This is a genomic window from Streptomyces sp. NPDC008001 (assembly GCF_042958085.1).
GTDB lineage: Bacteria > Actinomycetota > Actinomycetes > Streptomycetales > Streptomycetaceae > Streptomyces.
In genome coordinates, this window is sequence record NZ_JBIBIZ010000004.1 from 1 (window position 1) to 226849 (window position 226849).

Genomic DNA, 226849 nt, shown 5'->3' on the forward strand with positions numbered 1-226849 from the left:
GGGGGGGGGGGGGGGGGGGGGGGGGGGGGGGGGGGGGGGGGGGGGGGGGGGGGGGGGGGGGGGGGGGGGGGGGGGGGGGGGGGGGGGGGGGGGGGCCGGGGGTGGCCGGGGCCCTCCGGGGCTGCATGATTTACGGCCCCCGCCATGCGTGAAGCTTGCCCGGAGGCTCGCCGCAAATCACGCGTCACGCCCCTTGCCGGGCCCCGGCCACCCCGGCCCCTCCCGTTCGTCCGCGGCTGCAGCCAGTGGCCCCTGAGGGCCAGCAGCACCCCCGTGGCGATGATGAGCAGAAGCAGCGACACCGCTGTCGCTCCTTCCGGGTCCTCTTGCAGGAGGAGGTACACCTGCAGCGGGAGCGTCTGGGTCTGTCCCGGGAGGTTGCCCGCGAACGTGATCGTCGCGCCGAATTCGCCCAGTGCCCTGGCCCAGGTGAGGGCCGCTCCCGCGATCAGGCCCGGCGCCACCATGGGGAGGGTGATCGTGCGGAAGACGCGGAGGGGCGTCGCTCCGAGCGACGTCGCGGTCTCCTCGTAGCGGGGGTGGAGGCCCGCCAGGGCCCCCTCCAGGCTGATCACCAGGAACGGCATCGCCACGAAGGACGAGGCGACGACGGCGCCCGCCGTGGAGAACGGGAGCGTGATGCCCAGCAACTCCAGGGCCGGGCCCAGGACGCCCCTGCGGCCGTAGCCCTGCAGGAGGGCCACGCCCGCGACCGTCGGCGGCAGCACCATCGGCAGCATCACCAGGCAGCGCACCAGTGCCTTGCCGGGGAAGTCCGCGCGGGCCAGCAGCCACGCCAGCGGTACGCCCAGGACGAGCGAGAGCAGCAGGGCCCAGGCCGACACCAGGAGGGACAGGCCCAGGGCCTCCGTCGCCTCGTGCGAGGCGAGGCGGGACGGGAGGGTGCTCCACGGGGTGCGGGCCAGGATGCCCGCCAGGGGCAGGAACAGGAACGCCACTGCCGCTGCCGCGGGCAGCGCGAGCGTTAGCGGCGTCCTTCTCACGGCTGCTGGAAGCCCGCCGCGCGGAGGAGCTTCCGGGCCTCGTCCGTGCCGAGCCACTTCACGAAGGCGGCTGCCTCGTCCGCGTGCTTCGAGCCCTTGAGGGTGGCGGCCGGGTAGGAGGCCACCGCGTTCTGCCCGTCGGGGATCGCCGTGGTGGCCACCTTGTCCCCGGCCGTGGTGGCGTCCGTGACGTAGACGATCCCCGCGTCCGCCTCGCCGAGGCTCACCTTGCTCAGCACGGCGCGCACGCTGGGCTCCTGGGAGACCGGCTTGACGGCGACGTGCTGCTGGTCCAGGACCTTCTTGCTGTAGCGGCCCACCGGGACCTCGGGGGCCGCCAGGACGACCTTGAGGTCGTCGCGGGAGAGGTCCGAGAGGGACTTGACGTTCTTGGGGTTGTTCTTGGCCGTGGCGATGGTCAGCCGGTTCTTGGCGATGACGGAGGGGGTGTTCGTCTCCTTGCGGAGGTCGTCCATCGTCTTCGTGTCCGCGGTGACCAGAGCGTCGGCCGGTGCGCCCTGGCGGACCTGCGCCGCCAGTTCCTGGGAGCCCGCGAAGGAGAACGTGACCTTCGTGTCCGGGTGCTCCTTCTCGTAGGCCGCGCCCGCTTGCTTGAAGACGTCGGTCAGGGACGCCGCCGCCAGGACGGTGAGCCGGGTGGGCTGCTTGGCGTCGGTCTCGTCCCCGCCGCCGCAGGCCGCGAGGAGCGGGACGAGCAGGGCGCCGGCCAGGAGGGGCAGGGAGCGGCGAAGGTGCATCGGTTCTCCGTCGTCAGGTGCGGTCGATGTGCACGTTGGTGGCCTTCACCCGGGCCACCGCTTCCATCCCGACCGCCAGGCCGAGCTCCTCGACGGCTTCGCGCGTCAGGAGGGAGACGAGGCGGTGCGGGCCGGCCTGGACCTCCACCTGGGCCGCCACGTCGCCGAGCTTGACGGCGGTGATGATGCCGGGGAAGGCGTTGCGGGCGCTCGTGTACGCGTCCTCGCCGTCGGCCGCCTCCGCCGCGAGGGACACGGAGAACGCGGCCAGGTCGGCCCCGTCGATGTGCCGCTTCCCGGCTTCGTCGCGGCGCGTGGGGATGCGGCCGGCGTCGGCCCACCGCCGCACGGTGTCGGCGCTGACCCCCAGCAGCTTGGCCGCACGGCCGATGGTGTAGGAACGCATATGCGGCACGTTAAGCGTGTGCGGTTCGTATGTGCAAGGAGCTTTCGGGGTCAGGTGCCGCAGATGCCGCTCAGATCGCGCCCTTGCGCGTCAGGTGCGTGAACGAGAGCCAGCCCGGCAGCACCGGCAGCCACAGCGTCATCAGGCGGAAGAGGAGCACCGCGGGCGTGCCCTGCTCGGCGGGCAGGCCCGCCACCGTCAGGGCCGCCGTGAGGGCCAGTTCCACGGCGCCCACGCCGCCCGGCGTCGGTGCCGCCGAACCCAGCGCGTTCGCGGTCAGGAACACCACCGCGATGCTCGCGTAGCTCAGCTCGCCGCCGAACGCGCGGATCGCCGCGTCCAGGCACATGACGTTCGCCGCGGTCAGCAGCAGCATGCCGCCGATGCCCGAGAGCAGCTTCTGCGGGCGCTGCATCACGTCCAGCATGCGCGGGATCACGCCCGCGAACAGCGACCGGACGCGTGTCGACACGAACTTCCGCAGGACCGGGATCGCCGCCACGACGAGGACGAGCACCGCGGCCGTCAGGAGGCCGCCGATGACCGTGCGCGAGGGGCCGAGCGAGGAGCTGCGCTCCGTGCCGGTGACGTAGCCGAAGGACAGCAGCAGCATGATGTGGCAGCCCAGGCCGAACAGCTGGGACGCGCCCACGCTCGCCACCGCCAGGCCCGGGCGGACGCCCGAACGCTGCAGGAAGCGGGTGTTCAGCGCCACGCCGCCGACCGCCGCGGGCGCGACCAGCTTGACGAACGAGCCGGCCACCTGGGCGAGCACCGTGCGGGCGAAGCCCACCTTCTCGGGCACGAACCCCAGGAGGCTCAGCGCCGCGGCGACGTACGTCAGCGCCTGGAAGGCCACCGCGGCCGCCACCCAGGCCCAGTCCGCCTTCTCGACGAGGTCGCCGAACTGCACGTGGGTGAGCTGCGACAGCAGGAAGTACGCGGCGAAGGCACCCGCGACGAAGCTGATCAGCGTGCGGGGCTTGATGCGCTCCAGGCGGACCGGCTCTATCGGGGCCTGGGGGCGGATGAGGAGGACCTGGCGGCGGATCTGCGCCAGCAGGTCCTCCTCGCGGGCCTCCTCCAGCGCCTCGTCGATGGCCCGCTTCTCGGCCTGCCGTTCCGCCTTGAGCGTCTTGCGGTCGCTGACCTCCTCCTCGGCCGCGGCCGCCTTCGCCTCCTTGGCGGCGTCGGCCGCCTGCAGCACCTTCTCGCGCTCGCGCTGGGCCCGCTCGCGGGCGAGCTGGCGCAGGGTGGAGCGGCTGATGCGAGTGAGGGCGATGGGCTGCAGGAGCGGGAGACTGTCCGCGACGGCGTCGGGGCCGAGGACGGCCACACCGGTGGCCACGGCGCGCTCGGCGCCGACCCGCAGGCCGAGCGTCACGAGGAGCTGGGCCACGTCCATGCGCAGGACGAGGTCGCCGGCCGCGATCTCGCCGCCGCGCAGGTCGGTCAGGACCACATTGCCGGAACGATCCACCAGCAGGGCGTCCGCGTCGAGCCTGCGGTGCGCGATGCGGCGCGACTGCAGGGCCTGCACCTGGCGCCACGCACCCGCCATCAGCTCGTCGGTGATCTCCTCGGTGGGCACCTGCCCGAGGGGGCGGCCGCCGATGTGCTCGTAGACGAGCATCACGGCGTCCGGGCCCAGCTCGGAGGTGGCGATCAGCTTGGGCGCGTTGGCGCCGGCGGCGATGGCCGCGTAGGCGAGCAGCGCCTCCTGCTCCAGGGCCTGGCGCAGCGACTGCAGGCTGCGGCGCTGGGTGATGCCCCGCAGCGCCAGGCGCTGCCAGACCCGGTAGAAGAAGCCCTGCGCCTGCTGTTCCCGGTCGACGACCGTGACGTCCAGGGGCGGGCCGTCCTCCAGGGTGACGATGTAGCGGCGGCCCCGCTCGTGCGGCTCGGTGTCGTCGGCCCCGTCCTCGGCGCGCAGCGCGGTGACCGGCTTGAAGCCGACGCGGCGCAGGCCGGTCAGCAGGTGGCGGCCCGTGGGGCGGACGTTGGGGGAGCCGACGGCGTAGAGCGTGCCGTAGGCGACGGTCCAGCCGATCAGGACGGTGGCGACGATGGAGAACGGCGTGGTGTAGCCGTTGACCAGGACCGCGAACGCGTCGAGCAGCAGGACCGCCCACATGGCGACGCGCCAGCGGGGGCGGCGGGACATGCCCACGGCCGTCATGTAGGCGATCACGGGCGCCAGGTAGCCGTGCACGGGGTCGGTGAGGCCGCCGGTGGGGGCGGGCTGGGTGAGCGCGTCCCGGATCGACTCGGGGGCCGCGCGGGCCACCCACAGGTCGGTGGCCAGGGACACGCCGTGGGCGAGGACGGCGGCCAGGACGCCGTCGGCGATGCGCAGCCCGTCCCGCTTGATCAGCCGCTCGATGGCGAAGGCCACCGGGACGATGAAGATCGCGATGTTGGCCGCGAGGCCCGCGAAGCTCGCCAGCAGCTGCGGGGCCCGGCCCGTGCTCGCGCTGATGTCGTGTTCGAGGCCCGTCGTCGTGCCGTGGGCGAAGGCCGCGAGGGCCAGCACGAGGGCGATGCCGACGATGCCGAGGAAGAGCCGGACCAGGTCGGCCGGGCGGTGCACGCGCGCGGGGAGCAGGGGCTCGTCGCCGGAGACCCGGTCGATGTGCACACCGCCGTCCTCGCAGTCGTACCCGCCCGAGGGTTCCCCGGAGGCGGGCAGCGCTCGGGGAGCGCGGTCCTTTTCAGGAGGCTCCGCGCCCTGCTGCCGGTCCTTCTTTTCTTCTTGGTCTCGTATCACCTGTCACCGCCCGGAAGATGGTGGCATGGCCCCGCCGGGCGAGGGGGCATCAGGGTGCAATTCGGGGGCGCGGACTCCGGATCGTACGCCCAGTGCTGCGGGTGCGCACTCTGAGTGACCGGAGCCGGGTGCTGTCGGTGGTGTACGGCACCATGGACCGGATGAGCGAGGACGATGAGCTTCCCGAGTACGCCGAGCGCGTGCTGGAGGTCGCCGAGCGGATCCCACCCGGGCGGGTGATGACCTACGGGGACGTCGCCGAGTGGCTGGGGGAGGGCGGGCCCCGTCAGGTCGGGCGCGTCATGGCCCTCTACGGCGGCGCCGTGCCCTGGTGGCGGGTCGTCCGCTCCGACGGCGTCCTGCTGCCCGGCCACGAGCTGCGCGCCCTCGCCCACTACCGCGCGGAGGGCACGCCGCTGCGCGAGGCCGGGCGCGCGGCCCAGGGACACGTGCCCCGGCTCGCGATGGCCCTCGCCCGCTGGGACGGCCGCGATCCGGAGCGTGTGACTCCCCACACCTGACGGCCGCCGCGCCGCCACCGGACCACCGCGCGGCCGGGGCGGGAACGGTCTCACCCGAACGGATGAGACCGTGGAAGCCGTGTGCCGGCTCCCGGGACGCCCTGCGCCCCGGACGCCGCCTGGCGTAGCGTCGGGAACCGCCGTCACTCCCCGGCCTCCCGGCCCGTACGGCCGCACGACTCCCCGCAACCCCACCAGGACCGGCAACCCACGTGAGCTCCTCCCCGCCTTCTGGCTCGACCCGGCCGCAGCGCCCGCAGGCACGGCAGCCCTCCCCGGGCGCCTACCGCCTCGTGCGCACCCGGCCGGGCCCCACGGCCCTTCCTGAGCTGGACGCGCGCCAGCGCGCCGTGGTTGAGCACGCCGGCGGTCCCCTGCTCGTCCTCGCGGGGCCCGGCACGGGCAAGACGACCACCTTGGTGGAGGCCGTCGCGGAGCGGGTGCGCCGGGGCACCGACCCCGAGCGGATCCTCGTCCTCACCTTCAGCCGCAAGGCCGCCGTCGAGCTCCGCGACCGGATGGCCGCCCGGCTCGGCGCCGGAGCCGCCGCACCGCAGGCCACGACCTTCCACTCGTACTGCTACGCCCTGGTCCGCGCCCACCAGGACGCCGACCTGTTCATCGACCCGCTGCGGCTGCTGTCCGGCCCCGAGCAGGACGCCGTCGTGCGCGAGCTGCTGGCCGGCCAGGCCGAGCTGGAGCGCGACGGCCGCGCCCGGGTGCGCTGGCCCGACGACCTGCGCGCCTGCCTGACCACCCGCGGCTTCGCCGACGAGGTGCGCGCCGTCCTCGCCCGCAGCCGCGAGCTCGGGCTCGGCCCCGGCGCCCTCGGCGACTTCGCCGCGCGCACCGGGCGGCCCGACTGGGCCGCCGCCGCGTCCTTCCTCGCCGAATACCTGGACCTGCTCGACCTGCGCGGCGTGCTCGACTACGCCGAACTCGTCCACCGCGCGGTCCTCCTCGCCGGCCGGCCCGAGGCCGCCGCCGAGCTGGCGGGCCGCTACGACGCCGTCTTCGTCGACGAGTACCAGGACACCGACGCCGCCCAGGTGCGGCTCCTGCAGGCGCTCGCCGGCGGCGGCCGCACCCTCGTCGCCTTCGGCGACCCCGACCAGTCGATCTACGCCTTCCGGGGCGCCGACGTCAACGGCATCCTCGGCTTCCCGCACGCCTTCCCCCGCCGGGACGGCACCCCGGCCCCCGTCGAGGTCCTCACCACCTCCCGCCGGGCCGCCGCGGAGCTCCTCGCGGCCACCCGGCTGCTCACCCGCCGGATGCCCCTCACCCGCCTCCCCGCGGACGCCGTCCGTGCTCACCGCGACCTCGCCGCCGTGCGGGAGGGCGGCAGCGTGGAGGCGTACACGTACCCCACCGCGGGCGCGGAGACCGACAACATCGCCGACATCCTGCGCCGCGCGCACCTGGAGGACGGCACCCCCTGGCACGAGATGGCCGTCCTCGTCCGCGCCGGCGCCCGCTCCATCCCGTCCCTGCGCCGCGCCCTGACGTCCGCGGGCGTCCCCGTGGAGGTCGACGGCGACGACATCCCCCTGCGGCAGGAACCCGCGGTGGCGCCGCTGCTGACGGCACTGAGGGTGGTGGCGGAGGACGTGGCGTCCGCCACCGGCACGGAGGCCTCCGACGGGGAGGCCACCGCTCCCGCGGCCATGGACCCCGAGACCGCCCTCACCCTCCTCACCTCCCCCCTCGGCGGCATGGACGCCGCCGACCTCCGCCGGCTCGGCCGCGCCCTGCGCGACGAGGAGCGGGCCGGCGGCACCGCCCTGCCGCGGCCCTCCGACACCCTCATCGCCGAAGCCCTGGCACAGCCCGAACGGCTGGCCGTCCACGACCCCGCCTACGCCCGCGGCGCCCAGCGCCTGGGCGCCCTCCTGCGCGAGGCGCGCGAGCTCCTCGCGGCCGGGGCCACCGCCGAAGAGGCCCTCTGGGCCCTCTGGGACGGCACGCCCTGGCCCGCCCGCCTGCAGCGCGCGGCCCACCGCGGCGGCGCCGCCGGCCGCAACGCCGACCGCGACCTGGACGCGATCTGCGCCCTGTTCGAGACCGCCGCCCGCGCCGAGGAACGCACCGGCGGCCGCGGCGCCCTCAACTTCCTCGACGAGCTCGAAGCACAGGACATCGCAGCCGACACCCTCACCCGCAGGGCCGTCCGCCCGGACGCCGTCCGCCTGATGACCGCCCACCGCTCCAAGGGCCTCGAATGGCGCCTCGTGGTCATCGCCGGCGTCCAGGAAGGCCTCTGGCCCGACCTGCGGCGCCGCGGCTCCCTCCTGGAAGCCGACCGGATCGGCCGCGACGGCCTCGCCGAACCCCTCAGCCCGGGCGCCCTGCTCGCCGAGGAGCGCCGCCTGTTCTACGTGGCGGCCACGCGTGCGCGCGAGCGCGTGGTCGTCACCGCCGTCAAGGCGGCCGCCGAGGACGGCGACCAGCCCTCACGCTTCCTGACCGAGCTGGGCACCGAGCCCGTCGACGTCACCCAGCGGCCCCGGCGCCCCCTGGCCGTCGCCGCGCTCGTGGCCGAGCTGCGCGCCACCACCGTCGACCCGGCCGCCTCCGGCGCCCTGCGCGCCGCCGCCGCGGAACGGCTCGCCCGGCTCGCCGCCCTGCGCGACGACGAGGGCCAGCCGCTCGTCCCGGCGGCCCACCCGTACCGCTGGTGGGGCCTGAACGAGCCGACGCACAGCGAAGTGCCGCTGCGCGACCGCACCCGCCCCGTCGCCCTGTCCGGCTCGGCGCTCGGCCGGCTGGGCACCTGCTCCCTGCAGTGGTACCTGGGCCGCGAGGTGAAGGCGGACGCCCCGGCCACCGCCGCCCAGGGGTTCGGCAACGTGGTGCACGTCCTCGCCGACGAGGTGGCCTCCGGCCGCACCCCCGCCGACCTCGCCGTGCTCATGGAGCGGCTCGACTCCGTGTGGGACGCGCTCGCCTTCGACGCCCCCTGGAAGTCGGCGCAGGAGAAGGAGAACGCCCGCGCGGCCCTGGAGCGCTTCCTGCGCTGGCACGTGATGGAGCGCGGCGGCCGGACCCCCGTCGCCACCGAGCACGCCTTCGACGTCACCCTGAAGGCCGAGGAGCACCTGGTGCGCATCCGCGGCTCCATGGACCGCGTCGAGACGGACGGGCACGGCCGCGCCTACGTCGTCGACTTCAAGACCGGCAAGGGCACCGTCTCCGCCAAGGAGGTCGAGCGCCACCCGCAGCTCGCCGTCTACCAGCTCGCCGTCGAGCACGGCGCCGTCGACGACGCCTTCGACGGCACCCGGCCGCGGCCCGGCGGCGCCGAGCTCGTCCAGCTCCGCCAGGGCGCGGCCAAGAAGGACGGCGGGGACGCCGTGCCGAAGGTGCAGGCCCAGGAACCGCTGGGCGAGGGCCAGTGGATCGGCGAGCTGCTCGCCGAGGCCGCGGGCCGCGTCCTGGACGAGCGCTTCGCGCCCCGCCCCGGCCAGCACTGCTCGCACTGCTCCTTCCGCGCCTCCTGCACCGCCCGCCCCGAGGGCCGGCAGCTCCTGGAATAGGGGCCTGACCTGCGGCAATGCGGGGGTGTCAGTGGGGGCCGTTAGCGTGGTGTGCCGTGACCCCGCGCCTGATCGACCCCGAGCAGCTCAAAGAGCTCCTCGGCATCCCGTTCACCCCGGAGCAGACGGCCTGCATCACCGCGCCGCCCGCCCCGCAGGTCATCGTGGCCGGCGCCGGCTCCGGGAAGACCACGGTGATGGCCGCGCGCGTCGTCTGGCTGGTCGGCACCGGGCAGGTCGCCCCCGAGCAGGTCCTCGGCCTCACGTTCACCAACAAGGCCGCGGGGGAGCTGTCCGAGCGCGTCCGCAAGGCACTCGTCGCGGCCGGCGTCACCGACCCCGAGCCCGTGGCGGCCGACCCCGACCAGGCCCCCGGCGAACCCCGGATCTCCACGTACCACGCCTTCGCCGGGCAGCTCCTGAAGGAGCACGGCCTGCGCATCGGCCTGGAGCCCGGCGCCCGCCTCCTCGCCGACGCCACCCGCTTCCAGCTCGCCGCCCGCGTCCTGCGCACCTCCCCGGGCCCCTATCCCGCGCTCACCCGCTCCTTCAGCGACCTCGTCGCCGACCTCCTGGCCCTCGACGGGGAGCTCTCCGAGCACCTCGTGCCGGCCGAGCGCCTCCGCGCGTACGACCGCGAGCTGCTGGCCGCCCTGGAAGGCGCCCGGCTCACCAACGCCGACCTGCGCAAGGTCCCCGAGACCGCCCGTGCCCGCCTCGAACTGCTGGAGCTCGTCGGCGCCTACCGCGCGGAGAAGCGCAAGCGCGACCTGCTCGACTTCGGCGACCAGATCGCCCTCTCCGCCGAGCTCGCCCTCACCCGCCCCGAAGTGGGCCGGATCCTGCGGGAGCAGTTCGCCGTCGTCCTCCTCGACGAGTACCAGGACACCTCCGTCGCCCAGCGCCTCCTGCTCTCCGGCCTCTTCGGCGCCGGCACCGGCCACGCCGTCACCGCCGTCGGCGACCCCTGCCAGGCCATCTACGGCTGGCGCGGCGCCTCCGTCGCCAACCTGGACGACTTCCCCCGGCACTTCCCGCACGCCGACGGCCGCCCCGCCCAGCGCTTCGCGCTCAGCGAGAACCGCCGCAGCGGCGGCCGCCTCCTCGGCCTCGCCAACGGCCTCGCCGCCGAGCTGCGCGAGCGCCACGAAGGCGTCGAGGCCCTGCGCCCCGCCCCCGGCGCCGAGCGGGACGGCGTCGTGCGCTGCGCCCTGCTCCCCACCCACGCCGAGGAGCTCGACTGGCTGGCCGGCTCCCTCGCCCACCTCGTCCGCACCGGCACCCGCCCCGGCGACATCGCCGTCCTGTGCCGCACCGCCGCCGACTTCGCACAGATCCAGGGCGCGCTCGTGCAGCGCGACATCCCCGTCGAGGTCGTCGGCCTCTCCGGGCTGCTGCACCTCCCCGAGATCGCCGACCTCGTCGCCGTCTGCGAAGTCCTCCAGGACCCCACGGCCAACGCCTCCCTCGTCCGCCTGCTGATCGGCCCCCGCTGGCGCATCGGCCCCCGCGACCTCGCCCTCCTCGGCCGCCGCGCCCGCACCCTCGTCCCCTACGGCAGCGCCGGCGAGGACCCCGAGCGGCGCCTCGCCGAAGCCGTCGAGGGCACCGACCCCGCCGAGACGGTCTCCCTCGCCGACGCGCTCGACACCTTCCTCGCCGCCGACGCGCCGGACGACGGCCTGCCCTTCTCCGCCGAGGCCCGCGTCCGCTTCGCCCGCCTCGCCGCCGAACTGCGCGACCTGCGCCGCTCCCTGGCCGACCCCCTCATGGACGTCCTCCACCGCGTCCTCGCCGTCACCGGCCTGGAGGTCGAGCTCTCCGCCTCGCCGCACGCCCTGGCCGCACGCCGCCGCGAGACCCTCGCGCACTTCCTGGACATCGCCGCGGGCTTCGCCGCCCTCGACGGCGAGACCACCGTCCTGTCCTTCCTCGGCTTCCTGCGCACCGCCGCGCAGTACGAGAAGGGGCTCGACAGCTCCCTCCCCGGCGGCGAGGACACCGTCAAGGTCCTCACGGCGCACAAGTCGAAGGGCCTGGAGTGGGACGTCGTCGCCGTCCCCGGCCTCGTCGAGCGGACGTTCCCCAGCGAGCAGTCCCGCGACTCCTGGACCGCCCAGGCCAAGGTCCTCCCGCACGCCCTGCGCGGCGACGCCGCCACCCTGCCCGACGCCGAGGCGTGGGACAGCAAGGGCATGGCCGCCTTCAAGGCCGCCATGAAGGAGCACCAGCGCATCGAGGAACTCCGCCTCGGCTACGTCACCTTCACCCGCCCCCGCTCCCTGCTCCTCGGCTCCGGCCACTGGTGGGGCCCCAGCCAGAAGAAGCCCCGCGGGCCGTCCGCCTTCCTCGAAGCCCTCCGCGCCCACTGCGAGGCCGGCCACGGCGAGATCGAGGCCTGGGCCGAGCCCCCCGAGGAGGGCGCCGAGAACCCCGCCCTGGAGGAGGGGGAGACCGACCGCGCCTGGCCGCTGCCCCTCGACCCCGGCTCCCTCGCCCGCCGCCGCGCCGCGGCGGACGCGGTCCTCGCCCACCTGGAACGGCTGGACGCCGCCCCTGCGGACGCCGGGGAGCCGGGTCCCGCCGGCGATCCGGAGTGGCCGGCCCCGCCGGACGACGAGGAGTACGAGGAGCACGAGGAGTACGAGCCCTTCGAGGCCGGCGAGGACGGCCTCCTCGCCGACCCCGACGCGTGGGACGCCCTCTCGACGGCCCGCCCGGAGGCGGGGGGCCGGGGCGAAGCCGGGGCCGGTGAAAACGGAGCGGGACCGGGGCACTCCACCCCGCCGCAGCGCCGAGCCACCCCCACGGGGGAGCCCGGCGGTGCCGGACCCGGCCGCACTCCGTCGCTGCCCCGCCCCCGGCAGGAGCCGCTGCCCGCCCCCCGGCACGAACCACTCCTGCCCGAAGAAGAGCGCCTCGCCGCCTCCTGGGACCGCGACCTCGACGCCCTCGCCGGCGAGCTCCGCCGGGCCCGCGCGCGCGAGCGCGACGTCCCCCTGCCCGCCTCGCTCAGCGCCTGGCAGCTGGTCAGGCTCGCCGCCGACCCCGAAGCGTTCGCGCGCGACCTCGCCCGGCCCATGCCGCGCCCGCCGCAGCCCGCGGCCCGCCGCGGCACCCGCTTCCACGCCTGGATCGAGTCCCGCTTCGAGCCGCTGCCCCTGCCGCTGCTCGGCCCCGACGAGCTGCCCGGCGGCGCGGACGACGGCCCTGGGCCCGAGATCACCGACGAGCAGGACCTCGCCGCCCTCAAGGAGGCCTTCGAGCGCACCCCGTACGCCCGCCGCGTCCCCCACCGCGTCGAGGTGCCCGTCCGGCTGACCCTCGCGGGCCGCGTCGTCCGCGGCCGCATCGACGCCGTCTACCGCGAGCGCGGCCCCGGAGGCGACACGTACGAGATCGTCGACTGGAAGACCAGCCGCGCCCACGACGCCGACCCCCTGCAGCTCGCGATCTACCGCGTCGCCTGGGCCGAGCAGCACGGGCTGCCGCTGTCCTCCGTGACCGCCGCGTTCGTGTACGTGCGCGACGGGGAGACCGTCCGCCCGGCCGGTCTGCCCGACCGGGCGGGGCTCGAACGCCTCCTGCTGGGGGAGCCGGTGTGACCAGGGCGGACGCCGGGCCGGTCATGATCACGCCGCGTGTCCGGATAGGCTCGATGCCATGAGCGAGACTCCGGACAGCGCCGTCCGCGCGTTTATCGAAGGCCACCGCGCCGCGTTCCTCGACGACCTCGTCGAGTGGCTCCGCATCCCGTCCGTCTCGGCCGACCCCGGCCGCGCGGGGGACGTGCGCCGCAGCGCCGACTGGCTGGCCGCGAAGCTCACCGAGACGGGCTTCCCGACCGCGGAGGTCTGGGAGACCGACGGCGCCCCGGCGGTGTTCGCCGAGTGGCCCTCCGGCGACGAGGGCGCCCCGACCGTCCTGGTCTACGGGCACCACGACGTCCAGCCCGCCGCCCGCGAGGACGGCTGGCACACCGAGCCCTTCGAGCCCGTCATCAAGGACGGCCGGCTGTACGCCCGCGGCGCCGCCGACGACAAGGGCCAGGTGTTCTTCCACACCCTCGGCGTCCGCGCCCACCTCGCCGCCACCGGCCGCACGGCGCCCGCGGTCAACCTCAAGCTCCTCATCGAGGGCGAGGAGGAGTCCGGCTCCGAGCACTTCGCCGGTCTCGTGCGCGCCCGCGCCGAACGCCTCGCCTGCGACGCGGTGATCGTCTCGGACACCGGCATGTGGTCCGAGGACACCCCCACCGTCTGCACCGGCATGCGCGGCCTCGCCGACTGCCAGATCGACCTCTACGGCCCCGGCCAGGACATCCACTCCGGCTCCTTCGGCGGCGCGGTGCCCAACCCCGCCATGGAAGCCGCCCGGCTCGCCGCGGCCCTCCACGACGAGAACCACCGCGTGGCCGTCCCCGGCTTCTACGACGGCGTCGTCGAGCTCACCGAGCGTGAGCGCGAGCTCTTCGCCGAGCTGCCCTTCGACGAGCAGCAGTGGCTGCGCACCGCCCACTCCCACGCCACCCTGGGCGAGGCCGGCTACAGCACGCTGGAGCGCATCTGGGCCCGCCCCACCGCCGAGGTCAACGGCATGGGCGGCGGCTACCAGGGCCCCGGCGGGAAGACCATCGTCCCGTCCACCGCCCAGCTGAAGCTGTCCTTCCGGCTCGTGGCGGGCCAGGACACCGAGCACGTCCAGAAGGCCGTGCGGCAGTGGGTGGCCGACACCCTCCCCGACGGCATCCGCCACGAGATCACCTTCTGGGGCGCCACCCGCCCCTGCCTGACCCCGCTCGACCACCCGTACCTCCAGTCGGTCGTACGGGCCATGGAGCGCGCCTTCGGCACGAAGGTCCGCTTCACCCGCGAGGGGGGCTCCGGTCCCGCGGCCGACCTGCAGGACGTGCTGGGCGTCCCGGTGCTCTTCCTCGGCATCTCGGTGCCCTCGGACGGCTGGCACGCCCCGAACGAGAAGGTCGAACTCGACCTCCTGATGAAGGGCGTCGAGACAGCCGCCCACCTGTGGACCGACCTCGCGGAAGCGGGTGCCTCCCGGACGGTGCCGCCGGTGCCCGGGGGCGGGCGCGCCGGCTAGCCCGCGCGCCGCACAGACGACCATTCGCAGGGCTTCGTAGGGGGAGTTGGAAACAGCAGTGACCACCTGGACCGATCACACGGCCGCCCGGCCGATCACCCTGACCGGCGTGAGCGGCATCGACCGCGCCGCTCACCACCGCCTGGACGAGGCGTGGCTCGCCGCGGCCTGGAGCCACCCCTCCACGAGAGTCTTCGTGGTCTCCGGCGGCCAGGTGCTGATCGACGACACCCCCGACGGCCGCACCGAGCTCGTCATGACGCCCGCCTTCGAGGCGCCCGTCACCGAGACGCACCGCTACTTCCTCGGGCAGGACGCGGACGGCATCGCCTACTTCGCGCTGCAGAAGGACGCCCTGCCGGGGCGCATCGACCAGTCCGCGCGCCCCGCCGGGCTGCGCGAGGCGGGCCTGCTGCTCTCGCCGCGCGACGCCGGGCTGATGGTCCACGCGGTCGCCCTGGAGAACTGGCAGCGGCTGCATCGCTTCTGCTCGCGCTGCGGCGAGCGCACGGTCGTCGCGGCCGCCGGCCACATCCGCCGCTGCCAGGCCTGCGGCGCCGAGCACTACCCGCGCACCGACCCCGCGGTGATCATGCTGGTCACGGACGAGGACGACCGCGCGCTGCTCGGCCGCCAGATGCACTGGCCCGAGGGCCGCTTCTCCACCCTCGCCGGCTTCGTCGAGCCGGGGGAGTCCCTGGAGCAGGCGGTGCGGCGCGAGGTCGCCGAGGAGGCGGGCGTCGTCGTCGGTGACGTGGAGTACGTCGCGAGCCAGCCCTGGCCGTTCCCCTCCAGCCTGATGCTGGGCTTCATGGCGCGGGCCACTTCCCGCGACATCCAGGTCGACGGCGAGGAGATCCACGAGGCGCGCTGGTTCTCCCGGGACGACCTGCGGGCCGGCTTCGCCTCGGGCGAGGTCCTGCCCCCGACCGGCATCTCCATCGCGGCCCGGCTGCTGGAGCTCTGGTACGGCGAGCCGCTGCCGCAGAGCCAGCCCTGACGGACGGGGCCGGTCCTGACGACGGGCCGGTCCCGACGGGTACGGCGAAGGCCTCCGGCCGGTGGACCGGAGGCCTTCGCCGTGCTTGCAGTGCTCGCCGGGAGCGCCCGCGTCAGGAGGCGAGAGCCTGCTTGACCTGGGCCAGGGAGGGGTTGGTCATGGTGACCGGGGCAGCGCCGCTGAGCGGGGTCACCAGGACCGTCGGGACCGTCTGGTTGCCGCCGTTCGCCTTTTCCACGAAGGCCGCCGAGTCGGCGTCGAGCTCGATGTTGATCTCGTTGTACGTGATTCCCTCGCGGTCCAGCTGGCTCTTCAGGCGGCGGCAGTAGCCGCACCAGGTGGTGCTGTACATCGTCACGGTGCCCGACATTCGACCTCGTGCCCTTCTCTCGGTGATGGTGGTTCCGGTCCGCTCCCGGTCGTGCCGTGGGTACCGATCCGGGTGTTGTTCCGGTGGTAGAACGCGCACCTATCCACAGCCATTCCCGTATTCGTACGACTACCGGGTCACCCCTGTGGACGGCGTTCCCGGTCGCCCCGCCGGACCTGGCAGCATGGCGGGGTGACAGCAGCAACGCACTCCACCCTCTTCCCGCCCGTTCCGGACTCCCCGGACGCGGTGCTCGACGGGCTCGACCCCGAGCAGCGCGAGGTGGCGACGGCCCTCGGCGGCCCGGTGTGCGTGCTGGCCGGCGCCGGCACGGGCAAGACCCGCGCGATCACCCACCGCATCGCCTACGGCGTCCGCTCCGGCGTGCTCCAGCCGTCCAGTGTGCTCGCCGTCACCTTCACCAACCGCGCCGCGGGCGAGATGCGCGGCCGGCTCCGCCAGCTCGGCGCCGGCGGCGTCCAGGCCCGCACGTTCCACTCGGCCGCCCTGCGCCAGCTGCAGTACTTCTGGCCCAAGGCCGTGGGCGGCGAGATGCCGCGGCTGGCCGAGCGGAAGGTCCAGATCGTCGCGGAGGCCGCGGCCCGCTGCAAGCTCCGCCTCGACCGCAACGAGCTGCGCGACGTGACCGGCGAGATCGAGTGGGCGAAGGTCACCCAGACCGTCCCCGAGGACTATCCGGCAGCCGCCGCCAAGGCGGGCCGCGAAGCCCCCCACGACCCCGCCGAGACCGCCCGGATCTACGCGGGCTACGAGCAGCTCAAGCGCGACCGCGGCGTGATCGACTTCGAGGACGTGCTGCTGCTGACCGTCGGCGTCCTGCAGGACCGGCACGACATCGCCGAGACCGTCCGCCGCCAGTACCAGCACTTCGTGGTGGACGAGTACCAGGACGTCAGCCCCCTCCAGCAGCGCCTCCTGGAGCTGTGGCTGGGCGACCGCGACAGCCTCTGCGTGGTCGGCGACGCCAGCCAGACGATCTATTCGTTCACCGGCGCCACCCCCGACCACCTGCTGAACTTCCGCACCCGCCACCCTCACGCCACCGTCGTCAAGCTCGTCCGGGACTACCGCTCGACCCCCCAGGTCGTCCACCTCGCCAACGGCCTGCTCTCCCAGGCCCGCGGCCGGGCGGCGGAGCACCGCCTGGAGCTGGTCTCGCAGCGCGACCCCGGCCCCGAGCCCTGCTACGGGGAGTATGCGGACGAGCCCGCCGAGGCGGAAGGCACCGCCCGCCGCGTCCGGGACCTCATCGACTCCGGGGTGCCCGCGAGCGAGATCGCGATCCTCTACCGCATCAACGCCCAGTCCGAGGTCTACGAACAGGCCCTCGCCGACGCCGGGGTGCCCTACCAGCTGCGCGGCGCCGAGCGGTTCTTCGAGCGGCCCGAGGTGCGCGAGGCCGGGCTGCTGCTGCGCGGCGCGGCCCGCGCGGGCGGCACCGACTCCCAGTTCGACGGCACCGACGACGTCCCGTCCCAGGTGCGGGCCGTCCTGGGCACCCGCGGCTGGACGCCCGAGCCGCCCGCCGGCTCGGGCGCGGTGCGGGACCGCTGGGAGTCCCTCGCGGCCCTGGTGCGCCTCGCCGAGGACTTCGTGCGGGCCCGGCCGACCGCCACCCTCGCCGATCTCGTGGCCGAGCTCGACGAGCGGGCGAGCGCCCAGCACGCCCCCACCGTCGAGGGTGTGACTCTCGCCTCACTTCACGCCGCCAAGGGCCTGGAATGGGACGCCGTCTTCCTCGTCGGCCTCGCCGAGGGCATGATGCCGATCACATACGCCAAGACGAACGAGCAGATCGAGGAGGAGCGCCGCCTCCTCTATGTGGGGGTCACCCGGGCCCGCCGCCACCTTTCCCTCTCCTGGGCGCTCTCCCGCACGCCGGGCGGCCGCCCCTCCCGGCGCCCCACGCGCTTCCTGAACGGCCTGCGCCCGGGCTCTGCGGCGGTCCGCCCCGGGCCCGGCGCCACCGGCGGCACGGGGGGCGTCGAGCGCGGCGCGGACCGCCGCCGCAAGCGGGGCTCCGCCCGCTGCCGCGTCTGCGGCCGCACCCTGACCGATGCGGGCGAGATCAAGCTCATGCGCTGCGAGGACTGCCCCTCCGAGCTCGACGAGGCGCTCTACGAGCGGCTGCGCGACTGGCGTGCCGCCGAGGCCGTGCGGCTCGGCCAGCCCGCCTACTGCGTCTTCACCGACAAGACGCTCCTCGCGATCGCGGAGGCCGTTCCGGGAACCGAAGCGGAGCTGGCGCGCATCTCAGGGGTGGGAGGACGCAAGCTCGTCTCGTTCGGAGCCGACGTCCTCGCACTGTGCGCAGGACACGACCTGACGTCGGAAGACGCGACCCACGAAGCGTCCGAAGAAACTCCGGAAAAATAGTTTGCGCACGCGGAGGGCCTACCCATAGCCTTCCGAGCACGGAGACAACGGCTCTTCCGGGAGCCGTGGGATCCGTGCTGTACTGAACCAGCTGTACTGAACTTAGCTGTACTGAACTTAAAAGCCGGACCTGTCCCGACAGGTCCCCGATGACGCCGAGAGGAGGCGAGACCAGTGATCAGCTTCAAGACCTGCAACAAAATGACCGATCGCCCGGTCGTCGCCACCCGTCCGCTCGGCTTCTCCTTCGACTCGCTCCGGGGCACCGGTCTGTCCGGCGCCGGTTTCGGCCTGGTCAACGGCTCCGCCCTGATCAGTGAAACCTCCCTGATCAATGAGCGACCGACCAAGGCGTCCGCGGTAGAGGCAGCAGCAACGGCACAGGCCCAGGCCTATGCCCTTGCGGCGACGACCAACGGCGCCGGATCCGTCAGCACGCAGCACCAGCACCAGACGATGTGGGCCTTCCGTGGGCTCGAACCCTGGAGAGATCCAGCCTGATCGGCATGATCAGGTCGGCACCTTCCAGGGCCGCGGAACCCACACCGGGATCCGCGGCCCTTTTGTTTTGCCCCTCACCAGGCGAGGGGCGCCAGCCCGGCCACGAGCCGGAAGACAGACGAGGAAAAAGACACCGTGCAACTCAAGGCACACACCCCGTCAGTAGCGACCGACCTGATTCCCCCGCCCGTCCCCACGGAGGACACCTTGACCCCCCTCACCGCCCTGACCGACCTCGACGACGCGATCGAGAACCTGGGCACCCCCGTCCCCTGCCGCAGCTACGACCCGGAGGTCTTCTTCGCCGAGTCCCCCGCGGACGTGGAGTACGCCAAGTCGCTCTGCCGGACCTGCCCGCTGCGTGAGGCCTGCCTCGCCGGCGCCATGGACCGCCGCGAGCCGTGGGGCGTCTGGGGAGGCGAGCTCTTCGTCCAGGGCGTGGTCGTGGCCCGCAAGCGGCCCCGTGGCCGTCCGCGCAAGAACCCGGTCGCCGCATGAACGTCTTCGGCACCATCGACCGCCCCACCACGCACGACCCCAAGAAGCAGGATCCGACGATGCACCGCCCCTCCGCCGAGGCCTTCGGCCCGGAAGTCCCCACCCGTGACACCACTCGCGCGACCGCCTCGCGCCAGAACAGGAACCTCGAAATGCAACTCATCCCAGAAGCCCTGGCCCGTGCGCATATGCACGAGCGACTGAGGGAGGCCGAATCCGAACGGAGGGCCACCCGGCTGGCCGCCGCCCGGCGCATGCAGCGCCGCGCCGAGCGCGCCTCGATGCGCGCCCGCCGGGCCCTGGCCATGGCCGTCATGCACTGACCGGCCGCCCCCGGCGGGCCTCGCCCGCCCTCGTCCCACCCCCGCGGGGCCGGATCCGGAAGGACCGGCCCCGCGGGGCGTCGGGTGCGTTGTCCGTCCCCGGCGCCTCCACGGGGATATCGTGGGGGAGGTGGACCAGAAGACGCATGAACCAGTGCAGTTGGACCCTGAGGCCACCGAGACCCCCGAGCCCGCGGCCTGCGCTCGCTGTGGCACCTCCGCCGGCGGTCCACCGCCGCCGACCTGGACCTGCTCCTTCGAGAACGGCCGCCGCCACTACTTCTGCGACGACTGCGCCCGGGCCAACATCAGATCGATCGAGGGCCGCCTCGACTCGTCCTGGTGGTGAGGCCGGGCGCCCGGCGCCCGTCAGGCAGGCGTTTCCCGGCTCTCTCCGGCCGGGCTCCCGCCCGCCGGCGCGAAACCGGGCACCCACGCCTCCATCTCGTCCCGCAGCCGCACGGTCGCGCCCAGCTGGCACAGCACCCCGATGGTGCTCATCGTCACGCGGTGGATCAGCAGATACGCCGGCGGCAGGTTGAGCTGCCGCGCCAGCTGGTACGCGGGGGAGCGGGGATCGGCGATCCGGGTCGCCTGCGCGCGCATCCAGCCGCGGGTGAAGGTGAACTCCGCCGCCTGCGCCGGTTCGATGATCGGCAGCAGATAGTCGAGTACGGCCCCGGGATCCAGTTCGATCTCCGGTTTGACGAACCCCTCCTCCCGCAGGAGCTCGTGCACCGCCTCGGCCTCGCCGTCCAGCGTGAGCCGCAGCGCGGTGCCGATCTCCGGCGGGAGGCCCTGCGGCAGCCGGTCGACCGTGCCGAAGTCCAGCACGCCCAGCCGCCACTTCTCCGGCGGGCCGTCGGGGTCGTCCCCGGTGAGCAGCCGGAAATTGCCCGGATGCGGGTCGGCGTGCAGCAGCCCCGTGCGTGCGGCGCCCGAGAAGAGGAAGCGCGCCAGCAGCTGCCCGGCCCGGTCGCGCTGCTCCGGGGTGCCGTCCGCTATCACTTCCGACAGCGGCAGCCCCTCCAGCCACTCGGTGACCAGCACCTGATCGCTCTGGTGCACCACCTCCGGAACCACCACGTCCGGATCGCCCGCGAACTCCTGTGCGTGGGCGGTCTGCGCCCGGGCCTCCAAGCCGTAGTCCAGCTCCTCGGAGACCCGGTCCCGCAGCTCCGAGATCAGCGGCTTGATGTCCATGCCCGGCACCAGCGGCCCCAGGAGTCTCGCGAACCGCCCCAGCTGGGTCAGGTCCGACAGCAGCGCCTCGCCGGCGCCCGGGTACTGCACCTTCACCGCGACCTGCCGGCCGTCGTGCCAGACCGCCCGGTGCACCTGCCCGATCGAGGCGGCGGCCGCCGGCCGGTCGTCGAACTCCTCGAACAGCTCCCGCCAGTCCTCGCCCAGCCGCTCAGCCAGCGCCGCGTGCACCGTCTTCACCGGCATGGGCGGCGCTGCTTCCTGAAGCTTGGTCAGGGCGGCCCGGTAGGGCCCGGCGACCTGCTCGGGAAGGGCCGATTCGAACACCGACAGCGCCTGACCCAGCTTCATCGCACCCCCCTTGAGCTGCCCGAGCGTCGCGAAGAGCTGCTCTGCGGTGCGCTGCTGCAACTCCGCCGCGATCAGCTCCGCCGGCCGCCCCCCGATGCGCTTGCCGAGCCCCAGGGCCGTGCGCCCCGCGAACCCCAGTGGCAGCGCGGCCAACTTGGCGGTACGCGTGACCGCCTTGCGGGGTAGATCAGACATTCGCCCCTCCAACTAGCTGAGCTGAACAGCCACGCCGCGGACGGCGGTTACCTGCCCATTGTCCCGTGCGGTGACCCCGTGGCCACGGCAAACCCGGGTTCCGGGGAGCGCGCCGCGCCGCAGGGGCACCGCGGATGCGGCTCGACGGGCCGCGGGGACCAGGCCGGACCCGGCAGCGCCAGCTCCAGCCGCACCCCGCGCTCGCCGGGGACCCACCGTCGAGGAAGGCCAGCGCCCGCGACACGGTCAGCCCCGCCACAACCGTGGCCAGTGCCATGTCGCACGACGGTACCCCCGAGCCGCGGCCGGACCGCCACTGGGCGAGCATCCGGGGCCAGGCCGGGTCGCCGTCGGCCCGCCCCAGCTCGACGCAGCCCGCACACGCCGTGGCACCGGGCAGCACCAACGGCCCCACCAGACCGGTGGCTTCCAGGACCCCCGCGTACATGTGCGCCGTGCCGGACAGGACGAGCTCCTCCGCAGCGCCGGGGTCGGGCGCATACGCCGCCAGCCCGTCCCTCGGGGCGAACACCACCAGCGCCAGCGGCGGCTCCGGCTCGCCGCCCCGCCGGCACCGCCGCCGCGGCCCGGGCGCCGCCTCCCGCACGGCCCGCCGCGCCGCCGTCTCCCGCCGCTCACCGATGCGTGCGGCCGCGAGCCCGCCGGGCCCCGCGTCCCACGGCTCCACGCAGCCCCCGTCCATCACATCGACGCGCCCCACGCCCGAAGCCGACAGCAAGGCGGCGACGGCCGCCCCCACCCGGCCGGCGCCCCGCACCTGCACACGCATCGCCCGCCGTGCGCCCATCAGCCGCATCGCCTCGCCCGGCCCCGGGTGCAGCACGGACAACGACGCCAGATCGGGCCGCAGCCGCTCCAGCGCGGGACCCGTTTCCCTCAGGGCCGCCGCCCCCTCACCACCCCCGCGCGGGTCGTCGACCAGCCCGGCCGCGGACAGCCGCTCCACCAGCGCGTCCGCCCGCCCCTCCGGCAGGCCCGCGGCCCTCGCCTCCTCGCGCAGCAGCGGCATCCCGCGCGTGCCGTCGAGCAGGCCCAGGAAGCTGCCCGTCGCCGTGTCCACCGGGCCCACCGCCACCGCGTGCGCCGGGGCCACACCGAACTGCACCGTGTCCCGGCTGCGCCAGCTGCGCCGCAGCGCGGGCTTGAGCATGGGATGCGCGGTTTCTGTGACCCCTCGCGTGACCCCTCGTACGACCCCTTGTGCGGCGCTTTGTGCGGCCCTTTGCGTGGTCTTCTCTGCGGTCCTCTGCACGGTTCCCCCCTCGGTCGGCCCCCAGCATGGGCCTTCCGCGCCGCCGCCGTGAGAAGTTGTCCACAGGTCCGGTGTGATGGTCGTACAAGCCCGGTTCTCGTGGGGGCTTTGCCCCCGACAAGGAGCGATGGGCGGGACTTCACGCGCCGGCAGCCGGTAACGTCGGGGCGTGCCCGTCGACCCCCTGCACAGCGCCCCACGTCCATCGCGCAGCGCTTCCGGCCCGCTCTCCGCCGGCGCCGGACCCGGTGCGGTCGAGGTCCGGCGGAGCGCGCGCCGCCGTCGCACGGTCTCCGCGTACCGGGAGGGCGACCGCACGATCGTCCTCATCCCCGCCCGCATGTCGGAGGCCGAGGAGCAGCGCTGGGTCAGGACGATGCTCGACAAGCTCGCGGCGCAGGAGAGCAAGCGCATGCTCGGCGACACCGAGCTCGCCGAGCGCGCCGCCCGCCTCTCGGAGCAGTACCTCGACGGCAGGGCCCGCCCGGCCTCCGTCCGCTGGGTCACCAACCAGAACACCCGCTGGGGCTCCTGCACCCCCGCCGAGGGCAGCATCCGCCTCTCGCACCGGCTGCAGGGCATGCCCGAATACGTCCTCGACTACGTCCTCCTGCACGAGCTGGCGCACCTGCTCGTCCCCGGCCACGGGCCGGGCTTCTGGCGGCTCCTCGACGCCTACCCGCGCACCGAGCGCGCCCGCGGCTACCTCGAAGGCGTGGTGGCCGCCGACCGGCTGCCGCACCTCCCCGCGGCGCGCGGCGAATGACGTGAACGAACCGGGCCCGGCACCGCTGCGTCCCCCACTGGGGACGCGGCCGGTCCTGAGTCGGATGATCCAGCCCTCAGCCGTTAGCCTGACGCAACGCATTCATCACACGTTTTCATCGCACGTTCGGATGGGGGACGGTCGTAACGCATGGCCAGGGAATTCCAGCGCGGCCACAAGGCCAAGATCAGTGACCTGACGGCGGGGACCGATCTGTACGTGGGAGTGCAGATCGCGGGTCCCGGCCTGACCTTCGACATCAGCTGTTTCGGCCTCGACGCCGCGGAGCGGCTCTCGGACGACCGGTACTTCGTCTTCTTCAACCAGCCCCAGTCGCCCGAGGGCGCCATCCAGCAGCTCGGTGCGCAGGCCGGTGACACGGATTCCTTCCGCGTCACCCTCGACCGCATCCCCCCGCAGATCCAGCGGCTCAGCTTCACGGCCACCCTCGACGGCGAGGGGCGGATGTCGCAGACCGGCCCCGGCTACCTCCGCATCGTCGCGGGCGGCCAGGAAGTGGCGCGCTACTCGTTCACCGGATCCGAATTCAGCACCGAACGCGCGGTGATGCTCGGCGACATCTACCTGAAGGACGTGTGGCGGTTCGCCGCCGTCGGCCAGGGCTTCGACGGCGGGCTGGAAGCGCTCCTCAAGCACTTCGGCGGAGAGGTGCTCGAGGAGGAGCCGCAGGCCCAGGCCCCCCAGGCCGCGCCCGCCCAGGCCCCCGCCGCGGCACCCGCGTTCGCCCCTCCGCAGCAGACGACCCCGCCCCCGGCCTTCGCCGCCCCCGCGCCGGCCCCCGCCCCCGCGCCCGCCCACCAGGCCCCGGCGCCGCCGCCCCACCAGGGCTTCCCGCCCCCGCCCGGCAGCACCCCGCCCCCGGCGCCGCCCGCCCCGCCGGTGCACGCCGCGGCGACGCTGGCCGCGCCGATCGCCCCTCCGGGCTTCTTCAACGACCCGGGAGCCTCGTCCGGCGGCCACCTCCCGCCGCCCCCCGGACCGCCCGGCGTCCCCGGCCAGCCGGGCCCGTACGGCCAGCAGCCGGCCGCCCCCTACGGTCACCCCGGCCAGCCGCCCCAGGCGCCGCACTCGCCCCCGCAGCACGGCCAGCCCTACCCGGGCCAGCCGTACCCCGCGGCCCCCCAGCAGGGCCGGCCCTACCCCGGCCAGCCCTACCCCGGGCAGCCCCACCCGGGCCAGCCCGCCCCGTACGGCCAGCCCGCGGGTGCGGCGGGGGCGGCGGGTGTCCAGGCCGCCCTGCAGAAGTACCGCGAAGTGCCCACCGGCCAGCGCTGGACCTTGCAGAACCCCAAGCTCGTCCGCGTCGACCTCGGCGTCGACCAGCAGCCCGTGCTCGCCCGCCAGGGCAGCATGGTCCTCTACCAGGGCAAGGTCGAATTCGGCTACAAGGGCGCCGGCTTCGCCGGCCGCATCGTCGGCAGCGCCACCGGCCAGGAGCTGCAGCTGATGCGCTGCACCGGCCGCGGCCAGGTCTTCCTCGCGGAGGCCGCCGCCCACGTGCACCCCATCGAGCTCCAGGGCGACGCCATCTGCGTCTCCTCGGAGTCCGTACTCGCCTTCGACGAGTCGCTGCAGCACGAGGTCCGCCGGATCGAGGGCCACGGCATCCCCGGCGGCGCCCTGTTCACCATGCAGTTCCAGGGCCACGGCACCGTCGTCGTCAAGACCCACGGCACCCCCGTCGTCCTGCCGGTCACCCCCTCGACCTACGTGGACAGCAACGCCGTCGTCGCCTGGTCCGCAGGCGCCCAGGTGATCGTCTCCAGTCAGGTGCGGCTGCGCCGGAACTCCTACCCGGGCCACAGCGGAGAAGCCGTGAACCTCCAATTCCGGGGCGCTCCCGGCAATTTCGTCGTCGTCCAGCCCTACGAGGTCTGAGGGAGCCCGCGAACACCATGAACCAGACACCGATCCAGGGCTACGCCCCGACCCCCGTCACCGCCCGCATGGAGAACCACGGCAGCAGCATGCTGAAGGTCGCCATGCAGACCGGCCAGGACCTCTTCGCCCGCTCCGGCTCGATGGTCGCCTACGAGGGCTACGTCCAGTACGACCCCAACCCGCCCGCGGTCCGCCAGATGGCCTCCCAGTGGCTCACCGGCGAGGGCGTGCCCCTCATGCGCTGCCACGGCGACGGCCTGCTCTACCTCGCCGACTACGGCGCCGACGTCGTCTGCCTCCAGCTCAACGGCGACTCCCTCTCCGTCAACGGCACCAACGTCCTCGCCTTCGACGCCCACCTCCAGTGGGGCGTCGAGCGTGTCAAGGGCATGGCCAAGTTCGCTGGGCAGGGCCTGTTCAACGTCGGCATCAGCGGCACCGGCTGGGTCGCCCTCACCTCCCGCGGCACCCCGATCGTCGTGGACTGCGGCCGCGGCGACGACGAGACCTACGTCGACCCCGACGCGCTCGTCGCCTGGTCGAGCAACCTCAGGATGAAGGGCAAGCGCAGCTTCAAGGCCTCCTCCCTGATCGGCCGGGGCAGCGGCGAGGCCTACCAACTGGGCTTCTCCGGCGAGGGCTTCGTGGTCGTACAGCCCAGCGAGGACAGCACCGACCGGCTCCGGGCCCGGGGCTGAGGGGGAACGAGGACATCATGCAGAGCCCGCTTTTCGGCTTCACCGAGGCCCAGACGCAGGACCGCTACGCCCTGCAGAACCCGCAGCTGCTGCGGGTCTCCCTCACCGGCCACGACGACGTCCTCGCCCGCAAGGGCTCGATGGTCGCCTACCAGGGCCTGATCGAGTTCGACGGCGAGTACCAGACCCGCGGCCAGCAGAACTCCCGCGCCCGCACCGGTGAGGGCCTGGACGTGATGCGCTGCTCCGGCCAGGGCACCGTCTACTTCGCCAACCTGGCCCAGCACGTCCACGTGGTCGACGTCGACCGCGACGGCCTGACCGTGGACGGCGCCTACGTCCTCGCCCTGGACTCCACGCTGCACTGGGAGACCATCGCCGTCGACAGCCAGTACGGGATCTCCGGGACCGGCGCGTACCAGCTCAACATCAGCGGCCAGGGCAAGGTCGCCCTGATGACGTCCGGGCAGCCGCTGATGCTCCAGGTCACCCCCGACCGGTTCGTCAGCGCAGACGCGGACGCCGTGATCGCCTGGTCGACGTCCCTGCGCGTGCAGATGCAGGCCCAGACGTCGTCCTCCGGCGTGTGGCGGCGCCGCGGCGGCACGGGGGAGGGCTGGGAGCTGAACTTCGCCGGCAACGGCTACGCCCTCGTCCAGCCCAGCGAACTGCTGCCGCCCCAGGGGGCCGACATCGGGCAGGGGCTCATGGCCCAGTACGGCCTCGGCCAGCACGGCGCCCACGGGCAGAACCAGGGCAACATCTGGTCCAACTGAGCCCGGCGCACGCCACCCGGATCAGGGGCAGCGCATCAGGAGCAGCGCATCAGGAGCAGCGGACCAGGAACACGGGTAAGGGGCGGTCACCATGGGTGACCGCCCCTTACCCGTGCCGCATCAAGCCGCTACAGCCGCTCCAGCGTGCGCTTCACCAGCTGCACGACCGAGTCGTCGGCGACCTCGCCCACCTCGGCGTACGGGAACCAGCGCAGGTCCAGCGACTCGTCGCTGATGGCCGCCGTGGCGCCCGCCGGGACCAGCGCGGCGTACTGGACGTCCAGGTGCCAGTTGCAGGGCGCCGGGATCGGGTGGCGGTCCAGCCGCACGGGGCCGCCCGGCAGCAGGGTCAGGCCGGCGATCCCGGACTCCTCCGTGGCCTCCCGCAGGGCCGCGGCCTCGACCGTCGCGTCACCGGGCTCGCAGTGGCCGCCCATCTGCAGCCACATCCGCAGCTTGCGGTGGAGCGTGAGCAGCACCTGGCCGCGCGCGGGGTCGATCACCAGGGCGCTCGCCGTGACGTGCCCGGCCTCGCAGGGCTTCCACATGCCGTCCGGGTGGGCCGCCAGGTGGTCCAGATAGAGCCCGCGCAGCTCGTCCTGGTCCGCGTACTCCTTCAGGACGCGGACCGCATCGTCGTGCAGGCTCACTTCTTGTCGTCACCCTCGCCGTCGGCGCCGGGCTCCCCGTCCTTCTCGGCCCCCTCGCCCTTTGCGTCCTTCTCGTGCTTGCCCCGGGCGGCCTCGCCGAGCATCTTGTCGATCTCGGAGAAGTCCAGGTGCTCGCGGTGGACGAAGCCGTCGGGGTCGTCCAGGTCGGCCGCCGTCGGCAGCATGTCCGGGTGCTCCCAGAGGGCGTCACGGCCCTCCGGGCCGCGGGCGTCCGCCAGCGAGGCCCACAGCCGGGAGGCGTCCCGCAGCCGGCGCGGCCGCAGCTCCAGGCCGATCAGGGTGGCGAAGGTCTGCTCGGCCGGACCGCCGGAGGCACGCCGCCTGCGCAGCGTCTCGCGGAGGGCGCCGGCCGACGGCAGGTGCGGAGCGGCGGCCGCGTGCACGACGGCGTCCACCCAGCCCTCGACGAGCGCCAGGGCGGTCTCCAGCCGGGCCAGGGCCGCCTTCTGCTCCGGGGTGTCCTCCGGCTGGAACATGCCCTGCTGGAGCGCTTCCTGCAGCTGCTCGGGGTGGGTGGGGTCGAGCTGGCCGACCGCGTCCTCCAGCTTGGCGGTGTCGACCTTGATGCCGCGGGCGTAGCCCTCGACGGCACCGAGGAGGTGCGAGCGCAGCCACGGCACGTGGGCGAAGAGCCGCTGGTGAGCCGCCTCACGCAGGGCCAGGTAGAGCCGGACCTCGTCCAGCGGGACGCCCAGGCCCTCGCCCAGCACCGCGATGTTCACCGGAAGCAGCGCGGCCTTGCCCGCCGGGCCCAGCGGCAGGCCCACGTCGGTGGAACCGACGACCTCGCCCGCCAGAACGCCCACGGCCTGGCCGATCTGCGTGCCGAACATGGCGCCGCCCATGGAGCGCATCATGCCCAGCAGCGGGCCCGCCATGGCCTGCATCTCCTCGGGCAGCACACCGCCCATCGCCGCGCCCACGCGCTCGGCGACCGGATCCACGAGCTCCTTCCACACCGGGAGGGTCGCCTCGACCCACTCGGCACGGCTCCAGGCCACCGCCGAGGCCGCACCCGACGGCAGGGACGTCACGCCGTCCAGCCAGAGGTCGGCCAGGCGCACGGCCTCCTCGACCGCGGCCCGCTCGCCGGGCGAGACGCTCGCGTCCTTCGTGCCGTCGGCGGTGCCCTGCGCGACGGTCTTGCGGGCGATGTCCTTGGCCATGTCCCAGTTCACCGGGCCGCCCTCGTAGGAGAGCATCTGCCCGAGCTGCTGGAAGGCGGCCCCGAGATCACCCGGGTTCATCGCCCCGAACATCGCGCCGAAGGGGTTGTCCCCGGCGCCCGGCCCGCCGAACCCGAACGGATTCGCAGGCCCCTGGCCGCCCCGGCCCTCGCCCTTCTTCTTGCCGTCGCCGCCGTTCTCGGGCTCCTCCGGCGGAAGATTGAATCCGAATGGGGTGTCACTCACGGGTTTCCTCGGCTCGTAGGGCCGCCGGCACACGACCGGCGGCGAATGCCCGACATCACCACCAGCCTAGACACCTCTCCGGTATCCGGGCTTGGTGCTTCGCCGACCCCGGGCCTGCGGCAGGATGGACGTCACCTGGTCCGTACGCGTCATCTCTCGTACGTACTGAAGACAACCGCTGGAGACGCCCGGTGAGTTCCCCCGACCCAGAAGTTCGCGCAGCGCGAAACGGTTCCGCGCGAGACAGTACGAGCCCGCACGGCGGCCGACGGCCCGTCGTCGCGGTCACCGGTGCCGCGCGCGGCGTCGGCGCCCTGCTCACGCAGCGGCTCGCCGAATCCGAGCACATCAAGCAGGTCGTGGCGATCGACGAGCGCCGCGGTGACGTGACCGAGGCCCAGTGGCACGTGCTCGACGTCCGTGACCCGGCGATCGCCGAGAAGCTGCGCGGCGCCGACGTCGTCGTGCACCTCGCGCTCGACCTCGACCTGGAGAGCGACCCCGCCGCCCGCACCGCCTACAACGTGCGCGGCACCCAGACCGTCCTGACGGCCGCCGCGGCCGCCGGGGTGCACCGCGTCGTGCTGTGCACCTCCGCGATGGTCTACGGGGCCCTGCCCGACAACGACGTGCCGCTCGCCGAGGACGCCGAGCTCCGCGCGACCGCCGAGGCCACCGGCGTCGGCGACCTGCTGGAGATCGAGCGGCTCGCCAAGCGGGCGCCGCGCGCCCACCCCGGCCTGAACGTCACGGTCCTGCGGCCCGCCGTCCTCGTCGGCGGCACGGACACCGCCCTGACCCGCTACTTCGAGTCGCCCCGCCTCCTGGTCGTCGCCGGCTCCCGCCCGACCTGGCAGTTCTGCCACGTGGAGGACCTGGTCAGCGCCCTGGAGTTCGCCGCCCTGGAGAAGGCCGAGGGCGAGCTCGCGGTCGGCTGCGACGGCTGGCTGGAGCAGGACGAGGTCGAGGAGCTCTCCGGCATCCGCCGCATGGAGCTGCCCTCCGCGGTCGCCCTCGGGGCGGCCTCCCGGCTGCACCGCCTCGGTCTGACGCCGTCGCCCGCCGGCGACCTCGAGTACACGATGCACCCGTGGGTCGTCAGCGGGAGCCGGCTGCACGCGGCGGGCTGGCGGCCGCGGTGGACGAACGAGGAGGTCCTCGCCGAGCTGCTGGAGGAGGTCTCCGGCCGGCACACGGTCGCGGGCCGCCGCCTCGGCCGCAAGGACGCCACCGCCGCGGGCGCCGCGGGGGCGACCGTGGCACTGCTGGGCACCGCCGCGCTCGTCCGCCGGGCCCGCAAGGCGCGCCGCCGGCTCTAGCGGCGGGCTCGCAGGCCCGCGGGGCCGTAGGACCGCCCAGGGGGGCTCCCGTACGGTTGTTTGAACGGCCGGCCCTCGGCCGCGCCGTCCGTACGGCACGATGGGGGCCATGGCCCGTACGTACGATCACCCAGGCGAGCACGCCGCGGCGGACCCGGTCCGCCTGCTGGCGGTGCGTGACACCCCCCTGTCCGTGGACGAGGTCTTCGCGGCCGTGGGCGACCACGCCGCGGGAGGCACCGCGCTCTTCGTGGGCACGGTGCGCGACCACGACGGGGGCGCCGGCGTCCGCGGTCTCGGCTACTCCGCGCACCCCACCGCGGAGGCGGAGCTGCGCCGGGTCGCCGAGAAGGTCGCGGCGGACTTCCCGGTGCGGGCGCTGGCGGCCGTGCACCGCGTGGGGGACCTGGAGATCGGCGACCTGGCCGTCGTGGTGGCCGTCTCCTGCCCGCACCGCGCGGAGGCGTTCGCGGCCTGCCGGCGGCTCATCGACGACCTCAAGCGCGAGGTGCCGATCTGGAAGCACCAGGTCTTCCAAGACGGCACCGAAGAGTGGGTCGGTGCTTAGTGCGTGGGGGTACCCCCAGCGGTAGCTGGGGGAGGTGGGTGCTTAGTGCGTGGGGGCATCCCCAGCGGTAGCCGGGGGAGGGTGGGCGCTCAAGGACCCGGAGGGTGTTCTGAAGGATCACTTCCGGTTGCGTAACCGGCCCCCTGACGTGAGCGTTGAGTGTGCGAAAGACTAATCTGCTCATCGGTCTTTTCAATGGTGAAGTCCGGGGGTCGGGAGGTCGGCATGGCGGCACTGGTCTGGTTGCTGATTCCGGTTGCCGCGGCCGTCGTTGCCCTTCTGTGGGGCACCTGGGCCGCTCGTAACCGCAAGGCCGGGGATGTTTCCGAGCTCGCCGGTTACGCTCGGTTCCGCGAGGCGATGGAGCGCTCGGATTCCGGTACCGGAGTCTCCTGACGCGCCCCCGGGTACGCGCCGGGGCGCCGGCCCGAAGACGGAAGCCCCTGGTGGCCTCCCCGGCAGGCTCCCCGGACGGACCGCCCCGCGGGTGGACTGTCAGACCCGTCCCGTACTGTCGTTCCATGCCCCGCCGCACCGCGACGATGCTCGCCTCCCTCTTGATGCTGATCGCGCTCCTCTGCGCAGGCGTGCTGATCCCCGTGCCTTATGCGGAGATGTCGCCCGGCCCGACGGTCAACACGCTCGGTGAGCACGACGGGGAGCCCGTGCTGCAGATTTCCGGGCACAAGACGTATCCGACGAGCGGCAACCTCAACATGACGACGGTCCGCGTCACCGGCTCCCAGTACCGGATGAATCTGGTGGAGGCGGTCTACGGCTGGATCGCCCACGACAACCTCGTCGTCCCGCACTCCACGCTCTATCCGGACGACAAGACGCCGGACGAGCTCAACCAGGAGACGGCGGAGGAGTTCAGCCAGTCGCAGGAGAGCGCCAAGGTGGCCGCGCTCAAGCAGCTGAACATCCCGGTCGGCTCGCGCACGGTGGTGGCGTCGGTGGTCAAGAACAGCCCGGCGGAGGGGCAGCTGCACGCCGGCGACGTGATCAAGGCCGTCGACGGTACGGAGATCAAGCAGCCCGGTGACGTCGCCAAGCTGGTCACCAAGCACCAGCCGGGCCAGAAGGTCACCTTCCGGGTCGTCCCGGCCAAGGAGGCCGCGGCGGCCGAGAAGGAGAAGCGGCAGCCCGTCACCGAGCAGGAGATCACCCTCACCACGGGCAAGGCGCCCGACGACAAGCGGGCCGTGGTGGGCATCCAGGCCGGTACGGACCACACCTTCCCGTTCACGATCAACATCAAGCTGGCGGACGTCGGCGGCCCGAGCGCCGGGCTGATGTTCGCCCTCGGGATAGTCGACAAGCTCACGCCCGGGGACCTCACCGGCGGCAAGTTCGTCGCGGGCACGGGGACCATAGACGACAACGGCAAGGTCGGCCCGATCGGCGGCGTCGAGATGAAGACGGTGGGCGCGCGCAACAAGGGCGCCCGCTTCTTCCTGACGCCGAAGGACAACTGCGCGGCCGCCGCGAAGGACAAGCCCTCCGGGCTCACCCTGGTCAAGGTCGACACCATCGGCGACGCGATGGGCGCCCTGGAGAAGATCCGCAGCGGGGACTCGGCCGGCCTGCCCTTGTGCAAGGCCGGCGGCTGAGCCCCCGCGACGGGCTCCGCCTCAGTCCTCGAACGTAGCCGCCAGCGCCTCGGCCAGGCCCGGCACCAGGTCCGGGCCGGTGAGGACCTCGGTCGGCGAGTCCTTCTCGCGCAGCCGCACCGCGGTCTCCCGCGCGCCGTCCCGCAGCACGGCGACCGTCATCCGGACCTCCTGCCGCTCCGGGTGGGCGGCGACCCACTTGGCGAGCTGCTTCTCGCTCATGCCGTTGGGCACGGTGCCCTCGGCCGACGGCGGCAGCATCAGCCGCTCCACGGTCAGGGCGCAGCCCGTCACCGCGTCGGGCCACGCGATGGTGCCCAGGAACTTGTCCAGGGGAGTGCTCGCCGGGATCTCGTCCTGCTCGATCGGGGTGAGGGAGCCGGCCTGGGCGGTCTCGTCGAGGCCGAGCTGGTCGGCGAGGCCGGGCTCCTGGGCGCGCAGTTTGCCCGTGTCGACCAGGGCGAACAGGCGCGCGGGCTGGTCCCAGCCGAGGCTGGAGGCGTACTGGTCGATCTCGAGAACGGCGCGGGTCAGCGGGCTGGCCGCCATGGGGACATCGCCGCCCGGGCCGCCGGGACCGGACGGAACGGAGGGGTCGGGGGTGCTGGAAGTGCTGGACATGAGCAATATCGTGCCCTGAGAGGGACCGAAAACGGGAACTGAGTAAAGCCTCGGTAAGTTGCCACCTTGGGCCCTAGGATCGCTGGGCCTGATCGACAGCTCCATTGACAGCGAACTTCGAGGTGCGCACCTTGGCTTTCCAGATGCCGGACCGCGGCGGAGGCCCGACAGGGCCACGGATCAGAGTCGGCCGACCGTCCCGGCGGATCCGGACCCTGCTCACCACGCTGGGCGTGCTGGCCGCACTGGCCATGCTCTTCGTGATGTTCGCGGGGTTCTGGACGGACTGGCTCTGGTACCGCTCGGTGGACTACTCCTCCGTCTTCACCACCACCCTCGGTACGAAGATCGGGCTCTTTGCGGTCTTCGGCCTGCTGATGGCGCTGGCGGTGGGCACCAACATCTGGCTGGCGCACCGGCTGCGGCCGCCGCTGAGCGCGATGTCGATGGAGCAGCAGAGCCTCGACCGCTACCGGATGAGCATCGCGCCGTACAAGAGGTGGGCGCTGCTCGCGGTCACCGCCCTCGTGGGTCTGGTCGCCGGTGCCTCGGCCGCCGGGCAGTGGCGCACGTGGCTGCAGTGGATCAACGGCGTCTCCTTCCACCAGAAGGACCCGCAGTTCCACAAGGACATCTCGTTCTACACCTTCGACCTGCCGTGGTACCGCTTCCTGCTGAGCTTCGGCTTCGCGGCCGCGGTGCTGTCGCTGATCGCCGCCGCGCTCGTGCACTACCTCTACGGCGGCCTGCGGCTGACCAGCCCGGGTCACCGGGCGACGGCCGCGGCCACGGGGCACCTCTCGGTGCTGCTCGGCGTCTTCGTGGGCCTGAAGGCCATCGCGTACTGGCTGGACCGCTACGGCCTCGCCGTGAAGTCCAGCGGCCTGAAGTCCACCGACGGCTGGACGGGGCTGCGCTACGTCGACGCGAACGCGTACCTGCCGGCCAAGACGATCCTCTTCATCATCGCGCTGATCTGCGCGGTGCTGTTCTTCGCCACGCTGTGGCGGCGCACCTGGCAGCTGCCGGTGATCGGCTTCGGGCTGATGGTGCTCTCGGCCGTGCTGATCGGCGGGCTGTATCCGGCGATCGTGCAGAAGTTCCAGGTCCAGCCGAACGAGCAGGCCAAGGAAGCGCCGTACATCAAGAAGAACATCACGGCGACGCGTGAGGCGTACGGGATCGACAAGGCCGACATCCAGGACTACGCGGGCCGCAACAACGTCGAGGACAAGGACCGGGAGAACCTGCGGGCCGAGGCGAACACCACGGCCAGTCTCCGGCTGCTGGACCCGAACATCGTCTCGCCCACCTTCCAGCAGAAGCAGCAGGTCAAGGGTTACTACCAATTCCCGTCCACGCTCGATGTCGACCGTTACAAGAAGGACGGCAAGGAGCAGGACACGGTCATCGGTCTGCGCGAGCTGAACCTCAAGGGCATTCCCGAGCGCAACTGGATCAACGACCACTTCAAGTACACCCACGGGTACGGCGCCATCACCGCCAAGGGCACGGCGGTCACGAGCGAGGGCGAGCCCGACTTCACCGAGAACAGCCTCCCGACGACGGGTGACCTCCCGAAGTACGAACAGCGCGTCTACTTCGGCGAGAAGACCACCCAGTACTCGATCGTGGGCGGTCCTCAGAAGGAGCTGGACTACTCCAGCGACCGCGGCGAGAAGAGCTACAGCTACCAGGGCAAGAGCGGTGTCAGCCTCTCGAACCCGGTGAACCGCGCCGCGTACGCCGTGGCCTTCGGCGAGCCCCAGATCCTCTACTCCGGCGCCATCGGCGACGGTTCGCGGATCCTTTACAACCGCACGCCCAAGGAGCGCGTCGAGGCGGTCGCCCCGTGGCTGACCATCGACGGCGACGCCTACCCGGCCGTCGTGGACGGACGCATCCAGTGGATCGTGGACGCCTACACGACGACCAACGGCTATCCGTACGCCTCGCGGACGACCCTCGGCGACACCACCGCGGACTCGCTCACGACCGGCCAGCGCGCGGTCGTCGCCCAGCAGAACCAGGTCAATTACATCCGCAATTCCGTCAAGGCGACCGTGGACGCCTACGACGGCACGGTGAAGCTCTACCAGTGGGACACCCAGGACCCGGTGCTCAAGACCTGGATGAAGGCGTTCCCCGGCACGGTCAAGGCGAAGAGTGACATCGCCCCGGCCCTGATGGAGCACCTGCGTTATCCGCAGGACCTCTTCAAGGTCCAGCGCGAGCTCCTGACCCGCTACCACGTGACCAATCCGGGCACGTTCTACACGGGCAGCGAGCGCTGGGAGGTTCCGGACGACCCGACCACCAAGAAGGGCAATGCCGTACCGCCCTATTACCTGAGCATGAAGATGCCCCGGCAGAAGGCCCAGACGTTCTCGCTCACGACGACGCTGACCCCGAAGTCGAGGGAGAACCTCGGCGCCTTCATGGCGGTCGACGCGGATGCCACGAGCCCCGAATACGGCAAGATCAGAATCCTGAAGATGCCGTCGGACAACCCCGTCTCGGGCCCGCAGCAGGTGCAGAGCAACTTCAACAGCGACACGAAGATCGCCGAGAAGATCAACGTCCTGAAGAGAATGGGCGGCGACTCCGAGGTCGAATACGGCAACCTGCTGACCGTGCCGTTGGGCGACGGACTGCTGTACGTGGAACCGGTCTACGTACGAGGCGCCGGCACCAATTACCCCCTGCTGCGCAAGGTGCTCGTGACCTACGGCAAGAACACCGCCTTCGAGGACACCCTGGAGGAGGCCCTCGACGCGGTGTTCGGCAAGAAGGCCTCGGCCGGTGGCACCCCCCAGCCGGAGAAGCCCTCCAAGCCCTCCCAGGACCCCACCGTCAAGCAGGCCCTGAAGGACGCCCAGGACGCCTTCGTCGCCGGCCAGAAGGCCCTGGAGGGCAAGAACTGGGCGGAGTACGGCAAGGCCCAGGACGCCCTCAAGGACGCCCTGGACCGCGCCGCCAAGGCCGAGGCCAAGTCCGCCGAGAAGGCCGGGGACAAGAGCGGCGACAAGAGCGGCGACCAGAACGGCAAGCCAGGAAGTTGATCAAGGCCCGCCCCGCGCCGTGGTACGGTTGTTCCACAACAGCGCGGGGTGGAGCAGCTCGGTAGCTCGCTGGGCTCATAACCCAGAGGTCGCAGGTTCAAATCCTGTCCCCGCTACTGAATGAGAAGGCCCGGAGTCCAGCCTCGGACTCCGGGCTTTGTCGTGTCCCGGACTTCGCCGGCCACCCCGGCCGTGCGGTGTCCGGGTGACGCGGACTGTGCGGGTTGTGTGCGGGGCTTCTGTGGAGAGTTTGGAGCCCCGTCGTGTCGGGAAGTCGGGAAGTCGACAAAACGCTGAAGTGACCTCACTGGCTGCGGTATACCAGGTGTACGCGGGTTGCGGGTGGTGCGACGATGGGGCTTATGGGGGACAGGACGACGCTGTGGGAGACAGGCCGGCTTGTAGAGGCTCCCGGTGACGGGAGCGAGCAGGAACTGCCGGGGTTCCGTCCCGGCACGTCGGTCTCCGGCGACGCCGCCGATGCGGGCGACGCCGCCGACCTCGAGCTGGAGACCGCCCGCCGCCGTGCCGCGGAGAGCGGCGACCCCGCCGCGCTGAGCATGCTCGGCGCCGTACTGCTGCGCCGTGGAGACCTCGACGGGGCGGAGCGCCACCTGCGCGCCGCCACGGCCGAGGGCGACCGCTCCGCCGCCAACAACCTCGGCGTCCTGCTCCACCAGCGCGGCCACGCCGACGAGGCCGCCGGGTGGTGGCGCATCGCCGCCGTCGCCGGGTCCCCGGCCGCCGCGCACGCCCTCGGCCGCCACCACCGCGAGCGCGGGGACGAGCCCGCCGCCGAGTACTGGCTGCGCCAGTCGGCCGAATCCGGGCACGCCCTCGGCGCCTACGCCCTCGCCGACCTGCTGGAGCACCGCAGCGACGTCGGTGCCGAGCGCTGGTTCCGCGCCGCGGCCGAGCGCGGCCACCGCGAGGCCGCCTACCGCCTCGCCCGCATCCTGGAGGGCCGCGCGCCGAGATCCCGCGCCGAGATCCTCGGCCCCGGCGGCGTCGAGACCTCCGTCCGCGAGCTGCGCGCCGCCGCGGCGGGCGGCCGCGACGGCGGCGGTCCGGCCCGCGAGGCCGAGCAGTGGTACCGCCAGGCGGCCGCCCGCGGCCACCGCCGGGCCGCCCTCCACCTCGGCACCCTCCTGGAGGCCCGTGGCGAGACCCAGGAGGCCGCCCGCTGGTACCTGACCTCCGCCAAGGACGGCGAGCCGCGCGCCGCCTGCGCCCTGGGCTTCCTGCTGCGGGACGCCGGAGACACCGACAGCGCCGCCGTGTGGTGGCGCCGTGCCGCCCAGGAGGGCGACGGCAACGCCGCCAACGCCCTGGGCGCCCTGCACGCCGACCGCGGCGAGTCCCAGGAGGCCGAGCGCTGGTACCGCACCGCGCTCGACCACGGCGACGTCAACGGCGCCTACAACCTCGGCCTGCTCTGCGCCGGGCAGGGCCGTACCGCCCAGGCCGAGCAGTGGTACCGCCGCGCCGCCTACGCGGGCCACAAGGAGGCCGCCAACGCCCTCGCCGTGCTGCTCCTCCAGGGCGGCGACGCGGCCGGTGCCGAGCCGTGGTTCTCCAAGGCCGCCGAAGCGGGCAGCGTCGACGCCGCGTTCAACCTCGGCATCCTCTACGCCGGGCGCGACGAGGACCGCACGGCCTTCCAGTGGTACGAGCGGGCCGCCTCCGCCGGGCACACCGACGCCGCCCTCCAGGTCGCCATGGCCCACCTGCGGGACGGCGACGAGGAGGCGGCCGAGCGCCACCTCCGGGTGGCCGTGCGGGGCGGCAGCGCGGAGGCCGCCTTCCGGCTGGGCGCGCTCCTCGACCGGGACGAGGAAGCGCGCGAGGAGTGCGAGGAGTGGTACGGGCGGGCCGCCCGGCAGGGCCACCGCCGGGCCCAGGTGCGGCTCGGGATGCTCGTGGCCGAGCGGGGCGACGTGGTCGAGGCAGCGCACTGGTACCGGGAGGCGGCCGAGGCCGGCAGCCGCAACGGCGCCTTCAATCTGGGGCTGCTGCTGGCCCGCGAGGGCAGCGAGCCGGAGGCGGCCCTGTGGTGGGCCCGCGCGGCCGAGGCCGGCCACGGGCGCGCCGCCCTGCGGCTCGCCCTGCTGGCGGCCCGCCGCGGCGATCTCACCGAGGGGCGGCACTGGTGCGACCGGGCGGTCGAGCTCGGCCCCGCGGAGGTGTCGGAGCGCGCGGCGCGCCTGCGGGACGCCCTCCAGCAGGAGATGACCGCGTAGGGCCGCGGGGCTCTCCGCCCCTCACCCATGCACTCAAGGCCCCTCACCCATTTGCCTCAAGCGTCTCCCGCGGGTTAGTGTGAACCATAACGACGCGGGGTGGAGCAGCTCGGTAGCTCGCTGGGCTCATAACCCAGAGGTCGCAGGTTCAAATCCTGTCCCCGCTACTGAAGGCGAAGGGCCCGGATCCTCAAGGATCCGGGCCCTTCGTCATGCCGAGGCGCAGCCGGGGCAGAGTCCGCGGTACGTCACCTCGACCGCCGCCACCCGGAAGCCGAACCGCTCCTCGGCGGGCAGGACGGCCAGCAGGTCGCCCGTGGGATGGACGTCGCGGATGGTGCCGCACTGCGAGCACACCAGGTGCTGGTGTGCGTGATGGGCGTTGGGGTCGTAGCGCTTGGCGCGCCCGTCCGTGCTCACTTCCAGGATCTCGCCCAGGGAGACCAGCTCCCCGAGGGTGTTGTACACGGTCGCGCGCGAGATCTCGGGCAGCAGCTCCGCGGCCTTGGCGTGTACCTCGTCCGCGGTGTAGTGCACGTGGTCCCCGTCGAGGACCTCGGCGACGACGCGTCGCTGTGCGGTCAGCCGCCAGCCGCGCCCCCGGAGACGTTCCAGCAGGTCACTCATGCCATTCACCTATCAGTCAGATAGGACCAGCGTAGCAGCGGCCCTCGTCCACGATTGGATCTCATATTTATGTTAGATCCATCTTGACTTAGACATTGTCTAATGTAGGATCGAGCTCGGCTCAGGCCAAGTGATCGGCCCGAGCCGGATGACCGGCCCAGGGCCGGGTGACGGACGAGATGACGGAGGCAGACGTGCCGGTTCAGGACGAGGACATCTACACGACGGGCCCGCTGACCACGGAGTCCGGAGCTCCGGTCGGGGACAACCAGAACGGCGAGACCGCGGGCGCCGGCGGCCCCGTCCTGATCCAGGACCAGTCGCTGATCGAGAAGCTCGCGCACTTCAACCGCGAGCGGATCCCGGAGCGCGTGGTGCACGCCCGCGGCGCCGGCGCGTACGGCACGTTCACCGTGACCGCCGACGTCACCGAGTTCACCCGCGCCAAGTTCCTCTCCGAGGTGGGCAAGCAGACCGAAACGTTCCTGCGGTTCTCGACCGTCGCCGGCAACCTCGGCTCCGCCGACACCGTGCGCGACCCCCGCGGCTTCGCCCTCAAGTTCTACACCGAGGAGGGCAATTACGACCTCGTCGGCAACAACACCCCGGTGTTCTTCATCAGAGACGCCATCAAGTTCCCCGACTTCATCCACACCCAGAAGCGCGACCCGTACACCGGCTCCCAGGAGGCGGACAACGTCTGGGACTTCTGGGGGCTTTCGCCGGAGGCCACCCACCAGGTGACCTGGCTGTTCGGTGACCGTGGCATCCCCGCCTCGTACCGTCACATGGACGGCTTCGGCTCGCACACCTACCAGTGGAACAACGCCGCCGGCGAGGTCTTCTGGGTCAAGTACCACTTCAAGACCGACCAGGGCATCAAGAACCTCACCCAGGCCGAGGCCAACCGGATAGCCGGCGAGGACCCGGACCACCACCAGCGCGACCTGCGCGAGTCCATCGAGCGCGGCGACTTCCCGACCTGGACCGTCCAGGTGCAGATCATGCCGGCGGACGAGGCGGCCCACTACCGCTTCAACCCGTTCGACCTCACCAAGGTGTGGCCGCACGCGGACTACCCGCCGATCGAGATCGGCAAGCTGGAGCTCAACCGCAACCCCGACAACGTCTTCGCCGAGGTGGAGCAGGCGATCTTCTCGCCGGCGCACTTCGTGCCGGGCATCGGCCCGTCCCCGGACAAGATGCTGCAGGGCCGGCTCTTCGCCTACGGCGACGCCCACCGCTACCGCGTCGGCATCAACGCCGACCACCTGCCGGTGAACCGCCCGCACGCCACCGTGGCGCGGACCTACGGCCGGGACGGCTACGCCTACGACGGCCGCCACGGCCGGGCCAAGAACTACGAGCCCAACAGCTTCGGCGGCCCGGCGCAGACCGGCCGGCCGCTGTGGCAGCCCACCGCGGTCTCCGGCGTCACCGGCACCCACGTGACGCCGTCGCACGCCGAGGACGACGACTTCGTCCAGGCGGGCAACCTCTACCGGCTGATGACGGAGGAGGAGAAGGAGCGCCTGATCGCCAACCTCGCGGGCTTCATCGCGAAGGTCTCGCGCGACGACATAGCCGAGCGGGCCATCGGCAACTTCCGCAAGGCGGACCCCGACTACGGCAAGCGGCTCGAAGCCGCGGTCCAGGCTCTTCGCGGCTGAGAAGCCACTGGACGCTTGCCGTACCCACCGGAGGGGCCGGACGCCAATGGGCTCCGGCCTCTCCGGCCTTTTTGGCCTCTCCGGCCTCTCCGGCCTCTCCGCTCCTTTTCGGCCCTTCCGGCCGCTGCGGCCCCCCGGCGCCCTCAGGCGTACGCCGCCCTCGCCCGGTCCGGGGCCCAGCAGCGGATGATGTCGCGCACCGACACCACCCCCACCGGCCCGTTCCCGTCGAGGACGATCAGGTGCCGGAAGCCGCCGCGCGACATGGCGGCGGCCGCCTCGTCGAGGGTCCACTCCGGGGCCGCGAAGACGACGTCCGTCGTGGTGTGCGCGTGGGCCGTCTCCCGGTCCGGGTCCTGTCCGGCGCCCACCGAGTTGAGGATGTCCCGTTCGGTGAGGATGCCGAGGCCGCTGGTGTCGGGGTCGAGGACGACCGCCGCTCCGATCCTGCGCGCGGACATCAGCCGGGCGGCCTGGCGGAGGGTGTGGGCGGGGCCGATGGTGAGGACCACCGTGCTCATGGCGTCGCGGACGAGCATGGCTGGAGCCACCTCCTTGGTGGACCGTGAACTTCCGGAAGGGGTTCACAAGTTCACAAGCGTGGGTCCTTCATCGTCACACGCCACGGCCCGCCCAACAAGGGGCGCGTGGGGCTGCGACCGCGCTCGGGGGCGCCGCCTCGCTCGCTCACCCCGGCGCCGTACGTCCGGCTCCGCCGGACGGCGCTAGGTGCGCAGATAGCCCAGCAGCTCGTCGTGGAGCAGGCCGTTGGAGGCCGCGGCGTTGCCGCTGTGCGGGCCGGGGCGGCCGTCCAGGCCCGTGAAGCGGCCGCCGGCCTCCTCCACGATGACCACGTTCGCCGCCATGTCCCACAGCGACAGCTCCGGCTCCGCGCAGATGTCCACCGAACCCTCGGCGACCATCATGTACGGCCAGAAATCGCCGTAGCCACGCGTCCGCCAGCAGTCGCGCGTGAGGTCGAGGAAGCCCGGCAGCAGGCCGCGCTCCTCCCAGCCGCTCAGCGACGAGTACGCGAACGACGCGTCCTCGATGCGGCCCACGCGGGACACCTGCAGCCGGGTCGCCGACGTCAGGCTGCGGCCGGTGTACGCGCCGGAGCCGCGGGCGGCCCACCACCGGCGGCCCAGGGCCGGCGCCGACACCACGCCCACGACGGGCTCGAAACCGATCGAGCCGCCCTGTTCGACCTGCACCATCAGGGAGATCAGCGTGGCCCAGACCGGCACCCCGCGCACATAGTTCTTGGTGCCGTCGATGGGGTCGATCACCCAGCGGCGCGGGCCCGTGCCCTCGCTGCCGAACTCCTCGCCCAGCACCGCATCGCGCGGCCGTGCGCGCTGCAGATGACCACGGATCAGCTCTTCGGCGGTCTTGTCCGCCTCGCTCACCGGGGTCATGTCCGGTTTGGTCTCGACCTTCAGGTCGAGGGCCTTGAACCGGTCCATGGTGGTCGCGTCTGCGGCATCCGCGAGGACGTGAGCCAGACGCAGATCATCGTGGTAGTCGGACATGGCTGAACAGTACCTGTGGCATCCGCTTCCGGCCTCGCGGCCCGCCCACGGCTCTTGACACCGTATGGCGGCACGTCAATTCTGTGGCCACAGCCGTAGTGCGGCCGTACGGCCGGGGAGGCGACCATGCCCGCGGCACGAGAGCTCTTACTGGACGCGGCCTTCGCGGCGCTGCGCGCCCGGCCCTGGAACGGGGTCCGGATGGTGGACGTCGCGGCCGCCGCCGGGGTCTCCCGGCAGACGCTCTACAACGAGTTCGGCAGCAAGGACGGCCTGGCCAGGGCCCTGGTGCGGCGGGAGGCGGAGGCCTTCCTGGCCGGTGTCGAACGCGCCCTGGCGCCCGCGTCCGCCACCGCCGCGCCCGACCCCGGGGCCCGCTGCGCGGCCGCCGCGGGCTGGATCCTGCGCACGGCCCGGGCCAACCCCCTCGTCCGGGCCGCGCTCACCGGCTGCCGCGGGGAGCGGCTCCCGGCCGCCGCGGTGCCGCTGCTGCCCGCCCCGCGCGGCCCGTTCGCCCGCTCCGCGCCGCGCCCGGCGCCCGGGGCCGCGGCCCTCACCGAGGCCGTACGGGACCGTGCCGTCCGCGCGGTCTCCGGCACGGCCGTGGAGCAGGCGCCGGAGGTCACGCTGCGGGCCTGCGAGGCGGCCGTACGGCTGACGTTGTCCTATGTCGTCGCCCCGGGCGCGTCGGACGAGGAGGCCGCCGCGCAAGTCGCCCGTCTGGTCCGCACTCTTGTGGGCGAGCACGACGCGGAGGGCACCCGTGAGGGAACCCGTCCGGAGCAGTGACCCCGCCGGGGCCGCCGCTCCGGACGGCTTCTCTCCGCCGACGGCTTTCGGACACCTGCTCCGGCCGTTCGTCCCGGCCGCCTACTTCAGCCATCCGATCCGGACGCTGTTCTCGTCGCCCAGCCCCGGCGCACCGGCGTTGGCCAGGCCCTTGCGGATCGCGGTGATCTGGGGCCGCTGGTAGAGCGGCACCGAGTGGCCGAGCTCCCAGATCCTGGCGTCGGCCTCGTTGTACAGCGCGATCTGCTTCGAGATGTCCGTGGTCCGGGACGCCTCCACCATCAGCTTGTCCACCTCGGGCGAGGAGACCCGGCCGTAGTTGTTGAACGCGTTGTCGCCGTCCGGCTGCCGGTAGTCCCGGTACGAGCTGGAGCGGTAGATCCGGTCGACCTGGCGGAACTGCGTGAGGTCGTAGTTGCCCCGGTGGACGTACCGGTCGAAGTAGTCGTCGGCCGGCACCTTGCGCAGGTCGACCTTGATCCCGATCTCGCCGAGCATCTGCTGGGTGAGCTTGGCCTGGTCCTCGGCGAGGGGGACGGCGTCGGCGGGCATCACGTACTCCAGGACCAGCGGCTTGCCGTCCTTGGCCCGCGGCTTGCCCGCGCCCTCCTCCTTCCAGCCCGCCTCGTCCAGCAGCTTCTTCGCCCGCGCGACGTCCCGCCGGGCGAAGGCGCCCGCGTTGTCGCGGTAGCCCTCCTGGTTCGGCATGAACAAGTGGTTGTTCACCGCCTTGGGCCGGAACGGCATGTCCTTGCCCGCCACCGTCGCCAGCGCCTCGCGGTCCACGCCCAGCGACACGGCCTGGCGCGCCCGGACGTCCTGGAGCGGGCCCCGCGCGCCGTTCATGCTGAGCGTCACCTGGTCCCAGCGGGCGCCGATGCGGAAGTCGGTGTCCTTGTCGCCCTTCAGCCGCTGGTACGCCTCGGGGGTGGCGGCCGGGGCCTCGTCGATCTCCTTGTTGAGGTAGGCGTCGGTGCGGGCCCTGCTGTCCATCGCCCAGAAGATGTACTTGTCCAGCCTGGGCTTCTCGCCCCACCAATTGCCGTCGGGGACGAGGGTGATCGTCTTCGCGGTCTTGTCGTACGCGCCGACCTTCCAGGCGTTCCCGGTGACCGGGGCCTGGCCCGCCCAGCTCTTGTTGAAGCTGTCGGGGGTGGCGTTCAGGGAGGCCGGGAGCAGCGGGTCGAAGAGCATCTGCCAGTCGGCGAAGGGGGTGGCGAAGGTGACCCGCACCTCGTGCTCGTCCTTGCCCTGCTCGACCTTGGCGATCTGGTCGTAGCCGCTCGTGGACGCGACCTGGAAGGCCTTGTCCTTACCGCTCAGCGCCTTCCACTGGGCCTCGAAGTCGGCGACGCCGAGAGGCTTGCCGTCCGACCACTTGGCCTTGGGGTTGAGCTCGTACGACACCACCTGCGGGTCGGTGGAGACGACCTTCGCGGAGGCCAGGAAGTCCGGGTTGGAGTGCGGGACGCCCTTGGCGTCGAAGGTGAACAGGTCGGGCTCGACGAGGGCGGTGATCGCCGAGGCGTCGCCCTGGGTGCCGTCCGTCTGGTTGGGGTTGTACTGGTTGATCCACTGCTGGATCGCGACCTTGTAGGTGCCGCCCTGCCGGAGGTCGTTCACCGGGTGCGGGTTGAGGTCCTGGGCGCCGGCCGCCGGAGCCGTCCCGCCTCCGGCCCCGTCCTCCGAGGAGCCGTCCGAGCCACCGCCGCAGGCCGTCACCACCAGGGCGGCGGAGATCGTCACGGCGGCGAGTGCGGTGGCTCTGAGGGGCCTTCTCATGGCGGGTTTTCCTCTCCTCGTGGGCGGACGGCCCGGCCACCGTAAGCACGTACGTGCTGCCTCAACAGGCCTGTACGGTCAAGCGTTTACATCATTTATCACATGCGAAACACAGTCGAAACGAAAAGATACTGAACGGTAGGTTCCGCCGGATAGTGTCAGCCACCGTGCTCGCCTATCTGACGAAACGGCTCGGCTATTACGCGGTGCTCCTGGCCGTGGCCGTCTTCCTGTCGTACGTGCTCTCGTCGCTGGCGCTCTCCCCGCGCGGCTACTTCGAGGGCCGCCAGCCCCCGCCGCCCGCCGCGTCGGTGGAGGCGCAGCTGACCGCGCTCGGGATCAACGACCACACCCCGCTGCTGGAACGCTTCGCCACCTGGGCCTCGCACGCCGTGCGCGGCGACTTCGGGCGGACCATCGACAGCAGCAGCGTGGACGAGGAGTTCGGCCGCCGCATCGGCGTCAGCCTGCGGCTGCTCCTCGCGGGCACCCTGCTCGGCACGGTGGCGGGCATCCTCGCGGGCGCCTGGGGCGCACTCCGGCAGTACCGTTTCTCCGACCGCGCCGTCACCGTCTTCGCCTTCCTGCTGCTGTCCACGCCCACCTTCCTCCTCGCCGTCCTGCTCAAGCTCGGCGCGATGAAGGCCAACCAGGCCGCCGGCACCGAACTGATCTCCTTCACCGGCGAGAAGACCCCGGGCCTCACCGGCGGAGCCGCCACCCTCCTCGGTGACCGCGCCGCCCACCTCCTGCTGCCGACCCTCTCCATCGCGCTCGGCACCGCCGCCGCGTACAGCCGCTACCAGCGCGGCACCATGCTCGACGTCCTCGGCTCGGACTTCCTGCGCACCGCCCGCGCCAAGGGCCTCACCCACCGCAGGGCCGTCCTCACCCACGGCCTGCGCACCGCGCTCGTGCCCATGTCCACCTTCTTCGCCTACGGGTTCCTCGCCCTCTTCACCGGAGCGGCCTTCACCGAGAAGATCTTCGGCTGGCACGGCATGGGCTCCTGGTTCATCGACGCCATCGGCAAGAGCGACGTCAACTCCGTCGTCGCGGTGAACGTGTTCGCCGCCGTCATGGTGCTGCTCTCCGGCTTCCTGGCCGACGTCCTCCACGCCGCGCTCGACCCGCGCGTCCGCACCAGCTGATCCCGACGAGCGAGGCACACCACCATGACCACCACCGCCACCCCGGCCGCCACCCCGCCCCTCCCCGGGCCCGCGGCCGCAGCGCCCGCCGCGCGCGGGCGGGGCCGCGTCGCCCTGCGCCGCTTCGCCGCCAGCCGCAACGCCGTCGCCGGTGCCACCGTCCTGCTGCTGCTCTTCCTGCTCGCCTTCGCGGGCCCCTACCTCACCCACTGGAACCACACCGACATCGACTACGGGGCGCTGCGCGAGGCGCCGTCCGCCGACCACTGGTGGGGCACCAACCGCATCGGCCAGGACGTGTACGCCCAAGTCCTCCACGGGCTGCAGAAGTCCCTGCTGATCGGGCTGCTCACCGCCCTGACCGCCACCGTCCTCGCCTCCGTCGTCGGGGCCTGCGCGGGCTACTTCGGCGGCTGGGCCGACCGGATCATCACCTTCTTCATCGACCTCCTCCTCGTCTTCCCCGCCTTCCTGATCATCGCCATCGTCTCGCCCCGGCTGCGCGACAGCGGCTGGATCGTCTTCGTCGCGCTCCTCGCCGTCTTCGGCTGGATGATCACCGCGCGCGTGGTGCGGTCCATGACGCGCTCCCTCAAGGAACGCGAATTCGTGCGCGCCGCCCAGCTCATGGGCGTCCACCCGCTGCGCATCATCGTGCGCCACATCCTCCCCAACGTTTCCTCCTTCCTCATCGTCGACGCGACCATCGCCGTCGGCGGCGCCGTCATGAGCGAGACCGGCCTGTCCTACTTCGGCTTCGGCGTGCAGCCCCCCGACGTCTCCCTCGGCACCCTCATCGCCGACGGCGCCGACGCCGCCCTCACCTACCCGTGGATGTTCTTCTTCGCCGCCGGGCTCCTCGTGGTCTTCGTCCTCGCCGTCAACTTCCTCGGCGACGGCCTGCGCGACGCCCTCGACCCCACCTCGGGCCACCACCGCACCAGGCGCCGCCCGCGCCGGAAGGGAACCACCCATGACCGCGCCGCCCGCTGACGCGGCCCCTCCGGCCCGTACGGACACCGCCGCCCTCGCCGTACGCGACCTGCACGTCGCCTTCGACGGGCCCGGAGGCCCCGTGCCCGCCGTCCGCGGCGTCGGCCTCACCCTGCACCGCGGCGAAGTCCTCGGCCTCGTCGGCGAGTCCGGCTCCGGCAAGTCCACCGTCGCCCTCGCCGCCATGGGACTGCTGCCCCGCACCGCGCGCGTCCGCGGCTCCGTCCTGGCCGGCGGCACCGAGATGCTCGGTGCGGGGGAGAAGGAGCTGTCCCGGCTCCGCGGCCGGCGCATCGCGATGGTCTTCCAGGACCCGCTCTCCGCGCTCACCCCCGTCCACCGCGTCGGCGACCAGATCGCCGAGGCCGTCCGCATCCACCAGGGCACCGGCCGCGAGCACGCCCGGCGCCGCGCCGTCGAACTCCTCGACCTCGTCGGCATCCCCGACCCCGCCCGGCGCGCCCGCGCCTACCCCCACGAGTTCTCCGGCGGCATGCGCCAGCGCGCGATGATCGCCATGGCCGTCGCCAACGACCCCGACGTCCTCCTCGCCGACGAGCCCACCACCGCCCTCGACGTCACCGTCCAGGCCCAGATCCTCGACGTCCTGCGCACCGCGCAGCGCGAGACCGGCGCCGCCCTGCTGCTCGTCAGCCACGACCTCGGCGTCATCGCCGGCATGGCCGACCGGGTCGCCGTCATGTACGCGGGGCGCGTCGTCGAGAACGCGCCCGCGGACGAGCTGTTCGCCGCGCCCCGCATGCCGTACACCATCGGGCTGCTCGGCGCCGTGCCCCGCCCCGACACAGGCGGGCGCCCGCTGACCCCCGTCCCCGGGTCACCGCCCGACCTGCGGCTGCTCACCGGCGGCTGCCCCTTCGCGCCGCGCTGCCCGCTCGCGGACGACGCCTGCGCCGCGGACGAGCCCGCGCTCACCGGCTCCGGCGGGCACGTCGCCGCCTGCGTGAAGACACCCGGCCCTGAGCTGTACCCGGTGCCGGAAACCGCACCCCCTGCCCCTGCGGGCGCGCCCCGGAGCGAACTGCCGCCCGTCCTGCGGGTCCAGGGGCTCGCCAAGACCTTCCCCGTCTTCAAGGGCAGCGCCTTCCGCCGCCGCGTCGGCAGCGTGTACGCCGTCGACGGCGTCGACCTCGACATCCGGCGGGGCGAGACCCTCGGCCTCGTCGGCGAGTCCGGCTCCGGCAAGTCCACCGCCCTGATGGAGATCCTGCGCCTCGCCGCGCCCGAGGCCGGGGAGATCGAGGTCCTCGGCCGGCCCGTCGCCGGGCTCACCAAGCGCGAGGCCCACGCCCTGCGCGGCTCCGTGCAGATCGTCTTCCAGGACCCCATGGCCAGCCTCGACCCCCGCATGCCGGTCGGCGAGATCGTCGCAGAACCCCTGCGGGCCCAGGGCCGCGGCCGGGCGGACATCGCCGGCCGCGTCCCGCGGCTGCTGGAACTCGTCGGCCTGGAGGCCGGGCACGCGGACCGCTTCCCGCACGAGTTCTCCGGCGGGCAGCGGCAGCGGATCGGCATCGCGCGGGCGCTCGCCGTCGAACCCGAGCTGCTCGTCCTCGACGAGCCGGTGTCCGCGCTGGACGTGTCCGTCCAGGCCGGCGTCCTCAACCTGCTGCAGCGCCTCAAGCGCGAACTCGGTCTCGCCTACCTGTTCGTCTCCCACGACCTGGCCGTCGTGCGGCACATCGCGGACCGGGTGAGCGTCATGTACCTGGGCCGCACCGTGGAAACCGGCCCCGTCGAGGACGTCTTCGCCCGGCCCCGGCACCCGTACACGCAGGCGCTGCTGTCGGCCGTGCCGGTGCCGGATCCCTCGCGGGAGCGCGCCCGCGAACGGATCCTGCTGGCGGGCGACCCGCCGAGCCCCGTCGTCCGGGACGAAGGGTGCCGGTTCCGGGGGCGGTGCGCGGTGTACGCGGGGCTGGGCGCGGAGGCCGCGGCCCGGTGCGAGGAGGTGCGGCCCGCCGCGCGGGAATTCGGGGAGGGGCACGTGGCGGCGTGCCACTTCGCCGACAGGTAGCGGCCGGGGCTGCGGGTCAGTGCGCCGAGCCCGACAGCTGCAGGCCCATCACTCCCAGGATCACCAGGCCGATCGACACCAGCTTCAGCGTCGAGACCAGGTCGCCCAGGAAGACCATGCCGTAGATCGCCGTCCCGGCCGCGCCGATGCCCGTCCACACCGCGTAGGCCGGGCCGACGTCCAGCTTCTTCAGCGAGAGCGTCAGCAGGCCGAAGCTGCCGAGCGCGAAGCACGCGAACGCGATCGTCGGCCAGAGCCGGGTGAAGCCGTGGGAGAGCTTGAGACAGACCGCGAAGCCGGTCTCCAGCAGTCCGGCGACCACGACCAGCAGCCACGCCATCAGTTTGCCTCCCGCATCTCGGTGACCGCTGTCCGTCCCGGTGTGCTCGATGTGCTTGATGCCCTTGCCACTGACGGTCACTCGCAAACGTAGGCGATCAATCGCCTTCGCGCCGCTCCCGGGTGGAGAGCAGCCGCCGCAGCGAGTACAGCCGCTGCGGATCGGCGTGGCCGTCGGCCACCCACGCGTCCAGCGCGCATTCCGGCTCGTCGTGGCTGCAGGCGCGCGGGCAGCCCTCCGTGCCCGGCTCCAGGTCGGGGAAGGCGTGGATGACGCGCGAAGGGTCGATGTGGTTCAGCCCGAAGGAGCGCACGCCCGGGGTGTCGATGACCCAGCCCGCGCTGTCCGGCAGGGGCAGGGCCAGCGCGGACGTGGTGGTGTGCCGGCCGCGGCCGGTGACGGCGTTGACGTGGCCGGTGGCCCGCTGCCGGTCCGGCACGAGCGCGTTGACCAGGGTCGTCTTGCCGACGCCGGAGTGCCCGACGAAGGCGGTGATCCGGTCCTCCAGCTCCGCGCGGACCCGGTCGGCCGCCCCGCCGTCCGCGAGCTCCTCGCGGCTGGTGACCACGTAGCGCACGCCCAGCGCGCCGTACGACTCCAGGAGCTCGTCCGGCGGGGCGAGGTCCGACTTCGTCAGGACGAGCAGCGGCTCCAGGCCCGCGTCGAACGCCGCGACGAGGCAGCGGTCGATGAGCCGGGGCCGCGGCTCGGGGTCGGCGAGGGCGGTGACGATCGCGAGCTGGTCGGCGTTGGCGACGACGACGCGCTCGAAGGGATCGTCGTCGTCGGCGGTGCGGCGCAGCACCGACGAGCGCTCCTCGACGCGCACGATGCGCGCGAGGGTGTCCTTGGCACCGCTGAGGTCCCCGACGACCGCGACCCGGTCACCGACCACGACGCCCTTGCGGCCCAGCTCGCGGGCCTTCATCGCCATCACGATCCGGTCCTCGACGAGGCAGGTCAGCCGGCCGCGGTCGACGGTCAGGACGAAGCCCGCGCCGGCGTCCTCGTGCTTGGGGCGGATGCTGGTGCGGGGGCGGTTGCCCTTGCGGTTGGGGCGGACGCGGACGTCGTCCTCGTCGGGGTTCTTGCCGTAGCGGCGCATTGCTGTCTTTCCTGGCTTTCCCTGATCCCTCAGGCTCTCGGCGCCGCCGCCGCCCCCGCGACGGTGCCCAGCATCCCGGTCCACAGCTCCGGGAAGTCGGGCAGGGTCTTGGCGGTGGTCGCGACGTTCTCCACCCGGACGCCGTCGACGGCCAGGCCGATCACGGCGGCCGCGGTGGCGAGCCGGTGGTCCTCGTACGTGTGGAAGACGCCGCCGTGCAGCGTGCGCGGACGGATGCGCAGCCCGTCCTCGGTCTCGGTGACATCGCCGCCGAGCTCGTTGATCTCCTTGGCCAGCGCGGCCAGCCGGTCCGTCTCGTGCAGCCGCAGGTGGGCGATGCCGCGCAGGACCGACTCGGAGTCGGCGAGCGCCGCGACGGCGGCGATCACCGGGGTGAGCTCGCCGACCTCGTGCAGATCGGCGTCGATGCCCGTGATGCGGCCGGTGCCGGTGAAGGTCAGGCCGGCCTCGGTCAGCTCGCAGGAGCCGCCCATGGCCGTGAAGATCTCCCGCAGGGCGTCGCCGGGCTGGGTGGTGCGCTCCGGCCAGTCGGGGATGGTGACCCGGCCGCCGGTGATCAGGGCGGCGGCGAGGAACGGCGCCGCGTTGGACAGGTCCGGCTCGACGACGACGTCGCGGCCGAGCAGGGCGCTGGGGGAGACCCGCCACACGTTCGGCTCGCCGCCGGACTCGGGGGTGTCCACCTGCGCGCCCGCCTGGCGCAGCATGTCGACCGTCATCCGGATGTGCGGCATCGACGGCAGGACGGAGCCGACGTGGCGGACCTCGACGCCCTGGTTGAAGCGCGGGCCGGACAGCAGCAGGGCGCTCACGAACTGCGAGGACGACGAGGCGTCGATCTCGACGGTGCCGCCCTCCAGGGCGCCGCCGCCGTGCACGGTCAGCGGCAGGGCCCCGCGCTCGTTGTCGTCTATGCGGGCGCCCAGGGCGCGCAGCGCGTCGATCACGCCGTGCAGGGGGCGCTCGTAGCTGCGCGGGTCGCCGTCGAAGCGGATCGGGCCGTCGGCGAGCGTCGCCACGGGCGGCAGGAAGCGCATCACGGTGCCGGCGTTGCCGACGTCGACGGTGGCGGGGCCGCGCAGCCGCGCCGGGATCACCCGCCACGCCTCGCCGGAACCGCCCGCGGCCTCCGCACCGGCGGAACCGGCGGAGCTGGAGGAGACGGTCTCCTCGATGCCGACGCCCATGGCGCGCAGCGCCTCGGCCATCAGCAGGGTGTCACGGGACCGCAGGGGACGGCGCAGCCAGCCGGGCTCGGAGGCGAGCGCGGCCAGCACCAGGGCGCGGTTGGTGACCGACTTAGAACCGGGCACGGTCACGGTCGCGTCGACCGCCCCCGTGGCGAGAGGGGCGGGCCAGAGGTCGGAGTGCGCGGGGTTCTCGGTCATGCCTTTACCTTACTGACGTTCTCCCCGTGGTTCCGTCTCCGAAGTGCTCAGGCCTGAGGTCCGGAGCCGTGCCCCGTCAGGCCGGGCGCCCCGCGTCCGTCACAGGCCGAGCAGCCAGCGTCCGCCGCCCGTCAGCGCGCACAGCGAGATCACATGGAAGAAAACCAGCCACACCACGGCGGGCAGGTTGGTGAGCCGGGCGAGCTGGTCGGCATCCGAGTCGGGGGTGCCCCCGTAGCGCCGCTTGGCCTGCAGTTCGAACGCCGGCCGGACCCCGCCGAGCAGCAGGAACCACACCACCCCGTACGCGAACAGCGCCTGCACCGCCGGCCCCGCCAGCCAGGAGACCAGGACGAACAGGGAGCCGGAGAGCACCACCGTCAGCACCCCGTACGCGTTCCGGATCATCAGCAGCATCGCGGCCAGCAGCGCCGTCGCGACCCACAGCAGCGCCGTGATGTGACCGGCGGCCAGCAGCCAGGCGCCGCCGAGGCCCAGCAGAGAGGCCGCCGGGTAGCCCGCCGCGGCGGTGAGGATCATGCCGAGGCCGGTGGGCTTGCCGCGCGACACGGTCAGCCCGGAGGTGTCCGAGTGCAGCCGGATGCCCTCCAGCCGCCGTCCGGCCAGCAGGGCCACCAGCCCGTGGCCGCCCTCGTGGGCGATGGTGACGGCGTTGCGGGTCACCAGCCACATGCCGCGCGGGGCCACGGCCGCGAGCGCGACGAGCCCGGTGGCGGCCACGAGCCACACGGAGGGCGCGGGCTGGGTCCCCACCACGCGGTCCCACAGGGCGGTGGCTTCGGTGCTGTCCATTTGTGCGCGGCTCCTCGTGGGTCCGTGGCAGGGTGGCCAATATGTGTGGTCGATATGCGGCGAGCCGTAAGCCCGAGGATCTCGTGGGGCTCTTCGGCGTCGAGAAGTGGGAGCCGTCCGAGGCCCTCGCCCCGGACTGGAACGTGGCCCCGACGAAGAGCGTGTACGCGGTGCTCGAGCGTCCACTGAAAGACGCAGCAGACCGGCGTCCGGTTCGCCAGCTGCGGCCGCTGCGCTGGGGACTCGTGCCGTCGTGGGCGAAGTCCCCCGAGGGCGCGGCCAAGATGATCAATGCCCGTGCGGAGACCGTCCACGAGAAGCCGTCCTACCGCAGGGCCTTCGAGGCGCGCCGCTGCCTCATACCCGCCGACGGCTATTACGAGTGGGTCACCGGCGCGGCCGAGCGCGAGCTGGAGGAGAAGGGCCGCAAGAAGCGCCCGCGCAAGCAGCCCTATTTCGTCACCCCGGCCGACGGGTCGGTCATGGCCATGGCCGGACTGTACGAGTTCTGGCGCGATCCCACGCTGCCGCCCGACCACCCGCAGGCCTGGTGGGCCACCTGCACCGTGCTCACGACGGAGGCCGAGGCCGAGCCCTTCGCCCGGCCGGAAGAAGGAGCCACGCCTCCGGAGGGCGGGCCGCGCTCCCTGGCGGAGATCCATCCCCGGATGCCGCTCGTGCTGCCGCCGGACCGGTGGGCGGCCTGGCTGGACCCGGCCCGGACCGGCACCGAGGAGCTGCGCGGCCTGCTGACTCCGCCGCCCGCCGGGTCCGTCCGCGCCTACCCGGTCACGACGGCGGTCAGCGACGTGCGCAACAACGGCCCCGAGCTGGTGAAGGAGCTGGAGGCGCCGGAGGAGTCGACGCTGTTCTAGCGCGCCCCCTCTCGGCGCACCGCTTGTTCCGGGGCGCCGTGGACGAAGATGGACGGGTGATCGAGACCGTTCCCACCCCCGCGGGCGACGCCCGCATCCACTGGTACCCGGCTCCCGCGCCCCGCCTCGTGCTCGCCCTCGGCCACGGCGCCGGCGGCGGCATCGAGGCCCGCGACCTGCGGGCCCTCGCCGCCGCACTGCCCGCGCGCGGCGTCACCGTCGCCCTGGTGGAGCAGCCCTGGCGCGTCGCCGGCAAGAAGGTCGCCCCGGCGCCGAAGACGCTGGACGCGGCGTGGACCGCGCTGTGGCCGGCGTTGCAGCAGCCCGGACTGCCGGTCGTGGCCGGCGGCCGCAGCGCGGGCGCCCGCGTCGCCTGCCGCACGGCGGCCGGCCTCGGTGCCGTCGCCGTGCTGGCCCTGAGCTTCCCGCTCCACCCGCCGGGCAAGCCGGAGAAGTCGCGCGCGGAGGAGCTCACCGGCGCGGGCCTGCCCGCCCTCGTCGTGCAGGGGGCGAAGGACCCGTTCGGCCGTCCCGAGGAGTTCCCGTCCGGCACGCGCCTGGTGGCGGTGCCCTCCGGTGACCACGGATTCGCCGTACCGAAGAAGGCGGACACCGGTCAGGAAGAGGCGCTGGCCGGGCTCACCGAGGCCGTTGCCGGCTGGCTGGACGAAATCGGAAGGTGAAACTCCGGAAGAGCCGTTGAATTCCGGAGGATTGCGGGAATGCGGCGTGCCCCGGCGATGTTGTGCCAGTCGTCATCCGCTACTGGCCCGCACCGAGGAATGGGAGCTCGCCGCATGGCTTCGCTCACGTGCCCGTCCCGCCCGCAGACCGCTGACCTGGGATGGTCCGCACTGCATGTGGCGCAGCCCGCCCCGGCTGGAGCGGCGGACGGGCGGGGTCGTCGTCTATTCTCCGATTCGAGCGGGTCCGCATCCGGTCCTGCCGTCGTGTTGGAGGAGGTGGGTCCGGTCACTGGGGCCGACGAGGGGACCGAAGACACCGGGGCCACGGGCATGAGCGCCACCGAAAACGCCGCGAACGCCGCGCGAACCGCTGCGGGGAATGCCGCCGCGGCGAACGCCGCCGCCGAAAACGCGCGGAGCGCGAAGAACGGCGCGGAGAATGCGGAGAACGCGGGAAAGACGGAGAGCGCCGCCGAGCGGAATGCCAGGTTCGAGCGGGACGCGCTCACCTTCCTCGACCAGATGTACTCGGCCGCCCTGCGGATGACGCGGAACCCCGCCGACGCGGAGGACCTGGTGCAGGAGACCTACGCCAAGGCGTACGCGTCCTTCCACCAGTTCCGCGACGGCACGAACCTCAAGGCGTGGCTGTACCGCATTCTGACCAACACCTTCATCAACTCCTACCGCAAGAAGCAGCGCGAGCCGCTGCGCAGCGCGTCGGAGGAGATCGAGGACTGGCAGCTGGCCCGCGCCGAGTCGCACATGTCGACCGGCCTGCGGTCCGCCGAGTCCCAGGCCCTGGACCACCTTCCGGACTCCGATGTCAAGGAGGCCCTCCAGGCCATCCCCGAGGAATTCCGGATAGCGGTCTACCTCGCGGACGTCGAGGGCTTTGCCTACAAGGAGATCGCGGACATCATGGGTACGCCCATCGGCACGGTCATGTCCCGGCTCCACCGGGGCCGCCGCCAGCTGCGCGGAATGCTGGAGGACTACGCCCGTGAGCGGGGTCTCGTCCCGGCCGGGGCGGCCCCTGCTGCGCCGAACGGCTCCGACGAGTCGCACAACCGGAAAGGCTCGGACTCATGAGCTGCGGAGACCCGCACGAGACGGACTGCTCCGAGGTCCTCGACCACCTCTACGAGTTCCTCGACCACGAGATGCCCGCCGGGGACTGCGCCAAGTTCGAGGTGCACATCGACGAGTGCTCCCCGTGCCTGGAGAAGTACGGCCTGGAACAGGCCGTGAAGAAGCTGGTCAAGCGCTGCTGCGGCCATGACGACGTGCCGGCCGACCTGCGCTCGAAGGTGATGGGCCGGATCGAGCTCATCCGCTCGGGGCAGTCGGTGCCCGAGCAGGACGCCCTGGCCGAGGCCCGGGCGGCGGAGGCCGCCGCCCGCGCGCAGAGCGCCCGGGCCGAGGGGAGCGCGGAGGGCACGCAGAGCGCCACCCGGGCCACCCGCAGCGCCTCGGGCGGCTCCACCCGGCCGGGCCCGCTGGGCGCCACGGCGCAGGAGTAGCCGCAGCGGCGGACCACGACCGCGGTCGCGGGGCGGCGGGCACCCATGCCGCCCCGCGGCGATAATCACCCGAAGGTGTGCATCTGGTCGGTTCGCGCGGGGCAATCCCTGAATGCGCCGTTCCCCGGCCTTGCCGGACCCTATTCTCCCCTTCCTGACGGCAAGCATGTCGCCACCTCACGGGACGGGGAGGACGCACCATGGGGGCACTACCGGCGGCAGCACGCGCCTGCGTCCTGGGCGCCGCCCTCGCCGCCGCCCTGTGCGCCGCCCCCGCCCTGCGGGCCGGCCCGGACGTCCCCTGGTGCGCAGTGGGCCTCCTGGCCGCCGTCTGTGCGGTCTGCGAGCGCCTGCCGCGCCGCACGCTGACCCTGCCCGTCCTGCTCGCCGGTGCGTTCCTGCTGCCGCCCGCCGCCGCGGGCCTCGTGGCCGTGCCGGGCGCGCTCGCCGGGCGGGCGGACCGGCGCCCCGCGTGGGTCCGGCGGCTGTGGCACGCAGCCCAGCTCTCCCTGGCCGCCTGCGCCGCCTCCCACGTCTTCGCCCTCACCGCTCCGGCCATGGCCACGGACGCCGGCCTCTCCCCGCTCGTCCCCGCGGACTTCCCGGCCGCCCTGCTGCCCGCCCTCGCCGCCGCCCTCGTCCTCTCGCTCGTCGCGGCCGTCCTCGACGGCGCCGTCCGGGTCGCCGCCGAGCGCCGCCGCCTCCGCGCCGCCTGGAGCGGCCTCCTGCTGCCCGGCCCGCTCCTGCCGGCGCTCGTGCACGGGCCCACCGGCCTGCTCACCGCGGCGCTGTGGCACAGCGCGTACGGACCGCCCGCGGCGCTGCTCGTCCTGCTGCCGATGTCCGTCTCCTCCTGGTTCCTGGACCGCTACGAGCGCGAGCGCGCCGCCCACCAGGCCACCATCCGGGCGCTGGTCCAGGCCGTCGACCTCAAGGACCGCTACACCCGCGGGCACAGCGAGCGCGTGGGGCGCGCCTCGGTGCTCATCGGCCGCGAGCTCGGCATGGCCGGCGAGCGGCTGGAGGCGCTGCGCTTCGCGGGCATCCTGCACGACGTCGGCAAACTCGGCGTCCCCACCCGGCTGTTGCGCAAGGACGGGCCGCTCACCCCGGAGGAGCGGCGGGTCATCGAGCTGCACCCGGAGTACGGGCACGAGATGGTGCGCGGCATCGGCTTCCTCGAAGAGGCCCGGGACGCGATCCTCCACCACCACGAGCGGCTCGACGGCAGCGGCTACCCGTACGGGCTGGCGGGTGCTCAGATCCCCTTCTTCGCCCGGATCGTCGCCGTCGCCGACGCCTTCGACGCCATGACCTCCACGCGCAGTTACAGCCGGGCCCGTCCCGTACCGGCCGCGCTGGCCGAGCTCCACCGCTGTGCGGGAAGCCAGTTCGACCCTCGCATGGTTGCCGCCCTGTCCACCGCCCTCGACCGTCACGGATGGCATTCGACAGTGACCTCGGACGCTACGGAGAGTGCAACTCCGCCCAGCGGAAACGTCCCTTCTTCCCGCCGGCCGGTCACCGGGGCCGGCCGCCCGGGAGGTGAGGGGTGACGGGGCGGTGCGACGGACTGCTGATACGGAGCGTGCACGGGGCGGCCGTGGCGCTCGCCCTGGCCGCCCTGGCCCGCACCGCCTGGCACGGCGTCTCCCAGCCCCGGGTCGCCCTCGCCTACGGCCTCCTCATCGCCGTCGGCGAGGCCGCCCGGCGCCGCCGCCCCACCTCCGGGCCCGGTGACCGCCAGACCGCGCCCGTGGGCGCCGCCGGGGCCCTCTCGTACGCGCTGCTCGGCGAGGTCGGCGGCCGGCCCACCGCCCACTGCGCCCCGCAGGTCGTCGCCGTGGTGCTCGCCGCCACCCTCGCCGGCGCGCTCGGCCGCCCGCCCACCCGCGACCACCTCGCCCGCCGGCTGCTCACCACCGCCTTCGCCGCCGTCTGCTTCCAGCCCCTGCACCACTCCGGCGCCCTCGAACGCTGGCCCGGCCACGGCCCCGCCTACGCCTTCGTCCTGCTCCTCGTGCTCGCCCTGACGGCCCTCTTCGACGCCGTCCTCGCCGCCGTCCTCACCCGCGCCCGCACGGGCGGCCCCTACGGCCCCGTCCTCCGCGACGAACTGCGCGCCCTCGCCGGCATCGGCACCGCGATCTGCGCCACCGGCGTCGTCATGGCCCTCGCCGTGGGCGTCGCCGGGCTGTGGGCCCTGCCGGTCTTCTGCCTGCCCCTGCTGCTCACCCAGCTCTCCTTCCACCGCTACACCGCCGTACGGGCCACGTACCACCAGACCATCGCCTCCCTGGCCCGCTCCACGGAGATCGCCGGCCACACCCCGGCCGGGCACGCCCGCCGCGTCGCCGCCCTCAGCCGGGCCACCGGACGCGAGCTCGGCCTGTCCGAGGGCCGCCTCACCGTTCTGGAGTACGCCGCACTCATGCACGACATCGGCCAGCTCTCCCTCATCGACCCCGTGCCCGCCGGGGCCACCGAACCCCTGCCGCCCGAGCAGCGCCGCCGGATCGCCCTGCTCGGCGGGGCCGTCGTCCGCCGGACCGGGGTGCCCTCCGACGTCGCCGTCGTGGTGGAGCGCCAGGCCGATCCGTACCGCGAGCAGCCGCTCGCCGCCCGCATCGTGCGCACCGTCAACGCCTTCGAGGACCTCGTCGGCGAGGCCCGCTGCGGCCCGCTGTGCGCCCTGGAGCGGCTGCGGCTCGACACCGCCCGCGAGCACGACCCGCACGTGGTGGCCGCCCTCGCCAGGGTGCTGGCGCGCGGGGACCGTGAGCCCGGGCGGAGCGGGGGTAAGAGTCCGGTCAAAGCGGGAGTACCGCGCTGAACCCACGGGTAATGAGCGGGCGTCCAAAGGGGCATGGTTGGATGCGAAGAGGAGAGCAGTAAGAGGAGAGCGGAAGGAAGAAGGCGGGAAACCGCGGAGACGACGGGGGGCGTCGGGCCCGCCGCCTCCGGCACGGAGGCGTGACGGGCGCGACTTCCCGGAGCGAGTGAGATGTGGCAGGTTGTCGTCAGGGAGGACGGCGGCCTTCACCTGGGACATCCGGCGTGGTCGCACGCAGAAACCGGCAGGCGGGAATCGTGAGGATCTTCGGCAAGGTACGGCACCGGCCTTCCGCCTCGTGGCGGCAGGCCACCGACCGCGCGTTCACTCTCATCGGCGACGGCCGGTACGAGGACGCGGGCGCGCTCCTGACGCGCGCGGCCGACATGGAGCCGTGGCTGTCCGAGTCGTGGTTCAACCTGGCGCTGCTGCACAAGTTCCGCCACGACTGGGAGCAGGCCCGCGCGGCCGGGCTGCGCGCCGTGGCGCTCCTGGACCGCGAGGCCGGCGCCCCGGACTGGTGGAACGTGGGCATCGCGGCCACCGCCCTGCAGGACTGGCCGCTGGCCCGCCGCGCCTGGCAGGCGTACGGCCTGCGCGTGCCCGGCGAGGGCACCCCGGCCGGCGAGCCCGTCGGCATGGAGCTGGGCAGCGCCGCCGTGAGACTCTCGCCCGAGGGCGAGGCGGAGGTCGTCTGGGGCCGCCGGCTCGACCCGGCGCGGATGGAGGTCCTCTCCATCCCGCTGCCCTCCTCGGGGCGCCGCTGGGGCGAGGTCGTGCTGCACGACGGCGTCCCGCACGGGGAGCGCGTCACCGCCGCCGGGCCCTCCTACCCCGTCTTCGACGAGATCGAGCTGTGGGCCCCCTCGCCGGTGCCGACGTGGGTGGTGCTGCTGGAGGCCGCCACCGAGGCCGACCGGGACGCCCTGGAGCGGCTCGCGGCCGACGCGGGCTTCGCCGCCGAGGACTGGTCCTCCTCCGTGCGCCTCCTGTGCCGCACGTGCTCGGAGAGCCGCATGCCCAGCGACGAGGGCGACGGCGAGCACCTCGACCCGCACGACCACAGCGAGCCCGGCCACCCCGGCCCCCTCGGCCACCGCACGGCCGGCTCCGGCTCCCTGTGGGTGCCCGAGCGCGAGTGCGGCATCGCGGCCCCCGCCGGGCTGGTGCGGGGCCTCCTGGACGGCTGGGTGGCGGACAGCCCCGACAGCCGGGAATGGCGCGATCTGGAAGAGGTCTGCTGAGGAACGCCGCGGACCCGGGGCTTCCGGCGCTCCCGGGCGCGTCCGGGACCTTCCGGCGCCCGGGGCCCGGACCCGTACCCTGTACAGGACATCCTTTTGGGTTTTGAGAGAGGCACAACGGCGGACATGTCGCAGCAGTCGCAGCAAGAGACCGACCAGCCGCTGGACGGCGAGTTCATCGTGGACACCGAGGACTGCGAGGCGCGCGAGCTCGCGCACCGCGAGCGCGGCACCTCCCGCCCGATCACCGTCGTCGGCAACCCCGTCCTGCACCGCGAGTGCAAGGACGTCACCTCCTTCGACGACGAGCTCGCCCGGCTGATCGACGACATGTTCGCGAGCCAGCACACCGCGGAGGGCGTCGGCCTCGCCGCCAACCAGATCGGCGTGGACCTGAAGGTCTTCGTCTACGACTGCATGGACGACGAGGGCGTCCGCCACGTGGGCACCGTGTGCAACCCCGTCCTGGAGGACCTGCCGGCCGACCGCCGCATCCTGGACGACTCCAACGAGGGCTGCCTCTCCGTCCCCACCGCCTACGCCTCCCTCGCCCGCCCCGACTACGCGGTCGTCCGCGGCCAGGACGCGAAGGGCAACCCCATCCGCGTCCGGGGCACGGGCTACTTCGCCCGCTGCCTGCAGCACGAGACCGACCACCTCTACGGCCGGCTCTACATCGACCGCCTCTCCAAGCGCGACCGCAAGGACGCCCTGAAGCAGATGGAAGAGGGCACCCCGCGCTACCCGGTCGTCGCGAACGACTGACCGGCCGCCGTCTCCCGCCGCGCCCGTGCGCGCGCTCCGCACCGGAGCGCGCGCACGGGCGTCCGCGTCAGGCCCGGCCCTTCCCCTGCAGCTCGTCGCGGAGGGCCTCCTCGCGGGCGGCGTCCTCGGGGGAGAGGACGTCCGGCGGGAAGTCCGAGGGCTCGAAGATCCGCCGGACCTCGATCTCGCCGTCCCGGAAGGGCACCCGCCGCGCCCAGTCCAGCGCCTCGTCGCGGTCCTCGGCCCGGATCACCCAGAACCCGGCGACCAGGTCCTTCGCCCCGGCGAACGGGCCGTCGGTCACCACGGGCCGCCCGTCCGAGAACGTCACCCGGGCCCCCTCGGCCGAGGCCCACAGCCCGTCGGCCGCGAGCAGCGCCCCGGCCTCGAGCAACCGGTCGTTGTACGCGCTCATCTCGGCGATCATCTCCTTGGTGGGCAGCGCGCCCGCCTCGGACTCCTCGCTCGCCTTGACGATCATCATGAAGCGGGCCATGGCTCGTCTCCCGTCGTTCCGCACCGGACATCCCTCTTCGTCTCTCTTCATCTATGCGATGAACAAGGGACGCCCAGCTCGGCAGAGCGGGTGAAAAACGCGGCCGGCGGCAGCCGGACGGCGGGCCCGGGGCAGGATCAGGGATCGTTGCGGAGCCTCGCCGCCCAGCAGGCCGAGGTGATCACGTCGTCCACCAGCACGGCGTCCGCCACCGGGCAGGCGGGATCCCTCCCGTCCCGTACCGCCGCCGCGAAGTCGGCGATCAGCTCCACGTGCGGGCCGGGGCCGGGGTCCGCGTCGAGCGGGTCCAGGGTCAGGAAGCGGCCCCCGGCGGTGACGTCGAGCCGGTCCCGCCCGGCCCCGCCGGCCCAGGCGAACCGGCACTCCGCCGACGTGCCCGAGTCCCAGCCCAGCGTGACGTGCGCGCGCCGCTCCGCCCCGGCGGCGAACCTGCGGCCGAACCGCGCGCCCACGCGCACCGGCGGCCCCAGCACCGACAGCAGCAGGTCCAGGCGGTGGCTGCCCGCGTCGGCCAGCACGCCGCCGCCCGCCGCGGCCGGGTCGGTCCGCCAGTGCGCGGGGTGGTCCGGCGCCGGGTCGAAGGGAGCGCAGAAGGTGACCTGCACGCGCGCGGGCGCGCCCGCGGCGAGCGCCTCGCGCAGCCGCCCTGCAGCCGGGCCCAGCCTCCGGTGGTACGCGACCCCCGCGCGCAGTCCGGCCCCGGCCGCCTCCGCCGCCAGCGCGCCCCCGCCGCCGAGGGCGCCGGCCAGCGGCGTCTCGACGAGGACGTGGCAGCCGGCCCGCAGCGCGTGGAGCGCGACCGGCACGTGGCCGGCGACGGGCGTCGCCACGTAGACCGCGTCGGCGGCCGTCAGCCGGCCGGGGTCGTCACCGCCCGCGGGCACCCCGTGCTCCGCGGCCGCACGGGCGGCGCGGCCCGCGTCCCGGCCCCAGAGGTAGACCGGCTCCTCGCCGAGGGCGCGCAGGGCGGGCAGCACCCGGCTCCGCACGACGTCGCCGTGGCCGGCGACCGCCCACCTCACGGCCGGACCGCCACCGCGTCGCGGAGCCGGAGCTCACGGCGGCCCACCGGTTCGTATCGGCGCATGGTGATCCCTCCACGGCGAGGTTCACGGAATGATCTCCAACTCACCATAAACGGAAGGGTGTTTCAACAGTTCAGGCGCCATGTCCCGCCCTTGACACCCCTATTGGTACAGTCCAATATCGCGACTGTCCGGGCATCGCACCAGGAGGTACCCAGCCATGCTGTCCCACGGTCGCGGCGAGCAACTCACCCAGCTGTCCCATGCGGTGCTCCAGCCCGGCTTCGAGGGCACCACGGCGCCGGACTGGGTCCGCCGCAGGATCGCGGACGGCGGCCTGGCGTCCGTCGTCCTCTTCGGCCGCAACATCGCCGGCCCGGAGCAGGTCGCCCGCCTCACGGCGCAACTGCGCGCCGAGAACCCCGACGTGATCATCGCGATCGACGAGGAGGCTGGTGACGTCACCCGCCTGGAGGCCTGGACGGGCGCGTCCCGCCCCGGGAACCTGGCGCTCGGCGCGGTCGACGACACCGGCCTGACGGAGTCCGTCGCCCGCGACATCGGCCGCGAGCTCCACGCGGCCGGCGTGTCCCTGAACTACGCGCCCAGCGCCGACGTCAACTCCAACCCGCGCAACCCGACCATCGGCGTGCGCTCGTTCGGCGCCCGTACGGACCTGGTCGCGCGGCACACCGCGGCCTGGGTGCGCGGCCTGCAGTCCGCGGGCGTCGCGGCGTGCGCCAAGCACTTCCCCGGCCACGGCGACACCGCCGTCGACTCCCACCTCGGCCTGCCCCGCGTCACCGCCCCGGCCGAGGAGCTCGCCGCGACCGCCCTGCCGCCCTTCGCCGCGGCGATCGGAGCCGGCGTGCGGGCGGTGATGACCGGCCACCTCCTCGTCCCCGCGCTCGACCCCGGCCTGCCGGCCACCCTGAGCCGCCGCATCCTGGTGGACCTCCTCCGCGGCCGGCTGGGCTTCACCGGCCTGATCGTCACCGACGCCGTCGAGATGAAGGCGGTCGCGGCGCGCTACGGCATCGGCGGCGCGAGCGTCCGGGCCGTGGCGGCCGGGGCCGACGCGGTGTGCGTCGGCGGCGAGCACGCGGACGAGGCCCACACCGCACTCCTCGCGACCGCGCTCGCCACCGCCGTCCGGGACGGCGTCCTGCCGGAGGAGCGGCTGGCCGAAGCGGCCGCCCGGGTGGCGGAGTTCGCCGCCTGGTCCGGGGAGCGCTTCCGGGCGCACGCGGCGGACGGCGCGGCTCCGCCCTCCGGCATCGGGCTCGTCGCCGCCCGCCGCGCCATGCGGGTCACCGGCCGTGCGGACGACTCCCTTCCGCTGCCGGGGGACCCGCACGTCGCCGAGTTCGCCCCCACCTCCACCCTCGCCGTCGACCGGCGGACGCCGTGGGGCGTGGCGGCCCCGCTGCGCGAGCTGCGCCCCGGCGCCACCTCCGTCCGCCTCACGCAGGACGAACTCGCCGCGGACGCGGGCGTCCTGGAGCGCGAGGTGCTCGTCCCCGCCGCCGGCAAGCCGCTCGTCGCCGTGGTGCGCGACGCCGCCCGGCACCCGTGGATGTCGGCCGCCCTCGACCGGGTGCTGGGCGCGCGGCCCGATGCCGTCGTGGTCGAAATGGGCGTCCCCGGTGCGGACTCGCCGGGCGCCGTGCACCTCGCGACGCACGGGGCGACCCGCGTCTCGGGGCAGGCCGCGGCCGAACTCCTCGCCGGTGAGGCCCACTTCTCCGGCTCATGACGTTGTCATACCGATATGCGGACAGGGGGTGACGTCCGGCGGGGCCCTCGCCTATGTTTCCTGCGCATCACGCAGTGATCACAAAGGGGGGAGTCACCATCATGACGGAACCACCGGAGGGCGGCGGCAGGAGGGCGGTCGTGACCGCGCCCCTGGCCGTGGCCGGAGTGTGCCTGGCGATACCTTTCGTCGCGATGCTGTGGGTCGACTCCTACGCCCGGACCGGACCCGCCTTCATCGGCATCCCGTTCTTCTACTGGTACCAGATGTTGTGGGTGCCCGTCTCGACGGCGCTCACGGCGACGGCGTACGTGATCGTGCGGCGCCAGGAGCGCGCCCGCAGGGCGGGTGAGCAGCGGTGAAGGACGGCGTGAACGGCGTGGCACTCGCCGTGTTCATCTTCTTCTTCCTGGCCGTGACGGTCATGGGCTTCATGGCGTCGAAGTGGCGGCGCGCGGAGAGCGCCGAGAACCTCGACGAGTGGGGGCTGGGCGGCCGGTCCTTCGGCACCTGGGTGACGTGGTTCCTGCTCGGCGGCGACCTCTACACCGCGTACACCTTCGTGGCGGTCCCGGCGGCGATCTACGCGGGCGGCGCGGCCGGCTTCTTCGCGGTCCCGTACACGATCCTCTGCTACCCCCTGGTCTTCACGTTCCTGCCCCGCCTGTGGTCGGTCTCCCACAAGCACGGCTACGTGACGTCGTCGGACTTCGTCCGCGGCCGGTTCGGCTCCAAGGGGCTCTCGCTCGCCCTCGCGCTCACGGGCCTCCTCGCGACGATGCCGTACATCGCGCTGCAGCTCGTCGGCATCCAGGCGGTCCTGGACGTGCTGGGCGTGGGCGGCGGCTCGAACTGGTTCATGAAGGACCTGCCGCTGCTGATCGCGTTCGGCGTGCTCGCGGCGTACACGTACTCCGCCGGACTGCGGGCGCCCGCGCTGATCGCCTTCGTCAAGGACGCGCTGATCTACATCGTGATCATCGTGGCGATCATCTACATTCCCATCAAACTGGGCGGTTTCGACCACATCTTCGCCAAGGCGGGCGATGCGTTCGCGGTGAAGAACCCGGAGACCGGCAAGCCGCGCGGCGCGCTGGTGAGCGGGCCGGACGCGCAGTGGTCGTACGCGACGCTCGCGCTCGGCTCCGCGATGGCGCTCTTCCTCTACCCGCACTCGGTGACCGCGGTTCTCTCCAGCAAAGGCCGCAACGTCATCCGCCGCAATACGACGATCCTGCCGCTCTACTCCCTGATGCTGGGTCTGCTGGCGATGCTCGGCTTCATGGCCATCGCCGCCGGGATCAAGGTGAAGAACGGGCAGCTCGCGATCCCGCAGCTGTTCGAGGACATGTTCCCGGACTGGTTCACCGGGGTGGCCTTCGCGGCCATCGGGATCGGTGCCCTGGTGCCGGCGGCGATCATGTCGATCGCCGCCGCGAACCTTTTCACCCGCAACATCTACAAGGACTTCATCAGGCCGGACGCCTCGCCCGAGCACGAGGCGAAGGTCTCCAAGCTCGCCTCGCTGCTGGTGAAGGTCGGCGCGCTCGTCTTCGTCCTCACCATGGACAAGACGGTCGCCATCAACTTCCAGCTGCTCGGTGGCATCTGGATCCTGCAGACGGTCCCGGCGCTCGTGGGCGGGCTCTTCACCCGCTGGTTCCACCGCTGGGCCCTGCTGGCCGGCTGGGCGGCCGGGATGGTCTACGGCACCTGGAAGGCGTACGACACGCCGAGCGCCACGCAAGATCATTTCGGTAACACCAACCTCATCCCGTTCCTCGGGGAAAAGGGGTATATCGGACTGACCGCCTTCGTGCTCAATGTGATCGTCGTCATCGTCCTGACCTTCGTCCTGAAGGCGCTCCGAGTGCCGGACGGCGTGGACGAGACCACGGCGGCGGACTACACCGCGGACGCCGGCGACCCCGGGGTCCAGGAGGAGCTCCCGCCGGCCACGGCAGGGGTCCCCGGCGGGCACTAGAGCGCCTTTGGCGGGGCCTCCCGCCCCGTGAGGCCGACCGGGCCGCCGCGCCCCCTCCAGGGGGGCGCGGCGGCCCTTCGCCGTGCCCCGCCCAAGAGGCCTCCCGCGGCCCCCGGACGCCCCTCGGGAGGCCCCCGGACGGCCGGTGAACCCACCCTCAACACCGGGGCCTGATAACACATTCCGACCCATGCGCTTACCGCGCGACACAACATGTGGGGGCGCGTACGGGGGGCGGCACTAGATGTATGCTCATCCTCGCTGTCGTCGCAGGGGAATCCGGTGGAAATCCGGAACTGTCCCGCAACGGTGCATGTATGCCGTTAAGCCGCGCATGCAGGAGTCCGAGTACCTGCCGGCAGCACGCCCTCCACCGAGCCTGCCCTGGGCTCGGCTATGGGCGTTGAATTCGTCCGGGCCTCGCGGGTTGGGCCGGCGGACGCCTACGCGGCATGCCCTCGTACGCCGGGCATGCCCGTACGCGACCGTCGTGCTCTCCTGCCGGCCCACCAAGCCGAGCGAGGGAGAGCCTCAGTGACCATCGCGCCCGCAGATCCGGTTTCAGGTCCGGTCTCAGCGACTGCGGAAGAAGCCACCGGCGGCCCCGGGACCGCGCTCCTGCGCACCCTGACCGACCTCACCGCCGACCTTCCCGCCACCGACCCGGGCAAGGTCGCCGCCGCCGCGCTGCGGGGCCGGAGCGCCACCTCCGACGAGGCCGAGCTCCGCTCCCTCGCCACCGAGGCCGCCGCCGGTCTGATCGCCGAGGAGCCCGAGTACTCCCGCCTCGCCGCGCGCCTGCTCACCCGCGCGATCGCCGACGAGGCCGCCGGCCAGGGCGCCACGTCCTTCTCGGCCTCGGTCGCCGTCGGTCACCAGGAGGGCCTGATCGCGGACGAGACCGCCGCGTTCGTCGCCACCCACGCCGCCCGCCTCGACGAGCTCGTCGAGAAGGCCCTCGCCGACGGCGCCGACGACCGCTTCGGCTACTTCGGCCTGCGCACCCTGCACAGCCGCTACCTGCTGCGCCACCCGATCCACCGCGACGTCATCGAGACCCCGCAGCACTTCCTGCTGCGCGTGGCCTGCGGCCTCGCCGAGGACCACTCGGAGCGGGCCCTGGAGGACGTCGCCGAGCTCTACCGGCTGACGAGCACCCTCTCGTACCTGCCGTCCTCCCCGACGCTCTTCAACTCCGGCACCCGCCACCCCCAGATGTCGTCCTGCTACCTGCTGGACTCCCCGCTGGACGAGCTGGACTCGATCTACGACCGCTACCACCAGGTGGCGCGGCTGTCGAAGCACGCCGGCGGCATCGGCCTGTCGTACTCGCGCATCCGCTCCCGCGGCTCGCTGATCCGCGGCACCAACGGCCACTCCAACGGCATCGTGCCGTTCCTGCGCACCCTCGACGCCTCCGTCGCCGCCGTGAACCAGGGCGGCCGCCGCAAGGGCGCGGCCTGCGTCTACCTGGAGACGTGGCACGCCGACATCGAGGAGTTCCTGGAGCTCCGCGACAACACCGGTGAGGAGGCCCGCCGCACCCACAACCTCAACATCGCGCACTGGATCCCGGACGAGTTCATGCGCCGCGTCGAGGCGGACGCCGACTGGTCGCTGTTCTCCCCGGCCGACACCCCGGACCTGGTCGACCTCTACGGCGACGAGTTCGACGCCGCCTACCGCGCCTACGAGGCCGCCGGCAAGGCCGTCAAGACCATCCCGGCCCGCGTGCTCTACGCCCGCATGATGCGCACCCTCGCGCAGACCGGCAACGGCTGGATGACGTTCAAGGACGCCGCCAACCGCACCGCCAACCAGACGGCCGAGAAGGGCGCGGTCGTCCACTCCTCGAACCTCTGCACCGAGATCCTCGAGGTCACGGACGACGGCGAGACCGCGGTCTGCAACCTGGGCTCGGTCAACCTGGCCCAGCACCTGGGCGCCGACGGCGAGATGGACTGGGAGAAGCTCGACCGTACGGTCCGTACGGCCGTCACCTTCCTCGACCGCGTCGTGGACATCAACTTCTACCCGACCGAGCAGGCCGGCAGCTCCAACAGCCGCTGGCGCCCGGTGGGCCTCGGCCTGATGGGCCTGCAGGACGTCTTCTTCCGGCTGCGCCTGCCCTTCGACTCGGCCGAGGCGAAGGCCCTGTCCACCAAGATCTCCGAGCGGATCATGCTCGCGGCGTACGAGGCCTCCGCCGACCTCGCCGAGCGCAACGGCCCGCACCCGGCCTGGGCCGCGACCCGCACCGCCCGCGGCGTGCTGCACCCGGACCACTACCCCAACGCCGTCGCCGCCTGGGAGGACCGCTGGGAGGCGCTGCGCGCCCGCATCGCCGAGGTCGGCATGCGCAACTCGCTGCTGCTCGCCATCGCCCCCACCGCGACCATCGCGTCCATCGCGGGCGTGTACGAGTGCATCGAGCCGCAGGTCTCCAACCTCTTCAAGCGCGAGACGCTCTCCGGTGAGTTCCTGCAGGTCAACACCTACCTGGTGGAGGACCTCAAGAAGCTCGGCGTGTGGGACCGCACCACCCGCGACGCCATGACCGAGGCCAACGGCTCGATCCAGGACATGCGCTGGATCCCGCAGGAGGTGCGCGACCTCTACCGCACCGCCTGGGAGATCCCGCAGCGCGCCCTGATCGACATGGCCGCGGCCCGCACCCCGTACCTGGACCAGAGCCAGTCGCTGAACCTCTTCATGGCCTCGCCCACCATCGGCAAGCTCAGCTCGATGTACGCGTACGCCTGGAAGCAGGGCATCAAGACGACGTACTACCTGCGCTCCCGTCCGGCGACCCGGATCGCCCGGTCGGCCAGTGCCGCCGCCACCGTCCCGGTGCAGCAGGCCGCGCCCGACGCGGACGCCATCGCCTGCTCCCTTGAGAACCCCGAGTCCTGCGAGGCCTGCCAGTAATGAGCTCCACCGAGAAGAACCTGCTCGACCCGGGCTTCGAGCTGACCCTGCGTCCGATGCGGTACCCGGACTTCTACGACCGCTACCGCGACGCGATCAAGAACACCTGGACCGTCGAGGAGGTCGACCTCCACTCGGACGTCGCCGACCTCGCCAAGCTCTCCCCGGGTGAGCAGCACATGATCGGCCGCCTCGTCGCGTTCTTCGCGACCGGCGACTCGATCGTGGCGAACAACCTCGTGCTGACGCTGTACAAGCACATCAACTCGCCCGAGGCGCGCCTGTACCTGTCGCGGCAGCTGTTCGAGGAGGCCGTGCACGTCCAGTTCTATCTGACGCTGCTCGACACCTACCTGCCCGACCCGGACGACCGCGCCGCCGCCTTCGACGCGGTGGAGAACATCCCGTCGATCCGCGAGAAGGCGCAGTTCTGCTTCAAGTGGATCAACGAGGTCGAGAAGCTGGAGAGCCTGCAGACGAAGGCCGACCGCCGTCGCTTCCTGCTCAACCTCATCTGCTTCGCCGCGTGCATCGAGGGCCTGTTCTTCTACGGCGCCTTCGCCTACGTGTACTGGTTCCGCAGCCGCGGCCTGCTGCACGGCCTCGCGACCGGCACCAACTGGGTGTTCCGCGACGAGTCCATGCACATGGACTTCGCGTTCTCCGTCGTGGACACCGTCCGCGAGGAGGAGCCGGACCTGTTCGACGACGAGCTCCAGCAGCAGGTCACGGACATGCTGAAGGAGGCCGTCGAGTGCGAGCTGCAGTTCGCCCGCGACCTGTGCGGCGACGGCCTGCCGGGCATGAACACCGACTCCATGCGCGAGTACCTGCAGTGCGTCGCCGACCAGCGCCTGCAGCGCCTGGGCATCGCCCCGGTGTTCGGCTCGGAGAACCCGTTCTCCTTCATGGAGCTGCAGAACGTCCAGGAGCTGACCAACTTCTTCGAGCGCCGCGCGTCCGCGTACCAGGTGGCGGTCGAGGGCACGGTCGCCTTCGACGACGAGTTCTGATCCTCCGGCGGTCCCGCTGACGATCCGGCGGTCCGGCCCGTCCCCTCCGGGGGGCGGGCCGGACGCGTTTCCGGAAGGAGACGTCCCCTACTCCACTACTCCACCGGCCGCTGCAGCCGCGCCACGAACTTGTAGCGGTCCCCCCGGTACACCGACCGCACCCACTCCACCGGCTGTCCCTGCGCGTCCAGCGAGTGGCGGGAGAGCATCAGCATCGGCAGGCCCACGTCCGTGCCCAGGAGCCCCGCCTCGCGCGGGGTGGCCAGCGACGTCTCGATCGTCTCCTCCGCCTCCGCGAGGCGGACGTCGTAGACCTCGGCCAGGGCGGTGTAGAGCGAGGTGTACTTGGTGAGGCTGCGCCGCAGCGCCGGGAACCTCTTCGCCGAGAGGTGGGTCGTCTCGATCGCCATCGGCTCACCGCTGGCCAGCCGCAGCCGCTCGATGCGCAGCACGCGGCCGCCCGCAGCGATCTCCAGCAGCTTGGCGAGCCGGTCGTCGGCCGTGACGTAGCCGATGTCCAGGAGCTGGGAGGCCGGCTCCAGGCCCTGGGCGCGCATGTCCTCCGTGTAGGAGGTCAGTTGCAGCGCCTGGGAGACCTTGGGCTTCGCGACGAAGGTCCCCTTGCCCTGGATGCGCTCCAGCCGGCCCTCCACGACCAGCTCCTGGAGGGCCTGGCGGACGGTCGTGCGGGAGGTGTCGAACTCCGCGGCGAGGGTGCGCTCCGGCGGCACGGGGGTGCCGGGGGGCATGGTTTCGGTCATGTCCAGCAAATGGCGTTTCAGGCGGTAGTACTTGGGAACGCGCGCGGTCCGCGCGCCGCCCGGCGCGCTGCCGCCCTCGGCCGTACCGCCCTCGGTCGCCATGGCCTGCCTTCCCGACTCCGATCCTGCTGCTGTCACCGGCTCCTCCGTCTGTCGCGGTCACATGGTGGCACGGGCAGAGCCCGAGGGGCCCGGAGACGCCCAGGTCGACCTCGAGGTGTCGGTCCGGTAACGGAGCCGACAGCGACTCTTATACACCCTTGACACCCCAAAAGGTCTAGGCCAAGCTGCGGGCACTGGTCTAAACCATTAAAGACCACATTCGGTCCTTGAGGAGAGTGCTGTGAAGCGAGGGCTCATAGCGGCGACGGGTGTCGCGGCCATGCTGGTGAGTGTTGCTGCCTGTGGGTCCAGCGACAGTGACAAGGGATCGGGCGGCGACGCCAAGGACAAGAGCCTGACCGTCTGGTTCATGGACGGCTCCAACGCGCCCGGCTGGACGAAGGCGGTCCAGGCCGAGTTCGAACAGAAGACCGGCGCGAAGCTCAACATCCAGGTCCAGAAGTGGGACGGCATCCAGCAGAAGCTGACCACGGCCCTCTCCGAGTCCAACCCGCCGGACGTCGTCGAGGTCGGCAACACCCAGACCCCCTCCTACGCGCAGACCGGCGGCCTCTCCGAGCTCGGCGACCTGAAGAAGGAGATCGGCGCCGACTGGACCGACTCGCTCAACAAGCCCGCCGTCTTCGAGGGCAAGCAGTACGCCGCGCCCTGGTACGCGGTGAACCGCGTCGTCATCTACAACAAGAAGGTGTGGGCGGACGCGGGCGTCACCGACGTGCCGAAGACCCGCGCCGACTTCTTCAAGGCCCTGGAGGCCATCCAGAAGAAGGGCGAGGCCGAGCCGCTCTACCTGCCCGGCCAGAACTGGTACTTCTTCGACGGCCTGACCATCGGCACCGGTGCTGACCTGGTGAAGAAGGACGGCAAGAAGTGGGTGTCCAACCTCGGCGACCCCAAGGTCGCCAAGGCCATGGACATCTACAAGCAGTACCAGTCCTTCAGCAAGGCCCCCAAGGACAAGGACGAGGCCACCCCGCAGCAGGCCGACGTCTTCGCCAAGGGCAAGACGGGCGCCTTCATCGGCATGGGCTGGGAGGCCGCCACCGCCGTCAAGGCCAACCCGGCCATCGAGAAGGACCTCGGCTACTTCGCCGTCCCCGGTGAGACCGCGGACAAGCCCGAGGGCGTCTTCCTCGGCGGCTCCAACCTCGCCATCCCCGCGGGCAGCAAGAAGCAGGACCTCGCCAAGGAGTTCCTGAAGATCGCACTGTCCGACAAGAACGAGGGCGCGCTGGCCAAGGAGGTCGGCTCGATCCCCAACAAGGAATCCCTGCTGGGCAACCTCAAGGGCAACGCGGCCGCCGAGGCCGCGGCCCCGGCCGCCAAGGGCGGCGGCACCACCCCGCTGATCCCCGAGTGGGCCGCGGTGGAGAACGCCCCGAACCCGGTCAAGGCGTACATGACGGCCGTGCTCAACGGCAAGTCCCCCGACGAGGCCGCCAAGCAGGTCGAGGCGGACATCAACAAGCGCCTCAGCCAGAAGCAGTGACCCGGACGGCCGGGCCGGGGGCGTGAGCCGCGCCCCCGCCCGGCCGCGCACGCACCAACGCACCACCGTTCGACAGGGGAGAAGGCGGACGACGATGTCAGCGCAGATCGAAGAGGTGGCGGCCGCCGGGCCCGCCTCCCGGACCGGCAAGGGCACCGCCCCGCCGCCCCGCCGCGGCCCCCGCCGCCCCGTCCGGGGCGTGCCGTACCTGCTGATCCTCCCCACCGCCGCCGTCACCGTGCTGCTGCTCGGCTGGACCCTGCTGAAGAGCGGCCTGCTGTCGTTCCAGAACCTCGGCCGGCGCCAGCTCATCCAGCACCTCACCGAGTGGACCGGCACGGACAACTACACCGAGCAGCTCGGCAGTTCCGAGTTCTGGGGCGTCACCGCGCGGTCCGTCGTCTTCACCGCCGCCAACGTCTTCCTGATCATGGCGCTGGGCTGCCTCACCGGACTGCTGCTCGCCCGCCTGGGCAAGAAGCTGCGCCTCATGCTCTCCCTCGGCCTGGTGCTGGCCTGGGCGATGCCCGTCGTCGCCGCGACCACCGTCTTCCAGTGGCTGTTCGACCAGCGCTTCGGCGTCGTCAACTACCTCCTGGACCGGCTCGGCTGGCACTCCATGGCCGGCTACAGCTGGACCAGCGGGCAGTTCTCCACCTTCTTCGTGATCACCGTGCTGATCGTCTGGCAGTCGGTCCCCTTCGTGGCGATCAACCTCTACGCGGCGACCACCACGATCCCCAGGGAGCTCTACGAGGCCGCCTCGCTCGACGGCGCCGGCTCCTGGAAGCAGTTCACCTCGGTGACCTTCCCCTTCCTCAAGCCGTTCTTCCTCGCGACGACGTTCCTCGAAGTCATCTGGATCTTCAAGTCGTTCACCCAGGTCTTCGCGATCAACGAGGGCGGCCCCGACCGGCTCACCGAGACCCTGCCGGTCTACGCCTTCCAGGAGGGCGTGGGCAGCCAGCACTTCGGCATGGGCGCGGCGATCTCCATCCTGACCATCGTGATCCTGCTGGCCCTGACGGCGTACTACCTGCGCCTGGTTCTCAAGCAAGAGGAGGACGAGCTGTGAGGCGCTCAACGGCGGGCCGCATCTGGCCGGGGGCGGCGGCCGTCGTCCTCTTCGCCGCCTTCGTGTTCCCCGTCTACTGGATGTTCTCCACGGCCTTCAAGGCCAACAAGGACGTCGTCAGCGAGACACCCGTCTGGTTCCCCTCCAGCCCCACCCTCGACCACTTCCAGAAGGCCGTGGACGCCGACGGCTTCTGGACGCTCGTGGGCAACTCCCTCACCGTCACCCTGGTCGCCGTCGGCCTCTCGCTCGTCATCGCGCTGCTCGCGTCCTTCGCCGTCGCCCGCATGCGCTTCAAGGGCCGCAAGAGCTTCATCCTGGTGATGATGATGGCCCAGATGGCCCCCTGGGAGGTCATGGCCCTCGCGTACTACATCATCGTGCGCGACGCGGACATGCTGAACAGCCTCGTCCCCCTCGTCGCCATCTACACCGTCATGGTGCTGCCCTTCACCGTCCTCACGCTGCGGGGCTACGTCGCCGCCGTGCCGAAGGAGCTGGAGGAGTCCGCGATGGTCGACGGGTGCACCCGCACCCAGGCGTTCATCAAGGTGATCTTCCCGCTGCTGGCCCCCGGCCTGATGGCCACCTCGCTCTTCGGCTTCATCACCGTCTGGAACGAGTTCCCCTACGTCCTGATCCTCAACAAGCAGGCCGGCCAGACCCTCCCGGTCTGGCTCACCGGCTTCCGCACCACCTTCGGCGACGACTGGGGCGCCACCATGGCCGCCTCCTCCCTCTTCGCCGTGCCCGTCCTGATCCTCTTCGTCATCCTCCAGCGCAAGGCAGTCGGCGGCCTCACCTCCGGCGCAGTGAAGGGTTAGCGCTACTCCCATGGACACGCTCACGGGCAACGCCCTCGCCGTCCTGCAGCCCGGCTTCACCGGCACCACCGCCCCCGGCTGGCTGCTGCGCCGGCTCGGCGAAGGGCTCGCCTCCGTCGGCCTCTTCGGCCGCAACATCGCCTCACCGGAGCAGCTCGCGGCGCTCACCGCCCGGCTGCGCGCCGAGCGCGGCGACGTCCTCGTCGCGATCGACGAGGAGGGCGGCGACGTCACCCGGCTGGAGGTGCGCACCGGCTCCTCCTTCCCCGGCAACCTCGCCCTCGGCGCCGTCGACGACACCGGCCTCACCCGGGCAGTCGCCCGCGAACTCGGCCGGCGGCTCGCCGAGTGCGGCGTCAACCTCAACTGGGCGCCCTCCGCCGACGTCAACTCCGACCCGGACAACCCCGTCATCGGCGTGCGGTCCTTCGGCGCCGACCCGAAGCTCGTCGCCCGGCACACCGCCGCCTACGTCGAGGGCCTGCAGTCCGCGGGCGTCGCCGCCTGCACCAAGCACTTCCCCGGGCACGGCGACACCGCCGTCGACTCCCACCACGACATGCCGCGCATCGACGCCGGCCTGGACACCCTGCGGACGCGCGAGCTGGTGCCCTTCCGGGCCGCCGTCGCCGCCGGCACCAAGGCCGTCATGAGCGCGCACATCCTGCTGCCCGCCCTCGACCCCCGGCTCCCGGCGACCCTCAGCCCCGCCGCCCTGCACGGGCTGCTGCGCGCCCCCGTCGCCGACGGCGGCCTCGGCTTCGACGGCCTCGTCGTCACCGACGGCATGGAGATGGAGGCCGTCGCCGGCACCTACGGGATCGAGCGGGGCAGCGTGCTGGCCCTCGCCGCGGGCGCCGACGCCATCTGCGTCGGCGGCGGGCTGGCCGACGAGGACACCGTGCTGCGGCTGCGCGACGCGCTGGTCGCCGCCGTACGCGCCGGCGAGCTGCCGGAGGAACGGCTCGCCGACGCCGCGGCACGGGTGCGCGCCCTGGCGCGCTGGACCTCGGGGGAGGGTGCGGCCGGCGCGGCCGAGGAGGGGACCGCGCCCGCCCCCGAGGTGGGGCTGACCGCGGCCCGGCGCGCCCTGCGGGTGACCGCCGCGGCGGGCCGCGAGCCGCTCACCGGGCCCGCCTACGTGGCCGCGTTCACCCCGCTGGCGAACATCGCCGTCGGCGACGAGACCCCCTGGGGCGTCGGCGCGGAACTCGCCCGGCTGCTGCCCGGCACGGAGACCGGCACGTACGGCCGCGACGCGGCCCGCGCCTCCGACGTGCTCGCGGCCGCGGGCGGCCGGCGGATCGTCGCCGTCGTACGGGACGTGCACCGGCACGGGTGGATGGCGGACGCGCTCGACGCCCTGGTCGCCGCCCGGCCGGACACGATCGTGGTGGAAATGGGCCTGAACGCGGCCCCGCCGCGGGGGGCGCTGCACGTGGCGACGCATGGAGCGGCGCGCGTCTGCGGGACCGCTGCGGCGGAGGTCATCGCGGGGGTATAGGCCCGCGGGTGGGTCCGGCACCGCCGGACAGGCCGTGGCGGGTTGCTCGCCGCAGCGGCGGAGGAAAAAGCCCCGGCCCCGCCCTTTCACCGTTTCCTCCTCCGGAGGGGCCGGGGGCCGGGGCCGCCCCTGGCAGGGACTACAGCCCCTGCCAGGCCGGCTTCGCCGCGTACGTCGCGCGGAAGTAGTCCGCCAGCTTCAGCTCGGACGCGGCTGCCTCGTCGACGACGACCGTCGCGTGCGGGTGGAGCTGCAGCGCCGAGGCGGGGACCAGGGCCGAGACCGGGCCCTCGACGGACGCCGCCACGGCCTCCGCCTTGCCCGCGCCGGTGGCCAGCAGCACCAGGTGCCGGGCGTCCAGGATCGTGCCGATGCCCTGGGTGATGACGTGGTGCGGCACCTGGTCGATGTCGCCGCCGAAGAAGCGCGCGTTGTCGACGCGGGTCTGCTCGGTCAGCGTCTTGATGCGCGTGCGGGAAGCGAGCGACGAGCACGGCTCGTTGAAGCCGATGTGCCCGTCGGTGCCGATGCCGAGCAGCTGGAGGTCCACTCCGCCGGCCGCGGCCAGCGCGCTGTCGTAGTCGTCGCAGGCGGCCTGGACGTCCCCGGCGGTGCCGTCGGGGCCCATGAAGGACGCCTCGGACAGGCCGAGGGGCTCGACGACCTCGCGCAGCACCACCGAGCGGTACGACTCGGGGTGGTCGGCGGGCAGGCCGACGTACTCGTCGAGCTGGCAGATGCGGGCCCGCGAGGCGTCCACCGCGCCGGAGCGGACCTTGGTGGTCAGGGCTTCGTAGACGGGCAGCGGCGTCGAGCCCGTGGCCACGCCGAGCAGGGCGTGGGGCTTGCGGCGCAGGAGGGCGGCCATGGCCTCCGCGATGAGTTCGCCGCCTGCCTGGGCGTCCGGGACGATGACAACTTCCACGCTGGGGCCTGCCGATCTTAAAGAGTGGAGCGGATCGTGTGGTATAGACCAATCTAGCAGAGCGGGCACGGTCCGCCCCGGTCGGCGGGGCTGCTGCCGCCCGGGGAAAACACCGGACCCCCGGCGGGGGAGGCCGGGGGTCCGGTGTCGTCAGCCGCTGTGCGCGGCGGCATGCGGGCGCAGCGGAGCGGGGCTCACTGGCCGAGGAGCGAGCCGCCCGTCGCGTCGATGTCCTGGCCGGTGACCCAGCGGGAGTCCGCGGAGGCGAGGAAGGCGACGACGTCGGCGATGTCCGCCGGCTGGCCGACGCGCTTGAAGGCCGAGAAGGACTCGCCGTAGGCGCGGGCCTGCGGGTCGGCCAGCCAGGCGTTGACCTCGGTCTCGGTGACGCCCGGGGCCACGGAGTTGACCGTGATGCCGCGCGGCGCCAGCTCCAGGGCGAGGGTGCGGGTCAGGGTGGTCAGGGCGCCCTTCGACGCGGCGGTCGCGGCGATGCCGGGGAACGCGATCCGGGTCATGCCGGAGGTGGTGTTGATGATGCGGCCACCGTCGCGCAGCCGGTCCAGGCCGTTCTTGATGATGAAGAACGGGGCCTTGGCGTTGACCGCGAAGACCTTGTCGAAGCCGGCCTCGTCGGTCTCCTTGATCCCGGCGGCCAGCGCCATGCCGGCGTTGTTGACCAGGATGTCCAGCCCGCCCTCGGCGGAGAACTCGCGGACGCCGGCGTCGAAGGCGGCCCACAGCGCCTCGGCGTCGCCGGGGACGCCCAGCTCGGTGCGGAAGGCGAAGGCCCGGCCGCCGGCGGCCTCGATCGCGGCGACCGTCTCCTTGGCCGCCGCGTCGTTGTTGCCGTAGTGGACGGCGACGAGCGCGCCGTCACGGCCCAGCCGCTCGGAGATGCTCCGGCCGATGCCCCGGCTGCCGCCCGTGACCAGTGCCGTCTTGCCCTTGAGCGCGCCCATGGCTACGCCCCCCTCTTTCTGTAGTGATCGATACAGAAAGAACGTTAGCAGATTCTGTAGCGAGGGCTATAAAATTTTTGCCATGGCGACCAAACAGCGCGGGCGGCCCCGTTCGTTCGACCGGAGCGAGGCCCTCGACCGGGCGATGCGGGCCTTCTGGGAGCACGGCTATGAGGCGACGTCGATCGCCGAGCTGACCCGGGCCATGGGCATCGGCGCGCCCAGCCTGTACGCGGCCTTCGGCGACAAGACCGCCCTCTTCAAGGAGGTCGTCGACTTCTACGTCGGCACCTACGGCGCCTACATGGGGGAGGCGCTGGACGGCGAGCCGACGGCCCGGCAGGCCGTCGCGCGGATGCTGCGGGAGGCGGCCGGCCAGCTCACGGCCGACGACCGGCCGCGCGGCTGCCTGGTGGTCTTCGCCGCCGCCAACTGCACCACGGCCTCGGCCGAGGTGGAGAAGATCCTGCGGGACCAGCGCGGCGCCTTCACCGCCGCCTTCGAGGAGCGGATCAGGGCCGGGGCGGAGGCGGGGGAGCTTTCCGCCGGCCATGCCGGAGCCCTCGCGCAGTTTTTCTCCGCGGTATTCCAGGGCATGTCCCAGCAGGCGCGCGACGGCGCGAGCCGCGCGGAACTCGAGTCGATCGCCGAGACCGCGATGCGCTGCTGGCCGTCAACGTGACAGATATCCTATTTCCAGCCAGTGATAGCTGAATGTAGGTTGTTCTCCGGAACGACGGGCCGGGGCGGGTCAGCCCCGGGGTCCGCTGCACCCATTTTGTGGAGCGGGCATTCCGCTTCTTCGTGAAGAGAATTGAGCATCTGTGCCGGTGCCCGGGGGGGAGTACCGGCCGTTGTCCGGTGCTGCCTGTCGCACATGCCCGTCCCCCCATATTGAGCAGGGGGAGCTTTCGATATGGGTACTGTCAAGAGGAGATCGGTTCTCACCGCCTCCGCGGCGCTGGCGGGAACGGCGGCGCTGGAATTGGGAATTCCGAATTCCGCCGTGGCGGTGGAGGAAACGCCGGAATCCGGAACGGGCTCCAACGCCATCACCGTGCTGCCGAACGACCCGCGCTACCAGGAACTGACCGTGGGCCACAACACCCGCTGGGTCGGCAGCCCGGACGCCGTCCGGCTCGTCCGCACCACCGAGCAGGTGGTGAAGGCCGTCCAGGAGGCGGTGCGCGGCAACAAGCGCATCTCCGTGCGCAGCGGCGGCCACTGCTACGCCGACCACGTCTACAACCGCGACGTCAAGGTCGTCATCGACATGACGATGATGTCCGCGGTCACCTACGACGACCAGCGCAAGGCGTTCATGGTGGAGGCGGGCGCCACGCTGCTCGACGCCTACCAGACCCTGTACAAGGGCTGGGGCGTCGGCCTCCCGGCCGGCATGTGCTACTCGGTGGGGGCCGGCGGCCACGTCGCGGGCGGCGGCTTCGGCCTGCTCTCCCGCCAGTACGGCCTGACCGTCGACCACCTCCACGCGGTCGAGGTCGTCGTGGTCGACGCCTCCGGCACCGCCCGCGCCGTCGTCGCCACGCGGGACGACAAGGACCCCAACCGCGAGCTGTGGTGGGCCCACACCGGAGGCGGCGGCGGGAACTTCGGCGTGGTGACGCGCTTCTGGTTCCGCACCCCGGGGGCCTCCGGCAGCAGCCCCGGCCAGCAGCTGATGCGCCCGCCGAAGGACGTGCTGCTCAGCGCCGTCTCGCTGCCCTGGTCGGACCTGGACAAGCCGCGCTTCACCACGCTCCTCCAGAACTACGGCACCTGGCACGAGCGCAACAGCGCGGCGGACTCGCCCAACGCGCCGCTCTGCGGCCTGCTGATGCTCAACCACAAGGCGAACGGCAACATCGGCCTGGTCACCCAGATCGACGCCTCGGTGCCGGGCGCCGAATCGCTGCTGAAGGACTACCTGACGCAGATCACCTCGACCGTGGGCGTCGACACCCAGCCCATGGCGCAGCCCGTCGGCGAGCAGCCGCCGCTGCCGGACCTCTACACCCCGCAGCGGGTCCCCTGGCTCACCTCGGCGCGGCTCATCGGCACGCACTACCCGTCGCTGACCAACCCCACGCTGCGCGGCGCCTACAAGTCGGCGTACATGCGCAAGGGCTTCACCACCGCGCAGATCGCCTCGATCCACCAGCACCTGACGCGCACCGACCGGCAGAACCCCATGTCGAACCTCATCCTTTTCCCGTACGGCGGGAAGGTGAACAGCGTCAAGCCGGGCGACACCGCCTCCGCGCAGCGCGACTCCGTCTTCAAGGCGCTGTTCTCGACGCAGTGGACGGGAAATGCCGGCGACGCCGACAACGTGGCGTGGCTGCGCGAGATCTACAGCGACGTGTACGCGTCCACCGGCGGATATCCGGTGCCGGGCGCGGCCACCGACGGCTGCTACGTCAATTACCAGGACAGCGACATCACCGACCCGGCGCAGAACAAGTCGGGGGTGGCCTGGTCCACTCTCTATTACAAGGACAACTACCCGCGGCTTCAGCAGGTGAAGGCCAAGTACGACCCAAAGAACATCTTCCGGCACACCCAGTCGATCACCCTGCCGAATTAGCGCACGGTGACCGAAAGGCTCCGGGCGGGCGGCGATCCGTACCGCCGCCCGCCCGGAGCCCCTGTCGATTCCTCTTGTGTTGTCGACGCCGGAAACGGAAACATCATTGAAGCTTTCACAGCTGGCCGCCTTCGTGGCGATTGCCGACACCGGGAGTTTTACGAAGGCGGCCACCGAACTGGGTGTGACCCAGTCGGCCGTCAGCCACGCCATCGCCAGCCTCGAAGCGGAGCTGTGCGTGGGCATCATGCGCCGCGACCGCTCGGGCGTGGACCTCACCGACGCCGGGCGCCGCATCCTGGAGCACGCCCGCTCCGCGCTGACCCACACCGAACGCATCCGCATCGAGGCCAGTGCCCCGGCCGCCGGCGCGTCGCGCCGGCTGCTGGTCGGCACGAGCCAGAGCTTCTCCACCCGGCTGCTGCCCCGGCTCATCGCCGAGTTCCGGACGAGGTTCCGGGACGTCGAGATCGTCCTCTACGAGGGCGACGACCGGCGCATCGCCGAGATGCTCGCGCAGCGGTCCGTCGACGTGGGCATCGTGACGCTGCCGAAGAGCGACTTCCTCACCTATCCGCTGCTCGCGGACGAGATGTGCGTCGTCGTTCCCCGGGGGCACGAGCTGGCCGGGGAGACCAGCCTGCCGGTGTGGAGACTGGCCGGGCAGGACATCGTCCTGCCCACCGAGGGCGTGGAGCCCACGCTGCGGGCGCTGTTCGCGTCCGCGGGCACCCGTCTCGACGTCCTCCACCGCATCCGGGACCTGCACGTCCTGCTGTCCATGGTCGGTGAGGGGCTCGGCGTGACCGTCCTCCCCTCCCTGGCCCTGCCCGCCACGCCGGCGGACCTCGTGGCGATCCCGTTCGCACCGGCCGTGACGCGGCACTTGGCGATCGGCGTGCGGGAAGCGCCCGACGAGTGCTCGCCGGCGATGGCCTTCATCCGGGCCGCTCAGACGCTGGCCCGCAGCCGGGACTGCGGGCATCGCAGGGTCCCCGCCGTGTCGTGACCGTACGCCGGTGGTCCGTGCTCCCCTCCCCGGGGCACGGACCACCGGCGCGGCGGCCGCCCGTGCGGACGGCCGCCCTCCCGGCCGCTCAGTCGCCGACGCGGCCGGCGACGCCGTCGATCCACCGGTGGGCGTGCCGGTCCGCCGCCGCCCGGTCGCGGAACGCGTAGGTCTTCAGCAGCCAGCGCTGACGGGCCCGCTCCGGGTCGTTGATCTCCATCTTGTCGCGGCTGTGCAGGCCGTCCTGGTTGGCGAACGTGAACAGGTCGCCGGCCAGCAGCCGGTGCCGCTTCTTCTCGGCCTTCACCAGGGCGTTCTTCAGCGACAGGAGGGCGTCCTTGGCCTTCTCCGGGGCCCCGGCCCGCACGGTGGTGCTGGTGTCGAGGTAGCGGAAGCTGTGGTGGTTCTCCAGGATGGCGTGCGCGCCGGAGTCCGTCAGGTCCCCGTTGTTGTCCCGGGAGAGGACGTCGTAGGGGGTGATGAAGTACGGCCGGCGCAGGGTCTCCTGCTCCTCCTCGGTCAGGTGCGCCAGCAGGGCGCGGCCGTCGACGTAGCCGGTGTAGATGTAGTCGCCCTCGGGGCAGCGCATGCCGAGCAGGGAGATGAAGTCGGCGCGCACCGGGTGGGCCGTGCGGTCGTTGTGGAAGACCAGCTCGCTGTCGCTGAACCCGGTCTGCATGCCGCTGTACTTGTTGATGGCGATGACGTCGGTGAAGAAGTCGCCGTTGAACCGGGTCGCGTAGGACAGCAGGGGAGTGCCCACCAGCTGTCCGAACAGCTCCAGGAACGCCTCGCCGACGAAGGTCTTCTTCTTGGCGTGCTTGTCCGCGACCGGGTCGTCGAGGTCGAGGACGGGGATCTCCCGGTCCAGCGGGCAGTTGCGCAGCGCGTGGGCCTCGGAGACGCCGGTCTCGCGGTCGTGCCGGATCCGCTCGCAGACGTCGCGGAAGAAGGCGGGAACCTCGCCCCGGTCCACGACGCCGGCCACCGCGCGGGAGAAGGCCGGGTAGTCCTCGTAGGGGTTCTTGCCGATGGTCTCCAGGACCGCGTACAGCTCGTCGCGTTCGGCGTCGGTGAGCACGTAAAGGGGTTCCATGGTTCTCCTTCCCCGGGAGCGGGCTCGTGGCCCGGCCCGGTCTGGGTTCGGTCGGCGCACCGGGATCGGCCGGTGCGGCCTCGGGTCCGTCAGCGGGTGACCGGCAGGGCCGGGCGGCGGTCCCGTTCGTAGGCGGCGATCGCGGCTTCGTGGCGCAGGGTCGCGGAGATCAGGTCGTCGCCGGACAGGAGCCGGGCGCGCACCGCTTCGTCGAGCTCGAACGGCTGGGTGAGGCCCGCGCAGCGGACCTCCAGCCGCTCCAGGTCCACGGTCACCCCGACCGCCGGGTCGGCCTCGGTCAGCTCCCAGAGGCGGTCGACCGTCTCCTGCGGGACGACCACGGTCAGCAGCCCGTTCAGCAGCGAGTTGCCGCGGAAGATGTCGCCGTAGCGCGGGGCGATCACGGCCCGGAAGCCGTAGTCCTGCAGCGCCCAGACGGCGTACTCGCGCGACGATCCGGTGCCGAAGTCGTTCCCCGCGACCAGGACGGTCGCGCCCCGGTGCGCGGGCCGGTTGAGCACGAACGACGGGTCGTCCCGCCAGTCGGCGAACAGGGCGTCGGCGTGCCCGGTGCGGCTCGAACTCACGCAGAACCGCGCGGGGATGATCTGGTCGGTGTCGACGTCGCTGCGGCGCAGCGGCACGGCCGTACCGGTGTGGACGGTGAACTTCTCCATGGTGGGGTCCTCACAGATCGGCGGGCGCGGCCAGCCGGCCGGTCACGGCGGTGGCGGCGGCGACCGCGGGGGAGACGATGTGGGTGCGCGACCCCTTGCCCTGCCGGCCCTCGAAGTTGCGGTTGCTGGTGGAGGCGGCCCGCTGGCCCGGGCGCAGCCGGTCCTCGTTGAGCGCGGCGCACATCGAGCAGCCGGCGCCGGCCCGGAAGTCGGCTCCCGCCTCGGCGAACACCCGGTCCAGGCCCTCCTCGACGGCCTGGGCGCGCACCCGCGCCGACCCGGGGACGATCATCATGTGGAGGCCGTCGGCGACCTTGCGGCCCCGCAGCACCTCCGCGGCGGCCCGCAGGTCCTCGATGCGGCCGTTGGTGCACGAGCCGAGGAAGACCGCGTCGACCTCCAGGTCCCGCATGGCGGTGCCGGGCTCCAGGCCCATGTACGCGAGGGCCCGCTCGGCCGCCGCGCGCTCGGCGGGATCGGCGAAGTCGCCGCTGTGCGGCACCCGGCCGTGCAGCGGGACGCTCTGCGCGGGGTTGGTGCCCCAGGAGACGTAGGGGCTCAGCCCGCTCGCGTCGATGGTCACGTACGTGTCGAAGACCGCGTCCTCGTCGGAGCGCAGCGTCCGCCAGTGGGCCACTTCCGCCTCCCAGGCGGCGCCCTCGGGCATGCCCGGCCGCTGCCGCAGATAGGCGAACGTGGTCTCGTCCGGGGCGATCATCCCGGCCCGGGAGCCCGCTTCGACCGACATGTTGCACAGGGTCATCCGGGCCTCCATCGACAGGGCGGTGACGGCCTCGCCCCGGTACTCGATGATGTGGCCCTGACCGCCCGCGGTGCCGATCTGCGCGATCAGCGCGAGGATCAGGTCCTTCGCGGTGACGCCCGCGGGGAGGCGGCCCGTCACGTCCACGGCCATGTTCCGCATCGGCCGCATGGGCAGCGTCTGGGTCGCCAGCACGTGCTCGACCTGGCTGGCGCCGATGCCGAAGGCGAGGGCACCGAAGGCGCCGAGCGTGGTGGTGTGCGAGTCGCAGCACACGATCGTCATCCCCGGCCGCACCAGGCCGAGTTCGGGGCCGATGACGTGCACGATGCCCTGACCGGGGTCGCCCAGGCGGTGCAGCGGGATGCCGAACTGCGCGCAGTTCTCCCGCATCAGCTCCGCCTGGCGGCGCCCCGCCGGGTCCTTGATGAGACGGTCCAGGGCGAGGGTGGGCGTGTTGTGGTCCTCGGTCCCCAGGGTGAGGTCGGGCCGGCGCACGGTGCGGCCGGCGGCCCGCAGCCGGTCGAAGGCCTGCGGAGTGTTGACCTCGTGCAGCAGCTGGAGGTCGACGTAGAGCAGGTCGTCGCCCGTGCCGTCGCCGCGCACGACGTGCGAGTCCCATACCTTTCGCGCGAGCAGCGATCCCATGTCAGTACCTGTCCCTCGTGGTCCGGTGGTGGTGTCCGGTAGTCGTGGTTCTTCGGTGGTGCGGGCCCCGGCCCGGTGCGGGCCGCTCCGAGGGCTCAGGGGCGCGCGGCCAGGGCGGCGGCCATGCGGTCCGCCGCCTCCGCGAGCACCTCGCGGGAGGTGGCGAAGGACAGCCGGATGTGCCCCTCGCCGCCCGGGCCGAACGCCGTGCCCGGGGTGACCGCCACGCCCGCGGCCGTCAGCAGCCACTCGGCGAAGTCCGCCGAGCGCTCGAAGCCGGTGCCCCGGATGTCGGCGAAGGCGTAGAAGGCGCCGTCCGGCGGGGTGCAGACGACGCCCGGCAGGGCGTTCATCGCGTCCACGAGGAGCGACCTGCGCTCCGCGTACTCCGCCGCCATGGCGGCCACGGCGTCCTGCGGGCCGGTGAGTGCGGCGACCGCGCCGCGCTGGACGAAGGAGCCGGCGCAGCCGACCGTGTGCTGCTGGACCTTGAGGACCTCGCCGATGATCTCCGCCGGCCCCGCCACGTAGCCGAGCCGCCATCCGGTCATGGCGTAGCCCTTGGAGAAGCCGTTGACGGTGAGCGTGCGGCCGGCGCCGTCCGGCAGGCTCGCGGGGCTGATGTGCCGCGCGCCGTCGTAGCGGATCTTCTCGTAGATCTCGTCGGAGACGACGAAGAGGTCGTGTGCGGCGGCGAACGCCGTGACGTCCCGGGCCTCCGCCTCCGTGAGGACGTGCCCCGTCGGATTGTTCGGCGAATTCACCAGGACGGCCTTGGTCCGGTCGGTCACGTGCGCTTCGAGAACCTCACGGGTCAGCCGGAATCCGCCGTCGGCGGGCAGTTCGGCGAACACCGGCCGGGCACCGGCCAGCTGTGCCATCGCGGCGTAACTGACCCAGCTCGGAGTGGGGACGATGACCTCGTCACCGGGGTCCAGCACGCTCAGCAAAGAAATGTGGAGAGCGTGTTTCGCGGACGGCGTGACAATGATTCCGTCCGCCGCTCCGGCCTGGATTCCATTGTCGTCTGCCAGCTTCTTCGAGATGGCTTCCAGGAGCTCCGGCGTGCCCCGGCTGGGCGTGTAATGCGTGAATCCGCCGGCCAGTGCGGCGGCGGCCTCGCCGGCAATGTGCCGCGGCGTGTCGAAGTCGGGCTCCCCGCCGCCGAGATCGAGGATCCGCACCCCCTGGGTGCGCAGGGCGCGCACCTTGTCGAAAATCGCGAAGGTGGCCGACTTCTCGATGCCGGAGACCCGGGCGGCCATGCGGTGCTGCACTCTTCTGCCTTTCTCCGGCCCCGGCCCCGTGCCGGGGCCGCGGGGCGTGGTGGCGGCGGGGTCAGCCGGCCAGCGACTGCCGGACGGTGCTGATGGTCGCGGTCCGGGCGAGGACCGTCAGGGCGGCCTCGTGCAGCGCGTCGTCCGAGGTGGCGGTGGCGTCCTCGAGGATCTCCACCGAGTAGTCGCGGTCGTGCCCCTCCCGTGCCGCCGAAAGCACCACCAGGTCGGTGGTGACGCCGGTGAGCAGGAGCGTGTCCACGTCCCGCGCGCGCAGCAGCTCGTCCAGCTCGGTGCCGTGGAAGGGGCTGAGCCGGTGCTTGGCCACGACGGGCTCGCCCTCGGCCGGCCGCAGCGACGCGTGCACCTCGGTGGCCCACGTGCCCAGCACGATCCGCCGGTCCTCGCGGGCCTCCCGGAAGACCGTCGAACGCTCGGGGAATCCGGCGTAGTCGGGGGAGAAGCCCACCACGACGTAGATCACGGGTATGTCCTGCGCGCGGGCCAGGGAGATGGCCTCGGCGGCGTTCTCGAGCACTCCCCGCCGGGTGACCTGATCGAGGTAGCCGTCGCCGGCGTACTTCCCCTCCGGATGCACGATCTCATTGATGAGATCCATCACCAGAAGTGCCGGACGTCGTTTCACGCTTTCCTCCTGCGGGCATCGGTCGAGGCGGCGCAACCGTAGCAGCGCTCGTTCTGACACCCAGTCAACCGCAGTGTGCATGAGCGTAATTCATGGGAAACATGAACAACGCTCCGTTGAATCGCCGATTTCCCCGGACCTACGCTCGGCCCGAGGCGCGGAAAGCGAATTGCGGCGCCGTCAGAAGGATTCGACGAGAGACTGGGACCGCCTTGACTCTGCGCGCTGCCGAACACCGAACACCGCTTGCCGCCGCGCGGAGCATCGCGATCGTCGGCAGCGGCCCCCGGGGCCTGTCCGTGGTGGAACGGCTGGCCGCCCGGCTGATCGAGGAGCCGCCCGCGCACCCGGTGGACATCCACCTCATCGACGCCGTCCAGGTGGGCACCGGCCGGGTGTGGCGCACGGACCAGCCGGAGTGGTTCCTGATGAACACCGTGGCCGGCGAGGTCTCCTCGTTCTCCGGCCGGCCCGACGGCGGCCCCGTGCGGCCCGGGGCCGGGCCCTCGCTCGGCGAGTGGTGGAGCACGGTGGACCCGGACTGCCCGGGCGCCGGCGGCTACGCGCCCCGCGCGGTGCACGGCCGGTACATGCTCTACGTGCTGGAAGCGGTGGAGGCGTCCCTCCCGCCGGGGGTCCGGCTGCACCGCGTCGAGGCGTCGGTCACCGACCTCGAACGCCACGCCGGAGGCTACCGGTTGACGTTCGCGGACGGCCGCCGCCTCGACGCCGACCGGGCCGTGCTCGTCACCGGCCACGCCCGGCCCGGCCCGGACGGCCGCCAGAAGGCGCTCGCCGGCTTCGCGGCCGGCCGGCCCCGGCTCACCTACATCGCCGGCGACTCCGCCGCCGACATGCCGCTGGACGCCGTCCCCGCCGGCTCCCCGGTGGGCATCATCGGCCTCGGCCTGTCCTTCTACGACGTGATGGCGGCCTTCACCACGGGCCGCGGCGGCCGCTTCCTGGAGGGCGCCGACGGCGACCTGGTCTACGAGCCCAGCGGCCGGGAGCCCCTGCTGGTGGCCGGCTCGCGCAGCTCCATGCCGCTGCTCGCCCGCGGCCGCAACCAGAAGCACGCCGACCACCGCTACTCCCCGGTGGTCTTCACCGCCGACCGCGTCCGCCGCGGCCGCCCGCACGGCCCCCTCGACTTCCGGGCCGACATCCTGCCCTGGCTCATGGCCGAGGTGGACCTCGTCCACTACGCCACCGAGCTGAGGCGGCGCGCCGGGGAGCGGGCCGCCGGGGCCTTCACCCGCGAGGTGGCGGAAGCAGCCGCCGCCGGCGTGCCCCCGGTCGCCGCGATCGCCGCCCGGCACGGGCTGGCCGACGTGCCGCCCATCGACCTGGACCGGATCGCCCGGCCCTTCGAGGGCCGCGAGTTCGGCTCCCCCGAGGAGTTCGGCAAGGCGCTCCGCGAGGCCCTGGACGAGGACCTGGCCCACGCCGCGGCCGGCAACGTCGACTCGCCGGTCAAGGCCGCGCTGGACGTCCTGCGCGACACCCGGTCCCTCATCCGCCACTTCGTCGACTTCGCCGGCCTCAACCCGCGCTCGCACCGCGACGACTTCATCGGCTGGTACAACCCCCGCAGCGCGTTCCTCGCCGCCGGGCCCCCGCGCGTCCGGCTCCGCCAGGTCTCCGCCCTGATGTCCGCGGGCGTCCTGCGCATCGCCGGTCCGCACACGGACTTCACCGGCGACGAGGAGTCGGGCCGCTTCGCGGTCTCGTCGCCGCACGTGGCCGGGTCCCGCGTGCTGGTGGACACGGTGATCGACGCCCGTGTCCCCTCCCCCCACCTGTACCGCGACCCCGCCCCGCTGACCCGCAGGCTCGTCGAGCGGGGCATCTGGACCGGCTACCGCAACGGCACCGGTCCCGGGGCCTTCGAGACCGGTGGCGTCGCCGTCACCGGCTCCCCCTTCCACCCGGTGGACCGGGACGGCCGCCCCGACACGGGCCTGTACGTCCTGGGCATCCCCACCGAGCACACCCGCTGGTTCATGCAGGGGGGCAGCAGCCGTCCCGGATTCTGGACCGATTTCGTCCAGGACGCCGACGCCATCGCCGCCCACGTCCTCTCCGCGGCGACGGCGCGGCGCACCGCGTCCGCCGGTACCCACTCCGCATCGGCACCGAGACCGACCGTGCTGGACACGGTCTGAGGAGTACGCAGACATGCAGACGACTTCCGAAACCCGCCGGATATCGGTCTTCGACACCACGCTCCGCGACGGCGAGCAGGCGCCCGCCAACGCCATGACCCCCGAGCAGAAGCTCGGCATCGCGCTGCGGATCGAGGCGCTGGGCGTCGACTACATCGAGGCGGGCTTCCCCGCCTCCTCGCCGAACGAGTTCGAGGCGACCCGGCTGATCTCCCGGCACCTCACGACGGCCCGGTTCACCACCTTCTGCCGCGCGGTCCGCAAGGACGTGGAGACGGCCGTGGAGGCCGGCGGCACCAGCCGCCACCAGGTGCAGATCATGGCCACCGGCAGCGACATGCACCTGGAGCACAAGCGGGGCATCTCCCGGGCCGAGGCCGTCGCCGAGGTGGCCGACACCGTGGCCTTCGCCCGCTCCCTCGGCGTCGAGTCGGTCTCCGTCGGCATCGAGGACGCCAGCCGGGGCGAGCACGAGCTGCTGCGCGCGATCACCGAGGGCGGCATCGAGGCCGGCGCCACCTGCTTCGTCGTCGCGGACACCTCGGGCTGCAACACCCCCGACCAGTACGCGGACCTCATCCGCGCCTTCCGTGAGTGGGCGCCCGCCCCGGTCCGCATCGCCACCCACTGCCACCAGGACTTCGGCCTGTCCCTGGCCAACGCCGTGGCCGGGCTGCAGGCCGGTGCCGACGAGGTGCAGGCGACCCTGGGCGGCATCGGCGAGCGCGCCGGCAACACCCCGCTGGAGGAGGTCGCCGCCCTGCTCGCCTACCGGGGCGAGCACCTGGGGCTGCGCACGGACATCGACCTGGCCGGCATGTACGAGGCGTACACCGCCCTGCGCGAGGTGATCCGCCTGGAGGAGCCGCGCAACAAGGCGATCTTCGGCGCCTACGCGTTCGCCACGGCCGCCGGCATCCACCAGCAGGGGATCCTGCGCAACCCCGCCACGTACGAGTACGTGGAGCCCGCCCGGTTCGGCCGCGAGCGCTCCATCCTCATCGGCCGCCACTCCGGCCGCACCGTCCTGCGCCACCTGCTGGACCGGATCGGCGTCGAGACCACCGAGGAGGAGCTGGCCGAGCTGTACCGGGTGCACATCGCCGAGCGGGTGGGCGGCGACTGCGAGGACCTGGAGGTGCTGCAGGAGCGCCTGGCCAAGATCCTCAAGCCGGCGGCGGGGGTGCCGGCCGCCGCCTGACGGGCGGGCCGGGAACGACAACGGGCTGCGGCGCCCGGCCGGGACCCTCGGCCCGGCCGGCACCGCAGCCCGGAGCGACACCGGCCGGTCCGGAACGCGGGGTGTGCGGACCCCGCGGCCGGAAGGGCCGGCGGGAGGCCGCGGCGCGATCGGGGCGGAAGCGCCGGGCCTCGTTCCGCCCTCCCGCGCGGGGAGGACGGAGGCTTTGCCCGCTCATTGTGGACTAGACCATTCGCCGCTGTCCATGGTTCTCCCTCCCGGGTTTCCGCCGGTATCCGCCGCGGCTCCCACCGGCCCGGGGGAGCGCCCCGGCCCCGGGTAGGCTCACCACTGTGCCCTCCATGAACGACCTCGTACGCCAGCACACGGCCCTCTGCGACTCCGACCTGGAGTGGCTGCACCTGCTGGTCTCGGAGTGGCAGCTGCTCTCCGACCTGTCCTTCGCCGACCTCGTGCTGTGGGTGCCCACCCTCGACGGCACGCGCTACGTCTCGGTCGCGCAGATGCGGCCGAACACCGGCCCCACCTCCTACCAGAACGACATGGTCGGCCACCTCGTGCCGCGCGGCCGCCGCCCCATGCTCGACGCCGCCCTGGACGAGGGCCGCATCGTCCGCGAGGGCGACCCCGAGTGGCGCGAGGAGGTCCCGGTCCGCGTCGAATCGATCCCGGTCCGCCGCGAGGGCCGGGTGCTGGGCGTCATCGCCCGCAACACGAACCTGCTGACCGTGCGCACGCCGAGCCGGCTGGAGCTCACCTACCTGCAGAGCGCCTCCGACCTCGCCCAGATGATCGCCAACGGCACCTTCCCGTTCCCCGGTCAACAAGTCGACATGGACGCCTCGCCCCGCGCCGGCGACGGCCTCATCCGGCTGGACGCCGACGGCATCGTCCAGTACGCGAGCCCCAACGCGCTGTCCGCCTACCACCGCCTCGGTCTCGCCGCCGACCTCGTCGGGCATCATCTGGGCGAGACCACCGCTCAGTTGGCACCCTCCCGCGGCCCGGTCGACGAGTCGCTCGCCAAGCTGGCCAGCGGCTGGGCGCCGCGCGAGTTCGAGGTCGAGGGCAACGACGGGGTCATCCAGCTCCGGGCGATTCCCCTCAAACCCAAGGGAAACCACATCGGTTCGCTCGTACTCCTGCGCGACGTCACCGAACTGCGTCGTCGTGAGCGAGAGTTGATCACCAAGGACGCGACCATCCGGGAGATCCACCACCGGGTGAAGAACAATCTGCAGACGGTAGCCGCCCTGCTGCGCCTCCAGGCCCGCAGGATCGGTTCGGCCGAGGGCCGCGAGGCGCTGGAGGAGGCCGTCCGCCGGGTCGGCTCGATCGCCATCGTCCACGAGACCCTGTCGCAGAACCTGGACGAGCGGGTCGAATTCGACGAGATCGCCGACCGGGTGCTGGCGATGGTCGCCGAGATCTCGCCCGGCCGGGTCGCCGGGCGGCGCACCGGCCGCTTCGGCATCCTCGACGCCGAGGTGGCGACGCCGCTGTCGATGGTGCTGACCGAGCTGCTGCAGAACGCCATGGAGCACGGGTTCGGGCCGGGGGAGCGGGGCACGGTCGAGGTCACCGCCGTGCGCAGCGGCACCCGGCGCGACGCCCGTCTGCTGATCTCCGTGCAGGACGACGGCCGCGGGCTCCCCGAGGGCTTCGACCCGCAGCGCGCCGGCAACCTGGGCCTGCAGATCGTACGCACCCTGGTCGAGGGCGAGATGGGCGGGACGTTCGACATGGTGCCCGCATCCGGGCGGGGCACGAGGGTCGTGCTCGACATCCCCGTACGGGCCGAGAAGGGCTGACGAGCCCCGCGGGACGGCCCCGGCAGGGCGCCGCGCACAGCACCGTGCACAGCACCGCGCACAGCACTGAGCCCCGGACCAGAAGGCGGTCCGGGGCTCAAAGCTGTGATGCGGGGCGCCCCCAGGCGAAGCTCGGGGGGAGCGTCAGGGGGTACTGCGCGCTGCGGCTCGGGGGCCGAGGGGCGTCGTCAGGCGGTGGCGTTGCGCGCCCGGTTGCGAGCGGCGCGGCGCTTCATGGCGCGGCGCTCGTCCTCGCTGAGGCCACCCCAGACGCCGGAGTCCTGGCCGGACTCGAGCGCCCACTGCAGGCACTGCTCCATCACGGGGCAGCGGCGGCAGACGGCCTTGGCTTCCTCGATCTGCAGCAGCGCAGGACCGGTGTTGCCGATGGGGAAGAACAGCTCGGGGTCTTCCTCGCGGCAAACGGCGTTGTGACGCCAGTCCATGGCTGCTCCATCTCCTCGTTATTGCGGCTACGTTGCTTGTGAATGTGAACGCTTTCACGAATCCCTCCGCGGGGGAAGGGCCGGCGCCCAGTCGTGAAACTGGTGCGGTCCATCAGGAAAAGGGAGGGGTTCGGGCTGTATCGGAAGGCCGGAAGAGCGGACGTCCCGATCGCCATGAAGAGACTCGCAAACCTCGGCGGCGGATACAACCCCTTCTGGAAAGTTTTTTTTGATTCCTCGGTGTCGGCTAGGTCACAGCCGTACTTCCAGGGGGTGGAACCCAGTCTAAACGTTCGAGTGGAAGGACTTTCGGCCCTTGCACTCACACAATCACACGCAGTGCACGGCGAACGCCTGTGAACGTCACGCTTGTCCGCACTCCCAGGTGGTCGCCGTCCATCTGGAACGGCAGCGGGACCTGCGAATGCAAGGTGAACTGCGTCTGGTCGTGCAAGGACACGGTGTGTTTGCCTCTGGGTCCCCGCTCCGGGGTCGAGGTGAGCAGCTGGGTGACGTAGCGGCCGGCCGACGTGGTCGACAGCCTGGTGAATCCCAGCACGTCAAGAGCGGTGTCGAAGGACGCCAGCGGCGACGCGTAGACGGGCCGGTTGTTGAGGTACGTCCACGGCGCCGTGTTGCAGATTATCGACATGACGAGATTCTCGAGTGGGTCCTCGCCCGGTCGTTCGAGCGTGATCGTCCCGTTGCGGCGGTGGGTCTCTCCGAGGAATTGACGCATCACCTGTCGCACATACAGCGCAGGTGTCGACCGCTTGCCGCGCTCCCGCTGCTGCTCCACCCGGCCGATGACGCCCGCGTCGAAGCCGAAGCCCGCGCAGAAGGTGAACCACCGCTCCGGCACCCCCTCGTCCTCCGTGCCGGGCGTGCCGGCCGCGAGCCCGAGGCCGACGGTGCGCTCGCTGCCGTCGCGCAGGGCGTCCAGCAGCGCGCCGGTCGCCTCCACGACGTCGTTGGGCAGCCCCAGCGCGCGGGCGAAGACGTTGGTGGAGCCGCCGGGCACCACGGCGAGCCGCGGGAGGCGCTCGGGGTCGGGGCCGTCGTGCAGCAGACCGTTGACCACCTCGTTGACCGTGCCGTCGCCGCCGAGCGCCACGACCAGCTCGGTGGTGCCGCTCTCGGCCGCCCGCCGGGCCAGGTCCCGGGCGTGGCCCCGGTACTCGGTGGTGGCCACCTCCAGCTTGAGATCGCTGGCGAGAGCGTGCACCAGGACATCACGGGTACGGGCACTGGTGGTGGTGGCCGAAGGATTGACCACGAGGAGCGCACGCATGCGCGCCAGCCTACCTACCTGTCGGTACACGAACGGCCCCGGCCCGCCTGCTGTCCCGTCTTAGCGCCCCTCGGATCGACGGCGGTACGGCTACCCTGCTGGGGTGAGCAGCAAGCAGTCCGCGCCGAAAAACGCCCGTAAGAGCGGCCCCGCCGGCCCCCGGCAGCAGGCCGCCGCGGCCCCCGCGACCCCCGGGCCCGCCGCCGGGCCCCGCCCGGCGAGGCTGACGGCCGCCGCCGTGCTGAACGGCCTGGAGGGCCTGGCGCTCGCGGCCGCCGGGATCTACCTGCTGGTCATGGGCCTGCTCGGCAAGCCGGACAGCCCCCAGTCGGCCGAGACGGGCGGCATCACCGTGCTCGCCCTGTCCGTGCTGCCCCTGGTGGCCGCGCGCGGCCTGTGGCTGCGCCGCCGCTGGAGCCGCGGGCCGGCCATGATCACGCAGATCATGGCCCTGCCGGTGGCGTGGACGCTGTACAACGGCGGAGGCGTGCTGATCGCCGGGGCGGTGGCACTGGCCGTGGTGGCCGTGGGCACGCTTGTGCTGCTGGTGAATCCGACGGCGACGGAAGCGCTGGGGATCGGCCCGCGGGACTGAACCCGGGAGGCTGAGCCCGGGGGCTTCTGCCGGTCTACTCCTCGATCAGCAGCCTGTCCCGCAGCTGGGCCAGCGTCCTCGCCAGCAGCCGCGACACGTGCATCTGGGAGATCCCCACCTCCTGGGCGATCTGCGACTGGGTCATGTTGCCGAAGAACCGCAGCAGAAGGATCTTCTTCTCCCGCGGCGGCAGGTCCTCCAGCAGCGGCTTGAGCGACTCGCGGTACTCGACGCCCTCCAGCGCCTCGTCCTCCGCGCCGAGGGTGTCCGCCACGGCCGGCGACTCGTCGTCCGTGTCGGGCACGTCGAGGGAGAGGGTGCTGTAGGCGTTGGCGGACTCCAGCCCCTCCAGTACCTCCTCCTCGGAGATCCCCAGGTGCTCGGCCAGCTCGTGGACCGTGGGCGCGCGACCGTGGCGCTGGGAGAGCTCCGCGGTGGCCGTGGTCAGGGCCAGCCGGAGCTCCTGCAGCCGGCGCGGCACCCGGACCGCCCAGCCCTTGTCGCGGAAGTGCCGCTTGATCTCCCCGACCACCGTGGGCGTCGCGTACGTGGAGAACTCCACGCCGCGGTCCGGATCGAACCGGTCCACCGACTTGATCAGGCCGATCGTGGCGACCTGGGTGAGGTCGTCCAGCGGCTCGCCGCGGTTGCGGAAGCGCCGGGCCAGGTGCTCCACCAGCGGCAGGTGCATCCGCACGAGGTGGTTGCGCAGCTCGGCCCGCTCGGGCGAACCGTCCGGCAGCGCGCGCAGCTCGATGAACAGGGCCCGGGCACCACTGCGGTCCTGCGCGGTGGAGTGCCGGTGCTCGTGCTGGTCCATGTGGTCCGCCCGCTCTGGTGGGTCGCTCGCCTCGTCCGGCGCGGGATTCGCAGGATCGCCCGGCAGCTGTCGGGCGGGCTGCTGCGGGATGGCCGGGGTACGCACCCCCCGCGACGATGCAGTACTCACGGAGCCCCCTCTTCCGTCACGGCTGTCCGGGGCCGGCGCCGCGCTTCTTGTGCAGGCTGATGCTGACCGTCCGGTCGTCACCGACCGTCGAGTCGACCTCACCGGCCAGGGCGGAGAGCACCGTCCAGGCGAAGGTGTCGCGCTCGGGCGCGCGGCCGTCCGTGGTGGGCGCCGAGACGGTCACCCGCAGCGCGTCGCCCACCAGGCGGAAGACGCAGCTGAGAACGGAGCCGGGCACGGCTTGTTGCAGAAGGATCGCGCACGCCTCGTCCACCGCGATGCGCAAGTCCTCGATCTCGTCGAGGGTGAAGTCCAAGCGGGCCGCGAGACCGGCTGTCGCCGTCCGCAGCACCGACAGGTAGGCACCCGCAGCGGGCAGCCGGACTTCCACGAAGTCCTGGGTCCCGGGCTCGCCTGCGATTGGGGACACCCTCACCTCCAAGGTGGCACAAGCTTCTTGAGCTGTTACGAGCGCCGGCCCCCGCCCTCGGCCGCCCTTCGGTCGAAGGCCGTGCGCGGGCCGGTGCGGCACATGGTTCGGCTGCGACGCTATCGCGATCTGCGGTTCCGTGGAGCAGCCCCGCGACTGTCACTCATGGTAAACCCATGAGCACGGACAGTGGCTAGGGGTTGGGGGCCTCAAATCGAAAGAGCTGTCGCCCAGTTGGGATTTTCGTCACTCTGCGCGAGCGCCGCAAGGGTTCGGAGCGGTTCTCCCGACAAGCGGTACGTCGTCCATTCGTCCATCGGTTCGGCACCGAGGGATTTGTAGAACCCGATCGAGGGCGTGTTCCAGTCCAGCACTGACCATTCGAAACGCCGGTACCCGCGCTCGACGCAGATCCGGGCGAGGGCCGCGAGGAGCGCCTTGCCGTGCCCCTCGCCGCGCGCCTCCGGGCGCACGTAGAGATCCTCCAGATAGACACCGTGCGTGCCCGTCCACGTGGAGAAGTTGCGGAACCAGATCGCGAAGCCGGCCGGACCGGCCGCCGCGGACGCGCCGCCGCCCGCCTTTTCGTCACTCTCCGCTATCAGGGCGAAGGCGGCGGGATGCTCCCCGAAGAGCGCCTCGCGCAGTTGTTCCTCGGTCGCCCCGGCGTGCTCCAGCGACCGTTCGTACGCCGCGAGTTCGCGGATCATCGCGTGGACGGCGGGAACGTCGGCGGGCGTGGCGGCTCGGATCATGCGTGCATGCTAGCGGGCGGCGTCAGACGAGCCGCTGGTCCACGTAGCACCAGCGCCAGCTCTGGCCCGGCTCGTAGCTGCGCATCACCGCGTGCCTGGTCTCCTCGAAGTGCCCCGTGGCGTGCCGGTACGGCGAGGAGTCGCAGCATCCGACGTGGCCGCAGACCAGACACAGCCGCAGCTGCACGGGATGGCTGCCGGCCGCCGCGCACTCCGGGCACGTCGGATGGGCGGCGACGGGCTCGGGGCGCGGCAGACCGGGAAGATGCTGGCACTCGCTCATGATTGCCAGACTAGATCGCACCGCCGACAGCGAGCGCCGCGAGGGCCCGCACGAGGTCGGCACGAGGGGACAGGCCGGGACCGATGGACGTCATGCCACTGCTGATGCTGGTCGCGGGCGCCGCCGCCGTCGCCGGCGCGGCCCGCCGCACCCCCGTGCCCGCGCCCCTGATGCTCGTCGCCGCCGGGCTGGCAGCCTCGTACGTCCCGGGCGTTCCGGACTACACCCTCGACCCCGGCATCGTGCTGCCCCTCGTCCTGCCGCCCCTGCTGCACACGGCCGCGCTCGAGAGCTCCTACCTCGACCTGCGGGCCAACGTCCGCCCGGTGGCCCTGCTGTCCGTCGGCTACGTCCTCTTCGCGACGCTCGCCGTCGGCTACGCGGCCTACCTCGTCATCCCCGGGCTGCCGCTGCCCGCCGCCCTCGTGCTCGGCGCGGTCGTCGCCCCGCCCGACGCCGTCGCGGCCACCGCCATCGCCCGCCGCCTCGGCCTGCCCTCCCGGATCACCACCATCCTGCAGGGCGAGTCCCTGGTGAACGACGCCACCGCCATCACCGCCTACAAGGTGGCCCTCGCCGCCGCCGTCGGCGAGGGGGCGACCTGGGGCAAGGGCCTGGAGGAGTTCGCGGTCGCCTCCCTCGGCGGCGTCGGCGTCGGCCTGGCTCTCATGGTGCCGCTGCACTGGCTGCGCAAGCACCTGTGCGAGCCGCTGCTGCAGAACACCCTCTCCCTGCTGATCCCCTTCGCCGCCTACGCCGCCGCCGAGGAGGTCGGCGCCTCCGGGGTGCTCGCCGTCGTGGTCGTCGGCCTCTGGCTCGGACACCGCTCCTGGCAGGTCGACTTCGCGACCCGGCTGCAGGAGGCCGCCGTGTGGAAGATGGTCTCCTTCGTCCTGGAGTCCGCCGTCTTCGCCCTCATCGGACTGCAGCTGCAGGTGGTGCTGCGCGGCGTCGGCGGCTACGGGGCGGGGCGGGCCGCCTGGTACGCGACCGCCGTGTTCCTCGCGGTCGTGGCCGCCCGCTTCGTCTGGGTCTTCCCCGCGACCTTCCTGCCGCGCGCCCTGTCCGCACGGATCCGCGAACGGGAGCCCGACACCACCTGGAAGAGCCCCCTCGTCGTCGGCTGGGCCGGCATGCGCGGCGTGGTCTCCCTCGCCATCGCCTTCTCCGTCCCGGTCACCACCCACGCCGGGGCCCCCTTCCCCGACCGCACGCTCGTCCTCTTCCTCACCTTCACCACCGTCATCGGCACGCTCGTCGTCCAGGGCCTCACCCTGCCCCCGCTCATCCGCCTGCTGCGGCTGCCCGCACGCGACAGCGCGGCGGAGACGCTCGCGGAGGCACAGGCGCAGAACGAGGCCTCTCTTGCCGCGGAGCGGCGCTTGGACGAGCTCCTCGGCGACGAGCACAACGCCCTGCCGGCGCCTCTCGCCGACCGGCTCCGCGTCGTCATGGAGCGGCGGCGCAACGCCGTGTGGGAGCGGCTCGGGACGGTCAGCGCGGTCACCGGGGAGTCGGCGGACGACATCTACCGGCGGCTCGCCAGGGAGATGATCGGGGCGGAGCGGGAGGTGTTCGTACGGCTGCGGGACGAGCGGCGGATCGACGACGAGATGCTGCGCACGCTGCTGCGGCGGCTCGATCTGGAGGAAGCCGCCGCGTACCGGGAGGGGGAGGCCGGCTGACCGCGCGGAGCGTCAGGGCGCTCCCGTGACGACCGCTACCGCCGTCGTTCCTCTGGGGAACGCGCCCTCCTCCGTCAGGGTCGTCAGGCCGTACAGCATCTTCGCCACGTACAGCCGCTCCAGCGGCAGGCCGTGCCGGGCCGTGAAGTCGTCGGCGAAGGCGTCCAGTGCGGGGGACGTGCGGGCGTAGCCGCCGCAGTGGAAGCGTTCGTCGAGCCGCCACGTCCCGCGCCGGCCGCCGAACGCCTCGCCCTGCAGCCGCTCGACCTCCGCGCCCAGGAAGCCGCCCTTGAGCACGGGGAAGCCGATCGCCCGCTGCCCTTCGCCGAGGCCGGCCGCGAGCCCGGCGAGGGTGCCGCCCGTGCCGCAGGCGACCCCCACGACGTCCGCCATGCCGCGCAGCTCCCGCCCCAGCTCCGTGCAGCCGAGCACGGCCGCCGCGTTGGACCCGCCCTCGGGCACGACGAAGCAGTCGCCGCCCGCCCGCTCGACCAGCCCGGCCAGCACCTCCGGATCCGTCTTGCGGCGGTAGGTGGCGCGGTCGGTGAACAGCAGCCGCATGCCCGACGTGACGCAGTAGCGCAGCGAGGGGTTCAGCGGCCGGTCGGCGAGCTCGTCGCCCCGGACGACGCCGACGGTGGCGAAGCCGAGCAGGCGGCCCGCCGCGGCGGTGGCCCGCAGGTGGTTGGAGTACGCGCCGCCGAACGTCAGCAGGGTGTGCCGGCCCGCCTCGGCCGCGGCCCGCAGGTTGGGCGCGAGCTTGCGCCACTTGTTGCCCGGCAGCTCGGGGTGTATCAGGTCGTCCCGCTTCAGCAGCAGACGCACGCCGTGCCGCGCGAACCTCTCGTCCGGGAGCTCCACGAGGGGGGACGGCAGCCGCGGCCGCAGACCGGCGAGCCCGGCTCGGCCGGCGGCGGGGGGATGGCTGGTCACGCCCCCATTGTCGCGTGGACGGGCGGGCGGGCCACGGTGCACCTCACTTGAGCCGTTCACGGACCCGCTCGCGCAGCCACTCCATGGAGAAGCCGACGGGATCGATCTTGCCGGGGCGCCACTCCAGGTGGCCGATGACGGAGCGCTCGCTCCAGCCGTGGTAGCGGCAGATCGCCGCCGCCACCTGCTCGACGGCCTGCAGCTGCACCTGCGGCCACGGGTCCTCGCCGTCGCCCCGGTTGACGCACTCGAAGCCGTAGAAGTGGACGTTCCCGTCCGTGTCCGCCCACCGCACCGGCGGCAGCCGCTTCTCGGCGATCACGGCCTTCAGCACGTCGCCGTCGCCGGCCCCGGCGTGGTTGACGCGCCCGCAGCCGACCAGGTGGATCGCGCCGTCCTTGGCGATGACCCCGTGGCACAGGGGGCCGGGCAGCTCGTCGTAGCCGTTCCAGCACAGCCGGACGGTGCTGTCGGTGCCCGACGTGGCGGAGTGGTGGATCATCACGCCGTTGACGGGCCCCCAGGGGCCGTGCCCGTGGCGGTTGTGGTTGCGCCAGCCCTCCACCTCGACGACGGTGGCGCCCTCGCGTCTGAGCGCGGCCAGGAATTCGTTCGCGGACATGGGTGGGGCCATGCCGCCTCCCTCGGTAGAGCAGGTGGCGTACGCCGGTCGCGTAGGCCGAATGACCCCCTTGTACCCAAAAGTTCGCAGGTGGGCCGGGCGTTCGGATATCGTGCGAGCCGATCCGGCCGTTGGCCGAATATCCCACCGATCGCATCGTCGACAGCGTCGTCGACACGGAAGTACGGACCAAGGACTGTGGACTACCAGGCCGTCCTCGAAGAGGTCACCGCCTTCGCACGCCCCCTCGTCGGCCGCGGCCAGGTGGCCGACTACATCCCCGCCCTGGCCGAGGTGGACGTCAACCACTTCGGCATGGCCGTGGCGGACGTCGACGGCGGTGTCTACGGCGTGGGGGACTGGGAGAAACCGTTCTCCGTGCAGTCCATCTCCAAGGCGTTCAGCCTGGCGCTCGTGCTGGCGGAGGGCGGCGGGAAGATCTGGGACCGGGTCGGAACGGAACCGTCCGGAAACCCCTTCAACTCCCTGGTCCAACTCGAATACGAGAACGGCATCCCGCGCAACCCGTTCATCAACGCGGGCGCGCTCGTCGTCACCGACCGGCTGCAGACCCTCACCGGCGACGCCAGCACCACCATGCTGGAGTTCCTGCGCGCCGAGAGCGGCAACTCCGACGTGGCCTTCGACCCCGCCGTCGCCGCCTCCGAGACCGAGCACGGCGACCGCAATGCCGCCCTCGCCCACTTCATGGCCAGCTACGGCAACCTCGACAACCCCGTCCCCACGGTCCTGGAGCACTACTTCTGGCAGTGCTCCATCGAGATGAGCTGCCGCGACCTCGCCCGGGCCGGCAGCTTCCTCGCCCGCCACGGCCTGCGTGCCGACGGCTCGCGGCTGCTGCCGCGCCGCGAGGCGAAGCAGGTCAACGCCGTCATGCTCACGTGCGGGACGTATGACGCGGCCGGCGACTTCGCCTACCGCGTGGGGCTGCCCGGCAAGAGCGGCGTCGGGGGCGGCATCGTCGCCGTCATACCGGGGCGCTGCACGCTGTGCGTGTGGAGCCCGGGCCTGGACACCCGGGGCAACTCCGTCGCGGGTGTGGCGGCGCTGGACCACTTCACCACGTTGACCGGGTGGTCGGTGTTCTAGGCGCTTGTGTTCAGGTGCCTGTGTTTCAGGCGCTCGTGTTTCAGGCGCGCTCCGCCGCCCGGCTCACGGGCAGCGGATGACCTGGCCCGCATAGGACAGGTTGCCGCCGAAGCCGAACAGCAGGACCGGCGCGCCCGACGGGATCTCCCCGCGTTCGACCAGCTTGGACAGCGCCAGCGGGATGCTCGCGGCGGACGTGTTGCCGGACTCGGTGACGTCCGTCGCGACGATCGCGTTGACCGCGCCCAGCTTCCGGGCGACGGGTTCGATGATCCGCAGGTTGGCCTGGTGCAGGACGACGGCCGCCAGGTCCTCCGGGGCGACGCCGGCCCGCTCGCACACCCGGCGGGCGATGGGCGGCAGCTGCGTCGTGGCCCAGCGGTAGACGGACTGGCCCTCCTGGGAGAAGCGCGAGGGCGTGCCCTCGATCCGCACGGCGTGCCCCATGCCGGGCACGGAGCCCCACACCACGGGGCCGATCCCGGGCTCGGCCGAGGCCGTGACGACGGCGGCGCCCGCGCCGTCGCCGGTCAGGACGCACGTCGTGCGGTCGGTCCAGTCCGTCACCGAGGTGAACTTCTCCACCCCGATGACCAGGGCGTTCGTCGCGGCACCGGCGCGGATGGCGTGGTCGGCGCTGGCGAGGGCGTGGGTGAAGCCGGAGCAGACGACGTTGACGTCCATCACGGCGGGCGTGGCGAGGCCGAGCGCGGCCGCGACGCGGGCGGCCGTGTTGGGGCTGCGGTCGTCGGCGGTGCAGGTGGCGACGAGGACGAGGTCGATCTCGTCCGCCGCGAGCCCGCTGTGGGCCAGGGCCTTGCCGCCGGCTTCGGTCGCCATGTCGGCGACCGTCTCGCCGGGCTCGGCGACCCGGCGGGTGCGGATGCCGACGCGCGAGCGGATCCACTCGTCGCTGGTGTCGACCATGGCCGCCAGCTCGTCGTTGGTCAGCACCCGGGCGGGCTGGTAGTGGCCGAGGGCGAGGACGCGGGAGCCGGTCATCGGCGGTTCCTCCGAGGCTGGCGGTCGGTACGAACGATCATGCGAGTCGCGCGGGAGCGCTGGGCGTACCGGTGGTACGGGATTCACAAGTGTTGACGCTGCGGGCCCGTAACCGGGTATGTGATCCACCCAATGTTCTGCCGCGATAACTGGCACAACCCGCAGGGCCCGGCCGCTGCGGCGGCCGGGCCCTGTCCCCCCTGTGGTGATCTGTGACGATCCTTACGTCACGGACGCGGCACGCCGCGTCAGCGCAGTGCGAGCGCCGTGCGGATCGTGGTGAAGAGCTCCGTCTGGTCGGTGACCCCGAGGACGCGCTCCGCCTGCGGGCCCTGGGCCGCGATGCGCACCTCGGTGCCGGTGTGCTCCTGCGACTTGCCCGGAGTGTTGGTGGAGTAGTTCACCTTGAGCTGCTGACCCTCATTGGTGACCAGCGTGGAGGACAGGCCGGGCGGGGCCGCCTCCAGCGGCACGATCTGGCTGCTGTGGCCGTGGTCGGCGGTGGTGACGACCAGGGTGTCCGGGTGCTGCGCGGCGTAGGCGCGGGCGACCTTCACGGCGCGGTCGAGGGCCGCGGTCTCGCCGATCTGGCCGCACGGGTCGGCGGCGTGGTCGCGCTTGTCGATCGAGGCGCCCTCGACCTGCAGGAAGAAGCCCTTCTTGGAGCCCGCGCCCTTCTGCTTGCCCTCCAGGAGCTGCAGGGCCTTGCGGGTCTGGGCGGCGAGGTCCGGGGTGCCGGCCTTGCGCTCGGGGTTGCTCGTCACGCAGCGCTGCGGCTCGGTGCCGCCCTGGGCCGCGGGCTTGCCGGTCCACTCGACGGGCACGTTGCCGTCGGCGAAGAGGCCGAGCACGGGCTTGCCCGGCTTGGCGTTCTGCAGGCCCTTGGCGTCGGTGACGACCTGGTAGCCGAGCGTCTCGGCCTGCTGCGTCACCGTCCGGCCCGCGAACCGGCCCTCGGTGACCTTCTGGTCGAAGCGGGCCTTGCCGCCGCCGAGGAGGACGTCCACCTTGTGGTTCACGCTCTGCTCGGCGATCGAGCCGGGGCCGCCCTTGGCGACGGTGTCGGCCGGGCAGGCCTTCATGTCGGCCGGGCCCTGGCAGCTGCGGTCGGTGGCGTGCGAGGCGAGGACGGCCGGGGTGGCGTCGGTCAGCTCGGCGGTGGTGACGCTGCCGGTGGCCAGGCCGTTCTTCTGCGCCAGCTCCAGGATGGTCGGCATGGCCTTGTCCGTGCCGGGCGTCTTGGATATCCGGCCGTTGACCGTCTTCTTCCCGGTGGCCCAGCCGGTGCCGCTGGCCGCCGAGTCGGTGACGTAGTCCGGCTTGCCGTCCTTGTCGACGGAGTACGTCGTGTAGGCGCCCGTGAGCGGGAACTTGTCCATGTTCAGCCGGCCGGCCGCGCCCACGGTGTAGTCACGGGCCAGGGTGATCTCCGAGTCGCCCATGCCGTCACCGATGAGCAGGATGACGTTCTTGGCCTTCTTGGCGCCGTGGCCCGCGCTGAGCGCGGGGACGTCCGAGCCGCCGCCCGCGTCCGAGGCGAAGGCCGCGGCCGGCACTGCGACCCCGGCGGCGAGCAGTGCGGCGGCGCCCCAGGCGAGACGACGCCGGTACGGACGAGAACCCATGGCTTTTTCCTCCTCGCAGGCCGGGCGGGATGCCCGGCCGGAGGAAGCTCACCAGGGGCGGGTGTACCGGAGGAGTCGTACGGGTGTCCTGGGGATCACCGGTGGGTCACCGGGGGTTGTCGGCCGGGCCGCCGCCGTGGTGGGCTGCGGTGCCGGGTGCGGCGGCCGCGCCGGACGCGCCGGCCGTGGCGGGCTCGTCGTCGGTCTTGAGGGCCTTGGCCTCGCTCTTCAGGATGCGCATCGACTTCCCGAGCGCGCGGGCGGTGTCCGGCAGCTTCCGCGACCCGAACAGGACGACCATCACGAGCACCACGACGAGGATGTGCCAGGGCTCAAGGGCGTTGCGCAGCATGGCTGGCGCACCTCTCTTCCTTCTCGGTTTCCCTTTCGGCGGTAAGCGCCGCGTTCACCATACTTGCCAGATTGCGCAACTGGACAACCAAAGCCCGTGCCCGGCCGTCTATCGGGGTGAGGTGGCGTGGAACCGGGGTATGCGGGGGAACGGGTGAGGACTGGCGGATGAGTGGCGGCCGAGGGAAGCAGATGCACCATCGCATGCGGACGGCGACGCTCACCGTGGTGGCGTTCGTGGTGCTGCTGGCCGCCGGCGCCGGCTGGCTCTACCTCCGGTTCAACGGCAACATCAGCACCTTCGACGCGGACGGGCTGTCCAAGAACCGGCCGGGCGCGGGCGTGGCGGGCCAGAACGTGCTGGTCATCGGCTCGGACTCGCGCTCCGGCGGCAACAAGGGCCTGGGCGGCGGCGAGGGCGACGTGGGCCGCTCCGACACCGCGTTCCTGCTGCACGTCTACCGCGACCGCGAGCACGCCGTCGCCGTATCGATCCCGCGGGACACCCTCGTGGACATCCCGCCGTGCCGGCTGCCCGACGGCAGCTGGACGTCCCCGCGGACCCGGGTGATGTTCAACTCGGCCTTCACGGTGGGGGAGTCGGCGAAGGGCAACCCGGCCTGCACGCAGAACACCGTCGAGAAGCTCACCGGCCTGCGCGTCGACCACACCGTCGTCGTGGACTTCGAGGGCTTCTCCGCCATGACCTCGGCCGTGGGCGGGGTGCAGGTGTGCGTGCCCAACGACGTCTACCAGGGCGACCTCAACCCGAACCGCGGCTCGCGCGGCGAACTCCTCTTCCCCAAGGGGCAGCAGAGCGTCTCGGGGCAGAAGGCGCTGGACTACGTGCGCGTGCGGCACGGCATCGGCGACGGCTCCGACATCGGCCGCATCCAGCGGCAGCAGGCCTTTGTCGCCGGCATGGTCAAGAAGGTGCGGGAGCAGGGCTTCAACCCGGCCACGCTGCTGCCGCTGGCCGACGCCGCCACCAAGTCGCTGACCGTCGACCCCGGCCTGGGCTCGGCCGACAAGCTGCTGTCCTTCGCCATGTCGCTGAAGGGCATCGACCTGCACAACATCAAGTTCATCACCGTGCCCTGGCGCTACGCGGGCGACCGCGTCAACATCGTCCAGCCGCAGGCGGAGGCGCTGTGGGCCGCCCTGAAGGCCGACCGGACGATCGACGGCAAGGACGCGGGCGGCAAGGGTGCGGGCGGTGGCAGTGGCGGCGGCACGGGCGGCGGGGCGAAGCCGCTGCCCGCGGCTTCCGCGTCTCCCGAGCCGGTCTCCGGGGAGGGCGTGAGCGTCTCCGTGGCCAACGGCACCAGAGTGAGCGGGCTCGCGGCGCGGGCCGCGGCAGAGCTCCGGAAGCACGGGTTCACCGTCGGTGACACCGGCAACGCGCACGAGCGCGACGCGGGCATCACCGTGATCGCGTTCGGCCCGGGGCGCGCGGCGGAGGCGCGGACGGTGGCCAAGCTCTTCCCCGGGGCGTACGTGCACGGGGTGGCGGAGAACGGGATCACGGTGACGGTGGGGAAGGACTTCGCGGGTGCGGGCAACGGGGGCGCGGGGGCCGAGTCGCCTTCGTCGCCCCCGCCGGCCACCGCGGCGCCGGGGACTCCCGGGACCCTGTCCTCCGACGTCGCCGCGACGGCGAGGTCGGCCGACGACGACCCCTGCGCGAACTTGTCGTACGGCTGACCGGGGGAGCGTCATGCCCGATTGATCAGCGCGAATCCCCATGGATCCCTCTGAATCATCGTGAATCCTCATGAATCCACTTGATCCGCTTTGGTAGTAAATTTCGTTATTGAGAAGGCATCCGACCTCGATCCGAGGAGCACCGCCATGCCCGCCACTCCCCGGGCGCTTCCCAGGCCGCTGCCGGCCCTGATCGCCGTCCTGGCCGCCGCCCTGATCGCCCTGGCCGGCACGGCCCTCTGGGCGCCCGCGCCTGCGGCCCGAGCGGCGACCGGCCTCGACACCGTGGCCGAGGCGCTGCGCAAGAACCCGGTCTACGTGGACCCCCGGGCCGCCAACCAGCTCCCGCCGGCCGAGGCCGAAGCCCTGACCAGGAAGATCAAGGACGCCGGCAAGCCCGTCCTCGTGGCCGTCCTGCCCGACGCCCCCGAGTTCCCCCGGGCCACCGTCTTCCAGGACCTGCGCACCAAGGTCGGGATCGCCGGCGTCTACGCCGTCCGGCTCGGCGACGCCTTCAACGCCCACGCCGACTCCAAGGTCATGTCGCGCACCGCGGTCCGCAACCTCGTCGGGTCCGTCCAGCGCTCCGGCGGCGACGCCACGACCATGCTCAACAGCTTCGTCGACCAGGCCGGCCGGCAGGCCCGGGGCCATGCCCCCAGCTCCTGGGGCGGTGCGGAGCCGGGCGTCGGCGCGACCGGGCTGATCACCGGCGGCGCGATCGTCGTCGCGGGCGGCGCGGGCGCGTACGCCCTCTACCGGCGCAACAAGCGCAAGCGCGAGGAGCGCGAGCGGGCCGAGCTCGACGCCCTGCGCGTCGTCGTCGACGAGGACATCACCGCCTTCGGCGAGGAGCTGGACCGGCTCGACTTCCACCCCTCCGAGCCCGGCGCCGACGACGCCATGCGCCAGGACTACGAAACGGCCCTCGACGCGTACGAGGACGCCAAGTCGCAGATGGCGGCCGTGGCCCACCCGCAGGACGTCACCGCCGTCACCGAGACCCTCGACAAGGGCCGGTTCGCCCTCGCCACCCTCGCCGCCCGCCGCACCGGGGCCCCGCTGCCCGAGCGCCGCCTGCCCTGCTTCTTCGACCCGCGCCACGGCCCGTCCGTCCAGGACGTCGAGTGGGCGCCCCCGGGCGGCGCGCCCCGCACCGTCCCCGCCTGCGCCGCCGACGCCGCACGGCTGGCCGAGGGCGAGGAGCCCCTCTCCCGCACGGTCCAGACCGCCGGCGGCCCCCAGCCCTACTGGAACGCGGGCCCCGCCTACGCCCCCTGGGCCGGCGGCTACTTCGGCGGCGGCCTCCTCCCCGGCCTCCTCATGGGCACCATGCTCGGCGGCCTCCTCTCCGGCCCCGCCTACGCCGCCCCCGCCGACACCGGCCCCGACGGCGGCGACTACACCGGCAGCGACTTCAACCCCGACGACTTCGGCGGCGGCTGGGGCGACGGCGGCGGCGGCTTCGGCGGCGGGGACGGCGGGGGGTTCGGGGGAGGAGACTGGTGAGCCGGAGTGAACCGGGACCGAGCCGGGTGTGAGTCCGCGCGGCCCGTCGTGCCGCGGCGAGCCGCGGCCGGCCGCCTCCGGAGACGGGCGGCCGTGGTGCTCACGGAGCGCGGGCCGGCGGGCCGGGCCCGGACGGGCAGGCGTACGGGCCCCACCCCCGTGTGCCGCCGGTCCGCGCTCCGTGAGCAGGCATGCCGGGGAGGACACACCGAGGATGCTGCCACTCCGTTGCTGAAGGAACTCTGAGCCTTCCTGAAGCGGTCTTCAGGTGGCGGGACAGCCGTCCGGGCCATGCTGAAGGCATGCGAATACTGGTGGTTGAGGACGACCGTCGGCTCGCGGAGCTGCTGCGCCGGGGCCTGGTCGCCGAAGGGTTCGCGGTGGAGGTCGCGCACGACGGGCACACCGGCCTGCACCTCGCCGCCGACGACGCCTACGACGTGATCGTGCTCGACGTCATGCTGCCCGGCCTCAACGGCTACCGCGTGTGCGCCCGGCTGCGGGAGGCCGGCGTCTGGACGCCGGTGCTCATGCTCACCGCCAAGGACGGCGAGTACGACGAGGCCGAGGGCCTGGACACCGGCGCGGACGACTACGTGACCAAGCCCTTCTCCTACGTGGCCCTCGTCGCCCGGCTGCGCGCCCTGGTGCGCCGCGGCCGGCCCGCCCGGCCCGCGCTCATCCGGATCGGCGACCTGCAGATCGACCCCGCGACCCGCTGCTGCCGGCGCGGCACCGTCGATCTGCAGCTCACGGCGCGGGAGTTCGCGGTCCTGGAGTACCTCGCCCGGCGCGACGGCGAGGTCGTTGCCAAGGCCGAGGTGCTCGCGCACGTGTGGGACGAGGCGTTCCAGGGCGACGTGAACATCGTGGAGGTGCACGTCAGCTCCCTCCGCCGGAAGATCGACGCGCCGTTCGGGCGGCACAGCATCCAGACCGTCCGCGGCGTCGGCTACCGGCTGACGGCCGACGGCCCCGGCCGGTGACGCCGCCCGGCCGCCTGCGGGAGCGGCTGCGCCCCGCCTCGATCCGGGCGCGCCTGACCTGGCTCGTCGCCGTCTCGGCCCTCCTCCCGCTGATCGCCGGAGCGGCCCTGGCCGCCGGCTCGCTCCGCGACTACCTGTCGCGGGAGGCCCGCGACTACACCAGCCGGACGGTCGCCGCCGTCCCCCGGCTCGTCGACGGCGACCCCGACGCCCAGCTCTTCTACGCGGCCGAGAAGCTGCGCCTGGATCCCCGGCTGGAGGTGTCCACGGGCATCGAGGCCCGCCCGCAGCACTGGGAGCCGGGCCCCCGGCCGCCCGACCAGGAGCCCCCGCACGGCAACGACCTGCTCTCGCTGTGGCCGTGGACCGACCCGGCCGGCCGGACCCCGAGCCTGGACTACATCCAGGGCGGCACCGAAGGCCGCTACCTGCACGTCGCCAACCGGCTCCAGGTCGAGCAGGGCCGCCTCAACCGCATGGTCCGGCTGCTGGCCGGCGCCGTCCTGGCGGTGACGGCGGCCCTCGCGGGCGCCACCTGGTTCGTGGCCGGCCGGGTGCTGCGCCCGGTCGAGGCGATCCGCACGCAGTTCGCCGAGCTCACCGCGCGCCACCTCGACCGCCGCGTGCCCGTGCCGGACACGCGCGACGAGGTGGCCCGGCTGGCCACGACGATGAACAGCACCCTCGACCAGCTGCAGGCGGCCGTCGACCAGCAGCGCCGGTTCGTCGGCGACGCCTCGCACGAACTCCGCAGCCCGCTGGCCGCCCTGCGCGCCGAGCTCGAGATCGCGCTCGCCCACCCCGAGCACGCGCAGTGGACGGCGGTGGCCGAGGCCGCGCTCGGTGACACCCGGCGGCTGCAGAGCATCACCACGGACCTGCTGCTGCTCGCCCGGCTGGACGCGACCGGCGCCGAGGGGCTGCCCGGGGCGCAGCCCGTCGACCTCACCGCGCTCGTCCGCGAGGAGACCGGCCGCCGCCCGCCCGGCCGCCGGGCCCTCGACCTGCACATCGAGGGACCCGATCCCCTCATCGTGCAGGGCCGTCACACCCTCATCGCCCGCCTCCTCGGCAACCTCCTGGACAACGCCGACCGGCACGCCGAGCGCACCGTCACGGTCCGCCTCGGCCACGACCCCGCCCGGCGGCTGGCCGTCCTGCACGTCGAGGACGACGGGCCGGGCATCCCGCCCGCCGACCGCCGGCGGGTCTTCGAGCGCTTCACCCGGCTCGACGACGCCCGCACCCGCGCGACCGGCGGCACGGGCCTGGGCCTCGCCATCGCCCACCACATCGCCACCGTCCACCGCGGCACCCTGGCCGTCACGGACAGCCCGCGCGGCGCCCGGTTCACCGCCACGCTGCCCTGTGCGGACCTCACGGTCTGAGGCGATCGAGGCGATCGAGAGGGATCGAGGTGATCGCGGCGATCTCAGGCATGGTGCCCGGCCTCCCGGCAGAGTTGAATATGCGCACACACGTACGACATCGGGGGGTTCACGCTTCATGCTCGACTTCTTCGTCCTTGCGCTGCCCTCCCTGCTGGCGGCCGGGGGGATCGCCGGGATGATCTGGGCGGTGGTGCGGCTGCGGCGGCTGAGGGCCGCGTGGCACAGCGGCATCGAGGTCCCGGGTCGCTGCCTGCGGCTGTACGCGACGACGACCACCCGCCGGCAGGGCGCGCACACGTCGTCCTCGACCACGCTGCACCACGTCTACGAGTTCACCGCCGCGGACGGGGTGCGGCACCGCTTCGAGGAGTCGGGCGGACGGGCGACGGTCATCGAGGGCGACGAGGTCACCGTCCGCTACCCGCAGGGCCGCCCGGACCGGGCGACGGCCCTTCCGCCGGGGGACGCGCGGACGTGGGTGGGGACGGGCGTCCTGCTGGCGTTCCTGGCGGTGTTCGTGACCGGTTGCGTGGGATTCGGCGTCTTCTACGTCACCGTCTTCAAGCCCATCGGGAAGAAGGCCGAAGAGCGGATCAAGGAGCCCTGGCGGCCGCCGTCGGCGCCTCCTGTCGCTCCGCCGGCCCTGCCGGACAGCCCGCCGGACGACTTCCCTTCGGGGTTCCCGACCGGAGGCCCCGCCGGCTTTCCGACCGGCTTCCCGAGCGGGTTTCCGAGCGGAGTTCCGAGCGGATTCCCGGGTGACCTTCCCACGGACTTCCCCGGAGGACGCCCCGGCGCCCCGGCCCCCGGCGGCGTCAGCAGGTAGCGGCCCGGCGGCCGGCGACGGCCGTCAGCACCTGCTCGAACGCACGCAGCCGCTCCGTCCGCCCCATTCCCTCCGTCCACTCCGTCCCCTCCGTCTCACCGGCCCGCTGCCGTACCAGCGCCAGGGCGGAGACGGGCAGCCCGGCCACCGGGACGAAGGCGATGTCACGGCGCCCGTGGTAGTCGGCCGTGGCCCGGCACAGGAGCATTCCGGCGCGGTTGGCGGCGGTGAGGGTGATGCCCTCCTGGAGGGTCGTCACCTCCGGGCCGCGGGGAACGGGGAGGCCGCCGGGCGTGACGGCGGGGGCCTGGGCCTCGCGCCAGTACGCGGGGGCGGGTCCGGCCGGGACCACGAGCGGGCAGTCCGCGAGCTCCTCCGCCCGGATCACGGCCCGCCCCGCGAAGGGGTGCCGGACGGACACCGCGAGGGTCTGCGGCTGCCGGGAGAAGACCGGGCCCACGGCGAGGGACGGCTCCGCCACGGGCAACAGCACCACCGCCGCATCGACTTCGCCCTTGCGAACGGCGCCGAAGGGATCGCTCAGCGGGATCTCCACGAGCTCGACCGCGCACCCGGCGTGACGGTCCTCGAACCGTTCGACGGCCTCCGTCAGACCGCCGTCGGCCATGCCCTGGAAGCCGATCCGCAGGACCCCGCCGGTCCCGCGGGCCGCGGCGCGGGCCTCGGCGACGACACCGGCGAGGCCCTCGTACGCGGGCCGCAGCCCGGCCAGGAACCGCTCGCCGAGCGGCGTGAGGGCCACGCGCCGGCTGGTGCGGTCGAACAGCCGGGCGCCGATGCGGCCTTCCAGGGAACGCACGAGCTGGCTCACCCGGCCCTGCGACACGTACAGCCGCTCACCGGCCCGCCCGAAGTGCAGTTCCTCGGCGAGGACCAGGAAACACTCCAGTTCCCTGAGGTCCGCTCCCACGCCCACGCCGTGCCTCCCCCGCCATCGATGAGCCTCGCTCATTGAAGGATGAGAACTCCGGCGTTGTTCCCGGCCGCGCCCGCACCGAGGCTCGTGACCATGAACACGTACGCGAAAGCGAAGGGCGGCTGGCCCGCCGTGGCGGCGGTGGCGGCGGGGACGTTCTCGGTCGTGACGAGCGAGATGCTCCCCGTCGGACTGCTCACCCCGATCGGCGCCGGGCTCGGCGTCCCGGCCGGTACGGCCGGGCTGACGATGACCGTGCCGGGGCTCGTGGCGGCCGTGGCCGCGCCCGCGGTGCCCGCGGCGGCGGGGCGGCTGGACCGGCGGTGGGTACTCGTGGGCCTCATGGGCCTGCTGGCCGCGGCCAATCTGCTGTCGGCGCTCGCACCGCACATCGCGGTGCTGGTGGGACTGCGGGTCCTGGTGGGGGTGTGCATCGGGGGAGTCTGGGCCGTGGCGGCGGGGCTGGCCGTACGGCTGGTGCCGGCGCGGTCGGTGGGCCCGGCCACGTCGCTGGTCTTCAGCGGGATAGCGGTGGCCTCGGTGCTGGGCGTCCCGGCCGGGACCCTCGCCGGCGGGCTGGGCGGCTGGCGGGCGGCGTTCGCGGCCATGGGCGCGGTGTCCCTGGTGGTGGCGGTGGTGCTCGCGGTGCTGCTGCCCCCGCTGCCGCCGGAGCGCGCCGTACGGCTGGGCGAGGTCACGGGGCTGCTGCGGCTCCCGGCCGTACGGGCGGCCCTGCTCGTGGTCCTGCTGCTGGTGACCGGCCACTTCGCCGGCTACACCTTCGTACGGCCCGCCCTGGAGCGGCTGTCCGGCGCCGGTGCCGGGGCGGGCCTGATCAGCGGGCTGCTGCTGGCGTACGGCGCGGCGGGCGTGGCCGGCAACTTCCTGGCGGGCTCGGCCGCCGCGCGCGGCCCGCACCGCGCCCTGCCGGTGATCTCGGCCGCGCTGGCCGTCGTGATCCCGGCGATGTCGGTGCCGGCGGGCGGCGCGGTCGCGGCCGGTGCCCTCGTCGTGGGGTGGGGGCTGGCCTACGGCGGCGTGTCCGTCTCCACGCAGGGGCTGCTGACGGCGGCGGCGCCGGGGGCGCGGGAGGCGGCCTCCGCCCTGTTCGTCTCGGTGTTCAACGCGGCGATCGCACTGGGGGCGCTGCTGGGCGGACGGGCCGTGGACGCGGTGTCACTGCCGGCGGCGCTGTGGCTCGGCGGGCTGCTGGCGGCGGGTGCGCTGGGGGTGCTGGTGCTGGGCGTGCGGGCGCCGGGCGTGCGGCTCACGGGCAGGGGCGCGCGGCCGGCGGACTCCGGCCGGCTGCGGCGCACGCCCGCGAAGAGCGGCCCCCCGGCCCTCGGTGAGTCCCCGGCGGGCCCCCGGTGAGCCCCGGCGCTCCTCCGGTGACGAACCCCTCGTCCCGAGATGGCCATGGCACGCCGATCTGTGGGTATACGGGCGCTGAACGGATATGAAATGCCAGGCCAGGGACCGCAGCGACGAGGGAGCCGCCGGATGGTTGTGATCGAAGCCCCGTACGGGGACGCTGCCCGTGCGCGACACGCGACGGCGGAGTTCCTGGCCCGGCACTGCCCCTGGGCGGACTCCGACGCCGTGATCCTGGTGGTGTCGGAGCTGGTCACCAACGCCATCCGGCACACGGGCGGCTGGTGGCAGCTGTGCGTACGGGCCGTGCACGACCGGCTGGTGGTGGAGATCGCCGATGCGAGCCCCCGGCCGCCGCAGCCCCGCACCCCGGACTTCGGCGGGGGCGGCGGCCTCGGCTTGCACATGGTGGAGCGGCTGGCCGGCCTGCTGGAGGTCGACCGGCGGCCCGACGGGAAGACCGTCCGGGCGATGTGGCTGGGGCCTGCCGCGTCCTGCTGCGAAGCGGATCTGGCGGGCTCGACGGGCTCGGCGGGCCGGCTCAGCCGACCGGGGTAGCCGGCCGGTCCATCGGCTTCGGCTCGGCGTCAGCGGGGGATCGGGGATGCAGCGCGGCTCACTCCTGAGCTGCGCTCTTTCGCGTTTGCGCTCTTGTGCTTGCGTGCAGCTGCTGTGCTTGCGTGCAGCTGCGCACCTACGACTACGACCTGGCGACTGCGACCCGGCCCGCTGAGCCCCGCAGGCCGCAGCCCTTCGGATCCGGGGCCCGGCGGCCCGGGCGCCGGTCATTGGTCGTTCCGGCGCCCGGGCCGCCGGGCAGCTCCGTGCCCCCGCCGACAGCTACGCGCTCGCAGCTACCCGTACTCGCGTGCGGTCACCTACTTGCGTGCGGTTCCGGTTCCCGTTCCGGGCCCCTGATCGAGCATCCCCGCCCGTAGCCGTCCCAGGATCCGGGTCAGCAGCCGCGAGACGTGCATCTGGGAGATGCCCAGCTCCGCGCCGATCTCCGACTGGGTCATCTCGCCGCCGAAGCGCATCCGCAGGATCTGCCGGTCGCGTTCGTCCAGCTCGGCGACGAGCGGTTTGAGCGCCTGCAGGTTCTCCACGCCTTCGATGGCGGGGTCGAGGTCGCCGAGCCGGTCGGCGTAGGTCGTACCGGACTGGTCGGAGCCGTCGTCCACGGGGACGTCGATGGAGCCGGCCGTGTAGCCGTTGCCGGCGACGATGCCCTCGATGACCTCCTCGGGGCTGATGCCGAGGTGCTCGGCCAGTTCGGCGGGGGTCGGCGAGTGGTCGAGCTGCTGCGAGAGCTCGCTGGTGGCCTTGGCGAGCTCGACGCGCAGCTCCTGCAGCCGCCGCGGCACGTGCACCGACCAGCCGGTGTCGCGGAAGTGCCGCTTGATCTCACCCACGATGTACGGGACCGCGAAGGTCGTGAACTCGACCTCGCGCGAGAGGTCGAACCGGTCGATCGCCTTGATCAGACCGATCGTGCCGACCTGGATGATGTCCTCCATCTGGTCACCGCGGCTGCGGAACCGGGAGGCGGCGAAGCGGACGAGCGAGAGGTTGATCTCGATCAGGGTGTTCCGTGCGTACTGGTAGGCGCGGGTGCCCTCTTCCAGCTCCCGCAGCCGTGCGAAGAAGAGCCCGGACAGCGCCCGGGCGTCACGGGGCGCCACCGTGGTCGCGTCTTCGATGTACGGCAGCCCCCCGACCGCGTCTTCGAGCCGCTGCGGGGCAGCCGCCGAATGCCCTGTCGTAACCGTGGATGCCGTGATGGTCACATCGTCCTCCCCAGATCCGTAGGTGACCTCCGCCCGCCTACCCGGTGACCCGTGGCCCATGCCTGCCTGTTCGGGGAGCGCTCGCGAAACGGAACGGAGTGCGCCGGCGCGTCGGTCCGTACTCCGCACGAAGCGGGCAGCCCCGCGACGCCGGCCGGCCACCCGGACGTTCCCTGCGCGTCACCGGCGAACGTGAACATGCCACGCATGACCGCACCGATACCGGCCCGCCGCACCGCCGCCGTCCTCGCCGCCGCCACCGTCCTGGCCACGGCCGCAACCGCCGCCACCACCACGGACGCGAGCGCCGCCGCCGGCCGCCCGGCCGCCGTCACCGCGACCGCGGGCGCCGCCGGCACGAGCCCGGCCGCGAGCCTCGCCGGCCCGAGCGCGGCCGCCGCCCGGACCTCCGGCACGGCCGGGCTCAAGGGTGTCGACTACGCCACCTGGCAGCGCGATGTGCAGTCCGTCATCGACAGGGCCCTGCCCTACGTCAAGGAGCGCACGGAGAATGCGCACGGCCGGAAGCAGGCCATCGTCCTCGACATCGACAACACCTCGCTGGAGACGGACTTCCACTGGACGTACCCCACCCCGGCCGTCAAGCCGGTGCTGGACCTGACGCGGTACGCGAACGCCCACGGCGCCGCCGTGTTCTTCGTCACCGCGCGCCCCGGCATCCTCGACTCGCTCACCGAGCACAACCTGCGGGGCGTCGGCTACCCCGTCAGCGGCCTGTACGTACGGCACCTCCCCGACTTCTTCCAGGACGTGAGCACGTACAAGACCGCCAAGCGCGCGGAGATCGAGAACGACGGGTACACGATCAGCGCGAACATCGGGAACAACACCGGTGACCTGACCGGCGGTCATGCGGAGCGGACCTTCAAGCTGCCGGACTACGACGGCAAGCTGTCCTGAACCTTCCTGAGCCCGCTGTCCCCTCCGTCAGTGCCGCGCTTTCGCCCGGTCGAGCGCGGCCACGCCCAGCGCCGCCAGACCGATCTGGATGAGCCACTCGATCCAGTCGACCCCCTTGGTGTCGTCGACGCCGAGCCAGTGGGCGATGGCCGCACCGAGGAACGCGGCGACGATGCCCACCAGGATCGTCCAGAGCACACCGATGTGCTGGCGCCCCGGCACCACCAGCCGGCCCAGCACACCGATGATCAGACCGATGATGATCGCACTGACAATTCCGGAGATTTCCACGGCTCCCCCTCTTGCAGCCTGTTGCCGCCCTTCCGGACCGGTTTCTCTGGGTACTTCTGCCCAGCCCCCGGGCGGCGCATGTCCGCCCGTCCGCTTGCGGCGCCCTGCCTAGACTGGGCGGGTGCCGGGCACAGGAACGCGCGGCGGGAACGGGAGAGCGACAGTGGCCGCAGGTGTCGGAAGCTTCGAGGACGTCGAAGTCGAAGGGGGCTTCGGCGAGGGCCTCGGCGACCCCGCGGCGGACGTGCTCACCGAGGCCGCCGCGGCGTTCGGGCTGCTGGCCTCGCCCGCCCGGCTCCACCTGGTCTGGGCCCTGGCCCAGGGCGAGAGCGACGTCACCGCGCTCGCCGAGCGGGTGGGCGGAGCGCTGCCCGCGATCAGCCAGCACCTGGCGAAGCTGAAGCTGGCCGGGCTCGTGCGGTCGCGCCGCGAGGGGCGGCGCATGGTCTACCTCGTGGACGATCCGCACGTGGTCGCGATCGTCCGGCTGATGGTCGGCCAGCTCGCCGACCGCAAGGCCGAGGCCGCCGGAGTATCCGGCTCCGCCAGGTCCGCCGGGTCCTCCGGAGCAGCACGCGGCGCCGCCCGCACCGGGCGCCACCATGGTCTGGGCGCCTGACCGCCCCGCCGCGCGAGGAGGAGCCACCGGCCGGAACGGAGTCACCGGGCGGAACGGAGCCACCGGGCGGGAAGGGGCCACCGGCACCACCGCCCTGGAGATCCTGCGCGCGCTGGAGAGCGGGCCGCGCGGCCTGGTGGAGGCCGACGCCGACGAGCGGCTCGCGCGCCACGGCGAGAACGTCTTCCCCGGCCGCCGCCCCGACCCGTGGCCGCGCCGCTTCGCGCGCAGCCTGCGCGACCCCTTCACCGCGGTCCTCCTCTCCCTCGGCCTGGTCTCGGCGGCGCTCGCCGCCTGGGGCACCGCCTGCGTGATCGCCGTCCTCGTCACGGTCAGCTGCGTGCTGCGCGCCACCGGCGAGCACCGCGCCGACCGCTCGGCGGCCGCCCTGCGCGAGCTGGTGGCCGCCACCGCGACCGTCCGCCGCCGCCCCGCGGAAGCGGACGAACCGGTGACCCGCGAGCTGCCCGTCGAGCAGCTCGTCCCGGGAGACGTCGTGCTCCTCGCGCCCGGCGACCTCGTACCCGCCGACCTGCGGCTGCTCCGGTCGGCGGGACTGACCGTGCACGAGGCCGCGCTGACCGGCGAGTCCGTACCCGTCGTCAAGGGCGCGGCCGGCGACCTCTGCCTCCAGGGCAGCAGCATCGTCTCCGGAAGCGCCACGGGCGTGGTCGTCGCCACCGGCGCGGACACCACCCTCTCCGGGGCCCTCCCGCAGAAACCCGGGCCACGGCTCCCCGGGCCGTTCGACCGCTCCGTGAACGGCATCGCCTGGACCCTGGTGCGGTTCATGCTGTGCACCGCGCCGCTGGTGCTCTTCGCGAGCGCGCTGCTGCGCGGCCGCGGCCTGGAGACCCTGCCGTTCGCCGTCGCCGTGGCGGTGGGGCTCACTCCCGAGATGCTGCCGGTCGTCGTGACGACCGCCCTGGCCCGCGGCGCGGCCCTCCTCGCGCGCGGCGGCGAGGTGATCGTCAGACGGCTTCCGGCGCTGCACGACCTCGGCGCCGTCGACGTGCTGTGCGTCGACAAGACCGGCACCCTCACCCAGGACCGGCCGGTGTTCGACTGCGCCGTGGACCCCGAGGGCCGCGACGACCCCGCCGTGCTGCACTGGGCCGCCGTGGCCGCCCTGTGGACGCTGCACCTGGCCGAGCTCCCCGCACCGGACGCCCTCGACGAGGCCCTCCTCGACGCGGACGAGGAGCGCGGCTCCGGCGCCGACGGCGTCGAGGGCATCGCGGCGCTCCCCTGCGGCCCGGGCCGCCGCATCGCCTCGGCGCTCGTCCGGGTGCCGGGCGGGGACGGCGGTTCGCTCCCGGGCAACGTCCGTACGCTCAGGGGCGGGCGCGACTCGGCGGGTACGTACGTGCTCGTGGTGAAGGGCGCCGCGGAGGACGTGCTGGAACGCTGCACGCACGTGGCCGCAAGTGCGGGCGGAGACGCCGGCGGAGACGCGGCCGGAGGCGTGATCGGGGGCCGCCGCCCTCTCGGCCCCGGGGAGCGTACGAAGCTCGCCGCCCGAGCCGACGCCCTCGCCGGGAGCGGGCTGCGCGTGCTCGCCGTCGCACGCGCCGACCGGCCGGCGAGCACCCGCCCGTACACCCCCGGCGACGAGCAGGGCCTCACCCTCGTCGGCTTCGTCGGACTGCGGGACGCCCTCGCCCCCACTGCCGCGGAGGCCCTGACCGTCCTCGCCGGCCACGGCGTCGCCGTCAAGGTCCTCACCGGCGACCACCCGGGCACGGCCGCCCGCGCCTGCCGCGAACTCGGCCTGGACCCCGGCGAGCCGCTGACCGCCGCCCGGATCGACGCCGCCGACGACGCCGAACTCGCCCGGCTCGCCGCCCGCACCACCGTCTTCGCGCGCTGCGCCCCCGAGCACAAGGCCCGGGTCGTCCGCGCCCTGCGCACCGCCGGCCGCACGACCGGCTTCCTCGGCGACGGCGTCAACGACCTGGCCGCCCTGCACGCCGCCGACGTGGGCGTCTGCCCCCGCGACGGGGTGCCCGTGGCCCGCGAGGCCGCCGACGTGGTGCTCGCGTCGAAGGACCTTACCGCCCTCGGCCGCGCGATCGTCACCGGCCGCCGCAGCACCGGCCACATCGCCGCCTACCTGCGCATCACGCTCTCGTCCAACCTCGGCAACGTCATCGCGATGCTGACGGCGGGCCTGCTGCTGCCGTTCCTCCCGATGCTGCCCGCGCAGGTCCTCGTGCAGAACCTGTTCTTCGACGCGGCCCAGCTCTCCCTGGCCTTCGACCGCCCCGCCGCCACGGTCCACGAACGCCCCACGGTCCTGCGGCCCCGCGCGCTCTTCCGCTTCATGACGGCCTTCGGCCTCCTCAACGCCGCCGCGGACCTCGCGACCTTCGGCGTGCTGGCCCTGACCGTGCACCCGGCCGGCAGCACCGGGGGCCAGGCCGCCTTCCACGCGGGCTGGTTCACGGAGAACCTGCTCACCCAGGCCCTCGTGATGCTCCTGCTCCGCGCCGGCCGCGACGCCGCCGAACGCCGCGCCCCGCTGCCGGTCCGCCTCGCAACCACCGGCCTGGCCGTAGCGGGCCTGCTCCTGCCCCTGTCCCCCCTGGCCCCGCCCCTGGGCATGACCCCCCTGCCACCCCTCTACTACGGCCTGACGGCCCTGGTCCTGACCCTGTACGGGGCGGCCCTGGCAACGGCCCGGCGGCGCTACGGCCCTCAGTGAAGACCCCGGCCCCGGAAAAGCAGCGCGCCCGGTCCCCGGACCCCCTCAGGGGGAGCCGGGGACCGGGCACGGACAGAGCGGTGCTGCTCGAACCAGGGAAGTTAAACCCGGGTCAGGCCTTCTTCGTCTCCCAGAAGATGCGGTCGATCTCGGCGATGAGCTCCAGCGCCTTCTCGCCCGTCTTCGGGTCGTTCGACGCCTTGGCCGCGCTCAGGGCCTTGAGGGTGTCGTTGACCAGCTGGTGCAGCTGCGGGTACTTCTCGAAGTGCGGCGGCTTGAAGTAGTCGCTCCAGAGCACCGAGACGTGGTGCTTGGCGAGCTCCGCGCGCTGCTCCTTGATGATGAGCGCACGAGCGCGGAAGTCCGCGTCCTCGTTCGCCTGGTACTTCTCCTGGACGGCCTTGACCGACTCGGCCTCGATGCGGGCCTGGGCGGGGTCGTAGACACCGCAGGGCAGGTCGCAGTGGGCGCTGACTCGCACCTTGGGTGCGAACAGGCGGGAGAGCATAGCGCTGTCCTTCCTCGTGATCGTCTTCTCAGGTGCGAGATTACTCGGTGTGGGAAGGCTTTTCTCGGGTGCCCCGGGGGGCTTAGGACAAAAGACCGGTGTCAGTCTGGGACTGGTGGAGGATACGGACCGGGAGGTGCCGTGGTGCAGGAGCAGGTGGACGAGCGCGGGCAGGAGCTGGACCGCGAGCGTCGCGGACTGCTGCGGATCGGGCTGGCCGAGGTCTACAACCCGTCGATGGTGCCGACGCTGAACCCCGGCGACCAGCTGGTCGTGCAGTACGGAGCGGTGGTGCGGCCGGGTGACGTGGTGGTGCTGCGCCACCCGTTCCGGCAGGACCTGCTGATCGTCAAGCGCGCCGTGGAGCGCCGCGAGGGCGGCTGGTGGGTGCGGGGGGACAACCCGCTGGTCGAGAACGACAGCCGGGAGTTCGGGGCCGTGCCGGAGGAGCTCGTGGTGGCCCGCGCGCTGGTGCGGCTGCGGCGGCCCCCGGAGGCGGGTCAGCGCTCGGCGGGCGCGCTGCTGTCGTGGCTGGCGTCGGCGCTCAGGCCGGTGCGGTCGCTGCCCGCGGGGGCCTCGGCCGCGCGGCTCTCCAGGCGCTTGCGGGCCCGGTAGGCGGCGACGTTGGCGCGGGTGGCGCAGCGGTCGGAGCAGTAGCGGCGCGAGCGGTTGGTCGAGGTGTCCAGGTAGGCGTTGCGGCACGGCGTCGCCTGGCAGATGCCGAGCCGGTCGACCCCGTACTCCGTCAGGTGGACGGCCAGACCCATGCAGGCGGTGGCCGCGTACGAGGCGCCGGCGTTGGCCGCGTGGTCGGCGATGTGCATGTGCCACTTGGGGCGGCCGTCCTCGTCGCGGTACTCGTGCCCGGAGATCTGCGGGCTGACCGGATACTCCATCAGCAGCGCGTTGAGCAGGTCCACGGCCCGCACCTCCTCGCCCTCCGAGGCCGCCTCGAAGACCGCCCGCAGCCGCGCCCGTACGGCCCTGAGCCGCGTCACGTCGCTGTCGCCCGCCCGCCGGGCGGCCTGCGCGTTGCTCCCGAAGAGCTCGCGGACGGTGTCGACGGAGGTCAGCGTGTCGGTGCCGCGCGCGGGCTCCTCGCTGTTGACCAGCCGCACGGCGAAGTCCGAGTAATAGGCCAGTTCCACTTGTGGTCCTTACGCAGGCGGTCTAGGGTCGGAGCACCGATCTTGTAATGGTCGGTTTACGACCGAGGGTATTACACGGTGTGACCCGTTGGAGGGACGTCATGACCGAGGCCGTCGTCGGCACGGACTGGACCGCCTGGCAGCACAGCTGGGACCGGCAACAGGAGTGGTACCTGCCCGACCGCGAGGAGCGGTTCCGGGTGATGCTCGACATGGTCGAGGCCTTCGCCGGGCCCGCGCCCCGCGTCCTCGACCTCGCCTGCGGCACGGGCACCATCACCGCCCGCCTGCTCGACCGCTTCCCCGCGGCCGAATCCACCGGGGTCGACCTCGACCCCGCCCTGCTCACCATCGCCCGCGGCACCTTCGCCGGCGACGACCGCGTCCGGCTCGTCACCGCCGACCTCAAGGACCCGGCCTGGACCGCGCAGCTGCCCCACGACCGCTACGACGCCGTCCTGACCGCCACCGCCCTGCACTGGCTGCACGAGGAGCCCCTGCGCGCGCTCTACGGGCAGCTCGCCGGGCTCGTCCGCGAGGGCGGCGTCTTCCTGAACGCCGACCACATGCCCGACCCCGCCACGCCCCGCATCAACGAGGCCGAGCGGGCCCTGCGCCACGCCCGCATGGAGCGCGCCAAGGCCGCCGGCGCCCTCGACTGGCGCGCCTGGTGGGAGCTCGCCGCCGCCGACCCCGTGCTCGCCGGGCCGACCGCCGAGCGCTTCGAGATCTACGGGGAGCACGCCGACGGCGACACCCCTTCCGCCGAGTGGCACGCCCGCGCCCTGCGCGAGGCGGGCTTCGCGGAGGCTCGCACGGTCTGGAGCTCGCCGTCCGACGCGATGGTGCTCGCGCTGAAGTAACGGAGAACGGGTGGGGGGTACGGGACTTGTCCCGTACCCCCCACCCGTTCGTACTGCCGGCTGCGGCTGCCTACAGCACCTTTGAGAGGAACGCCTTCGTCCGCTCGTGCTGCGGGTTGGTCAGCACCTCGCGCGGGTTGCCCGACTCGACGACCACGCCCTGGTCCATGAAGACCACCGAGTCGCCGACCTCGCGCGCGAAGCCCATCTCGTGGGTCACCACGATCATCGTCATGCCGTCCTCGGCGAGGCCCCGCATGACGTCCAGGACGTCGCCCACCAGCTCCGGGTCGAGCGCCGACGTGGGCTCGTCGAAGAGCATCAGCTTCGGCTCCATCGCCAGCGCCCGCGCGATCGCGACGCGCTGCTGCTGGCCGCCGGAGAGCTGCGAGGGGTAGTTCTCGGCCTTGTCGCCCAGGCCGACCCGGTCCAGCAGCTTCTTGGCCCGCTCCCGGGCCACCGCCTTCGTCTCGCCCTTGACCTGGACCGGCGCCTCCATGACGTTCGCCAGCGCCGTCATGTGCGGGAAGAGGTTGAAGCGCTGGAACACCATGCCGATGTCCCGGCGGTTCCTGGCGACCTCGCTGTCCTTGAGCTCGTAGAGCTTGTCGCCCTGCTGCCGGTAGCCGACCAGCTCGCCGTCGACGTACAGGCGCCCGGCGTTGATCTGCTCCAGGTGGTTGATGCACCGCAGGAAGGTGGACTTGCCCGAGCCGGAGGGGCCGATGAGGCAGAACACCTCGCGCGGGGCGACCTCCAGGTCGATGCCCTTGAGGATGTGGGCCGCGCCGTAGGACTTGTGGACGCCCTCGGCCTTCACCATCGCGTTCATGCGCTGACGCCTTCCTTGGAGCGCTGGCCGAGGGTCGACAGGTTCTTCCTGACCTTCTGCCACGGGGTGAGCGGCAGCGTGCGCAGCGAGCCGCGGGCGTAGTGCCGCTCGAGGTAGAACTGACCGATGCTGAAGACGCTGGTCAGGATGAGGTACCAGGTCGCGGCGAGGAAGAGCATCTCGACCGTCGCGCCGGTGGTCTGGCCGATGTCGGAGGTGGACCGCAGGAGTTCGAGGTACTGCGCGGCGCTCGCCGCCAGCGACGAGGTCTTCAGCATGTTGATGAACTCGTTGCCGGTGGGCGGCACGATCACCCGCATGGCCTGCGGGAGGACGATCCGGCGCAGCGTGCGGCCCTGGCTCATGCCGAGCGCGTGCGCGGCCTCGGTCTGGCCCTCGTCGACGGACTGGATGCCGGCCCGGACGATCTCGGACATGTAGGCGGCCTCGTTGAGGCCCAGGCCGAGGAGCGCCGCCATGAACGGCGTCATGAAGTCGCTCATCTCGTCCCGGTAGATGAACCCGAGGTTGATGTACGGGAAGATCAGCGCGAGGTTGAACCAGAGGAGCAGCTGGACGTAGACCGGCGTCCCGCGGAAGAACCAGATGTAGAGCCAGGAGACCGACGACGTCACCGGGTTCTTCGACAGCCGCATCACCGCCAGCACGATGCCGAGCACCAGGCCCAGCAGCATCGCGAGGAGCGAGATGAGCACCGTCTTGCCGAGGCCCGTGAGGACCGTCGAGTCGAAGAGGTAGTCGGGGATGGCCTTGTAGTGGACGTTCGCGGAGGCGAAGGCGTTCACCAGCAGGCCGAGGAGGCCGAGGACGACGACGGCGGAGATCCACCGGCCGTAGTGCCGCACGGGGATGGCCTTGATGGCCTCCGGCACGACGGGGGCGGGCGCCGGGTCGCCGGCGGGGTCGTTCTTTCCTGCGGCGGGAGCGTCCTTCTTGCCGAGGTCGGGCTTGGCGGCCGTCTTTTCCCCGGCCGGCTTCTCGTCGGCGGGCTTCTCGTCAGCGGGCTTCTTTTCGGTCGCCTTCGCCTCGGTGGCCTTCGCCTCGGCCGGCTTTTCGTCAGCCGCCTTCTTCTCGGCCGGTTCGGCGTCGGCCTTCTCTTCTGCGGCGGCCTTCTTCTCGGCCTTCTCGCCGGTCTTCTCTTCGGCAGCCGGCTTCTCGCCGGCCTTCTTCTTCTCCGGTTCCGGGGTCCCGGGCTCCGGCTGAGCCGTCTTGTCCGGCTCGGTCTTGTCCGGTTCCGGCTTGTCGGGGGAAGCAGTCACGGGTATGGCCTTTCAGCGTCCGTACGAAGTGAGGGAGAGGGGTCAGGAACCGCCGTTGACCTTGGATTCCTTGACGGCGCCTGCCTCGACGCCCCAGGTCTTCAGGACCTTTTCGTACGCACCGTTCTTGATGATCGCGTCGAGGGCGGCCTTGAGCGCGTCCCTCAGCTGCGCGTTGTCCTTGCCGACGGCGATGCCGTACGGAGCCGCCTCCACCTGGTCGCCGACCGACTCGAAGTCGTTGCCGCCGCCGGACGTCTTGATCGCGTAGGCGGCGACCGGGAAGTCGCTGGAGACGGCCTCGACGCCACCGGCCTTCAGCCGCGTCTGGGCCTCCAGGTCGGTGTCGAACGCCTCGATGCTGATCTTGTCCTTGTCGTCCTTCTCGCACTTCTCGGACTGGGACTTGGCGAGGTCGTCGGAGACCGTGCCGCGCTGCACCGCGACCTTCTTGCCGCAGAGGTCGTCCCAGCCGCCGATGCCCTTGGTGTCGCCCTTCTTGGTGTAGAGCGAGACGCCGGCGGTGAAGTAGTCGACGAAGTCGACGCCTTCGCCGACCTTCTTGCCGGTCTTGGAGTCGATGCCCTGCTGGCGGTCCTTGGTATCCGTCATGGCGGACATCGCCATGTCGTACCGCTTTGAACGCAGGCCCGTCACCAGGGCGTCGAAGGTGCCGTTGTTGAACTCGAAGCGCACCCCCAGCTCCTTGCCCATGGCCGCGGCGATGTCGGGGTCGATGCCGACGACCTTGCCGTCCTTCTTGAACTCCACCGGCGGGTAGGCGATGTCCGAGCCGACCTTGATGACGCCGGCGTCCTGGATCTTCTTCGGCAGCTTGTCGAAGAGCGGGGCCTTTGCGCCCTGGGCGCTCTGACCGGCCTCTTTGCCGGTCTTGTCACGCTGATCGCCACAGCCGGTGAGCAGCAGGGCGCCGGCGACCGCGATCGCGCCGGCGGCGGCCAAACGACTCCTGGCGGCAGCCGTGCGAGGGGTGGTGCTTGCGGTCATTGCTGGTTCCTCCTGCGGGTGAGGGGGTGGCCGGCCGTCGGACGGACACGGAACAAACACGGAACAAACACAGGAAAACGCTGATGACGCACGAGGGGTGGAGCACACGCCCTTGGATGTCGCGACCTCGTGCGATTGGGGCATCTTGCCATCCGGACTGCACCATTCGGGGGCCTCGCTATGTCAAAATCGGATAACGGGCGATCCCCGTGCCGTATCGGCTCGGTACCAGGTTGGTCCGGACTACCGGACTCAAGGGTTCCCCTTCTGTCGGCCGCCGGTGCGAGACGTATCTCACGCACCCTCTGTCTCAGTCCGTGGACTTATCCCCCCAGTTGACACCGTTCCGCCCCGGGGACGCGGCTGCGCCGAACCGCGCCGCGACAAGTCAGCGGGAACTCACTCGTAGGCCGTAGCGCTCATTTGATAGAAAGGCCAGCCACACCCCGAACCGGGGCCGGGGCGCGTGTGCGGCGCGCCCATACGGGTCCGTGCCGCGCGGCACCACCCCACGCGCGGAGGCCGTCTCGATGGCCGGACACGGACGTGCAGCCCGACCCGCCCCGCAACCCTGGGCGGCTACCCTCGACACGCAATTCGACAAAGGGGTCAAATAAAGTGGCAGCGGAGATCGTGAATCCTCGCAGCGACAGCGGTCCGGACGATGCTCACAACGAGCTCTTCGATCCGGCGTTCGCGCTGCACCGGGGCGGCAAGATGGCCATCAGGGCGACCGTGCCCGTGCGCGACCGGGACGACTTGTCCCTCGCGTACACGCCCGGGGTGGCCAAGGTGTGCAGCGCCATCGCGGAGCAACCGGAGCTCGTCCACGACTACACCTGGAAGTCCCAGGTCGTCGCCGTGGTCACGGACGGCAGCGCGGTGCTCGGGCTCGGGGACATCGGCCCCGAGGCGTCCTTGCCGGTGATGGAGGGCAAGGCGATCCTCTTCAAGCAGTTCGGCGGCGTCGACGCCGTCCCCATCGCCCTCGACTGCCGTGGCGTCGACGAGATCGTCGACACGGTCGCGCGCCTCGCGCCCTCCTTCGGCGGCATCAACCTGGAGGACATCTCCGCGCCGCGCTGCTTCGAGGTCGAGCGCAAGCTCCAGGAGCGCGTGGACATCCCCGTCTTCCACGACGACCAGCACGGCACCGCCGTCGTCACCCTCGCCGCCCTGCGCAACGCCGCCAAGCTCACCGGCCGGGCGCTCGGCGAGCTGCGCGCGGTGATCTCCGGCGCGGGTGCGGCCGGGGTCGCGATCGCCCGGATCCTGGTGGAGGCGGGCATCGGCGACGTCGCCGTCTGCGACCGCAAGGGCATCGTCTCCGCCGACCGTGAGGACCTCACGGACGTCAAGCGGGACCTCGCCGGCTTCACCAACAAGGCCGGCCTCACGGGCACCCTGGCCGCGGCGCTGGACGGCGCGGACGTGTTCATCGGCGTCTCGGGCGGCACCGTCCCCGAGGAGGCCGTGGCCACCATGGCCAAGGACGCCCTGATCTTCGCGATGGCGAACCCCACGCCGGAGATCCACCCGGACGTCGCGCACAAGTACGCGGCCGTCGTCGCCACCGGCCGCAGCGACTACCCGAACCAGATCAACAACGTCCTGGCCTTCCCCGGGATCTTCGCGGGCGCCCTGCAGGTGCGGGCCTCGCGCATCACCGAGAGCATGAAGCTCGCGGCGGCGGAGGCGCTGGCGGCGGTCGTGGCGGACGAGCTGAGCGCCGAGTGCGTGATCCCCTCGCCGTTCGACGAGCGGGTCGCCCCGGCGGTGACGGCCGCGGTGGCCGCCGCGGCCCGTGCGGCGGGTGTGGCGCGGCGCTGACGCGCTGATTGCGCCGGTGTGCTGCCGGCACCGGCGGGCTGACCGCGCCGGTCCGCGGGCTTGAGCTGATCCGCGGGCCTGTGCCGGTCCGCGGGCCCGAGACCGTCCGCGCACCTGCGCCGATCCGCGGACCTGAGCCGTCCGCGGGTCCGCGCCGACGGCAGTCCCGGCGGGCCGGACCCATCGCGGTCCGGCCCGCCGTGCCGTGTCCGGACACGCCCGCCACAGCCGTGCCGCGTCCGGATACGGCCACGGCGACGGCGGCTTCCGGACGGAACGGACGGCGCGGTGCGTGTCACATCGCGGCGAGGTTCCGCCCGGCAGGCGGCGCGGCTAGGTTCGGATCATGTTCGCCGCCTACGCCGCACGCATCAACCGTGACCAGCCGCTCGACGGACTCGAGTTGGGGCAGCGCCCCGAACCGGAAGCGCCCCCCGGATGGACCGTCGTCCACGTCAAGGCCGCGTCCCTCAACCACCACGACCTGTGGTCGCTGCGCGGCGTCGGGATCGGCGAGGAGTCCCTGCCGATGATCCTCGGCTGTGACGCCGCCGGCGTCGACGAGTACGGCAACGACGTCGTCGTCCACTCCGTCATCGGCCAGACCGGCCACGGCGTGGGCCCGCGCGAGCCGCGCTCCATCCTCACCGAGCGCTACCAGGGCACCTTCGCCGAGCGCGTCGCCGTGCCCGCGTGGAACGTGCTGCCCAAGCCCAAGGAGCTCAGCTACGAGGAGGCGGCCTGCCTGCCGACCGCGTGGCTCACCGCGTACCGCATGCTGTTCACCAACGCGGACGTCCGCCCCGGCCAGAGCGTCCTCGTGCAGGGCGCCGGCGGCGGCGTCGCCACCGCCGCGATCGCCCTCGGCGCCGCGGCCGGCCTGCGGGTCTTCGCGACCAGCCGGGACGCGGCCAAGCGCGAGCGCGCCCTGGAGCTCGGTGCCGAGGGGGTGTTCGAGCCGGGGGCGCGCCTGCCGCACCGGGTGGACGCCGTCATCGAGACGGTCGGCGCCGCGACGTGGTCGCACTCGGTCAAGTCCCTCAACCCCGGCGGCACGCTCGTGATCTCCGGCGCGACCAGCGGGCCGAACCCGCCGGCCGCCGAGCTCAACCGCATCTTCTTCCTGGAGCTCAAGGTCGTCGGCTCGACCATGGGCTCCAAGGAGGAGCTGGCGGACCTGCTGAGCTTCTGCGCGACGCGCGGCGTACGGCCCGTCATCGACACGGTGCTGCCGCTGGACCGGGCCCGCGAGGGGTTCGAGAAGATGGCCGGTGGCGATCTGTTCGGCAAGGTCGTCCTGACGGTATGAACGGCGGATGCCGAAGAGACGCTTGCGCAAGGCGGCGTTCCTCGCCGTAGCCGCGGTCCTGGCGCTCGTGGTGCCGGGGCCGGCCGCGGAGGCCCGCACCGGCAGCCCTGCGGGCCGCGGCGGCCCGGCGGGTCCAGCGGGTCCGGACATCCCGCCCCTCACCGACGACCAGGGCCGCACCCTCACCCTCCGCGGCTGGAACCTCGCCGACAAGGACCACCGCGGCGACGAAGCCCTCGCGGACATCACCGAGCGCTCCCTGCGCGACATGGCCGCGCAGGGCTTCAACTTCGCCCGCCTCGCGGTCTTCTGGGACGATCTCGAACCCCGGCCCGGCCACTACAGCGAGCGCTACCTCGACAAGATCGAACGCGTGCTGGACTGGGCGGCCAAACACCGCATCCACGTCGTGATCGACGCCCACCAGGACGTCTACGGCCCCGCCTTCGGAAGCCACCGCGGCATCCCCGCCTGGGCCACCCGCACCGACGGCCTGCCCTACCGGACCCACCCGGACGACTGGTTCGCCGAATACTTCGAGCCCGCCGTCCAGGCCGCCTTCCAGCACCTCTACGAGGACGAGGACCTGCGCCGCGCCCAGGCCCGGATGTGGCAGGTGCTGGCCGCCAGGGTCGCCCACCATCCGGCCGTCTACGGCTACGACCTGATCAACGAGCCGATGGGCCGGCTCCTGGAGGGCGAGAGCATCCCCGACGCGGCCCGCCGCATCGAGGCGACGCAGCTCACGCCCATGTACCAGCGGATGGCCGACGCGATCCGGCGCGTCGACCGCCGCCACCGGCTGTTCGTCGAACCCACCCCGGCGGCCGGCGAGGGCGTCCCCACCGGCCTCGGCCGCATCCGCGACCCCGCGGTCGTCTACGCCCCGCACTTCTACAACGCCGCGATGGAGGCGGGCCGCGACTACGATCCCGCGTCGGGCTGGCTCCCCGCCTACGAGGCGGCCGTCGTCGCCTACCCGCGGGCGCAGCGCGTCCCGGTCGTGATCGGCGAATGGGGCCCGCTGAACAGTTCCCTGCCGAACATGGCGCGCTTCTACGAGGACGCCCTCACCTCCATGAGCCGGTACGCGTCGGGCTGGGCGAGCTGGCAGTGGTGCTACGGCGGCGGGTACTGCGCGGTGGACGAGCGGGGCCGCTTCCGGCCCAACAAGCCGAGGACGGCGGAACCGTACGCGGGCGCCGTCGCCGGGACGGTGCGGGGGGCGTCGTACGAGGCGGGCTCGTCGGTCTACCGGCTCACGTACGTGCCGGCGCGCGGAGGCGTGACCGAGCTGTCCCTCCCGCCGGCGGCGCGCGGCTGGCGCGTCACGGTGAACGGTCCGGTGCGGGCGGACACGGCGCGGGTGAGGCCGGGGGAGCGGGCGCTCGTCCGCTTGCGGCCGACCGTCCGGGCCGGCGGCCCGGCGGAGGCCGGGGTGACGGTGACTCCGGGCTAGACCCTGGCTGCCTGAGCTGCGGCTCGGCCCGGCACCGCCGGGGAGCGCCGTGGTGGTTTCTCGCCGTTGCGGCGGAAGAAATGCCCCGGCCCGGAGGCCCTGGCCGGCCCGCTGAGGTGCGGTTCTGCAGCCGGCGGTGCGTGCCGGTGCCGTAGCCGGCGTGCCCCTCGGTTGTCCGGGGCGTCCGCCGAGGCCTTACCCGCGGCTAGCGGAAGCGCGCCGGGTGGTCGGTGGTAACAGGCGGGCCAGCCACCACGCCGTGGATCCTGTGGGCATATCAGCCTCCCGGGCGCAGCAGGGCCGTGATGCGGGCCGCCGCATCCGCCAGGTGGCGGCGGGACTCGGTGAGCTGGGCGGTGGTCACGCCGTGGTCGCGGGCCGCGTCGCGGATGTCGTCGCGGAAGCGGTCGAGGAGGCGGTCGAGGTCGCGGGCCGGGTCCTTGGAGAGGGCGTCGGCCGCCTCGGCCCATTCCGGCTGCTGCGGCCGCGGCTCCTCCCGCCGCTCCTCCCGCCGCTCCGGCCCTTCCGGGGCCGGCGCCGTGGCGGTCGTGCGGGCCGCGAAGGCCCCGAACTCCTTGGCCAGGGCGCTGACGCCCTCGGCGAGGCCCGTCTGCCAGTCCCCGCGCCGCAGCGACTCCTGGACCTGCTCCTGGACCCGCTCGGTCATGCGCCGGACCTCCTCGCGGGCCCGCTCCTGGGCCTCCTGCGCCTGGTGGCGGGCCTGCTGGGCGTCCTGGCGGGCGCGCCGGCTCTCCTCCTTCGCCCGCCGGGCCTGCTCCTTCCACTCCTCCTTCGCCCGGCGGAAGTCCTCCTTCGCGCTGTCGAAGGAGTTCTTGTCCCCGGACGAGCGGTTCTGCCGGGCGGCCTCGCGCATCTGGCGCCGGAGGTCGCCCGCGGCGCCCCGGACGTCCTCGCGGATGTCGGCCGCGAGCGCGGCGACGGACTCGCGGATCTCCAGCTCCAGCTCGGCCAGTTCGCCCTGCCGGCCGGCGAGCTCGGCGCGGCCCGCGGCGGTGATGGCGTAGACCTTGCGGCCGCCCTCGGTGGTGTGCGTGACGAGGCCCTCGGCCTCCAGCTTGGCCAGACGCGGGTAGACCGTGCCGGCGGACGGGGCGTACAGGCCCTGGAAGCGCTCCTCCAGCAGCCGGATGATCTCGTAGCCGTGGCGGGGCGCCTCGTCGAGCAGCTTGAGCAGGTAGAGGCGGAGCCGGCCGTGGGCGAAGACGGGGGGCATCAGAGGACCTTTCCCTGGTCGCGGGCGCCGGCGGGCGCACCGGGGGCGGCGTCGTCACCGTCCGCCCAGTCGTCGGCGTCCGGCCCGTGCAGCAGCGCGACGGCGCCGGAGACGCTGGTGACCTTGATCGTGCCGCGGCCCTCGCCGAGCCGGCCGCTGATGTTCCGCGCGCCGAACTGGTCCCGGATCCGCAGCTCCGGGAAGGAGCACGACACCGGGCCGACGGTCGTGCCCGCGTCCACCGTCGCGTCCGCCGAGGACGGCAGCCGGACGGCGACCTCGCCCGAGACGGAGGTGACCGCCAGGTCGACGACCGGGGCGGCCGGGGCCAGGTCGATCACCGTGGTGCCGCTGACGGAGTCGGCCTTGATCCGGCCGCCCGAGCACTCGACGAGCGTGAGGTCGCCGGAGACGCCGTTGCAGCGCACGTCGCCGGTGAGGCGCTGGGCCTCCACCCGGCCCGAGACCGTCTCCGTGCAGACGTCGCCGGTGAGGCCGACGAGCGTCGTGTCGCCGGAGACCCCCGTGACCTTCGTGCGGCCCGCGATGCCGGAGACCACGGTGCTCGCCCCGACGGCGCTGACCCGGACGTCGGCGGACGCGGGGACGGCCAGGGTCACGTCGGCCGAGCGGTTCCACGTCTTCCGGGAGAGCCGGCTGAAGAAGGACCCCTTCCGCAGGTCCTCGTAGCCGACGGTCAGCTCGCCGCCCCGCAGGACGACCTTCAGCGGCGGGCCGTCGAGGGCCGTCAGCTCCAGGCGGGCCGGGCCGCCGTCCGTACCGACGACGTTGACCGTGCCGTTCACGACGCTCACGGTGAGCTCGGTGACCGGCCCGTCGAAGACGATCTTTTCCGGACTCTCCGTCGCGGACAGCGACCACTCGGACCCTGCGGGCATGGCGGCAACCCCCTCCTGCGCCGGGCGACGGCGCACTGGCGGACGAGACGCAACCTATCGCGTCTTCCGTGAAACACGATATATCGCGGTCGGGCGAAGTCAAGCGCCCGTCCTTGGCATAGCGTGGTCGCATGTCCGCTACTGATCACAGCCGCACGGCGGGTGTCCTGCTGCTCTGCCGGGCCGAGCCCGAGCGCGTCCGGCCCTCCGCCCAGCTCCTGAACGAACCGCTCCTCCTGGTCCCGGCCGGGGAGGGCTGGAGCGCGCTGATCCCCGGCGAGGACTCCTGGCGCACGGAGGGCACCGGCCTGGCCACGGCCACCGCCGGCTGGGCCCACGCGCTCGCCGTCGCCGAGCCGTGGCCGGTCGTGGGTCTGTGGTGGGACGCGAGCGGGGCGGGATTCGTCGTCGCGGCGGGCTTCCGCCGCACCGCGGGGTACGCGTGGCTCGCCGACGGCACCCCGTTCGGCGAGGAGGCGGCCATGACCGCGCTGCGGGCCCGCACCGGCCTCGACCCGGTCCTGGACGGGGCCGCGCTCGACGGGCTCACCCGGCCCGACGCGGACGCCGACGCCGCCGCCCGGCTCCGCGGGCTGATCGCGGTCCTCTCCCGGACGGGCCTGCACCTGCCGCCCGGCCTCGCCCCGGGCGTCCCGGCCGACGGCCTGCGCGCCTCCGCGGGCGCGCTCCCCGCCGCCGAGGCCGTCGACTGGCCCGGCTGGCGCGAGGCGGTACGGGCCGGGTTCGAGGCGGCGGACGGCGGCCGGCTCGGCGCGTGGACGCGGGGGCCGCGGGCGCGGGCGCTGGGCGCGGGGGAGGTTGTGGCGGGGGCCGCCTTGGCCCTCTGGGGGCGGCGGCGCGGGCGGCGGGGTGTGACAGCTGCGGGGGTCACGCTTCTCGCGGACGGTGCGTTGACGCTCGCTTACGACTGGTGGCGGGGCCGGGACTGACCTCCCCAGCGGGCCGGTGGCGGCTTGTCGCGCAGTTCCCCGCGCCCCTTCCGGGGCGCGGTACCGCGTTACGCGGCGCGGCGCCCCGCGTTTCGAAAAACTACTCGTCGTCCTCGTCGTCCAGGCGGGCCAGCCACGTCGCCAGCCGCTCCACCGGCACTTCGAAGTCCGGGTTCAGGTCGACGAAGGTGCGCAGCTGCTCGGCCACCCAGCCGAGCGTGACCTCCTCCTCGCCCCGCCGGTTCTCCAGCTCCTCGATGCCGCGGTCGGTGAAGTACAACGTTCGCTCCGTCAGTCTCTTGTTCGTGGTCAGGCCAAGGATAGGCGGGCGGGCACCGGAAAGGGCCGGGCCCCCACCGCCTCTCGGCGGTGGGGGCCCGGCCCTTACAGAAGGCGGCTCAGGCGACTCAGGCGTCGAACACCTCGTTGATCAGCGTCTGCTGCTCGACCTGGTGACGCTTGGCCGAGCCGACCGCCGGCGAGGAGGAGTGCGGGCGGGAGATCCGCCGCAGCCGCTCGCGGGCCGGGATGTCGGCGCCGACCGCCAGGTCCAGGTGGTCGATCAGGTTCAGCGCGATGAACGGCCACGCACCCTGGTTCGCCGGCTCCTCCTGCGCCCAGATGTACTTCTCGGCGTTCGGGAACTTGGCGATCTCGGCCTGGAGCTCCGCACCCGGCAGCGGGTACAGGCGCTCGATGCGGACGAGGGCCGTGTCGTTCGCGCCGCGCTTCGCCCGCTCGGCGGCCAGGTCGTAGTAGACCTTGCCGGAGCAGAAGACGACCTTGCGGACGTCCGCCGCGGCGACCGTGTCGTCACCGATGACCGGACGGAACTGGCCGCTCGTGAACTCCTCCGCCTTCGACGCCGCGGCCTTCAGACGCAGCATCGACTTCGGGGTGAAGACGATCAGCGGCTTGTGGTGCGGGTTGTGGACCTGCCAGCGCAGCAGGTGGAAGTAGTTCGACGGCAGCGTCGGCATGGCGACCGTCATGTTGTCCTGCGCGCAGAGCTGCAGGAACCGCTCGATGCGGGCCGAGGAGTGGTCCGGGCCCTGGCCCTCGTAGCCGTGCGGCAGCAGCAGCGTGACGCCGGAGGTCTGGCCCCACTTCTGCTCGGAGGAGGAGATGAACTCGTCGATGACGGACTGGGCGCCGTTGACGAAGTCACCGAACTGGGCCTCCCACAGCACCAGCGCGTCCGGGCGGGCCAGCGAGTAGCCGTACTCGAAGCCCATCGCCGCGTACTCGCTGAGGAGCGAGTCGTAGACGTTGAAGCGGGCCTGGTCCTCGGACAGGTAGAGCAGCGGGGTGTAGTCCTCGCCGGTCTCGCGGTCGACGAGCACCGCGTGGCGCTGGCCGAAGGTGCCGCGGCGGGAGTCCTGGCCCGCGAGGCGGACCGGGGTGCCCTCCATCAGCAGCGAGCCGAAGGCGAGGGTCTCGCCCATGCCCCAGTCGATCGTGCCGTCCTCGATGCTGGCGGCGCGGCGCTGCAGCTGCGGCACCAGGCGCGGGTGCACCGTGACGTTCTCCGGGGTGGTGACCTGCGACTCGGCGATCCGCTTGAGGACCTCCTGGGAGATGCCGGTGTTCACCGCGACCGGGAAGCCGCTCTGCGGCGGGGCCGGGACCTCGGCGGGGGTCGCGGCCGCATCGGCGTCGCGGACCTCGACGAAGACCTTCTCCAGCTGGCCCTGGTAGTCCTGCAGGGCCTGCTCGGCCTCTTCCAGGGTGATGTCGCCGCGACCGATGAGGGACTCGGTGTAGAGCTTGCGCACCGAGCGCTTCTTGTCGATCAGGTCGTACATCAGCGGCTGGGTGAACGAGGGGTTGTCCGACTCGTTGTGGCCCCGGCGGCGGTAGCAGATCAGGTCGATGACGACGTCCTTGTTGAACGCCTGGCGGAACTCGAAGGCGAGCCGCGCGACGCGGACCACGGCCTCCGGGTCGTCACCGTTCACGTGGAAGATCGGCGCCTCGATCATCCGGGCGACGTCGGTGCAGTACATCGACGAGCGCGAGGACTCCGGCGGCGCGGTGAAGCCGACCTGGTTGTTGATGACGATGTGCACGGTGCCGCCGGTGCGGTAGCCGCGCAGCTGCGACATGTTCAGCGTCTCCGCGACGACGCCCTGGCCCGCGAAGGCCGCGTCGCCGTGCAGCTGGACCGGCAGGACGGTGAAGTCCGTGCCCGCCTTGCCGATGATGTCCTGCTTGGCGCGGGCGATGCCCTCGACGACCGGGTCGACGGTCTCCAGGTGGGACGGGTTGGCGGCCAGCGAGACCTTGATCTGCTCGCCGTCCAGGCCCGTGAAGGTGCCCTCCGCGCCCAGGTGGTACTTCACGTCGCCGGAGCCGTGCATCGACTTCGGGTCGAGGTTGCCCTCGAACTCGCGGAAGATCTGGGCGTACGACTTGCCGACGATGTTGGCGAGGACGTTGAGGCGGCCGCGGTGGGCCATGCCGATGACGACCTCGTCCAGGCGCGACTCGGCGGCCGCGTCCAGCACGGCGTCCAGCAGCGGGATGACGGACTCGCCGCCCTCCAGGGAGAACCGCTTCTGGCCGACGTACTTCGTCTGCAGGAAGGTCTCGAAGGCCTCGGCGGCGTTCAGCCGGCGCAGGATGCGCAGCTGCTCCTCGCGCTCCGGCTTGGCGTGGCCGCGCTCGACCCGGTCCTGGATCCACTTGCGCTGCTTGGGGTCCTGGATGTGCATGAACTCGATGCCGGTGGTGCGGCAGTACGAGTCGCGCAGCACGCCGAGGATGTCGCGCAGCTTCATCATGGACTTGCCGGCGAAGCCGCCGACCGCGAACTCGCGCTCGAGGTCCCACAGGGTGAGGCCGTGCTCGGTGATGTCGAGGTCGGGGTGCTTGCGCTGGCGGTACTCCAGCGGGTCGGTGTCGGCCATGACGTGGCCGCGGACCCGGTAGGAGTGGATCAGCTCGAAGACGCGGGCGGCCTTGGTGACGTCGTCGTCGTGCGAGGCGTCGATGTCCTTGAGCCAGCGGACCGGCTCGTAGGGGATGCGCAGCGCCTCGAAGATCTCGTCGTAGAAACCGTTCTCGCCCAGCAGCAGCTGGGCCATGATCCGCAGGAACTCGCCGGAGGCGGCGCCCTGGATCACCCGGTGGTCGTACGTCGAGGTGAGGGTCATCACCTTGGAGATGCCCATCTTGTTCAGGGTGTCCTGAGACGTGCCCTGGAACTCGGCGGGGTAGTCCATGGCGCCGACGCCGAGGATCAGACCCTGGCCGGGCATCAGACGCGGCACGGAGTGGACCGTGCCGATGCCGCCGGGGTTGGTCAGCGACGCGGTGACGCCGGTGAAGTCGTCCATCGTCAGCTTGCCGACGCGGGCGCGGCGGACGATGTCCTCGTAGGCCTGCCAGAACTCGAAGAAGTTCAGCGTCTCGGCCTTCTTGATGGCCGCGACCACCAGCTGCCGGTCGCCGTTCGGCTTGACCAGGTCGATCGCCAGGCCGAGGTTGACGTGCTCGGGCTTGACGAGGGTCGGCTTGCCGTCCTTCTCCGTGAAGGAGTAGTTCATCGACGGCATGAGCTTCAGCGCCTGCACCATGGCGAAGCCGATGAGGTGCGTGAAGGAGACCTTGCCGCCGCGGGCGCGCTTCAGGTGATTGTTGATCACGATGCGCTGGTCGAACAGCAGCTTCACCGGGACGGCGCGGACGGACGTGGCCGTCGGCAGCTCCAGCGAGGCGTTCATGTTCTTCGCGACGGCGGCCGAGGGGCCACGGAGCGTGACGTACTCGGGGCCGGCGGCCGGCTCGGCCGGCTTGGCGGCGGCCGCGGGCTTCGCGGCGGGCTTGGCGGCCGCGGGCTTCGCGGGCGCCGGGGCCGGGGCGGCCGCAGCAGCGGCCGGAGCGGCCGGAGCGGCGGGGGGTGCGGCGGCCGGAGCGGCCGGGGCCGCAGGGGCGGCAGCGGCCGGGGCCGCGGGCGCCGCAGCCGGTGCCGGGCCGCCCGCGGCCTCGATCACTTCCTGCGGTGGCGCGGCCGCGGCAGTACCGGGCTTGTAGTCGGCGAAGAAGTCCCACCAGGCTCGGTCGACCGAGTTCGGGTCCTGGAGGTACTGCTGGTAGATCTCGTCGACGAGCCACTCATTGGGACCGAATACGTCTGCAGGGCTCTTGCCCTGCCCGTCTTGGTCGGTCGAGATGCTCGAGGTGTTGGGGGACTGTGGCGACACGGCGGCAACCGCCCTCTTCCGCTTCACAAGGTGATGGACAGCGGGAATAAAGGCTACGCCTGTCTGCAGGGTTGATGCAGGCCACCCGGGCCAGCAGTCGCGCAAGTCACATTCACTCGGGGGTTTCGAGGCATGACTTGGCGGGAAACACACGAGGTTCTGCAGGTCCCGAGGGTCTCAGGGTTCGCTCAAGCGCGCCCCACACTCCCTCGAATGTGTGCCTCCGCCATCGACCATACGTCAACATTGATCTCGGGGTACGCCTGGAAGAGTGACCTGGATGCGGCATCCGCGAGGTGATTCGGCCACTCCGATGGACCCCCCGTGCAGGTCCACCGCCCACCGGGCGATCGCCAGGCCCAGCCCCGTACCGCCGTCGGTGCCCGGACCCTGCTGGCCCGAGCCGCCCCGGTTGAACCGCTCGAAGACCCGGTGCCGCTCCGCCTCGGGGATGCCCGGGCCCTCGTCCAGCACCTCCAGCGCCAGCGACTGCGGCCCCTCGCCCCGCCGGGCCCGGACCGTGACCCGGCCGTGCGGCGGGCTGTGCTTCACGGCGTTGTCCACCAGGTTCGCCACCACCTGGTGCAGCCGCTCCGCGTCCGCGTGGGCCGTCAGCTCCGGCGGGGACACGTCCAGGTGCAGGTGCACGTCCTTGCGGGCGTGCGGGGAGGAGCCGGAGCCGTTGGCCATGCTCGCCTCCTTCAGGACGCCCGCCAGGTACGGCCACACCTCGAAGCGGCGCGCGTGCAGCGGCACGACCCCGTTGTCCAGCCGGGACAGGTCCAGCAGCTGGTCCACCAGCCGGCCGAGCCGCTCCGTCTGGCGCAGCGCCGTCCGCATCGTCTCCGGGTCGGCGGCCGACACGCCGTCCACCACGTTCTCCAGCACCGCCCGCAGGCCCGCGATCGGGGTCCGCAGCTCGTGCGAGACGTTGGCGACGAGCTCCTTGCGGTGGGTGTCCACCGCCTCCAGGTCGGCCGCCATGCGGTTGAAGGCGTTCGCCAGGTGCCCGAACTCGTCCCGCCGCCCGGCGCCCACCCGGCGCGTGTAGTCACCCTGCGCCATCGCCCGGGTGACCTCGGTCATCTCGTCCAGCGGCGCGGTCAGGCCCTGTGCGACGAACTGCGTTATCAGCAGCGAGGCGATGATCGAGAAAACGGTGATCACCCGGAGCTCGGTCGCCGAGTGGATCGCGACGAACACCAGGAAGGTCGTTATCACCACCGAGCCGATGACGAGGGCGCCGAGCGCCGCCTTCACCGACCGGTAGGGATCCAGGGGCCGCAGCGCCTCCCAGACCCGCCCGCCGAGGCCCGCCGCCGGGAGGCCGTCCCGGCCGCGGTCGCCCTCGCGGGACCGCCTGCCGGAGCCCGCGGCACGCGCCAGGCCCTGGCCCGTGCCGCCCCGTGGGCCGGCCGTGCTGTCGGTCATGCTCTGCGCCCGGTCATGCCGCCGGGGTCTCCAGCGCATAACCCACGCCGTGCACCGTGCGGATCCGCTCCGCGCCGATCTTCCGGCGGAGCGCCTTGATGTGGCTGTCGACCGTACGGGTGCCCGACGCGTCCGCCCAGTCCCACACCTCCGCGAGCAGCTGCTCGCGGGAGAGGACGGCGCGCGGCGTGTTCGCCAGGCACACCAGCAGGTCGAACTCGGTCGGCGTCAGGTGCACGTCCGCGCCCCTGACCCGGACCCGCCGCTGCGCGTGGTCGATCTCCAGCTCGCCCAGCCGCAGGATGCCGCTGCGCGGGGTGTGCGCGGCCAGCGCCGCCCGCTCCACGCGCCGCAGCAGCACGTGCACCCGGGCCGCCAGCTCCCGCATCGAGAACGGCTTGGTCATGTAGTCGTCGGCGCCGACGCCCAGACCCACCAGCATGTCCGTCTCGTCGTCACGCGCGGTGAGCATCAGGACGGGCACCGGCCGCTGCGCCTGCACCCGCCGGCACACCTCCAGGCCGTCGAAGCCCGGCAGCATGACGTCGAGCACCAGCAGGTCGGGCTGCCACGCCTCGGCGGTGTCGACGGCCGCCGGCCCGTCGCCCGCCGTGCGGACCTGGAAGCCCTCGGCCCGCAGCCGGGCCGCGATGGCGTCCACGATGGTCCGGTCGTCCTCGACCACCAGCACGCGGCGCTGCGCCCCGGCGGAGGCTGCGGCACCGTTCGGGCCGATGTGTGTCTGGTCCATGCGCGCCCCGCCCCTAGCGTCTTCCGTCGCGTCGTTCCTTGCCGGCTTCAGCAGCTGTGGCAAGCAGGGTACGGGCAGGTGGCGGGCGACGGCTACGCGGCACGTTGCGCGAGGTGCACTACGTCCGGTACGCCCCGGGCAACCGCGATCTCTTCGGTCCGTACCGCTTCGAACCCGGCATTCCGGAGGGCTCGCTCGAACCGGGCGGACGGCCGGGCCGACCACACGGCGAGCACGCCGCCGGGCGTCAGGCGCTCCCGGCAGGCCGCGAGGCCCGCGGGGGAGTAGAGGCTGTCGTTGCTCTCCGTGACCGTCCAGTCGGGGCCGTTGTCGATGTCCAGGCACAGGGCGTCGTAGCGGACCGGGGCCGTGCGGACGTGGCGGAGGAGGTCGTCCTCCACGATCTCCGCCCGGGGGTCCGCCAGCGCCCCGGCCGAGATCTCCCCGAGCGGCCCGGAGCGGTGCCAGCCGATGACCGCGGGCTCCCGCTCGACGACGGTGATCCGTCCCCAGCGGGGCTCCTCCGCGGCGCGGGCGAGCGAGAACCCGACGCCGAGCCCGCCGATGAGGACGGCCGGCTCCGGGCGGTCCGCGGGGAGGGCGGCCAGCGCGGCGTCCACGAGCAGCCGTTCCGAGCGGCCGTCGGAGGTGTCCATCAGGAAGCAGCCGTTCGCGATGATCTCGTGGACGGCGCGCCCCCCGGCCTCCCGGCGGCGCAGGACGACCTCGCCGTACGGGCCCTCCCGGCGGTCCAGGGTGACGGGCCGGCCGGCGGTGCCGTCGTACGGGTCGCGCTGGAGGGTGGTCACGGGCGGGCCTCCGGGTCGGTCGGTACTCGGCGGACGCGGCAGGCGCATGCGGGGTTGAGGGCCGTGACCGGAGTCACGGACCGCGGTTGATTTGCCTGCCCTCGATGGACCTTAATGTCGGAGGGAGCCGGAGCGGGACCGCTTTTCGCTCCGCCGGGTGCCGCGAGGGACCCCGCGAGGAAGGGGCTTGGCCGAGTGAGTGTGGTGGACCCCGACGACGGCCCGCCCCCCGCGCGGGCGCGGCGGGTGCTCCGGGCCCTGACGCCCGGCCGGATCCTGCGGGCCCTGCCGACGCCCCTCGGCACCCCCTTCACGTTCTGCTACGGACTGGTCCTGCTGGCCACCGCCGTCTACGCGGACCTCGGCGACGAGGCCACCGTCAATCAGCTCCTGCGGGATTCCAGCACCGACGCCGCGCACCTGGCGGAGCAGCCCCTCGTCGTCCTGCTGGCGAGCGCCCTGTGGATAGCCGGCGGCCTGTACTCGCTGTACGGGATCCTCTTCGTCCTCGTCGTCTCCGCCCTGGAGCGCCGCACCGGTGGCGCCCGTACCGCCGGGGTCTTCCTCCTCGGCCACGTCCTGGCCACCCTCGCCACGGAACTGCCCGTCGCGGGCGCCGTGGCCGCCGGGCAGCTGCCCGAGGCCTCCCTGCACCGCCTCGACTACGGCATCAGCTTCGGCGTGATGGCCTGCACGGGCGCCCTCGCCGGGCTGCTGGGGCAGCGCGCGAAGCGGACCGTCCTGGCCCTCGCCTTCCTGATGTGCGCCCAGGACCTCGTCGAGTTCGCCGACCCCCTCGCCAGCTGGGGCCACCCCATCGCCCTGCTGACCGGCATGGCGTGCTGGGGGCTGCTGCGCGACAAGGGGCCCGCGGCGCGTGCCGCCGAACCGGTGGACGCGGCCGTGCCGGTCCCGCTCCCGGTCGCCGGCCCGCGCGCCGCGGAGGGCCGGGACGAAGAGCCCGTCGCCGCGGGCCGGGCACCCCGCTGATCGCTCAGAGCGAACACAGGGCTGGGAACATCGGAAGCCCGGCAAGCATTGAGTCTGCGTAGCTCAACTTGCCTGCCTAAGGGGAGATCATGGCTTCGATGTCCACACCGCTCACCCTGCCCGTGCTGCCCCTCGACGACGAGGTCGTCCTGCCCGGCATGGTGGTGCCCCTCGACCTGTCCGACACCGAGGTGCGGGCCGCGGTCGAGGCCGCCCAGGCCGCCGAGCGCGACGGGGGCGGCAAGCCGCTGGTGCTGCTCGTGCCGCGCGTCGACGGGACCTACGCGGGCGTCGGCACCCTCGGCAGCGTCGAGCAAGTCGGGCGGCTCTCCGGCAGCGGCGACCCCGGCGCGCTCATCCGCGGCCTCCGCCGCGTGCGCATCGGCGCCGGGACGACCGGGCCCGGGGCCGCCCTGTGGGTCGAAGGCACCCCCATGGAGGAGAGCGCGCCGGACCCGCTGCCCGGCGCCGTCGCCGAGCTCGTGAAGGAGTACAAGGCGCTCGCCACCAGCTGGCTCCGCAAGCGCGGCGCCTGGCAGGTCGTCGACCGCGTCCAGCAGATCGAGGACGTGGGCCAGCTCGCCGACAACTCCGGCTACTCGCCCTTCCTCACCGTCCAGCAGCGCGTCGAGCTCCTGGAGACCGCCGACCCCGTGGCCCGGCTCAAGCTCGCCGTCGGCTGGCTCGGCGAGCACCTCGCCGAACAGGACGTCGCCGAGTCCATCGCCAAGGACGTCCAGGAAGGCGTCGACAAGCAGCAGCGCGAGTTCCTGCTGCGCCGCCAGCTGGAGGCCGTCCGCAAGGAGCTCGCCGAGCTCAACGGCGACCCGGAGAACGAGTCGGACGACTACCGCGCCCGCGTCGAGGCCGCCGCCCTCCCGGAGAAGGTCCGCGAGGCGGCCCTCAAGGAGGTCGGCAAGCTGGAGCGGGCCTCCGACCAGAGCCCCGAGAGCGGCTGGATCCGCACCTGGCTCGACACCGTCCTGGAGATGCCCTGGAACGAGCACACCGAGGACGCCTACGACATCCCCGGCGCCAAGTCCGTCCTCGACGCGGACCACGCGGGCCTGGAGGACGTCAAGGAACGGATCACCGAATACCTGGCGGTGCGCAAGCGGCGCACCGACCGGGGGCTGGGCGTCGTCGGAGGGCGGCGCGGGGGAGCGGTGCTCGCGCTCGTCGGCCCGCCCGGCGTGGGCAAGACGTCGCTCGGCGAGTCGGTGGCCCGGGCGATGGGCCGGAAGTTCGTCCGCGTGGCGCTCGGCGGCGTCCGCGACGAGGCGGAGATCCGCGGCCACCGGCGCACGTACGTCGGCGCACTGCCCGGCCGGATCGTCCGGGCGGTCAAGGAGGCCGGCTCCATGAACCCGGTCGTCCTGCTCGACGAGATCGACAAGGTGGGCTCCGACTTCCGCGGCGACCCGGCCGCCGCCCTCCTGGAGGTCCTCGACCCGGCCCAGAACCACACCTTCCGCGACCACTACCTGGAGGTCGAACTCGACCTCTCCGACGTCGTCTTCCTGGCGACGGCCAACGTCCTGGAGGCCATCCCGGAGCCCCTCCTGGACCGCATGGAGCTCGTCCGCCTCGACGGCTACACCGAGGACGAGAAGGTCGTCATCGCCCGCGACCACCTGCTGCCCCGGCAGCTGGAGCGCGCCGGCCTGGAGCCCGGCGAGGTCACGATCGGGGACGACGCCCTGCGCCGGCTCGCCGGCGAGTACACGCGCGAGGCCGGCGTGCGGAACCTGGAACGGTCCGTGGCCCGGCTGCTCCGCAAGGTGGCGGCCAAGCACGAACTGGGCGAGCAGGAACTGCCGTTCGTCATCGGCGCGGACCAGCTGCGCCCGCTGATCGGCCGGCCGCACCACACCCCGGAGTCCGCCCAGGACCCGGCCGAGCGGCGCACGGCCGTCCCGGGCGTCGCCACCGGGCTCGCGGTCACCGGCGCGGGCGGCGACGTCCTGTTCGTCGAGGCGTCGCTGGCCGACCCGGAGACCGGTGGCGCGGGCCTGACCCTGACCGGCCAGCTGGGTGACGTGATGAAGGAGTCGGCGCAGATCGCCCTGTCCTTCCTGCGCTCGCACGGCGCCGAACTCGAGCTGCCCGTCGGCGACTTCAAGGACCGCGGCATCCACCTCCACGTCCCGGCGGGCGCCGTCCCGAAGGACGGCCCGAGCGCGGGCATCACGATGACGACGGCGCTGGCGTCGCTCCTGTCGGGCCGCCGGGTGCGCCCGGACGTGGCCATGACCGGCGAGGTCTCCCTGACGGGCCGGGTCCTGCCGATCGGCGGCGTCAAGCAGAAGCTCCTGGCGGCGCACCGGGCCGGCGTGACGACGGTGATCATCCCGAAGCGGAACGAGGCGGACCTGGACGACGTGCCGGCCGAGGTCCTGGAGAAGCTCGACGTCCACCCGGTCTCCGACGTCCGCCGGGTCCTGGAGCTGGCGCTGCAGCCGGCCGGGACGGAGGCCGGGGTCGCGGTGGCGGCGTAAGCGGTGCCGGCGTAACGAGCCGGAACCGGGGTGCCCCCTTTGCCCCGTTGACGGTCGCGAACCCCGCCGGTTGCATGTCCCTGACCATGCTCCGCTGACTGACCAGTCACACCCGGAGGGGGAACTGTGCGCAGGACCGACGCACGTTTACGCAGAGCGGGAAGAGTCACCGGCAAGAGAAGAGCGACCAGCACCAGCGGGATACCGGGCGCGGCGGCACTGATCAGTGCCGCCGCGCTTTTCGTCACCGCGGCCCCCGCCCAGGCGGCGGGCGGCGGCAACGGCGGCCCCGCGGAGGTGATTCCGGGCAAGGGCACCTCCACCCCGGCCCTGGTGGACGGCATCCGCGAGGCCGCCGCGGCCTCCGGCAGCGCCGCCGACGCCGCCCGCGGCCACCTCGCCGCCAAGCGAGACCGCTACCGCATCGCCGAGCCGGCCCGCGACCTGAAGCCCGTACAGACGCTCAGCAAGGGTGCGACCGAGACCGTACGGCTGCAGCAGAAGCACGGCGGGGTCGACGTCCTCGGCGGCCAGTACGTCGTGCGGATGGAGCACAAGGGCGGCAAGCGCGTCGTCACCGGCACCTCCGGCAAGTACTTCACCGGCCTGAAGGCGGACACCCGCGCCGAGGTCGGCGAGAAGCTCGCCGTCGAGCGGGCCGTCGCCGCGACCCTCCGCGACCTCGCCGGCCACCGGCTCGGCAAGGGCGACGCCGCCCGCGCGCAGGGCGCCGCCACGCAGTCCGCCCCAAAGCTCACCGGCACCGCGCGCGGCCTCGTCGTCGTCCCCAAGGGACCCGGCGTCCTCACCCAGCACGTCACCGTGCGCGGCACCGACCCGGCCACCGGGCACCCCGTGCTGCGCGAGGTCTACATCGACGCCAAGGCCGGCTACCCGGTGCTGCAGTACAGCGGCATCAAGACCTTCGGCACCGGCGCGGACGAGCTGCGGGCGCGTGCCCGCGGTGCCGCGGCCGGCCCGTCCGAGGCCGCCGCCCGCGCCGCCGCCGGCCCGCTCAGCCCCGGCATCACCGGCTCCGGCGTCAAGTACGACGGGACGACCGTCGAGCTCGGCCTGTACAAGGACACCGCCCGCAACGAGTACGTCATGACGGACTACGCGCGGATGTGGGACTCCAGCAAGAGCGTGATCTCCACCTGGGACGCGCGCGGCAAGGACGTCGACGCGGTCAACGGCCGCTGGCCGGACGGCATCAAGGAGTTCGGCTCCCCGACGCCCTCCTTCGGCCAGGAGGCCACGGAGGCCGGCGCCGTCGACGCCCACTGGGCGGCGGGCAAGGTCTACGACTACTACAAGAAGGTCCACGGCCGCGACAGCCTCGACGGCCGCGGCATGGCCATCAACTCCCTCGTCGGCGTCACCGAGTTCGGCGCCACGTACGTCAACGCCTTCTGGGACGGCACCAAGATGGTGTACGGGGGAGGCGACAAGGAGTACAAGACGCTCTCCGCCGACCTCGACGTCGTCGGCCACGAGATGACCCACGGCGTCGTCGAGCACACCGCCAACCTCGTCTACGCGGGCCAGTCGGGCGCCCTCAACGAGGCGCTCGCCGACTACTTCGGCAACGCCATCGCCGTCGACGCCGCCGGCATGTCCATGGACGACCCGGACGCCGGCCTGCTGGGCGGCAACCTGTGCCGGTCGAAGACCCCGCGGCAGTGCGCCTTCCGCGACCTCAACGACGGCCGCACCACGTCGAAGAGCTTCCTCGGCGTGGGCTTCGGCACGGACAACGGCGGCGTGCACCTCAACTCCACGATCTTCTCGGGCGCCCTGTGGGACATCCGCGAGGACGTCGGCCGCACCCTCGCCGACAAGATCGTCTACAAGGCGCTGTCCGAGTACATGACGCCCCTGGACGGCTTCACCGAGGGCCGTGACGCGGTGATCGCCGCCGCCAGGGCGCTCGGCGTCTCCGGCAAGGACCTCAACGCCGTCCAGCGCTCCTTCAGCGCCCACGGCGTCGTGCCCAACTGGGAGCTGGCCCTCGGCGTCGACACCGACCTGCTGTCGGCCAAGCTCAACACGACCGCCACGGGCGCGGGCGCGGGCGGCGGCTGGTGGGCCGCCTCCCGGTCGAACGACGACGGGTCCGAGGCGTACTCCGTCTGGGCCGGCCGCACCGACGGCAGCGGCTCCCCGAAGCTCATCAGCCCCAACGACGGCCGCTACCACGTCTCCCCGGCGACCGACGGCAAGACCGTCGCGTGGGTCGCCTACGGGAACGCCGGCACGGACGTCCTGAGCCGGCCCCTCGCCGGCGGCCCGGTCAAGAAGCTGTACGGGTCCTCCACCGCCACGGTCTACGGCGTGCGCGTCGAGGGCGGCACGGTCGTCATCGACACCGCCGACCCCCTCGGCGGCCGGCACGTCGGCTACCTCCGCACCGGTGACAAGCAGCCCACCTGGGTGGACGCCGGCCGGGGCGAGGTGGTGACGGCCCTGCCGTCGCTGAGCGGCGACAGGATCGCGTACGCGAAGGTGTACCCCGAGGGCGAGGACTACCGCGTCGGCACCGAGGTGCTGGACCTCAGGACTGGTGCGAAGACGCTGATGGGGCAGCTCGGCAAGCCCGAGTCCGTCGGGCAGACCGGCATCAGCGCGACCGCCGTCTTCTGGCTGGCGGACGAGACGTCCGGGGACGAGGGCCAGGTCGCCGTCCGGCGTGCCAAGCTCGACGGCACCGGCGTCACGGACCTCAGCCCGGAGAAGGGCGCCGGCGCGCTCCACGCCACCGAGCTGACCGCCTCGGAGAGCGCGGTGACGGTCACCGCCGCGCTGCCCGGCACCGACCTCCGCAACGAGTCGCTGCCGAAGCTGTGGCAGTTCGCGGCCGACGGCTCCTCCCGGGCGCGCGTCTCGTGCAACCGCGGCGAGCAGTCCTCGCCGGCCGCGGCCGGCGGCAAGCAGGTGGTGTGGACCGACGGCACCACCGGCTCCACCGACCTGGTCACCCGCACCCGCCCGGCGGGCACCTGCGGCTGACCGGTCCGCCCGAAGCGCGGCAGGACCGGGCCCCCGGCGCCGATGTGCCGGGGGCCCGGCGTTTCCTGGGGCCGCCCTCACCCGTCGGCGAGGGCCTGGAGCCGGCTGTACGCGCCGTTGAAGCGGTTGTGGTCACCGACGGACGGGCCGGTGTCGGTGTACTGCCAGAAGGTGTAGTAGTCCCAGCCCGCCGGGAGTTCGCCCGCGGAGGAGCCGTAGCGGGGCACCCACAGGGGGTGGGCGGAGGCGAAGCCGCCGTAGTTGCCGGTGCACTGCTTCCACCAGCCGGTCGACGTGTAGATCCCGGCGTCGCGCCCCGTGCGCGCCTTGTACGTGGCGAAGAAGTCCCCGATCCAGCGGACGAGTGCGCTCGCGCTCATGCCGTAACAGGTCGGTCCGTAGGGGTTGTACTCCATGTCCAGGACGCCCGGCAGCGTCTTCCCGTCGCGGGACCAGCCGCCGCCGTGCGAGGCGAAGTACCCGGCCTGCGCGGCGCCGGAGGAGTTGTCGGGCAGGGCGAAGTGGTAGGCGCCGCGGATCATGCCGGCGTCGTACGAACCGGTGTACTGCTGCGTGAAGTACGGGTTGGTGTAGCTGGTGCCCTCGGTCGCCTTGACGTAGGCGAAGCGGTTGCCGCTGTCGCGGAGGGACGACCAGGCGACGTTGCCGTTGTGGCTGGAGACGTCGACGCCCTCGACCGAGGCGGCCAGCGGCGGGGGAGGGGTGCCGGGGCCCGGGTGCTCGTGGTCCCGCAGGGTGGAGCCGAGCCAGTCCCGCTCGGGGTGGGAGGGGCGCTTCGCGCTTCCGCCGGCGGCGGCGTGCGCGGCGGCCGGCAGGGCGAGCAGGCAGAGAGCGGAGAGGAGGGCGGCGAGGAGCAGGGAGAGGGAGGCGAGAGGGGAGAGGGGGGCGAGGGGGGAGGGGGTGCGTAACGCGGTGGGGGATCTGCGGCCCGTGCGGCCGGATCTGAGCGCGACCATGGCGTGCCTTCCAGAGGGGTCCGTGGGGGGAGTACCGACGCCGCGCCGGAGACGCAAGACGTTGGTATGGCCATGTCACAAATGACGTTATGGGGGCGGACGCGCCAGGGATAGGGGGACGCGGTGCTGCCGTTGGTCTAATCCTGCGAAATACTGGCGGAGCTGCGGTGAAGACCGCGAAGGCGAAAAACTTTCAACAACCGGAAAGCCGGAGAGGGCCCTGACGTGCACCAGACGACTCCCCCGCCCCCCGAGGAGGGCGGGCCGGGCGCCGCGCAGAGCAGAGGTATGGACCAGGCGTACCTCTCCCTGGAACGCGAGCTGGCCGTCTTCCTGCGCCGGGCCCGGGCGTCGTCCGGTGAGATGGCGCGCGAGGTGCACCCCGAGCTGGAGGCCGCCGCCTACGGCCTCCTCGTCCGCCTGGAGGACGCCGGGCAGCAGCGCGCCACGGACCTCGCGGCGTACTTCGGGGTCGGCAAGGCCACGATGAGCCGCCAGCTGCGCGCCCTGGCCGAGCTCGGCCTCGTCACCCGCGAGCCGGACCCGGCGGACGGCCGGGCGTCCCTGGTCCGCATCACGGACGAGGGGCGCGCCCGCTTCACGCGCGTGCGCGACGCACGGCGGGCGCAGTACGTGCGCAAGCTGGCCGACTGGGACCGCGGCGAAGTGGCGGAGCTGGCCCGCCTGCTGCGCCAGCTGAACACGAGCGCCGAGCAGTGAGCCGGCCGGTTCCGCCCGGCCGCTGAGGAAACGGCGCCCGGGACGGGCCCCGCCGGAGCCGTCACAGCCGCACGTACACCACCGAGGCGTCGTCGTGCCGCTTCCCGGACCGTCCGCCGGGCGCGCCGCGCTCGGCGGTTCGCACCCGGTCCACGAGCGCGTCCGGGCCCTCCTTCGCCAGGAGCGCGACGCAGTCCGCCCAGTCCCCCTCCCGGAACACCTCCACCCAGCGCGTCGCGCCGTCCGTGAGCGCGGCCAGCGCCCGTACGTCCTCGCGCGCGAGCGTCCCCGTCACGGCCCGCGCGGCCACGGCCGGGTCGGCAGCGGCCGTGAAGAAGCCGCCCTCCGCGTTGCGCGCGGCATCCGTCACCGGGCCCAGGGCCAGCAGCCGCTCGATGCGGTCGTCCAGGACGGCCGTCACCGCGCCGTCCGGCGCTTCGACGAGCAGGGCCGAGTCGGACAGCACCAGGTACTCCACGCGCTCGTCGTCCCAGCGCGCCACGACCGCCGTGGCCTGAGGCGTGCGCCGGTGGGTGAGGTCGCAGGCGTCCCGATGGGCGTCCGCAGTACGGGAGATGGCCTCCGACAGGCAGGCGGACAGCTTCGTCTCGGGTGCGGCGAGGGCCAGTTCGAGCAGCGCGCCGCCCAACCGGGCCGTGAACCAGGGGACTCCGTGCGTGCATCCCGTCCCGCCGGAGGGCGGTGGAGTGACCCCGTCGAGCAGCACCAGAACGCCGCCCTTACCGGAGGCAGGCAGGGCGGCGGATACGAAGTCCTCGTTCGGGTGTCGGAGATCCCCCGGCCGGGTGGCGAGTTCGATGCGCATGGGGCCAGTGTGCCGGATGCCGGAATTCGACGGTGGCACGTGCGCATCCTGTCGGCGCCCTCCGCGTTGCTTCAAGTGACGTGCTGACCTGGCACGTGTGCGATGAGTGAAGCAGGCCGATTGTCAATCAGCAATGGATGTTCACTCCTTCGGGTGGCCGGGCGGTCGATGGACCCTCCCGGCCCTCAGAGGTGCTGAAAGGGTCAAATCAGTACCAGGGGTGGGACGAGAGAAGATTGTGAGCACCGGTGCGGAAAAAGCGGCTTGGGGGCGGCGGCGGACGGAAGCCGCCGGCCACGGCGGTGCCGGAGCGCACCGCTCGCGTACGTAACCGACTGACCGTATCCGTCGCGGTCATCGCCCTCGCGGTGCTCGGCGCGAGCACCTTCGGCGTCCGGGAGGCCTGGCGCGACCTCACCGAGGCCCGCCGCCTCGCCGCCCTGGCCGACGCCGACGCCTCGGCCCTCGCCCTCGCGCACTCGCTGGCCGACGAGCGCGACGCCATGGTCCAGTACGTGGCGGGCGGCCGCGCCGACTCCACCGGCGCCGGCCTCTCCGACCGCCAACGGGTCGCCGTGGACCGGCAGATCGACGAGTTCCGGCCCGACGCCCCGGCGTCCGTCCGCGACCTCCTCGACGCCCTCCCGCGCACCCGCCGCGAGGCCTACTCCGGCAAGGGCGACGCCATGGCGGCCTACACCGCCTACACACCCGCCGTCCGGGCCCTGCGCGGCCTCGCCGACACCCTCGACCGGCAGGTCGGCGGCGGCGGCTCCGCCGCGCTGCCGCCCCTCGCCCGCGCCACCGAGGCCGCCTCCGCGGGCCGCGGCCTGCTCCTCGGCGCCCTGGCCGCCCAGGGCCGCAAGCCCGAACTGGCCGCCGCGGCCCAGCGCGCCGACGCCCGGACCCAGGACGCCCTGGCCGACTTCACCCGGCTCGCGCCCGCCGGCGCCCGCGACGCCTACGCCGAGGCCGTCACCGGCCCCGAGGTCACCCAGGCCCAGCGCTACCTCGACCGGCTCGCCCGGCCCTCGGCGGCCGCCGAGCTCGCCACCCAGCCCGCCGAGCCCGTCCGCACCGCCCTCACCGCCCGCCTCCAGCGCATGCGAGGCGTCGAGGACGCCCTCGCCGAGGGCGAGGCACCCCGCCTGGAGGCGCTGCGCCACGAGGCCATGACGGAGCTGGAACGGCGCGTGATGGCCGCCGCGCTCTGCCTGTTCACCGCCCTCTTCGCCGGCATCTGGTCCGCCCGCTCGGTCACCCGGCCGCTCGCCGCCGTCCGGCTCGGCACGCGCCGCGTGAGCGCCGACCCCGTCACGGAGGAGCCCGTCACGGTCAAGGGCCGCGACGACGAGTTCGCCGAGACCGCCCGCGCCGTCAACCACCTCCAGGGCAAGTTCCGCCGCCAGCAGGGCCGGATCGCCGCCCTCGAAGGCGAGCGCACCCGCCTCATCGCCGCCCGCCAGGACGCCGCCGACGAGCGCGACTCCCTGCGCGCCGAACAGCAGCGGCTGACCGAGCGGCTCGCCGCCCTGCCCGCCGAGCCCCCGGCCGGCGGCGGCAGCCGCGAGCTGGGCATCCTCGTCGGCCTCTCGCTGCGCACCCTCGGCCTGGTCGAGCGCCAACTGGCCGTCATCGAGGGCATGGAGGCCCACGAGGCCGACCCCGAGCGCCTCGACACGCTCTTCAAGCTCGACCACCTCGCCACCCGGATGCGCCGCAACAGCGAGAACCTCCTCGTCCTCGCCGGCGCCGAGAGCGGCACCGGCCGCGCCGGGCCCGTACCCCTGCTCGACGTCCTGCGGGCGGCCACCGGCGAGATCGAGCGCTACCAGCGGGTGCGCATCCAGTCCCTGCCGCCGCACGCCCGCCTCGCCGGCTTCGCCTCCGAGGACGTCAGCCACCTCGTCGCCGAACTGCTGGAGAACGCCACCGCGTTCTCCCCGCCCGACGCCCAGGTCCAGGTCTCCGCCTGGCACCTGGAGGGCGGCGAGATCGTGCTGTGCGTCCAGGACGAGGGCATCGGCATGGCCCCCGAGCGGCTCGCCGAGGTCAACGCCCTCCTCGCCGACCCCGCCCCGGCAGCGCCCCCGCCGGCCGTCCCCGACCACACCGGCCGGGCCGACGCCGCGGGCCGCACCGGGCAGTCGCCGCTCGGCCTCGGCCTGTACGTCGTCGCCCGGCTCGCCGCCCGGCACGGGATCCGCGTCCAGCTGCGCGAGCAGGCCACCGGCGGGGTCGCCGCCGTCGTGGTCCTGCCCGTGGGCCTGCTGCCCGCCGGGCCGCCCGCCGTCACCGGCCTCGGTGACACCCCGCCCGTCCCCGGCGCCGCCGCCGTCCCCCAGGTCCACCTCCCCGGCTCCATCGCGGAGGCCAACTCCCACACGCTGCGCGGCCGCCCGCACCACACGCACCGGGCGCCCGGAGCCCACGCGGCCCCCGCCCCGGCGCCCCCGCCCGTCCACCCGGCCGACCCGCCGGCCACGCTCCCCGGCCCCGCCGCCCCCGCCGAGGGCCCGGGGGCCTCCGAGGCGACGATGCGGCTCACCGGCTCGGGAGAGGCGGCCCCGCCCGCCGCACCGTCGTCCACGGGCCGCCACGCCCGCCCGCCCGCGCCCGCCGACGGCACGCCCCCGGGCACCCCCGGCGCGGGCCTCCTGCCCAACGGCACCGCGCTGCCCAAGCGCACCCCCAAGGCCGTGACCCCGCGGCCCGCCCCGCAGCGCGTGCGCCAGGGCGTGGACGCCGAAGCGCTGCGCCGCAAGCTCGCCGGCTTCCAGCGCGGCGCCGCCGAAGGACGGCGCGACGCCCAGGCCGAGCTGGCCGGGCGCGACACCCAACGGAACCAAGCGGGCCCGCCGGCCGACGGCGGCACCCCCGAGGAGGCACGCGGTTGACTGCATTCCCCCGGGGGGCGACCCCCGTATCCCCCGCCGGCCCCGCCGCGTACGGGCTGAGCCACGAGGCCCGCAACCTGCACTGGCTGCTGACCAATCTGGTCGAGGAGGTGCCCGGCGTACGGTCCGTCGCCGTCGTCTCCTCCGACGGGCTGCTCCTGCTCTCCTCCGACCCGCGCATGGCGCACCGCGGGGAGAGACCGGAGAGCCCCCGCGGCTCCACCGCCGACCTGGCCACCATCGTCGCCGGCCTGGGCAGCCTGACGACCGGGGCCGCGTGCCTCATGGACGGCGGCTTCGTGAAGCAGACCATGGTCGCGATGGACGAGGGCAGCCTGTTCGTGATGACCATCAGCGACGGCTCGCTGCTGGGCGTCCACGCCGAGCCCGACTGCGACATGAGCTTCGTCGCCTACCACATGGCCCTGTTCGTCGGCCGCGCCGGACACGTCCTCACCCCCGAACTCCGCAGGGAGCTGCGGCAGTCGGTGGAGGCCGTCGGATGACGGGCGGAACCGGCACGGTCCCCGGCACCGGGACGGCCTGCGGCAAGCCGGCCCGCGTCCGCCCGTACTCGCTCGCCGGCGGGCGCCCCCGCCGGTGCCGGCTGCTGCTGGTGGAGACCTTCGTGGCGGCGCTCGACGCGGACGGCACCTCCCCCGGCCGCGGGCCGGGGGAGGGCGCGCGCCACCCGCGCGTCCCGCCCGAAGGCCGCGCCATCCTGGAGCTGTGCCACCGGCTGCGGTCGGTCGCCGAGATCGCGGCGCTGCTGCGGATGCCCCTCGGCGCCGTACGGGTCCTCCTCCTCGAACTGGCCGAGCAGGGCAGGGTCCGCGTCTTCGACACCGCCCACGGCACCGGCCGCCCCGACCGCGTGCTGCTGGAGAGGGTGCTCGGTGGACTGCGCAGACTCTGAACGGCGGCCCGCCGCCGCACCCGGGCCCGCACCCGCATCCCGGTCCGCCACCCCACCCGGGTCCGCCACCGCATCCGGGCTCGTCGCCACGCTCGGGGCCGTCGCCGCCGACGACGCGCCGCGCGCCTGGCAGACCGACCGCACCCGCGCCCCGCACGCCACGAAGATCGTCGTGGCGGGCGGCTTCGGCGTCGGCAAGACCACCTTCGTCGGCTCGGTCTCCGAGATCACGCCCCTGCGCACCGAAGCCGTGATGACGGCCGCCGCGCAGGACGTCGACGACGCCACCGCCACCCCCGCCAAGCGGACGACCACCGTCGCCATGGACTTCGGGCGGCTCACCCTCGACGCCGACCTCGTCCTCTACCTCTTCGGCACACCCGGCCAGAAACGATTCTGGTTCATGTGGGACGACCTCGTGCGCGGCGCGATCGGCGCCGTCGTGCTGGCCGACACCCGCCGCCTCGCGGAGTCCTTCCCCGCCCTCGACTACTTCGAGACGGCCGGCCTGCCGTACGTCGTGGCCGTCAACCACTTCGAGGGCGCCGACCGCTACGCCCCCGAGGCCGTCCACGAGGCGCTCGCCCTGCCGCCGCCCGTCCCGGTGGTGACCATGGACGCCCGGAAGCGCATCACGGTCGTCGACACGCTGCTGGCCCTGGTCGGCCGGGCGCTCGAGACCCTGCCCGAGTGAGGAGCGACCCGTGCGACGGATCCTCATCGCCGGGGCCGGCCAGTCCGGCCTCCAGCTGGCCCTCGGCCTCCAGTCCCACGGCTACGACGTGACCCTGATCTCCAACCGCACCTCCGAAGAGATACGTTCCGGCCGGGTGACGTCCACCCAGTGCATGTTCCCCACGGCCCTGAGCCACGAGCACCAGCTCGGCCTCGGCTTCTGGGCCGCCGCGGCGCCGCGCATCGAGGGCGTCGGCGTCTCCGTCGCCGAGCCCGGCCCCGCCGGCGGCCCGCACCGGCGCGCCGTCGACTGGCTCGGCCGGCTCGGCGGCTGCGCCCAGTCGGTGGACCAGCGGCTGAAGATGTCCGGCTGGCTCGACACCTTCGCCGACCGCGGCGGCCGCCTGGTCGTCCACGCCGCCGCGGTCTCCGACCTGGACGCCCTCGCCGGCCACTACGACCTGGTGCTCGTCGCCACGGGCAAGGGCGAGCTCGCGGAGCTCTTCCCCCGCGACCCCGCCCGCTCCCCGCACACCGCCCCGCAGCGGGCCCTGGCCGTCGCCTACGTGCACGGGCTCGCCCCGCGCCCCGAGCACCCGGACACCGAGGCGGTGCGCTGCACCTTCGTGCCCGGCGCGGGGGAGCTGTTCGTGCTGCCGGTGCTCACCGTCTCCGGCCGCGCCGACGTGCTGTTCTGGGAGGCCGTGCCGGACGGGCCGCTGGATGCCTTCCAGGATCAGCCCGGCCCCGCCGAGCACCTGGCGCGGACCCTGGAGCTGATGGAGCACTACGTGCCCTGGGAGTACGCCCGGGCCACCCGCGTCGAGCTCACCGACGCCCAGGCCACCCTGGCCGGGCGCTACACCCCGGCCGTGCGCGACCCCGTCGGGCGGCTGCCCTCCGGCGGGCTCGCCCTCGGCGTCGCGGACGCGGTCGTGGCCGACGACCCCGTCACCGGGCAGGGCGCCAACTCCGCCGCCAAGTGCGCCGCCGCCTATCTCGCCGCGATCGTCCGGCACGGCGAGCGGCCCTTCGACGAGGCGTGGATGCGCGCGGCGTTCGCCCGCCACTGGGCCTCGGCCCGGCACGCCACCGCCTGGACCAACGCGATGCTCGCGCCGCGGCAGCCCGGCCACGTACGGGAGCTGCTGGAGGCGGCGGGCCGGCACCAGCCCCTCGCCGACCGCATCGCCGCCGGCTTCGACGACCCGGCGGGCATCGCGGACTGCTTCCTCGACGCGGGGCGGGCGGCGGAGTGCGTGACGGAGGCGGGGGCACGGAGAGCCGGTGCGGGGCAGGCAGCGGGGGCCGCCGGCTGACCCCGGCGGCCCCCGGGCCCCTCACGTCCTCTCACGTCCTCGAAGGGGCCTCCGCGGACCCGTAGCCCGTGTCGGAGCCGGACGCGGCGCCGTCCGGCAGCGGCGGCAGCTCGTACTTCCGCAGCGGCGCCGCGCCGGCGTCCGGGCGGACCGCACCGAGCAGCGGGTTCGCGGCGATCGGGGAGACCTTCACGGTCCCGCCCGGCCGCGGTGCCTGTATCACCAGGCCGTTGCCGATGTAGAGCGCGACGTGCGTCGCCCCCTCGAAGTAGACCACCAGGTCGCCCGGGCGCAGCTCGTCCAGCGACACCCGGGGCAGGGTCCGCCACTGCTCCTGGCTCGTGCGCGGGATGGCGCCGCCCGCGTGGGCCCAGGCCTGCGAGGTGAGCCCCGAGCAGTCGAAGGCGTCCGGCCCGGCCGCGCCCCACACGTAGGGCTTGCCGAGCTGCTGGAACGCGTAGGCGATGGCCTTGCCGCCCGCGGCCGACGGTCTGGCCGAGCCGCTCAGCCGGCCCGAGGCGAGCAGCGCGCGCTGCGCCTCGCCGATGTTCTTCTGCTCCAGCCCCCGGACCTCGGCGAGCTGCGTGCCGGTCAGCGACGCGAGCATCTTCTCGACCTCGCCGAGGCTCTTCTTGACCTTGTCGCGCTGCAGCTTCTGCCGCGCGGCCAGCACCTGCTGCTCGTTGAGGGCGTCCCGCGCCTTGACGGCCAGGTCCGAGGCGCGCTTCGCGTCCTTCGTGAGGCGGCCGACGGTGGCCGCCCGCTGGCCCGCCGCGCGCTGGATCTGGTGCCCCCGGTCGAGGGCCTGCTGAGGGTTCGGGCTGAGCAGGACGGAGACGTACGGGGCGAGGGTGCCGCTCGTGCCCTGGTACTGCTCCCGGGCGAGCCGCCCGGCGGCGTCGCGGCTGCCGGTGAGGGCGGCGCGGGCGGACATCAGGTCGCCGTTGAGCTCGTCCACCCGCTTGTGCTGCGCCTTGAGCTTCTCCTCGGTCGCGTTGTAGGTCTCGGTGGCCTCTTCGGCCTTCTGGTAGAGGGCCTGGAGGCGGGTGAGGAGGGTGTGGACGGACGGCTGGTCGGGCGGGGCGGCGGGGGCCGCCGCCGCCAGGGGCGGGGGCAGTGCGAGCGACGCGGCGCCGGCCATCAGCGCCGCCGTGCAGACAGAACGCACGAACCGTCCTGACACGAGCTCACCTCCGGTGTGGGGCGTGATCGTTTTGCCCAGGGAGGATCGTGCCACGTGTGGTCCTATTTATGGGAGTGCTGTGGGCGAATCCGCCTAACCCGCTCACCCCTTGGTTGCCCGCTCGTCACCCGGCCGGCGGTGCGCCGCCACCCGCGTGCCCCGGATGCGGCCGGGAGGCGCCCTTGCGGCGGGCGGGGCGCCTCCCCGGCGGCGTCAGCGCTTGGTCCACGGCCACTTCAAGCCGCGGTCCGGCCGGCGTCCCTCCGGGTCGTACACGTACTTCCAGCCCTTGTGCAGCCCCAGGCGGCGCGTCGTGCCCGCCTGGACCCGGTGGTAGACGAGGACCGTCGGCGCCCCACCGTGCTCGTCCGGCACCGGGACCTCGTAGACCTTGGGCGGATGCCCGGTGTGTCCCAGCAGTACCGGCAGTACGCGTCCGTCCAGGGGGCCGCCCTCGAAGGGCGTATTCTCGCTTCTCACGCCCCCAGTCTCCGTCAGACGCGCAGTCCACTCGCGGACGTAGCGGATCAGAGCAGGTGCGCCGCGTCCGACACCACCGGCATGACCTGGCGGGCCAGGCGCCCCACGGGCCCGTCCGCACCCTCCAGGGACAGTGCCGCGCGGGTGGTCTCGGCCGTCTGCGGGTCGCTCGCCGACGTGGCCGCCAGGAGCGCCACGAAGTGGTCGACCAGCCAGTCCCGCAGCTCCTCCACCGGGGGCTGCTTGCCCTCGTCCAGCCAGATGAGGGACGCCGCCTCCACGGCCGTGATCCACGTGCGGACCATCATGCGCAGCCGGGGCCCGGGCTCCGGCACCTGCAGGTGCTTGAGGATCTGCGCGGCGGCCGCCCGCCGCACCCCGTCCACGATCGCGCCCGTGCGGGAGGTCTCGGCGACGCTGCCGCCCTGCAGCAGCGCGCTGAACCCGGCGTCGTGCTCGTCCACGAAGGCCAGGTAGCGGTCGAGGGCGGCGGCCAGGCGGCCGGTGAGCGGGCCGGTCTGCGGCTCGGCGAAGCACAGCTCCAGGTCGTCGGCGGCGCTGCGCAGCGCCGTCTCGTACAGCTGGGGCTTGCCCCCGGGGAAGTAGCGGTACACGAGCGGCCTCGACACCTTGGCGGCCGCCGCCACGTCGTCCAGGGAGACGTCCTCCGGCGCGTGGTGGGCGAAGAGGACGAGGGCGGCGGAGATCAGCTGGGTGCGGCGTTCCTCCACGCTGAGTCTGCGGTAGGCGGGGCGGGCGGACGGAGTCGGTGCTGCCGGGGCGGTTCCGCTGCCGTTCATGCAGGGCAGCGTAACGGGGCGGGCGGGGCCGGCCGCCCCGCGGCTCAGGCCAGCAGGCCGGAGCTGCGCCACAGGCGGCGCCCCGCGCCCCGCAGCACGCCGATGTCGCCGAGGAAGTCGGTGAGCCGCTTGGCGCCGGTCTGCATGACCTCGCGCCGGTGGCCGCTGGCCCTCACCTGGGCGACGGCCTCGCGCCGGTCCAGACCCACGTTCGTGTAGACGGCCGGGTTGACGAAGGCGACGGAGAAGACCCGGGCGGCCTCGCCGCAGCTGAGCCGGGTCAGGGACGCCTCCCAGCGCGGGCAGCTCACCATCTGGCGGCGCAGCTCCTCGCGCGCGTACCGGACGTGGCGCGCCTCCTCCACGACGTGGATCCGCGTGACGCCGCGCACCAGCGGCTGCACCCGCTCGTCGGGGAAGGTGAGGCGCTGCATGTAGTCGAGGATCTCCTCGCCGAGCAGCGTGCAGGCGAACGAACCGGGCGTGGTGGACACGGTCTTGAGGACGCGCGCGAGGTTGTGGTGCAGGCCGGAGACGGGGTAGGCGGGGGCGCCGCCGCGCTCGATCAGCCGGGCGAACATCTTGGAGTGCCGGCACTCGTCGGCTATCTCGGTGAGGGCGTAGCGGACGTGGGCGCTGGTGGCGGGCTTGTCGTAGACGTGCCGCACCAGCAGCTGCATCAGGATGAGTTCGAACCAGATGCCGAGGGAGGCGAGCGAGGCGGCCTCGTGCCGGGAGAGCTCGATGCGCTGCTCCTCGGACATCGTGCGCCACAGGGGAGTGCCGTAGAGGGAGAGCAGTTCGGGCGGCCAGAACCACTTGCCGTCCTCCAGGGGCGCGTCCCAGTCGAGCGCGGTGTCGGGGTCGAAGGAGTGTCTGGCGGAGGACTCCAGCAGCCGGAGGGCGACCTGTTCGCGGTCCTTGAGGGGCCCGAGGGCGTCCCGGGACGGGCTGGCTACAGGGTTACTTGGGGTCACACCCTTATGAGACTACCTGTCAGCAAGGCCGTCAATCCTTTCGGGTGAGTTGATGAAGGATCGTTGACCCGGCGGTAACCGGCGTGTGAGCCTGCCAGCGAGACCGCCGCGTGTGAGCCTGCCAGTGAGACCGCCGGAGGACGGGAGACGCCGATGACGGCGCAGAACCTCTACGCACATGACCCCGGTGACCGCGGCTGGACGGTGCCGGCCACCGGGGCGGCCCGCTTCAGCTGGGAGTACGACGAGGGGCGCGACCGCCTCCTCGCCCTCTACCAGAAGGGCAAGGACAAGCAGTGGGACGCGCAGAAGCGCATCGACTGGGACCTCCCCGTCGATCCCCACGACCCGCTCGGCCTGCCCGACAGCACCGACCCGCTCTACGGCACCCCGTACTGGGACCGGATGAGCGACAAGGACAAGGGCGAGCTCCGCCGCCGCTACGCGGCCTGGCAGTTCAGCCAGTTCCTCCACGGCGAACAGGGCGCGATGGTCTGCGCCGCCCGCATCGTGGAGTCCGTGCCCGACCTGGACGCCAAGTTCTACTCGGCCACCCAGACGATGGACGAGGCCCGCCACGCCGAGCTCTACAGCCGCTTCCTCCACGAGAAGATCGGCCTGGTCTACCCCATCGACGACAACCTCCGGTCGCTGCTGGGCGACACCCTGCGCGACTCCCGCTGGGACATGCCGTACCTCGGCATGCAGGTGCTCATCGAGGGCCTGGCCCTCGCCGCCTTCGGCATGCTGCGCGACATCACGGACAAGCCGCTGCCGCACCAGATCCTCGCCTACGTCATGCAGGACGAGGCCCGGCACGTCGCCTTCGGCCGGATGGCGCTGCGCGACTACTACCGCCAGCTGTCGCAGGCCGAGCTGCGCGAACGCGAGGAGTTCGTCATCGAGGGCTGCTATCTGATGCGCGACCGGCTGCGCGGAGAGGTCGTCCTCACCGACTTCGGCATCCCCCGCGACGAGGCCGTCCGGCTGACCGAGGAATCCGAATACATGCGGGCCTTCCGCCAGTTGCTGTTCTCGCGCATCGTGCCGTGCGTCAAGGACATCGGCCTGTGGGGCGAGCGGCTGCAGCGCGCGTACGTCGACATGGGCGTGCTGGAGCTGGGCGACGCGAGCCTGGAGCTGCTCATGACGCAGGACGAGGAGATCGCCGAGAAGCTCGACGCCGAGCGCTTCGCGGCGGAGGAGGCGGCGCGGAAGGGGGAGGTCGCGGAGGCGATCGCGACCGGTGCCGGAGGGGCGGCCGCAACGGGTGCGGGAGAGGTGGCCGCAACGCCGGAAGTGTGAGCGCCCGCAAGGGACTTGAGACGGCTTAGGGGCGATGTCCTTCTTCGGACCCGCTTGGGAACCTTCCTTTCGGTATGGACGTCTTCGGGTGCACACCGAGGGAGGGGACGCTCATGGCACGACCGGCCGCTCGGAGGAACCGGCACCTCGTCGTCGCGACGGCGGCGGCAGCGGCGCTCTTCGCCACGATGTCCGGATGCGTGGCCATGGCCACGGAGGACCCGGGCACGAGCGCGGGCCCGAGCAGGAGCAACGGCAGCGGAAGCGACAAGGGCAGGGGCGGCGGGGACGGGAAGTCCCCGGGTGCGGCGTCCCCGGGCGTGACGACTCCGCCGGCACGGGTGTCGGCCGAGATCACGCACGAGAGCGAGGACCCAGGAAAAACGGTCAACCTGACGATCGACGACGGACCCGAGCCCGGCTGGACGGTGAAGGTCCTCGACCTGCTCAAGAAGTACGACGCGAAGGCGACGTTCTGCATCATCGGGTCGCGGGCCAAGGAGTACCCCGACCTCGTGAAGAAGGTCGCCGCGGCCGGCCACCGGCTCTGCGACCACTCCGTCGACCACAACACCGCCATGGACAAGCGCTCCGAGGCCTACCAGGAACAACAGGTCCTGGACGCCCGCAAGATGATCGAGCAGGCGGCGGGGGAGGGGGCGCAGGTGCGCTACTACCGGGCGCCGGGCGGGGCGTTCACCCCGTACAGCCGCGAGGTCGCCGCGTCGCACGGCATGCGCCCGCTCGGCTGGAACGTTGACACGCGCGACTGGCGCAACCCCGGCGTCGACCGGATCGTTGCCGCGGTCAAGTCGGGTATGAAGGAGGGACCGACCGTCCTCTTCCACGACGGGGGCGGCAACCGGAGCCAGACGGTCGCCGCCCTGGAGCAGCTGCTGCCGTGGTTCAAGGAGCAGGGGTACAAGTTCAGCTACCCCAAGATCTGACGGCGGGAGGCGGGTAGGCGGGGAGGCCGGGGAGGCCGCTTCTCCGGTCGTCACTAGCGGTCGTCACCAGCGGAAGACATCGGTGGCCGGCGGCGGGCCGGCGGGCTCCGGGAGGGAGGTGGCGTTGCGCGGGTGGTCCGGGACGAGGAACCACTTGCGGGCCGAGGCGAGCCACCAGGCACCGGCGAACCCCAGGACGGCGGCGACCGCGACGGGGGCGTAGTTGAACGTGCCGGCGGTGACGGGGCTCGCCTGCGGCAGCATGAACAGCACGGTGATCAGGGCGACCCAGCCGACGGCCACGACGCCCACGGGCTTCGACCAGCGGCCCAGGTGCCAGGGCCCGCGCTCGAAGGCGTCGCCCTTGCGCAGCCGCAGCAGGGTCGGCGCGGCGTAGGCGAGGTACAGGCCGATCGTGGCGATCGAGGTCACGGCGGCGTAGGCGGTGGAGTTGACGAGGTACGGCAGGCCCAGGGCGAACGCGCCCGCGGCGGCCAGCCAGACGGCGTTGGTGGGGGTGCGCGTCTGCGGGTTGATCCGGTGCCAGACGCGGGAGAAGGGCAGGGCGCCGTCGCGCGAGAAGGCGTAGATCATCCGTGAGTTGGCGGTCACCGACGCCATGCCGCAGAAGAGCTGCGCGGCGATCACGACGAGCAGCAGCAGCTTCCCGCCGGCCGCGCCGAGCGCGTCCATGAAGATCTGCGCGGGCGGGACGCCGGTCGCCGTGCCGGACGTGCCGTCCCAGTCCTGGATCGCGTACGTCAGGCCGGCCAGCAGCACGAAGCCGGCGATCCAGGACGCCCAGATCGAGCGGACGATGCCGCGCGGCCCGGCGACGGCCGCGTCGTTCGTCTCCTCGGTCATGTGGGCGGAGGCGTCGTAACCGGTGAAGGTGTACTGCGCGACGAGGAGCGAGAGCAGCCCGACGTAGAAGCCGGAGCCCCAGCCCGTGTCGTTGACGAAGTGCGTGAAGACGAAGGACGTCGACTGGTGGTGGTCGGGGACGAGGGCGAGCGCGCCGACGATGACCAGGACGCCCAGCACGTGCCACCACACGCTCACGGAATTCAGGAAGGCGACCAGGCGCACCCCGAAGGTGTTCAGCACGGCGTGCAGCAGGAGCACCGCGCCGAACAGCGCGATCGTACGGCCGGGCGTGGCCGCGAAGCCGAACTGCAGGTCGAGGTAGGCGTTCAGGAACGCCGCCGCCCCGAAGTCGATCCCGGCGGTCGCCGCGACCTGCCCCAGCACGTTGAACCAGCCGGTGAACCACGCCCACGCCGCCCGCGACCGCTCGGGCGCCATCCGGTGCGCCCAGAAGTACAGACCGGCGGAGGTGGGGTACGAGGAGCACACCTCCGCCATCGCCAGCCCCACGACCAGCGACATCGCGCCCACACCGATCCAGCCCCAGGTGAGCATCGCCGGCCCGCCCGTCTTCATGCCGAACCCGTACAGCGTCATGCAGCCGGAGAGCACGGAGATGATCGTGAACGAGACGGCGAAATTGGCGAATCCCGACATGTGACGGGCGAGGACCTGCGTGTAGCCGAGCTGGCGGAGGCGCTCCTCGTCGGAGACGCCGGGGATGTCGAGTGGCACGCGATTCTCTTTCTCGTGAATACGGTGATTACGGTCAAGGAATGTGCGTGGTGCGGGGTGCTTGGCGCGTGGTCGGGGGAGTAGGTGACCGGTGGAGTACGTGACCGGTGCGATTCACCAGTGCGGAGGGCGGGGGACGCGGGGGCCACGGGGAGCACGGGGAACGCGCCCGGACCGGACGGCCCGGAGCGCCCACTCCCGGTGCCGGAGGAAGAGCTCCCGGGGATCCCCGCAGTACGACCAGGGCACTTCGGAGGCGTAGGGCCCGATGGCCCGGAACACCTCGTAGGCCTCGGAGTGCCGCCCCGCGAAGGCGAGCGCGTGGGCGAGGTAATTGGCGTCGTCCATGAACTGGGCGTGGGGCTGCGGCCCGCGCCGCCGCCACCAGCCGTCCAGCACCTGGTCGATGTGGGGGCAGTCGATCCAGGGGTGGATGCTCAGCCCGTAACTGCCGGCGTCGGTCTCCATCCGGTGCCGGTGCGACTCGGCGAGCGCCACCAGCGGCAGCACGGCGAGCGGCAGCCCCCGGGGCGCCGTGTCGGCCCGCTCCTGCGCCCAGTGGAACATCTCGGCCCCGGAGCCGTGGTTGCGCGCGAAGAGGTAGGTGAGCAGCTCGTGGTGGGCCTCGCGGTTGTACGGGTCCCGCCGCACGACCTCGGCCCACACCTGCTCCAGCACGTTCCGGCCCGGTGCGTGGACCCGGATCAGCGCGAGCATCACCACCCAGGGCGAGGGGTCGCCCGGCACGGCCTCGGCGGCCGCAAGACAGGTCCCCCAGGCCCGCTCCATGTCGGCCCGCCCCGCCCCGGCCCCGCTGATCATCGACCGCACCGCCTGCACGTGCGCGAGCAGCGCCAGCGCGTCCCCGGACCCCGGCTCGGCCCGCGCCCACGTATCGGCGAACCGCAACCCCGCCCCGGCCCGCGCCAGCACCTGCAACCGGAAGATCCGCCGGTCCCAGTCGCCCCCGGTGGCCGCGATCAGATCCCGCGGCCCCTCCCACCGCCCCATGGCGGCGTCCTCCAGCACGGCCCGTAACGGCACGTCGTCCCGGGCCTGATGCAGATCCAGCCCCTGCCCGTCCCCCCGCCGAAACCTCATCGCCCCGCTCCCCCGGTATGCGTCAAGGAGGCGTGCCGCAGCAGAACTTGAAAGCGCCCGGCCCCTCCGCGATCACTCCTGCCCCTCGGGGACCGCACATTACCCCGGCCGGCCCCGAAAGATGCGGATAACAACAAAAGCCCCGGCCTCAGCAGCACTGAACCCGGGGCTTCCTCACGGCACTTCCAAAGACCGGCAACCGAACCTGCCGCCCTCTATGCAGTTCTCTATTACGCGGACTGCGTCCGGCCGAGGCCGTCGGGCTTCGGCTCTCGGACTGCCGTCTCCCGGAAGCGGGCTGGGGCACCTTGACGCTGCGGGAGACGCGCCCCGTCTCCGGCAAGCAGTGGACCGATTCCGGTGAGCGCACGACCGCCGCGGCCTCAAAGCCCGCGAGGCGTCCACCGACCGGCCGGTCCCCATCCCGCCCGTCCTGGTCGCGATCCTCCAGGAGCATCCGGAGAGGTTCGGGACGGCCAAGGAAGGGCGCGTCTTCGGCAACGAGCGCGGGGGAGTGGTCGGCTCGTCCACCTACTGGCTTTGGCCGGCCGCCCGTACGGCCTGCGGCACGCGTGCATCACGCGATGGCTGAACGCCGGAGTCCCTATCGCCGAAGTGGCCCGTAGGGTCGGCAACTCCCCTGAGGTGATCCACCGCCGCTACCACGGCTGCATCGACGGTCACGAGGAAGCGGCCAACGCGAAGATTGCGAAAGCGCTGGAGGAGGAGGGCGACACGGCCTGACGCGTGTGTCGGAGGTGTGTCGCGAACGCTGAGAGACAACGAGAGAGGGCGGGAGTCAGTGAGACTGACTCCCGCCCTCTTCTCTCGGCATCCGCCCTGGCCAGCGCATGATTTCTGCTGACTTTCGGCGAGTGCCCCCGGCAGGATTCGAACCTGCGCACACGGCTCCGGAGGCCGTTGCTCTATCCCCTGAGCTACGGGGGCGTGTCGTCCGCGTCGCGCGGTGACGGGTAGAACATTACCAGCTTCGGAAGGGTGATCCGCAACGACGTGGGGCGGGGGCTGGGGGATCGGGAGAGGCGGGGGAGGGCGGGGTCGGTGGGGGGAGCTCGCCCGCACGGGGTGGAAGTGGGGAAAACCCGGACGCAGCGTGGTGGGCGCGCTTACTCTCGGGGTGTGCCTGGCTTGTCCGGCCGGGTCCTTGTCGTCGACGACAACAAGGTCATCCGGCAGTTGATCAGGGTCAACCTCGAGCTCGAAGGCTTCGAGGTCGTGACCGCGGCCGATGGTGCCGAGTGCCTGGAGATCGTGCACCGCGTGCGGCCCGACGTGGTGACGCTGGACGTCGTCATGCCCCGGCTCGACGGGCTGAACACCGCTGCCCGGCTGCGGTCCGACGCCCGGACGTGCGACATCCCGATCGCGATCATCAGCGCCTGCACCCAGCTGGAGGTCGAGAGCGGCCGGTCCGCAGGGGTCGACGCGTTCCTGGCGAAGCCGTTCGAGCCGGCCGAGATGGTCCGGCTCGTCCGCAGGCTCATGCGGCGTCAGCGGGAGCCGAGCGACGGGCTGCCGGGGGCCTCGGCCCCCGGGGACGGGGGAGCGGTCCAGTCCGTTCAGCACGCCTGCGGGGTGGAGTCCCTCGGTGAGACGCTCAGCGAATCCCTCAGCGAGTCCCTCAGCCGAGGGGAGTAGCGAGGGAGTGGCGAGGGGAGCGGCGCCGTCTCGGTCGGCGAAACCCATTCGCCTCCGCCCCACCCCTCTCCCCTAGGCTTGACCTCGTGACCCCGGCCGATCTCTCCCGCACCGTGCTGCACACCGTGCAGCGCGCCGTCGAGGCCGACGAGCTGCCCGCCGCCGTGCCCACCCGGGTCACCGTGCGCGTCCCGCCCCGCCCCGGGTGCGGCGACTTCGCCACCAACGTCGCCCTGCGCGTGGCCCAGGACACCGGCCGGCCCGCCCGCGAGGTCGCCGAAGTGCTGCGGAAGCGGCTGGCCGCCGAGCCGGGGATCGCCCGGGTCGAGATCGCCGGGCCCGGCTTCCTCAACATCACCCTTGAGGGGACCTCGTACGCCGAGCTCGTACGGGACGCGCTGCGCCCGCCGCCCCCCGCCCGGCCCCTCCCGCTCCCCGCTCCGGACCCCGCCCTCCTCGCCCGCCTCGGCCCCGACGCCGCCCGCTGGAGCCTCCTGTGGCCCCCCGGCTTCGACCGCGCCGAGCTCCTCGTCCAGCGCGACAGCAACCCCCTCTTCCGGGTGAGATACGCCCACGCCCGTACCCGGGGGCTGCTGCGCAACGCTCGTGACCTGGGGTTCCACTCCGAGCCGGGCGAGCCGGCCGAGTACGCGCACACGGCCGCCGCGCCGCTCCTCGCCGCGCTCGCCGACCACTCCCGCATCACCGCCGCCCGGGACCCCGAGCGCCTCGCCCGGCACCTCGACCGCCTCGCCCACGCCTTCCTGACCTGGCACACGGACCGCGACGTCCTGCCCCGCGGTGACGAGAAACCCTCGGCCGTCCACCGCGCCCGCCTGGCCCTCGCCGAGGCCACGGGCAACGTGCTGGCCGACGGCCTCCACCAGCTCGGCATCACCGCACCCGCACACCTCTGAGGGGATCAGAGACCATGAGCCGTTCCGCCCACCCCGCCGGGCCCCGCTACGCCGACGTCCTTCCCGAGGGCCACTACACCGCGCCGCCCGCCGACCTCAACGCCCTCGACCCGAAGGTCTGGTCCCGCACCGTCGCCCGCGACGAGCACGGCGTCGTCACGGTCGGCGGCATCCCCGTCACCCGCCTCGCCGAGGAGTTCGGCACCCCCGCCTACTTCCTCGACGAGAGCGACTTCCGCGAGCGCTGCCGCGCCTGGCGCGACGCCTTCGGGCCCGACGCCGACGTCTTCTACGCCGGCAAGGCGTTCCTCTCCCGCGCCGTCGTGCGGTGGCTGCACGAAGAGGGGCTCAACCTCGACGTCTGCTCCGCCGGCGAGCTCGCCACCGCCCTCTCCGCCGGCATGCCCGCCGAGCGCATCGCCCTGCACGGCAACAACAAGAGCACCGAGGAGATCACCCGCGCCGTCGAGGCCGGCGTCGGGCGGATCGTCCTCGACTCCTTCCAGGAGATCGTGCGCGTCGCGCACATCGCCGAGCGGCTCGGCAAGCGGCAGCGCGTCCAGATCCGCATCACGGTCGGCGTCGAGGCCCACACCCACGAGTTCATCGCCACCGCCCACGAGGACCAGAAGTTCGGGCTCGCGCTGGCCGGCGGCCAGGCCGCCGAGGCCGTGCGGCGGGCGCTCAAGCTCGACGGCCTGGAGCTCATCGGCATCCACTCCCACATCGGTTCGCAGATCTTCGACACGTCCGGCTTCGAGGTCGCGGCCCACCGGGTCGTCGGCCTGCTCGCCGAGATCCGCGACGAGCACGGCGTCGAGCTGCCCGAGATCGACCTCGGCGGCGGCCTCGGCATCGCCTACACCTCCGACGACGACCCGCGCGAGCCGCAGGAGATCGCCGCGGCCCTGCGCCGGATCGTCACCCGGGAGTGCGCCGCCGCCGGGCTCACCGTGCCGCGCCTCTCCGTCGAGCCGGGGCGCGCCATCGTCGGCCCCACTGCCTTCACCCTCTACGAGGTGGGCACGGTCAAGGAGCTGCCGGGCCTGCGCACGTACGTCAGCGTCGACGGCGGCATGTCCGACAACATCCGCACCGCGCTCTACGACGCCGACTACAGCGTCTCGCTGGTCTCCCGGACGTCGACGGCCGCGCCGATGCTCTCGCGCGTCGTCGGCAAGCACTGCGAATCCGGTGACATCGTCGTCCGTGACGCCTTCCTCCCCGCCGACGTGGCCCCGGGCGACCTGCTCGCCGTGCCCGCCACCGGCGCCTACTGCCGCTCCATGGCCAGCAACTACAACCACGCGCTGCGGCCGCCGGTCGTCGCGGTGGCCGACGGCGTGGCCCGGGTGATCGTCCGGCGCGAGACCGAAGAGGACCTCTTCCGTCTCGACGTCGGCTGAGAAAAGCCGGCCGGAAAAGGCCGGCCGCAAATATCGAGTGCAATACCGGTGCAATGCCGGTGTGATACCGGCGCAATACCGCCTGAAACACAGGTCTCGGATACTGGACAGCGGCGGGAAACCTCCGTCCGGTGAGTGAGACTGGTGCACAACCCAAGATGTATGAGGCTGTATCGATGAGAAGCAGGGGTCGGATGATGCGTACGCGTCCGCTGAAGGTGGCGCTGCTGGGCTGTGGTGTGGTCGGCTCAGAGGTGGCGCGCATCATGACGACGCACGCGGACGACCTCACGGCGCGCATCGGGGCGCCGGTCGAGCTCGCGGGCATCGCCGTCCGGCGGCCCGGCCGGGTCCGCGCCGGCGTGCCCGAGGAGCTCATCACCACCGATGCCACCGCCCTCGTCAAACGCGCGGACATCGACGTGGTCGTCGAGGTCATCGGCGGCATCGAGCCGGCCCGCTCGCTGATCACCACCGCCTTCGAGCACGGCGCCAGCGTCGTCTCGGCCAACAAGGCCCTGCTCGCGCAGGACGGCGCCGCCCTGCACGCCGCCGCCGAGCAGCACGGCGTGGACCTCTACTACGAGGCCGCCGTGGCCGGCGCGATCCCGCTGGTCCGGCCGCTGCGCGAGTCGCTCGCGGGCGACAAGGTCAACCGCGTGCTCGGCATCGTCAACGGCACCACCAACTTCATCCTCGACAAGATGGACTCCAGCGGCGCGGGCTATTCCGAGGCGCTGGACGAGGCCACCGCCCTCGGCTATGCGGAGGCCGACCCGACCGCCGACGTCGAGGGCTTCGACGCCGCCGCGAAGGCCGCGATCCTCGCCGGCATCGCCTTCCACACCCGGGTCCGCCTCGACGACGTCTACCGCGAGGGCATGACGGAGGTCACCGCCGCGGACTTCGCTTCCGCAAAGCAGATGGGCTGCACCATCAAGCTGCTGGCCATCTGCGAGCGCGCCGCCGACGGCCGGTCGGTCACCGCCCGCGTGCACCCGGCGATGATCCCGCTGACCCACCCGCTCGCCTCCGTGCGCGAGGCCTACAACGCGGTCTTCATCGAGGCCGACGCGGCCGGCCAGCTGATGTTCTACGGTCCGGGCGCGGGCGGTTCGCCGACCGCCTCCGCGGTCCTCGGCGACCTCGTCGCCGTCTGCCGCAACAAGGTCGCCGAGGCCACCGGGCCCGGCGAGTCCGCCTACACCCGGCTGCCGGTGAGCGCGATGGGCGAGGTGGTCACCCGCTACCACATCAGCCTCGACGTGGCCGACAAGCCCGGCGTCCTGGCCCAGGTGGCCACGGTCTTCGCCGAGCACGGCGTCTCCATCGACACGGTCCGCCAGCAGGGCAAGGACGGCGAGGCCTCCCTCGTCGTCGTCACCCACCGGGCCGCCGACGCCGCCCTGTCGGCGACGGTCGAGGCGCTGCGCAAGCTGGATACGGTCCGCGGTGTCGCGAGCATCATGCGGGTTGAAGGGGAGTAACGAAAGCAATGTCCAAGCAAACCCACCAGTGGCGCGGCATCATCGAGGAGTACCGCGACCGCCTGCCGGTCTCCGCGGACACCCCCGTGGTCACCCTCCGGGAGGGCGGCACGCCGCTCGTCCCCGCCCAGGTGCTCTCCGAGCGCACGGGCTGCGAGGTCCACCTCAAGGTCGAGGGGGCCAACCCCACCGGCTCCTTCAAGGACCGCGGCATGACCATGGCCATCACGCGGGCGAAGGAGGAGGGCGCGAAGGCCGTCATCTGCGCGTCCACCGGCAACACCTCCGCCTCGGCCGCGGCCTACGCCGTACGGGCCGGCATGGTCTGCGCCGTCCTGGTCCCGCAGGGCAAGATCGCGCTCGGCAAGATGGGCCAGGCCCTGGTCCACGGCGCCCGCATCCTCCAGGTCGACGGCAACTTCGACGACTGCCTGACGCTGGCCCGCGGCCTGTCCGACCAGTACCCCGTGGCGCTGGTCAACTCGGTCAACCCGGTGCGCATCGAAGGCCAGAAGACCGCCGCGTTCGAGATCGTCGACGCGCTCGGCGACGCGCCCGACATTCACGTCCTCCCCGTCGGCAACGCCGGCAACATCACCGCCTACTGGCGCGGTTACCGGGAGTACGCCGCCGACGGGCCCGCTTCCCGCACGCCCCGGATGTGGGGCTTCCAGGCCTCCGGTTCGGCGCCGATCGTGCGCGGCGAGCCGGTGAAGGACCCGCACACGATCGCCACCGCGATCCGCATCGGCAACCCGGCGTCGTGGCAGTTCGCCGAGGAGGCGCGGGACGAATCGGGCGGCCTCATCGACGAGGTGACCGACCGACAGATCCTCGCCGCGTACCGGCTGTTGGCCTCGCAGGAGGGCGTCTTCGTCGAGCCCGCCTCGGCCGCGAGCGTCGCGGGGCTGCTCAAGGCCGCGGAGCTGGGCCTGGTCGACCCCGGCCAGCGCATCGTCTGCACGGTCACCGGCAACGGCCTCAAGGACCCGGACTGGGCGGTGGCGGGGGCGCCTCAGCCGGTCACCGTGCCGGTGGACGCGGCGACCGCCGCGCGGCAGCTGGGCCTCGCCTGACCGACCCGTTCCGGGGCACCGCCCCGGACCCGGTCCGCACACCCCGGACGGGCGGATCTCTTGCCCGGGCAGGCGTGAATGCCCCCCGGGTGCGCGGTGGTCCGGGTCAGAACCGTTCTGACCCGGACCACCGGCGAAGAAGCCGCAAGCCCGCCGCAGGCGACACGCATCGTGCGCCTCCCGTGCGCCCTATGTCGCCGCAGAACCTTCCTTCGATAGGCTGTACTCACTCCGCCCCGTCGCAGATCCCTGCCGTGACCCACGGCATGGCCGTCGCGGCCCTTGCGGATGTTGCACGCCCCACCAAGGCCAGACCAAGGAGAGTCATCGAGCGATGGCCGGTCCCGCGTTCCGCGCCGCCGCTGTCCGCGTGCGCACCCCTGCCACCAGCGCAAACCTCGGCCCCGGCTTCGACGCCCTGGGGCTGTCGCTGGGGCTCTACGACGACATCGTGGTACGGGTGGCCGAATCCGGGCTGCACATCGACATCGCCGGCGAGGGTGCCGACACCCTCCCGCGCGACGAGAGCCATCTCCTCGTCCGCGCCCTGCGCACGGCCTTCGACCTGCTCGGCGGCCAGCCGCGCGGACTGGAGGTCGTCTGTGCCAACCGCATCCCGCACGGGCGCGGCCTCGGCTCCTCCTCGGCGGCCATCTGCGCGGGCATAGTCGCGGCCCGCGCCGTGACCATAGGCGGGGCCGACAAGCTCGACGACGCGGCGCTGCTCGAGCTGGCCACCGAGATCGAGGGGCACCCCGACAACGTCGCCGCATGCCTGATGGGCGGCTTCACCCTGGCGTGGATGGACGCCGGAGTGGCGCGGGCCATTCGGATGGACCCAGCGGATTCCATCGTTCCGGTGGTCTTCGTGCCGTCCCGGCCGGTGCTCACCGAGACGGCCCGCGGGCTCCTGCCGCGCAGCGTCCCCCATGTGGACGCGGCGGCCAACGCCGGCCGGGCCGCCCTGCTGGTCGAGGCGCTGACCAGGCGCCCCGAGCTGCTGCTGGCGGCCACCGAGGACCGGCTCCACCAGGAGTACCGCGCCCCGGCGATGCCGGAGAGCGTGGCCCTGGTCAACCGACTGCGCGCGGACGGCGTCCCCGCGGTCATCTCCGGCGCGGGCCCCACGGTCCTCGCGCTGGTCGAAAGCGGTGCGGCCGACAAGGTCGCACGACTGGCGGGCGAGGGATGGGCGGCCAACCGGCTGACCCTCGACGCCGGGGGGACGAGCGTGCTGCCGCTCGCCTGACAGCGGAAATCCGGGCGAAACCCGGCTCTCGCGAAAATAGCGGGTTGCCGGTCTTGGAGAGGGGGAATGTTTGTGGGATCCGGTAGTGTTAACCTCAAGTCTGCACTCGAAGCCACATCGGCTCGGTGCTCTGTGTCCCGATCAGGGGCCGCTTTTCTTCCGGGAGCCTCCCAAACTGCCTGAGCAGCCTGCCTGAGCAGCTTCGAGCACGCTCCGGAATCGGCGTGGGTGACATGAGTGAAGCCGATACTCCATGTCTTCACCTCATTCTTCACGCCGGCCAATGAACTGATTCTTCCGCCGTACCAGCCGTACCGGCGGACCACCGCCCCGGCCCGGTCCGCAACGCCAGACCGTAGCCGGACAGCACAACCGGTCGCCGAGCCAGACAGGCCGACGCCCGCTCCAGGGAAGGACCCCTTCGTGAGCGACACCACCGATCTGATGGGCGTGACCGCCGCCGGCACTGCCAGCAGTGCCTCCGGCAATGCCTCCGCGCCCGCCACGGACGCTCCCGCCGCGCCTGCCACCGGTGCTGCCACCGCCCCCAAGCGTCGCCGCTCGGGCACGGGCCTCGACGCCATGGTGCTGGCGGAGCTCCAGCAGCTCGCCTCGAGCCTCGGTATCAAGGGCACCGCGCGCATGCGCAAAGGCCAGCTGATCGAGGTCATCAAGGAGAGGCAGGCCGGCGGCTCCGCCGCGCCCGCCAAGGCCGAGACCGCCGCGGACGCCGAGACCAAGCCGAAGCGCCGCGCCACCTCCAAGGCCCGTACGGGTGAGGCGGCCGAGAAGGCCGAGACCAAGCCCGCCGAGAAGGCCGCAGCCCAGCAGCAGATCGAGATCCCGGGCCAGCCCGGTGCCGACGAGCAGCCGGCCGGCGAGCGCCGCCGCCGCCGGGCCACCGCGCCCGCCGGCACCCCCGACACCGCCGAGGCCAAGGCCGAGCCCCGCGCCGAGGAGCGCACCGAGGCCAAGGCCGAGGCCGCGCTGGACTCCGCCGAGGGCAAGGCCGCCAAGGGCGACCGCCAGGACCGCGGCGAGCGCGGCCAGAAGGGCGACCGCCGTGAGCGCGGCGACCGTGGCGAGCGCGGTGAGCGCGGTGAGCGGGGTCAGCGTGACCGCCGTGAGCGCGGCAACCGCGACGACGCCCAGAAGGGCGACCGCCAGCAGCGCGACGGCCGTGGCGCGCCGCAGGGCGCCCAGGGCGGCCCGCAGGACGAGGACGACTTCGAGGGCGGCCGCCGCGGCCGCCGTGGCCGCTACCGCGACCGCCGTGGCCGCCGTGGCCGCGAGGACTTCGGCAACGAGCCGCAGGTCTCCGAGGACGACGTCCTGATCCCCGTCGCGGGCATCCTGGACATCCTTGACAACTACGCCTTCATCCGTACGTCCGGCTACCTCCCCGGCCCGAACGACGTCTACGTCTCCCTCGCCCAGGTCCGCAAGAACGGCCTGCGCAAGGGTGACCACGTCACCGGTGCTGTGCGCCAGCCGAAGGACGGCGAGCGCCGCGAGAAGTTCAACGCCCTCGTCCGCCTCGACTCGGTGAACGGCATGGCGCCCGAAACCGGCCGCGGCCGCCCCGAGTTCGGCAAGCTCACCCCGCTCTACCCGCAGGACCGGATGCGGCTGGAGACGGACCCGGGCGTGCTGACGACCCGGATCATCGACTTGGTCGCCCCCATCGGCAAGGGCCAGCGCGGTCTGATCGTGGCCCCGCCGAAGACCGGCAAGACCATGATCATGCAGGCGATCGCCAATGCGATCACCACCAACAACCCCGAGTGCCACCTGATGGTCGTCCTGGTCGACGAGCGTCCGGAAGAGGTCACCGACATGCAGCGGTCGGTCAAGGGCGAGGTCATCTCCTCGACCTTCGACCGCCCGGCCGAGGACCACACCACCGTCGCCGAGCTGGCCATCGAGCGCGCCAAGCGCCTCGTCGAGCTGGGTCACGACGTGGTCGTCCTGCTGGACTCGATCACCCGTCTGGGCCGCGCCTACAACCTGGCCGCCCCGGCCTCGGGCCGCATCCTGTCCGGTGGTGTCGACTCGACCGCGCTCTACCCGCCGAAGAAGTTCTTCGGTGCCGCGCGCAACATCGAGGACGGCGGCTCGCTGACCATCCTGGCCACCGCGCTGGTCGAGACCGGCTCGCGGATGGACGAGGTGATCTTCGAGGAGTTCAAGGGCACCGGCAACATGGAGCTCAAGCTCGACCGGAAGCTCTCGGACAAGCGCATCTTCCCGGCCGTGGACGTGGACGCCTCCAGCACCCGCAAGGAGGAGATCCTGCTCGGCGGCGAGGAGCTGGCGATCGTCTGGAAGCTGCGCCGGGTGCTGCACGCGCTCGACTCGCAGCAGGCGATCGAGCTGCTGCTCGACAAGATGAAGCAGACCAAGTCGAACGCCGAGTTCCTGATGCAGATCGCGAAGACCACGCCCTCCCCGGGCAACGGCAACGACTGATCACGACTGATCCGCCCAGCGGCTCCGGGAGGCCCCTCGTCACTTCGGTGGCGGGGGGCCTCCGCCGTGATCTTCCCGTGACATCCTGAGACATGTGCCACAGGAACCCCGCTCCCCGATGGCCGGAATAGTTGCCCCTTAAATGGCTGAAATCGCAGGTGGCGGGGGGTGGTGAAGATCGGCCGCCGGGCCGCCGGCCGGAGCTTTTCTAAGACGGTCCTCAGAATCCGCTGTGCAACCCTGTCGCAGACTTCCCCGTCAATCAGCGCAGGGGGGACGACCCCGGGACGGTACCGGGAGACAGCGGAGGACTGAGGAACGCATGGCCGAGGAGAACAGGGGCACGTCAGCGGGCTCGCACCGCCGCCGTGCCGGCGGTGGGCGCGGTCGGCGCCGCAAGGTCCGTGCCCGCCGCAAGGGCTGGCGAATAGCCGCCTGGACGGCCACCGGCGTGGTCCTCGCGGGCGGCGCCGGGGCGGGCTTCCTCTACTTCAAGTTCAACGGCAACCTCAGCAGCGTCGACATCAACGCGGCCCTGGGCAAGAACCGGCCGGAGAACGTCGACAACGGCTCGGAGGACATCCTCGTCCTCGGCTCCGACTCCCGGGCCGGCGCCAACAGCGCCTACGGCCGTGACGAGGGCACCTCCCGCTCCGACACCGCGATGATCGTCCACGTCTACGCGGGTCACAAGAAGGCGAGCGTCGTGAGCATCCCGCGGGACACCATGGTCCCGCGCCCCGCCTGCCGCACCGCCGAGGGCAAGACCAGCCCGGCCGTGAAGAGCGCCCAGTTCAACGAGGCGTACACGGTCGGGGGCGCCGCCTGCGCGGTCGCCACCGTCGAGTCGATGACCAAGATCCGGATGGATCACTACATGGAGGTCGACTTCGCCGGCTTCCAGAAGCTGATCGACAAGCTCGGCGGCGTCGAGGTCACCACGACCAAGCCCATCAAGGACAAGTGGAGCCACCTCAACCTGGAGCCGGGCACCCACACCCTCAACGGCGAGCAGTCCCTCGGCCTGGTCCGCACCCGGCACGGCGTCGGCGACGGCAGCGACCTCGGCCGGATCAAGCTCCAGCAGGCGTTCATCAAGGCGCTCCTGGACCAGGTCAAGCAGATCGGCCTGTTCACCAGCCCCACCAAGCTCTACGGGATCGCCGACACCGCCACCAAGGCGCTCACCACCGACCGCGAGCTGGCCTCCGTCGACAAGCTGTACTCCTTCGCCAACGGCCTCAAGGGCATCGGCTCGGGCGACATGCACATGGTGACGCTGCCGGTGGGCGACGACCCCCTGGACCACAACCGGGTGATCCCGCTCGCCGAGGCCTCCGAGCAGATCTGGAGCGCGCTCCGCGCCGACCAGGCGATCCCGGAGTCCGCGGTCAAGGACGGCGCGGGCACCAAGACCGGCGCCGACGACGTCGTCAAGTAGTCCGGGCCACGCCGCCGGGTGCTGCCGGACCCCCTCCGACCAGGCCCGGAGCCCCCGGGAATAACCGGCCGCGACCTCCCGTTTTGGGGGATGCGGCCAGTACTGGCAGACTGGTCCGTCGGCCCCGGTTCACGTAAGGCAATCCCGCCTCTACGACCCGGAGCCCTCCCGAACCTAGGAGAACCCCTTGAAGCGCGACATCCACCCGGAGTACGTCGAGACCCAGGTCAGCTGCACCTGTGGCGCCTCGTTCACCACGCGTAGCACCGTCGCCGACGGCACCATCCGTGCCGACGTGTGCTCCGAGTGCCACCCGTTCTACACGGGCAAGCAGAAGATCCTCGACACCGGTGGCCGCGTGGCGCGGTTCGAGGCCCGCTTCGGCAAGGCCGCCGGGTCCGCGAAGAAGTAGCGACCCGCAGGCGCCGGTCGGTCGCCCTCCCGTGTGCGAGGGCGACCGGACCGGCGCTTTGTCGTCCAGCAGGCCCGACAGCAGGCCCGTCACTTCCAGCAGCTAGGGAAACCCCATGTTCGAGGCAGTCGAGGAACTGCTCGGCGAGCACGCCGACCTCGAGAAGCGGCTCGCCGACCCCGCCGTCCACGCGGACCAGGCCAACGCCCGCAAGCTCAACAAGCGCTACGCCGAGCTGACGCCGATCGTCGGGACCTACCGCTCCTGGAAGCAGGCCGGGGACGACATCGAGACCGCTCGCGAGTTCGCCGCCGACGACCCCGACTTCGCCGCCGAGGTCAAGGAGCTGGAGAAGCAGCGCGAGGAGCTCACCGACAAGCTCCGCCTGCTCCTCGTCCCGCGCGACCCGAGCGACGACAAGGACGTCATCCTGGAGATCAAGGCCGGCGCGGGCGGCGACGAGTCCGCCCTGTTCGCCGGCGACCTGCTCCGGATGTACCTGCGCTACGCCGAGCGCGTCGGCTGGAAGACCGAGATCATCGACTCCACGGAGTCCGAGCTCGGCGGCTACAAGGACGTCCAGGTCGCGGTGAAGACCAAGGGCGGCCAGGGCGCCACCGAGCCCGGCCAGGGCGTGTGGGCCCGCCTGAAGTACGAGGGCGGCGTGCACCGCGTCCAGCGCGTGCCGGCCACCGAGTCGCAGGGCCGCATCCACACCTCCGCCGCCGGCGTGCTCGTCACGCCCGAGGCCGAGGAGGTCGACGTCGAGATCAACATGAACGACCTGCGCATCGACGTCTACCGCTCGTCCGGCCCCGGCGGCCAGTCCGTCAACACCACCGACTCCGCGGTCCGCATCACCCACCTGCCGACCGGCGTCGTCGCCTCCTGCCAGAACGAGAAGAGCCAGCTCCAGAACAAGGAGCAGGCCCTGCGCATCCTGCGCTCGCGGCTGCTGGCCGCGGCCCAGGAGAAGGCCGAGGCCGAGGCCGCCGACGCGCGCCGCAGCCAGGTGCGCACCGTCGACCGCTCCGAGAAGATCCGGACGTACAACTTCCCGGAAAACCGCATCTCGGACCACCGGGTCGGCTTCAAGGCGTACAACTTGGACCAGGTGCTCGACGGCGAGCTGGACCCGGTGATCCAGGCGTGCGTCGACGCCGACTCCGCCGCCAAGCTCGCCGCCGCGGGCTGACCGCAGACCGCAAGCCCGTCCGCGACCGCCGGCCGGCCCTCCGCAGGGCCGCCCGGCGACCGGGGACGACAGATCGAAGACGCGAGAGGACCACTGTGAATCTGCTGCTCGCCGAAGTGGCGCAAGCCACTCAGCGGCTGGCCGACGCCGGCGTACCTTCTCCGCGCTTCGACGCGGAGGAGCTCGCCGCCTTCGTGCACGGCGTCAAGCGGGGTGAGCTGCACCAGGTCGCCGACGCCGACTTCGACGCCCGCTACTGGGAGGCCGTCGCGCGCCGCGAGGCCCGGGAGCCCCTCCAGCACATCACCGGCCGCGCCTTCTTCCGCTACCTGGAGCTCCAGGTCGGCCCCGGCGTCTTCGTGCCCCGGCCCGAGACCGAGTCGGTCGTCGGCTGGGCCATAGACGCCGTCCGGGCCATGGACGTCGTCGAGCCGCTGATCGTCGACCTGTGCACCGGCTCCGGGGCCATCGCCCTCGCCCTCGCCCAGGAGGTCCCCCGCTCGCGCGTGCACGCCGTCGAGCTGGACGAGACCGCCCTCGGCTGGGCCCGCAAGAACACCGAGGGCTCCCGCGTCACCCTGCACCACGGCGACGCCCTCACCGCGCTGCCCGAGCTCGACGGCCAGGTCGACCTCGTCATCAGCAACCCCCCGTACATCCCGCTCACCGAGTGGGAGTACGTCGCCCCCGAGGCCCGCGACCACGACCCGCAGCTCGCGCTGTTCTCCGGCGAGGACGGCCTCGACACCATCCGCGGCATCGAACGCACCGCCCACCGGCTGCTCCGCCCCGGCGGCGTCGTCGTCATCGAGCACGCCGACACCCAGGGCGGCCAGGTCCCGTGGATCTTCAACGAGGAGAAGGGATGGGCGGATGCCGCCGACCACCCCGACCTCAACAAGCGCCCGCGGTTCGCGACGGCCCGCAGGGCCACGGCGTGACCCGCGCAACGGCACCCACGACGTACAGCAATCGCTTCGCGAAGGAGATGTGATGGCACGGCGATACGACTGCAGCGACGCGACCGACCGCAAGACCGGTCTGCGCGAGGCCGTCGCCGCGGTGCGCCGCGGTGAGCTGGTCGTGCTTCCCACCGACACCGTGTACGGCATCGGTGCGGACGCCTTCAGCCGCGAGGCCGTCGGCGATCTCCTGCAGGCCAAGGGCCGCGGCCGCGGCATGCCCTCGCCCGTCCTCGTCGGCTCCCCGAACACCCTGCACGGCCTCGTCACGGACTTCTCCGAGCAGGCCTGGGAGCTCGTCGACGCCTTCTGGCCCGGCGCCCTCACCCTCGTCGCCACCCACCAGCCGTCCCTCACCTGGGACCTGGGCGAGACCCGCGGCACCGTGGCCGTCCGGATGCCGCTGCACCCGGTCGCCATCGAGCTGCTCACCGAGTTCGGCCCGATGGCCGTCTCCAGCGCCAACCTCACCGGCCACCCCGCGCCGCAGAGCTGCGACGCCGCCCAGGAGATGCTCGGCGACTCCGTCTCCGTCTACCTCGACGGCGGCCCGACCCCCGCCGACGTGCCGTCCTCCATCGTGGACGTCACGGGCAAGGTGCCCGTCCTGCTGCGCGCCGGCGCGATCAGCGCCGAGCAGCTCCGCGAGGTGGTACCCGACCTCGAGGTGGCGAATTGATCGCCCCGCAGGGGCGTGGCATAGCGGGACCGGACACGGCGGCCAGGGCCGACACCTTCCGCATCCTCCACGTCAGCACCGGCAACGTCTGCCGCTCGCCCATCACCGAGCGGCTGACCCGCCATGCGCTCACCGACCGCCTCGGCGACCCGTTCGCGGGCGGCCTGGTGGTGGAGAGCGCGGGCACCTGGGGCCACGAGGGCGCTCCCATGGAGGCGCACGCCGCCACCGTCCTCGCTGACCTCGGCGCCGACCCGGCCGGGTTCACCGGCCGGGAGCTGCTGGACGAGCACGTCATCCGCGCCGACCTGGTCCTGACCGCCACCCGCGACCACCGCGCCCAGGTCATCTCCATGGGCCACTCGGCGGGGCTGCGCACCTTCACGCTGAAGGAGTTCACCCGGCTGGTGCGCGCCATAGACCCGGCGACGCTCCCGGACCCCGAGCGGGCCGGCGGCGTGGTCGAGCGTGCCCGCGCCCTGGTGCAGGCGGCCGCCGCCCTGCGCGGCTGGCTGCTGGCCCCGAACGCCGAGGCGGACGAGGTCCACGACCCCTACGGCGCCCCCATCACCTTCTTCCGCTCCATCGGCGCGGAGATCGACCAGGCCCTGGACCCGGTGGTGACCGCCCTCACCGGCGTCGCGGCCCGCCGCTGACGGCCGGGAGGCACACCGGGCATCCGTGTCGCCGCGGGCCTACATTGGGTGGTGAACCTTCCGTATCGCCGGGAGCCCGCGATGTCCGCCACCCCCTCGACCACCCGGGACGCGCGCGCCACCGTGCGGGAGCCGCCCCCGTACGGCGACTGGAGCCACGGCCTGGACGCGCTGACGCGCCAGGACCCTGAGCTCGCCGGGCTGCTCCTCGGCGAGGCCCGCCGCCAGGCGGACGGCCTCCAGCTGATCGCCGCCGAGAACTTCACCTCGCCCGCCGTGCTCGCCGCCCTCGGCTCCCCGCTGGCCAACAAGTACGCCGAGGGCTATCCGGGCGCCCGCCACCACGGCGGCTGCGAGCTGGTCGACATGGCGGAGCGCATCGCCGTCGACCGCGCGAAGGCCCTGTTCGGCGCCGAACACGCCAACGTGCAGCCCCACTCGGGCTCCTCCGCGATGCTCGCCGCCTACGCCGCGCTGCTGAGCCCCGGCGACACGGTGCTGGCCATGGACCTGCGCCACGGCGGTCACCTCACCCACGGCTCCCCGGCGAACTTCTCCGGCCGCTGGTACGGCTTCACCGGCTACGGCGTCCGCCGCGACACCGGCCTCATCGACTACGACCAGGTGCAGGCCCTGGCACGGGAGCACCGGCCCGCGGCGATCGTCTGCGGCTCGATCTCGTACCCGCGCCACCCCGACTACGCGGCCTTCCGCGAGATCGCCGACGAGACCGGCGCCTGGCTGATCGTGGACGCCGCCCACCCCATCGGGCTGGTGGCCGGGGGAGCGGCGCCCAGCCCCGTCCCGTACGCCGACGTGGTGTGCGCGACCACCCACAAGGTGCTGCGCGGGCCGCGCGGCGGGATGATCCTGTGCCGCGGGGAGCTGGCGGGCCGGATCGACCGGGCGGTGTTCCCGTTCACGCAGGGCGGCGCGCAGATGCACACCGTCGCGGCGAAGGCGGTGGCGTTCGGGGAGGCGGCGACGGCGGCCTTCTCCGCGTACGCCCGTCAGGTGGTGGCCAACGCTCGCGTCCTTGCCGCCTCCCTGGCCGCTGAGGGCCTCGCTGTGACGACGGGAGGTACCGATACGCATCTCATCACCGCGGACGTCTCCGGGCTCGCCCTGGAGGCCGCCACGGCCCGCGGCAGGCTGGCGGCCGCCGGCATCGTCCTGGATCTCTGCGGTCTGCCGCACGGCACGGCGCACGGGCTGAGGCTGGGCACCGCCGCGGTGACGACGCAGGGCATGCGGGAGCCGGAGATGGCGCGGATCGGCGCACTGACCGGGGCGGCGCTGAGGGGCGCGGGGCCGGGCGGGGGCCTGCGCGGGGAGGTCGCCCGGCTCACTGCGGCCTTCCCCCTCTACGCTCCTTATCCGGACCACATCTGACGGCTGCAACCATCGCGGATGGCCGTACGTCTACAGCTGTATTCACGGATCGGGGGCGGACGCGAATATGGTGTGGGGCTGTGATGTCCAGCGCGACCTCTGGGGCAGCCCGTGCGTGAATACCTGCTGACGCTGTGCGTCACCGCGGCAGTCACCTATCTGCTGACGGGACCGGTGCGGAAGTTCGCGATCGTGGCCGGCGCGATGCCGGAGATCCGCGCGCGCGACGTGCACCGGGAGCCGACGCCACGGCTCGGCGGCATCGCGATGTTCGGCGGGCTGTGCGCGGGGCTGCTGGTGGCGGCCCACCTGTCGAACCTCGGCAAGGTCTTCGAGCTGCACAGCGAGCCGCGGGCGCTGCTCTCGGGCGCCGGGCTGATCTGGATCCTCGGCGTGCTGGACGACAAGTGGGGCGTGGACGCCCTGGTCAAGCTGGGCGGCCAGATGATCGCCGCCGGTGTGATGGTGCTCCAGGGCCTGACGATCCTGTGGATCCCGGTGCCCGGCGTGGGCACGGTCGGCCTCACCCCCATGCAGGGCACGCTGCTGACGGTCGCGCTCGTGGTCATCACCATCAACGCGGTCAATTTCGTCGACGGCCTGGACGGCCTGGCCTCCGGAATGGTGTGCATCGCCGCCGCCGCGTTCTTCCTCTACGCCTACCGGCTCTGGTTCGGGCACAACGTGGAGGCGGCCGCTCCCGCGACGCTGTTCGCCGCGATCCTGATGGGCATGTGCCTGGGATTCCTCCCGCACAACATGCATCCCGCACGAATCTTTATGGGCGATTCCGGCTCCATGCTGATCGGCCTGGTGCTGGCCGCCGGCGCCATTTCCATCACCGGCCAGGTCGACCCCGATGTGCTCAATGCGTTCACGGGCGGTTCCGAGCGCGCCGTCGTGCACGCGACGGTGCCGGTCTACATCCCGCTGCTGCTGCCGCTGACGGTGATCGCGGTGCCGGTCGCCGACCTGCTGCTCGCCATCGTGCGGCGCACCTGGAACGGCCAGTCGCCGTTCGCCGCGGACCGCGGCCACCTGCACCACCGGCTGCTGGAGATCGGGCACTCGCACAGCCGCGCGGTGCTGATCATGTACTTCTGGTCGGGGCTCATCGCCTTCGGCACGGTCGCCTACTCCGTGCACTCGGCGAGCACCTGGATCCTGCTGCTGATCGTCGCGCTGAGCGCGGCCGGTCTGGTCCTCCTGCTGCTGCCGCGGTTCAAGCCGCGCGCCCCGCGCTGGGCCGAGGCGTTCGTGCCGCCCCGCTACCGCCGCCGCAAGGTGACGGCCGCGGCGCCGGCGGAACCGGCGGCGGGGGAGCCCGCGGCGCAGCCGGAGGAGCCCGCCGAGCAGCGCGAACCGGTGCCCGCCGGCATCCACGGCGCCACCGCCATCGGCGACCGCTCGCGCTTCACCCGGATCAGCAGCAACGGCTGAGGCGCCGCCGGCGAATGGATGTCCCTACCAGAGATCCCATGGCTCGTCAGCGCCTTGACCAGCGACGTGACCCTTGCGTGTGACGTCCGGCACACGATGTAGGTAAAGACCTCATCAAATAGTTTGTGATACCGTTCACGAAACCCGGTGCTAGAGCCGATGGACCGTAGTGCGGCGGTCCTTCGTCGCAAGTCGTGAGCATTTCCGGGGATACGCTCGTCCACGACGAATCGTTGCTTCCGACCTCATCGCCGGAGAAACCCTTCATGCAGTCCAACGACGCCCGAACACTCCTGCAGTGCGCCGTCCCGACCGCCGTGGCCGGCCTCGTCGCCGCCGCCGTGAGCGGTGTGCTCGCCGGCGGCAAGGGTGCGGTCGGCGCTGTCGTCGGCACCCTCGTGGCGGGCGGCGTCATGGCCATGGGTCTCTTCGTGCTGCAGCGCACGGCCAAGTCCTTCCCGCACCTGTTCCAGGCCATGGGTCTGGTGCTCTACGTGACGCAGTTCCTGATCTCCGCGGTCGTTCTCGCGGTCTTCCGGGACACGTCGCTGTTCAACACCCGGGCGTTCGCCTTCGCGCTGCTCGGCGCGGTCCTCGTGTGGACCGCCGCGCAGACCCGGGCGTATCTCAAGGCCAAGATCCTTTATGTCGATCCGGAATCCGCCGAGGCGAAGAAGTCCGCGCCCGCCGGGTCCCCGACGTGACCGGTAGGGCCGCGATAAAGGTGCCGGTGCTCACCTGCTATCGTCCGGTGCCATCTGAGGCACAGTGGGCGCAGGCAGCTGAACACCCGAGTTTCCCGGGACGGAATCGGCAGTCCATGCAGCTGATGCCCGCGACCGGCCCCGCGCCGTTCACCCGCCCCCCCATCCGCAAGACCAGTCCAGTGCCGTTCCGCGGCTGTGCGCCGCGCCGACACAACGAGGTTGCCGTACCTATGCGCCACGCTGAAGGAGCTCGCGGTGAGTGCTAACGAGATGCTCGCCTTCGAGACCGATTGCCACATCTTCGATGGGTGCGGCTTCCCAGCCCCAGGCCTCCACTCGTTCCTGTTCGAGCCGCTGTTCAAGGTCGGCGGCATCGAGTTCAACAAGCCCATGCTGCTGGCCGTGCTCACCACGGTCCTCGTCATCGGCTTCTTCTGGGCGGCCTTCGGCCGGGCCAAGGTGGTCCCCGGCAAGCTGCAGATGGTCGGTGAGGCGGGCTACGACTTCGTGCGCCGCGGCATCGTCTACGACTCGCTCGGCAAGAAGGAGGGCGAGAAGTACGTCCCCTTCATGGTCTCGCTGTTCTTCTTCGTCTGGATCATGAACCTCTGGTCGATCATTCCGGTCGCCCAGTTCCCGGTGACGTCGATCATCGCCTTCCCGGCGGCGCTCGCCCTGATCGTCTACGTCCTCTGGATGTACCTGACGTTCAAGAAGCACGGCTTCGTCGGCGGCCTCAAGAACATCGTGGGCTACGACAAGTCCCTGGGCCCGATCCTCCCGCTCGCCGTGACGCTCGAGTTCTTCTCGAACGTGATCATCCGGCCCTTCACCCACGCGGTGCGGCTCTTCGCGAACATGTTCGCGGGTCACCTGCTGATCCTCATGTTCACCGTCGCCAGCTGGTACCTGCTGAACGGGATCGGGATCGCCTACGCCGGCGTCTCCTTCGTGATGACGATCGTGATGACCGCCTTCGAGCTGTTCATCCAGGCCGTCCAGGCGTACGTCTTCGTGCTGCTGGCCACCAACTACGTCCAGGGCGCGCTCGCAGAGCACCACTGAGCACCCCCGCTCCCCAGACCAACAGTCGTCCGGTGGCCAACCCCCACCGGTCCGTGAAAGAGAAGGAAGAACGAGCATGTCTGCTGCTCTCCAGACCATCGCCGCTGGTGTCGAGATCAAGGGCAACCTGGGCTCGATCGGCTACGGCCTGGCCGCGATCGGCCCCGGCGTCGGCGTCGGCATCGTCTTCGGTAACGGCACCCAGGCCCTGGCCCGCCAGCCCGAGGCCGCCGGCCTGATCCGCGCCAACCAGATCCTCGGCTTCGCCTTCTGTGAGGCGCTCGCCCTGATCGGTCTGGTCATGCCGTTCGTCTACCCGACCTCCTGATCACCGCCTGACGACCACTGTTTTCGACGGAAGGCATTGATGTGAATCCCCTGGCAGTCCTGGCGAGCGAGGGGGAGCTGGAAAACCCGCTCCTGCCCCCGCTCCCAGAGCTCGTCATCGGCCTGATCGCCTTCGCCATCGTCTTCATCTTCCTCGGCAAGAAGCTCCTCCCGAAGATCAACAAGACTCTGGACGAGCGCCGCGAGGCCATCGAAGGCGGTATGGAGAAGGCTGAGGCCGCCCAGGCCGAGGCGCAGCAGGTGCTCGAGGACTACCGGGCACAGCTCGCCGACGCCCGCCACGAGGCCGCCCGCATGCGCCAGGAGGCGCAGGAGCAGGGTGCGTCGATGATCGCAGAGATGCGGTCCGAGGGGGAGCGTCAGCGCGAGGAGATCATCGCTGCCGGCCACGCCCAGATCGAGGCCGACCGCAAGGCCGCCGCGGCCACGCTCCGTCAGGACGTGGGCAAGCTCGCGAGCGACCTGGCCGGCCGGATCGTCGGCGAGTCCCTCGCCGACGCGGCCCGGCAGAGCCGGACCATCGACCGCTTCCTCGACGACCTCGAGGCCAAGGCGGCGGCCGGTGCGACGAAGGCAGAGGCGAACCGATGAGCGGAGCGAGCCGGGAGGCGCTGGCCTCCGCACGTGAGCGCCTGGACGCGCTGGCGGACAACACCTCCGTGGACGCGGTGAAGCTCGCCGAGGACCTCGCCGCGGTCACCTCGCTGCTGGACCGCGAGGTGTCCCTGCGCCGGGTCCTGACCGACCCGGCGCAGCCCGGCGAGGCCAAGTCCCAGCTGGCCGCCCGGCTGCTCGGCGGCCAGGTGGGCGGCGAGTGCGCCGACCTGGTCTCCGGGATGGTGCGGTCCCGCTGGTCGCGCTCGCGCGACCTGGTGGACGCCATCGAGGAGCTGGCCTCCGGCGCCGAGTTCATCGCCGCCGAGCGGGCCGGTGCCCTGGACGACGTCGAGGACGAGCTGTTCCGCTTCGGCCGCATCGTCGCCTCCAGCTCCGAGCTGCGGGCCGCGCTGACGGACAAGGTCGCGAACCGCTCGGCCAAGACGGCGCTGGTGCGGGAGCTGCTGGGGGGCCGGGCCAACCCGGTCACCGAGCGACTCGTCGTCCGTCTTGTGGGACAGCCGCGGGGCCGTAGCCTGGAGGCGGGGCTCAACGCCCTCTCCAAGCTGGCCGCGGACCGCCGGGACCGCGTGGTCGCGGTGGTCACCTCCGCGGTGCCGATGAGCGACGCCCAGAAGCAGCGGCTCGGCGACGCGCTCGCCAAGCTGTACGGGCGCCGTGTCCACCTCAACCTGGACATCGACCCCGAGATCCTCGGCGGTGTGCAGGTGCGGATCGGCGACGAGGTCATCAACGGCAGCATCGCGGACCGTCTCGCGGAGGCGGACCGGCGGATGGCCGGCTGACAGCCACCAACTCAAGAGCATGACTGACGGCCCGAGTTGGGCCGACGGTGTCCTCCGGGGGCCAGCAGCGGAAGCTGCCGGAACCGGCCTCCGGAGAAGAAATACTTCGGGCCCAACAAGGAGAGCAGGGAACCCAGATGGCGGAGCTCACGATCCGGCCGGAGGAGATCCGGGACGCGCTGGAGAACTTTGTCCAGGCGTACAAGCCGGACGCGGCCTCGCGCGAGGAGGTCGGTACGGTCAGCGTTGCCGGCGACGGCATCGCTAAGGTCGAGGGCCTTCCCTCGGCCATGGCGAACGAGCTGCTGCGGTTCGAGGACGGAACCCTCGGTCTCGCCCTCAACCTCGAGGAGCGCGAGATCGGTGCGGTCGTCCTCGGCGAGTTCAGCGGCATCGAGGAGGGCCAGCCGGTGCAGCGCACCGGTGAGGTGCTCTCCGTCGCGGTGGGCGAGGGCTACCTCGGCCGCGTCGTCGACCCGCTGGGCAACCCGATCGACGGCCTCGGCGAGATCGCGACCGAGGGGCGGCGCGCCCTCGAGCTGCAGGCCCCCACGGTCATGCAGCGCAAGTCGGTCCACGAGCCGATGGAGACGGGCTACAAGGCCGTCGACGCGATGACCCCGGTCGGCCGCGGTCAGCGTCAGCTGATCATCGGCGACCGCCAGACCGGCAAGACCGCGCTGGCCGTCGACACGATCATCAACCAGCGTGACAACTGGCGCACCGGCGACCCGAAGAAGCAGGTCCGCTGCATCTACGTCGCCATCGGCCAGAAGGGCTCGACCATCGCCTCCGTGCGCGCCGCGCTGGAGGAGGCCGGTGCGCTGGAGTACACGACGATCGTCGCGGCCCCCGCGTCCGACCCGGCGGGCTTCAAGTTCCTCGCCCCCTACACCGGCTCGGCCATCGGTCAGCACTGGATGTACCAGGGCAAGCACGTCCTGATCGTCTTCGACGACCTGTCGAAGCAGGCCGACGCCTACCGCGCCGTGTCGCTGCTGCTGCGCCGCCCGCCGGGCCGTGAGGCCTACCCGGGTGACGTCTTCTACCTGCACTCGCGTCTGCTGGAGCGCTGCGCCAAGCTCTCCGACGAGATGGGTGCCGGCTCGATGACCGGTCTGCCGATCGTCGAGACCAAGGCCAACGACGTCTCGGCGTTCATCCCGACCAACGTCATCTCCATCACCGACGGCCAGTGCTTCCTGGAGTCCGACCTGTTCAACGCCGGCCAGCGCCCGGCCCTGAACGTCGGCATCTCGGTCTCCCGTGTCGGTGGCTCCGCCCAGCACAAGGCCATGAAGCAGGTCTCCGGCCGGCTTCGCGTGGACCTCGCCCAGTTCCGTGAGCTGGAGGCGTTCGCCGCCTTCGGTTCCGACCTGGACGCGGCCTCCAAGGCCTCGCTGGAGCGCGGCAAGCGCATGGTCGAGCTGCTGAAGCAGGCCCAGTACGCCCCGTACTCCACCGAGGACCAGGTCGTCTCCATCTGGGCCGGCACCACGGGCAAGATGGACGAGGTCCCGGTCGAGGACATCCGCCGCTTCGAGCGCGAGCTGCTGGACTACCTGCACCGCGAGCACAAGGGCCTCATGACCTCCATCCGTGAGGGCGGCAAGATGTCCGACGACACGCTGCAGGCCGTGGGCGACGCGATCGCGTCCTTCAAGCAGCAGTTCGAGACCTCGGACGGCAAGCTGCTGGGCGAGGGCTGAGCATGGGTGCCCAGCTCCGGGTCTACAAGAGGCGGATCAAGTCCGTCTCCGCGACCAAGAAGATCACCAAGGCGATGGAGATGATCGCCGCCTCGCGCATCGTCAAGGCGCAGCGCCAGGTGGCCGCATCCACTCCGTACGCCAGTGAGCTCACCCGGGCAGTGACCGCGGTTGCCACCGGCTCCACCACCAAGCACGCCCTCACCACCGAGGCGGAGAACCCGGCCCGCGCCGCAGTGCTGCTCGTCACGAGCGACCGCGGTCTGGCCGGCGGCTACTCCTCGAACGCCATCAAGGCGGCGGAGGCGCTCACCAAGCGCCTCCGGGCCGAGGGCAAGGACGTCGTCACGTACATCGTCGGCCGCAAGGGCGTCGCGTACTACGGCTTCCGCGAGCGTCCGGTGGCGGAGTCCTGGACCGGCTTCACGGACAGCCCGACCTACGCCGACGCCAAGCGCATCGCGGGTCCGCTGATCGAGGCCGTTCAGCGGGACACGGCCGAGGGCGGCGTGGACGAGCTGCACATCGTCTTCACCGAGTTCGTCTCGATGATGACGCAGACGCCGGTCGACAACCGCCTGCTGCCGCTGAGCCTGGAGAAGGCCCCGGCGGAGCAGGAGACCGGCGCGCCCGGCCGGATCCTTCCGCTGTTCGACTTCGAACCGTCGGCGGAAGGGGTCCTCGACGCACTGCTTCCGCGGTACGTGGAGTCCCGGATCTACAACGCGCTGCTGCAGGCCGCCGCTTCCGAGCACGCCGCCCGCCGCCGTGCGATGAAGTCCGCGACCGACAACGCGGAAGATCTCATCAAGTCGCTCACGCGGCTTGCCAATGCGGCCCGACAGGCCGACATCACCCAGGAAATCAGCGAGATCGTCGGTGGCGCCAGCGCTCTGGCCGACGCGACCGCGGGGAGTGACAACTAATGACGACCACTGTTGAGACGGCCGCCGCCACGGGCCGCGTCGCGCGGGTCATCGGCCCCGTCGTCGACGTGGAGTTCCCCGTCGACGCGATGCCGGAGATCTACAACGCTCTGCACGTCGAGGTCGACGACCCGGCCGAGGAGGGTGCGCGCAAGACGCTGACCCTCGAGGTCGCCCAGCACCTGGGCGAGGGCCTGGTCCGCGCGATCTCCATGCAGCCCACCGACGGCCTGGTCCGCCAGGCCCCGGTGACCAACACCGGCACGGGCATCACCGTCCCGGTCGGTGACGTGACCAAGGGCAAGGTGTTCAACACCCTGGGCCAGGTCCTCAACGAGGACCCGTCCACGGTCGCCGACGCCGAGCGCTGGTCCATCCACCGCAAGGCCCCGGCCTTCGACCAGCTCGAGTCCAAGACCGAGATGTTCGAGACCGGCCTGAAGGTCGTCGACCTGCTGACCCCGTACGTCAAGGGCGGCAAGATCGGTCTGTTCGGTGGTGCCGGTGTCGGCAAGACCGTGCTGATCCAGGAAATGATCATGCGTGTGGCGAAGCTGCACGAGGGTGTTTCCGTCTTCGCCGGTGTCGGTGAGCGCACCCGTGAGGGCAACGACCTCATGGTGGAGATGGAGGAGGCCGGCGTTCTCGACAAGACCGCGCTGGTCTTCGGTCAGATGGACGAGCCCCCGGGCACCCGTCTGCGCGTGGCCCTGGCCGGTCTGACCATGGCGGAGTACTTCCGCGATGTGCAGAAGCAGGACGTGCTGTTCTTCATCGACAACATCTTCCGCTTCACCCAGGCCGGTTCCGAGGTCTCCACCCTGCTGGGCCGCATGCCCTCCGCGGTGGGTTACCAGCCGAACCTCGCGGACGAGATGGGCATCCTGCAGGAGCGCATCACCTCGACCCGTGGTCACTCGATCACCTCGATGCAGGCGATCTACGTCCCCGCGGACGACCTGACCGACCCGGCCCCGGCGACCACCTTCGCCCACCTGGACGCCACGACCGTGCTGTCGCGTCCGATCTCGGAGAAGGGCATCTACCCGGCGGTGGACCCGCTGGACTCGACGTCCCGCATCCTGGACCCGCGGTACATCGCGCAGGAGCACTACGAGGCCGCCATGCGCGTCAAGGGGATCCTGCAGAAGTACAAGGACCTCCAGGACATCATCGCGATCCTCGGCATCGACGAGCTGGGCGAGGAGGACAAGCTCGTCGTCCACCGTGCCCGTCGCGTCGAGCGCTTCCTGTCGCAGAACACCCACGCGGCGAAGCAGTTCACCGGTGTGGACGGCTCCGACGTCCCGCTGGACGAGTCCATCGCGGCGTTCAACGCCATCTGCGACGGTGAGTACGACCACTTCCCCGAGCAGGCCTTCTTCATGTGCGGTGGTCTCGAGGACCTGAAGAAGAACGCCAAGGAGCTGGGCGTCTCCTGAGCCCCGTGCTCGTCAGCTGCCGGGGGCGGGGCGCTCCCGCCCCCGGCAGCCACGTCCCCTATTCTTTGACCCAACACCTGCCGTGCCCGGCAGGTGAAGACCCGAGGAGCCACGTTGGCTGCTGAGCTGCACGTCGAGCTGGTCGCGGCGGACCGAAGCGTCTGGTCCGGCGAGGCCACTCTGGTCATCGCGCGTACCACATCGGGTGACATCGGCGTCATGCCCGGCCACCAGCCGCTGCTCGGTGTGCTGGAGTCCGGCCCGGTGACCATCAGGACCGCCGACGGCAATGTCGTCGCCGCGGTGCACGGCGGTTTCATCTCGTTCGCGGACGACAAGCTCTCGCTGCTCGCCGAGGTTGCGGAGCTGGCCGACGAGATCGACGTCCAGCGCGCGGAGCGGGCGCTCGAGCGCGCCAAGTCGGCTGCGGACGCCGCGGCCGAGCGGCGCGCCGACGTCCGGCTGCGAGCGGTCACGGGCGTTCATTAGCCCACGGCCCGATGAGTTCGTCCCTCAGCCGCGGACCGCACTGGATCACTCCAGGGCGGGCCGCGGCTGAGGCCATACAAGCCCGTTGCTCTAGATGATGCGAGGAGGTCGGTGGAGATGGTCCTCGCTCTGCTCGTGAGCGGCGTCGTCGTCCTGCTGGTGCTGGTGGGGCTCTTCGTCTTCGGGCTGCGGAGGCGCCTGATCCAGCGCTCCGGCGGTACGTTCGACTGCAGTCTGCGCTGGAACGTCCCCGCGGAGGGCCCCGCGCCGGACGGCAAGGGGTGGATCTACGGCGTCGCCCGCTACAACAGCGACCGGATCGAGTGGTTCCGGGTCTTCTCGTACGCGCCGCGGCCCCGGAGGCTGCTGGAGCGGGCCTCGATCGAGGTGCTGGAGCGGCGGTCGCCGCAGGGCGACGAGGAGCTCGCGCTGCTGTCCGACGCGGTGGTGCTGATCTGTCTGCACCAGGGGACGCGGCTGGAGCTGGCGATGAGCGAGGACGCTCTGACGGGCTTCCTGGCGTGGCTTGAGGCGGCGCCGCCCGGTCAGCGCGTGAACGTGGCGTAGCTTCCCGTGGCCTCAAACGCCGGCCGGGCTGACATCAGCCCGGCCGGCGTTTGAGGCCATTGGTGACGGTGGCTACCGGAGACCGTTGTCGACGGCTGTCATCAGCGTGCCGCTGTCCCCGGACATCTCCCAGATCATCACGCCGCCCAGGCCCTTCGGCTTGAGCCAGGCGGTCTTCTTGCCGATCGACCACGCGTCGTCGAACGTCCACCACTGCCCGCCGTTGCCGGTGTACCCGTACGTGGCGACGGACTGCTCGTCGTGGTACACGGTGAGGCCCGCGACGGACGCGATCAGGTTGTCGTAGCCGCGCGTCCCCGCTTCCTCGGGGAACTGGCCGGGGGCGGCCCCGTTCGCCGTCTGCCAGACGCCGTGCTCGCCGCCGTCGGCGACCTGCTGCCAGCCGCGGCCGTAGAAGGCGAGGCCTAGGACGACCTTCTTCGGGTCGACGCCCGCGTCCAGGTAGGTCTGCACGGTCTTGTCCACGCTGAACTTCGTGGCGTACGGGTCCTTGGCGTCCTGGTAGAGGTTGCCCTGGTGGCCCGTGCGGTTGGGCTCCCAGCTGTTGTCGCTGCCGGAGCCGTGGAAGTCGTAGCCCTGGACGTTGGCGAAGTCCATGTAGTCGAAGACGCTGGGCGTGCCGTCCTTGGTGGTGATGTCCCAGCCGGCGTCGATCTTCGCGGGGTCGGCGGGGGTGAAGGCCGTGAGCAGGTAGTGCTTGCCGGTCGTGGCGCTCAGGGCGTCGAGCTGGCGGCGGAACTCGGCGAACAGCAGGGTGTTGTTCGCCTTGTCGTCCTTGGAGACGTGGTTGCCGGCGTGGCCCTCGGAGCCCGGCCACTCCCAGTCGATGTCGAAGCCGTCGAAGATCCCGGCGGCGGCGCCGGTGCCGCCGCGGCCGTTGGTGACCGGCAGGTTGCCCTTGATGTACATGTCGATGCAGGACCGGACGAACTTCTGCCGGGAGGCGTCGGTCTTCGCGACGTCCGAGAAGTACTTGCTGTAGGTCCAGCCGCCGATGGACATATTGATCTTGAGGTTGGGGTGCTTGGCCTTGAGCTTCTTCAGCTGGTTGAAGTTGCCGGCCAGCGGCTGGTCCCAGGTGTCCCCGACCCCGTCGACGGACTCGCCGGCGCCGAAGCCCTTCTCGTAGTCGGCCCAGGAGTCACCCGCGCCGTCGCCCTGACTCGGGTCCTGCGGATTGGGCGTGGTGGCCTTCGTGACGCCATTGAGGCAGGTGAGGTCGGTGGGGTGGATATTGGAGAAGGAGTAGTTGATGTGGGTGAGCTTGGCGGCGGCGCCCGTGCTCTCCAGTGACTTCACGGTGTAGCCGCGGCCGTAGATGCCCCACTGCACGAAGTAGCCGGCCCTGGTGTAGCCCGTGCCGGGCTGCGGCTGCCCGCCGCCGCCGGTGGTGTGCACGGTCAGCGGTGCGCTGGCCTTGCCGGTCTGGCCGGCGGTGTCCCGGGCGACGACGGTGTACGTGTAGTCGGTGCCGGGCGTGAGGCCGGTGTCGGTGTAGGCGAGCTTGGCGACGGTGGCCGCCTTCACCGTGCCGCGGTAGACGTCGTAGTTCTTGATGCCCTTGTCGTCGGTGGCCGCGGGCCACTTCAGGGAGACGGAGGTGTCGGTGACCGCGGTGGCCTGCGGGGTGCCGGGTGCGCCGGGCGGGCTGTCGGCGGAGGAGCCGTCACAGGAGCCGCCGTCGAGCTTGCAGCCCGCCGGGGTGCCGTCGCCGGTGGCGACGAAGCCGAAGGTGACGCTCGCGCCCGGGGCGATGGTGCCGTTGTACTCGCGGTTCTTCGCGGTGTAGTGGGAGCCCGAGTTCGTCAGCAGGGCGTCCCAGTAGGAGCCGACCGTGGTGCCGGAGGGGAAGTCCCACTCGACGGTCCAGGCGCTGATGGCGGACGTGCCGGTGTTCTTGACGGTCCACTCCGCCTGGAAGCCCGTGCCCCAGTCGGAGGTCTTGGCGAACGTCGCCGTGGCGGAGGTCGCCGCGTGCGCCGGGGCCGCCAGGCCGACGAGCGCGGCGGCGGGGAGGGCGAGCGTGGCCAGGGCGGCCACTGCTCTTCGTAAGGTGCGGCCGATGCTTCCTGAGGTTCCTGTGCTCAAGGGGGTGCTCCTCGCAGAGAGGTGCGGACAGGTGGGGGGTGCACAGTTGCTCGGGGAGCGTAGAAAGGTCCGTACCAATGGTCAAGAGGACTGGACCAATCCCAACTCCCGGGCCAGCACCGCCGCTTGCACCCGGCTGCGCAGCTCCAGCTTGCCGAGCAGCCTGCTGACGTGCGTCTTCACCGTCGCCTCCGCCATGCCCAGGCGCCCCGCGAGCTCCGCGTTCGACAGCCCCTCGCCCAGCGCGGCCAGCACCTCGCGCTCGCGCCGCGTCAGCGACTCCAGCATCGCGGCCTCCGGAGCGTCCGGCCGCCGCACGGGCGCGGGGCGCGCGAACTCGGCGATCAGGCGGCGCGTCACCGCGGGGGAGATCAGCCCCTCGCCGCCCGCCACCGTCCGCACGGCCGCGATGAGCCCCGCGGCCTCGCTGTCCTTGAGCAGGAAGCCCGCCGCGCCCGCCCGCAGCGCCCCGAACACGTACTCGTCCAGGTCGAACGTCGTCAGCACCAGGACGTCGGCCAGCTGCTCGGCGACGATGCGGCGGGTGGCCGACACCCCGTCCAGGCGCGGCATCTGCACGTCCATCAGCACCACGTCCGGGCGCAGCTCGCGGGCCAGCCGGACGGCCTCCTCGCCGTCGGCAGCCTCTCCGGCGACCTCGACGCCCGGCGCCGAGCGCAGGATGAGGACCAGCCCGGAGCGGACCGAGGCCTGGTCCTCGGCCACGAGGACCCTGATGCTCCGGTCGGTCCCGGTGGATGCGGGGGATGCGGGGGACTCGGTGGTCACGGTGATACCTCCTCCGGTACGGGCAGCACCGCCCGCACGCGCCATTGCTTTCCCTCCGGGCCGGCCTCCGGGCCCGCCTCGAACTCTCCGTCCAGCAGGGCCACCCGCTCGCCCATGCCGACCAGGCCCGCCCCGGAGCCGGGGGCCCGCGGCACCGGCTCCGCGCCGTACGGGCTGGTGACCTCCACCGCCAGCCGCTTCCCGCCGTCGTGCCCCAGACGCACCGTCACCGGGCCCGGAGCGGCGTGCTTGACCGCGTTGGTCAGCGACTCCTGGACGATGCGGTACGCCGCGAGCTCGACGGGCGCCGGGAGCGGGCCCGGCCCCCGCCGGTCGTCCAGGACGAAACGGAACCGTTCGTCGCGGACGGCCGTGCGGGCGCGGGCGAGGAGGGCGTCCACGCCGTCGAGCCGGGGCGTGGCCGCGGGCTCCTGCTCGCCGCCCTCCTGCCGCAGCAGCCCGATGAGGCGGCGCATTTCGGCCAGGCCCTGCACGCTGTTCTCCCGGATCACGGTGAGCGCCTCCTCCGACGCCTTCGCCTCCCCGATCGACAGCGCCGCGGTGGAGTGGATCGCGATGGCCGACAGGTGGCCCGCGACCATGTCGTGCAGCTCCCGCGCCATCCGGGCGCGCTCGGTCACCACGGCCTCGCGGCGGTCCATCTCGGCCAGCAGCGCGGTCCGGTCGGCCTCCAGCCGGGCCGAGTGCGCGGCGTCGCGGTGCCGGCGGATGCCCGCGCCCGTCCACGCCGGCGCGACGACCAGCACCCCGAAGCCGAAGCCGATCAGCAGCGCCTCCGGCCTGCGGAGCAGCGCCACGGCCAGCAACGTACCCAGTACGGTGAGCACTTCGCCGATGCGGGGGATGCGCGAGGCGACGGACGGGCGGCCGTAGAGCACCGCCGCGTAGACGACGTCCGTGTACATGGCGACCGTCGCGACGAGCGAGCCCGCGCAGACGTCGAGGCCGAGCGCGAGGGTGCCGACGGCGAGGGCCGTCAGCGGGGCGCTGCGCCGCAGCAGCTCGGCGCCGCACATGACGCCCAGCGCGACCAGGGCCAGCACGCCGGGCACCCCGGCCGGCAGCGGGCTGCTGCGCAGCCCGAGGAACCACAGCGCCAGGCCGCCCAGCAGGCCCGCGGCCGAGATGAGGACGGCGTCGCGGTCGGGACGGCGGAGCGGTCGGACGGGCATGCGTACATCACAGCATGCGGCGAGGGCTGCGGGGACGCGCCGGGGGAGGGTGCGGCAGGGCGCGCACTACATCGAAGGATGCAGTCCGGAATCGTCGCAGGCGATGACGAAGCCGCTGGTCACGGCAGTGAACCTGGAAGGGAGGGAAGGGAGAGAACCGTGATCGTCACGCTGATCGTCGTCTGCGAGGCCGCCTTCTGGGTGCTGCTGGCCGGCGGGCTGAGCCTGCGGTACCTGGCGAAGATGCCCCGCGCGGGGATCGCCGTGCTGCTGCTGGAGCCCGTGCTGGAGCTCGTCCTGCTGATCGCCACTGCCATCGACCTGAAGAACGGCGCGCAGGCCGACTGGAAGCACGGCCTGGCCGCCGTCTACATCGGCTACTCCGTGGGCCTCGGCCACACCACGATCAAGTGGGTCGACGCCCGCTTCGCCCACCGCTTCGCGGGCGGCCCGCCGCCCGTGAAGCCGCCCAAGTACGGCCGCGAGCGCACCGTCCACGAGTGGAAGACCGCCGGCCGCTGGACCCTGTCCTGCGCGGTCGCCCTCGGCCTCCTGCAGGCGGCGGTCTGGTACGTCGGGGACGGCGGCGACATCAGCTCGCTGCGGTCCTGGCAGACGAGGATGCTGCTCGTGGCCGGAATCAACCTGGCGATCGCGGCGAGCTACACGCTCTGGCCCAAGCAGCCGAAGAGCTGATCCCCGCCGCCGCCCCTCCCGCCCCGGAGGGCGTCAGCGGTTCTCGCCCGGGACCCACAGGATGTCCCCGAGCTCCTTGTTCGCGGTCCTGGCCAGGATGAACAGCAGGTCCGAGAGGCGGTTGAGGTAGGTGGCCGTCAGGGGGTTCATGATGTCGGCGTGGAGCTCCATGGCGGCCCAGGTGGAGCGCTCCGCGCGGCGGACGACGGTGCAGGCCTGGTGCAGCAGCGCCGCCCCCGGCGTACCCCCCGGCAGGATGAAGCTGCGCAGCTTCTCCAGGTCCTCCAGGAAGCGGTCGCAGTCCGCCTCCAGTTTGTCGATGTAGGACTGCTCGACGCGCAGCGGCGGGTACTTGGGGTTCTCGGTCACCGGCGTGGCCAGATCGGCCCCCACGTCGAAGAGGTCGTTCTGGATGCGGACGAGCACCTTGACGACCTCCTCGGGCAGCTGCCCGAGCGCGATGGCCACGCCGATCGCGGCGTTGGCCTCGTTGGCGTCGGCGTAGGCCGCGATGCGGGTGTCGGTCTTCACGGTGCGGCTCATGTCGCCGAGGGCGGTGGTGCCGGTGTCACCGGTGCGAGTGTAAATGCGCGTCAGATTGACCATGGGGACGAGCGTAGTCACGACCCGGGAACCTGCCGAGGGTGACGCGCAACCGGACGACCCCTGTGACACCTGGGGCCAAAGGGGCTCAACTGCACTGTGGGGACCGGCCAGTGGACGCCCCGGTGTGATGTCCGTCATGGGGGACGTGACGCGCATCTCTTACCGCCCAACCGTGCCGCAACGGGCGCTAAGGTCCGGCCGAGAGAGTGCGTAAAGAACAACTTTGAGCACAGGGAGTAAGGGGACAGCCGTGGCCAAGAAGCTCGCCGTCATCGGGGCCGGACTGATGGGGTCCGGGATCGCGCAGGTCTCCGCCCAGGCCGGGTGGGACGTCGTGCTGCGCGACGTCACCGACGCGGCGCTGCAGCGCGGCACGGACGGCATCAAGGCCTCGTACGACAAGTTCGTCTCGAAGGGCAAGCTGGAGGCCGCCGCGGCCGAGCGGGCCCTCGCCCGGATCACCACCACCACGGACCTGGACGCGGCGGCCGACGCGGACATCGTGGTCGAAGCCGTCTTCGAGGACATCGACACCAAGCGGGACATCTTCCGTACGCTGGACGGCCTGGTGAAGGACGAGACGGTCCTCGCCTCGAACACCTCGGCCATCCCGATCACCAAGATCGCCGCGGCCACGCAGCGCCCCGAGCGCGTCGTCGGCGCGCACTTCTTCTCGCCGGTGCCGATGATGCAGCTGTGCGAGCTGGTGCGCGGCTACAAGACCAGCGACGAGACGCTGGCGAAGGCCCGGGAGTTCGCCGAGGGCGTCGGCAAGACCTGCATCGTCGTCAACCGCGACGTCGCCGGCTTCGTCACCACCCGCCTGATCTCCGCCCTCGTGGTCGAGGCCGCCAAGCTGTACGAGTCGGGCGTGGCCACCGCCGAGGACATCGACATCGCCTGCAAGCTGGGCTTCGGCCACGCGATGGGCCCGCTGGCCACCGCCGACCTGACCGGCATCGACATCCTCATGCACGCCACGGACAACATCTACACCGAGTGCCAGGACGAGAAGTTCGCGCCGCCGGAGATCATGCGCCGCATGGTCGACGCGGGTGACCTGGGCCGCAAGAGCGGCCAGGGCTTTTACCAGCACTGAACCGGAGCGGACCGGGTAACCGATATCTAGTTCACCCGCGAGGGTGAATTAGGTATCGGTTCGCTCATAGACGGCAACCTTGTCGTGTGAGAGCCAGTCAGTTCTTGAGAACCATGAGCGCCACAAGAGCCACCGGGCCGCACTGGCATCAACCGTCACCACGCACCATCGGACCTCTCTCCGGGAGCGCATATGCACATCAGGGGCGACCACGCCGAACTGGTCGTCGGCGGCCGCCTCGACGTCCGCAGCGCGGCGGACGCCCGTACGGTCCTGCACTCCGCCCTGGACTCGGGCCGCGGGGACCTCGTGCTCGACCTCACCGAACTGGACTCGTGGGACGCCACCGGCCTCGGCGTCATCATGGGCGCCCACCGCCGCGCCGGCCGCACCGGCCGCCGCCTCGTCCTGCGCGGCGTGCCCGACCGGATGCAGCGCCTCCTCGTCGCCACCCGGCTGCACCGCATCCTCGCCATCGAGGGCGGCATCGGCGCCGGGACGGGCGAGCCCCTGCCCCGCGTCTGACCTGCCCCCCACTCGTCCCGCGGCGTCCGGATCGTGACCCCGGCCCCGCCGCGTCATGAGACTGTGACGTGCCCCGGGCAGCGGGGCCCCCGCCGCTTCGTGGATACTGTGCCCAGGTCTGAGGTTCGGTTTTCCCGCCGCAATAAGGCCGCATGACAAAGCCCACGGCGGGCACCGATGAAGCGCCGGCCGGCACTCCCGGCCGAGGGTTGAGGAGTGGGGCAGGCCGGGAGGGCACGACGGCACGCCACGCAATTTGGGGGGCTTTCACCATGGACCCGACGAACCGACCCGAGGAATTCGGCGAGGGCGCACCCGAGTCCCCGGAGGGCGGCGGCCCCCGCGACCTCCCGGGCTCCGAAGCCGGAAGCGCCGGGGAGGCTCCCGGCCTCGCCCGTGTCGTCCGCCTCGTCGCCGGTGACTACGCCGTCACCGTCAACCCCGTCGACGGCAGCGAGATCGAGCCCTGCCTGCCCGCCGACGTGCCCCCGCCGCCCGGCAGACACTCCGCCGAGGAGCGCGCCGAGCTGCTCCGCGCCGCCGCGCCCCCGCCGCCCGCCCGCCGGGCCGGCCCCGAGCTGCCCCTGCTGCACCGTCAGGAGGAGCGCGAGCGGCTCGCCCGGCTGCTCTCGCGCGGCCGCTCCGTCCGGCTGACCGGCCCCGCGGGCTCCGGCCGCAGCGCCCTGCTCGACGCCGTCGCCGCCGACTGCGCGGACCTCGCCCCCGACGGCGTCGTCCGCCTCACCGGCCACCACCGCACCGTCTCCGACGTCCTGTACGACCTGTTCGCCGCCGTCCACCACGCGCCCCGGTACCGCCCCGACCGGGCCGCGCTGCTCGGCTTCGTCCGCGAGATCGGCGCCGTCGTCGTCCTGGACGACCTCGAATTCGGCGGCGCCGCGCTCGACGAGCTCCTCGACGCCACCCCCGAGTGCGCCTTCCTCTTCTCGGCCACCCCCGACGTCGCCGCGCCCTCCGCCGACTCGCACGTCGAGGAGGTCTTCCTCGGCGGCCTCGACCGCACCGCCTGCCTGGAGCTCCTGGAGCTCTGCGTCGACCGGCCCCTGACGGACGAGGAGGCCGACTGGGCGGCGGACCTCTGGTTCGAGTCCGAGGGCCTGCCGCTGCGCTTCGTCCAGGCCGGTGCGCTGCTGCGGCTGGGGGCGCTCCCCGCCGACGGCCGGAGCGGCGAGGCCCCGGGTGCGGACTCCGCGGCCGCCGACGAGTTCGGCGTCGTCGCCGAGCGGCCCTACGTCGCCGCCGCCGAGGCCGAGGCCGGCACCGCCCAGGGCGCGCCGCTGCCGCCGCTCGCCGAGGCGTCCCGCCCCGCCGTGCCGCTCGCCTCCCGCCTCGGCGACGCCGCCCGCGACACCCTGCGCTTCGCGGTCGCCCTCGGCGGCGAGGTCCCGCACCAGGCCCACCTGCCCGCCCTCGTCGGCGACACCCACGCCGACGCGGCCGTCGGCGAGCTGCTCGCCAGCGGCCTGATCACCGCCGTCGCCGGGCACTACCGCCTCGCCGCGGGCGTCGCCGCCCAGCTCACCGACGAGGGGTACGGCGCCGGCTCCGCCGAGCGCGCCCACGCCGCCGCCCAGCACTACGCCTGGTGGGCCGGGCACCCCTCCGTCGCCCCCGAGCGGGCCGCCGCCGAGGCCGACGCGATCCTCGCCGCGCTCGCCGCCCTGGCCGCCGAGGGCAACCCCGGCCACCGCTCCGCCGCCGTCCTGCTCGCCCGCACCGCCGCGCCCGCCTTCGCCGCCGCCCTGCACTGGAGCGCCTGGGAGCGCGTCCTGCGCTACGGCCAGGAAGCCGCCCGGCGCGCCGGCGAGGTCGGCGAAGAGGCCTACTTCCACCACGAGTTGGGCGTGCTGGCGCTGTGCACCGGCAATCTGCAGCGGGCCCGCGCCGAGCTCGAGGCGTCCGTCGGGATGCGCGGGGTCATGGCCGACAAGCGCGGTGCCATAGCGGGCCGCCGGGCGCTCGCGCTGGTCGCCGACCGCTCCGGGTTCACCCCGGCGGCCCCGGCGGGCAGCCCCGCGGGCGGCCCGTCCGCAGCCGCTCCCCGGCCCGACGCCGGCCGCGTCGCCGTACCGCCCGTGGCGCCGCCGCCCGTGCCCCGGCCCGCCGGGCGCACGCCCGCCGGCGAGGAGATCCCGGCCGCCCGCAGCGAGCAGTCCGCCGTGCCGCCGTCCGTGCCCGCCGCCGCCTCCCCGACCGTCCCCGGCCACGACCCGGACGAGGTGGCGACCACGGTCATCGCCCGCCTCGCGGCCGACCGCGCCGGGAAGCCGGGCGGCCCCGCCCGGCAGCCCTGGGCCCGGAAGATGATGATGGGCGGCGCCCGCCGCAACCTCGTCGCGGCCGGTGCGGGCGCCCTGCTCGCCGCCGTCCTCGGCACGGTCGTCACCCTTGGGGTGACCTCCGGCGGCCAGGACGGGAAGTCGCCCGAACGGGTGAAGCCGGGCCAGTCCGCCTCGCAGCAGGACGGCGACAACAGCCTCACCGCCGACCAGCCGGGCGGTCCGGGCGAGGCCGGGCACGCCCAGGTGCCGGGCAAGCCCGGCAAGCCGGGCCACTCGCCCGGTGCCGGCAGCTCCGGTTCCGCCGCGCCGGGCGCCTCCGGCAGCACGTCGCCGAGCGGCGCCCCGGGCGCGAGCGGCGAGCCGTCCGGCCCGCCGTCCTCCGGCGGCACGTCGCCGAGCCCGTCGCGCTCCCAGGGCGGCAGCAAGCCGTCGCACTCGTCCTCGCCGAGCAGTGGCCCCAGCACGCAGCCTTCGACGAAGCCCCCGACGACGACGCCGCCCACGTCCTCCGTGCCCTCCCTGCCCACCGGCAGCGGGTCCAACTCGGCGAGCGGCCCCGCCCCGGGCGGCAGCACCCAGTCGTCCGCGAGCGGCCCCACGGGCACCAAGCCGGCCGCCGGCAGCGACACCTCGCCGGCCACGGGCGCGTAACCGGGAACAGGCGAGGGACGCGAGCCCGGCCCCGGCAGCGGGCCGGGCCCTTCCCGGGCGCGGACACGCGAACGCCGGACGGCTGTCACAGCCCGTCCGGCGTTCGCCGATCGTCCCGCGTCAGAAGAGCCGCAGCTTGTCGTCCTCGATCCCGCGCATCGCGTCGTAGTCCAGGACGACGCAGCCGATGCCCCGGTCCGTGGCCAGCACGCGCGCCTGCGGCTTGATCTCCTGCGCCGCGAAGACACCGCGCACGGGCGCCAGGTGCGGGTCGCGGTTGAGGAGCTCCAAGTAGCGTGTGAGCTGCTCCACACCGTCGATCTCGCCACGTCGCTTGATCTCCACGGCGACCGTCGCGCCGTCGGCGTCACGGCAGAGGATGTCCACCGGGCCGATGGCCGTGGGGTACTCGCGGCGGATGAGGGTGTAGCCGTCGCCGAGCGTCTCGATGCGGTCCGCGAGGAGCTCCTGAAGGTGCGCTTCCACGCCGTCCTTGATGAGGCCGGGGTCCACGCCGAGCTCGTGGGAGGAGTCGTGCAGCACTTCCTCCATCGTGATGATCAGCTTCTCGCCCGCCTTGTTGACCACGGTCCACACGCTTCCGTCGCCCTCCTTGAGGGTGCACGGCGGGGACATCCAGTTGAGCGGTTTGTAGGCGCGGTCGTCCGCATGGATCGAGACGCTGCCGTCCGCCTTGACGAGGATCAGCCGCGGGGCGGAGGGGAGGTGGGCGGTGAGCCGGCCCGCGTAGTCCACGGAGCAACGGGCGATGACGAGACGCATGGTGGGCAACGCTACTCGACTCCTGCCCCCCGGCGCGATTCGCCCCTGATGGGCCCCTTCGGCGTTGGCTGGTTGTCGGTGCGCTCTCCTGGTGCGCCCGCAGTGGCCGAATTACCGTTGAAGCGGGCGGTCGCCGTACGGGCACGGGGCGTCGTCGTCCGCTCGCCCATCCCTGAGACCCCGCTCGCGGGGTCGCGAGAGGAGAACCCATGTCGCTCGACGTCTCACCGGCCCTCCTTGAACAGGCCGAGCGAGGCGAGGTCGATGAAGCGGAATTCGTCGACTGCGTCCGGACCTCCCTGCCGTACGCGTGGGAGATGATCAGCTCCCTGGTGGCCCGGCTCAGGATCGACGGTGGCGAGTTCGCCGACAACCGGACGCCTCCGCCGGACGAGCAGGCCCGCGGCCAGTTGCTGCGGGCACTGGCCAGTGACGCCATCCGCGGTGCGCTGCAACGGCACTTCGGAGTGCGTCTCGCCTTCCAGAACTGCCACCGGGTGGCGGTGTTCCCGCTCGCCCGGGAGGCGGACGAGCGCTTCGCCCGCTTCACGTCGATCCGGGGCCAGTTGCTGAACCAGTCCCCGGAGCTCCGGGACTGCTGACGCACTCGTGCTGCCGCTCCGCACACGGGAGGTGTCGATCCGTGCGGAAGCGGCAGCGGCCCCGGTAACGGTCGGTCCCGGAACCGGCCCGGGAAGGGACGGCAGGAACGGCGCGGGTCAGGCGAGCAGCGGCAGCACCTCGGCGCCGAGCCGCCGGAGGTTGTCCTCGGTGGCGGCGAGGTCCCCGGAACCCTCGGTCAGCAGGGCGAAGCGCGTGATGCCCGTGCGCTCCGCGGTGGCCGCGAGCCGGTCGGCGCACAGCCGCGGCGGGCCCACCGGGTGGAGCTCGCACAGCAGCCGGGTGTACTCCACGGGATCCCGCATGGGGCGCGGCCGGCCGTCGACCGTCACATAGGCCGCGAGCCCCTGCTGCAGCCAGCCGGGCATGGCCTTGGTGAGCACCTCCGCGGCCTCCTGCCGCCGGTCCCCGATCTGCACGACACCGGCCGAGACGTGACCGGCGGCGGCGATCTCCTCGGGCGAACGCCCCGCCTCCCGGGCGCACTTGCGCCACAGGGCGACCATCTCCGCCTTCTCCGCGTCCCCGCTGTGCATCCCGAGGAGCATCGGCAGCCCGTGCCCGGCCGCGAGGCGGACGCTCGACGGGGAGGTGCACGCCATGAGGACGGGCGGGCCGGAACGATCCTCCAGGTCGTCGGGGCGGGGCACGACCGGCACCGTACGGAAGCGGAACGTGGGCCCGTCCGCCCCGACGCGGGGCTCGCGCAGCCACCGCATCAGCAGCGCGAGGGACTCGGGATAGCCCTCCTCGTACGCGGCCAGGCCCGAGTCGAAGACCTCCAGGTCCACCCAGGGGCCGCCGCGGCCCACGCCGAGGGTGAACCGGCCCTCGGAGGCGAGGTGCAGCAGGGCGGCCTGCTCGCCGAGGGCCACGGGATGGGTCGTGGGCAGGACGCTGACGGCCGTGCCCACCCGGATCCGGCGGGTGCGGCCCAGGGCGAACGCCGCGAGGGTGACCGCCGACGGGCAGACCCCGTACGGCATGAAGTGGTGCTCGGCGAACCAGACCGCATCCAGCCCGGCCTCTTCGGCGACCACAGCCGTCCGCACGGCCCGGTGCAATGCCTCCGTGTGGCCTTGGCCCGGGAACTGGGCGGCCAGGACGAATGCTCCAACGCGCATCGCTCTTGCTCCTCCTAGCGACCGACGCGGCGTCCCCCACCGGAAATAACGGCTGACACGTGCCATGGGCACGGCTCCGCGCCCGATTTTCATGATGATCGGGAGAGTGTCCGGTGCGGGGCCGGGGGACGGCTGCCCACCGCGGTGACTCTGGCGCGTAACCTGGTCACGGCCCGTAGCTCCCCAGACCAACCGAGGTGCCCCGTGTCTCCGCGCCGAAACCGCCCGCGAGGCGGCGCAGACAAGCAGTCCGAAGCTCCCCGCGGAGAGGGCGGCGACCGCTACGGCCTGGAGCGCACGGAGGACTGGCAGGGGGAGGAGTGGGCGGTCCGCACGATCGGCGGCGGCGCGGCCGCGAAGCACTACCGCTGCCCGGGGTGCGACCAGGAGATCCCGCCGGGGGTACCGCACTTGGTGGCCTGGCCGCAGTACGGGGCCGGCGTCGACGACCGGCGGCACTGGCACAAGTCCTGCTGGAACGCGCGGGACCGCCGGAGCGCGCGGCTCCAGCGGTCCCGTAACGCCCCTCGTTACTGAGGGTTCACCGGCCCCGGCCGGCGTCCGGCCGGTTATGCGTCGCGCTTCAGCAGCGAGGCGTAGGCGCCGCCGAGGGCGACGGCGGCGATGGCCGCGATGACCCACAGCGGGTCCCAGCCGGTGAGGCTGGTGCCGCTCGTCTCCTGGCCGTCGGCGGTGTAGAACACCGACAGCAGCATGGGGATCGAGTACTCGAACAGCGCCTTGCGCACGCTCGACAGGCTCTCCGTGAACATGAACATCGCGACGACGAGCGGCATCAGGACCACGCCCAGCATCACCGTGATCGCACCGGCGGAGTGCCGCAGCAGCGTGCCCATGGCGAGCGAGATCAGCCCGAGCAGGCCGATGAACAGGCTCGTGCCGATCGTCACCTTCAGCCAGTCGGCGCTCGACGAGACGAAGTCGGACTGGTCGTCCAGGAGCGCGACGTCGGCCATCGCCACCAGCGTCGTGCAGACCAGCGTGATCACGAACGACAGCGCGAAGAAGACGACCGCCTTCGCCGTCAGCACCCGGACGCGGTCGGGGCAGGCCGTCAGCGTCGTACGGATCATGCCCGTGCCGTACTCGGACGAGATCGTCAGCACGCCGAGCGTGATCACGCAGATCATGCCGAGCATGACGCTGAAGAAGCCGGCGGCCAGGGCCGTCGTGCCGGTCATCTTGCTGTTGCTGGCGTCGACGCCCGCGGCGATGAGCAGGCCGATGCCGACGATGATCGCCACCATGACGCTCAGCGTCCAGATCGTGGACCGCACGGAGCGGATCTTGGTCCACTCGGCCGCGAGGGCGTCCATGAGCGTCGCCTTGCGCACCGGGATCGGCGACACGTAACCGCCGCCGGGGCCGCCCGCGGGCGCGGTGCCGGGCCAGTAGCCGGGCGCGGCGTGCGGTGCGGCCTGCGGGGCGGTCTGCGGAGCCGCCGGGTGGGCCGCCTGGGGCTGGGGGGTGGTCATCGGGCGTCCTCGCTGTCGCGCTTGGTGAGGTCGGCAGGGGCGGGGGCGGGGGCGGGCGCGGCCGCCGGGGGAACGGGGGCGGGCGCGGCGGGCGGCGGGCCCGCCGGGGCCTGCGGTGCGGCAGGGGCTGCCTGAAGCGGCTGCGGCGGCTGCGGCGCGGCGGCCGGGGGCTGGGCGTACGGGTTGGGCTGCTCGCCCGGCAGCACGGGGTAGGGGTTGCCCTCCGGCGGGGCCCAGCCCTGCGGGGCCGGCGCGCCGGGGTGGCCGTAGCCGTGGGCCGGGGGCGGCGGGGCGAGGGCCGCGACCTGGTCGGCCGTCGAGCGGTAGTCGACCGCGCCCTGCGTCATCCGCATGTACGCCTCTTCCAGGGAGGCCTGGTGCGGCGAGAGCTCCCACAGCCGGACGTCCGCCCCGTGCGCGATGTCGCTGATCCGGGGGAGCGGCAGGCCGGTGACGCGCAGCCCGCCGTCCGGCTCGGACAGCACCTGGGCGCCGGCCTCGACGAGCGCGGCCGTGAGCTTCTCGCGGCTCTCCGGCTCCGTCCCGGGGGTGCGCACGCGCGCGAAGTCCGCGGAGTTCGCGGATATGAAGTCCTTGACGCTCATGTCGGCCATGAGCTGGCCGCGGCCGATGACGATCAGGTGGTCGGCGGTCAGCGCCATCTCGCTCATCAGGTGCGAGGAGACGAAGACCGTACGGCCCTCGGCCGCGAGCTGCTTCATCAGATTGCGGACCCAGAGGATGCCCTCGGGGTCGAGGCCGTTGACCGGCTCGTCGAAGAGCAGCACCTGGGGGTCGCCGAGCAGCGCGGCGGCGATGCCGAGGCGCTGGCCCATGCCGAGCGAGAAGCCCTTGGAGCGGCGCTTGGCGACGTCCTGCAGGCCGACGACGCCCAGGACCTCGTCCACCCGGCGGGCCGGGATGCCGCCGAGCTGGGCGAGCGAGAGCAGGTGCATCCGGGCGCTGCGGCCGCCGTGCACGGCCTTCGCGTCGAGGAGGGCGCCGACCTGGCGCGGCGCGTTCGGGAGGCTGCGGAAGGGGTGGCCGCCGATGGTCACGCGCCCGGAGGTGGGCTGGTCCAGCCCCAGGATCATGCGCATCGTCGTGGACTTGCCGGATCCGTTCGGACCCAGGAAGCCGGTGACGGCTCCGGGCCGCACCTGGAACGACAGATTGTGTACGGCCGTCTTGGCGCCGTAGCGCTTTGTCAGACCGACTGCCTCGATCATTCTCCGCCCCTCGCGAGCTCTTTCGGGCGTAAGGCCCCGTAAGAGTTAGGAGCATAACGAGGAGCTGACGGTTCCCGTTACTCGTGGTTGAGCTGGGGCAAGCCCTCGGGGCGGGCCCAGCCGGCCCGCCGGAAGACCGCCTTCCCCGTGGCCCGCACGGCCTCGTCCGCCCGTGCGCGCTCGACCCAGCGCTCCGGGCCGGGGCCGAGCAGCTCGCGCAGCTCGTCCGAGGCGGCCAGCAGGGCGGTGAGGAGGGCGCCCTGATCGCCGCCGCCGGGGCGGGGCCGGCCGGTGGCGGGGTCGGTGAGGACGCCGTGCAGGCTCACGTACAAGTACGCGCCGCCGAGCGGCTCCCCGGACGGCAGCGTCATGGGGAACGCCTCGCCCGGGACCCATACGCGGCGGTAGTTGAATTCGGTCTCGTCGATGACGGCCAGTTGTTCGCGATCCAGCCAGCCGGCGACGAGGGTGCGCCGGGCGGCGGGGTCGGCGTACGGCGCCGCGGCCACGTAGCCGTGCCGCCCGATGTGCGCGGAGCAGCCGACGCCGATGCCGCGCACCTCCACCGGCACCATCGGCACCGTGGCCTCCGTGCGGCGCAGGGTGAGCTTGTGGTGCAGCTGGGCGGGGGAGGCGTTGGAGCCGACGGCGAGGACGGGGCGGCGCGTGCCGCTGCGCGGGGTGCCGAGCCGGTCGAGGAGCTCGTCGAGCGCGGGCTCGGTGGTGGGGTTCCCGCCCGGCTGGGGTGCGCCGGCCGTTCCGGAGAGTCCGGGGCCGGCCATGCCCGTCACCACCCGCCACCCGCCCAGCGGCCCGGGGCCGGCCCGCAGCGGCAGCAGTTGCCCGTCCGTCAGGAGCGCGGGTTCCCCGGCGGGCCGGCCGGGATAGGTGAGCGGCAGCTCGGCGGGCGCCCCGTCGAGCCCGAGGGCGCGCAGACTCCGGTCGGCGTCGGTCAAGGCGGCTCCTCGATCCTGGGGTGACGGTGCGGCGCGGCACCCGTGGCCCGGGGGCGGCTCGGTCCGGCACTGCCGGTACGGCTCACGGTGGTGTCTCGCCGCGGCGGCGGAAGGGCAAGCCCGCTGACGGGCTTGCCGAGCCCCGCTACCGGGACACGCCCCGCCATCCGGGCAGGGCATCGCCCCGGAAAGAATGCCCGCCGCCACGGCGAGTCACCCCCGCGGCGAGGGCCCGGCGGAATCCGGAGGAACCGGAACTCCCGCGTACAAAAGATCCGCCGGCAAGGCGCTACGCGTCGCGCCGCTTCAGCACCGCGTACCCGCCCGCCAGCGCCGCCGCCACCCACAGCAGCATGATCGCGAAGCCGCCCCACGGCCCGTACGGCGCGTCGTCCGCGATCGTCACCACCTGCATGACCTTGCGGCCGGCCTGGTCGGGCAGGTACTGCGCGACCTTCTTCGTGGCGCTCACGGCGCCCAGGATGTTGGAGATGATGAAGAAGAACGGCATCAGAATGCCGAGCGAGAGCATGGGGCTGCGCAGCACCGCCGCGATGCCCATCGAGAAGACCGCGATCAGCGTCATATAGAGCCCGCCGCCGATCACCGCGCGCAGGACCCCTTCGCCGCCCAGCGACGTCCGGTGCTCGCCGAGCATCGCCTGGCCGGTGAAGAAGGAGACGAAACTGGTCAGCATCGCGATCACGAACGCGACGAGCGCCGCAACGGCGATCTTGCTGAAGAGGAACGTGCCGCGCTGCGGAACCGCCGCGAGGGAAGTCCGGATCATTCCGGTGCTGTATTCATTGGTCACTACCAGTACGCCGAACACGATCATGGCGAGCTGGCCGAGTCCCATTCCCGCGAAACTCGTAAAAGTCGGGTCGAATTTCACCCGGTCCTGCACCGGCATTTGATTGAAGTTGTTGCTGGTGAAAGCGCTGATCAGGGCGCCGAGCGCCACGGTGACCACCAGGGCCAGACCCAGCGTCCAGACCGTCGACCGCACCGATTTGATCTTCGTCCATTCCGACTGCAGGACCTGGCCCGTCACCGCCACTGCCAACGCCATCGTCAGGATCCCTTCTTCTGCCAGCCGGCACCCCACGCCGCACGGGGCGAGGGCGGGGCGGCACCCGGAGCGCCGGCCGCGGTCCCACCGGGGGCACCGCCCGGCGGCGCGTCCGCACCCGGCGGCGGCGCGCTGTGCGCGTGGTACTCCACGGACTCGGCGGTGAGCTGCATGAAGGCCTCTTCCAGGGACGCCTGCTGGGGGCTCAGCTCGTGCAGGACGAGCCGGTGGCGCGCGGCGAGCTCGCCCAGCTGCGCCGCCTCCGTGCCGTCGACCTCCAGATGGCCGTCGGCCGTGGTCACCGCCGTGATCCCGGCGCCCGCGAGCACGTCCAGCAGCCGCTCCGCCTCGGGCGAGCGCAGCCGCACGTACGACCGCGAGTTCTGCTTGATGAAGTCCGCCATGGAGGTGTCGGCGAGCAGCCGGCCCTGGCCGATGACGATCAGATGGTCGGCCGTCAGGGCCATCTCGCTCATCAGGTGCGAGGAGACGAAGACCGTGCGCCCCTGGGAGGCGAGGTTCTTCATCAGATTGCGGATCCAGTGGATGCCCTCGGGGTCGAGGCCGTTGACGGGCTCGTCGAACATCAGGATCTGCGGGTCGCCGAGCAGCGCGGCGGCGATGCCCAGGCGCTGCCCCATGCCGAGCGAGAAGCCCTTGGAGCGCTTTTTGGCCACCGAGGTCAGGCCGACCGTGTCCAGAACCTCCCGGACCCGGGCCCGCGGGATGCCGTTGCTCTGCGCCAGGCACAGGAGGTGGTTGTACGCGCTGCGACCGCCGTGCATGGCCTTGGCGTCCAGCAGGGCGCCGACGCTCCGCAGGGGGTCCTTCAGCTGCCGGTAGTGCTGCCCGTCGATGAGGACCGTGCCGTGGGTGGGCCGGTCGAGGTCGAGCATCATCCGCATCGTCGTGGACTTGCCCGCCCCGTTGGGTCCCAGGAATCCGGTGACGATCCCGGGCCGGACGGTGCAGGTGAGGCCGTCGACGGCGAGCTTCTCGCCGTAGCGCTTGGTCAGGCCCTGCAGCTCGATCATTCCGTCACGGTAAGGGCGGCCGGCGCACCCCGCCAGCGGTAGCGGGCCGTCCGGGTGAAGTGGCGGCCCTCATTCACCCCGACGCCCTGTGCGGCCGCGCGAACGGCGCACAGGGCGGCGATACGGACCTTCGGGCTCCCCCGACCCGCGGCGGCCCGTCAGCGGCTCTGCTGGGCCGGGACGCCGCGCGAGATCGGCTCGTCGTCGCCGGGGACGCCGGCCGCGGCGACGGCCGCACCGGTCAGCGTGGCCAGCATCTCGCGGACGTTCGTCAGCTGGGCGTTGATGCTGTCGCGGCGGTTGGTGAGCGCCGCCAGCTCGCGCTCGGACTCGCTGCGGATGCGGTCCGCCTTGGCGTTGGCGTCGGCCACGATGTCCTCGGCCTGGCGCTGCGCCGTCTCCACCGTCTGCCGGGCGCGCCGCTCGGCGTCCGTGCGCAGCTTCTCCGCCTCCAGGCGCAGCTGCTCGGCGCGGTGCTCGATCTCCGCCAGCCGCTTCTCCGCCTTGGCCTGACGGGAGGCCAGGTCGCGCTCGGACTGCTCGCGCCGCTTGGCCAGGTTGGTCTCGAAGTCGGCGGCGGCCTGGGCCGCCTTGGCGCGGGTCTCCTCGAAGAGGGCGTCCGCCTCCTCGCGCTTGGACTGGGCGTCCTTCTGGGCCTCGGCCCGCAGCGTCGCGGCGTCGCCCTTGGCCTTCTCGACGATGCGCGCGCCCTCGTCCTCCGCCTTGGCCTTGCGGTCGGCGGCGAACGACTCGGCGTCGTTGCGCACCTGCTGGGCGGCGGACTCGGCAAGCTCGCGGTGCTGCTCGGCGGCGCGCCGGGCCTCCTCACGCAGATCCTTGGCCTCCTCCTCGGCCAGCCGGAGGATCTTCTCGACCCTCGCCCCCAGGCCCGCATAGGACGGCTCGGCGTCGTTGACCTGGGCCTGTGCATTCTGCGTCTCGAGGTGCAGTTCCTCGATGCGCTTTTCCAGAGAGGTGATGCGTGCCAGTGCGCTGTCACGGTCGGCGACGAGCTTGGTAATGCGGTCGTCCACCTGGCCGCGGTCGTATCCACGCCGCACAAGCTCGAAGCCGAAGGGGGAGGAAGTGTCACTCATGGGGATCCTGTCATAAGAGACCGGTGAGGTGATAGAGGGAATCCTAGGGGTGCGAGCGGCGTGTCATCAGGTGAATGGTTGGCAGATCCGGAGAATGTCCCCCCGTTTGAGTGGCTACTTCTGTGACTGCTTGCCACCCGAACGAGTAGCACCGGCACCCGCCGCTGCCTTCACCCCGCCATCCTTGGCGCTTCCGGCCCCCGGGGCCTCAAAAGATTCCAACGCCTCCAACACGTCCTGGACACGGGAAATCTCGGCCTGAATGTCCTCGCGGCGGCGCACCAGGACCTCCAACTCCCGCTTTCCCTCCTCGACAAGGCGCTTGGCCTCCTCCGCACCCTCGGTGCGCAGGCGTTCCGACTCCCGTACGGCGGCGGCCTTCTTCTGCTCGGCCTCCTTGAGCAGCCCCTCCGCCTTCTTCACGGCGGCGATGCGGACCTTGCTGGCCTCGCTGCTCGCGTCGGACAGCAGCTTCTTCGCCTTCTCCTCGGCCTCCGCGAGCTGCTCGGTCGCGGCCGCGACGAGCTTGTCGCAGCGCTCGCCCGCGGACTGCATCGCCTCGGCGGCCTCGCGGCGCGCCCGGCCGTGCAGCTCCTCGACCTCGGCCTCGACCCGGGAGCGCAGCTCGTCGGCGCGCTCCCTTATCGCGGTGGCGTCACCACGGGCCTCGGCGAGCAGCGTGTCCGCGTCTGTACGGGCCTGCTCGACCAGGGCGTTGCCCTCGCCGGTGGCCTCCGCGACGATCCGCTCGGCCTCGCGGCGGGCCACGCCCACCATCGTGTCGGCCTGCTCCTCGGCGGCCGCGGCCGCCCGCAGCGCCTCCTCCTGCGCCTTGGCGATCAGGGCGTCCGCCTGCTCGCCGGCGTCGGCCAGCCGCTTGGCGGCGGCGTCGCGGGCGTCGTCGACGGTCCGCTCGCCCTCGGCCCGCGCCTCCGCGCGCAGCCGCTCCGCCTCCTGGACGGCGTCGGCCTTGATGCGCGCGGAGTCCGCGCGCGTGCTGTTGGCGTTCTCCTGCGCGTCGGCCAGCGCCTCGGCGGCCTCCGCGGCCATCCGCTCGGCCTCCGCGGTCGCCTCCGCGACCAGCGTGTCCGCCTGCTCGGCGGCCTCCGTGCGGCGGGCGTTCGCCGCCTCCCGGGCCTCGTCGAGGACGCGGGCGGCGTCGCCGCGCAGCCGCTCGGACTCGGCGTCCGCCTCCGCGAGCGTGCGCTCGGCCTGCGCGGCGGCGTCCGCACGGGCGGCCTCGGCGGCCTCGCGGGCCTCCTCGGTCATCCGGGCCGCCTCGCGGCGCGCGGCCTCCACCGTCTCGGCGGCCTCGGCCCGCAGCTTCCCGGCCTCGGCCGTGGCCTCGGCGATCAGCTCGTCGGCCTGCGCGGCCGCCTCCGTACGGCGGCGGCCCGCGGCCTCGCGGGCCTCGTCCATGATGCGGTCGGCCTCGGCCTGCGCACCGGAGGTGAGCTCCTCGGCCTCCTTGACGATCCGCGCGGCCTCGGCGTGGCCCTCGGAACGCATCTTGTTCGCGTCCTCGCGGGCCTCGGCGCGCGCACGGGACGCGTCCTGCTCGGCCGACGCCAGGGCGTCGGACGCGTCGGTCCGCAGCTGCTTGGACTTCGCGGACGCCTCCGCCACCGTGCGCTCCGCGTCGGCCTTCGCCTTGGCGAGCAGCGCCTCGGCGGCCTCGGCGGCCTCCTTGCGGTGCGTCTCGGCGGACTCGCGGGCCTCCGCGACCGTCCGCTCGGCCTCGGCACGCAGCCGGGCGGCCTCCGCGGCCGCCTCCGCCTGCTGCGCCTGCGCCGACTCGCGGGCCTCCTCCAGGACCGACGTGGCCTCGGCGACCAGCCGCTCGGCCTCCGTCGTGGCCTCCGCCATCAGCGCGTCGGCCTGCTCGGCGGCCTCGGAGCGGCGCGCCGCGGCCGCGGCCCGCGCCTCGTCGGCCGTGGCGGCCGCGTCGCGCTGCGCCCGCTCGGCCGTCTCCTCGGCCTCCGCGAGCAGCTTCTCGGCCTCGGCCATGGCCTCGGCGAGCAGCTCGTCGGCCTGCACCCCCGCCTCGGCGAGCTTGGCGTGGGCGCTGTCGGTGGCCTCCTCCAGCGTGCGGGCGGCCTCCGCCTCCAGGCGCCCGGCCTCCGTGACGGCGTCCTCGACGGTGCGCTCGGCCAGGGCCTTGGCGGCCTCCGCGGCGGCCTGCGCCTCGGCCCGGATCCGGGCCGCGTCCTCACCGGCGCGCTCGCGCTCGGCGTAGGCGTCGGTCCGGACCCGGTCGGCCTCCTCCTGGGCCTCGGTGACCGTGCGCTCCGCGTTGTGCTCGGCGGCCGAGCGCAGCCCGGCGATCTCCTCCTCGGCCTGCTCGTGCAGGCCCGCGACGGAGTCCCGCACCTGCTGGGCGGTCGCCTCGGCGGCCGACACCAGCTCGGCCGCGCGCCGCTCGGCGTCCTCGACCAGGCGCTGGGCCTCCTCCTGCGCCTCGGCGACCCGCTTGCGCGCCGAAGCCAGCAGCTCCTCGCTCTGCTCGCGCGCCGCCTCGCGCTCGGCCTGCGCCTCCGTACGGGCGTCGCCCAGCAGCTCCTCGGCCTCGCGGCGGCGGCGGGCGGCCTCCTCCTGCGCGGCGGCCAGCGCCTCGGCGGCCTCGGCGGCCGTGCGCTCGGCGGCGGCGTTCGCCTCGGCCCGCACCCGGTCCGCGGTCTCCTGCGCCTCGCTGCGCAGCCGCTCCGCCTCGGCATTGGCCTCGGCGCGCAGCCGCGCACCGGCGGCCTCGGCCTCGCTGCGGGCGGCCGCGGCCTCCTCGGCGGCCTCGGCGCGCAGCCGCTCCGCCTCCGTCTCGGCCTGCGCCTGCAGCGTGCGCACCCGCTCGGCGGCCTCCGTGCGCTGCCGCTCGGTCTCCTCGGCGGTCTCGCGGCGCAGCCGCTCGGCCTCCGTACGGGCGTCGCGCAGCGCCTTCTCGGCGGTCTCCACGCGCTGCTCGGCCTCGGCGTGCAGCCGCGTCAGCTCGGCCTCGGCCTCGGCGCGGCGCGCCTCCGCGGCCTTCTCGGCCTCCTCGCGCAGCTTCCGCGCGGCCTCGTCGGCCTCGCTGCGGGTGCGCTCCGCGTGGTCCTCGGCCTCCTCGGCCATCTCCTCGGCCTCGGTGCGCGCCCGCTCCAGGGCCTCCTCGGCCTGCTTGCGAAGAGACGCGGCCCGCTCGGCGGCCTCCGTCCGGACGCGCTCGCTCTCCGCGGCCGCACCGCTGCGCGTCTCCTCCGCATCGGCCTTGGCCTTGGCCAGCAGCTCCTCGGCGGTCTTCGCCGCCTCCTCGATCTGCTGCAGCGCCTCGCGCCGGGCCTCGCCCCGGATCCGCTCGCCCTCGGCGACGGCGTCGGCCCGCAGCTGCTCGGCCTCGCCGCGCAGCCGCCGCGCCTCCTCCTGGAGCTCGACGGTCTTGGCGCGGTACTCCTTGGTGTCGTCCTTCGCGGCGCCCTTGAGCTGCTCGGCGGTGTCCGCGGCCTGCTCGCGCAGCCGCTCCGCCTCGGCCTCGGCCTCCTTGCGGATCCGCTCCGCCTCCGAGGCCGCGGCCTTCGTGGTGGCACGGGCGTCCTCGGAGGCCTTGGACAGGACCTCCTCGGCCGTCCGGGCGGCCTTGGCCAGCTGCGCGGCCGAGTCCTCCGCGGCGGCGCTGCGGGCCTTCTCCGCGGCCTCGGCGACGAGCCGCTCGGCCTCCGCCGCGGCATCCGCGCGCAGCTGCTCGGCCTCGGCCTTCAGGGCCTCGGCCTCCTTCGTGGCCTCGCTGACCAGCCGGGCGACCTCGGCCCGCGCGGTGCGGGTGCGCTGCTCGTTCTCCGACTCGGCGCCGGTCAGCCGGCGGGCCGCGCTCTCCTGCGCCTCCGTGACCAGCTTCTCGGCCTCGGCGCGCGCCTCGCGCAGCGCCGCGTCGGCCTCCTGCAGCCGGGTCTCGGCGGTACGGGTCAGCTCGGCCGCGAGCGCCCGCGCCTGGTCGCTCTCCGTGCCCGCGGCGGCACGCAGCCGCTCGGCGTGGTCGGTGGCCTCCTGCGCCTGCGCGGACGCGGCGGCCAGCAGCCGCTCGGCGTCCGTACGGGCCCGGCGCAGCAGCGCCTCGGCCTCGGCGCGGGCCTCGTCGGCGGCGGAGCTCAGGCGCGCCCGGGCCTGCTCGGCCAGCCGCTGGGCCTCGGCGCGGGCCGCGGCCAGGGCCTGCTCGGCCTCCGCCCGGGACTCCTCCAGCAGCCGGCGGGCCTGCGACTCCGTGCGCGCCCGCAGCTGCTCGGCCCACGCGACGTTCTCGTTGACGTGCGACTCGACGGTCTGACGGCGCTCGTTGAGCTCCTCGTCCAGGCGCTGGCGGCGGGCCACGGCCTCGGCGTGGAGCTCGGCCTCCATCCGGGCCTGGCGCTCGGCCTGCTCCTGCAGCAGACGCTGCGTCTGCGCCCGGGCCTCGCGCAGCTCGCGCTCGGCGTCCGTGCGCATCTGATCCGCCTGAATCTGGGCATTACGGAGCAACTGCTCCGCCTGGTAACCCATGTCGGCGGTGTCGTACGCCGGGCGGTGGGCGAGATTGCGGCGCGCCTCGTGCAGCTTGGCGCGCAGCACCTCGACCTGGTAGCCGAGGTCGTCGGCGTGCTGGACCGCCTTCTCCCGCTCCTTCTTCAGCCGCTCCATCTCGGCTTCGAATTGCGAGAGGTGGTCGTCAGCCTCGTAGCGGTCGTTGCCCCGCACTGCGCGGTCCCATCCGTCCCCTGGTCGCCTTGGCGGCCGGCCCGTTCCCGCGTGTATCGGTTGGAATCCGGAGCCCGCCCTTCCGAAGAAATGGTGTCAGATCATCGGTACAGCCCGGTCCGGGCCCCCACCCCAGGACCCCGGCCGAACCCGCACTCTACCGGCCGGGGGGAGTGCGGGTCAGTGCTCCCGGTCCGCCGGGGGCGCCGAGGTGACCAGTTCCGTCAGGACTCCGTGGCAGTCCTTGGGGTGCAGGAAGGTGATCCGCGACCCCATCGAACCGCGCCGCGGCTCGTCGTAGAGCACCCGCACGCCCTTGCCGCGGACGGCCTCCGCATCGCCGTCCACGTCGGCCGTGCCGAACGCGATGTGGTGCACCCCCTCGCCGTTCTTCGCGAGCCACTTGCCCACCGCGGAGTCCTCCCGCGTCGGCTCCAGCAGCTGCAGGTACGAGGCCCCGCCGTCCGAGGTCTCGTTGATTTTCAGCATGGCCTCACGAACGCCCTGCTCCTCGTTGACCTCGGTGTGGAACACCTCGAAGCCGTACGTGGCACGGTAGAACTCGACAGTCCGGTCGAGGTCGAAGCAGGCGATCCCGATGTGGTCGATACGCGTCAGCATGGAACCAGTGCACCGCCGTACGACGCCGTCACGCAACGTGTACGCAACGTGCTTGCGATCACACCCGCTGCCCGGTGACCGCGGAGGTACCGCTCAGTACATTGACGGAAACCCTCGTGCAGCACCCCCCGGGGGCAACCCCCGGACCCCCGGCCGGAAACGCCAGGGGCACCGCCGTCCATCCTCATCGTCTGAAGGGGCCGCGCCTCATGTCTGGTACGAACGGTTCGACCAGCACCACCTCCGTGATCGTCGCGGGCGCCCGTACGCCCATGGGCAAGCTGCTCGGCTCCCTGCGCAGCTTCTCCGCGGCCGAGCTGGGCGGCTTCGCCATCAAGGCCGCGCTCGACCGGGCCGGCATCGGCGGCGACCAGGTGCAGTACGTGATCATGGGTCAGGTGCTGCAGGCCGGCGCCGGCCAGATCCCGGCCCGCCAGGCCGCCGTCAAGGGCGGCATCCCCATGCACGTCCCCGCCCTCACCATCAACAAGGTCTGCCTCTCCGGCCTGGACGCCATCGCGCTGGCCGACCAGCTCATCCGCGCGGGCGAGTTCGACATCGTCGTCGCCGGCGGCCAGGAGTCCATGACCAACGCCCCGCACCTGCTGCCCAAGTCCCGCGAGGGCTACAAGTACGGCGCGATCGAGATGCTCGACTCGATGGACCACGACGGCCTCACCGACTCCTTCGAGTCCATCGCCATGGGCGCCTCGACCGAGAACCACAACACCCGCCTCGGCATCGGCCGCGCCGCCCAGGACGAGATCGGCGCCCGCTCCCACCAGCGCGCCGCCGCCGCCCAGAAGAACGGCATCTTCGAGGCCGAGATCACGCCGGTCGAGGTCCCGCAGCGCAAGGGCGACCCGGTCGTCTTCGCCCACGACGAGGGCGTCCGCGGCGACACCACCGTCGAGGTCCTCGGCAGGCTGCGCCCCTCCTTCCGCAAGGACGGCACGATCACCGCCGGCACCTCCTCGCAGATCTCCGACGGCGCCGCCGCCGTCGTCGTGATGAGCAAGGCCAAGGCCGAGGAGCTGGGCCTGGAGTGGATCGCCGAGATCGGCGCCCACGGCAATGTCGCCGGCCCGGACAACTCCCTGCACTCCCAGCCCTCCAACGCCATCAAGCACGCGCTGGGCCGCGAGGGCCTGGGCGTCGAGGACCTCGACCTCATCGAGATCAACGAGGCGTTCGCCGCGGTGCTCGTGCAGTCAATCAAGGACCTCGGCGTATCCCCGGAAAAGGTGAACGTCAACGGCGGAGCCATCGCGCTCGGCCACCCGATCGGCATGTCCGGCGCCCGCACCGTCCTCCACCTCGCGCTGGAGCTCAAGCGGCGCGGCGGCGGCATCGGTGCGGCGGCGCTGTGCGGCGGCGGCGGTCAGGGTGACGCCCTGATCATCCGGGTGCCCGGCAACGGCAAGTAACCGCCCCGCCGGAGAGCCCCCTTACGAGAACGGAGCAGTGATGGTGGACGTCCCCGCACTGGTGGAGCAGGCCCGCGAGGGCAGGCCGAGGGCCGTGGCCCGGCTGATCTCCCTGGTGGAGGGGGCGTCCCCGCACCTGCGCGACGTCATGGCCGCCCTGGCCCCGCTGACCGGCGGCGCCTACGTCGTCGGCCTCACCGGCTCGCCCGGCGTCGGCAAGTCCACCTCCACGTCGGCGCTGGTCAGTGCGTACCGCCGGACGGGCAAGCGGGTCGGGGTGCTGGCCGTCGACCCGTCCTCGCCGTTCTCGGGCGGCGCCCTGCTCGGCGACCGCGTCCGCATGTCCGACCACGCCTCCGACCCCGGGGTGTACATCCGCTCCATGGCCACGCGCGGTCACCTGGGCGGCCTGGCCTGGGCGGCCCCGCAGGCGATCCGGGTGCTGGACGCGGCCGGGTGCGACGTGATCCTGGTGGAGACGGTGGGCGTCGGCCAGTCCGAGGTGGAGATCGCCTCCCAGGCCGACACGAGCGTGGTGCTGCTGGCGCCCGGCATGGGCGACGGGATCCAGGCCGCGAAGGCGGGCATCCTGGAGATCGGCGACGTCTACGTCGTCAACAAGGCCGACCGGGACGGTGCCGACGCCACGGCCCGCGAGCTCAACCACATGCTCGGCCTCGGCGAGGCCCGCGGGCCCGGCGACTGGCGGCCGCCCATCGTCAAGACGGTGGCCGCGCGCGGCGAGGGCACGGACGAGCTCGTCGAGGCGCTGGAGAAGCACCGGGCCTGGATGGAGGAGCGGGGCGTCCTGGCGGACCGCCGCACGGCCCGGGCCGCCCGCGAGGTCGAGACGATCGCGGTGACGGCCCTGCGCGAGCGCATCGGCGACCTGCACGGCGACCGGCGGCTGGACGCCCTGGCGGAGCGCATCGTGGCGGGCACGCTGGACCCCTACGCGGCGGCCGACGAGCTGGTGGCGGGGATCACGAACAGCTGAGCGCCCGGCGGCTGAGTGCCCGGCGGCCGCCGGGGCAAGCAGCACGCGCCCGGCCTTCCGCGCGCCGCTGCCGCCCCAGCACGTGAGTCCCGTCATGGAACGCTCACACGAATCGCCGAACCGGATCTTGCTCGGTGATCGTCTTCTACGACGTACCCCGTTCCCGTCGAGAGCGATCAGCCCTTGAGCAAGAACCGGCACAAGCTGCGTCCCCGCCGCCGTAAGACGGAGGAACCGGCGGCGGCACCCCGCAGGCGTTTCTTCGACTACCCCCGCCGCGGCAGAAGCGGCCCGCGCCGCTGGCTCCCGTCGTGGCGCCAGCTCCTGGGGTCGGTGCTCCTCCTCCTCGCCTGCGCGGCCGGCCTGTTCGCGTACGTCTACGTCACCGTCGGCATCCCCGACGAGAACGCGGCGGCCCGCCAGGAGGCCAACACCTATTACTGGTCGGACGGTTCGCAGCTGGCGAGCGTCGGCGAGGTCAACCGGACCGCCGTCCGGCTGTCGGACGTACCGGAGTCCGCGCAGAACGCCGTGATAGCCGCCGAGAACGAAAGCTTCTACAGCGACCGCGGCGTCTCGCTCAAGGGCATCCTGCGGGCCTTCGCCAGCACGGCGGGCGGCGAGGAGACCCAGGGCGGCTCCACCATCACCCAGCAGTACGTGAAGAACACCTACCTCTCCCAGGAGCAGACCGCCACCCGCAAGGTCAAGGAGCTGGTCATCGCCCTGAAGGTGGACCGGACCAAGAGCAAGCGGGAGATCCTGCAGGGCTACCTCAACACCAGCTGGTTCGGGCGCGGGGCGTACGGCATCGAGGCCGCGGCGCAGTCCTACTACGGCGTGCCCGCCAAGAAGCTGAATCCCAGTCAGGGAGCCATGCTCGCCGCCCTGTTGAAGGGAGCGGAACTCTACGACCCGTCCGTGAGCGAGAGCAACCACCAGCGGGCGCAGGAGCGCTGGAAGTGGATCCTCGACCGGGAGGTGCGGACCGGCCGGATGTCCCGGGCCGAGCGCGACACCTACCGGGCCTTCCCCGAGCCCCGCAAGCAGTCCGGCGCGGGCGGCCCCGGCGGTCAGACCGGCTACCTCGTCGACGTCGCCAACAAGTACATCAAGCAGCGCGCCATGCTCACCGAGCAGGACCTGGCCCACGGCGGCTACCGGATCCACACCACCTTCGACAAGGGCCGGACGCAGCAGCTGAAGAAGGCCGTCGACGGCGTCCTCGCCAAGGGCGTCGACCCGGGCAAGCGCCCGGACACCGACACGGACGTCCAGGCCGGGGCCGCCTCCGTACGCCCCTCGGACGGCGCCGTCCTCGCCCTCTACGGCGGGCCGGATGCCACGAAGCACTTCGCCAACAACGCCGACACCTCCGGCGTCCCCGCCGGCTCCGCCTTCAAGCCGTTCGTCCTGGCCGCCGCCCTGGAGGGCGGGACCGACCCGGACGGCTACTACGGCGCGGACGGCAAGCTGCGGTCCGGCGGGGACCCGGGACCCGACGACGACCACCCGACCCTGCGCCGGGCCCTGACCTCCGGCGGCAACGCGACGTACGTGCGCCTGGGCAAGGACACCGGCTACCAGCGGATCCGGGACACGGCCGTCCGCGCCGGGCTCCTCAAGAGCAGCCTGGCCGGGCCGGACGAGACCTTCCCCATCGGCTCGTCCACCCCGAGCGCCGTCCGGATGGCCGCCGCGTACGGCACCTTCGCGGGCGGGGGGCTGCAGAACGACCCCTATTCGGTGACCAAGGTCGTCAAGGACGGCGCCCCCGTGGGCGGCTTCGAGAGCCGCGCCAAGGCGAGGCGGGCCTTCGGGGAGGGGACCGCGGAGGCGGTCACGGAGGCCCTGCGCACCCCGGAGGGGCACGCGGCGGCGCGGACCGGCGACCAGGACCGCCTGAACTCGGCCTGGTACGTGGGCTACACCGGGAGCGGGTCCACGGCCGTCACGGTGTTCCGCACGAAACCGGACGGCGGCCCGCTCCTGCCGATGGCGGGAGTGGGCGGCGAGGACTCCCGGCGCGGCGCCGCCCTCCCGGCCCGCATCTGGGCGGACTACACCGGGGCACGCCCCTGACGGGGGCAGGGTGGGGCAGGGGGTGGGGCTCAGGCGCGGCCGCGGAGCGAGCGCAGGTGCTGGGCCACCGGGGCCAGGGAGGCGTACAGGGACTTGAGGTCGGCCTCGCCCAGGAGGTCGATGAAGTGCTCGCGCACCGAGGCGACGTGGTGCGGGGCGACCTGGCGCATGGTGTCCCAGCCGTGCTCGGTGAGGACGGCGTACAGGCCCCGGCGGTCGGACTCGCAGTTCTCGCGGCGGACCAGGCCCGCGTTCTCCATGCGGGTGATCTGGTGCGAGAGGCGGCTCTTCGACTGCAGGGTGGCGGTGGCGAGGTCGCTCATCCGCATGCGGTGGTCCTCGGACTCCGAGAGGTTGACCAGGATCTCGTAGTCGTTGTTGGTGAGGCCGAACGGCTGCAGGTCCCGTTCGAGCTGGTGCATCAGCAGACGGCTGACGTCCAGGTGGGCGCGCCAGGCGCGCTGTTCCTCTTCGCTGAGCCAGCGGGTGCCGTTCTCGGTGTCCATAGACATAGAGGAATTCTACCTAAGAAAGTTGAAAGATTAACTAGCCTGGGTGCGGAGTGTGAGGTCACACGTTCGACGTCACACTCCGCAGAGTACCGCTCACAGCCCGAAGCGGCGCTGGAGGTCTCCGAGCTGGCCCGGCATCCGGGGCATAGATGGCTGATTCGGCGGGGTTGCGTGCGGGACGCCCTCCTGCTCGGGGGTCGCCCCCGTGGGGATGTCGGCCATCAGCTGCTCCGTGGACTGCAGCAGCACCGTACCGGCACCCACGAACTCGAACTGGTGCTCCTCGCCCGAGGTGCCTCCCAGCCCCGTGAACCTCCGCACGCCGCCCACCACGCCGCGCAAGTACTGGTGGTCGTAGTGGTGGCAGGGGGAGGGGCAGTCCGCCCAGCCGACGAGCGCCTGCGGGTCCACCCGGATGGGCGGCTCGACGAAGACGACCGGGCCGTTGGACGCCGCCACGAACTTGCCCGTCCCGATGAGCGTCAGGAAGCCCGGGACGATCGACTGCTTGAGCGACAGCGACGGCTGGAAGGCCAGCAGATTGCCCGACCGCACCGTCAGATTGCCGTCCTCCAGATCGTAGGAGTTGACGTCGAAGCTGCGGTCGGCGAGCAGCATCTTGCCCTGGCCCTCGGCCACCACCCAGTCCGCGGCGTGCAGCGGCGAGTGGAAGCTGTGGGCGATGAGGCGGTCGAGCCGGCCGTGGCCGATGCCGTGGAAGTCGATGCGCCCGTAGTAGGCGATCATCTTGCCCTTCTGCAGGAACCACTGGCCCTTGAGGTCCACGCTGAAGGCGTACGGATTGACGTTGTCGTCGGCCGGCAGGGTGTGCGCGTCGTGGATGACCGGACCGTTCACAGCTTCTCCTCCGACGCCTGTACGTACACCGTGCCCTCGCCGGACAGCTCCAGCTGGAACGCCTCCCCGGAGCCGCGCCCCACCATCTCGCGCCAGCCGATCGCCGTGGACAGCTTGCTGCGGACCTCGCCGCGGTGCGCGACGTAGGCCTGCGGATCCACGTGCACCGGCCGCTGCGAGCGGATCGGCAGCTCGATGACGCCGCCGTGCGCCATCACGGCGACCGCGCCGTGGCCCTTCAGTGTCGTGGTGAACAGGCCCTGGCCGGTGACCTGCCCGCGGACCATGCCCATCACGCCGCCCTGCGAGCCCATGAACATCGTGCCCTGCTGCAGGGAGCCGTCGAAGGCGAGCAGGCGGTCCGCCTCCACGTAGAGCGTCTCGCCCGACAGCTCCACCACATGGACGTGGTGGCCGCCGTGGCCGAACATCACCGTGCCGCTGCCCTCCACCGTCATCAGCGGCGTGGCCTCGTTGGCGATGCGGCGGCCGATCATGCCCATCACGCCGCCCTGGCCGCCGGTGATGCTCGGGGTGAACGACACGTCGCCCTTGTAGGCGAGCATGGCGCCGCGCTGGCTGAAGAGACGCTGCCCGGGGGCGACCGTGGCCTCGACCATGCGGGAATTTAGGGGCCGGAACGGCATCAGACGTCACCTCCGAAGGTCGTGCGCTCGCTCGGCTGGACGTACACGAGGCCGTCCCCCTCGAAGCGGATCTGGAACGCCTCGCCCGAGCCCTCGCCGATGAACGTGCGGAAGTTGACCCCGGACTGGAAGTGCTGCTTGAGCTTGCCGGTGTGGGCTATGTACGCGCCCGGGTCGACCTGCAGGGGAGTGGACGGCGTCACCCGCAGGACGATCGCCGTGCCGTCCGACATGATCGCGGCCTGGCCCGAGCCCTCCACGGTCGTCGTGAACAGGCCGTTGCCCTGGGAGGCGCCGCGCAGGCCGGTGAAGGTCGTGCCGGTGCGCAGAGAGGCGTCGGCCGCGAGGAGGTTGCTCGCCTCCACGTAGAGCGTCTCGCCGCGCAGGGTGACGAGGTTGATCTCCGTGGCCCGGTCGGCGAAATAGCAGGTGCCGTGCCCCTTCACCTCCATCACTTCCATCTGCTCGCCGGTGAGCCGGCGCGTGACCATGCCACGGAGGCCGTCACCGCCGCCGGTCATTTTCCTGAACGTCATATCGCCCTCGTACGCGACCATCGACCCGTTCTTGGCCTTGACCGCGTCGCCCGTCAGGTCGACGGCGAGGACTTTGCTCCCCTGGAGCCGGAACTGTGCCACGGGAAGAAGCTAGCGGGCGGACATACCAGTCCAACAGGCCCTTGGTCCCGGAACGAACCCTGAACCGACCCGGATCGGGAGATCAACGGCGGGGCTGCGACAATGGACGGGCTTGTGAAAGCCCTCACAAGCAGTAGTCGTCCAGCCACTGACTCCCGAAGGTGCGTAACCCCGTGGACATCAAGACCGCCTCCGCCCTGCGCCGGCTCCGCCTGGTCTCCGCCCCGGAGGCCGTTTCCTTCCTCCTCCTCATCGTCTGCTCCGTCCTCAAGCGCACGACGGACTTCAACGCCGTCCCCGTCATGGGCGCCGTCCACGGCATCCTCTTCGTCATCTACGTCCTCTTCTGGCTGGACGCCTGGAACAAGACCAAGTGGCCCCTCAAGACCGCGGCCCTCTACTTCGTCCTCTCCGTCCTCCCCACCGGCGGCTTCTTCGCCGACCGCATGCTGCGCCGCGAGGCCGAGGCGAGCGTCATCGCCGCCCGCGCCCGCAAGGAGGGCGTGGTCAGCGCATGATCGTCGCCTTCTCGGTGTCGCCCCTGGGCGTGGGCGAGGACGTCGGCGAGTACGTGGCCGACGCGGTCCGGGTCGTCCGCGAATCCGGCCTCCCGAACCGCACGGACGCGATGTTCACCTCCGTCGAGGGCGAGTGGGACGAGGTCATGGACGTCGTCAAGCGCGCCGTAGCCGCCGTCGAGGCCCGCGCGGGCCGCGTCTCCCTCGTCCTGAAGGCGGACATCCGCCCGGGCGTGACGGACGGCCTGACGTCAAAGGTGGAAACGGTCGAGAGGTACCTCTCGGAGGGCTGATCCGGATCGTTGTGAACGGCCTGGCTGGGGCGCGGGTGCGCGCTCCGGCCAGGCCGTTAGTGTCAACCGATCCTTCCCACGTGGATGATCACGACGGTCACGGACGTTCCCGAGATCTCGTACAGGACCCTGTACCTGCCCGCATGTATCCGCCGGAGGTCGGGTGACCCGTACTCGACGGATCCGGCGGGCCTGGGGTCATCCGCCAAGAGGTCCACTGCACCGAAGAGCTGACGCAGCCCTTCTGGGTCGTCCTTGAGGAACCGGGTTGCCGCGTCGATCGCAGGCTCATCCCAGACGATCTGAAAGCTCACTCACGCTCCAGACCGAGTCGTGCTCGTACATCCTCGTGCGGGATGCCGACCGCCGTGCCGGCGGATTGCCGCTCGCGGTACAGAGCCAGGGCGAGGGCGTCCTCGATGTCGGCCAGTTCCTGCGGGTTGATCAGCACGGCGGCGGGCTGGCCGTGGTCGGTGATGGTGATGCGCTCGCGGGCGTGCGAGGCCCGGCGGACCAAGGCCCCGAAGCGAGCGCGTGCTTCAGTGATCGGCAATGTGTCACCCATGTACAGAAGTGTACAGTTCCCGCGACTTCTATGTCTGGTGGTTTGCGGCAGTGGCCCCGAGCACACCGGGGCGCCCCCCGTCCGAGAGCCGGTGAGCCGGCCGCCCCCGGCGTGCAGGCCAGTGAGCGGGTGAACTCCTCCCGGGCCACCGCCGGGTCCGTGGCTCGTACGCGTGCCAGTTCGTTCTCGATGGACTCCAGGGGCCCCTCGGGCGGCGGGCAGAGGAAGTCCGGGTGGTAGCCGCCGGCCGGCATCAGCAGGGACAGCAGGGTCAGGTCGAGCCCGGCCGCCGTCTCCCGCCCGCGCCGCACCCACGGCAGGTGGTAGCCGTGCCGCTCGGGGCGCAGCAGGGTGTAGAGGCACTGGTGGGTCTCCCACAGCGGGGAGATCCCGAACCGGCAGCGCAGCAGGTCATCCGGCTCGAAGCGCATGTGCAGCGGCATGGCGGCCACCCTTCCGGCCGCCTCCACCGGCGCCCATTCCTTCGGCTGGAGGCGAAAGAGTAGGGGGCGTGCCGGCCGGCCGCGCACCATTCCGCGCATGTCATTCACAGCCGAATCCATAGTCGGCGCCTCCGCCGGCTACCGCGCCGTCTTCGCGGTGCGCGAGTTCCGGGCCGTGTTCGCCGCGCACCTGTTGTCCCTCCTCGGGCTCGTCGTGGGGGAGATCGCCCTGTCCGTGCTCGTCTACCGGGTGACCGGATCGCCGCTGCTCAGTGCGCTGGCCTTCGCGATGGGGTTCCTGCCCTACCTCCTCGGCGGGACGCTGCTCGCCGGCGTTGCGGACCGCTTTCCGGCCCGCCGGGTGCTCGTCGCCGGCAACCTGTTCTGCGCGGCGAGCGCGGCGGTGACCACGCTGCCGGGGGCGCCGGTGGCCGTGCTGCTCGCGATGCGCTGCCTCAGCGCCCTGGCCGGGCCCGTTCTCGCCGGGACGCGATCGGCCACGCTCGGGGACGTGCTCGGCGAGGGGGACCTGTTCGTCCTCGGCCGGTCGCTGATCCGGATCGTCACGCAGGGCGCGCAGCTCGCGGGGTTCGCGGTGGGCGGGCTGCTGCTGACGGCCGTTCCCCCGCGCACAGCCCTTCTCGCCACGGTCGCCGGCTTCCTCTCCGCCGCGCTGCTGCTGCGCTTCGGGACGCGGCGGCGGCCAGGGCGCGCGGCCGCGGGAGAGGCCGTGGTCCGGGGCTCGCTGTCCGGCGCCCGCCGGCTCCTCGCGGACCGCCGCACCCGCGCCCTGCTGCTCCTCTCCTGGCTCCCGCCGTTCTTCCTCGTCGCACCGGAGTCCCTCGCCGCGCCCTACGCGGACGAGATCGGCGCCGGCACGGTGGGCGTGGGGCTGCTGATGTGCGGAATGCCCGTGGGAACGATCGCCGGGGAGGTGCTGGCCGGCTCGCTGCTGGGCCCGCGGGGCCGTGAGCGCATCACCCTGCCGCTGGTGGCCGTGCTCCTGCTGCCGTTCCTGCTGTACGCGCTGAAGCCCTCGCTCGGCTGGGCCCTGTTCGCGGTCGGGCTGGCCGGCCTGGGGGCGGCGTACACGCTCGGGCTCGACCAGTGGTTCGTCGCCGCGGTGCCCGAGGAACTGCGCGGGCGGGCCATGACGTTGCAGACGGCGGGCACCATGACGATCCAGGGGCTGGGCATGGCGTTCGCCGGCGCGGCGGCCGAGTGGGCGCCGGTGCACTGGGTCGTGGCGGCCGCCGGAGTGGCCGGGACGCTGGTGGTCGGGGGAGTCGTGCGGCTTGTCGTAGGCTCGGCTTGATCCACGATCAAGCCCACAGGGGGAGTTGCCATGCTCGACGTGTTCACCGGCGGGTCCAGGAAGTCCGGCGCCGACTTCGAGGTCGTGGTGTTGCGGGACTCGCACGCGGCCGCCGCGGCGATACGCGAGGCGCTGGCCGGTGCCGGCGCCGAGGAGCGGCCCGGGCTGGAGCGCGCCGCCGCGCTGATCGCCGAGCACGCGGCCCGTCCCGAGCGCGAGGTGCGGGCGGAGTGGGTGCGCGGGATCCTCGCCGAGGCGGGCGTCGACGCCCGCACCCAGGAGCTTCACGCGATCAAGGCGCTGCGCAAGGCCGAGCGCGGGCTGAGCCTGGCGACGGCGGTGCGGCTGGTGCGCGAGGCGGCGGAGACGGCGGAGTGACGCTGGAGTGACGGCGGGGCCGGGGAGCCGGGGCGGCCCGTACCGTCCGGACCGTCCGGGATCCGAGATGCGCCGGGCCACGATATGACTCAGCGATAGGCTCGGGACCGTGCCCAAGCCGCTCAGCCTCCCCTTCGACCCCATCGCCCGAGCCGACGAGCTCTGGAAGCAGCGCTGGGGCTCCGTGCCGTCGATGGCCGCGATCACGTCGATCATGCGGGCCCAGCAGATCCTGCTGGGCCAGGTCGACGCGGTGGTCAAGCCGTACGGGCTGACGTTCGCGCGCTACGAGGCGCTGGTGCTGCTGACGTTCAGCAAGGCCGGCGAGCTGCCGATGTCGAAGATCGGCGAGCGCCTGATGGTGCATCCGACGTCGGTGACCAACACGGTCGACCGGCTGGTGGCCTCCGGGCTCGTCGCCAAGCGGCCCAACCCCAAGGACGGCCGCGGCACGCTCGCGTCGATCACGGAGAAGGGGCGTGAGGTGGTCGACGCGGCCACGCGCGACCTGATGGCGATGGACTTCGGCCTGGGGGCGTACGGGGCGGAGGAGTGCGGGGAGATCTTCGAGATGCTGCGGCCCCTGCGGGTGGCGGCGGGCGATTTCCCGGCCGAGGAAGCGGAGAAGTAGCCCCCGGGCGGGGCGGCGAAGATCGGCCCGGAACGGCCGGTTACGCTCGTTGTCATGAAGAAGAGCGTCCTGACCCGATACCGCATCATGGCCTACGCCACTGCCGTGATGCTGCTGGTGCTCTGCGCGAGCATGGTCCTCAAGTACGGCTTCGACACGGGCGCGAACGCCACCCTCGTGATCTCCCAGATCCACGGCGTGCTCTTCATCATCTACCTGGTCTTCGCCTTCGACCTCGGCTCGAAGGCGCGCTGGAAGTTCGGCAAGCTGCTGTGGGTGCTGGTCTCCGGCACCATTCCGACCGCCGCGTTCTTCGTCGAGCGGCAGGTCGTGCGCGAGATCGAGCCCCTGCTGGAGGGGGCGCCCGCGCAGGCGACCGCCTGACGCCCCCGGCGAACGCCGGAAAACCGCGCCGCGCCCCGGACACCCCTTGTGTTCGGGGCGCTCTTGCGCGACGATTTACTAGGACGTCCTACTAAATCTGGGGCGCGGAGAGGTGGACGACAGCACATGGACGCAGCAGCCATCGAGGCCGGTCGCGGCCGCTGGCAGGAGCGCTACGACGCGGCCCGCAAGCGGGACGCCGACTTCACGACCCTCTCCGGCGACGAGGTCGCGCCCGTCTACGGCCCCCGCCCCGGCGACGCGTACGAGGGCTTCGAGCGGATCGGCTGGCCGGGGGAGTACCCCTTCACCCGCGGCCTGTACGCCACGGGCTACCGCGGCCGCACGTGGACGATCCGCCAGTTCGCCGGCTTCGGCAACGCCGAGCAGACCAACGAGCGCTACAAGATGATCCTCGCCAACGGCGGCGGCGGTCTCAGCGTGGCCTTCGACATGCCCACCCTCATGGGCCGCGACTCCGACGACCCGCGCTCGCTGGGCGAGGTGGGCCACTGCGGCGTCGCCATCGACTCCGCCGCCGACATGGAGGTCCTCTTCAAGGACATCCCCCTCGGCGACGTGACGACGTCGATGACGATCAGCGGTCCCGCCGTCCCGGTCTTCTGCATGTACCTGGTGGCCGCCGAGCGGCAGGGCGTCGACCCCGCCGTGCTCAACGGCACGCTCCAGACGGACATCTTCAAGGAGTACATCGCGCAGAAGGAGTGGCTCTTCCCGCCGGAGCCCCACCTGCGCCTCATCGGCGACCTGATGGAGCACTGCAGCCGCACCATCCCCGCCTACAAGCCCCTGTCCGTCTCCGGCTACCACATCCGGGAGGCCGGGGCCACGGCCGCGCAGGAGCTCGCGTACACCCTGGCCGACGGCTTCGGGTACGTGGAGCTCGGGCTGAGCCGCGGCCTCGACGTCGACACCTTCGCGCCCGGCCTGTCCTTCTTCTTCGACGCCCACGTCGACTTCTTCGAGGAGATCGCCAAGTTCCGCGCGGCCCGCCGCATCTGGGCCCGCTGGATGAAGGAGGTCTACGGCGCCCGGTCCGAGAAGGCGCAGTGGCTGCGCTTCCACACCCAGACCGCCGGTGTCTCGCTGACCGCCCAGCAGCCGTACAACAACGTCGTGCGGACGGCCGTGGAGGCCCTCGCCGCCGTCCTCGGCGGGACGAACTCCCTGCACACCAACGCCCTCGACGAGACCCTCGCCCTCCCCAGCGAGCAGGCCGCGGAGATCGCCCTGCGCACCCAGCAGGTGCTGATGGAGGAGACCGGCGTCGCGAACGTCGCCGACCCCCTCGGCGGCTCCTGGTACGTGGAGCAGCTCACCGACCGGATCGAGGCGGACGCCGAGAAGATCTTCGAGCAGATAAGGGAGCGGGGCACACGGGCCCACCCCGACGGCAAGCACCCCATCGGCCCCATCACCTCCGGCATCCTGCGCGGCATCGAGGACGGCTGGTTCACCGGCGAGATCGCCGAGAGCGCGTTCCGCTACCAGCAGGCGCTGGAGAAGGGCGACAAGCGGGTCGTCGGCGTCAACTGCCACCACGGCTCGGTGACGGGCGACCTGGAGATCCTGCGCGTCAGCCACGAGGTGGAGCGCGAGCAGGTCCGCGTGCTGGCCGGGCGCAAGGCCGGCCGGGACGACGCCCGCGTACGGGCCTCCCTGGAGGCCATGCTGGCCGCCGCCCGCGACGGG

Annotated in this window: 200 protein-coding genes, 3 tRNA genes, 2 pseudogenes and 1 riboswitch (1 of these 206 cut by a window edge); of the genes and pseudogenes, 122 read left to right on the top strand and 83 right to left on the bottom strand. The window is 72.7% G+C overall.

The genetic code is table 11. The annotated features are described in order from the left end of the window. From ACFZCD_RS11595 to ACFZCD_RS11610, 4 genes are all read right to left on the bottom strand, one after another. Positions 1–1004 (bottom strand): ABC transporter permease (locus tag ACFZCD_RS11595; protein ID WP_391829637.1); only part of this gene is annotated, 1004 nt, incomplete at its 3' end. Further along, entirely contained in the window at positions 1001–1762 is a 762-nt protein-coding gene (gene modA / locus ACFZCD_RS11600; protein ID WP_391829638.1) for a molybdate ABC transporter substrate-binding protein, read from the bottom strand. The genes ACFZCD_RS11595 and modA, both read right to left, overlap by 4 nt. A gap of 13 nt (positions 1763–1775) precedes the next feature. Further along, entirely contained in the window at positions 1776–2168 is a 393-nt protein-coding gene (locus tag ACFZCD_RS11605) for a molybdopterin-binding protein (protein WP_367137779.1), read from the bottom strand. Between the two features lie 70 nt (positions 2169–2238). Then, entirely contained in the window at positions 2239–4806 is a 2568-nt protein-coding gene (locus tag ACFZCD_RS11610; RefSeq protein WP_391829639.1) for a YbhN family protein, read from the bottom strand. 281 nt (positions 4807–5087) lie between these two features. Between ACFZCD_RS11610 and ACFZCD_RS11615 the strand changes: the two genes are divergently transcribed. The 5 genes from ACFZCD_RS11615 (at position 5088) to nudC (ending at position 15092) form a co-directional block, all read left to right on the top strand. Further along, the gene (locus tag ACFZCD_RS11615) at positions 5088–5456 is read left to right on the top strand and encodes an MGMT family protein (RefSeq protein WP_391830342.1); all 369 of its coding nucleotides are present in this window, start codon (positions 5088–5090) and stop codon (positions 5454–5456) included. Positions 5457–5668: 212 nt separating this feature from the next. Continuing rightward, positions 5669–8992, top strand: coding sequence for an ATP-dependent helicase (locus ACFZCD_RS11620; protein ID WP_391829640.1), 3324 nt, complete (start codon positions 5669–5671; stop codon positions 8990–8992). A gap of 56 nt (positions 8993–9048) precedes the next feature. Further along, positions 9049–12597 (top strand): UvrD-helicase domain-containing protein, encoded by a 3549-nt coding sequence (locus tag ACFZCD_RS11625; RefSeq protein WP_391829641.1) that lies wholly within the window; start codon positions 9049–9051, stop codon positions 12595–12597. Positions 12598–12655: 58 nt separating this feature from the next. Then, the gene (locus tag ACFZCD_RS11630) at positions 12656–14092 is read left to right on the top strand and encodes a dipeptidase (RefSeq protein ID WP_391829642.1); all 1437 of its coding nucleotides are present in this window, start codon (positions 12656–12658) and stop codon (positions 14090–14092) included. A gap of 58 nt (positions 14093–14150) precedes the next feature. Continuing rightward, positions 14151–15092 (top strand): NAD(+) diphosphatase, encoded by a 942-nt coding sequence (gene nudC, locus ACFZCD_RS11635; RefSeq protein WP_391829643.1) that lies wholly within the window; start codon positions 14151–14153, stop codon positions 15090–15092. A gap of 112 nt (positions 15093–15204) precedes the next feature. Here nudC and ACFZCD_RS11640 read toward each other — a convergent pair whose 3' ends face one another. Continuing rightward, positions 15205–15462: a glutaredoxin domain-containing protein gene (locus ACFZCD_RS11640; protein ID WP_391829644.1), complete on the bottom strand. Its 258-nt coding sequence runs from the start codon at positions 15460–15462 to the stop codon at positions 15205–15207. A gap of 192 nt (positions 15463–15654) precedes the next feature. Here ACFZCD_RS11640 and ACFZCD_RS11645 point away from each other — a divergent pair, with 192 nt between their 5' ends. The 5 genes from ACFZCD_RS11645 to ACFZCD_RS11665 all read left to right on the top strand — a co-directional run bounded on the left by ACFZCD_RS11645 (position 15655) and on the right by ACFZCD_RS11665 (position 19530). Beyond that, the gene (locus tag ACFZCD_RS11645; protein WP_391829645.1) at positions 15655–17859 is read left to right on the top strand and encodes an ATP-dependent DNA helicase UvrD2; all 2205 of its coding nucleotides are present in this window, start codon (positions 15655–15657) and stop codon (positions 17857–17859) included. A 174-nt stretch (positions 17860–18033) separates the two neighbouring features. Then, positions 18034–18360, top strand: a complete 327-nt coding sequence (locus ACFZCD_RS11650) for a hypothetical protein (RefSeq protein ID WP_391829646.1) — start codon at positions 18034–18036, stop codon at positions 18358–18360. Positions 18361–18495: 135 nt separating this feature from the next. Then, on the top strand, positions 18496–18858 hold the full coding sequence (locus tag ACFZCD_RS11655; RefSeq protein WP_030366211.1) for a WhiB family transcriptional regulator: 363 nt from the start codon (positions 18496–18498) through the stop codon (positions 18856–18858). Beyond that, positions 18855–19181, top strand: coding sequence for a hypothetical protein (locus ACFZCD_RS11660; protein WP_391829647.1), 327 nt, complete (start codon positions 18855–18857; stop codon positions 19179–19181). Before ACFZCD_RS11655 ends, ACFZCD_RS11660 begins: the two co-directional genes overlap by 4 nt. A gap of 154 nt (positions 19182–19335) precedes the next feature. Further along, a complete protein-coding gene (locus tag ACFZCD_RS11665) occupies positions 19336–19530 on the top strand; it encodes a hypothetical protein (protein WP_391829648.1) in 195 nt (64 codons plus the stop codon). Positions 19531–19550: 20 nt separating this feature from the next. Here the strand turns inward: ACFZCD_RS11665 and ACFZCD_RS11670 are convergent, their stop codons facing one another. Together ACFZCD_RS11670 and ACFZCD_RS11675 are read right to left on the bottom strand one after the other, a co-directional pair. Further along, positions 19551–20930 (bottom strand): ABC1 kinase family protein, encoded by a 1380-nt coding sequence (locus ACFZCD_RS11670; protein WP_391829649.1) that lies wholly within the window; start codon positions 20928–20930, stop codon positions 19551–19553. A 47-nt stretch (positions 20931–20977) separates the two neighbouring features. Beyond that, a pseudogene (locus ACFZCD_RS11675) lies at positions 20978–22101 on the bottom strand (ThiF family adenylyltransferase). Positions 22102–22372: 271 nt separating this feature from the next. Between ACFZCD_RS11675 and ACFZCD_RS11680 the strand changes: the two are divergent. The 4 genes from ACFZCD_RS11680 (at position 22373) to ACFZCD_RS11695 (ending at position 26345) form a co-directional block, all read left to right on the top strand. Further along, positions 22373–22969, top strand: a complete 597-nt coding sequence (locus ACFZCD_RS11680) for a M48 family metallopeptidase (protein ID WP_391829650.1) — start codon at positions 22373–22375, stop codon at positions 22967–22969. A gap of 150 nt (positions 22970–23119) precedes the next feature. Beyond that, complete coding sequence (locus ACFZCD_RS11685) at positions 23120–24868, top strand: TerD family protein (protein ID WP_391829651.1); 1749 nt, start codon at positions 23120–23122, stop codon at positions 24866–24868. Between the two features lie 17 nt (positions 24869–24885). After that, complete coding sequence (locus tag ACFZCD_RS11690; RefSeq protein ID WP_391829652.1) at positions 24886–25569, top strand: AIM24 family protein; 684 nt, start codon at positions 24886–24888, stop codon at positions 25567–25569. Between the two features lie 17 nt (positions 25570–25586). Continuing rightward, entirely contained in the window at positions 25587–26345 is a 759-nt protein-coding gene (locus ACFZCD_RS11695) for an AIM24 family protein (RefSeq protein ID WP_391829653.1), read from the top strand. 128 nt (positions 26346–26473) lie between these two features. Here the strand turns inward: ACFZCD_RS11695 and ACFZCD_RS11700 are convergent, their stop codons facing one another. Both ACFZCD_RS11700 and ACFZCD_RS11705 read right to left on the bottom strand, forming a co-directional pair. Then, positions 26474–26995, bottom strand: coding sequence for an NUDIX hydrolase (locus ACFZCD_RS11700; RefSeq protein ID WP_391829654.1), 522 nt, complete (start codon positions 26993–26995; stop codon positions 26474–26476). Beyond that, complete coding sequence (locus tag ACFZCD_RS11705) at positions 26992–28428, bottom strand: zinc-dependent metalloprotease (protein ID WP_391829655.1); 1437 nt, start codon at positions 28426–28428, stop codon at positions 26992–26994. Before ACFZCD_RS11705 ends, ACFZCD_RS11700 begins: the two co-directional genes overlap by 4 nt. A gap of 191 nt (positions 28429–28619) precedes the next feature. Between ACFZCD_RS11705 and ACFZCD_RS11710 the strand changes: the two genes are divergently transcribed. The 4 genes from ACFZCD_RS11710 (at position 28620) to ACFZCD_RS11725 (ending at position 31928) form a co-directional block, all read left to right on the top strand. After that, a complete protein-coding gene (locus tag ACFZCD_RS11710) occupies positions 28620–29747 on the top strand; it encodes an SDR family oxidoreductase (protein WP_391829656.1) in 1128 nt (375 codons plus the stop codon). A gap of 100 nt (positions 29748–29847) precedes the next feature. Further along, the gene (locus ACFZCD_RS11715) at positions 29848–30315 is read left to right on the top strand and encodes a molybdenum cofactor biosynthesis protein MoaE (RefSeq protein ID WP_391829657.1); all 468 of its coding nucleotides are present in this window, start codon (positions 29848–29850) and stop codon (positions 30313–30315) included. Positions 30316–30540: 225 nt separating this feature from the next. Further along, positions 30541–30711 (top strand): hypothetical protein, encoded by a 171-nt coding sequence (locus ACFZCD_RS11720; RefSeq protein ID WP_391829658.1) that lies wholly within the window; start codon positions 30541–30543, stop codon positions 30709–30711. A 125-nt stretch (positions 30712–30836) separates the two neighbouring features. Continuing rightward, complete coding sequence (locus ACFZCD_RS11725; protein ID WP_391829659.1) at positions 30837–31928, top strand: PDZ domain-containing protein; 1092 nt, start codon at positions 30837–30839, stop codon at positions 31926–31928. Positions 31929–31949: 21 nt separating this feature from the next. On the opposite strand, the gene ACFZCD_RS11730 is transcribed toward ACFZCD_RS11725, so the two are convergent. After that, positions 31950–32549, bottom strand: a complete 600-nt coding sequence (locus ACFZCD_RS11730) for a PPA1309 family protein (RefSeq protein WP_391829660.1) — start codon at positions 32547–32549, stop codon at positions 31950–31952. A 143-nt stretch (positions 32550–32692) separates the two neighbouring features. On the opposite strand from ACFZCD_RS11730, the gene ACFZCD_RS11735 reads away from it, so the two are divergent. The 4 genes from ACFZCD_RS11735 to ACFZCD_RS11750 all read left to right on the top strand — a co-directional run bounded on the left by ACFZCD_RS11735 (position 32693) and on the right by ACFZCD_RS11750 (position 38018). Next, positions 32693–35611, top strand: coding sequence for a UPF0182 family protein (locus ACFZCD_RS11735; RefSeq protein ID WP_391830343.1), 2919 nt, complete (start codon positions 32693–32695; stop codon positions 35609–35611). Positions 35612–35653: 42 nt separating this feature from the next. Beyond that, positions 35654–35727 (top strand) — tRNA-Met (locus ACFZCD_RS11740). A gap of 237 nt (positions 35728–35964) precedes the next feature. Further along, positions 35965–37851, top strand: a complete 1887-nt coding sequence (locus ACFZCD_RS11745; RefSeq protein ID WP_391829661.1) for a tetratricopeptide repeat protein — start codon at positions 35965–35967, stop codon at positions 37849–37851. Positions 37852–37944: 93 nt separating this feature from the next. Further along, positions 37945–38018 (top strand) — tRNA-Met (locus ACFZCD_RS11750). A gap of 43 nt (positions 38019–38061) precedes the next feature. Here ACFZCD_RS11750 and ACFZCD_RS11755 read toward each other — a convergent pair. Further along, complete coding sequence (locus tag ACFZCD_RS11755; RefSeq protein ID WP_391829662.1) at positions 38062–38478, bottom strand: Fur family transcriptional regulator; 417 nt, start codon at positions 38476–38478, stop codon at positions 38062–38064. Positions 38479–38657: 179 nt separating this feature from the next. On the opposite strand from ACFZCD_RS11755, the gene ACFZCD_RS11760 reads away from it, so the two are divergent. Beyond that, complete coding sequence (locus ACFZCD_RS11760) at positions 38658–40148, top strand: catalase (RefSeq protein ID WP_391829663.1); 1491 nt, start codon at positions 38658–38660, stop codon at positions 40146–40148. Between the two features lie 143 nt (positions 40149–40291). Here ACFZCD_RS11760 and ACFZCD_RS11765 read toward each other — a convergent pair whose 3' ends face one another. Next, positions 40292–40687 (bottom strand): cyclic nucleotide-binding/CBS domain-containing protein, encoded by a 396-nt coding sequence (locus ACFZCD_RS11765; RefSeq protein ID WP_391829664.1) that lies wholly within the window; start codon positions 40685–40687, stop codon positions 40292–40294. Between the two features lie 186 nt (positions 40688–40873). Then, on the bottom strand, positions 40874–41680 hold the full coding sequence (gene hisN, locus ACFZCD_RS11770; RefSeq protein ID WP_391829665.1) for a histidinol-phosphatase: 807 nt from the start codon (positions 41678–41680) through the stop codon (positions 40874–40876). A 126-nt stretch (positions 41681–41806) separates the two neighbouring features. On the opposite strand from hisN, the gene ACFZCD_RS11775 reads away from it, so the two are divergent. Then, on the top strand, positions 41807–42469 hold the full coding sequence (locus tag ACFZCD_RS11775) for a TetR family transcriptional regulator (protein ID WP_391829666.1): 663 nt from the start codon (positions 41807–41809) through the stop codon (positions 42467–42469). Positions 42470–42550: 81 nt separating this feature from the next. Here the strand turns inward: ACFZCD_RS11775 and ACFZCD_RS11780 are convergent, their stop codons facing one another. Beyond that, positions 42551–44251: an ABC transporter family substrate-binding protein gene (locus ACFZCD_RS11780; protein ID WP_391829667.1), complete on the bottom strand. Its 1701-nt coding sequence runs from the start codon at positions 44249–44251 to the stop codon at positions 42551–42553. A gap of 167 nt (positions 44252–44418) precedes the next feature. On the opposite strand from ACFZCD_RS11780, the gene ACFZCD_RS11785 reads away from it, so the two are divergent. From ACFZCD_RS11785 to ACFZCD_RS11795, 3 genes are read left to right on the top strand one after another with little or no spacing between them, the layout of a single operon-like run. Next, positions 44419–45402 (top strand): ABC transporter permease, encoded by a 984-nt coding sequence (locus ACFZCD_RS11785; RefSeq protein WP_391830345.1) that lies wholly within the window; start codon positions 44419–44421, stop codon positions 45400–45402. A gap of 24 nt (positions 45403–45426) precedes the next feature. Beyond that, the gene (locus ACFZCD_RS11790; RefSeq protein ID WP_391829668.1) at positions 45427–46395 is read left to right on the top strand and encodes an ABC transporter permease; all 969 of its coding nucleotides are present in this window, start codon (positions 45427–45429) and stop codon (positions 46393–46395) included. After that, a complete protein-coding gene (locus ACFZCD_RS11795) occupies positions 46376–48433 on the top strand; it encodes a dipeptide ABC transporter ATP-binding protein (RefSeq protein WP_391829669.1) in 2058 nt (685 codons plus the stop codon). The genes ACFZCD_RS11790 and ACFZCD_RS11795 overlap by 20 nt, the downstream gene beginning before the upstream one ends. A gap of 16 nt (positions 48434–48449) precedes the next feature. Here ACFZCD_RS11795 and ACFZCD_RS11800 read toward each other — a convergent pair whose 3' ends face one another. The 4 genes from ACFZCD_RS11800 to ACFZCD_RS11815 form a co-directional block, all read right to left on the bottom strand. Further along, entirely contained in the window at positions 48450–48773 is a 324-nt protein-coding gene (locus ACFZCD_RS11800) for a multidrug efflux SMR transporter (protein ID WP_030366234.1), read from the bottom strand. A gap of 97 nt (positions 48774–48870) precedes the next feature. Further along, a complete protein-coding gene (gene rsgA / locus ACFZCD_RS11805; RefSeq protein WP_391829670.1) occupies positions 48871–49878 on the bottom strand; it encodes a ribosome small subunit-dependent GTPase A in 1008 nt (335 codons plus the stop codon). 29 nt (positions 49879–49907) lie between these two features. After that, the gene (gene aroA / locus ACFZCD_RS11810) at positions 49908–51287 is read right to left on the bottom strand and encodes a 3-phosphoshikimate 1-carboxyvinyltransferase (RefSeq protein ID WP_391829671.1); all 1380 of its coding nucleotides are present in this window, start codon (positions 51285–51287) and stop codon (positions 49908–49910) included. A 99-nt stretch (positions 51288–51386) separates the two neighbouring features. Further along, positions 51387–52100 (bottom strand): M50 family metallopeptidase, encoded by a 714-nt coding sequence (locus ACFZCD_RS11815; protein ID WP_391829672.1) that lies wholly within the window; start codon positions 52098–52100, stop codon positions 51387–51389. 41 nt (positions 52101–52141) lie between these two features. On the opposite strand from ACFZCD_RS11815, the gene ACFZCD_RS11820 reads away from it, so the two are divergent. The 8 genes from ACFZCD_RS11820 (at position 52142) to def (ending at position 60026) form a co-directional block, all read left to right on the top strand. Beyond that, a complete protein-coding gene (locus ACFZCD_RS11820) occupies positions 52142–52975 on the top strand; it encodes an SOS response-associated peptidase (RefSeq protein ID WP_391829673.1) in 834 nt (277 codons plus the stop codon). Between the two features lie 56 nt (positions 52976–53031). Beyond that, positions 53032–53658 carry an alpha/beta family hydrolase gene (locus tag ACFZCD_RS11825; RefSeq protein ID WP_391829674.1) on the top strand — a complete coding sequence of 209 codons (627 nt, stop codon included), beginning with the start codon at positions 53032–53034 and terminating at the stop codon, positions 53656–53658. Positions 53659–53772: 114 nt separating this feature from the next. Next, the gene (locus ACFZCD_RS11830) at positions 53773–54753 is read left to right on the top strand and encodes a sigma-70 family RNA polymerase sigma factor (protein ID WP_391829675.1); all 981 of its coding nucleotides are present in this window, start codon (positions 53773–53775) and stop codon (positions 54751–54753) included. Continuing rightward, positions 54750–55184 (top strand): mycothiol system anti-sigma-R factor, encoded by a 435-nt coding sequence (gene rsrA, locus ACFZCD_RS11835; RefSeq protein WP_391829676.1) that lies wholly within the window; start codon positions 54750–54752, stop codon positions 55182–55184. The genes ACFZCD_RS11830 and rsrA overlap by 4 nt, the downstream gene beginning before the upstream one ends. A gap of 200 nt (positions 55185–55384) precedes the next feature. Next, positions 55385–56740, top strand: a complete 1356-nt coding sequence (locus ACFZCD_RS11840) for an HD-GYP domain-containing protein (RefSeq protein WP_391829677.1) — start codon at positions 55385–55387, stop codon at positions 56738–56740. Between the two features lie 32 nt (positions 56741–56772). Next, a complete protein-coding gene (locus ACFZCD_RS11845) occupies positions 56773–58017 on the top strand; it encodes an HD-GYP domain-containing protein (protein ID WP_391829678.1) in 1245 nt (414 codons plus the stop codon). 257 nt (positions 58018–58274) lie between these two features. After that, positions 58275–59261 carry a tetratricopeptide repeat protein gene (locus tag ACFZCD_RS11850; RefSeq protein ID WP_391829679.1) on the top strand — a complete coding sequence of 329 codons (987 nt, stop codon included), beginning with the start codon at positions 58275–58277 and terminating at the stop codon, positions 59259–59261. 126 nt (positions 59262–59387) lie between these two features. After that, the gene (gene def, locus ACFZCD_RS11855; protein WP_391829680.1) at positions 59388–60026 is read left to right on the top strand and encodes a peptide deformylase; all 639 of its coding nucleotides are present in this window, start codon (positions 59388–59390) and stop codon (positions 60024–60026) included. A gap of 67 nt (positions 60027–60093) precedes the next feature. Here the strand turns inward: def and ACFZCD_RS11860 are convergent, their stop codons facing one another. Next, positions 60094–60522: a YciI family protein gene (locus tag ACFZCD_RS11860; RefSeq protein WP_391829681.1), complete on the bottom strand. Its 429-nt coding sequence runs from the start codon at positions 60520–60522 to the stop codon at positions 60094–60096. A 137-nt stretch (positions 60523–60659) separates the two neighbouring features. Next, positions 60660–61565, bottom strand: a complete 906-nt coding sequence (locus ACFZCD_RS11865; RefSeq protein WP_391829682.1) for a Gfo/Idh/MocA family protein — start codon at positions 61563–61565, stop codon at positions 60660–60662. A 223-nt stretch (positions 61566–61788) separates the two neighbouring features. Here ACFZCD_RS11865 and ACFZCD_RS11870 point away from each other — a divergent pair, with 223 nt between their 5' ends. The 5 genes from ACFZCD_RS11870 to ACFZCD_RS11890 all read left to right on the top strand — a co-directional run bounded on the left by ACFZCD_RS11870 (position 61789) and on the right by ACFZCD_RS11890 (position 69249). Next, positions 61789–63324 carry a glycoside hydrolase family 3 protein gene (locus ACFZCD_RS11870; protein ID WP_391829683.1) on the top strand — a complete coding sequence of 512 codons (1536 nt, stop codon included), beginning with the start codon at positions 61789–61791 and terminating at the stop codon, positions 63322–63324. Between the two features lie 101 nt (positions 63325–63425). After that, positions 63426–63686, top strand: coding sequence for a DUF3311 domain-containing protein (locus tag ACFZCD_RS11875; RefSeq protein ID WP_391829684.1), 261 nt, complete (start codon positions 63426–63428; stop codon positions 63684–63686). Further along, positions 63683–65308 (top strand): monocarboxylate uptake permease MctP, encoded by a 1626-nt coding sequence (gene mctP / locus ACFZCD_RS11880; RefSeq protein ID WP_391829685.1) that lies wholly within the window; start codon positions 63683–63685, stop codon positions 65306–65308. Before ACFZCD_RS11875 ends, mctP begins: the two co-directional genes overlap by 4 nt. Before the next feature lie 218 nt (positions 65309–65526). Next, a riboswitch (cobalamin riboswitch) is annotated at positions 65527–65683 on the top strand. 159 nt (positions 65684–65842) lie between these two features. Next, positions 65843–68236 carry a ribonucleoside-diphosphate reductase subunit alpha gene (locus ACFZCD_RS11885; protein ID WP_391829686.1) on the top strand — a complete coding sequence of 798 codons (2394 nt, stop codon included), beginning with the start codon at positions 65843–65845 and terminating at the stop codon, positions 68234–68236. Next, complete coding sequence (locus ACFZCD_RS11890) at positions 68236–69249, top strand: ribonucleotide-diphosphate reductase subunit beta (RefSeq protein ID WP_359101606.1); 1014 nt, start codon at positions 68236–68238, stop codon at positions 69247–69249. The genes ACFZCD_RS11885 and ACFZCD_RS11890 overlap by 1 nt, the downstream gene beginning before the upstream one ends. A 95-nt stretch (positions 69250–69344) precedes the next feature. Here the strand turns inward: ACFZCD_RS11890 and ACFZCD_RS11895 are convergent, their stop codons facing one another. Next, positions 69345–70112, bottom strand: coding sequence for a GntR family transcriptional regulator (locus ACFZCD_RS11895; protein ID WP_391830348.1), 768 nt, complete (start codon positions 70110–70112; stop codon positions 69345–69347). 241 nt (positions 70113–70353) lie between these two features. Between ACFZCD_RS11895 and ACFZCD_RS11900 the strand changes: the two genes are divergently transcribed. The 4 genes from ACFZCD_RS11900 (at position 70354) to ACFZCD_RS11915 (ending at position 75025) form a co-directional block, all read left to right on the top strand. After that, positions 70354–71622, top strand: a complete 1269-nt coding sequence (locus tag ACFZCD_RS11900) for an extracellular solute-binding protein (RefSeq protein WP_391829687.1) — start codon at positions 70354–70356, stop codon at positions 71620–71622. Positions 71623–71716: 94 nt separating this feature from the next. Further along, positions 71717–72697: a carbohydrate ABC transporter permease gene (locus tag ACFZCD_RS11905; RefSeq protein WP_391829688.1), complete on the top strand. Its 981-nt coding sequence runs from the start codon at positions 71717–71719 to the stop codon at positions 72695–72697. Next, entirely contained in the window at positions 72694–73521 is an 828-nt protein-coding gene (locus ACFZCD_RS11910; protein ID WP_391829689.1) for a carbohydrate ABC transporter permease, read from the top strand. Before ACFZCD_RS11905 ends, ACFZCD_RS11910 begins: the two co-directional genes overlap by 4 nt. Positions 73522–73531: 10 nt before the next feature. Next, the gene (locus ACFZCD_RS11915; RefSeq protein WP_391829690.1) at positions 73532–75025 is read left to right on the top strand and encodes a glycoside hydrolase family 3 protein; all 1494 of its coding nucleotides are present in this window, start codon (positions 73532–73534) and stop codon (positions 75023–75025) included. A gap of 139 nt (positions 75026–75164) precedes the next feature. Here ACFZCD_RS11915 and nagB read toward each other — a convergent pair whose 3' ends face one another. Both nagB and ACFZCD_RS11925 read right to left on the bottom strand, forming a co-directional pair. Beyond that, a complete protein-coding gene (nagB, locus tag ACFZCD_RS11920; RefSeq protein WP_391829691.1) occupies positions 75165–75950 on the bottom strand; it encodes a glucosamine-6-phosphate deaminase in 786 nt (261 codons plus the stop codon). 194 nt (positions 75951–76144) lie between these two features. After that, entirely contained in the window at positions 76145–76912 is a 768-nt protein-coding gene (locus ACFZCD_RS11925; RefSeq protein WP_391829692.1) for an SDR family oxidoreductase, read from the bottom strand. A gap of 82 nt (positions 76913–76994) precedes the next feature. Between ACFZCD_RS11925 and ACFZCD_RS11930 the strand changes: the two genes are divergently transcribed. From ACFZCD_RS11930 to ACFZCD_RS11940, 3 genes are all read left to right on the top strand, one after another. Then, complete coding sequence (locus tag ACFZCD_RS11930; RefSeq protein ID WP_391829693.1) at positions 76995–77594, top strand: TetR/AcrR family transcriptional regulator; 600 nt, start codon at positions 76995–76997, stop codon at positions 77592–77594. A 234-nt stretch (positions 77595–77828) separates the two neighbouring features. Beyond that, a complete protein-coding gene (locus ACFZCD_RS11935) occupies positions 77829–79499 on the top strand; it encodes an FAD-binding oxidoreductase (protein WP_391829694.1) in 1671 nt (556 codons plus the stop codon). Between the two features lie 106 nt (positions 79500–79605). Beyond that, on the top strand, positions 79606–80508 hold the full coding sequence (locus ACFZCD_RS11940; protein ID WP_391829695.1) for a LysR family transcriptional regulator: 903 nt from the start codon (positions 79606–79608) through the stop codon (positions 80506–80508). An 88-nt stretch (positions 80509–80596) separates the two neighbouring features. Here the strand turns inward: ACFZCD_RS11940 and ACFZCD_RS11945 are convergent, their stop codons facing one another. From ACFZCD_RS11945 to ACFZCD_RS11965, 5 genes are all read right to left on the bottom strand, one after another. Continuing rightward, complete coding sequence (locus ACFZCD_RS11945) at positions 80597–81604, bottom strand: TauD/TfdA family dioxygenase (RefSeq protein WP_391829696.1); 1008 nt, start codon at positions 81602–81604, stop codon at positions 80597–80599. Positions 81605–81693: 89 nt separating this feature from the next. After that, the gene (gene leuD, locus ACFZCD_RS11950; protein WP_391829697.1) at positions 81694–82281 is read right to left on the bottom strand and encodes a 3-isopropylmalate dehydratase small subunit; all 588 of its coding nucleotides are present in this window, start codon (positions 82279–82281) and stop codon (positions 81694–81696) included. Positions 82282–82291: 10 nt separating this feature from the next. Continuing rightward, positions 82292–83692 carry a 3-isopropylmalate dehydratase large subunit gene (gene leuC, locus ACFZCD_RS11955; protein ID WP_391829698.1) on the bottom strand — a complete coding sequence of 467 codons (1401 nt, stop codon included), beginning with the start codon at positions 83690–83692 and terminating at the stop codon, positions 82292–82294. 95 nt (positions 83693–83787) lie between these two features. Continuing rightward, a complete protein-coding gene (locus ACFZCD_RS11960) occupies positions 83788–84957 on the bottom strand; it encodes a pyridoxal phosphate-dependent aminotransferase (RefSeq protein WP_391829699.1) in 1170 nt (389 codons plus the stop codon). Between the two features lie 73 nt (positions 84958–85030). Continuing rightward, complete coding sequence (locus tag ACFZCD_RS11965; protein ID WP_391829700.1) at positions 85031–85615, bottom strand: cysteine hydrolase family protein; 585 nt, start codon at positions 85613–85615, stop codon at positions 85031–85033. 212 nt (positions 85616–85827) lie between these two features. Between ACFZCD_RS11965 and ACFZCD_RS11970 the strand changes: the two genes are divergently transcribed. The 3 genes from ACFZCD_RS11970 (at position 85828) to ACFZCD_RS11980 (ending at position 90792) form a co-directional block, all read left to right on the top strand. Continuing rightward, positions 85828–87780 carry an FAD/NAD(P)-binding protein gene (locus ACFZCD_RS11970; protein ID WP_391829701.1) on the top strand — a complete coding sequence of 651 codons (1953 nt, stop codon included), beginning with the start codon at positions 85828–85830 and terminating at the stop codon, positions 87778–87780. A gap of 13 nt (positions 87781–87793) precedes the next feature. Continuing rightward, positions 87794–88981 carry a LeuA family protein gene (locus tag ACFZCD_RS11975; protein ID WP_391829702.1) on the top strand — a complete coding sequence of 396 codons (1188 nt, stop codon included), beginning with the start codon at positions 87794–87796 and terminating at the stop codon, positions 88979–88981. A gap of 341 nt (positions 88982–89322) precedes the next feature. After that, positions 89323–90792, top strand: coding sequence for a sensor histidine kinase (locus ACFZCD_RS11980; protein WP_391829703.1), 1470 nt, complete (start codon positions 89323–89325; stop codon positions 90790–90792). Between the two features lie 188 nt (positions 90793–90980). Here the strand turns inward: ACFZCD_RS11980 and ACFZCD_RS11985 are convergent, their stop codons facing one another. Then, positions 90981–91238, bottom strand: a complete 258-nt coding sequence (locus tag ACFZCD_RS11985; RefSeq protein WP_004937597.1) for a WhiB family transcriptional regulator — start codon at positions 91236–91238, stop codon at positions 90981–90983. A 322-nt stretch (positions 91239–91560) separates the two neighbouring features. After that, positions 91561–92529: a diacylglycerol/lipid kinase family protein gene (locus ACFZCD_RS11990; RefSeq protein WP_391829704.1), complete on the bottom strand. Its 969-nt coding sequence runs from the start codon at positions 92527–92529 to the stop codon at positions 91561–91563. 103 nt (positions 92530–92632) lie between these two features. On the opposite strand from ACFZCD_RS11990, the gene ACFZCD_RS11995 reads away from it, so the two are divergent. Next, positions 92633–93124, top strand: coding sequence for a hypothetical protein (locus ACFZCD_RS11995; protein WP_391829705.1), 492 nt, complete (start codon positions 92633–92635; stop codon positions 93122–93124). A 34-nt stretch (positions 93125–93158) separates the two neighbouring features. On the opposite strand, the gene ACFZCD_RS12000 is transcribed toward ACFZCD_RS11995, so the two are convergent. The 4 genes from ACFZCD_RS12000 to ACFZCD_RS12015 all read right to left on the bottom strand — a co-directional run bounded on the left by ACFZCD_RS12000 (position 93159) and on the right by ACFZCD_RS12015 (position 95541). Then, positions 93159–94049, bottom strand: coding sequence for an RNA polymerase sigma factor SigF (locus ACFZCD_RS12000; protein WP_391829706.1), 891 nt, complete (start codon positions 94047–94049; stop codon positions 93159–93161). A 40-nt stretch (positions 94050–94089) separates the two neighbouring features. Next, positions 94090–94503 carry an anti-sigma regulatory factor gene (locus ACFZCD_RS12005; protein ID WP_391829707.1) on the bottom strand — a complete coding sequence of 138 codons (414 nt, stop codon included), beginning with the start codon at positions 94501–94503 and terminating at the stop codon, positions 94090–94092. Positions 94504–94712: 209 nt separating this feature from the next. Next, complete coding sequence (locus ACFZCD_RS12010; RefSeq protein ID WP_391829708.1) at positions 94713–95258, bottom strand: GNAT family N-acetyltransferase; 546 nt, start codon at positions 95256–95258, stop codon at positions 94713–94715. 22 nt (positions 95259–95280) lie between these two features. Next, complete coding sequence (locus tag ACFZCD_RS12015) at positions 95281–95541, bottom strand: UBP-type zinc finger domain-containing protein (RefSeq protein ID WP_391829709.1); 261 nt, start codon at positions 95539–95541, stop codon at positions 95281–95283. A gap of 83 nt (positions 95542–95624) precedes the next feature. Here ACFZCD_RS12015 and ACFZCD_RS12020 point away from each other — a divergent pair, with 83 nt between their 5' ends. Beyond that, positions 95625–97226, top strand: a complete 1602-nt coding sequence (locus tag ACFZCD_RS12020) for a Na+/H+ antiporter (RefSeq protein WP_391829710.1) — start codon at positions 95625–95627, stop codon at positions 97224–97226. Positions 97227–97238: 12 nt separating this feature from the next. On the opposite strand, the gene ACFZCD_RS12025 is transcribed toward ACFZCD_RS12020, so the two are convergent. Continuing rightward, the gene (locus tag ACFZCD_RS12025) at positions 97239–98159 is read right to left on the bottom strand and encodes a 1-aminocyclopropane-1-carboxylate deaminase/D-cysteine desulfhydrase (protein WP_391829711.1); all 921 of its coding nucleotides are present in this window, start codon (positions 98157–98159) and stop codon (positions 97239–97241) included. A gap of 43 nt (positions 98160–98202) precedes the next feature. Continuing rightward, on the bottom strand, positions 98203–98793 hold the full coding sequence (locus ACFZCD_RS12030; RefSeq protein WP_391829712.1) for an N-acetylmuramoyl-L-alanine amidase: 591 nt from the start codon (positions 98791–98793) through the stop codon (positions 98203–98205). Positions 98794–98979: 186 nt separating this feature from the next. On the opposite strand from ACFZCD_RS12030, the gene ACFZCD_RS12035 reads away from it, so the two are divergent. After that, positions 98980–99891, top strand: a complete 912-nt coding sequence (locus tag ACFZCD_RS12035; RefSeq protein ID WP_391829713.1) for a glutaminase — start codon at positions 98980–98982, stop codon at positions 99889–99891. A gap of 63 nt (positions 99892–99954) precedes the next feature. Here the strand turns inward: ACFZCD_RS12035 and ACFZCD_RS12040 are convergent, their stop codons facing one another. The 3 genes from ACFZCD_RS12040 to tatA form a co-directional block, all read right to left on the bottom strand. Then, complete coding sequence (locus ACFZCD_RS12040; RefSeq protein ID WP_391829714.1) at positions 99955–100893, bottom strand: beta-ketoacyl-ACP synthase III; 939 nt, start codon at positions 100891–100893, stop codon at positions 99955–99957. Between the two features lie 248 nt (positions 100894–101141). After that, positions 101142–102518, bottom strand: a complete 1377-nt coding sequence (locus ACFZCD_RS12045) for an alkaline phosphatase (protein WP_391829715.1) — start codon at positions 102516–102518, stop codon at positions 101142–101144. A 106-nt stretch (positions 102519–102624) separates the two neighbouring features. Beyond that, a complete protein-coding gene (gene tatA, locus ACFZCD_RS12050; RefSeq protein WP_391829716.1) occupies positions 102625–102870 on the bottom strand; it encodes a Sec-independent protein translocase subunit TatA in 246 nt (81 codons plus the stop codon). Positions 102871–103037: 167 nt separating this feature from the next. Between tatA and ACFZCD_RS12055 the strand changes: the two genes are divergently transcribed. The 5 genes from ACFZCD_RS12055 to ACFZCD_RS12075 all read left to right on the top strand — a co-directional run bounded on the left by ACFZCD_RS12055 (position 103038) and on the right by ACFZCD_RS12075 (position 109285). Continuing rightward, entirely contained in the window at positions 103038–104573 is a 1536-nt protein-coding gene (locus ACFZCD_RS12055; RefSeq protein ID WP_391829717.1) for an LCP family protein, read from the top strand. A gap of 147 nt (positions 104574–104720) precedes the next feature. Then, positions 104721–106082: a hypothetical protein gene (locus tag ACFZCD_RS12060; RefSeq protein WP_391829718.1), complete on the top strand. Its 1362-nt coding sequence runs from the start codon at positions 104721–104723 to the stop codon at positions 106080–106082. Positions 106083–106384: 302 nt separating this feature from the next. After that, positions 106385–107068, top strand: coding sequence for a response regulator transcription factor (locus ACFZCD_RS12065; RefSeq protein ID WP_391829719.1), 684 nt, complete (start codon positions 106385–106387; stop codon positions 107066–107068). Beyond that, positions 107065–108456: a sensor histidine kinase gene (locus tag ACFZCD_RS12070; protein ID WP_391829720.1), complete on the top strand. Its 1392-nt coding sequence runs from the start codon at positions 107065–107067 to the stop codon at positions 108454–108456. The genes ACFZCD_RS12065 and ACFZCD_RS12070 overlap by 4 nt, the downstream gene beginning before the upstream one ends. Positions 108457–108574: 118 nt before the next feature. Continuing rightward, the gene (locus tag ACFZCD_RS12075) at positions 108575–109285 is read left to right on the top strand and encodes a DUF3592 domain-containing protein (protein ID WP_391829721.1); all 711 of its coding nucleotides are present in this window, start codon (positions 108575–108577) and stop codon (positions 109283–109285) included. On the opposite strand, the gene ACFZCD_RS12080 is transcribed toward ACFZCD_RS12075, so the two are convergent. After that, the gene (locus ACFZCD_RS12080; RefSeq protein WP_391829722.1) at positions 109275–110258 is read right to left on the bottom strand and encodes a LysR family transcriptional regulator; all 984 of its coding nucleotides are present in this window, start codon (positions 110256–110258) and stop codon (positions 109275–109277) included. The genes ACFZCD_RS12075 and ACFZCD_RS12080 overlap by 11 nt on opposite strands. 57 nt (positions 110259–110315) lie before the next feature. On the opposite strand from ACFZCD_RS12080, the gene ACFZCD_RS12085 reads away from it, so the two are divergent. Then, the gene (locus tag ACFZCD_RS12085; RefSeq protein WP_391829723.1) at positions 110316–111593 is read left to right on the top strand and encodes an MFS transporter; all 1278 of its coding nucleotides are present in this window, start codon (positions 110316–110318) and stop codon (positions 111591–111593) included. Between the two features lie 129 nt (positions 111594–111722). Beyond that, entirely contained in the window at positions 111723–112151 is a 429-nt protein-coding gene (locus ACFZCD_RS12090; protein ID WP_391829724.1) for an ATP-binding protein, read from the top strand. A gap of 320 nt (positions 112152–112471) precedes the next feature. On the opposite strand, the gene ACFZCD_RS12095 is transcribed toward ACFZCD_RS12090, so the two are convergent. Then, positions 112472–113374 carry an RNA polymerase sigma factor SigF gene (locus tag ACFZCD_RS12095; protein ID WP_391830350.1) on the bottom strand — a complete coding sequence of 301 codons (903 nt, stop codon included), beginning with the start codon at positions 113372–113374 and terminating at the stop codon, positions 112472–112474. Between the two features lie 213 nt (positions 113375–113587). Between ACFZCD_RS12095 and ACFZCD_RS12100 the strand changes: the two genes are divergently transcribed. Beyond that, the gene (locus ACFZCD_RS12100) at positions 113588–114301 is read left to right on the top strand and encodes an HAD family acid phosphatase (protein ID WP_391829725.1); all 714 of its coding nucleotides are present in this window, start codon (positions 113588–113590) and stop codon (positions 114299–114301) included. 27 nt (positions 114302–114328) lie between these two features. Here the strand turns inward: ACFZCD_RS12100 and ACFZCD_RS12105 are convergent, their stop codons facing one another. Continuing rightward, positions 114329–114592: a GlsB/YeaQ/YmgE family stress response membrane protein gene (locus ACFZCD_RS12105; protein WP_391829726.1), complete on the bottom strand. Its 264-nt coding sequence runs from the start codon at positions 114590–114592 to the stop codon at positions 114329–114331. A gap of 163 nt (positions 114593–114755) precedes the next feature. Here ACFZCD_RS12105 and ACFZCD_RS12110 point away from each other — a divergent pair, with 163 nt between their 5' ends. After that, positions 114756–115211: an ArsR/SmtB family transcription factor gene (locus ACFZCD_RS12110; protein ID WP_391829727.1), complete on the top strand. Its 456-nt coding sequence runs from the start codon at positions 114756–114758 to the stop codon at positions 115209–115211. Then, positions 115195–117915 (top strand): magnesium-translocating P-type ATPase, encoded by a 2721-nt coding sequence (mgtA, locus tag ACFZCD_RS12115; protein ID WP_391829728.1) that lies wholly within the window; start codon positions 115195–115197, stop codon positions 117913–117915. The genes ACFZCD_RS12110 and mgtA overlap by 17 nt, the downstream gene beginning before the upstream one ends. Before the next feature lie 112 nt (positions 117916–118027). Here mgtA and sodN read toward each other — a convergent pair whose 3' ends face one another. Continuing rightward, positions 118028–118423: a superoxide dismutase, Ni gene (gene sodN, locus ACFZCD_RS12120; protein WP_391829729.1), complete on the bottom strand. Its 396-nt coding sequence runs from the start codon at positions 118421–118423 to the stop codon at positions 118028–118030. 144 nt (positions 118424–118567) lie between these two features. On the opposite strand from sodN, the gene sodX reads away from it, so the two are divergent. Continuing rightward, positions 118568–119038, top strand: a complete 471-nt coding sequence (gene sodX, locus ACFZCD_RS12125) for a nickel-type superoxide dismutase maturation protease (protein ID WP_391830351.1) — start codon at positions 118568–118570, stop codon at positions 119036–119038. Here the strand turns inward: sodX and ACFZCD_RS12130 are convergent. After that, the gene (locus ACFZCD_RS12130; protein ID WP_391829730.1) at positions 118924–119571 is read right to left on the bottom strand and encodes a CGNR zinc finger domain-containing protein; all 648 of its coding nucleotides are present in this window, start codon (positions 119569–119571) and stop codon (positions 118924–118926) included. The two genes, sodX and ACFZCD_RS12130, sit on opposite strands and share 115 nt — an antisense overlap. Positions 119572–119672: 101 nt before the next feature. On the opposite strand from ACFZCD_RS12130, the gene ACFZCD_RS12135 reads away from it, so the two are divergent. Then, positions 119673–120434 (top strand): class I SAM-dependent methyltransferase, encoded by a 762-nt coding sequence (locus ACFZCD_RS12135; RefSeq protein WP_391829731.1) that lies wholly within the window; start codon positions 119673–119675, stop codon positions 120432–120434. A gap of 70 nt (positions 120435–120504) precedes the next feature. On the opposite strand, the gene ACFZCD_RS12140 is transcribed toward ACFZCD_RS12135, so the two are convergent. From ACFZCD_RS12140 to ACFZCD_RS12150, 3 genes are all read right to left on the bottom strand, one after another. Beyond that, complete coding sequence (locus ACFZCD_RS12140) at positions 120505–121266, bottom strand: amino acid ABC transporter ATP-binding protein (protein ID WP_391829732.1); 762 nt, start codon at positions 121264–121266, stop codon at positions 120505–120507. Continuing rightward, positions 121263–122159 carry an amino acid ABC transporter permease gene (locus tag ACFZCD_RS12145; RefSeq protein ID WP_391830353.1) on the bottom strand — a complete coding sequence of 299 codons (897 nt, stop codon included), beginning with the start codon at positions 122157–122159 and terminating at the stop codon, positions 121263–121265. Before ACFZCD_RS12145 ends, ACFZCD_RS12140 begins: the two co-directional genes overlap by 4 nt. A 429-nt stretch (positions 122160–122588) precedes the next feature. Further along, the gene (locus ACFZCD_RS12150) at positions 122589–123554 is read right to left on the bottom strand and encodes an ABC transporter substrate-binding protein (protein ID WP_391829733.1); all 966 of its coding nucleotides are present in this window, start codon (positions 123552–123554) and stop codon (positions 122589–122591) included. A 618-nt stretch (positions 123555–124172) separates the two neighbouring features. On the opposite strand from ACFZCD_RS12150, the gene ACFZCD_RS12155 reads away from it, so the two are divergent. The 3 genes from ACFZCD_RS12155 to ACFZCD_RS12165 all read left to right on the top strand — a co-directional run bounded on the left by ACFZCD_RS12155 (position 124173) and on the right by ACFZCD_RS12165 (position 128152). Then, positions 124173–125384 carry an NADP-dependent malic enzyme gene (locus tag ACFZCD_RS12155; protein ID WP_391829734.1) on the top strand — a complete coding sequence of 404 codons (1212 nt, stop codon included), beginning with the start codon at positions 124173–124175 and terminating at the stop codon, positions 125382–125384. Positions 125385–125730: 346 nt separating this feature from the next. Continuing rightward, positions 125731–126693, top strand: a complete 963-nt coding sequence (locus ACFZCD_RS12160) for a zinc-binding dehydrogenase (RefSeq protein WP_391829735.1) — start codon at positions 125731–125733, stop codon at positions 126691–126693. A gap of 7 nt (positions 126694–126700) precedes the next feature. Further along, complete coding sequence (locus tag ACFZCD_RS12165) at positions 126701–128152, top strand: cellulase family glycosylhydrolase (protein ID WP_391829736.1); 1452 nt, start codon at positions 126701–126703, stop codon at positions 128150–128152. 277 nt (positions 128153–128429) lie between these two features. Here the strand turns inward: ACFZCD_RS12165 and ACFZCD_RS12170 are convergent, their stop codons facing one another. Both ACFZCD_RS12170 and ACFZCD_RS12175 read right to left on the bottom strand, forming a co-directional pair. Then, entirely contained in the window at positions 128430–129386 is a 957-nt protein-coding gene (locus ACFZCD_RS12170) for a helix-turn-helix transcriptional regulator (RefSeq protein WP_391829737.1), read from the bottom strand. Further along, positions 129386–130285, bottom strand: coding sequence for a DUF4097 domain-containing protein (locus tag ACFZCD_RS12175; RefSeq protein ID WP_391829738.1), 900 nt, complete (start codon positions 130283–130285; stop codon positions 129386–129388). The genes ACFZCD_RS12170 and ACFZCD_RS12175 overlap by 1 nt, the downstream gene beginning before the upstream one ends. Positions 130286–130416: 131 nt before the next feature. On the opposite strand from ACFZCD_RS12175, the gene ACFZCD_RS12180 reads away from it, so the two are divergent. Next, positions 130417–131235: a hypothetical protein gene (locus ACFZCD_RS12180; RefSeq protein WP_391829739.1), complete on the top strand. Its 819-nt coding sequence runs from the start codon at positions 130417–130419 to the stop codon at positions 131233–131235. Between the two features lie 100 nt (positions 131236–131335). Here the strand turns inward: ACFZCD_RS12180 and ACFZCD_RS12185 are convergent, their stop codons facing one another. The 5 genes from ACFZCD_RS12185 to ACFZCD_RS12205 all read right to left on the bottom strand — a co-directional run bounded on the left by ACFZCD_RS12185 (position 131336) and on the right by ACFZCD_RS12205 (position 138431). Beyond that, positions 131336–131515 carry a DUF6104 family protein gene (locus ACFZCD_RS12185; RefSeq protein ID WP_004937694.1) on the bottom strand — a complete coding sequence of 60 codons (180 nt, stop codon included), beginning with the start codon at positions 131513–131515 and terminating at the stop codon, positions 131336–131338. A 127-nt stretch (positions 131516–131642) separates the two neighbouring features. Continuing rightward, positions 131643–135440, bottom strand: coding sequence for a multifunctional oxoglutarate decarboxylase/oxoglutarate dehydrogenase thiamine pyrophosphate-binding subunit/dihydrolipoyllysine-residue succinyltransferase subunit (locus tag ACFZCD_RS12190; RefSeq protein ID WP_391829740.1), 3798 nt, complete (start codon positions 135438–135440; stop codon positions 131643–131645). Between the two features lie 240 nt (positions 135441–135680). Next, positions 135681–136871 (bottom strand): ATP-binding protein, encoded by a 1191-nt coding sequence (locus ACFZCD_RS12195; protein ID WP_391829741.1) that lies wholly within the window; start codon positions 136869–136871, stop codon positions 135681–135683. Positions 136872–136884: 13 nt separating this feature from the next. Then, positions 136885–137622 (bottom strand): response regulator transcription factor, encoded by a 738-nt coding sequence (locus tag ACFZCD_RS12200; protein ID WP_391829742.1) that lies wholly within the window; start codon positions 137620–137622, stop codon positions 136885–136887. A 92-nt stretch (positions 137623–137714) separates the two neighbouring features. Beyond that, positions 137715–138431 (bottom strand): spermidine synthase, encoded by a 717-nt coding sequence (locus tag ACFZCD_RS12205; protein WP_391829743.1) that lies wholly within the window; start codon positions 138429–138431, stop codon positions 137715–137717. A gap of 195 nt (positions 138432–138626) precedes the next feature. Between ACFZCD_RS12205 and ACFZCD_RS12210 the strand changes: the two genes are divergently transcribed. The 3 genes from ACFZCD_RS12210 (at position 138627) to ACFZCD_RS12220 (ending at position 144928) form a co-directional block, all read left to right on the top strand. Continuing rightward, positions 138627–139421, top strand: coding sequence for a rhomboid-like protein (locus ACFZCD_RS12210; RefSeq protein WP_391829744.1), 795 nt, complete (start codon positions 138627–138629; stop codon positions 139419–139421). An 89-nt stretch (positions 139422–139510) separates the two neighbouring features. Further along, complete coding sequence (lon, locus tag ACFZCD_RS12215; RefSeq protein ID WP_391829745.1) at positions 139511–141919, top strand: endopeptidase La; 2409 nt, start codon at positions 139511–139513, stop codon at positions 141917–141919. Between the two features lie 222 nt (positions 141920–142141). Further along, on the top strand, positions 142142–144928 hold the full coding sequence (locus ACFZCD_RS12220; RefSeq protein WP_391830355.1) for a M4 family metallopeptidase: 2787 nt from the start codon (positions 142142–142144) through the stop codon (positions 144926–144928). Positions 144929–145005: 77 nt separating this feature from the next. On the opposite strand, the gene ACFZCD_RS12225 is transcribed toward ACFZCD_RS12220, so the two are convergent. After that, a complete protein-coding gene (locus tag ACFZCD_RS12225; protein WP_391829746.1) occupies positions 145006–145905 on the bottom strand; it encodes a lysozyme in 900 nt (299 codons plus the stop codon). A gap of 288 nt (positions 145906–146193) precedes the next feature. Between ACFZCD_RS12225 and ACFZCD_RS12230 the strand changes: the two genes are divergently transcribed. Further along, the gene (locus tag ACFZCD_RS12230; protein WP_391829747.1) at positions 146194–146625 is read left to right on the top strand and encodes a MarR family winged helix-turn-helix transcriptional regulator; all 432 of its coding nucleotides are present in this window, start codon (positions 146194–146196) and stop codon (positions 146623–146625) included. Positions 146626–146686: 61 nt separating this feature from the next. On the opposite strand, the gene ACFZCD_RS12235 is transcribed toward ACFZCD_RS12230, so the two are convergent. Further along, positions 146687–147451 (bottom strand): protein phosphatase 2C domain-containing protein, encoded by a 765-nt coding sequence (locus ACFZCD_RS12235; RefSeq protein ID WP_391829748.1) that lies wholly within the window; start codon positions 147449–147451, stop codon positions 146687–146689. Between the two features lie 302 nt (positions 147452–147753). Here ACFZCD_RS12235 and ACFZCD_RS12240 point away from each other — a divergent pair, with 302 nt between their 5' ends. The 5 genes from ACFZCD_RS12240 to ACFZCD_RS12260 are packed head-to-tail and all read left to right on the top strand — an operon-like array spanning position 147754 to position 153258. Then, positions 147754–150348 carry a nitrate- and nitrite sensing domain-containing protein gene (locus tag ACFZCD_RS12240; RefSeq protein WP_391829749.1) on the top strand — a complete coding sequence of 865 codons (2595 nt, stop codon included), beginning with the start codon at positions 147754–147756 and terminating at the stop codon, positions 150346–150348. Beyond that, positions 150345–150854 carry a roadblock/LC7 domain-containing protein gene (locus ACFZCD_RS12245; RefSeq protein WP_391829750.1) on the top strand — a complete coding sequence of 170 codons (510 nt, stop codon included), beginning with the start codon at positions 150345–150347 and terminating at the stop codon, positions 150852–150854. Before ACFZCD_RS12240 ends, ACFZCD_RS12245 begins: the two co-directional genes overlap by 4 nt. Continuing rightward, positions 150851–151264 carry a DUF742 domain-containing protein gene (locus ACFZCD_RS12250; protein ID WP_391829751.1) on the top strand — a complete coding sequence of 138 codons (414 nt, stop codon included), beginning with the start codon at positions 150851–150853 and terminating at the stop codon, positions 151262–151264. Before ACFZCD_RS12245 ends, ACFZCD_RS12250 begins: the two co-directional genes overlap by 4 nt. Further along, entirely contained in the window at positions 151245–151958 is a 714-nt protein-coding gene (locus tag ACFZCD_RS12255; RefSeq protein ID WP_391829752.1) for an ATP/GTP-binding protein, read from the top strand. The genes ACFZCD_RS12250 and ACFZCD_RS12255 overlap by 20 nt, the downstream gene beginning before the upstream one ends. A gap of 10 nt (positions 151959–151968) precedes the next feature. After that, positions 151969–153258, top strand: a complete 1290-nt coding sequence (locus ACFZCD_RS12260; RefSeq protein WP_391829753.1) for a styrene monooxygenase/indole monooxygenase family protein — start codon at positions 151969–151971, stop codon at positions 153256–153258. A gap of 31 nt (positions 153259–153289) precedes the next feature. On the opposite strand, the gene ACFZCD_RS12265 is transcribed toward ACFZCD_RS12260, so the two are convergent. From ACFZCD_RS12265 to ACFZCD_RS12280, 4 genes are all read right to left on the bottom strand, one after another. Further along, the gene (locus ACFZCD_RS12265; protein WP_391830357.1) at positions 153290–154399 is read right to left on the bottom strand and encodes a C40 family peptidase; all 1110 of its coding nucleotides are present in this window, start codon (positions 154397–154399) and stop codon (positions 153290–153292) included. Positions 154400–154654: 255 nt separating this feature from the next. Further along, positions 154655–154921: a hypothetical protein gene (locus tag ACFZCD_RS12270; RefSeq protein ID WP_391829754.1), complete on the bottom strand. Its 267-nt coding sequence runs from the start codon at positions 154919–154921 to the stop codon at positions 154655–154657. Positions 154922–154968: 47 nt separating this feature from the next. Next, positions 154969–155721 carry a TetR/AcrR family transcriptional regulator gene (locus ACFZCD_RS12275; RefSeq protein WP_391829755.1) on the bottom strand — a complete coding sequence of 251 codons (753 nt, stop codon included), beginning with the start codon at positions 155719–155721 and terminating at the stop codon, positions 154969–154971. 44 nt (positions 155722–155765) lie between these two features. Then, the gene (locus ACFZCD_RS12280) at positions 155766–156698 is read right to left on the bottom strand and encodes a diiron oxygenase (protein WP_391829756.1); all 933 of its coding nucleotides are present in this window, start codon (positions 156696–156698) and stop codon (positions 155766–155768) included. Between the two features lie 153 nt (positions 156699–156851). On the opposite strand from ACFZCD_RS12280, the gene ACFZCD_RS12285 reads away from it, so the two are divergent. Together ACFZCD_RS12285 and ACFZCD_RS12290 are read left to right on the top strand one after the other, a co-directional pair. Next, positions 156852–158003 carry a ferritin-like domain-containing protein gene (locus ACFZCD_RS12285; RefSeq protein WP_391829757.1) on the top strand — a complete coding sequence of 384 codons (1152 nt, stop codon included), beginning with the start codon at positions 156852–156854 and terminating at the stop codon, positions 158001–158003. A 113-nt stretch (positions 158004–158116) separates the two neighbouring features. After that, positions 158117–158950: a polysaccharide deacetylase family protein gene (locus ACFZCD_RS12290; protein ID WP_391829758.1), complete on the top strand. Its 834-nt coding sequence runs from the start codon at positions 158117–158119 to the stop codon at positions 158948–158950. Positions 158951–159013: 63 nt separating this feature from the next. Here ACFZCD_RS12290 and ACFZCD_RS12295 read toward each other — a convergent pair whose 3' ends face one another. Further along, entirely contained in the window at positions 159014–160552 is a 1539-nt protein-coding gene (locus ACFZCD_RS12295) for an amino acid permease (RefSeq protein ID WP_391829759.1), read from the bottom strand. Positions 160553–160666: 114 nt separating this feature from the next. Beyond that, on the bottom strand, positions 160667–161653 hold the full coding sequence (locus ACFZCD_RS12300) for a hypothetical protein (RefSeq protein WP_391829760.1): 987 nt from the start codon (positions 161651–161653) through the stop codon (positions 160667–160669). A gap of 210 nt (positions 161654–161863) precedes the next feature. Between ACFZCD_RS12300 and ACFZCD_RS12305 the strand changes: the two are divergent. Beyond that, positions 161864–162397: pseudogene (locus ACFZCD_RS12305) on the top strand (site-specific integrase); the annotation flags it as partial. A gap of 132 nt (positions 162398–162529) precedes the next feature. On the opposite strand, the gene ACFZCD_RS12310 reads toward ACFZCD_RS12305, so the two are convergent. After that, positions 162530–162601 (bottom strand) — tRNA-Arg (locus tag ACFZCD_RS12310). 144 nt (positions 162602–162745) lie between these two features. Between ACFZCD_RS12310 and ACFZCD_RS12315 the strand changes: the two genes are divergently transcribed. From ACFZCD_RS12315 to ACFZCD_RS12435, 25 genes are all read left to right on the top strand, one after another. Next, on the top strand, positions 162746–163312 hold the full coding sequence (locus ACFZCD_RS12315) for a PleD family two-component system response regulator (protein ID WP_391829761.1): 567 nt from the start codon (positions 162746–162748) through the stop codon (positions 163310–163312). An 86-nt stretch (positions 163313–163398) separates the two neighbouring features. Further along, complete coding sequence (gene nrtL / locus ACFZCD_RS12320) at positions 163399–164229, top strand: ArgS-related anticodon-binding protein NrtL (protein ID WP_391829762.1); 831 nt, start codon at positions 163399–163401, stop codon at positions 164227–164229. 14 nt (positions 164230–164243) lie between these two features. Next, positions 164244–165635, top strand: a complete 1392-nt coding sequence (gene lysA / locus ACFZCD_RS12325) for a diaminopimelate decarboxylase (protein WP_391829763.1) — start codon at positions 164244–164246, stop codon at positions 165633–165635. 194 nt (positions 165636–165829) lie between these two features. After that, on the top strand, positions 165830–167122 hold the full coding sequence (locus ACFZCD_RS12330; protein WP_391829764.1) for a homoserine dehydrogenase: 1293 nt from the start codon (positions 165830–165832) through the stop codon (positions 167120–167122). Positions 167123–167130: 8 nt separating this feature from the next. After that, positions 167131–168198, top strand: a complete 1068-nt coding sequence (thrC, locus tag ACFZCD_RS12335) for a threonine synthase (protein ID WP_391829765.1) — start codon at positions 167131–167133, stop codon at positions 168196–168198. A 334-nt stretch (positions 168199–168532) separates the two neighbouring features. Further along, positions 168533–169447: a homoserine kinase gene (gene thrB, locus ACFZCD_RS12340; RefSeq protein WP_391829766.1), complete on the top strand. Its 915-nt coding sequence runs from the start codon at positions 168533–168535 to the stop codon at positions 169445–169447. Between the two features lie 423 nt (positions 169448–169870). Continuing rightward, positions 169871–171916 (top strand): transcription termination factor Rho, encoded by a 2046-nt coding sequence (gene rho / locus ACFZCD_RS12345; protein WP_391829767.1) that lies wholly within the window; start codon positions 169871–169873, stop codon positions 171914–171916. A gap of 322 nt (positions 171917–172238) precedes the next feature. Further along, positions 172239–173357: an LCP family protein gene (locus tag ACFZCD_RS12350; RefSeq protein ID WP_391829768.1), complete on the top strand. Its 1119-nt coding sequence runs from the start codon at positions 172239–172241 to the stop codon at positions 173355–173357. 187 nt (positions 173358–173544) lie between these two features. After that, complete coding sequence (gene rpmE / locus ACFZCD_RS12355; RefSeq protein ID WP_058046284.1) at positions 173545–173769, top strand: 50S ribosomal protein L31; 225 nt, start codon at positions 173545–173547, stop codon at positions 173767–173769. Positions 173770–173884: 115 nt separating this feature from the next. Beyond that, positions 173885–174964, top strand: coding sequence for a peptide chain release factor 1 (gene prfA / locus ACFZCD_RS12360; protein ID WP_391829769.1), 1080 nt, complete (start codon positions 173885–173887; stop codon positions 174962–174964). A gap of 95 nt (positions 174965–175059) precedes the next feature. Further along, positions 175060–175905: a peptide chain release factor N(5)-glutamine methyltransferase gene (prmC, locus tag ACFZCD_RS12365; RefSeq protein ID WP_391829770.1), complete on the top strand. Its 846-nt coding sequence runs from the start codon at positions 175060–175062 to the stop codon at positions 175903–175905. A gap of 52 nt (positions 175906–175957) precedes the next feature. After that, positions 175958–176605: an L-threonylcarbamoyladenylate synthase gene (locus ACFZCD_RS12370; protein WP_391829772.1), complete on the top strand. Its 648-nt coding sequence runs from the start codon at positions 175958–175960 to the stop codon at positions 176603–176605. Further along, complete coding sequence (locus tag ACFZCD_RS12375; protein ID WP_391829774.1) at positions 176602–177261, top strand: protein-tyrosine-phosphatase; 660 nt, start codon at positions 176602–176604, stop codon at positions 177259–177261. The genes ACFZCD_RS12370 and ACFZCD_RS12375 overlap by 4 nt, the downstream gene beginning before the upstream one ends. 81 nt (positions 177262–177342) lie before the next feature. Next, a complete protein-coding gene (glyA, locus tag ACFZCD_RS12380) occupies positions 177343–178653 on the top strand; it encodes a serine hydroxymethyltransferase (protein ID WP_391829776.1) in 1311 nt (436 codons plus the stop codon). Between the two features lie 111 nt (positions 178654–178764). Continuing rightward, on the top strand, positions 178765–180093 hold the full coding sequence (locus tag ACFZCD_RS12385) for an MraY family glycosyltransferase (RefSeq protein ID WP_391829778.1): 1329 nt from the start codon (positions 178765–178767) through the stop codon (positions 180091–180093). 266 nt (positions 180094–180359) lie between these two features. Next, positions 180360–180797 (top strand): hypothetical protein, encoded by a 438-nt coding sequence (locus tag ACFZCD_RS12390; RefSeq protein ID WP_391829780.1) that lies wholly within the window; start codon positions 180360–180362, stop codon positions 180795–180797. A gap of 273 nt (positions 180798–181070) precedes the next feature. Beyond that, the gene (atpB, locus tag ACFZCD_RS12395; protein ID WP_391830359.1) at positions 181071–181865 is read left to right on the top strand and encodes a F0F1 ATP synthase subunit A; all 795 of its coding nucleotides are present in this window, start codon (positions 181071–181073) and stop codon (positions 181863–181865) included. A 76-nt stretch (positions 181866–181941) separates the two neighbouring features. After that, entirely contained in the window at positions 181942–182193 is a 252-nt protein-coding gene (atpE, locus tag ACFZCD_RS12400) for an ATP synthase F0 subunit C (protein WP_099201169.1), read from the top strand. A gap of 41 nt (positions 182194–182234) precedes the next feature. Continuing rightward, positions 182235–182804, top strand: coding sequence for a F0F1 ATP synthase subunit B (locus ACFZCD_RS12405; RefSeq protein ID WP_391829782.1), 570 nt, complete (start codon positions 182235–182237; stop codon positions 182802–182804). Next, the gene (locus ACFZCD_RS12410; RefSeq protein WP_391829784.1) at positions 182801–183616 is read left to right on the top strand and encodes a F0F1 ATP synthase subunit delta; all 816 of its coding nucleotides are present in this window, start codon (positions 182801–182803) and stop codon (positions 183614–183616) included. The genes ACFZCD_RS12405 and ACFZCD_RS12410 overlap by 4 nt, the downstream gene beginning before the upstream one ends. 137 nt (positions 183617–183753) lie before the next feature. After that, the gene (atpA, locus tag ACFZCD_RS12415; protein ID WP_391829786.1) at positions 183754–185325 is read left to right on the top strand and encodes a F0F1 ATP synthase subunit alpha; all 1572 of its coding nucleotides are present in this window, start codon (positions 183754–183756) and stop codon (positions 185323–185325) included. 2 nt (positions 185326–185327) lie between these two features. After that, positions 185328–186251: a F0F1 ATP synthase subunit gamma gene (locus ACFZCD_RS12420; protein ID WP_391829788.1), complete on the top strand. Its 924-nt coding sequence runs from the start codon at positions 185328–185330 to the stop codon at positions 186249–186251. Beyond that, positions 186251–187693, top strand: coding sequence for a F0F1 ATP synthase subunit beta (gene atpD / locus ACFZCD_RS12425; RefSeq protein ID WP_391829790.1), 1443 nt, complete (start codon positions 186251–186253; stop codon positions 187691–187693). Before ACFZCD_RS12420 ends, atpD begins: the two co-directional genes overlap by 1 nt. A gap of 114 nt (positions 187694–187807) precedes the next feature. Beyond that, entirely contained in the window at positions 187808–188182 is a 375-nt protein-coding gene (locus tag ACFZCD_RS12430) for a F0F1 ATP synthase subunit epsilon (protein ID WP_391829792.1), read from the top strand. Between the two features lie 117 nt (positions 188183–188299). After that, positions 188300–188749 carry a DUF2550 domain-containing protein gene (locus tag ACFZCD_RS12435; protein WP_391829794.1) on the top strand — a complete coding sequence of 150 codons (450 nt, stop codon included), beginning with the start codon at positions 188300–188302 and terminating at the stop codon, positions 188747–188749. Positions 188750–188821: 72 nt separating this feature from the next. On the opposite strand, the gene ACFZCD_RS12440 is transcribed toward ACFZCD_RS12435, so the two are convergent. From ACFZCD_RS12440 to ACFZCD_RS12450, 3 genes are all read right to left on the bottom strand, one after another. Continuing rightward, positions 188822–190858 carry a glycosyl hydrolase family 18 protein gene (locus tag ACFZCD_RS12440; protein ID WP_391829796.1) on the bottom strand — a complete coding sequence of 679 codons (2037 nt, stop codon included), beginning with the start codon at positions 190856–190858 and terminating at the stop codon, positions 188822–188824. Between the two features lie 81 nt (positions 190859–190939). Beyond that, complete coding sequence (locus ACFZCD_RS12445) at positions 190940–191647, bottom strand: response regulator (protein WP_391829798.1); 708 nt, start codon at positions 191645–191647, stop codon at positions 190940–190942. Continuing rightward, positions 191644–192840, bottom strand: coding sequence for a sensor histidine kinase (locus ACFZCD_RS12450; RefSeq protein ID WP_391829799.1), 1197 nt, complete (start codon positions 192838–192840; stop codon positions 191644–191646). Before ACFZCD_RS12450 ends, ACFZCD_RS12445 begins: the two co-directional genes overlap by 4 nt. 159 nt (positions 192841–192999) lie before the next feature. On the opposite strand from ACFZCD_RS12450, the gene ACFZCD_RS12455 reads away from it, so the two are divergent. Further along, positions 193000–193536: a hypothetical protein gene (locus ACFZCD_RS12455; protein ID WP_391829801.1), complete on the top strand. Its 537-nt coding sequence runs from the start codon at positions 193000–193002 to the stop codon at positions 193534–193536. Positions 193537–193569: 33 nt separating this feature from the next. Here the strand turns inward: ACFZCD_RS12455 and ACFZCD_RS12460 are convergent, their stop codons facing one another. Next, on the bottom strand, positions 193570–194142 hold the full coding sequence (locus ACFZCD_RS12460) for a cob(I)yrinic acid a,c-diamide adenosyltransferase (protein ID WP_391829803.1): 573 nt from the start codon (positions 194140–194142) through the stop codon (positions 193570–193572). Between the two features lie 250 nt (positions 194143–194392). On the opposite strand from ACFZCD_RS12460, the gene ACFZCD_RS12465 reads away from it, so the two are divergent. The 3 genes from ACFZCD_RS12465 (at position 194393) to ACFZCD_RS12475 (ending at position 198720) form a co-directional block, all read left to right on the top strand. Continuing rightward, the gene (locus ACFZCD_RS12465; RefSeq protein WP_391829805.1) at positions 194393–195241 is read left to right on the top strand and encodes a 3-hydroxyacyl-CoA dehydrogenase family protein; all 849 of its coding nucleotides are present in this window, start codon (positions 194393–194395) and stop codon (positions 195239–195241) included. Positions 195242–195433: 192 nt separating this feature from the next. Beyond that, the gene (locus tag ACFZCD_RS12470; protein ID WP_391829807.1) at positions 195434–195766 is read left to right on the top strand and encodes an STAS domain-containing protein; all 333 of its coding nucleotides are present in this window, start codon (positions 195434–195436) and stop codon (positions 195764–195766) included. 272 nt (positions 195767–196038) lie between these two features. After that, a complete protein-coding gene (locus ACFZCD_RS12475) occupies positions 196039–198720 on the top strand; it encodes an ATP-binding protein (protein WP_391829809.1) in 2682 nt (893 codons plus the stop codon). Between the two features lie 120 nt (positions 198721–198840). Here the strand turns inward: ACFZCD_RS12475 and nucS are convergent, their stop codons facing one another. Beyond that, complete coding sequence (nucS, locus tag ACFZCD_RS12480) at positions 198841–199503, bottom strand: endonuclease NucS (RefSeq protein WP_391830361.1); 663 nt, start codon at positions 199501–199503, stop codon at positions 198841–198843. Between the two features lie 209 nt (positions 199504–199712). Here nucS and ACFZCD_RS12485 point away from each other — a divergent pair, with 209 nt between their 5' ends. Continuing rightward, complete coding sequence (locus ACFZCD_RS12485; RefSeq protein ID WP_391829811.1) at positions 199713–200105, top strand: SCO5389 family protein; 393 nt, start codon at positions 199713–199715, stop codon at positions 200103–200105. 117 nt (positions 200106–200222) lie between these two features. On the opposite strand, the gene ACFZCD_RS12490 is transcribed toward ACFZCD_RS12485, so the two are convergent. Then, positions 200223–201248, bottom strand: a complete 1026-nt coding sequence (locus ACFZCD_RS12490) for an LLM class flavin-dependent oxidoreductase (RefSeq protein ID WP_391829813.1) — start codon at positions 201246–201248, stop codon at positions 200223–200225. A gap of 204 nt (positions 201249–201452) precedes the next feature. Between ACFZCD_RS12490 and ACFZCD_RS12495 the strand changes: the two genes are divergently transcribed. Beyond that, the gene (locus ACFZCD_RS12495; RefSeq protein ID WP_391829815.1) at positions 201453–201785 is read left to right on the top strand and encodes an ATP/GTP-binding protein; all 333 of its coding nucleotides are present in this window, start codon (positions 201453–201455) and stop codon (positions 201783–201785) included. 32 nt (positions 201786–201817) lie between these two features. Here ACFZCD_RS12495 and ACFZCD_RS12500 read toward each other — a convergent pair whose 3' ends face one another. From ACFZCD_RS12500 to mce, 8 genes are all read right to left on the bottom strand, one after another. Beyond that, positions 201818–202744: an ABC transporter permease gene (locus ACFZCD_RS12500; protein ID WP_391829817.1), complete on the bottom strand. Its 927-nt coding sequence runs from the start codon at positions 202742–202744 to the stop codon at positions 201818–201820. Next, positions 202741–203973: an ABC transporter ATP-binding protein gene (locus tag ACFZCD_RS12505; protein WP_391829819.1), complete on the bottom strand. Its 1233-nt coding sequence runs from the start codon at positions 203971–203973 to the stop codon at positions 202741–202743. The genes ACFZCD_RS12500 and ACFZCD_RS12505 overlap by 4 nt, the downstream gene beginning before the upstream one ends. Before the next feature lie 77 nt (positions 203974–204050). Further along, positions 204051–204929: a hypothetical protein gene (locus ACFZCD_RS12510; RefSeq protein ID WP_391829821.1), complete on the bottom strand. Its 879-nt coding sequence runs from the start codon at positions 204927–204929 to the stop codon at positions 204051–204053. 289 nt (positions 204930–205218) lie between these two features. Beyond that, positions 205219–206001: an ABC transporter permease gene (locus ACFZCD_RS12515; RefSeq protein WP_391829823.1), complete on the bottom strand. Its 783-nt coding sequence runs from the start codon at positions 205999–206001 to the stop codon at positions 205219–205221. A gap of 2 nt (positions 206002–206003) precedes the next feature. Beyond that, positions 206004–207035: an ATP-binding cassette domain-containing protein gene (locus tag ACFZCD_RS12520; protein WP_391829825.1), complete on the bottom strand. Its 1032-nt coding sequence runs from the start codon at positions 207033–207035 to the stop codon at positions 206004–206006. A 158-nt stretch (positions 207036–207193) separates the two neighbouring features. Then, positions 207194–208132: a cellulose-binding protein gene (locus ACFZCD_RS12525; protein WP_087926230.1), complete on the bottom strand. Its 939-nt coding sequence runs from the start codon at positions 208130–208132 to the stop codon at positions 207194–207196. Between the two features lie 114 nt (positions 208133–208246). After that, positions 208247–212827, bottom strand: a complete 4581-nt coding sequence (gene scy / locus ACFZCD_RS12530; protein WP_391829827.1) for a polarized growth protein Scy — start codon at positions 212825–212827, stop codon at positions 208247–208249. A 180-nt stretch (positions 212828–213007) separates the two neighbouring features. Then, entirely contained in the window at positions 213008–213448 is a 441-nt protein-coding gene (gene mce / locus ACFZCD_RS12535; protein WP_391829829.1) for a methylmalonyl-CoA epimerase, read from the bottom strand. 209 nt (positions 213449–213657) lie between these two features. On the opposite strand from mce, the gene ACFZCD_RS12540 reads away from it, so the two are divergent. From ACFZCD_RS12540 to ACFZCD_RS12550, 3 genes are all read left to right on the top strand, one after another. Beyond that, positions 213658–214875 carry an acetyl-CoA C-acetyltransferase gene (locus ACFZCD_RS12540; protein WP_391829831.1) on the top strand — a complete coding sequence of 406 codons (1218 nt, stop codon included), beginning with the start codon at positions 213658–213660 and terminating at the stop codon, positions 214873–214875. Between the two features lie 40 nt (positions 214876–214915). Beyond that, complete coding sequence (meaB, locus tag ACFZCD_RS12545; RefSeq protein ID WP_391829833.1) at positions 214916–215872, top strand: methylmalonyl Co-A mutase-associated GTPase MeaB; 957 nt, start codon at positions 214916–214918, stop codon at positions 215870–215872. Between the two features lie 183 nt (positions 215873–216055). Beyond that, complete coding sequence (locus ACFZCD_RS12550; protein WP_391829835.1) at positions 216056–217954, top strand: transglycosylase domain-containing protein; 1899 nt, start codon at positions 216056–216058, stop codon at positions 217952–217954. A gap of 29 nt (positions 217955–217983) precedes the next feature. Here ACFZCD_RS12550 and ACFZCD_RS12555 read toward each other — a convergent pair whose 3' ends face one another. The 4 genes from ACFZCD_RS12555 to ACFZCD_RS12570 all read right to left on the bottom strand — a co-directional run bounded on the left by ACFZCD_RS12555 (position 217984) and on the right by ACFZCD_RS12570 (position 220609). Then, positions 217984–218460 (bottom strand): MarR family winged helix-turn-helix transcriptional regulator, encoded by a 477-nt coding sequence (locus ACFZCD_RS12555; protein ID WP_391830363.1) that lies wholly within the window; start codon positions 218458–218460, stop codon positions 217984–217986. A 99-nt stretch (positions 218461–218559) separates the two neighbouring features. Continuing rightward, the gene (locus ACFZCD_RS12560) at positions 218560–219324 is read right to left on the bottom strand and encodes an AIM24 family protein (RefSeq protein WP_391829837.1); all 765 of its coding nucleotides are present in this window, start codon (positions 219322–219324) and stop codon (positions 218560–218562) included. Further along, positions 219321–219971 (bottom strand): AIM24 family protein, encoded by a 651-nt coding sequence (locus ACFZCD_RS12565; RefSeq protein ID WP_391829839.1) that lies wholly within the window; start codon positions 219969–219971, stop codon positions 219321–219323. The genes ACFZCD_RS12560 and ACFZCD_RS12565 overlap by 4 nt, the downstream gene beginning before the upstream one ends. Then, positions 219971–220609 carry an AIM24 family protein gene (locus tag ACFZCD_RS12570; RefSeq protein ID WP_391829841.1) on the bottom strand — a complete coding sequence of 213 codons (639 nt, stop codon included), beginning with the start codon at positions 220607–220609 and terminating at the stop codon, positions 219971–219973. The genes ACFZCD_RS12565 and ACFZCD_RS12570 overlap by 1 nt, the downstream gene beginning before the upstream one ends. 173 nt (positions 220610–220782) lie before the next feature. Here ACFZCD_RS12570 and ACFZCD_RS12575 point away from each other — a divergent pair, with 173 nt between their 5' ends. Both ACFZCD_RS12575 and ACFZCD_RS12580 read left to right on the top strand, forming a co-directional pair. Further along, a complete protein-coding gene (locus ACFZCD_RS12575; protein WP_391829843.1) occupies positions 220783–221127 on the top strand; it encodes a DUF3817 domain-containing protein in 345 nt (114 codons plus the stop codon). Further along, entirely contained in the window at positions 221124–221420 is a 297-nt protein-coding gene (locus tag ACFZCD_RS12580; RefSeq protein WP_073792111.1) for an MTH1187 family thiamine-binding protein, read from the top strand. Before ACFZCD_RS12575 ends, ACFZCD_RS12580 begins: the two co-directional genes overlap by 4 nt. A gap of 62 nt (positions 221421–221482) precedes the next feature. Here the strand turns inward: ACFZCD_RS12580 and ACFZCD_RS12585 are convergent, their stop codons facing one another. Both ACFZCD_RS12585 and ACFZCD_RS12590 read right to left on the bottom strand, forming a co-directional pair. Beyond that, positions 221483–221734 (bottom strand): type II toxin-antitoxin system RelE/ParE family toxin, encoded by a 252-nt coding sequence (locus ACFZCD_RS12585; RefSeq protein WP_391829845.1) that lies wholly within the window; start codon positions 221732–221734, stop codon positions 221483–221485. Next, positions 221731–221985, bottom strand: coding sequence for a type II toxin-antitoxin system Phd/YefM family antitoxin (locus ACFZCD_RS12590; RefSeq protein WP_391829847.1), 255 nt, complete (start codon positions 221983–221985; stop codon positions 221731–221733). The genes ACFZCD_RS12585 and ACFZCD_RS12590 overlap by 4 nt, the downstream gene beginning before the upstream one ends. Positions 221986–222525: 540 nt before the next feature. Here ACFZCD_RS12590 and ACFZCD_RS12595 point away from each other — a divergent pair. The 5 genes from ACFZCD_RS12595 to ACFZCD_RS12615 form a co-directional block, all read left to right on the top strand. Further along, complete coding sequence (locus ACFZCD_RS12595) at positions 222526–223743, top strand: MFS transporter (RefSeq protein ID WP_391829849.1); 1218 nt, start codon at positions 222526–222528, stop codon at positions 223741–223743. A gap of 30 nt (positions 223744–223773) precedes the next feature. Further along, positions 223774–224121, top strand: coding sequence for a hypothetical protein (locus ACFZCD_RS12600; protein WP_391829851.1), 348 nt, complete (start codon positions 223774–223776; stop codon positions 224119–224121). A 109-nt stretch (positions 224122–224230) separates the two neighbouring features. After that, on the top strand, positions 224231–224752 hold the full coding sequence (locus tag ACFZCD_RS12605) for a MarR family winged helix-turn-helix transcriptional regulator (protein ID WP_391829853.1): 522 nt from the start codon (positions 224231–224233) through the stop codon (positions 224750–224752). A gap of 54 nt (positions 224753–224806) precedes the next feature. Beyond that, complete coding sequence (locus ACFZCD_RS12610; RefSeq protein WP_391829855.1) at positions 224807–225136, top strand: DUF3817 domain-containing protein; 330 nt, start codon at positions 224807–224809, stop codon at positions 225134–225136. 126 nt (positions 225137–225262) lie between these two features. Beyond that, on the top strand, positions 225263–226849 hold the 5' portion of the coding sequence (locus ACFZCD_RS12615; protein WP_391829857.1) for a methylmalonyl-CoA mutase. 114 nt of this gene lie beyond the right edge of the window; only the first 1587 of its 1701 coding nucleotides appear in the window; the start codon lies at positions 225263–225265; its stop codon lies beyond the right edge, outside the window.

Coding starts and splice junctions, on each gene's coding strand:
- ACFZCD_RS12285 (WP_391829757.1), top strand. CDS start 156,852: ATGACGGCGCAGAACCTCTACGCACATGACCCCGGTGACCGCGGCTGG.
- aroA (WP_391829671.1), bottom strand. CDS start 51,287: ATGACCGAGAACCCCGCGCACTCCGACCTCTGGCCCGCCCCTCTCGCC.
- ACFZCD_RS12165 (WP_391829736.1), top strand. CDS start 126,701: ATGCCGAAGAGACGCTTGCGCAAGGCGGCGTTCCTCGCCGTAGCCGCG.
- ACFZCD_RS11615 (WP_391830342.1), top strand. CDS start 5,088: ATGGACCGGATGAGCGAGGACGATGAGCTTCCCGAGTACGCCGAGCGC.
- ACFZCD_RS12390 (WP_391829780.1), top strand. CDS start 180,360: ATGCAGTCCAACGACGCCCGAACACTCCTGCAGTGCGCCGTCCCGACC.
- ACFZCD_RS12195 (WP_391829741.1), bottom strand. CDS start 136,871: ATGACCGACAGCACGGCCGGCCCACGGGGCGGCACGGGCCAGGGCCTG.
- ACFZCD_RS12045 (WP_391829715.1), bottom strand. CDS start 102,518: ATGGGTTCTCGTCCGTACCGGCGTCGTCTCGCCTGGGGCGCCGCCGCA.
- ACFZCD_RS12475 (WP_391829809.1), top strand. CDS start 196,039: ATGGACCCGACGAACCGACCCGAGGAATTCGGCGAGGGCGCACCCGAG.
- ACFZCD_RS12520 (WP_391829825.1), bottom strand. CDS start 207,035: ATGATCGAGCTGCAGGGCCTGACCAAGCGCTACGGCGAGAAGCTCGCC.
- ACFZCD_RS12290 (WP_391829758.1), top strand. CDS start 158,117: ATGGCACGACCGGCCGCTCGGAGGAACCGGCACCTCGTCGTCGCGACG.
- rsrA (WP_391829676.1), top strand. CDS start 54,750: ATGAGCTGCGGAGACCCGCACGAGACGGACTGCTCCGAGGTCCTCGAC.
- ACFZCD_RS12450 (WP_391829799.1), bottom strand. CDS start 192,840: ATGCCCGTCCGACCGCTCCGCCGTCCCGACCGCGACGCCGTCCTCATC.
- ACFZCD_RS11875 (WP_391829684.1), top strand. CDS start 63,426: ATGACGGAACCACCGGAGGGCGGCGGCAGGAGGGCGGTCGTGACCGCG.
- ACFZCD_RS12250 (WP_391829751.1), top strand. CDS start 150,851: ATGACGGGCGGAACCGGCACGGTCCCCGGCACCGGGACGGCCTGCGGC.
- ACFZCD_RS12330 (WP_391829764.1), top strand. CDS start 165,830: ATGATGCGTACGCGTCCGCTGAAGGTGGCGCTGCTGGGCTGTGGTGTG.
- ACFZCD_RS11800 (WP_030366234.1), bottom strand. CDS start 48,773: ATGGCGTGGCTGCTGGTCGTGGTCGCCGGACTGCTGGAGACCGGCTTC.
- ACFZCD_RS12030 (WP_391829712.1), bottom strand. CDS start 98,793: ATGGCCCCACCCATGTCCGCGAACGAATTCCTGGCCGCGCTCAGACGC.
- ACFZCD_RS12090 (WP_391829724.1), top strand. CDS start 111,723: ATGGTTGTGATCGAAGCCCCGTACGGGGACGCTGCCCGTGCGCGACAC.
- ACFZCD_RS11985 (WP_004937597.1), bottom strand. CDS start 91,238: ATGGACTGGCGTCACAACGCCGTTTGCCGCGAGGAAGACCCCGAGCTG.
- meaB (WP_391829833.1), top strand. CDS start 214,916: ATGGTGGACGTCCCCGCACTGGTGGAGCAGGCCCGCGAGGGCAGGCCG.
- mgtA (WP_391829728.1), top strand. CDS start 115,195: ATGGTCTGGGCGCCTGACCGCCCCGCCGCGCGAGGAGGAGCCACCGGC.
- ACFZCD_RS12175 (WP_391829738.1), bottom strand. CDS start 130,285: ATGCCCGCAGGGTCCGAGTGGTCGCTGTCCGCGACGGAGAGTCCGGAA.
- lysA (WP_391829763.1), top strand. CDS start 164,244: ATGAGCCGTTCCGCCCACCCCGCCGGGCCCCGCTACGCCGACGTCCTT.
- ACFZCD_RS12540 (WP_391829831.1), top strand. CDS start 213,658: ATGTCTGGTACGAACGGTTCGACCAGCACCACCTCCGTGATCGTCGCG.
- atpA (WP_391829786.1), top strand. CDS start 183,754: ATGGCGGAGCTCACGATCCGGCCGGAGGAGATCCGGGACGCGCTGGAG.
- ACFZCD_RS12180 (WP_391829739.1), top strand. CDS start 130,417: ATGTCCGCTACTGATCACAGCCGCACGGCGGGTGTCCTGCTGCTCTGC.
- ACFZCD_RS11670 (WP_391829649.1), bottom strand. CDS start 20,930: ATGTCTGATCTACCCCGCAAGGCGGTCACGCGTACCGCCAAGTTGGCC.
- ACFZCD_RS11945 (WP_391829696.1), bottom strand. CDS start 81,604: ATGGAACCCCTTTACGTGCTCACCGACGCCGAACGCGACGAGCTGTAC.
- ACFZCD_RS12435 (WP_391829794.1), top strand. CDS start 188,300: ATGGTCCTCGCTCTGCTCGTGAGCGGCGTCGTCGTCCTGCTGGTGCTG.
- ACFZCD_RS11660 (WP_391829647.1), top strand. CDS start 18,855: ATGAACGTCTTCGGCACCATCGACCGCCCCACCACGCACGACCCCAAG.
- ACFZCD_RS12580 (WP_073792111.1), top strand. CDS start 221,124: ATGATCGTCGCCTTCTCGGTGTCGCCCCTGGGCGTGGGCGAGGACGTC.
- ACFZCD_RS12235 (WP_391829748.1), bottom strand. CDS start 147,451: ATGCGCATCGAACTCGCCACCCGGCCGGGGGATCTCCGACACCCGAAC.
- ACFZCD_RS11935 (WP_391829694.1), top strand. CDS start 77,829: ATGGGTACTGTCAAGAGGAGATCGGTTCTCACCGCCTCCGCGGCGCTG.
- ACFZCD_RS11775 (WP_391829666.1), top strand. CDS start 41,807: ATGCCCGCGGCACGAGAGCTCTTACTGGACGCGGCCTTCGCGGCGCTG.
- ACFZCD_RS12610 (WP_391829855.1), top strand. CDS start 224,807: ATGAAGAAGAGCGTCCTGACCCGATACCGCATCATGGCCTACGCCACT.
- hisN (WP_391829665.1), bottom strand. CDS start 41,680: ATGTCCGACTACCACGATGATCTGCGTCTGGCTCACGTCCTCGCGGAT.
- ACFZCD_RS11990 (WP_391829704.1), bottom strand. CDS start 92,529: ATGCGTGCGCTCCTCGTGGTCAATCCTTCGGCCACCACCACCAGTGCC.
- atpE (WP_099201169.1), top strand. CDS start 181,942: ATGTCTGCTGCTCTCCAGACCATCGCCGCTGGTGTCGAGATCAAGGGC.
- ACFZCD_RS11720 (WP_391829658.1), top strand. CDS start 30,541: ATGGCGGCACTGGTCTGGTTGCTGATTCCGGTTGCCGCGGCCGTCGTT.
- ACFZCD_RS12015 (WP_391829709.1), bottom strand. CDS start 95,541: ATGAGCGAGTGCCAGCATCTTCCCGGTCTGCCGCGCCCCGAGCCCGTC.
- rsgA (WP_391829670.1), bottom strand. CDS start 49,878: ATGCGCCGCTACGGCAAGAACCCCGACGAGGACGACGTCCGCGTCCGC.
- ACFZCD_RS11745 (WP_391829661.1), top strand. CDS start 35,965: ATGGGGCTTATGGGGGACAGGACGACGCTGTGGGAGACAGGCCGGCTT.
- ACFZCD_RS12300 (WP_391829760.1), bottom strand. CDS start 161,653: ATGAGGTTTCGGCGGGGGGACGGGCAGGGGCTGGATCTGCATCAGGCC.
- ACFZCD_RS12160 (WP_391829735.1), top strand. CDS start 125,731: ATGTTCGCCGCCTACGCCGCACGCATCAACCGTGACCAGCCGCTCGAC.
- ACFZCD_RS11795 (WP_391829669.1), top strand. CDS start 46,376: ATGACCGCGCCGCCCGCTGACGCGGCCCCTCCGGCCCGTACGGACACC.
- atpD (WP_391829790.1), top strand. CDS start 186,251: ATGACGACCACTGTTGAGACGGCCGCCGCCACGGGCCGCGTCGCGCGG.
- nucS (WP_391830361.1), bottom strand. CDS start 199,503: ATGCGTCTCGTCATCGCCCGTTGCTCCGTGGACTACGCGGGCCGGCTC.
- ACFZCD_RS11765 (WP_391829664.1), bottom strand. CDS start 40,687: ATGCTCGTCCGCGACGCCATGAGCACGGTGGTCCTCACCATCGGCCCC.
- ACFZCD_RS12060 (WP_391829718.1), top strand. CDS start 104,721: ATGCCCGCCACTCCCCGGGCGCTTCCCAGGCCGCTGCCGGCCCTGATC.
- ACFZCD_RS11980 (WP_391829703.1), top strand. CDS start 89,323: ATGAACGACCTCGTACGCCAGCACACGGCCCTCTGCGACTCCGACCTG.
- ACFZCD_RS12420 (WP_391829788.1), top strand. CDS start 185,328: ATGGGTGCCCAGCTCCGGGTCTACAAGAGGCGGATCAAGTCCGTCTCC.
- tatA (WP_391829716.1), bottom strand. CDS start 102,870: ATGCTGCGCAACGCCCTTGAGCCCTGGCACATCCTCGTCGTGGTGCTC.
- ACFZCD_RS12080 (WP_391829722.1), bottom strand. CDS start 110,258: ATGAGCGAGGCTCATCGATGGCGGGGGAGGCACGGCGTGGGCGTGGGA.
- ACFZCD_RS11640 (WP_391829644.1), bottom strand. CDS start 15,462: ATGTCGGGCACCGTGACGATGTACAGCACCACCTGGTGCGGCTACTGC.
- ACFZCD_RS11685 (WP_391829651.1), top strand. CDS start 23,120: ATGGCCAGGGAATTCCAGCGCGGCCACAAGGCCAAGATCAGTGACCTG.
- ACFZCD_RS12010 (WP_391829708.1), bottom strand. CDS start 95,258: ATGATCCGAGCCGCCACGCCCGCCGACGTTCCCGCCGTCCACGCGATG.
- ACFZCD_RS11840 (WP_391829677.1), top strand. CDS start 55,385: ATGGGGGCACTACCGGCGGCAGCACGCGCCTGCGTCCTGGGCGCCGCC.
- leuD (WP_391829697.1), bottom strand. CDS start 82,281: ATGGAGAAGTTCACCGTCCACACCGGTACGGCCGTGCCGCTGCGCCGC.
- ACFZCD_RS11820 (WP_391829673.1), top strand. CDS start 52,142: ATGTGTGGTCGATATGCGGCGAGCCGTAAGCCCGAGGATCTCGTGGGG.
- mce (WP_391829829.1), bottom strand. CDS start 213,448: ATGCTGACGCGTATCGACCACATCGGGATCGCCTGCTTCGACCTCGAC.
- ACFZCD_RS12200 (WP_391829742.1), bottom strand. CDS start 137,622: ATGGACCAGACACACATCGGCCCGAACGGTGCCGCAGCCTCCGCCGGG.
- ACFZCD_RS12485 (WP_391829811.1), top strand. CDS start 199,713: ATGTCGCTCGACGTCTCACCGGCCCTCCTTGAACAGGCCGAGCGAGGC.
- ACFZCD_RS12350 (WP_391829768.1), top strand. CDS start 172,239: ATGGCCGAGGAGAACAGGGGCACGTCAGCGGGCTCGCACCGCCGCCGT.
- ACFZCD_RS12265 (WP_391830357.1), bottom strand. CDS start 154,399: ATGGCCGGCGCCGCGTCGCTCGCACTGCCCCCGCCCCTGGCGGCGGCG.
- thrC (WP_391829765.1), top strand. CDS start 167,131: ATGTCCAAGCAAACCCACCAGTGGCGCGGCATCATCGAGGAGTACCGC.
- ACFZCD_RS12460 (WP_391829803.1), bottom strand. CDS start 194,142: ATGGTCAATCTGACGCGCATTTACACTCGCACCGGTGACACCGGCACC.
- ACFZCD_RS12140 (WP_391829732.1), bottom strand. CDS start 121,266: ATGAACGCGATGGTGAAGGCCGAGGGCGTCCACAAGTCCTACGGCGCG.
- ACFZCD_RS12020 (WP_391829710.1), top strand. CDS start 95,625: ATGGACGTCATGCCACTGCTGATGCTGGTCGCGGGCGCCGCCGCCGTC.
- ACFZCD_RS11730 (WP_391829660.1), bottom strand. CDS start 32,549: ATGTCCAGCACTTCCAGCACCCCCGACCCCTCCGTTCCGTCCGGTCCC.
- ACFZCD_RS11870 (WP_391829683.1), top strand. CDS start 61,789: ATGCTGTCCCACGGTCGCGGCGAGCAACTCACCCAGCTGTCCCATGCG.
- ACFZCD_RS11890 (WP_359101606.1), top strand. CDS start 68,236: ATGAGCTCCACCGAGAAGAACCTGCTCGACCCGGGCTTCGAGCTGACC.
- ACFZCD_RS11715 (WP_391829657.1), top strand. CDS start 29,848: ATGGGGGCCATGGCCCGTACGTACGATCACCCAGGCGAGCACGCCGCG.
- ACFZCD_RS12370 (WP_391829772.1), top strand. CDS start 175,958: ATGGCACGGCGATACGACTGCAGCGACGCGACCGACCGCAAGACCGGT.
- ACFZCD_RS12565 (WP_391829839.1), bottom strand. CDS start 219,971: ATGCCGTTCCGGCCCCTAAATTCCCGCATGGTCGAGGCCACGGTCGCC.
- ACFZCD_RS12505 (WP_391829819.1), bottom strand. CDS start 203,973: ATGATCGAGGCAGTCGGTCTGACAAAGCGCTACGGCGCCAAGACGGCC.
- ACFZCD_RS12230 (WP_391829747.1), top strand. CDS start 146,194: ATGGACCAGGCGTACCTCTCCCTGGAACGCGAGCTGGCCGTCTTCCTG.
- ACFZCD_RS12065 (WP_391829719.1), top strand. CDS start 106,385: ATGCGAATACTGGTGGTTGAGGACGACCGTCGGCTCGCGGAGCTGCTG.
- ACFZCD_RS11755 (WP_391829662.1), bottom strand. CDS start 38,478: ATGAGTGACCTGCTGGAACGTCTCCGGGGGCGCGGCTGGCGGCTGACC.
- modA (WP_391829638.1), bottom strand. CDS start 1,762: ATGCACCTTCGCCGCTCCCTGCCCCTCCTGGCCGGCGCCCTGCTCGTC.
- ACFZCD_RS12085 (WP_391829723.1), top strand. CDS start 110,316: ATGAACACGTACGCGAAAGCGAAGGGCGGCTGGCCCGCCGTGGCGGCG.
- ACFZCD_RS12470 (WP_391829807.1), top strand. CDS start 195,434: ATGCACATCAGGGGCGACCACGCCGAACTGGTCGTCGGCGGCCGCCTC.
- ACFZCD_RS11930 (WP_391829693.1), top strand. CDS start 76,995: ATGGCGACCAAACAGCGCGGGCGGCCCCGTTCGTTCGACCGGAGCGAG.
- ACFZCD_RS11915 (WP_391829690.1), top strand. CDS start 73,532: ATGGACACGCTCACGGGCAACGCCCTCGCCGTCCTGCAGCCCGGCTTC.
- ACFZCD_RS11630 (WP_391829642.1), top strand. CDS start 12,656: ATGAGCGAGACTCCGGACAGCGCCGTCCGCGCGTTTATCGAAGGCCAC.
- ACFZCD_RS11975 (WP_391829702.1), top strand. CDS start 87,794: ATGCAGACGACTTCCGAAACCCGCCGGATATCGGTCTTCGACACCACG.
- sodN (WP_391829729.1), bottom strand. CDS start 118,423: ATGCTCTCCCGCCTGTTCGCACCCAAGGTGCGAGTCAGCGCCCACTGC.
- ACFZCD_RS11790 (WP_391829668.1), top strand. CDS start 45,427: ATGACCACCACCGCCACCCCGGCCGCCACCCCGCCCCTCCCCGGGCCC.
- ACFZCD_RS11830 (WP_391829675.1), top strand. CDS start 53,773: ATGGCTTCGCTCACGTGCCCGTCCCGCCCGCAGACCGCTGACCTGGGA.
- ACFZCD_RS11960 (WP_391829699.1), bottom strand. CDS start 84,957: ATGGCCGCCCGGGTCTCCGGCATCGAGAAGTCGGCCACCTTCGCGATT.
- ACFZCD_RS12135 (WP_391829731.1), top strand. CDS start 119,673: ATGACCGAGGCCGTCGTCGGCACGGACTGGACCGCCTGGCAGCACAGC.
- ACFZCD_RS11780 (WP_391829667.1), bottom strand. CDS start 44,251: ATGAGAAGGCCCCTCAGAGCCACCGCACTCGCCGCCGTGACGATCTCC.
- ACFZCD_RS12275 (WP_391829755.1), bottom strand. CDS start 155,721: ATGAACGGCAGCGGAACCGCCCCGGCAGCACCGACTCCGTCCGCCCGC.
- ACFZCD_RS12525 (WP_087926230.1), bottom strand. CDS start 208,132: ATGAGTGACACTTCCTCCCCCTTCGGCTTCGAGCTTGTGCGGCGTGGA.
- ACFZCD_RS11905 (WP_391829688.1), top strand. CDS start 71,717: ATGTCAGCGCAGATCGAAGAGGTGGCGGCCGCCGGGCCCGCCTCCCGG.
- def (WP_391829680.1), top strand. CDS start 59,388: ATGTCGCAGCAGTCGCAGCAAGAGACCGACCAGCCGCTGGACGGCGAG.
- ACFZCD_RS12600 (WP_391829851.1), top strand. CDS start 223,774: ATGCTCGACGTGTTCACCGGCGGGTCCAGGAAGTCCGGCGCCGACTTC.
- prfA (WP_391829769.1), top strand. CDS start 173,885: ATGTTCGAGGCAGTCGAGGAACTGCTCGGCGAGCACGCCGACCTCGAG.
- ACFZCD_RS12150 (WP_391829733.1), bottom strand. CDS start 123,554: ATGACCGCAAGCACCACCCCTCGCACGGCTGCCGCCAGGAGTCGTTTG.
- ACFZCD_RS11925 (WP_391829692.1), bottom strand. CDS start 76,912: ATGGGCGCGCTCAAGGGCAAGACGGCACTGGTCACGGGCGGCAGCCGG.
- ACFZCD_RS11860 (WP_391829681.1), bottom strand. CDS start 60,522: ATGGCCCGCTTCATGATGATCGTCAAGGCGAGCGAGGAGTCCGAGGCG.
- leuC (WP_391829698.1), bottom strand. CDS start 83,692: ATGGGATCGCTGCTCGCGCGAAAGGTATGGGACTCGCACGTCGTGCGC.
- lon (WP_391829745.1), top strand. CDS start 139,511: ATGGCTTCGATGTCCACACCGCTCACCCTGCCCGTGCTGCCCCTCGAC.
- ACFZCD_RS12075 (WP_391829721.1), top strand. CDS start 108,575: ATGCTCGACTTCTTCGTCCTTGCGCTGCCCTCCCTGCTGGCGGCCGGG.
- ACFZCD_RS11605 (WP_367137779.1), bottom strand. CDS start 2,168: ATGCGTTCCTACACCATCGGCCGTGCGGCCAAGCTGCTGGGGGTCAGC.
- ACFZCD_RS12590 (WP_391829847.1), bottom strand. CDS start 221,985: ATGGGTGACACATTGCCGATCACTGAAGCACGCGCTCGCTTCGGGGCC.
- ACFZCD_RS11725 (WP_391829659.1), top strand. CDS start 30,837: ATGCCCCGCCGCACCGCGACGATGCTCGCCTCCCTCTTGATGCTGATC.
- ACFZCD_RS11735 (WP_391830343.1), top strand. CDS start 32,693: ATGCCGGACCGCGGCGGAGGCCCGACAGGGCCACGGATCAGAGTCGGC.
- ACFZCD_RS12500 (WP_391829817.1), bottom strand. CDS start 202,744: ATGACCACCCCCCAGCCCCAGGCGGCCCACCCGGCGGCTCCGCAGACC.
- ACFZCD_RS12410 (WP_391829784.1), top strand. CDS start 182,801: ATGAGCGGAGCGAGCCGGGAGGCGCTGGCCTCCGCACGTGAGCGCCTG.
- ACFZCD_RS12040 (WP_391829714.1), bottom strand. CDS start 100,893: ATGACCGGCTCCCGCGTCCTCGCCCTCGGCCACTACCAGCCCGCCCGG.
- ACFZCD_RS11695 (WP_391829653.1), top strand. CDS start 25,587: ATGCAGAGCCCGCTTTTCGGCTTCACCGAGGCCCAGACGCAGGACCGC.
- thrB (WP_391829766.1), top strand. CDS start 168,533: ATGGCCGGTCCCGCGTTCCGCGCCGCCGCTGTCCGCGTGCGCACCCCT.
- ACFZCD_RS12100 (WP_391829725.1), top strand. CDS start 113,588: ATGACCGCACCGATACCGGCCCGCCGCACCGCCGCCGTCCTCGCCGCC.
- ACFZCD_RS11815 (WP_391829672.1), bottom strand. CDS start 52,100: ATGGACAGCACCGAAGCCACCGCCCTGTGGGACCGCGTGGTGGGGACC.
- ACFZCD_RS12595 (WP_391829849.1), top strand. CDS start 222,526: ATGTCATTCACAGCCGAATCCATAGTCGGCGCCTCCGCCGGCTACCGC.
- ACFZCD_RS12555 (WP_391830363.1), bottom strand. CDS start 218,460: ATGGACACCGAGAACGGCACCCGCTGGCTCAGCGAAGAGGAACAGCGC.
- ACFZCD_RS11690 (WP_391829652.1), top strand. CDS start 24,886: ATGAACCAGACACCGATCCAGGGCTACGCCCCGACCCCCGTCACCGCC.
- ACFZCD_RS12490 (WP_391829813.1), bottom strand. CDS start 201,248: ATGCGCGTTGGAGCATTCGTCCTGGCCGCCCAGTTCCCGGGCCAAGGC.
- ACFZCD_RS11895 (WP_391830348.1), bottom strand. CDS start 70,112: ATGGCGACCGAGGGCGGTACGGCCGAGGGCGGCAGCGCGCCGGGCGGC.
- ACFZCD_RS12225 (WP_391829746.1), bottom strand. CDS start 145,905: ATGGTCGCGCTCAGATCCGGCCGCACGGGCCGCAGATCCCCCACCGCG.
- atpB (WP_391830359.1), top strand. CDS start 181,071: ATGCTCGCCTTCGAGACCGATTGCCACATCTTCGATGGGTGCGGCTTC.
- ACFZCD_RS12055 (WP_391829717.1), top strand. CDS start 103,038: ATGAGTGGCGGCCGAGGGAAGCAGATGCACCATCGCATGCGGACGGCG.
- ACFZCD_RS12170 (WP_391829737.1), bottom strand. CDS start 129,386: ATGCCCCCCGTCTTCGCCCACGGCCGGCTCCGCCTCTACCTGCTCAAG.
- ACFZCD_RS12515 (WP_391829823.1), bottom strand. CDS start 206,001: ATGGCGTTGGCAGTGGCGGTGACGGGCCAGGTCCTGCAGTCGGAATGG.
- glyA (WP_391829776.1), top strand. CDS start 177,343: ATGTCCGCCACCCCCTCGACCACCCGGGACGCGCGCGCCACCGTGCGG.
- ACFZCD_RS11760 (WP_391829663.1), top strand. CDS start 38,658: ATGACGGAGGCAGACGTGCCGGTTCAGGACGAGGACATCTACACGACG.